Source organism: Thioalkalivibrio sp. ALJ1 (genome assembly GCF_000745395.1).
GTDB lineage: Bacteria > Pseudomonadota > Gammaproteobacteria > Ectothiorhodospirales > Ectothiorhodospiraceae > Thioalkalivibrio.
In genome coordinates this window covers 1,812,285-2,041,342 of record NZ_KN050684.1, presented here as the reverse complement: position 1 = coordinate 2,041,342, position 229,058 = coordinate 1,812,285, and the positions used below count along the sequence as shown (strand labels likewise).

The 229,058-nt window shown below is 64.4% G+C and carries 210 protein-coding genes, 4 tRNA genes and 5 pseudogenes (2 of these 219 cut by a window edge); 88 read left to right on the top strand and 131 right to left on the bottom strand.

Annotation, left to right across the window (positions count from 1 at the left end; genetic code table 11):
* Positions 1–1,241 carry the 5' portion of a catalase/peroxidase HPI gene (katG, locus tag F462_RS11955; protein ID WP_038054473.1) on the bottom strand. The gene continues 940 nt to the left of window position 1, outside the view, so 1,241 of the gene's 2,181 nt are visible here — the first part of the coding sequence; the start codon lies at positions 1,239–1,241; its stop codon lies beyond the left edge, outside the window.
* Between the two features lie 501 nt (positions 1,242–1,742).
* Complete coding sequence (locus F462_RS11950) at positions 1,743–1,973, bottom strand: hypothetical protein (protein WP_244270873.1); 231 nt, start codon at positions 1,971–1,973, stop codon at positions 1,743–1,745.
* A gap of 198 nt (positions 1,974–2,171) precedes the next feature.
* On the opposite strand from F462_RS11950, the gene F462_RS11945 reads away from it, so the two are divergent.
* Entirely contained in the window at positions 2,172–3,122 is a 951-nt protein-coding gene (locus F462_RS11945; protein WP_038054974.1) for a PDC sensor domain-containing protein, read from the top strand.
* Positions 3,123–3,217: 95 nt separating this feature from the next.
* Complete coding sequence (locus tag F462_RS11940; RefSeq protein WP_244270872.1) at positions 3,218–3,739, top strand: HEAT repeat domain-containing protein; 522 nt, start codon at positions 3,218–3,220, stop codon at positions 3,737–3,739.
* A 67-nt stretch (positions 3,740–3,806) separates the two neighbouring features.
* Here F462_RS11940 and F462_RS11935 read toward each other — a convergent pair whose 3' ends face one another.
* Entirely contained in the window at positions 3,807–4,175 is a 369-nt protein-coding gene (locus tag F462_RS11935; protein WP_038054467.1) for a rhodanese-like domain-containing protein, read from the bottom strand.
* Between the two features lie 46 nt (positions 4,176–4,221).
* A complete protein-coding gene (locus F462_RS11930; protein WP_038054465.1) occupies positions 4,222–4,569 on the bottom strand; it encodes a PilZ domain-containing protein in 348 nt (115 codons plus the stop codon).
* A gap of 291 nt (positions 4,570–4,860) precedes the next feature.
* On the opposite strand from F462_RS11930, the gene F462_RS11925 reads away from it, so the two are divergent.
* The gene (locus F462_RS11925; protein ID WP_208854178.1) at positions 4,861–5,064 is read left to right on the top strand and encodes a hypothetical protein; all 204 of its coding nucleotides are present in this window, start codon (positions 4,861–4,863) and stop codon (positions 5,062–5,064) included.
* Between the two features lie 167 nt (positions 5,065–5,231).
* On the opposite strand, the gene F462_RS11920 is transcribed toward F462_RS11925, so the two are convergent.
* A complete protein-coding gene (locus tag F462_RS11920; RefSeq protein ID WP_038054461.1) occupies positions 5,232–5,600 on the bottom strand; it encodes a nucleotide pyrophosphohydrolase in 369 nt (122 codons plus the stop codon).
* Between the two features lie 623 nt (positions 5,601–6,223).
* Between F462_RS11920 and F462_RS13995 the strand changes: the two genes are divergently transcribed.
* On the top strand, positions 6,224–6,520 hold the full coding sequence (locus F462_RS13995) for a hypothetical protein (protein ID WP_371180508.1): 297 nt from the start codon (positions 6,224–6,226) through the stop codon (positions 6,518–6,520).
* Between the two features lie 189 nt (positions 6,521–6,709).
* Here the strand turns inward: F462_RS13995 and F462_RS11910 are convergent, their stop codons facing one another.
* Complete coding sequence (locus F462_RS11910) at positions 6,710–7,153, bottom strand: hypothetical protein (RefSeq protein WP_038054458.1); 444 nt, start codon at positions 7,151–7,153, stop codon at positions 6,710–6,712.
* Between the two features lie 541 nt (positions 7,154–7,694).
* Between F462_RS11910 and F462_RS11905 the strand changes: the two genes are divergently transcribed.
* Positions 7,695–8,066: a rhodanese-like domain-containing protein gene (locus tag F462_RS11905; protein WP_038054456.1), complete on the top strand. Its 372-nt coding sequence runs from the start codon at positions 7,695–7,697 to the stop codon at positions 8,064–8,066.
* 404 nt (positions 8,067–8,470) lie between these two features.
* Here the strand turns inward: F462_RS11905 and F462_RS11900 are convergent, their stop codons facing one another.
* A complete protein-coding gene (locus F462_RS11900) occupies positions 8,471–9,019 on the bottom strand; it encodes a glutathione peroxidase (protein ID WP_038054452.1) in 549 nt (182 codons plus the stop codon).
* Between the two features lie 143 nt (positions 9,020–9,162).
* On the opposite strand from F462_RS11900, the gene ubiG reads away from it, so the two are divergent.
* On the top strand, positions 9,163–9,921 hold the full coding sequence (ubiG, locus tag F462_RS11895; protein WP_038054450.1) for a bifunctional 2-polyprenyl-6-hydroxyphenol methylase/3-demethylubiquinol 3-O-methyltransferase UbiG: 759 nt from the start codon (positions 9,163–9,165) through the stop codon (positions 9,919–9,921).
* 177 nt (positions 9,922–10,098) lie between these two features.
* A complete protein-coding gene (locus F462_RS11890; RefSeq protein WP_038054448.1) occupies positions 10,099–11,067 on the top strand; it encodes a sensor domain-containing diguanylate cyclase in 969 nt (322 codons plus the stop codon).
* 72 nt (positions 11,068–11,139) lie between these two features.
* Here F462_RS11890 and F462_RS11885 read toward each other — a convergent pair whose 3' ends face one another.
* A complete protein-coding gene (locus F462_RS11885; protein ID WP_038054446.1) occupies positions 11,140–11,685 on the bottom strand; it encodes a cyclin-dependent kinase inhibitor 3 family protein in 546 nt (181 codons plus the stop codon).
* Positions 11,682–12,950: a phospholipase D-like domain-containing protein gene (locus F462_RS11880; protein ID WP_038054439.1), complete on the bottom strand. Its 1,269-nt coding sequence runs from the start codon at positions 12,948–12,950 to the stop codon at positions 11,682–11,684. Before F462_RS11880 ends, F462_RS11885 begins: the two co-directional genes overlap by 4 nt.
* Before the next feature lie 167 nt (positions 12,951–13,117).
* On the opposite strand from F462_RS11880, the gene F462_RS11875 reads away from it, so the two are divergent.
* Positions 13,118–16,270, top strand: coding sequence for an error-prone DNA polymerase (locus tag F462_RS11875; protein WP_038054434.1), 3,153 nt, complete (start codon positions 13,118–13,120; stop codon positions 16,268–16,270).
* A gap of 182 nt (positions 16,271–16,452) precedes the next feature.
* Here the strand turns inward: F462_RS11875 and F462_RS11870 are convergent, their stop codons facing one another.
* Positions 16,453–17,883 (bottom strand): mannose-1-phosphate guanylyltransferase/mannose-6-phosphate isomerase, encoded by a 1,431-nt coding sequence (locus tag F462_RS11870; RefSeq protein ID WP_038054431.1) that lies wholly within the window; start codon positions 17,881–17,883, stop codon positions 16,453–16,455.
* A gap of 5 nt (positions 17,884–17,888) precedes the next feature.
* Positions 17,889–19,232, bottom strand: a complete 1,344-nt coding sequence (locus F462_RS11865; RefSeq protein WP_038054428.1) for a phosphohexomutase domain-containing protein — start codon at positions 19,230–19,232, stop codon at positions 17,889–17,891.
* A gap of 182 nt (positions 19,233–19,414) precedes the next feature.
* Between F462_RS11865 and F462_RS11860 the strand changes: the two genes are divergently transcribed.
* Complete coding sequence (locus F462_RS11860) at positions 19,415–20,176, top strand: class I SAM-dependent methyltransferase (RefSeq protein WP_038054425.1); 762 nt, start codon at positions 19,415–19,417, stop codon at positions 20,174–20,176.
* 609 nt (positions 20,177–20,785) lie between these two features.
* Here F462_RS11860 and F462_RS11855 read toward each other — a convergent pair.
* The 4 genes from F462_RS11855 to F462_RS11840 form a co-directional block, all read right to left on the bottom strand.
* Entirely contained in the window at positions 20,786–22,057 is a 1,272-nt protein-coding gene (locus tag F462_RS11855; RefSeq protein WP_038054422.1) for a sensor domain-containing diguanylate cyclase, read from the bottom strand.
* 123 nt (positions 22,058–22,180) lie between these two features.
* Positions 22,181–22,573: a CBS domain-containing protein gene (locus tag F462_RS11850; protein ID WP_018140514.1), complete on the bottom strand. Its 393-nt coding sequence runs from the start codon at positions 22,571–22,573 to the stop codon at positions 22,181–22,183.
* Between the two features lie 11 nt (positions 22,574–22,584).
* A complete protein-coding gene (locus F462_RS11845; protein ID WP_018140515.1) occupies positions 22,585–22,932 on the bottom strand; it encodes a P-II family nitrogen regulator in 348 nt (115 codons plus the stop codon).
* Between the two features lie 2 nt (positions 22,933–22,934).
* A complete protein-coding gene (locus F462_RS11840) occupies positions 22,935–24,446 on the bottom strand; it encodes a DUF1538 domain-containing protein (RefSeq protein WP_038054419.1) in 1,512 nt (503 codons plus the stop codon).
* Between the two features lie 77 nt (positions 24,447–24,523).
* Here F462_RS11840 and F462_RS11835 point away from each other — a divergent pair, with 77 nt between their 5' ends.
* Both F462_RS11835 and F462_RS11830 read left to right on the top strand, forming a co-directional pair.
* Positions 24,524–25,228 carry an SDR family NAD(P)-dependent oxidoreductase gene (locus F462_RS11835; RefSeq protein WP_038054416.1) on the top strand — a complete coding sequence of 235 codons (705 nt, stop codon included), beginning with the start codon at positions 24,524–24,526 and terminating at the stop codon, positions 25,226–25,228.
* Positions 25,229–25,318: 90 nt separating this feature from the next.
* The gene (locus F462_RS11830) at positions 25,319–25,969 is read left to right on the top strand and encodes an OmpW/AlkL family protein (protein WP_038054414.1); all 651 of its coding nucleotides are present in this window, start codon (positions 25,319–25,321) and stop codon (positions 25,967–25,969) included.
* 29 nt (positions 25,970–25,998) lie between these two features.
* Here F462_RS11830 and F462_RS11825 read toward each other — a convergent pair whose 3' ends face one another.
* Genes F462_RS11825 through F462_RS11815 form a run of 3 tightly spaced genes read right to left on the bottom strand, consistent with a single transcriptional unit; the run spans position 25,999 to position 29,536 of the window.
* The gene (locus F462_RS11825; RefSeq protein ID WP_038054411.1) at positions 25,999–26,421 is read right to left on the bottom strand and encodes an HIT domain-containing protein; all 423 of its coding nucleotides are present in this window, start codon (positions 26,419–26,421) and stop codon (positions 25,999–26,001) included.
* A complete protein-coding gene (locus F462_RS11820; RefSeq protein WP_038054408.1) occupies positions 26,411–28,378 on the bottom strand; it encodes a M1 family metallopeptidase in 1,968 nt (655 codons plus the stop codon). The genes F462_RS11825 and F462_RS11820 overlap by 11 nt, the downstream gene beginning before the upstream one ends.
* 3 nt (positions 28,379–28,381) lie before the next feature.
* Positions 28,382–29,536 (bottom strand): ChaN family lipoprotein, encoded by a 1,155-nt coding sequence (locus F462_RS11815; protein WP_038054405.1) that lies wholly within the window; start codon positions 29,534–29,536, stop codon positions 28,382–28,384.
* 439 nt (positions 29,537–29,975) lie between these two features.
* Between F462_RS11815 and F462_RS11810 the strand changes: the two genes are divergently transcribed.
* Together F462_RS11810 and F462_RS11805 are read left to right on the top strand one after the other, a co-directional pair.
* Positions 29,976–30,755 carry an FkbM family methyltransferase gene (locus tag F462_RS11810; protein ID WP_038054402.1) on the top strand — a complete coding sequence of 260 codons (780 nt, stop codon included), beginning with the start codon at positions 29,976–29,978 and terminating at the stop codon, positions 30,753–30,755.
* Between the two features lie 31 nt (positions 30,756–30,786).
* Entirely contained in the window at positions 30,787–31,593 is an 807-nt protein-coding gene (locus F462_RS11805) for a creatininase family protein (RefSeq protein WP_038054399.1), read from the top strand.
* A 424-nt stretch (positions 31,594–32,017) separates the two neighbouring features.
* Here the strand turns inward: F462_RS11805 and ribA are convergent, their stop codons facing one another.
* The gene (gene ribA / locus F462_RS11800; protein ID WP_018140524.1) at positions 32,018–33,163 is read right to left on the bottom strand and encodes a GTP cyclohydrolase II RibA; all 1,146 of its coding nucleotides are present in this window, start codon (positions 33,161–33,163) and stop codon (positions 32,018–32,020) included.
* A gap of 149 nt (positions 33,164–33,312) precedes the next feature.
* Between ribA and F462_RS11795 the strand changes: the two genes are divergently transcribed.
* Positions 33,313–34,098: a RibD family protein gene (locus F462_RS11795; RefSeq protein ID WP_038054395.1), complete on the top strand. Its 786-nt coding sequence runs from the start codon at positions 33,313–33,315 to the stop codon at positions 34,096–34,098.
* A 52-nt stretch (positions 34,099–34,150) separates the two neighbouring features.
* Here the strand turns inward: F462_RS11795 and thrC are convergent, their stop codons facing one another.
* From thrC to alaC, 3 genes are all read right to left on the bottom strand, one after another.
* A complete protein-coding gene (gene thrC / locus F462_RS11790) occupies positions 34,151–35,293 on the bottom strand; it encodes a threonine synthase (RefSeq protein ID WP_038054393.1) in 1,143 nt (380 codons plus the stop codon).
* Positions 35,294–35,331: 38 nt separating this feature from the next.
* The gene (locus tag F462_RS11785) at positions 35,332–36,645 is read right to left on the bottom strand and encodes a homoserine dehydrogenase (RefSeq protein WP_038054390.1); all 1,314 of its coding nucleotides are present in this window, start codon (positions 36,643–36,645) and stop codon (positions 35,332–35,334) included.
* A gap of 72 nt (positions 36,646–36,717) precedes the next feature.
* Positions 36,718–37,941, bottom strand: coding sequence for an alanine transaminase (alaC, locus tag F462_RS11780; protein ID WP_038054389.1), 1,224 nt, complete (start codon positions 37,939–37,941; stop codon positions 36,718–36,720).
* Between the two features lie 211 nt (positions 37,942–38,152).
* Here alaC and F462_RS11775 point away from each other — a divergent pair, with 211 nt between their 5' ends.
* Positions 38,153–38,536, top strand: a complete 384-nt coding sequence (locus tag F462_RS11775) for an Mth938-like domain-containing protein (protein WP_038054386.1) — start codon at positions 38,153–38,155, stop codon at positions 38,534–38,536.
* A gap of 27 nt (positions 38,537–38,563) precedes the next feature.
* Here the strand turns inward: F462_RS11775 and rpoS are convergent, their stop codons facing one another.
* From rpoS to surE, 5 genes are all read right to left on the bottom strand, one after another.
* Positions 38,564–39,637 (bottom strand): RNA polymerase sigma factor RpoS, encoded by a 1,074-nt coding sequence (rpoS, locus tag F462_RS11770; RefSeq protein ID WP_038054383.1) that lies wholly within the window; start codon positions 39,635–39,637, stop codon positions 38,564–38,566.
* A 23-nt stretch (positions 39,638–39,660) separates the two neighbouring features.
* Positions 39,661–40,413, bottom strand: coding sequence for a peptidoglycan DD-metalloendopeptidase family protein (locus F462_RS11765; protein WP_038054380.1), 753 nt, complete (start codon positions 40,411–40,413; stop codon positions 39,661–39,663).
* Complete coding sequence (locus F462_RS11760) at positions 40,413–40,997, bottom strand: YqaA family protein (RefSeq protein ID WP_038054377.1); 585 nt, start codon at positions 40,995–40,997, stop codon at positions 40,413–40,415. The genes F462_RS11765 and F462_RS11760 overlap by 1 nt, the downstream gene beginning before the upstream one ends.
* Positions 40,998–41,071: 74 nt before the next feature.
* Positions 41,072–41,737 carry a protein-L-isoaspartate(D-aspartate) O-methyltransferase gene (locus F462_RS11755; RefSeq protein ID WP_038054374.1) on the bottom strand — a complete coding sequence of 222 codons (666 nt, stop codon included), beginning with the start codon at positions 41,735–41,737 and terminating at the stop codon, positions 41,072–41,074.
* Positions 41,727–42,497 carry a 5'/3'-nucleotidase SurE gene (gene surE, locus F462_RS11750; protein ID WP_018140534.1) on the bottom strand — a complete coding sequence of 257 codons (771 nt, stop codon included), beginning with the start codon at positions 42,495–42,497 and terminating at the stop codon, positions 41,727–41,729. Before surE ends, F462_RS11755 begins: the two co-directional genes overlap by 11 nt.
* Before the next feature lie 111 nt (positions 42,498–42,608).
* Between surE and F462_RS11745 the strand changes: the two genes are divergently transcribed.
* The 3 genes from F462_RS11745 (at position 42,609) to F462_RS11735 (ending at position 44,650) form a co-directional block, all read left to right on the top strand.
* Positions 42,609–43,166, top strand: coding sequence for a Smr/MutS family protein (locus F462_RS11745; RefSeq protein ID WP_038054370.1), 558 nt, complete (start codon positions 42,609–42,611; stop codon positions 43,164–43,166).
* Positions 43,167–43,421: 255 nt separating this feature from the next.
* Positions 43,422–44,030 carry a Tll0287-like domain-containing protein gene (locus tag F462_RS11740; RefSeq protein ID WP_038054367.1) on the top strand — a complete coding sequence of 203 codons (609 nt, stop codon included), beginning with the start codon at positions 43,422–43,424 and terminating at the stop codon, positions 44,028–44,030.
* A 188-nt stretch (positions 44,031–44,218) separates the two neighbouring features.
* Positions 44,219–44,650 (top strand): PAS sensor domain-containing protein, encoded by a 432-nt coding sequence (locus F462_RS11735; protein WP_038054364.1) that lies wholly within the window; start codon positions 44,219–44,221, stop codon positions 44,648–44,650.
* Between the two features lie 6 nt (positions 44,651–44,656).
* Here F462_RS11735 and truD read toward each other — a convergent pair whose 3' ends face one another.
* The 5 genes from truD to mrcB form a co-directional block, all read right to left on the bottom strand.
* Positions 44,657–45,709 carry a tRNA pseudouridine(13) synthase TruD gene (gene truD, locus F462_RS11730; RefSeq protein WP_038054362.1) on the bottom strand — a complete coding sequence of 351 codons (1,053 nt, stop codon included), beginning with the start codon at positions 45,707–45,709 and terminating at the stop codon, positions 44,657–44,659.
* 26 nt (positions 45,710–45,735) lie between these two features.
* Positions 45,736–46,419: a tRNA (adenosine(37)-N6)-threonylcarbamoyltransferase complex dimerization subunit type 1 TsaB gene (gene tsaB, locus F462_RS11725; RefSeq protein ID WP_038054359.1), complete on the bottom strand. Its 684-nt coding sequence runs from the start codon at positions 46,417–46,419 to the stop codon at positions 45,736–45,738.
* Positions 46,410–48,398: an ATP-dependent DNA helicase gene (locus tag F462_RS11720; protein ID WP_038054357.1), complete on the bottom strand. Its 1,989-nt coding sequence runs from the start codon at positions 48,396–48,398 to the stop codon at positions 46,410–46,412. Before F462_RS11720 ends, tsaB begins: the two co-directional genes overlap by 10 nt.
* Positions 48,391–48,879: a tetratricopeptide repeat protein gene (locus F462_RS11715; protein ID WP_081911408.1), complete on the bottom strand. Its 489-nt coding sequence runs from the start codon at positions 48,877–48,879 to the stop codon at positions 48,391–48,393. Before F462_RS11715 ends, F462_RS11720 begins: the two co-directional genes overlap by 8 nt.
* Positions 48,880–48,965: 86 nt before the next feature.
* Entirely contained in the window at positions 48,966–51,320 is a 2,355-nt protein-coding gene (gene mrcB, locus F462_RS11710; protein ID WP_081911407.1) for a penicillin-binding protein 1B, read from the bottom strand.
* A 135-nt stretch (positions 51,321–51,455) separates the two neighbouring features.
* On the opposite strand from mrcB, the gene F462_RS11705 reads away from it, so the two are divergent.
* The 4 genes from F462_RS11705 (at position 51,456) to F462_RS11690 (ending at position 55,314) form a co-directional block, all read left to right on the top strand.
* Positions 51,456–53,027 (top strand): bifunctional aminoglycoside phosphotransferase/ATP-binding protein, encoded by a 1,572-nt coding sequence (locus F462_RS11705; protein WP_038054348.1) that lies wholly within the window; start codon positions 51,456–51,458, stop codon positions 53,025–53,027.
* Between the two features lie 388 nt (positions 53,028–53,415).
* Entirely contained in the window at positions 53,416–54,216 is an 801-nt protein-coding gene (locus F462_RS11700) for a hypothetical protein (RefSeq protein WP_038054345.1), read from the top strand.
* Entirely contained in the window at positions 54,194–54,757 is a 564-nt protein-coding gene (locus F462_RS11695) for a C40 family peptidase (protein ID WP_038054342.1), read from the top strand. Before F462_RS11700 ends, F462_RS11695 begins: the two co-directional genes overlap by 23 nt.
* 38 nt (positions 54,758–54,795) lie before the next feature.
* On the top strand, positions 54,796–55,314 hold the full coding sequence (locus F462_RS11690; RefSeq protein WP_038054339.1) for a DUF302 domain-containing protein: 519 nt from the start codon (positions 54,796–54,798) through the stop codon (positions 55,312–55,314).
* 120 nt (positions 55,315–55,434) lie between these two features.
* Here the strand turns inward: F462_RS11690 and secF are convergent, their stop codons facing one another.
* From secF to queA, 5 genes are all read right to left on the bottom strand, one after another.
* Entirely contained in the window at positions 55,435–56,382 is a 948-nt protein-coding gene (gene secF / locus F462_RS11685; RefSeq protein WP_018140547.1) for a protein translocase subunit SecF, read from the bottom strand.
* 16 nt (positions 56,383–56,398) lie between these two features.
* Positions 56,399–58,267 carry a protein translocase subunit SecD gene (secD, locus tag F462_RS11680; protein ID WP_038054336.1) on the bottom strand — a complete coding sequence of 623 codons (1,869 nt, stop codon included), beginning with the start codon at positions 58,265–58,267 and terminating at the stop codon, positions 56,399–56,401.
* Positions 58,268–58,288: 21 nt separating this feature from the next.
* Entirely contained in the window at positions 58,289–58,618 is a 330-nt protein-coding gene (gene yajC, locus F462_RS11675; protein ID WP_038054333.1) for a preprotein translocase subunit YajC, read from the bottom strand.
* Between the two features lie 83 nt (positions 58,619–58,701).
* Positions 58,702–59,817 (bottom strand): tRNA guanosine(34) transglycosylase Tgt, encoded by a 1,116-nt coding sequence (tgt, locus tag F462_RS11670; protein WP_038054330.1) that lies wholly within the window; start codon positions 59,815–59,817, stop codon positions 58,702–58,704.
* Positions 59,807–60,874, bottom strand: a complete 1,068-nt coding sequence (queA, locus tag F462_RS11665; RefSeq protein WP_038054327.1) for a tRNA preQ1(34) S-adenosylmethionine ribosyltransferase-isomerase QueA — start codon at positions 60,872–60,874, stop codon at positions 59,807–59,809. The genes tgt and queA overlap by 11 nt, the downstream gene beginning before the upstream one ends.
* Before the next feature lie 90 nt (positions 60,875–60,964).
* On the opposite strand from queA, the gene F462_RS11660 reads away from it, so the two are divergent.
* Positions 60,965–61,051: transfer RNA gene (locus F462_RS11660), tRNA-Leu, on the top strand.
* A gap of 40 nt (positions 61,052–61,091) precedes the next feature.
* Positions 61,092–61,167, top strand: a tRNA-Thr gene (locus tag F462_RS11655).
* Positions 61,168–61,268: 101 nt separating this feature from the next.
* Here F462_RS11655 and F462_RS11650 read toward each other — a convergent pair.
* The 8 genes and pseudogenes from F462_RS11650 to F462_RS11620 form a co-directional block, all read right to left on the bottom strand.
* Positions 61,269–61,745: an RDD family protein gene (locus tag F462_RS11650; protein WP_371180519.1), complete on the bottom strand. Its 477-nt coding sequence runs from the start codon at positions 61,743–61,745 to the stop codon at positions 61,269–61,271.
* A gap of 45 nt (positions 61,746–61,790) precedes the next feature.
* A pseudogene (locus F462_RS13990) lies at positions 61,791–61,853 on the bottom strand (zinc-ribbon domain-containing protein); the annotation flags it as partial.
* 161 nt (positions 61,854–62,014) lie between these two features.
* Complete coding sequence (tadA, locus tag F462_RS11645) at positions 62,015–62,536, bottom strand: tRNA adenosine(34) deaminase TadA (RefSeq protein WP_038054323.1); 522 nt, start codon at positions 62,534–62,536, stop codon at positions 62,015–62,017.
* Positions 62,523–63,032 (bottom strand): glutathione peroxidase, encoded by a 510-nt coding sequence (locus tag F462_RS11640; protein ID WP_038054320.1) that lies wholly within the window; start codon positions 63,030–63,032, stop codon positions 62,523–62,525. The genes tadA and F462_RS11640 overlap by 14 nt, the downstream gene beginning before the upstream one ends.
* Positions 63,029–63,700 carry a PqiC family protein gene (locus tag F462_RS11635; RefSeq protein WP_038054318.1) on the bottom strand — a complete coding sequence of 224 codons (672 nt, stop codon included), beginning with the start codon at positions 63,698–63,700 and terminating at the stop codon, positions 63,029–63,031. Before F462_RS11635 ends, F462_RS11640 begins: the two co-directional genes overlap by 4 nt.
* Before the next feature lie 4 nt (positions 63,701–63,704).
* Entirely contained in the window at positions 63,705–64,718 is a 1,014-nt protein-coding gene (locus F462_RS11630) for an MlaD family protein (RefSeq protein WP_038054316.1), read from the bottom strand.
* Complete coding sequence (locus tag F462_RS11625; RefSeq protein WP_051918125.1) at positions 64,715–65,518, bottom strand: ABC transporter ATP-binding protein; 804 nt, start codon at positions 65,516–65,518, stop codon at positions 64,715–64,717. The genes F462_RS11630 and F462_RS11625 overlap by 4 nt, the downstream gene beginning before the upstream one ends.
* 3 nt (positions 65,519–65,521) lie before the next feature.
* Positions 65,522–66,667 (bottom strand): MlaE family lipid ABC transporter permease subunit, encoded by a 1,146-nt coding sequence (locus F462_RS11620; protein WP_038054314.1) that lies wholly within the window; start codon positions 66,665–66,667, stop codon positions 65,522–65,524.
* Positions 66,668–66,799: 132 nt separating this feature from the next.
* On the opposite strand from F462_RS11620, the gene F462_RS11615 reads away from it, so the two are divergent.
* From F462_RS11615 to F462_RS11605, 3 genes are read left to right on the top strand one after another with little or no spacing between them, the layout of a single operon-like run.
* Entirely contained in the window at positions 66,800–67,738 is a 939-nt protein-coding gene (locus F462_RS11615) for an AAA family ATPase (protein WP_038054312.1), read from the top strand.
* The gene (locus tag F462_RS11610) at positions 67,720–68,745 is read left to right on the top strand and encodes a DUF58 domain-containing protein (RefSeq protein WP_038054309.1); all 1,026 of its coding nucleotides are present in this window, start codon (positions 67,720–67,722) and stop codon (positions 68,743–68,745) included. The genes F462_RS11615 and F462_RS11610 overlap by 19 nt, the downstream gene beginning before the upstream one ends.
* Positions 68,742–70,796, top strand: coding sequence for a transglutaminase TgpA family protein (locus F462_RS11605; RefSeq protein ID WP_038054306.1), 2,055 nt, complete (start codon positions 68,742–68,744; stop codon positions 70,794–70,796). Before F462_RS11610 ends, F462_RS11605 begins: the two co-directional genes overlap by 4 nt.
* 154 nt (positions 70,797–70,950) lie before the next feature.
* On the opposite strand, the gene iscR is transcribed toward F462_RS11605, so the two are convergent.
* The 17 genes from iscR to leuC all read right to left on the bottom strand — a co-directional run bounded on the left by iscR (position 70,951) and on the right by leuC (position 89,073).
* Positions 70,951–71,430, bottom strand: coding sequence for a Fe-S cluster assembly transcriptional regulator IscR (gene iscR, locus F462_RS11600; protein WP_018140562.1), 480 nt, complete (start codon positions 71,428–71,430; stop codon positions 70,951–70,953).
* 302 nt (positions 71,431–71,732) lie between these two features.
* Positions 71,733–72,308: a L,D-transpeptidase gene (locus F462_RS11595; RefSeq protein ID WP_038054966.1), complete on the bottom strand. Its 576-nt coding sequence runs from the start codon at positions 72,306–72,308 to the stop codon at positions 71,733–71,735.
* Positions 72,309–72,321: 13 nt separating this feature from the next.
* Positions 72,322–73,830, bottom strand: a complete 1,509-nt coding sequence (gene purF, locus F462_RS11590) for an amidophosphoribosyltransferase (protein WP_038054304.1) — start codon at positions 73,828–73,830, stop codon at positions 72,322–72,324.
* Between the two features lie 19 nt (positions 73,831–73,849).
* On the bottom strand, positions 73,850–74,398 hold the full coding sequence (locus F462_RS11585) for a CvpA family protein (RefSeq protein ID WP_038054301.1): 549 nt from the start codon (positions 74,396–74,398) through the stop codon (positions 73,850–73,852).
* A 73-nt stretch (positions 74,399–74,471) separates the two neighbouring features.
* A complete protein-coding gene (locus tag F462_RS11580; protein WP_038054298.1) occupies positions 74,472–75,065 on the bottom strand; it encodes an SPOR domain-containing protein in 594 nt (197 codons plus the stop codon).
* Between the two features lie 95 nt (positions 75,066–75,160).
* A complete protein-coding gene (locus F462_RS11575) occupies positions 75,161–76,498 on the bottom strand; it encodes a bifunctional folylpolyglutamate synthase/dihydrofolate synthase (RefSeq protein WP_038054296.1) in 1,338 nt (445 codons plus the stop codon).
* A gap of 5 nt (positions 76,499–76,503) precedes the next feature.
* The gene (accD, locus tag F462_RS11570; protein WP_038054294.1) at positions 76,504–77,466 is read right to left on the bottom strand and encodes an acetyl-CoA carboxylase, carboxyltransferase subunit beta; all 963 of its coding nucleotides are present in this window, start codon (positions 77,464–77,466) and stop codon (positions 76,504–76,506) included.
* Between the two features lie 36 nt (positions 77,467–77,502).
* Positions 77,503–78,336 (bottom strand): tryptophan synthase subunit alpha, encoded by an 834-nt coding sequence (gene trpA / locus F462_RS11565; protein WP_038054292.1) that lies wholly within the window; start codon positions 78,334–78,336, stop codon positions 77,503–77,505.
* The gene (gene trpB, locus F462_RS11560) at positions 78,333–79,541 is read right to left on the bottom strand and encodes a tryptophan synthase subunit beta (RefSeq protein WP_038054289.1); all 1,209 of its coding nucleotides are present in this window, start codon (positions 79,539–79,541) and stop codon (positions 78,333–78,335) included. The genes trpA and trpB (F462_RS11560) overlap by 4 nt, the downstream gene beginning before the upstream one ends.
* Positions 79,528–80,169, bottom strand: coding sequence for a phosphoribosylanthranilate isomerase (locus F462_RS11555; protein WP_038054286.1), 642 nt, complete (start codon positions 80,167–80,169; stop codon positions 79,528–79,530). The genes trpB (F462_RS11560) and F462_RS11555 overlap by 14 nt, the downstream gene beginning before the upstream one ends.
* A gap of 70 nt (positions 80,170–80,239) precedes the next feature.
* Positions 80,240–81,112 carry a tRNA pseudouridine(38-40) synthase TruA gene (gene truA, locus F462_RS11550; protein ID WP_371180518.1) on the bottom strand — a complete coding sequence of 291 codons (873 nt, stop codon included), beginning with the start codon at positions 81,110–81,112 and terminating at the stop codon, positions 80,240–80,242.
* On the bottom strand, positions 81,097–81,792 hold the full coding sequence (locus F462_RS11545; RefSeq protein ID WP_371180517.1) for a hypothetical protein: 696 nt from the start codon (positions 81,790–81,792) through the stop codon (positions 81,097–81,099). Before F462_RS11545 ends, truA begins: the two co-directional genes overlap by 16 nt.
* 161 nt (positions 81,793–81,953) lie before the next feature.
* Entirely contained in the window at positions 81,954–84,437 is a 2,484-nt protein-coding gene (locus F462_RS11540) for a FimV/HubP family polar landmark protein (protein WP_038054279.1), read from the bottom strand.
* Positions 84,438–84,526: 89 nt separating this feature from the next.
* The gene (locus F462_RS11535; protein ID WP_038054277.1) at positions 84,527–85,552 is read right to left on the bottom strand and encodes an aspartate-semialdehyde dehydrogenase; all 1,026 of its coding nucleotides are present in this window, start codon (positions 85,550–85,552) and stop codon (positions 84,527–84,529) included.
* A 46-nt stretch (positions 85,553–85,598) separates the two neighbouring features.
* A complete protein-coding gene (gene leuB, locus F462_RS11530; RefSeq protein ID WP_208854143.1) occupies positions 85,599–86,672 on the bottom strand; it encodes a 3-isopropylmalate dehydrogenase in 1,074 nt (357 codons plus the stop codon).
* 340 nt (positions 86,673–87,012) lie between these two features.
* Entirely contained in the window at positions 87,013–87,657 is a 645-nt protein-coding gene (leuD, locus tag F462_RS11525; protein ID WP_038054275.1) for a 3-isopropylmalate dehydratase small subunit, read from the bottom strand.
* 3 nt (positions 87,658–87,660) lie between these two features.
* Entirely contained in the window at positions 87,661–89,073 is a 1,413-nt protein-coding gene (gene leuC, locus F462_RS11520; RefSeq protein ID WP_038054272.1) for a 3-isopropylmalate dehydratase large subunit, read from the bottom strand.
* A gap of 423 nt (positions 89,074–89,496) precedes the next feature.
* On the opposite strand from leuC, the gene F462_RS11515 reads away from it, so the two are divergent.
* Positions 89,497–90,375 (top strand): LysR family transcriptional regulator, encoded by an 879-nt coding sequence (locus F462_RS11515; protein WP_038054270.1) that lies wholly within the window; start codon positions 89,497–89,499, stop codon positions 90,373–90,375.
* Between the two features lie 37 nt (positions 90,376–90,412).
* Here F462_RS11515 and arsJ read toward each other — a convergent pair whose 3' ends face one another.
* The 3 genes from arsJ to F462_RS11500 form a co-directional block, all read right to left on the bottom strand.
* Entirely contained in the window at positions 90,413–91,642 is a 1,230-nt protein-coding gene (gene arsJ, locus F462_RS11510; protein ID WP_038054268.1) for an organoarsenical effux MFS transporter ArsJ, read from the bottom strand.
* A gap of 6 nt (positions 91,643–91,648) precedes the next feature.
* Positions 91,649–92,662: an ArsJ-associated glyceraldehyde-3-phosphate dehydrogenase gene (locus F462_RS11505; RefSeq protein WP_038054266.1), complete on the bottom strand. Its 1,014-nt coding sequence runs from the start codon at positions 92,660–92,662 to the stop codon at positions 91,649–91,651.
* Positions 92,663–92,757: 95 nt separating this feature from the next.
* Positions 92,758–93,246, bottom strand: a complete 489-nt coding sequence (locus tag F462_RS11500; protein WP_038054263.1) for a TspO/MBR family protein — start codon at positions 93,244–93,246, stop codon at positions 92,758–92,760.
* 158 nt (positions 93,247–93,404) lie between these two features.
* Between F462_RS11500 and F462_RS11495 the strand changes: the two genes are divergently transcribed.
* From F462_RS11495 to F462_RS11485, 3 genes are read left to right on the top strand one after another with little or no spacing between them, the layout of a single operon-like run.
* Positions 93,405–94,637, top strand: coding sequence for an efflux RND transporter periplasmic adaptor subunit (locus tag F462_RS11495; RefSeq protein WP_038054262.1), 1,233 nt, complete (start codon positions 93,405–93,407; stop codon positions 94,635–94,637).
* On the top strand, positions 94,634–97,708 hold the full coding sequence (locus tag F462_RS11490; RefSeq protein WP_038054259.1) for an efflux RND transporter permease subunit: 3,075 nt from the start codon (positions 94,634–94,636) through the stop codon (positions 97,706–97,708). The genes F462_RS11495 and F462_RS11490 overlap by 4 nt, the downstream gene beginning before the upstream one ends.
* Positions 97,701–99,290, top strand: coding sequence for a TolC family protein (locus F462_RS11485; RefSeq protein ID WP_038054258.1), 1,590 nt, complete (start codon positions 97,701–97,703; stop codon positions 99,288–99,290). The genes F462_RS11490 and F462_RS11485 overlap by 8 nt, the downstream gene beginning before the upstream one ends.
* A gap of 31 nt (positions 99,291–99,321) precedes the next feature.
* Here the strand turns inward: F462_RS11485 and F462_RS11480 are convergent, their stop codons facing one another.
* From F462_RS11480 to F462_RS11470, 4 genes are read right to left on the bottom strand one after another with little or no spacing between them, the layout of a single operon-like run.
* Entirely contained in the window at positions 99,322–99,897 is a 576-nt protein-coding gene (locus tag F462_RS11480; protein WP_038054256.1) for a histidine phosphatase family protein, read from the bottom strand.
* Complete coding sequence (locus F462_RS13505; protein ID WP_244270890.1) at positions 99,894–100,007, bottom strand: DUF2256 domain-containing protein; 114 nt, start codon at positions 100,005–100,007, stop codon at positions 99,894–99,896. Before F462_RS13505 ends, F462_RS11480 begins: the two co-directional genes overlap by 4 nt.
* A gap of 40 nt (positions 100,008–100,047) precedes the next feature.
* On the bottom strand, positions 100,048–100,461 hold the full coding sequence (locus tag F462_RS11475; protein ID WP_038054252.1) for a thiol-disulfide oxidoreductase DCC family protein: 414 nt from the start codon (positions 100,459–100,461) through the stop codon (positions 100,048–100,050).
* Positions 100,454–100,783, bottom strand: a complete 330-nt coding sequence (locus tag F462_RS11470) for a hypothetical protein (RefSeq protein ID WP_018140588.1) — start codon at positions 100,781–100,783, stop codon at positions 100,454–100,456. The genes F462_RS11475 and F462_RS11470 overlap by 8 nt, the downstream gene beginning before the upstream one ends.
* Positions 100,784–101,025: 242 nt before the next feature.
* On the opposite strand from F462_RS11470, the gene mtgA reads away from it, so the two are divergent.
* From mtgA to F462_RS11445, 5 genes are all read left to right on the top strand, one after another.
* Entirely contained in the window at positions 101,026–101,748 is a 723-nt protein-coding gene (gene mtgA / locus F462_RS11465; RefSeq protein ID WP_018140589.1) for a monofunctional biosynthetic peptidoglycan transglycosylase, read from the top strand.
* Positions 101,749–101,850: 102 nt separating this feature from the next.
* The gene (locus F462_RS11460; RefSeq protein WP_038054249.1) at positions 101,851–104,163 is read left to right on the top strand and encodes a mechanosensitive ion channel domain-containing protein; all 2,313 of its coding nucleotides are present in this window, start codon (positions 101,851–101,853) and stop codon (positions 104,161–104,163) included.
* A gap of 150 nt (positions 104,164–104,313) precedes the next feature.
* On the top strand, positions 104,314–105,000 hold the full coding sequence (locus F462_RS11455; RefSeq protein ID WP_038054247.1) for a zinc metallopeptidase: 687 nt from the start codon (positions 104,314–104,316) through the stop codon (positions 104,998–105,000).
* A gap of 26 nt (positions 105,001–105,026) precedes the next feature.
* Positions 105,027–105,686: a class I SAM-dependent methyltransferase gene (locus F462_RS11450; protein WP_208854175.1), complete on the top strand. Its 660-nt coding sequence runs from the start codon at positions 105,027–105,029 to the stop codon at positions 105,684–105,686.
* Between the two features lie 205 nt (positions 105,687–105,891).
* On the top strand, positions 105,892–106,461 hold the full coding sequence (locus F462_RS11445) for a hypothetical protein (RefSeq protein WP_038054241.1): 570 nt from the start codon (positions 105,892–105,894) through the stop codon (positions 106,459–106,461).
* Positions 106,462–106,549: 88 nt separating this feature from the next.
* Here the strand turns inward: F462_RS11445 and malQ are convergent, their stop codons facing one another.
* The 3 genes from malQ to glgC are packed head-to-tail and all read right to left on the bottom strand — an operon-like array spanning position 106,550 to position 111,029.
* On the bottom strand, positions 106,550–108,025 hold the full coding sequence (malQ, locus tag F462_RS11440; protein ID WP_038054238.1) for a 4-alpha-glucanotransferase: 1,476 nt from the start codon (positions 108,023–108,025) through the stop codon (positions 106,550–106,552).
* 3 nt (positions 108,026–108,028) lie between these two features.
* Positions 108,029–109,774 (bottom strand): glycoside hydrolase family 57 protein, encoded by a 1,746-nt coding sequence (locus F462_RS11435; protein WP_038054236.1) that lies wholly within the window; start codon positions 109,772–109,774, stop codon positions 108,029–108,031.
* A complete protein-coding gene (gene glgC / locus F462_RS11430) occupies positions 109,764–111,029 on the bottom strand; it encodes a glucose-1-phosphate adenylyltransferase (RefSeq protein WP_038054235.1) in 1,266 nt (421 codons plus the stop codon). Before glgC ends, F462_RS11435 begins: the two co-directional genes overlap by 11 nt.
* 96 nt (positions 111,030–111,125) lie before the next feature.
* On the opposite strand from glgC, the gene glgB reads away from it, so the two are divergent.
* Complete coding sequence (glgB, locus tag F462_RS11425) at positions 111,126–113,339, top strand: 1,4-alpha-glucan branching protein GlgB (RefSeq protein WP_081911403.1); 2,214 nt, start codon at positions 111,126–111,128, stop codon at positions 113,337–113,339.
* 36 nt (positions 113,340–113,375) lie between these two features.
* Here glgB and F462_RS11420 read toward each other — a convergent pair whose 3' ends face one another.
* The 4 genes from F462_RS11420 to F462_RS11405 form a co-directional block, all read right to left on the bottom strand.
* A complete protein-coding gene (locus F462_RS11420) occupies positions 113,376–114,521 on the bottom strand; it encodes a PQQ-dependent sugar dehydrogenase (protein WP_038054231.1) in 1,146 nt (381 codons plus the stop codon).
* A 104-nt stretch (positions 114,522–114,625) separates the two neighbouring features.
* A complete protein-coding gene (lysS, locus tag F462_RS11415) occupies positions 114,626–116,116 on the bottom strand; it encodes a lysine--tRNA ligase (RefSeq protein ID WP_038054230.1) in 1,491 nt (496 codons plus the stop codon).
* A 24-nt stretch (positions 116,117–116,140) separates the two neighbouring features.
* Positions 116,141–117,239, bottom strand: a protein-coding gene (gene prfB, locus F462_RS11410; protein WP_156100409.1) for a peptide chain release factor 2 whose coding sequence is annotated in 2 segments (ribosomal slippage) — positions 116,141–117,166 and positions 117,168–117,239 — 1,098 coding nt in all. Because the reading frame shifts where the segments join, the coding sequence is not laid out codon by codon here.
* Between the two features lie 88 nt (positions 117,240–117,327).
* Positions 117,328–118,131: a hypothetical protein gene (locus F462_RS11405; protein ID WP_208854174.1), complete on the bottom strand. Its 804-nt coding sequence runs from the start codon at positions 118,129–118,131 to the stop codon at positions 117,328–117,330.
* Positions 118,132–118,602: 471 nt separating this feature from the next.
* Between F462_RS11405 and F462_RS11400 the strand changes: the two genes are divergently transcribed.
* Positions 118,603–120,063, top strand: coding sequence for a DUF255 domain-containing protein (locus F462_RS11400; RefSeq protein WP_038054226.1), 1,461 nt, complete (start codon positions 118,603–118,605; stop codon positions 120,061–120,063).
* Between the two features lie 106 nt (positions 120,064–120,169).
* On the opposite strand, the gene F462_RS11395 is transcribed toward F462_RS11400, so the two are convergent.
* Entirely contained in the window at positions 120,170–121,399 is a 1,230-nt protein-coding gene (locus F462_RS11395) for a methyl-accepting chemotaxis protein (protein WP_038054224.1), read from the bottom strand.
* A gap of 366 nt (positions 121,400–121,765) precedes the next feature.
* Positions 121,766–123,085 (bottom strand): DEAD/DEAH box helicase, encoded by a 1,320-nt coding sequence (locus tag F462_RS11390; protein ID WP_038054221.1) that lies wholly within the window; start codon positions 123,083–123,085, stop codon positions 121,766–121,768.
* A gap of 560 nt (positions 123,086–123,645) precedes the next feature.
* Between F462_RS11390 and F462_RS11385 the strand changes: the two genes are divergently transcribed.
* A complete protein-coding gene (locus tag F462_RS11385) occupies positions 123,646–124,293 on the top strand; it encodes an ERCC4 domain-containing protein (RefSeq protein ID WP_038054218.1) in 648 nt (215 codons plus the stop codon).
* A 24-nt stretch (positions 124,294–124,317) separates the two neighbouring features.
* Here F462_RS11385 and F462_RS11380 read toward each other — a convergent pair whose 3' ends face one another.
* The 6 genes from F462_RS11380 to recC all read right to left on the bottom strand — a co-directional run bounded on the left by F462_RS11380 (position 124,318) and on the right by recC (position 139,691).
* Positions 124,318–125,769: an efflux transporter outer membrane subunit gene (locus tag F462_RS11380; protein WP_038054215.1), complete on the bottom strand. Its 1,452-nt coding sequence runs from the start codon at positions 125,767–125,769 to the stop codon at positions 124,318–124,320.
* On the bottom strand, positions 125,762–128,896 hold the full coding sequence (locus tag F462_RS11375) for an efflux RND transporter permease subunit (protein WP_038054212.1): 3,135 nt from the start codon (positions 128,894–128,896) through the stop codon (positions 125,762–125,764). Before F462_RS11375 ends, F462_RS11380 begins: the two co-directional genes overlap by 8 nt.
* Positions 128,896–130,185 (bottom strand): efflux RND transporter periplasmic adaptor subunit, encoded by a 1,290-nt coding sequence (locus F462_RS11370; RefSeq protein ID WP_051918139.1) that lies wholly within the window; start codon positions 130,183–130,185, stop codon positions 128,896–128,898. The genes F462_RS11375 and F462_RS11370 overlap by 1 nt, the downstream gene beginning before the upstream one ends.
* 220 nt (positions 130,186–130,405) lie before the next feature.
* A complete protein-coding gene (recD, locus tag F462_RS11365) occupies positions 130,406–132,499 on the bottom strand; it encodes an exodeoxyribonuclease V subunit alpha (RefSeq protein ID WP_038054210.1) in 2,094 nt (697 codons plus the stop codon).
* Positions 132,496–136,197, bottom strand: a complete 3,702-nt coding sequence (gene recB / locus F462_RS11360; RefSeq protein ID WP_038054207.1) for an exodeoxyribonuclease V subunit beta — start codon at positions 136,195–136,197, stop codon at positions 132,496–132,498. Before recB ends, recD begins: the two co-directional genes overlap by 4 nt.
* Positions 136,194–139,691 carry an exodeoxyribonuclease V subunit gamma gene (gene recC, locus F462_RS11355; RefSeq protein WP_038054204.1) on the bottom strand — a complete coding sequence of 1,166 codons (3,498 nt, stop codon included), beginning with the start codon at positions 139,689–139,691 and terminating at the stop codon, positions 136,194–136,196. Before recC ends, recB begins: the two co-directional genes overlap by 4 nt.
* Positions 139,692–139,879: 188 nt before the next feature.
* Between recC and F462_RS11350 the strand changes: the two genes are divergently transcribed.
* Positions 139,880–141,100, top strand: a complete 1,221-nt coding sequence (locus F462_RS11350) for a NupC/NupG family nucleoside CNT transporter (protein WP_081911433.1) — start codon at positions 139,880–139,882, stop codon at positions 141,098–141,100.
* Here the strand turns inward: F462_RS11350 and F462_RS11345 are convergent.
* Together F462_RS11345 and F462_RS11340 are read right to left on the bottom strand one after the other, a co-directional pair.
* Positions 141,097–144,426, bottom strand: a complete 3,330-nt coding sequence (locus tag F462_RS11345; protein ID WP_038054200.1) for an EAL domain-containing protein — start codon at positions 144,424–144,426, stop codon at positions 141,097–141,099. The genes F462_RS11350 and F462_RS11345 overlap by 4 nt on opposite strands.
* A gap of 339 nt (positions 144,427–144,765) precedes the next feature.
* A complete protein-coding gene (locus F462_RS11340) occupies positions 144,766–145,263 on the bottom strand; it encodes a DUF302 domain-containing protein (protein ID WP_038054198.1) in 498 nt (165 codons plus the stop codon).
* A gap of 208 nt (positions 145,264–145,471) precedes the next feature.
* On the opposite strand from F462_RS11340, the gene F462_RS11335 reads away from it, so the two are divergent.
* Both F462_RS11335 and F462_RS11330 read left to right on the top strand, forming a co-directional pair.
* Positions 145,472–145,696 (top strand): hypothetical protein, encoded by a 225-nt coding sequence (locus F462_RS11335; RefSeq protein WP_018139922.1) that lies wholly within the window; start codon positions 145,472–145,474, stop codon positions 145,694–145,696.
* 48 nt (positions 145,697–145,744) lie between these two features.
* Positions 145,745–145,948, top strand: a complete 204-nt coding sequence (locus F462_RS11330; protein WP_038054195.1) for a hypothetical protein — start codon at positions 145,745–145,747, stop codon at positions 145,946–145,948.
* Between the two features lie 142 nt (positions 145,949–146,090).
* Here the strand turns inward: F462_RS11330 and F462_RS11325 are convergent, their stop codons facing one another.
* The 12 genes from F462_RS11325 to F462_RS11270 all read right to left on the bottom strand — a co-directional run bounded on the left by F462_RS11325 (position 146,091) and on the right by F462_RS11270 (position 157,422).
* A complete protein-coding gene (locus F462_RS11325; RefSeq protein ID WP_208854173.1) occupies positions 146,091–148,529 on the bottom strand; it encodes an EAL domain-containing protein in 2,439 nt (812 codons plus the stop codon).
* Between the two features lie 440 nt (positions 148,530–148,969).
* A tRNA-Cys gene (locus F462_RS11320) sits at positions 148,970–149,043 on the bottom strand.
* Positions 149,044–149,128: 85 nt separating this feature from the next.
* Positions 149,129–149,204: transfer RNA gene (locus F462_RS11315), tRNA-Gly, on the bottom strand.
* 42 nt (positions 149,205–149,246) lie between these two features.
* Positions 149,247–150,596 (bottom strand): sensor domain-containing diguanylate cyclase, encoded by a 1,350-nt coding sequence (locus F462_RS11310; protein WP_038054191.1) that lies wholly within the window; start codon positions 150,594–150,596, stop codon positions 149,247–149,249.
* Between the two features lie 77 nt (positions 150,597–150,673).
* The gene (pgsA, locus tag F462_RS11305; protein ID WP_018139926.1) at positions 150,674–151,225 is read right to left on the bottom strand and encodes a CDP-diacylglycerol--glycerol-3-phosphate 3-phosphatidyltransferase; all 552 of its coding nucleotides are present in this window, start codon (positions 151,223–151,225) and stop codon (positions 150,674–150,676) included.
* Between the two features lie 9 nt (positions 151,226–151,234).
* Positions 151,235–153,061, bottom strand: coding sequence for an excinuclease ABC subunit UvrC (gene uvrC, locus F462_RS11300; RefSeq protein WP_038054187.1), 1,827 nt, complete (start codon positions 153,059–153,061; stop codon positions 151,235–151,237).
* Positions 153,062–153,349: 288 nt separating this feature from the next.
* Entirely contained in the window at positions 153,350–153,991 is a 642-nt protein-coding gene (locus tag F462_RS11295) for a uracil-DNA glycosylase (RefSeq protein WP_038054184.1), read from the bottom strand.
* A complete protein-coding gene (locus tag F462_RS11290) occupies positions 153,981–154,457 on the bottom strand; it encodes a CYTH domain-containing protein (RefSeq protein ID WP_038054180.1) in 477 nt (158 codons plus the stop codon). Before F462_RS11290 ends, F462_RS11295 begins: the two co-directional genes overlap by 11 nt.
* Positions 154,458–154,506: 49 nt before the next feature.
* Positions 154,507–155,469 carry a beta-ketoacyl-ACP synthase III gene (locus F462_RS11285; protein WP_038054177.1) on the bottom strand — a complete coding sequence of 321 codons (963 nt, stop codon included), beginning with the start codon at positions 155,467–155,469 and terminating at the stop codon, positions 154,507–154,509.
* On the bottom strand, positions 155,466–156,494 hold the full coding sequence (gene plsX, locus F462_RS11280) for a phosphate acyltransferase PlsX (protein WP_038054174.1): 1,029 nt from the start codon (positions 156,492–156,494) through the stop codon (positions 155,466–155,468). The genes F462_RS11285 and plsX overlap by 4 nt, the downstream gene beginning before the upstream one ends.
* Before the next feature lie 99 nt (positions 156,495–156,593).
* Positions 156,594–156,791, bottom strand: a complete 198-nt coding sequence (rpmF, locus tag F462_RS11275; RefSeq protein ID WP_018139932.1) for a 50S ribosomal protein L32 — start codon at positions 156,789–156,791, stop codon at positions 156,594–156,596.
* Between the two features lie 109 nt (positions 156,792–156,900).
* Complete coding sequence (locus F462_RS11270; RefSeq protein WP_038054172.1) at positions 156,901–157,422, bottom strand: YceD family protein; 522 nt, start codon at positions 157,420–157,422, stop codon at positions 156,901–156,903.
* 130 nt (positions 157,423–157,552) lie between these two features.
* On the opposite strand from F462_RS11270, the gene F462_RS11265 reads away from it, so the two are divergent.
* From F462_RS11265 to F462_RS11255, 3 genes are all read left to right on the top strand, one after another.
* On the top strand, positions 157,553–158,971 hold the full coding sequence (locus tag F462_RS11265; protein WP_038054170.1) for an acetyl-CoA carboxylase biotin carboxylase subunit: 1,419 nt from the start codon (positions 157,553–157,555) through the stop codon (positions 158,969–158,971).
* A 61-nt stretch (positions 158,972–159,032) separates the two neighbouring features.
* Complete coding sequence (gene oadA / locus F462_RS11260) at positions 159,033–160,868, top strand: sodium-extruding oxaloacetate decarboxylase subunit alpha (protein ID WP_038054167.1); 1,836 nt, start codon at positions 159,033–159,035, stop codon at positions 160,866–160,868.
* Positions 160,861–161,463 carry a Maf family protein gene (locus F462_RS11255; RefSeq protein WP_038054164.1) on the top strand — a complete coding sequence of 201 codons (603 nt, stop codon included), beginning with the start codon at positions 160,861–160,863 and terminating at the stop codon, positions 161,461–161,463. Before oadA ends, F462_RS11255 begins: the two co-directional genes overlap by 8 nt.
* Positions 161,464–161,515: 52 nt before the next feature.
* Here F462_RS11255 and F462_RS11250 read toward each other — a convergent pair whose 3' ends face one another.
* Positions 161,516–162,106, bottom strand: coding sequence for a class I SAM-dependent methyltransferase (locus F462_RS11250; protein WP_038054161.1), 591 nt, complete (start codon positions 162,104–162,106; stop codon positions 161,516–161,518).
* A gap of 104 nt (positions 162,107–162,210) precedes the next feature.
* On the opposite strand from F462_RS11250, the gene F462_RS11245 reads away from it, so the two are divergent.
* The gene (locus tag F462_RS11245) at positions 162,211–163,053 is read left to right on the top strand and encodes an ion transporter (RefSeq protein WP_018139938.1); all 843 of its coding nucleotides are present in this window, start codon (positions 162,211–162,213) and stop codon (positions 163,051–163,053) included.
* A 207-nt stretch (positions 163,054–163,260) separates the two neighbouring features.
* Here the strand turns inward: F462_RS11245 and F462_RS11240 are convergent, their stop codons facing one another.
* Complete coding sequence (locus F462_RS11240; protein ID WP_038054158.1) at positions 163,261–164,946, bottom strand: 2-isopropylmalate synthase; 1,686 nt, start codon at positions 164,944–164,946, stop codon at positions 163,261–163,263.
* Between the two features lie 174 nt (positions 164,947–165,120).
* On the opposite strand from F462_RS11240, the gene F462_RS11235 reads away from it, so the two are divergent.
* From F462_RS11235 to F462_RS11220, 4 genes are all read left to right on the top strand, one after another.
* Entirely contained in the window at positions 165,121–165,612 is a 492-nt protein-coding gene (locus F462_RS11235) for an Lrp/AsnC family transcriptional regulator (protein WP_018866164.1), read from the top strand.
* A 240-nt stretch (positions 165,613–165,852) separates the two neighbouring features.
* A complete protein-coding gene (gene lexA, locus F462_RS11230; RefSeq protein ID WP_038054156.1) occupies positions 165,853–166,470 on the top strand; it encodes a transcriptional repressor LexA in 618 nt (205 codons plus the stop codon).
* 3 nt (positions 166,471–166,473) lie between these two features.
* A complete protein-coding gene (gene imuA, locus F462_RS11225; RefSeq protein ID WP_038054154.1) occupies positions 166,474–167,106 on the top strand; it encodes a translesion DNA synthesis-associated protein ImuA in 633 nt (210 codons plus the stop codon).
* A 151-nt stretch (positions 167,107–167,257) separates the two neighbouring features.
* A complete protein-coding gene (locus F462_RS11220; RefSeq protein ID WP_038054152.1) occupies positions 167,258–168,691 on the top strand; it encodes a Y-family DNA polymerase in 1,434 nt (477 codons plus the stop codon).
* A gap of 20 nt (positions 168,692–168,711) precedes the next feature.
* Here F462_RS11220 and rnk read toward each other — a convergent pair whose 3' ends face one another.
* From rnk to F462_RS11200, 4 genes are all read right to left on the bottom strand, one after another.
* Complete coding sequence (gene rnk / locus F462_RS11215) at positions 168,712–169,122, bottom strand: nucleoside diphosphate kinase regulator (RefSeq protein ID WP_038054149.1); 411 nt, start codon at positions 169,120–169,122, stop codon at positions 168,712–168,714.
* Positions 169,123–169,370: 248 nt separating this feature from the next.
* Entirely contained in the window at positions 169,371–170,039 is a 669-nt protein-coding gene (locus F462_RS11210) for a glutaredoxin family protein (RefSeq protein ID WP_038054147.1), read from the bottom strand.
* 14 nt (positions 170,040–170,053) lie between these two features.
* The gene (locus F462_RS11205) at positions 170,054–170,506 is read right to left on the bottom strand and encodes a biotin/lipoyl attachment domain-containing protein (protein ID WP_038054145.1); all 453 of its coding nucleotides are present in this window, start codon (positions 170,504–170,506) and stop codon (positions 170,054–170,056) included.
* Between the two features lie 2 nt (positions 170,507–170,508).
* Positions 170,509–170,907 carry a hypothetical protein gene (locus tag F462_RS11200; protein WP_018139948.1) on the bottom strand — a complete coding sequence of 133 codons (399 nt, stop codon included), beginning with the start codon at positions 170,905–170,907 and terminating at the stop codon, positions 170,509–170,511.
* 134 nt (positions 170,908–171,041) lie between these two features.
* Here F462_RS11200 and F462_RS11195 point away from each other — a divergent pair, with 134 nt between their 5' ends.
* Positions 171,042–171,584, top strand: coding sequence for a hemerythrin domain-containing protein (locus F462_RS11195; protein ID WP_038054142.1), 543 nt, complete (start codon positions 171,042–171,044; stop codon positions 171,582–171,584).
* 8 nt (positions 171,585–171,592) lie between these two features.
* Positions 171,593–172,297, top strand: a pseudogene (locus F462_RS11190) (hemerythrin domain-containing protein); the annotation flags it as partial.
* Here the strand turns inward: F462_RS11190 and F462_RS13500 are convergent.
* From F462_RS13500 to rluB, 3 genes are read right to left on the bottom strand one after another with little or no spacing between them, the layout of a single operon-like run.
* Positions 172,271–172,486 carry a LapA family protein gene (locus F462_RS13500; RefSeq protein WP_081911401.1) on the bottom strand — a complete coding sequence of 72 codons (216 nt, stop codon included), beginning with the start codon at positions 172,484–172,486 and terminating at the stop codon, positions 172,271–172,273. The pseudogene F462_RS11190 and the gene F462_RS13500 overlap by 27 nt on opposite strands.
* 56 nt (positions 172,487–172,542) lie before the next feature.
* Positions 172,543–173,181 (bottom strand): endonuclease III domain-containing protein, encoded by a 639-nt coding sequence (locus F462_RS11185; protein WP_038054140.1) that lies wholly within the window; start codon positions 173,179–173,181, stop codon positions 172,543–172,545.
* 6 nt (positions 173,182–173,187) lie between these two features.
* Positions 173,188–174,177: a 23S rRNA pseudouridine(2605) synthase RluB gene (gene rluB, locus F462_RS11180; protein ID WP_038054139.1), complete on the bottom strand. Its 990-nt coding sequence runs from the start codon at positions 174,175–174,177 to the stop codon at positions 173,188–173,190.
* A gap of 59 nt (positions 174,178–174,236) precedes the next feature.
* Between rluB and moaB the strand changes: the two genes are divergently transcribed.
* Positions 174,237–174,773 (top strand): molybdenum cofactor biosynthesis protein B, encoded by a 537-nt coding sequence (gene moaB, locus F462_RS11175; RefSeq protein WP_018140827.1) that lies wholly within the window; start codon positions 174,237–174,239, stop codon positions 174,771–174,773.
* A gap of 300 nt (positions 174,774–175,073) precedes the next feature.
* Here moaB and F462_RS13680 read toward each other — a convergent pair.
* Positions 175,074–175,295: pseudogene (locus F462_RS13680) on the bottom strand (N-acetylglutaminylglutamine amidotransferase); the annotation flags it as partial.
* A 1-nt stretch (position 175,296) separates the two neighbouring features.
* On the opposite strand from F462_RS13680, the gene F462_RS13850 reads away from it, so the two are divergent.
* Together F462_RS13850 and F462_RS11170 are read left to right on the top strand one after the other, a co-directional pair.
* Entirely contained in the window at positions 175,297–175,443 is a 147-nt protein-coding gene (locus tag F462_RS13850; protein WP_018140825.1) for a hypothetical protein, read from the top strand.
* Positions 175,444–175,643: 200 nt separating this feature from the next.
* A complete protein-coding gene (locus F462_RS11170) occupies positions 175,644–177,581 on the top strand; it encodes a methyl-accepting chemotaxis protein (RefSeq protein ID WP_038054138.1) in 1,938 nt (645 codons plus the stop codon).
* Between the two features lie 40 nt (positions 177,582–177,621).
* Here F462_RS11170 and F462_RS11165 read toward each other — a convergent pair whose 3' ends face one another.
* From F462_RS11165 to F462_RS11150, 4 genes are all read right to left on the bottom strand, one after another.
* A complete protein-coding gene (locus F462_RS11165; RefSeq protein WP_038054136.1) occupies positions 177,622–178,047 on the bottom strand; it encodes a DUF488 domain-containing protein in 426 nt (141 codons plus the stop codon).
* Between the two features lie 7 nt (positions 178,048–178,054).
* Positions 178,055–179,839, bottom strand: coding sequence for an N-acetylglutaminylglutamine amidotransferase (locus tag F462_RS11160; RefSeq protein ID WP_038054132.1), 1,785 nt, complete (start codon positions 179,837–179,839; stop codon positions 178,055–178,057).
* A 102-nt stretch (positions 179,840–179,941) separates the two neighbouring features.
* Entirely contained in the window at positions 179,942–180,850 is a 909-nt protein-coding gene (locus F462_RS11155) for a LysR family transcriptional regulator (protein WP_018874965.1), read from the bottom strand.
* Positions 180,851–181,043: 193 nt separating this feature from the next.
* On the bottom strand, positions 181,044–181,433 hold the full coding sequence (locus F462_RS11150) for a hypothetical protein (RefSeq protein WP_026181536.1): 390 nt from the start codon (positions 181,431–181,433) through the stop codon (positions 181,044–181,046).
* Positions 181,434–181,492: 59 nt separating this feature from the next.
* Between F462_RS11150 and sohB the strand changes: the two genes are divergently transcribed.
* The 6 genes from sohB to F462_RS11125 all read left to right on the top strand — a co-directional run bounded on the left by sohB (position 181,493) and on the right by F462_RS11125 (position 186,033).
* Entirely contained in the window at positions 181,493–182,599 is a 1,107-nt protein-coding gene (sohB, locus tag F462_RS11145) for a protease SohB (RefSeq protein WP_038054128.1), read from the top strand.
* A 66-nt stretch (positions 182,600–182,665) separates the two neighbouring features.
* On the top strand, positions 182,666–183,169 hold the full coding sequence (locus F462_RS11140; protein WP_018874963.1) for a DsrE family protein: 504 nt from the start codon (positions 182,666–182,668) through the stop codon (positions 183,167–183,169).
* Between the two features lie 71 nt (positions 183,170–183,240).
* Entirely contained in the window at positions 183,241–183,387 is a 147-nt protein-coding gene (locus F462_RS13845; protein WP_167549487.1) for a hypothetical protein, read from the top strand.
* A gap of 69 nt (positions 183,388–183,456) precedes the next feature.
* Positions 183,457–183,930 carry an ATP-dependent zinc protease family protein gene (locus tag F462_RS11135; protein WP_051918124.1) on the top strand — a complete coding sequence of 158 codons (474 nt, stop codon included), beginning with the start codon at positions 183,457–183,459 and terminating at the stop codon, positions 183,928–183,930.
* A 26-nt stretch (positions 183,931–183,956) separates the two neighbouring features.
* On the top strand, positions 183,957–184,862 hold the full coding sequence (gene rimK, locus F462_RS11130; protein WP_018874960.1) for a 30S ribosomal protein S6--L-glutamate ligase: 906 nt from the start codon (positions 183,957–183,959) through the stop codon (positions 184,860–184,862).
* Positions 184,863–184,935: 73 nt separating this feature from the next.
* On the top strand, positions 184,936–186,033 hold the full coding sequence (locus tag F462_RS11125; protein ID WP_038054122.1) for a succinylglutamate desuccinylase/aspartoacylase family protein: 1,098 nt from the start codon (positions 184,936–184,938) through the stop codon (positions 186,031–186,033).
* A 9-nt stretch (positions 186,034–186,042) separates the two neighbouring features.
* On the opposite strand, the gene F462_RS11120 is transcribed toward F462_RS11125, so the two are convergent.
* The 3 genes from F462_RS11120 to F462_RS11115 form a co-directional block, all read right to left on the bottom strand.
* A complete protein-coding gene (locus F462_RS11120; protein WP_038054951.1) occupies positions 186,043–186,480 on the bottom strand; it encodes a nucleoside deaminase in 438 nt (145 codons plus the stop codon).
* A 21-nt stretch (positions 186,481–186,501) separates the two neighbouring features.
* Positions 186,502–186,639 carry a diguanylate cyclase domain-containing protein gene (locus F462_RS13495; RefSeq protein WP_244270870.1) on the bottom strand — a complete coding sequence of 46 codons (138 nt, stop codon included), beginning with the start codon at positions 186,637–186,639 and terminating at the stop codon, positions 186,502–186,504.
* A gap of 284 nt (positions 186,640–186,923) precedes the next feature.
* Positions 186,924–187,397 carry an aminoacyl-tRNA deacylase gene (locus F462_RS11115; RefSeq protein ID WP_018140811.1) on the bottom strand — a complete coding sequence of 158 codons (474 nt, stop codon included), beginning with the start codon at positions 187,395–187,397 and terminating at the stop codon, positions 186,924–186,926.
* A 91-nt stretch (positions 187,398–187,488) separates the two neighbouring features.
* On the opposite strand from F462_RS11115, the gene F462_RS11110 reads away from it, so the two are divergent.
* From F462_RS11110 to F462_RS11095, 4 genes are all read left to right on the top strand, one after another.
* Positions 187,489–188,481 carry an LLM class flavin-dependent oxidoreductase gene (locus F462_RS11110; RefSeq protein WP_018140810.1) on the top strand — a complete coding sequence of 331 codons (993 nt, stop codon included), beginning with the start codon at positions 187,489–187,491 and terminating at the stop codon, positions 188,479–188,481.
* 382 nt (positions 188,482–188,863) lie between these two features.
* On the top strand, positions 188,864–189,397 hold the full coding sequence (locus F462_RS11105; protein WP_018140809.1) for a macro domain-containing protein: 534 nt from the start codon (positions 188,864–188,866) through the stop codon (positions 189,395–189,397).
* 148 nt (positions 189,398–189,545) lie between these two features.
* Complete coding sequence (gene trpB / locus F462_RS11100) at positions 189,546–190,742, top strand: tryptophan synthase subunit beta (protein ID WP_038054119.1); 1,197 nt, start codon at positions 189,546–189,548, stop codon at positions 190,740–190,742.
* 69 nt (positions 190,743–190,811) lie between these two features.
* On the top strand, positions 190,812–191,078 hold the full coding sequence (locus F462_RS11095) for a DksA/TraR family C4-type zinc finger protein (RefSeq protein ID WP_018874953.1): 267 nt from the start codon (positions 190,812–190,814) through the stop codon (positions 191,076–191,078).
* 7 nt (positions 191,079–191,085) lie between these two features.
* Here F462_RS11095 and F462_RS11090 read toward each other — a convergent pair whose 3' ends face one another.
* Positions 191,086–191,391: a hypothetical protein gene (locus tag F462_RS11090; protein WP_038054116.1), complete on the bottom strand. Its 306-nt coding sequence runs from the start codon at positions 191,389–191,391 to the stop codon at positions 191,086–191,088.
* A 265-nt stretch (positions 191,392–191,656) separates the two neighbouring features.
* Between F462_RS11090 and F462_RS11085 the strand changes: the two genes are divergently transcribed.
* Both F462_RS11085 and F462_RS11080 read left to right on the top strand, forming a co-directional pair.
* Positions 191,657–193,276, top strand: a complete 1,620-nt coding sequence (locus tag F462_RS11085; RefSeq protein ID WP_026181533.1) for a BCCT family transporter — start codon at positions 191,657–191,659, stop codon at positions 193,274–193,276.
* Positions 193,277–193,447: 171 nt separating this feature from the next.
* Positions 193,448–194,026 carry a CPBP family intramembrane glutamic endopeptidase gene (locus F462_RS11080; RefSeq protein WP_026280159.1) on the top strand — a complete coding sequence of 193 codons (579 nt, stop codon included), beginning with the start codon at positions 193,448–193,450 and terminating at the stop codon, positions 194,024–194,026.
* Between the two features lie 10 nt (positions 194,027–194,036).
* Here F462_RS11080 and F462_RS11075 read toward each other — a convergent pair whose 3' ends face one another.
* Positions 194,037–195,305, bottom strand: coding sequence for a putative bifunctional diguanylate cyclase/phosphodiesterase (locus tag F462_RS11075; RefSeq protein ID WP_038054111.1), 1,269 nt, complete (start codon positions 195,303–195,305; stop codon positions 194,037–194,039).
* A gap of 96 nt (positions 195,306–195,401) precedes the next feature.
* Positions 195,402–196,649 (bottom strand): HD-GYP domain-containing protein, encoded by a 1,248-nt coding sequence (locus F462_RS11070; protein ID WP_208854140.1) that lies wholly within the window; start codon positions 196,647–196,649, stop codon positions 195,402–195,404.
* A 221-nt stretch (positions 196,650–196,870) separates the two neighbouring features.
* On the opposite strand from F462_RS11070, the gene F462_RS11065 reads away from it, so the two are divergent.
* Positions 196,871–198,997 carry a DUF1631 family protein gene (locus tag F462_RS11065; protein WP_038054107.1) on the top strand — a complete coding sequence of 709 codons (2,127 nt, stop codon included), beginning with the start codon at positions 196,871–196,873 and terminating at the stop codon, positions 198,995–198,997.
* A gap of 7 nt (positions 198,998–199,004) precedes the next feature.
* Here the strand turns inward: F462_RS11065 and F462_RS13485 are convergent.
* The 4 genes and pseudogenes from F462_RS13485 to F462_RS11055 all read right to left on the bottom strand — a co-directional run.
* Positions 199,005–199,223 (bottom strand): annotated as a pseudogene (locus F462_RS13485) (hypothetical protein); the annotation flags it as partial.
* A pseudogene (locus F462_RS13480) lies at positions 199,223–199,444 on the bottom strand (hypothetical protein); the annotation flags it as partial. The pseudogenes F462_RS13485 and F462_RS13480, both read right to left, overlap by 1 nt.
* Before the next feature lie 174 nt (positions 199,445–199,618).
* On the bottom strand, positions 199,619–199,999 hold the full coding sequence (locus F462_RS11060; protein ID WP_018140799.1) for a DUF2237 family protein: 381 nt from the start codon (positions 199,997–199,999) through the stop codon (positions 199,619–199,621).
* A gap of 93 nt (positions 200,000–200,092) precedes the next feature.
* A complete protein-coding gene (locus F462_RS11055; protein ID WP_026280158.1) occupies positions 200,093–201,124 on the bottom strand; it encodes a DUF2235 domain-containing protein in 1,032 nt (343 codons plus the stop codon).
* A 190-nt stretch (positions 201,125–201,314) separates the two neighbouring features.
* Here F462_RS11055 and F462_RS11050 point away from each other — a divergent pair, with 190 nt between their 5' ends.
* A complete protein-coding gene (locus F462_RS11050) occupies positions 201,315–201,929 on the top strand; it encodes a rhomboid family intramembrane serine protease (protein WP_026181530.1) in 615 nt (204 codons plus the stop codon).
* A gap of 72 nt (positions 201,930–202,001) precedes the next feature.
* Positions 202,002–203,012 (top strand): adenosine deaminase, encoded by a 1,011-nt coding sequence (locus tag F462_RS11045; protein ID WP_018140796.1) that lies wholly within the window; start codon positions 202,002–202,004, stop codon positions 203,010–203,012.
* Positions 203,013–203,035: 23 nt separating this feature from the next.
* Here the strand turns inward: F462_RS11045 and F462_RS11040 are convergent, their stop codons facing one another.
* Complete coding sequence (locus F462_RS11040) at positions 203,036–203,524, bottom strand: response regulator (RefSeq protein ID WP_018140795.1); 489 nt, start codon at positions 203,522–203,524, stop codon at positions 203,036–203,038.
* A gap of 269 nt (positions 203,525–203,793) precedes the next feature.
* Here F462_RS11040 and F462_RS11035 point away from each other — a divergent pair, with 269 nt between their 5' ends.
* Positions 203,794–205,029 (top strand): diguanylate cyclase, encoded by a 1,236-nt coding sequence (locus tag F462_RS11035; RefSeq protein ID WP_038054105.1) that lies wholly within the window; start codon positions 203,794–203,796, stop codon positions 205,027–205,029.
* A 306-nt stretch (positions 205,030–205,335) separates the two neighbouring features.
* Here F462_RS11035 and F462_RS11030 read toward each other — a convergent pair whose 3' ends face one another.
* Positions 205,336–206,868, bottom strand: a complete 1,533-nt coding sequence (locus tag F462_RS11030) for an AAA family ATPase (RefSeq protein ID WP_038054103.1) — start codon at positions 206,866–206,868, stop codon at positions 205,336–205,338.
* A 149-nt stretch (positions 206,869–207,017) separates the two neighbouring features.
* Between F462_RS11030 and F462_RS11025 the strand changes: the two genes are divergently transcribed.
* The 3 genes from F462_RS11025 to F462_RS11015 all read left to right on the top strand — a co-directional run bounded on the left by F462_RS11025 (position 207,018) and on the right by F462_RS11015 (position 209,046).
* Positions 207,018–207,701: a TVP38/TMEM64 family protein gene (locus tag F462_RS11025; RefSeq protein WP_038054948.1), complete on the top strand. Its 684-nt coding sequence runs from the start codon at positions 207,018–207,020 to the stop codon at positions 207,699–207,701.
* A gap of 157 nt (positions 207,702–207,858) precedes the next feature.
* The gene (locus tag F462_RS11020) at positions 207,859–208,602 is read left to right on the top strand and encodes a class I SAM-dependent methyltransferase (protein ID WP_038054101.1); all 744 of its coding nucleotides are present in this window, start codon (positions 207,859–207,861) and stop codon (positions 208,600–208,602) included.
* A 120-nt stretch (positions 208,603–208,722) separates the two neighbouring features.
* On the top strand, positions 208,723–209,046 hold the full coding sequence (locus F462_RS11015) for a hypothetical protein (protein ID WP_018140789.1): 324 nt from the start codon (positions 208,723–208,725) through the stop codon (positions 209,044–209,046).
* Positions 209,047–209,091: 45 nt separating this feature from the next.
* On the opposite strand, the gene F462_RS11010 is transcribed toward F462_RS11015, so the two are convergent.
* A complete protein-coding gene (locus F462_RS11010) occupies positions 209,092–210,531 on the bottom strand; it encodes a sensor domain-containing diguanylate cyclase (protein ID WP_038054099.1) in 1,440 nt (479 codons plus the stop codon).
* A 165-nt stretch (positions 210,532–210,696) separates the two neighbouring features.
* Between F462_RS11010 and F462_RS11005 the strand changes: the two genes are divergently transcribed.
* A complete protein-coding gene (locus F462_RS11005; RefSeq protein ID WP_018140787.1) occupies positions 210,697–211,689 on the top strand; it encodes an MDR family oxidoreductase in 993 nt (330 codons plus the stop codon).
* 62 nt (positions 211,690–211,751) lie between these two features.
* Positions 211,752–212,102, top strand: a complete 351-nt coding sequence (locus F462_RS11000; protein ID WP_038054096.1) for a hypothetical protein — start codon at positions 211,752–211,754, stop codon at positions 212,100–212,102.
* A 14-nt stretch (positions 212,103–212,116) separates the two neighbouring features.
* On the opposite strand, the gene trxC is transcribed toward F462_RS11000, so the two are convergent.
* From trxC to F462_RS10990, 3 genes are all read right to left on the bottom strand, one after another.
* Positions 212,117–212,551: a thioredoxin TrxC gene (gene trxC, locus F462_RS10995; protein WP_018140785.1), complete on the bottom strand. Its 435-nt coding sequence runs from the start codon at positions 212,549–212,551 to the stop codon at positions 212,117–212,119.
* A 101-nt stretch (positions 212,552–212,652) separates the two neighbouring features.
* On the bottom strand, positions 212,653–212,817 hold the full coding sequence (locus F462_RS13675) for a cupin-like domain-containing protein (RefSeq protein ID WP_244270869.1): 165 nt from the start codon (positions 212,815–212,817) through the stop codon (positions 212,653–212,655).
* Entirely contained in the window at positions 212,814–213,392 is a 579-nt protein-coding gene (locus F462_RS10990) for a hypothetical protein (RefSeq protein ID WP_026181527.1), read from the bottom strand. The genes F462_RS13675 and F462_RS10990 overlap by 4 nt, the downstream gene beginning before the upstream one ends.
* Before the next feature lie 149 nt (positions 213,393–213,541).
* On the opposite strand from F462_RS10990, the gene F462_RS10985 reads away from it, so the two are divergent.
* On the top strand, positions 213,542–214,453 hold the full coding sequence (locus F462_RS10985) for a patatin-like phospholipase family protein (protein WP_018140782.1): 912 nt from the start codon (positions 213,542–213,544) through the stop codon (positions 214,451–214,453).
* A gap of 84 nt (positions 214,454–214,537) precedes the next feature.
* The gene (locus F462_RS10980; protein WP_208854139.1) at positions 214,538–215,494 is read left to right on the top strand and encodes a pentapeptide repeat-containing protein; all 957 of its coding nucleotides are present in this window, start codon (positions 214,538–214,540) and stop codon (positions 215,492–215,494) included.
* On the opposite strand, the gene F462_RS13670 is transcribed toward F462_RS10980, so the two are convergent.
* The gene (locus F462_RS13670; protein WP_156100408.1) at positions 215,491–215,697 is read right to left on the bottom strand and encodes a hypothetical protein; all 207 of its coding nucleotides are present in this window, start codon (positions 215,695–215,697) and stop codon (positions 215,491–215,493) included. The genes F462_RS10980 and F462_RS13670 overlap by 4 nt on opposite strands.
* Positions 215,698–215,831: 134 nt before the next feature.
* On the opposite strand from F462_RS13670, the gene F462_RS10975 reads away from it, so the two are divergent.
* The 5 genes from F462_RS10975 to F462_RS10955 all read left to right on the top strand — a co-directional run bounded on the left by F462_RS10975 (position 215,832) and on the right by F462_RS10955 (position 220,384).
* Positions 215,832–217,388 carry an EAL domain-containing protein gene (locus F462_RS10975; protein WP_038054093.1) on the top strand — a complete coding sequence of 519 codons (1,557 nt, stop codon included), beginning with the start codon at positions 215,832–215,834 and terminating at the stop codon, positions 217,386–217,388.
* 7 nt (positions 217,389–217,395) lie between these two features.
* Positions 217,396–218,124: a hypothetical protein gene (locus tag F462_RS10970; RefSeq protein WP_038054092.1), complete on the top strand. Its 729-nt coding sequence runs from the start codon at positions 217,396–217,398 to the stop codon at positions 218,122–218,124.
* Between the two features lie 279 nt (positions 218,125–218,403).
* Complete coding sequence (locus F462_RS10965) at positions 218,404–218,808, top strand: hypothetical protein (protein ID WP_018140777.1); 405 nt, start codon at positions 218,404–218,406, stop codon at positions 218,806–218,808.
* A gap of 236 nt (positions 218,809–219,044) precedes the next feature.
* Complete coding sequence (locus tag F462_RS10960; RefSeq protein ID WP_026181525.1) at positions 219,045–219,326, top strand: MliC family protein; 282 nt, start codon at positions 219,045–219,047, stop codon at positions 219,324–219,326.
* Complete coding sequence (locus F462_RS10955; RefSeq protein WP_038054090.1) at positions 219,326–220,384, top strand: phosphotransferase; 1,059 nt, start codon at positions 219,326–219,328, stop codon at positions 220,382–220,384. The genes F462_RS10960 and F462_RS10955 overlap by 1 nt, the downstream gene beginning before the upstream one ends.
* Positions 220,385–220,533: 149 nt before the next feature.
* On the opposite strand, the gene F462_RS10950 is transcribed toward F462_RS10955, so the two are convergent.
* Positions 220,534–221,427 carry a hypothetical protein gene (locus F462_RS10950; protein ID WP_038054087.1) on the bottom strand — a complete coding sequence of 298 codons (894 nt, stop codon included), beginning with the start codon at positions 221,425–221,427 and terminating at the stop codon, positions 220,534–220,536.
* 99 nt (positions 221,428–221,526) lie between these two features.
* Between F462_RS10950 and F462_RS10945 the strand changes: the two genes are divergently transcribed.
* From F462_RS10945 to F462_RS10935, 3 genes are all read left to right on the top strand, one after another.
* The gene (locus tag F462_RS10945; RefSeq protein WP_038054084.1) at positions 221,527–222,819 is read left to right on the top strand and encodes a methyl-accepting chemotaxis protein; all 1,293 of its coding nucleotides are present in this window, start codon (positions 221,527–221,529) and stop codon (positions 222,817–222,819) included.
* Positions 222,820–223,007: 188 nt separating this feature from the next.
* On the top strand, positions 223,008–223,625 hold the full coding sequence (msrA, locus tag F462_RS10940; protein WP_038054081.1) for a peptide-methionine (S)-S-oxide reductase MsrA: 618 nt from the start codon (positions 223,008–223,010) through the stop codon (positions 223,623–223,625).
* Between the two features lie 129 nt (positions 223,626–223,754).
* A complete protein-coding gene (locus tag F462_RS10935; RefSeq protein WP_038054079.1) occupies positions 223,755–224,867 on the top strand; it encodes a flagellin in 1,113 nt (370 codons plus the stop codon).
* Between the two features lie 81 nt (positions 224,868–224,948).
* Here the strand turns inward: F462_RS10935 and F462_RS10930 are convergent, their stop codons facing one another.
* Positions 224,949–226,190 (bottom strand): HD-GYP domain-containing protein, encoded by a 1,242-nt coding sequence (locus tag F462_RS10930; RefSeq protein ID WP_038054076.1) that lies wholly within the window; start codon positions 226,188–226,190, stop codon positions 224,949–224,951.
* Positions 226,191–226,766: 576 nt separating this feature from the next.
* Here F462_RS10930 and F462_RS10920 point away from each other — a divergent pair.
* Positions 226,767–227,993, top strand: coding sequence for a putative bifunctional diguanylate cyclase/phosphodiesterase (locus F462_RS10920; RefSeq protein WP_038054070.1), 1,227 nt, complete (start codon positions 226,767–226,769; stop codon positions 227,991–227,993).
* 128 nt (positions 227,994–228,121) lie between these two features.
* Positions 228,122–229,058: the 5' portion of an L-lactate permease gene (locus F462_RS10915; protein ID WP_026181523.1), read on the top strand. 599 nt of this gene lie beyond the right edge of the window; 937 of the gene's 1,536 nt are visible here — the first part of the coding sequence; it begins with the start codon at positions 228,122–228,124; its stop codon lies beyond the right edge, outside the window.

The following is a 229,058-nucleotide window of genomic DNA, read 5'->3' as shown; positions in this document are numbered from 1 at the left end:
CGGTGGGTCAGCTTGAACCAGGCGCGGGCAAAGCAATCCCTGAAGTACTCGGGATCCTTGCGGAACGCATCCATATACTTGCGATAGACGGGATCCACCTTCATCGCCATGTCGGCGTCGGTCATAATGGGGTTGTGGCGCTTGGAGGGATCACTGGCGTCGACCGGCTTGTCCTCCTCCTTCATGTCCACCGGCTCCCATTGCCAGGCACCCGCCGGGCTCTTCTTGAGCTCCCACTCGTGATCGAGCAGGGCCTCGAAGTAGCCCATGTCGAACTTGGTTGGGTTCTTGGTCCAGGCGCCCTCGATGCCGGAGGAGACCGCGTTGGCCGCCTTGCCCTGCATGTGGGGGTTGGCCCAGCCAAAACCCTGCTCCTCGACGTTCGCCCCTTCGGGCTCCGGGCCGAGGGCGCTGGCGTCGCCGTTACCGTGGCACTTGCCGACGGTATGACCACCGGCGGTCAGCGCCGCCGTCTCTTCGTCGTTCATCGCCATGCGGGCGAAGGTCTCGCGGACCTGCTCGCCGGTCTTCATGGGATCGGGCTTGCCGTTGACCCCTTCCGGGTTTACGTAGATCAGGCCCATCTGAACGGCTGCCAGCGGGTTCTCCATGGTGTCGGGCTTTTCAACGTCGCCGTAGCGCTCGTCGGAGGGCGCCAGCCACTCCTTCTCCGCGCCCCAGTAGGTGTCCTTCTCGGGGTGCCAGATGTCCTCGCGGCCGAAGGAGAAGCCAAAGGTCTTCAGACCCATGTTCTCGTAGGCGACCGTACCGGCCAGGATGATCAGATCGGCCCAGCTGACCTTGTTCCCGTACTTCTTCTTGAGCGGCCACAGCAGGCGGCGCGCCTTGTCCAGGCTGACGTTATCGGGCCAGCTGTTGATGGGCGCGAAGCGCTGGTTGCCGGTGCCGCCGCCACCGCGGCCATCGGCGATGCGGTAGGTACCCGCCGCGTGCCAGGACATGCGGATCATCAAGCCGCCGTAGTGGCCCCAGTCGGCCGGCCACCAGGCCTGGCTCTCCGTTAGCAGCGCGTGCATGTCCTTCTTGAGGGCCTCGAAATCGAGATTCTTGACCTCTTCCCGATAGTCGAAGTCCTCGCCCATCGGATCGGTCTTGCGGTCATGCTGGTGAAGGATGTCCAGATTCAGCGATTCTGGCCACCAATCCGTGACCGAGTGACCTGTGGCAGTCTGGCCGCCGTGCATGACCGGGCATTTGCCCATGTTCTGATGTTCACCCATTTCAATTCTCCATTTCGCTGCTATTGAGCGTGTTTGCCGTACGGAAACGGCCATCCGTGCATGGATGATGGCCTTCCTCGGGAACGTTAAGCCGATTCAACTCCGCGACCCGGTTGGCCGAGGAGCGACTTATGTTCCGTCTATTTTCAAAGGTAGGCCTACAAAGCCATTGGTACCAGTTGATATTCACCATCACTTCGATAGCCATGGGCTATTGCAGTCCCGGGCGGAAAATCAATCTCCGGCGCCCATAATGTCGTCGCCAACACCCCGGTCACGCTGACTTCCTGGTGCACATCGAAGGTATGAACTCCGACCACTGCGCATAGCCCCAGTTCACGGGGCATACCCGGCCGGTCTCGTGAACCTCGGTATCGAATCCAGTTGGGATCGTGTTTCGGGCCGACCTGGAGCGCTGAGTTATTTTCATCGCCGGAGCCCACTCGACGCGCGGCGCGTGACACGCCACACATAAGCGATGACCAAAAACATCGCGACTTATCAGATGGGAAAAGTGATAACGGTCCCGAACCGGACCCTCTTGGCGCGAGCCAACCGACCCAGCCGGATGAAATGTTCCCGCCCGCCGGTCTCGACAGGATTCTCCAGGAATTCCAGCCACGGCTGGCTGAAGCGCTCTAGCATGGCCTCAGCCAACTGGCCACGACGCCACGCTGATTGGGACTGTGCGGGCGCATCGATCTGCTGCGTCTGTTGGTAGGCCTGTGCCATGCAGTCGGTCTCCACACGCGTCATATGCGGGATCGAAGCGCTTCTTTAGCCAGCGCCATCGCTGACCGATCCTTGCTTCGCGTTTCCCACGCCAGGCGGATTGTTGCGCCATCTCCGCTCCTGCGGCACCCTCGAGCAATGCACGCCCACAAGGCGTCCCAACGGCATCTGCGAGCGAAATCCATGAGTGAAGCGACCATGACGGCAGTGGCCCGGCAGCGCTTGCTGCTCCAGGGGCAGCTGTCGACCGCCTTGGCGCGTCTGGTCGGCCCTTGCGCCGAGCGATGGGGCGATCGCGACGCCCTGGAACAGCGGCTCACCGAGGCCTTGGGCACGCTGCCCTCCTGCAAGTACCTCTATGTGCTCGACCATCGAGGCCATCAGATCACCGCCAACCTGTCTCCGGAAGGTCCGTTACAGGATCAGGCCGGACGGGACCGTAGCACCCGGCCCTACATGGCCGAGGCCCTGACCGGCGCGGAGTTCTCGATGTCGTCGGCCTACATCAGCCGCAACCGGCGACGCCCCACCCTGACCGCCGTGCAACGCGTGACCCGAGACGACGGCACACTGCTCGGATTCCTCGGCGCGGACTTCGACTTGCGCGAGCTGCCCCTGACCCGCGAGCTGTATCAGCAGCCGGACCAGTGGATGCAGCTAAAGGGCGACCCGGCCATCCGCGGGGGACTGTTCAACCAGCATCGGGTCGACAGCCTGATGGACGGCCGCATCGACGAGGTGCTGGACCTGGTGACCGAGTTGGTGGCCGCCCACGGCGTGTTCCACGGCAAGCTGCATTTCTCGAGCTCACGAGCGACGCTGTGGCTACGGGATGATCCCTTCCGCTATCGCTTGCTGGACTACGAGGATCTGACGGACCCCGGCATCTGCCTCGCCTATCCCCAGCGGGCCTATCCCGAGGAAGCCTTACTCTCTCCGACTGAGGTGGCCGCGGTGTTTCGTACATTCCGCGAATTGCGATTCATGGACGATACGATTTACCTACGCTCCGGCTCGGTCAACATCTTCAATGGCATGGTCGGCCTGAATTTCTCCTGCGATGGTTCCCACTACATGAGTGGCCAGGAGTTCCTCGGCAAGCGCCTGGACTTCTGGCTGGGTTCCGGGCCACCAGACGCGCAGCCATAGCTCGCGTTCCACCCGCCAAGACGTCGCCGCGCACTCCAAATCGTCTTCACCAGGAGCAAAGCCGCGGTCTTCAGATGACCGCGCCCGGATGTCACGTGAGAAACAACGCTCTCCCCTATTCTCCGTCGTGGCTACCCGCATGGATGGCGGTCGGGATGCTCTTGGTGGCCTGCACCGGGGCACCCCAGGAAGAGTCATCTACCACAGCGGATGGCCCGCCTCAGGAGTCCGCTACGATCGAAGCAGCGGAGAAGGGCTTCGCGAGTCCCGATGACAAGATCCACTACTACCTGGAACGCTTGTCGGACCGTAATTACACCGAAACCTACGGGGGCGAGGAGCATGCGCGCACCTGGTATGCCGCAGCCGAAGAACTCGGCGGCATCGGCGAACCGGCGGTCCTGCACCTAGTTCAATACCTCGACTCCAATGACCCATGGGAGTTGAAGCTCGCACTTTATGCGCTAATGCTGGCCTCGCAGGATCCGGCAGTGACTGCGCGCACTAATGGGGACTATGTCCGCCTGGGCACGGTCCTCGACGAGAACGAAAACGCCGCGAACCGAGCCATCGCACGCGACTGGTGGCAACGCTGGAGCCATCTCTGGCAAGAGTGAGGGTTAAAACGAAACGGCAACCGGAAGTTCTCTTACCCACTTCCCGAGGCCGGGCGGATCCAGACCTTTAACGGCCCGCGTCTTCGTGGCCCGCCTCGCATGGGAGCCCTGCCTTCCACCAGGACAGCATGCCGCCCCGAAGCTGGCGCGCATCGTAGCCAAGCGCGCGCAGCTTGCGAACCGCCGGAATACTGCGATGTGCACTAAGGCAAATCGCCACCACGGGACGCTCGGGATCGAGGCCCAGGGAGTCCAGCCCCTTCTCGGTGAGCTGCGTGATTGGCAGATGGCATGCGCCCGAAATGCGACTACGCCGATACTCCAGCCCGGTACGAACATCCAGCAATTGAACCTCGCCGCGCTCCAACGCCTGGGCCAGGTCATGGGCCTTCACCTCGGGCACGTGCCCAAAGGGCCGCCACTGACTCAAACCCATCTCGTGGTTCTCCTATGTGCGGTAGGACGACTTAGGGAAGCATCGATCAATGTGCTCGCCGAGGCGAGTGCCGCATGCGGGCACGCAACAGGTCCAGCAAGCCGTCCACGTCCGATGGATTTTCGGCCTCAAACATCGCGCCGGCACCGCGCTCATCCAACCGCATCACGATGCAGTCCCATACATATGCGCGACCACCGCCATTCCCTTCGGGCCTCACGACCAGCCGCAGTGGAGAATGCTTGGTGAGCCCCGAGACCGGCAGTTCAAGATACAAACCGCTGAGACTGACATTACGCACCCGCCCCGTGGCCTGATAAGCTAGGGCACAGGTCAGATCCTCCACTTCGGCCGCCATACTGACGGCCCTCCGTCTTCCTTCCCGAAGCTCCATCGAAGCCAACTCCTCCCGGGCCCCATTAGCCCTAGCATCCATGCGGCTATGCTTTGCAGTGTAGTCCAGCCAGGAGCGATTCGAGGATCATGGCGAGGAACGCACAGGGACGAGGGACCACACCCCTTCACTCCGCCTTTTCGCGACTCCTTGAGGGCGAGAACAACACCTTGAGGGGGCTATGGTCGTCGCAATGATGTTCCGGGGTACACCGATCCGGATCACGCCTGGCCCCAAGGGGGTGCTCATGCGTATGCTGTTCGTACGCTGAATCGAGTTTTCGCCATGTCGATCTACGCTTATACGCGCCCGCTACTTCTGCTCGTTGTCATCCTGCCGCTGGCTACCGGCTGTACCACCGTGAAGGTTGCTGGAACCGCGGGCAGTGCAGCTGTCAGCGCGACCACCGGCACCGTCAAGGCGACTGGAAAGGCGGCCGGAGCAGTGGGTAGTGCCGTAACGCCGAGCGGCAAGAAGGACCAAGACGACGACTAATTGCCGGCGAGACCCTCTGTTCCCAGGTGCCCACCTACGTTGGGTACAGGCCCACCCACGACTCGCCTGACACGCCCCGTTCGGATCCACCTACAGCCGACTCTTGTGCATCACATGCCTTAGCCGCTGCCGGAACCGACCTGCGCCATGAAACAGGCGAGTAGTTGCTACAACTCCGTGTACTTCCGGGCGTGGCCGCGGGCCTTCTCGACGGGATATTTGCGCGCATTCGTTTCCAGTTTGTCCGCCGTCGCTTGCAATAGGTCGATCTCCAGCTTGCGCGCCAGCAGGAGCAGGTAGATCTGGACGTCCGCAAGCTCCTCTCGGACCGCCTCGAGTCTTTCTCCGGACAGTTCGCGGGACTGTTTCTCGGTGAGCCACTGGAAGTGCTCGATCAGCTCCCCCACCTCGCCCGACAGCGCCATGCTTAGATTCTTGGGCGACTGAAACTGCTGCCACTCGCGTTCCTCGACAAACGCCTCCGCACGCGCGGCCAGCGCTTCCAGTCCTGTCTCCTTGTCTGAATCGTTGCCCATCCTCATCTCTCCTTGGAAAACACTGATAAAAGTGCGCACGCGAGCTCGAGTCGCTCTTGAGTGCGAACAAGGCACGGTGAGTACCGTGGAGCATTCTGCACAAGGGAGCCACAACGCCGTCTGTGCACCCGTTTCTGACAAGCGCGGAAGGCCGTGCCCCAGCGTCGAATGGTTTGTGGGCCTGATGCCCCAGGTGGCCGGATCCTGCGTTGCACCGGGTGCGGATAAATCGCCACCCGCCGCACGACACGCCTTGTCTCCAAGAACCTGGGGCACCAACGCCCGTGGGTGCATCGATCCGTGTCTCCCTGGGCCTTGGTGCCTCGATAGCGGCCATCGTAGCCGACCGTACATTCTCGCAAGAACGGGTACTGGCCCGTGGCGAGCTCAAGTCGTGTATCGAGCACTGGGGCTGGAGTTCCCCAGCATCAACTTTCGATGGCTACGATTCTCGACCGATCACAACTCAATAGAGACGCGTTTGAAGCAAGTCACATCGCACCGGAGATGCGGTTGCTTGGACCGGGGTCGGCTTGAAAACATTAGTCCCGCACCGCCAGCACGCACTATTCATCCACTCGCTGGCAGTGCGAAAAACTTCAAGTAAGTTGAGGAGTCTCATTATGTGGACTATGCGCAAAACCGCCCTGGCATTCGCCCTAAGCTCGCTGTTTACCATTGGCTCGATTGGGGCCGCCCAAGCCGGAGGCATGGGTGCCGAAGGCGAAGCCGCTCCGCCGAGTGCTGAAGGCGGCGCCGAAGGTGGTGCCGAAGCGGGTGGAGCCCCGCCTGAAGCAGGTGGTGGTGCCGGTGCTGAAGCGGGTGGCGCAGGCGCCGAAGGCGGTGCCGAGGCTGGTGGCGGCTTCCCTGACACCGACGATGATGATGACGACGATGACGATGATGAGATGGGCCGCTAACGACGGGCCCATTCAGCACTCTCTCCACAAACGGCACATGGACGTGCCATTTCTTTTATGAAAAGTCGGTAACAACGCGTTTTTACGTGCAGGCCCCTAACTGACTCCTGCACGCTCACCTACTTTACCCGCCTTTGGACTTACCCTATCTCGGCCAAGTCATTGGTAGATCCCTCTACCGATTGGTGTCTAAATTTCCGTATCGACGTGGGATCCCCGATTGGCGGGATCACTGGCGTCTATTGTCCCATCCGCCTGTAACGTATCCGCGTAGAACCCAGGCTGGGCATCGTTGGAGGTCTGAACCGTGGTTGCGGCAGATGTCTGCACCATCGTGCCCCCCTTGGCGGTGACAGCGTTCGACGTCCCCATTTGCGCCGCTTCGAGCGCGCTTGGTGCCGTCAAGCCTTGTACCCCCATGGCAGTAAACTGCGGTTGCTGTGCGGCGTGTGCCGCATGGACGGGCTGGTTGAACTGGGGCTGATGGGGCTGGGGCTGCTGGGCTGCGGTGTTTTGCGCAGCAGCAGTGTTCTGGTTCTGGGCGTTGTTGTTGGCTTGATTGCCTGCCTGTTGAGGGTTGTTGGCAGGCGTGATTCGGGTATAGCCGGGTTGGCTCGTAATCCCATCGAACATAAAGCGACTCCTTGGGCTAGGACCGGACCAGCAACTACTGGCTCTTGCGGTCGAACGCCCGTTCCCAAGCAGCCACTATGCCAACTGGCTTTGCGATCTCATCTCATCCGTCGCCGTGCGCGGCATGACGCGAGTTTGCTGCCTGCACCTTAACTCGGCGCCCCCCGGAGTACGGCGCAGAACCGGCAAATCCGTTCTGCCCCCTCCGGAACTGGATTGCCAACCGGCAACGCCCTACCGATGGGTCGCGACACACTTGGCGACCATCATCCCGGGCGCTCCGGGACGGTTTCTTGGGGCATTGCTGACTTTGCCGGGGCCTTTGCGGCGCTCCGCGATGACGGCCCCTAAGTTGGTAATAACCAAAGGCCGTCAGTCGGTCGCGTGAGTCGATACGCTGATCGCACTCACGGCACCCGCAAGGGTCTTTGGCATGGCGGGCCAAGCTTGCCGAGAATACTGCAGGCAATCGCCAAATCGTCCATTGCGCCGTTTGAGTCTATCACTCGTTGGGTTGACCAAGAGCACAAAGGAGAAAGGAATGGATCATCACGACGAAGAGTTTCTGCGCCGCGCAGCAGCCGCGCGCGCCCGTATCAAGGAGATCGCGCCACAGCAGGTGGACACACATCTGCAGTCCGGCGCGGTGGCCATCGATGTCCGCGAACCCGACGAATACGAGAAAGGCAGCCTGCCGGAGGCACGGAATGTCGCCCTGGACTCGATCAGCCAACAGATTGAAGGCGTGGTGCCCGACAAGGACGCGCCGATGGTGTGCTTCTGCAATGGCGGGAATCGCGGGGCATTGGCCGCGGCACAGTTACTGGAGCTTGGATATACAAATGTCCAGTCCATCGCAGGCGGACTGCGAGGCTACGAGGCGTCCCAACACACCTCCGACCAATCGGACTAAACGCGCGCCTTTCGCAAGACGCTGGACGAAGGAAGCCCTCCGGGCCTTTCTAGGGAGACGCTGATTGAATCGCACGTCCGCGCTCGAGTCGCTTTTGCGTGCGAACAAGGCGCGGTGACTGCCGTGCGGTCGGTCTGCACAAAGGAGCCGCAACGCCGTTCCCGCGCCCGTTTTTGATAACAACGGGCGGCCGATGCCCTGCTTTCAATGGCTTGTGGGGTTGGTACCCCCTGCTCCCCGATCCTGCGTTGCGCCCCTAATCCATCAGAAACGGGCGGGTAGAACCACTACCCGCTTGACGACGCGCCTTGTCTCGGAACGCTTTGTCTCGAAAACTGGGGGGCACCAACGCGGACGTGCGATTCAATCAGCGTCTCCCTAGCGCGCCGTTTGGACCGCGTGGATCAGAGGATACTCTCGATGGCGCGACGAAGGTCGGCTGACTCGGGGCCGGCCTGACTGGGAAAGTTCGCCACTACGCGACCATCACGGTCGACCACATACTTGTAGAAGTTCCAGCGCGGTTCGCCCGACTGGCGCGCCAGCTCCTGGAAGATCGGATGGGCGTTTTCGCCACGCACGCCGACCGGCTTGAACATGTCGAAGCTCACACCGAAGTTCTCGAAGCAGACGCGAGCGGTTTCGGCCTCGTCGTCGGCTTCCTGATTGAAGTCATGCGAGGGGAATCCAACGACCTTGAGCCCCTGATCCCGATACTGCTGGTGCAACGTCTCCAGGCCCCCGAACTGGTCGGTGTAGCCACAATGGCTAGCGGTATTGATCACCAGCAGCGGATGCCCCTGATAGCGCTTCTGCAAGTCCACCACTTCGGAGGAATGCAGGCGCCCCAACTCGTGCTCGAACAGCGCTGCCGTATCCGGCTCGGCGGCGGCAGTGCCAGCAAAGGGCACGGCCAGCAGGAGGACGGCGAAAAGGCGGGCAGAAAAGGACATGGCAGATCTCCGCAATGGCATGATGCTGGGACCGTCGCGAGAGAAAACGGTTCTCCGATCGGCATCGTCGACGCGCCCCGATCGATCTTTTCCCGCCCCCGCCGGTCGCAAAGACACCTCCCCTTGCAAGGAGCATAAGCCCGATGGCGTCTCCAAACGTTGCGCAGGACTCTACCGTCGACCCCGAAGAGGTCGCCCGCTACCGGGCCCTGGCCGAGATGTGGTGGCAGCCGGACGGCAGACTATGGCCGCTGCATGTCCTTAATCGATTGAGGACCGAGTACATACGCGAGGCGCTTTGCCACTCGCTGGGGCGCGACCGCCAAGCAGACAAGCCCCTTGCGGGTCTACGACTGCTGGATATCGGCTGTGGAGGGGGCCTGTTGAGCGAGGCCATGGCCCGCGAAGGCGCCGACGTTCTGGGGGTGGATGTGGTGGACCGCAATATCGCTGTCGCGCGACAGCACGCGGCAGATCAAGGCCTCACCGTTACCTATGAGCTGCACACGGCCGAGGAACTGGCCGAGCGTGGTGAGACCTTCGACGTGATCCTCAACATGGAGGTGGTCGAACATGTGGCAAATTTCTCGTCGTTCATGCGCAGCGTGCATCGCATGCTCCGTCCCGGCGGCCACACCTTTGTGGCGACCATCAACCGAAATCCAATCTCCTGGCTCGTCGCGATTGTGGGAGCGGAATATCTTTTCCGAATTCTGCCCCGCGGCACCCACCAGTGGAGACGCTTCGTAACCCCCGCAGAGACGCGGGCACTGTTTTCCCGCGACGGTTTGGAAGAAGTGGGACGCACCGGCGTCAAGGTCAATCCACTCAACCGCAAGATGTGGTTATCGCGATCGATGAGCGTGAATTACATGCTTCAGGCCAGACGCCCTTCCGCGTAACGCCAAGCCACTCGCCCACATGCCATGCCCCACGGCCACAGCATCGAATCACGGATGTCTCGGCGTTCGCTCACCGTGACTCCCGAACGCACTCCAATGCCGGCAGCACTGTACCTATATCGTCTTTTACTTATATAGTTCAGACCCACTCGAGACGCGCAGAGCAATGAAAACGGTATGGAAAACGAGAATGCCCAGATTTCACGGGCCGAATATGAGGCCCTTCGGGCAGAACGCGACCAGCTGCTCGCACTCCTTCGCGCGCTTCCGGATATCTCCTTCGTCATCGATACCGATGGCCTGTATGTCCGTGTCATCGGGGGCGCCAACGAGACCATGTACATCGATGGCAAGACGCTCGAAGGCCACACCCTTCACGAAGCGCTGCCCGCTGAAATCGCGGACCGCTGCCTAAACCTCGTACACGAGGCCATCCGCACAGGCGATCTGCAAACGGTGGAGTACCCCTTGCGCGTGTCCGAAGTCGCGCTACTTCCCGATGCCTCACGGCAAGGTTCAAAAGGTGAGGTTGAACAATGGTTCGAGGGACGTGTCATCCCTCTATCGCCTTTCGATCACCCGAAACCCGTGGCCCTCTGGGTGGCGGTCAATATCACCCCCCGCAAACAGCTGGAACAGTACTGGCGCGAGGCGGCCCATACCGACTCGTTGACTGGGGTGGCCACTCGGTTGCGACTGTTCGATCGCGCCCGCCGCGAGGTCGAGCGGGCGCACCGCCATGGACGTCCGCTCTGCGTGCTGATGATCGACTTCGATCATTTCAAGCGGATCAATGACCACTACGGGCACGCCACTGGCGACGACGCCTTGCGTGCGGTCACCCGTGCCTGCGGCGAGATGCTGCGAGACAACGACTTTATGGGCCGCACCGGCGGAGAAGAATTTGCCGTGATCTTGCCAGAGACCGACCTGGAGGGTGCTCGGCACACCGCAAACCGGCTGTTGGAGACGGTCCGCACCATTCAGTTACCGAACGCCGCACCCGACCTTCACCTCACGATCTCGATTGGCTGTGCCCGTCTGCAAGCGGGAGAAGGCCTAGACCGCTTGATGCGCCGCGCGGATGAGCACCTTTACGCCGCGAAGGCCGCCGGGCGCGACCGGTGCTGCGGCGACTGCGATTAAGACGTAAGTGTCTTCTGCCCCCGACCGTAGTCCAGCCATCTTTATGCGCGCCTTAAACCGGTCGACTCGGATTCAGATCGCCGATCCGGGACGCGTCTGCAGGTAGAGTTGTTGATCGGGACTCTCGATGGCACCTGGGCGCGCCTGGCGCACGGTGGCGATCGCCTGGTCGGGTGACTCGCCGCGCTCAATCAGGGTCAGCGCTGCGATGGTCCCTGCCCGGCCCAACCCGCCGCCACAATGGAACACCACGGTCTCGCCGTCTTTCAGCTTTTGATGAATGGTCGGCCCTACCGCCAGCCATTGCTCCTCCCAGGGGCGATCAGGGGCGGCCATGTCACCGATTGGCAAGTACAGCCACTCCATCCCCGCTGCCTGGACAGTCTCCCCGAGCTGCGGCACCCCCAGGGCCTCTAGCTCCTGTGGCGGATTCAACGTGACCACAGTGGTCGCGCCCCAGTTACGGATCGCGGCCAGGTCAGCCGAGAGATCGCCGCCCTCGCGCGCGGATGCGGGCAGATCGAGCTCTGTACCCGGACAACGGGTGATGCCTATCGCCCCGCCCTCGGGTAGGCGCAGGGTTCCAATTTCAAGCGAACGTGGCGGATCCGTCGTCATAGATAGGGTCCAATCACCGAGGTAATCCAACCCGCAAGGCGGAAGCGCCACGGCCGGTTTTCCCATGCTTCTATCGTCAAGCGTTCGGCCTCGGCCTTGTCGGACTGGATCAGCTCGCGGATCTCCCGGGCAAAGTCCTCGTCCCATATGCTCAGGTTGGCCTCGTCGTTGAGACGAAACGACCGATTGTGCAGATTGGCCGAACCCACGCTGGCCCAGCGGTCGTCGACCGCCATCAGCTTGGAGTGGTACATGCGGGGGTGATATTCGTAAAGCTCCACACCGGCTTCGAGCATCGGACGCCAACGATTGACCGAGGCATGGCGGAAGAAACCCAGATTCATGCCATCCCCCGGCACCAGGACGCGAATCGTTACGCCCCGGTCGGCTGCCTCCACCAATGCATCGAGAAAATCCGGATCGGGGTAGAAGTACGCCGTGCCAATGGTGATGTGTTCCTCGGCGGCCGCAATCGCATGCAGGAACATGGCGCGCACACGGTGCCGCCCCTCGCGCGGGGCGCTGTTTACCACCTGGACATCGCGATTGCCGGCTTCCACTAAGGCCGGAAAATACGCCTCGCCGGTAGGCATCCGGCCCGTGGCATCAAGCCACGTCTCCATGAACGCAGCCTGCATATTGCCCACCACCGGCCCCGTGATGCGGAAATGGTTGTCACGATAGGCCTCCCGATCCTCTCCGGGGAGCCAGGCATCCGCCATATTGGCACCCCCGATAAAGCCGGTCTGACCATCGACCACCAGTAACTTGCGATGGGTGCGGTGGTTGAAACGGGATAACTGGTACCAGGACGGCTCCCGCCAGCGCACCAGCTCCACCCCGGCCTCTTCCATGCGCTCGAACTGGTCGGGATCGGCATTGCGCGAACCAATGAAATCCAGCACGGCATGCACCTTAACGCCGCGCTCCGCCGCGTTCGTCAAGGCTTCGGAGAAGGCCTTCGCCTGATCGCCCCAGTATTCGTACACCTCGAAAGTAACCGAGTGCTCGGCGTTCTCGATCGCTTCGATCTTCGCCGCGTAGATGGCCTCGCCATCCTTTAGCACCTCGATCTCGTTACCGCTGACAATGGGCTGCTGCAGGAGCAGGCCCATATCGCGCCGGAACTGGTCCGACGAAGTGCCGTAGTCCAGCGCCAGCGGTTCCGTGAGACGGTCCGGCTTGGGCAGAGCATTGAACAGCATCACGTTGCCCAGCACAAAGACCAGGACAAGAAGCAAGACCGGCAAGAAAATGTAGCGCATGAGGGACTCCGCGTAATCGGCGGGGGATCAGGGTATTGGGCGCAGTGTACACACGCGGGTCGCGGGACTCCGGAATCAGGCCACAAAGCATCAGGACGAGCGTTCCTGCACCGCGATTACGGGCATACCTGTCGACTTACGCATAGTACTGTATATTTTGACAGTCTATGTGCAGCGCGTCCCACACCTTTCCTGACCCCTCAGCGGAACCTGCCTATGCCGAGCTGACTGCGCTCAGCAATTTCTCGTTCCTGCGCGGGGCCTCGCACCCGGAGGAGCTGATCGAACGGGCACAGACACTGGGGTATCGAGCGCTGGCGCTGACCGATATCGCCTCGCTAGCCGGGGTGGTGCGCGCCCACGCCGCCGCGAAGGACTGCGGCCTGCACCTGATCCTGGGGGCAACCTTCCGCCTCGCGGATGGCCCCACCCTGACCCTGCTGGTGCGCAATGCGGCGGGCTATGCCGCGCTGTGCCGCCTGATCACCCGGGCCCGCGGCGCGGCGGACAAGGGGTACTACCACCTGACACAGGCGGACCTCGACGCCCTGCCCGCCGAGGCGCGGGCCGGCTGGCACGTCCTGCTGCGTATCGAGCCCGGGATCGCGGAGACGCCACTCGCCGAAGCGGCCGGCTGGCTGGACGGATGGGCCGCTTCGGGGCAGGCCCATCTGGCGGTCAGCCAGTTGCGCATGCCGGAGGATGCCCCGCTCGCGACCCGCGCGCGGCAGCTCGCCGACACGACGGGGCTCCCGATCGTCGCCTGCGGCGATGTGCACATGCACGCTCGCGGCCGGCGTGCCCTGCAGGACGTACTGACCGCGCTGCGCCTGCGCACCACGGTTGCCGAGGCGGCCCCGGCGCGCTTCCCCAACGGCGAGCGCTGCCTGCGCCCGCGCGACGACCTGGCCGCGCTGTATCCCGCCGCCTGGCTCGCGGCCAGTGTGCGCATCGCGCGGGACTGCAACTTCTCGCTGGACGCGGTCACCTACCGCTACCCGACCGACCCCCTGCCCCGGGACATGAACCCGACCGCCTATCTGCGCGAGGAGACCCTGAAGGGCGCACACGGGCGCTGGCCCGAGGGCATCCCGCCGAAGGTGGCCGAGCAAATCGAGCGCGAGCTCGGGATCATCGCGCAGCTTGGCTACGAGCCCTACTTCCTGACGGTCTACGACATCGTGCGCTTTGCCCGTAGCCGCGGGATCCTGTGCCAGGGGCGCGGCTCGGCGGCGAATTCCGCGGTCTGTTATGCCCTCGGGATCACGGCGGTGGATCCCTCGCGCTCCAGTATGCTGTTCGAGCGCTTTATCTCCGCCGAGCGTGGTGAGCCGCCGGATATCGATGTCGACTTTGAACACGAACGTCGCGAGGAGGTGATCCAGTACATCTACCAGCGCTATGGCCGTGAGCGCGCGGCCCTGGCCTGCACCGTAATCCGCTACCGCCGCCGCAGCGCCCTGCGCGATGTGGGCCGCGCGCTGGACATCTCGCGCGCCCGGCTGGATGCCCTGACCGCCAATCTCGCCTGGTGGGACGACGGCATCCCCGCCGAGCGTCTGCGCGAGGTCGGGCTGGACCCGAACGGCGCGCTGGCTTGGCAGTGGCAGGTATTGACCGCCGAGCTACTCGGCTTCCCGCGCCACCTGTCGCAGCACACCGGGGGCTTCGTGATCGCCGAGGGACGACTAGACGAACTGGTCCCGATCGAGAACGCCGCCATGCCGGAGCGCTCGGTGATCCAGTGGGACAAGGACGACCTGGACGCTGTGGGCCTGCTGAAGATCGATGTGCTGGCGCTGGGCATGCTCTCCTGCGTACGCCGCGCGCTGGAGCTGATGGCTCTCCACCGGGGCCGCGACTGGGGCCTCGCCGACATCCCTACCGAAGACTCGGCCGTCTACCGCATGCTGCAACAGGCCGACACCCTGGGCGTATTCCAGATCGAGTCGCGCGCCCAGATGAGCATGCTGCCGCGGCTGAAGCCCAACAACTTCTACGACCTGGTGATCCAGATCGCTATCGTGCGCCCCGGCCCGATCCAGGGGGACATGGTCCACCCGTATCTGAAGCGCCGCGCCCACCCGGACAAGGTGCGCTACCCCAACCCCGAGGTTCGGCGGGTCCTGGAGCGCACCCTGGGTGTACCGATCTTCCAGGAACAGGTGATTGAACTGGCGATGGTCGCAGCCGGTTTCACCGCCGGCGAGGCCGACGGCCTGCGCCGCGCCATCGGCGCCTGGCGGCGTACCGGACGCCTGGCGACCTACCGCGAACGCTTAATGCAAGGCATGCAGGAACGTGGATATCCATCTGGATTTGCCGAAAAGATCTACCAGCAAATCCTCGGCTTCGGGGAATACGGCTTTCCCGAATCGCACTCCGCCAGCTTTGCCCTGATTACCTATGTCTCGTCCTGGTTCAAGCGCCATGACCCCGCGATCTTTGCCTGCGCCCTCCTGAACAGCCAGCCAATGGGGTTCTACGCCCCGGCGCAGATCGTGGCCGACGCCCGCCGCCACGATGTCGAGGTGCGCCCGGTGGACGTGCGCTTCAGCGACTGGGACTGCACGGTGGAAACCATCGCGGGCAGTGACGACTTGGCCCTGCGCCTGGGCCTGAACCGGATTGGCGGACTGGCGCAGACCGTCGGGGAGCGGATCGTGGCCGCGCGTCAGACGCGCCCACTTCAGGATGTGCCGGACCTGGTGGCGCGAGCCGCCCTCACCCGCGCCCAGGCCAATCGCCTGGCTCGCGCCGACGCCCTGAAAGGCCTGGCCGGCAACCGCCACCAGGCGCGCTGGACGACCGAAGCGGTGGAAGAACCTCTGCCGCTGTTCGCCAATCTCCCAGCCGAAGCCACCCGCGAAGCCGACGTAACACCGCTGCTCCCCCGCCCGGATGGGATCGACGACCTGGTACAGGACTACGCCACCCAAGGCCTGAGCCTGGGCCCACACCCGCTAGCCCTGATGCGCCCGTTCCTGGAGCAGCGCCGACTGGCCACCGCCGCCCGGCTACTGGAGCATCCCGGTCACAGCGGGGCGCGCTATGCCGGGCTGGTGATCACCCGCCAGCGGCCGGGCTCGGCCAACGGCACGGTGTTCCTGACCCTGGAGGACGAGAGTGGCACGCTGAACCTGATCGTCTGGCCGGACCGGGTGGAGCGCTTTCGCGCCGAGGTCCTGCACGGTCGCCTGCTGGAGGCCCACGGGGAATGGCAGTACAGCGAGGGGGTCGGCCACCTGATCGTGCAACGTCTGATCGACCGCAGCACATGGCTGGGCGAGCTCGTCACCCACTCCCGCGACTTCGGCTAATCCGCGTCTCCCTAGAGGGATGCGGATTAAGGACCAATGGCTTTTGCACCACGAAGCCCTCGAAAGCACGAAGAACAGACAAGGGACAGCGGCATCAGGGCAAAGTCGAGTTATGCGCGAACAGGCAGATTGATCAGCGTCTGCCGGGGAATCGGCTCCATTGACCGCACCCGCTACCGTTTTCAGGTGCGGCCGTAGACGTCTTCCAAGCGGACGATATCATCCTCACCCAGATAGCTGCCCGACTGCACCTCGATCAACTCCAGGGGCAGTGTTCCCGGATTCTCCAGACAATGAACCTGCCCGATGGGGATAAACGTCGACTCGTTCTCGGTGACCAGATAGTTCTGCTCGCCATTGGTCACCCGCGCCGTCCCGCGGACCACCACCCAATGCTCGGCCCGATGATGGTGCATTTGCAGGGACAGTCGGGCGCCGGGCTTCACCGTGATCCGCTTCACCTGGTACCGAGCCCCGGTGTCGATCGATTCGTAGCATCCCCAGGGGCGATAGACCGCAGGGTGGTTCATATGCTCGGTTCGATTGGCTACCCGCAACCGATCCACGATGCGTTTAACGTCCTGTACGCGGTCACGATCGGCCACCAGCACCGCGTCTCGGGTCGCAATCACAGCTAGATCGCGCAGACCGATGCCCGCCACCAGCAGGCCGTCGGCGTCTACCACGCAACCCTCGCTGTCTTCCAGCAGGCAGTCACCGCGAAGGGTGTTGCCCTCCCCGTCCATGCCGCGAATGTTGGCCAGGGCTGACCACGAGCCGATGTCGCTCCAACCAGCAGACAGCGGCGTTACGGCGGCACGCTCAGTGCGTTCCATCACGGCGTAGTCCACGGAGATGTTCGGGGCGGCCGCGAAGGCCTCCGGATCAACCCGCAGGAAATCCAGGTCCTCGCGGGCGTTCTGCAGCGCCCCACGACAGGCGGCCACGATAGCGGGCTCGAAGCGCTCCAGTTCCTTCAGATACTGCGAGGCACGGAACACGAACATGCCGCTGTTCCAGAGATAGTCCCCGCCGTCCACATACGCCTGCGCGGTCGCTACACCCGGCTTTTCCACAAAGCGGGCGACCCGCGCCCCGGAACTGCCCAAAGGCTCGCCCTGCTGGATATACCCATAGCCGGTCTCGGCGGCGGTCGGCACGATACCGAACGTCACTAGGTAACTCGCTTCGGCAAGCGCCACCGCGCGATCGACTGCCTCCCGGAAGGCATCGGGATCACCGATGTGGTGATCTGCCGCCAGCACCAGCAGCAGCGGATCGCGGCCCTCCGCCTGCGCCTGCAGAGCCGCCAGCGCGATAGCAGGCGCCGTGTTGCGGCCTTCCGGCTCCAACAGGATTCGGGCGTGCTCCACCCCAATAGCCCGCAACTGCTCGGCCGCCAGGAAGCGGTGTTCCACATTCGCCAGCACTAGGGGCGCAAAGCAGCCAAGGCCCTCCAGGCGGTGGGCGGTTTGCTGTAACAGAGTCTGCTCGCCCGTCAGGGGGAGAAACTGCTTGGGGTAATGGCTGCGCGATACCGGCCATAATCGAGTGCCCGAGCCTCCGGCGAGGATGACGGGCTGAAGTTCGCTCTGGCGATCCATGCGTTCCATCGGGCTCACCCCCTGATCAAGCTCGAAATCTCGTCCACACGCTGATTCAGAAGGGCTGCATTAGCGCGAGTCTCCACATTCAGCCTCAACAGCGGCTCGGTATTCGAGCTGCGCAGATTCAAGCGCCAGTCGGCGAATTCCAGGCTGGCACCATCGGTATCGTCCCGGATGCCACCCTGCCCTGCATAGGCCTCGAGGACACGATCCGTAGCCGCGGCGGCATCCTCCACTTCGAAATTCAGTTCGCCACTGCACGGGAAGCGCGCCATCCGCTCCGCGACCATGGAGCCCAGGGACTGCTTACGGCGCCCCATCAGTTCGGCCACCCGCAGCCAGGGCAACATACCGGTATCGCAGTAGTAGAAATCCCGAAAATAGTGGTGCGCGCTCATTTCGCCGCCATAAATGGCGTCTTCGTAACGCAATCGCTCCTTCATAAAGGCGTGCCCGGTCTTCGACTGGATAGGCTCGCCTCCGGCGGCGCGGACCATCTCAATGGTGTTCCAGGTAAGGCGAGGGTCATGGACGATGCGCTCTCCGGCATGCCCTTCCAGGCAGGCCTCGGCCAACAATCCAACGATGTAGTAGCCCTCGATGAAATGGCCTTCAGCGTCGAACAGGAAACAGCGATCGAAGTCGCCATCCCACGCAACCCCCAAATCCGCGCCATGCGCGCGAACCGCTTCGGCCGTGGCGGCGCGGTTCTCGGGAAGCAACGGATTGGGAATGCCATTGGGAAACCGACCATCCGGCTCGAAGTTCACCCGTATGAACTCGAACGGCAGATGCGGCTCCAGTGCTTCCAGCACCGGGCCCGCGCCGCCGTTGCCGGGATTCACGACCACCTTGAGTTTGGGCAGCGAAGGAGAATCGACCGAGGCCAGCAAGCGGGCAATGTAATCCGCACGATGATCCAGGCGCCGGACCTGACCATTCGGCAACGGCCGGAAATCGCCGCGTTCGGCTCGCACCCGGATGGCCTGCAGCCCGGAATCGCCGCTGATTGGGCGGGCATCACTACGCACCAGCTTCAGCCCATTGTAGTCCAGGGGGTTGTGGCTGGCGGTAACCATAATCCCTCCCCCAGCCCCGTAATGGGCGGTCGCGAAGTACACCTCCTCGGTGCCACACATGCCGATATCGGCCACATCGCTTCCACCGGCGGTCAGACCTCCGATGAGGGCCTGGGCCAGCTCCGGACTGGACAGACGGATATCGTGCCCGACCACGGTCCGTCCAGGCCGAATCTCCTCGGCAAAGGCGCGACCGATCGCATGCACAACCTCCGGATTGAGTTGATCCGGCACTCGGCCCCGCACGTCATAGGCCTTGAAACAGTCGATCTTCATGCACATCCCTTCCGGCGTTCACCACCCCCGAGCCTATCGAGGGAATCACAACTCCTCACCGCATGATACATAGCCAAAACGGCCCATGGCGCCCGATCAGTGCCATTGGCGTGAACACCGTTACTTGACGTTACTGACGCATGCCCCCGAACATGGTGTGTTTATCCAACAAGGAGAAGCCGATGAGTGAGCCGCAAGTGAAGACCGAGGAGAAGAAGCAGCATTTTGACGATATCTACGTCGCCGAGACCCCGGTGCCGTTCAAGGAGCGCATTATCGACGCGCTCGATTACATCTCCGACGACTTCAACCGGCAAACCTTCGACCGGCTGATCCTCCCCTGGGCCGAACAACAGGCCGCAGCCGGCAAGACCCTCAATTACGTGGACCTTTGCTGCTGCTTCGGTAACACCACCATGGCGGCCATCCACAATATGGATGTCGAGGCGATCCGCGCCAACTGGGCGGACGAGCAAGCCTGCAAGACCGTCGCAGCCCCGCGCCGCCTGCCGATGAAGACCACCGGCATCGACATCTCCGGCAATGCGCTGGCCTATGGCAAGAGCGCCGGGCTGTTCGACGAGACCTTCGAGGCTGACCTCAACCAGCCCGCCCCGGAGACCCAGGTCGCGATCGAGAAGGCCATGGCCGATGCGGACATCGTGATCTCCACGGCCTCCCTGGTCTATCTGGATCCACCGGCGATCGAGAAGTTGGTGCGCTCCTTCGCGGAAGCCCCGCGCGAAGGCTACATGCTGGTCAACTTCCTGAACCCCTTCGCCCTGGAAAAAGCCGATGCGACCAAGCAACTGCTGCTGGAACATCTGGAGTTCGTGGGCAGCACCGCCAGCCGCCACCGTCGGCTTTCTCCGCTAGAACAGGAGAACTATCCAGGCGAAGACTGGGCCCTGCTGGAAATCTGGGTCCTGCGCCGCCGCGCGTAGTCCTCAGCAAGTTGCCAGCGAGACGGACACTACCGTCTCGCCACGCACCAACGGGCCGGCCTTTGCGCCGGCCCGTTGCGTTTTGAAGCATTAAGGAAACGCTGATTAATGTGCACGCTCGCGCTCGAGTCGCTTTTGAGTGCGAACAAGGCGCGGTGACTGCCGTGCAGTCACTCTGCACAAGGGAGCCGCAACGCCGTGCGCGCTCAAAAGCGGCCGAGCCCCTGCACTCAATAGCTTGTGGGGTTGGCGCCCCAGGTTCCCCGATCCTGCGTTGCGGCCCTTGCCGGTAGAACCACTACCGGCTGCGCACCGCGCCTGGTCTCGGAAAACCTGGGGCGCCAACGCGAGCGTGCACATTAATCAGCGTTTCCTTAATGGACCACGAAGCGCACGAAGATACGAAGAAGGGCCCCTTCAAGGGATATTTGCAGGAAGACCGGAAGCTATGAAGGTATTGGGGTGACAGACCTGATCCCATCGCGTATCAACTGCCGATCGTCCCACCAACAATCTCCTTGCCTTCCCAACTTCCTGTGAACCGCCCTTAGCCCTTCGCAGCGCTCTCTGTGCGCTCTTGCTCTGTGGTGAAATCGAGCTGCGTGATCATCAGAGCGAGACGACGCGGTTGCGACCGGCTTCCTTGGCCTGGTACATCGCTTCGTCGACGCGGCGAGCGAAGGTCTTGGGGGTATCTCCGGGCCGCATATCCGTGACGCCGAAGCTGGCGGTAACCGAAATCGGACACGACGTCTTCATCGCAGCGACGGTCTGACGGAGCTTTTCGGCCATCGTCGCCGCGCCCTTGCAGGGGGTCTCCGGCACCACGATCATGAACTCCTCGCCACCCCAACGCCCCAGGGCATCAGCTTCGCGTAGTGCCTTGCGCACGGTGTCGGCGAGCTTTTTGAGCACCTCGTCGCCGGTTTCATGACCGTAGTCGTCGTTGAAGTCCTTGAAGTGGTCGATGTCGAACATGATCAGTGACAGCGGCCGCCCGTAGCGCCGGCTGCGCTCCATCTCCGTCTCCAGCGTATCGCCCAGACTCAGACGATTCGCCAGGCCCGTCAGCCAGTCCGTATGGGCAAGACGGCGGACTTCGTCCTCCATACGCACCCGGTCGGTGATGTCCTTCCCGATCGCCACGAAGTGCGTAATCTGGCCCCTTTCGTTAATCACCGGGTTGATGGTCTGCTCAAGATGAATCAACGAGCCGTCGTGGCGCCGGTTCACAAATTCGCCCCGGAAGGCATCGCCACGTTTCAGGGTCTCCCACATCTCCTGATAAAAGGCATCCTCCTGCTGGCCCGATTTGAACAGACGCGGATTCTGCCCCAGCACTTGGTTGCGGCTATATCCAGTCTGTTCTTCAAAGGCCACATTCACGTATACGATGTTGCCCTGGGGGTCGGTGATCAGCACCGGGTCTCCCGCCACTTCCAGGGCGGTGGAGAGCAGGCGTAACTGATCGTCTCGTTCCTGGTCCTCGGTTTCATCACGCTGGACAGAAACAAAGTGGGTTACCGCACCCGTGTCGGCGGCGTAGATGGGGGAGATGTGCAAACTGACGACGTAGCGGCGACCCTCGCGGGTATAGTTCACCGTCTCGCCGTCGTAGGAATGGCCTTGCTCCAACGCCGCACGTAATTCGTGCCGGAATTCTTCGCTGGTCTCCGGCCCTTGTAACATCCGCGGTGTCTTGCCCAACACGTCATCCCGGGAATATCCCGTGATCCGTTCGAAACCGCGATTCACGTAAAGAATCCGCGGCCCTTCATCAAGATCTGCATCGGTGACCAGTACCCCGTTGAGAGAGTGCTCAATTGCCGTCTCCAGCAGACGCAGCTTCTCGTAGCCCTCGATGGATGGAACGGTCGTCATGAGTGGGGCAGCTCCGGTTTAACGGCGAACGCAGGCGCGCCGCAGGACGGGTTTCCAAATGTAGTGCGAGTTCACTCGTCTACGGAGGTTCCCCAGGACGATGAAACCGGTGCTGCGTCGCGGTCAGTCCATGTCGGCCATTTCCAGGATCGAGCCAACAATGTCACTGGTGGTGACGATGCCTTCGAGCTCATTGCCTTTCAGCACCACCAGGCGGCGGATCCCCTGACTGACCATGAGTCGTGCAACGTACTTTACGTCCATCTCGGCGGGCACGGTAATCACCGGCTTGGTACAGACATCATAGACATTGGAGAGATCAATATCGCCCTCTTCCGCCACGATGGTCTTGAGGATCGTGGTGTAGGTAATGATCCCATAGGCATCGTGGGCGTGCTGCTTGTCCACCACCAGGGACTTCACTTTGTGCTTGCGCATCAGTTGCATCGCCTCGCGCAGGGGTGCCAGCGGCGATACGGTGATGACGTCGGACTTGAGGATTTCGCGTACCAGCATGATGTTCTCCCTCAAAGTTCTTCCTTGACCTGTTCCTGGAACTGTTCGATCTGGTTGCGCCCAATACCGGCCAGATGGGCGACATCGACCGTGAAGGCGATCCCCCTGGGATCATTGGCCAGATCAAGCTCTTTCGAAATGGCCTTGAGCACACCCAGGGCCACCTTTTTTTCCAGCACCCACAACAGTACGGACTGGCTACCCTCGTAGGTCATACCGAGAAAGGTCTTGCGCGCCTCGGCGCCAATCCCACGGCCATCCATGATGGTGACACCACCCGCGCCCGCCTCCTTGGCCGTTGCGATCGCACGCTCCTCCAGGTCATCGGACAAAACCGCCACCAGTGCGGAAAATCTCATTGCTATTCCTCCTGCTGCTCGTTGCGAGCCAGCCAGCGTTCGTAAAGGTCCACGGCAATGGCATAGAGCATGACCGTGACGATCGGGAAGATCGAGGCGAAGGCGATCAGGCCAAAGCCGTCGATCAGCACATTGCGGTCTTCCAGGTGGGTCGCCAGGCCGATCCCCAGCGCGGTTACTAGCGGCACCGTCACCTCCGACGTGGTGACCCCACCGAGATCAAACGCCAGTGCCACAATCTGCTTCGGTGCCAGGATCGTCAGCACGATCACCAGCAGATAGCCGCCCATGATGTAGTGATGGATGGAATCGCCCGCCAGGATGCGATGAACCCCAATGGTGATCCCGATCGCGACCCCAAGCGCTACCAGGATTCGGATCACATTGCCCCGCAGGGAGCCATGCGCCGCCTCCTCCGCCTTCTGGCCGATCGCAATCAACGCCGGTTCCGCCATCGTTGTGGCAAACCCAATGGAAAACGCAAACAGATAGACCCACAGGAACAGCTCGTTGGTGATCAGCTGCTCCGCCATGCTCTCGCCGATCGGGAATAGCCCCAGCTTCAGCCCGACCACAAAGGCATACAGGCCCAGCACGACCAGCGCAAACCCAAAGATCACGCGCGGGAGATAGGGGATACGCTTGCGCAGCACGAAGTACTGGAAGACCACGATCACCGCGATAATGGGGGCCACGTCACGAAGCATCAGCAACAAGTCCATGCCCATCGCCGACAGCCAGTGGCGCTCGCCCTCACCCGGCAGGGCCGTATCCGGGTCCATGGCTTCCGCCTCACCGCCTGCAGGGGCCGCGATATCCGCTCCGGAAAATACGATGATCCCGTAGATCTGCACCGTGATCATCGGGACCATCACCGCGAGCGCGACCAAGCCAAAACCATCCCGTAGCGGGTTGCGCCCACTGATCGACGCCGCCAGGCCCAGCCCCAGGGCCGCAATGAGCGGCACCGTGACGATATTCGTGGTGACCCCACCCGAATCGTAAGCCAGGCCGACAATCTCCTCCGGGGCAAAGAAAGTCACCAGGACCACCAGCACGTAGCCGCTCAGGATGTACCAGTGCAGCGGGTGTCCGAGCACCGTGCGCAGGATACCCAGCGCGACCACCGCGCCCACCGACAGGGCGACGATCATGCGCAGCACGAAGCCTTCGATCCGACCCTCGCTAATCAGCTCTGCCTGCTCCGCCACCGCAATCAGCGCCGGCTCCGCGATCACCGTGGAGAAGCCCAGCGTGAATCCGAAGGCCATCAACAGAAGCAGTGAGCCGCGCCGCGCCAGCGCGTTCGACAGGTTCTTGCCAATGGGGAAGATCCCCATCTCCAGACCCTGCAGAAACAACGCCACGCCGAAGACCACGATGGCCAGGCCCACCACCATGGAGAGCAAGCCATCCGGCACGGTTTGCAGCACAAGTGCCTGAAACACCGCGACCACGATCACAATCGGGGCCAGATTGCGCGCGGCATGGCCTAAGGTGTGAAGGAAGTTCATGCGCTCCTTTTCCGATCCCGGCTTGCTCCGGTTACGCACGCCCGGAATCTATTTCCGGACCCGCGGTCGCAGTATCCATGGAATCCCTAAATACACCCTATCGCGCCGTCGTCATCGGTGCCACGGGCGGCCTTGGCGCCGCGTTTGTCGAGCACCTGGAGCAGGACCCGAATTGCGCACAGGTGGTCGGGCTTGGCCGTCAAAGTACTCCCCCGGTGGACCTGCTCGACGAGGCCAGTATTGAACAGGCCGCGATCTGGCTACGCGAACAGGCCAAGGAATGGGACCTGATCCTGGACGCGACCGGCATCCTGAACATCGATGGAAACGGGCCGGAAAAGCGGCTGCGCGAGATCAATCCTGCGATCATGGCCCAGTCATTCGCCATCAACGCAATTGGCCCGGCCCTGCTGTTCAAACACCTCGCACCCCTGCTCCCTCGCAATCACAAGGGCGTGCTGGCCACCCTGTCAGCGCGAGTAGGCTCCATCGAGGACAACCACCTGGGCGGCTGGATCAGTTATCGCGCCTCCAAGGCCGCGCTTAACCAGATCGTGCGTACCACGGCCCTGGAGCTGCGTTTCAGCCACCGCCAGGCCGTGGTCATCGCCCTTCAGCCCGGCACCGTTGCCACATCGCTTTCCGAACCCTACCGGGCGCGGGCACCGGAAGTGCTTACTCCTGCGTACTCGACCGGGGAACTGCTCAAGGTCCTGGACAAACGGAACGCCGAGGACTCCGGACGTCTCTATGACTTCGAGGGCCAGCGCCTGCCATTCTGAACAATCGCCGCCCCAAATGATCTGCATCAACGTTTCCTGATACAGCTGGCGCATTATGCCTCCAAACGATAACCCCTTGGAGGCATTGAAATGCGAAGCACCCTGACCTTCCGCTCCCTGGCCCTGGCGGGCCTACTAGCCCCAGCCGCACTGCTTCCGGCCCACGCCACCGCCGCCAATGCCGACGTCTCCGCTGGTGATTGGCTGCTGCGTGGCGGTCTGACCTATATCTCTCCGAAGTCGGACAATGGGGAGCTAACAGACAACGACCTGGGCGTGGATGTCGGTTCCAGTACCCGCCCAACCGGCACGGTCACCTACATGATGACCGACAACCTCGGTCTGGAGCTGTTGGTTGGTATCCCGTTCAAGCATGACATCGCACTCGATGGCTTGGGCAACGTGGGTTACACCCGGCACCTGCCGCCAACGCTGAGCCTGCAGTACCACTTCAACACCGGGACCGCATACCGCCCGTACCTAGGGGCTGGCGTGAATTACACCCATTTCTTCGATGAGACCACCCGGGGGGCACTGTCCGATCACAAATTGCGCCTGGACGACTCCTGGGGCGTCGCGCTTCAGGCCGGTATCGACCTGGCAGTTACCGACAATTGGTTTGTGAACGCCGAAGTCCGCTGGATCGACATCGAGAGCACCGCGCGACTCAACGGTGAACGGATCGGAACGGTCGAGATCGATCCTTGGACCTTTGGGATGAACGTCGGCTACCGCTTCTGAGCCGCAGCCCAAGCGAGGGCGACGTCGGGCTAAGCCCCCACGTCGGCAACGAGGCCGAGGACCCGCGCAATGCGGTCCTCGGCCTCTTGCGTTTCCAGACCTCGCGATCTCGCCACGCCCCAGACAGGCCCGGGCCAAGCTGGATCGCCCTCGAAACGCGCAACATGGTGCAGGTGCAGCTGCTCGACGATATTGCCCAGTTTTGCCACGTTCAATGCCTTGGGGGTAAAGACCTGCTCCATCGCCTGCGCCAGGGCGAAGGACTCTCGAGCCAGCTGGGCCGCATCTTCCCGACCCAGCGTGTGCAGTTCACGCACACCTGGCCGACGAGGGACCAGGATGAACCACGGATAGTCCCAGTGATCCATCAGGCGCACGCGAGACAGCGGCCAGTCCGCCACGGCCCAGGTATCGGTTTCCAGGCGGGCGTCCAGGACGAACTCATTGGTCATGCGCCAGCTCCTGCCATACCCCATCCTTGGACCAGAGCCCGGTCACGCGCTCACCATCCCCATCGGGGAGCAGATAACTGTAATGGGAACGATGGCGCAGCTCCGCAGCCACACTACGCCGCTCCGATGCATCCGCCCCGCTAATCACCACCAGGTTGGCATCGGGAACCGCCCAGGCACGCGCGCCTGAACCCGCTTCCAGTTCTGACTCCACCATTGTTGGGGTTGCGGGAAGGTCACGATCCGCCAGCCACTGGGCGACCGGTTCATGTTCACCCAGAAGGATGCGCATGCCCTCCATCTCATCGGCCTCCTTGGGGGCACGACCCAGCCAGGGGGCGACTTCCTCGACACCGGCATCCCCCAGCGCGATGACACGCACGTCAGGGTCCAGGGCCGCCTGGCGCAGGATCGCCGGCGACTCACTCGGAGCGAGGTGGCGAAATACCCGCCAATCCGGATCCACTGCGATGGCGAGTGGACGCTGGTCATGCTCGAGGGTGAACGACCGTTCAGCGGTCTCGAGTTCGACCCAATGCGTCCTGGTTCCCTCCTCGGTTTTGATCTCCAAGGGTACGCGCACAGACCACGGGTCCTGCTCGAAACGTTGCCGCAGCCGTCCCTCGACCCGCCAGCCTTCGCCTTGCTCGGCCAGGCGTAGATCGGTCAGTTCCAATGCGGGTGCGCCCGCACGGCGAACCCATTGCTCGAAAAACGCCCTCAGGTCCTCGTCCGTAACCCCATCGAAGGCATCGCCGAGGGCGTCCCAGTCCGCCTCACGGAAGCGCCATTCGCCAAAAAGCGCCCGGGATCCCTCCACCACGGACTCGCGCCCTACCCAGTCCTCCAGCATGGCCCACAACATGGCTCCCCGGTGATATCCCGCAATCCGTGCCGCCCCCGAGTTGCCGCCCCGGAAATCGCCATGGGGCCGGTCCTCGCTTTGGGGCAATGCAGCATAGTCACGCAGCCACTGACCGCGCTCCTCGCGACCCTCGCCACGTTCGCGTTTGAAGGCGTAGTCCGCCTGGTAGGTTGTAAGCCCCTCGGACCAGTTGCCACCCGTATCATCGACGTAAACACCGGTACCCCACCAGTTGTGAAGGACTTCATGCCCCAGTGAGGTATGCGGGATGAACGGCAGGGGAATGACCCGTTCCCCCAACAATGTGAAGCCGGAGAAGGCCTGTCCTACTGGTTGCGGACTGGCGGCGATCGTGAAGGTGTCGAACGGGTAGGCGCCAATTTGCTCACCAAACCGTTCGAGATACCCCGCCGCCTGCTCGCGGTAAATCTCGCCGAAGCGTCCTTCCAGCGCGGCCGGAAACAAGGTGCGTACTGATAGCCCTTCGATCTCGTGATCGGCGGCTTCCCACGGGCCCGTCGCAACCGCCAGGGCACGCCCAGCCGGATGCTCGAAGGTCGCCCGGTAACGCCCCCCATCCTCCTCTTCGTGGACACGGGATCCCGAGGCTACGCCCAGGTGGCCATCCGCGACATCCAGGCGAATACGGACCGGGTGCGGCTCTGAATCCGGACGCCGTGGGTACCAATCCGCACCGGGCGGCAGGAAGCCACCCTGCTCGCCCAGAAAGCCACCACCCGGGCGGGCCTGGCTGGGCGCAGACAGACGCGCGCCGTAGACAATCGCCAGCACACCGCCACCGGCTTCAGGTGGCTGTTCAAGTTCGATCCAGACCGCATCACTCCGGGAATATTCGATTGGATCGCCACCTTGGGTCACGGCGTCCACCGCAATAGCCGGATCCAACCGCAAACGAGCCAGAGAGGCCGGGTCCACTCGTGCCGGATCCACCTCGAATCGCCCTTCCATCCGTGCCTGGCTCGGGATCAGCTCGATCTGCAGCGTGACCCCCTCAAAATCCGCGTCCGCCACCGCCTTGCTGCCGACCAGCACGAGCACGACCACGCAGGTGATCGCCACACTCAATCGCATCCGCTAGTCCTCCAGCGGGAAGCGGGCGACCCGCTCCATCCGCTCGCCGTCGCGTTCGATCTCCAGTGGCAACCAGGTCCCTGGCTGCACGCTTTGGACCACGCGCTGAAGGTCCGCCACCGCCTGTAATGACCGCTCACCGGCCTTCAACACATGATCACCGGCTTGCAGACCAGCCGCCTCGCCAATGGAGCCCTCTTGCACGGCCTGAATGCGAATGCCCGGCTCGACCGGTTCGATCTGCACTCCCAGCATCCGCGACGAACGTTCGAAGCGTTCATCGGCTGGGACGCCAAAGACCGCACGCGCCAGATCCGGATCGGCGTTGCCACACGCTCCCGGCTCGCGCGGGAGCAGTACCGGTGACTCGGTCACACCCAAGTCGGCAAGCTGGTGCGGCACCCCGTACCCAAACTCCAGGTGCCCCGAGCCAATAATGGCCACGACCAACGGCGGCGAGTCCCCACCGGCCTCAATCCGATCGGCGATGGCGCCGGCCATCATCCGGTCCCAAGCAAGCTGCGTGGCGATAAACCGATCCCCATTGGGCCCCATACCGGAGGGATGGCGCTCCAGCACGGCCTGCAAATAATCGCGATACCCCGCACTGGCCTCCGCCGGGGCGGACACACCATCGCGCGCCTCCGCATCAAGGGCGTCCCAACCTTCGTGACCCAGTTGCCGAATCTTCTCACGCTCCAGATTCAACGCCAGCAAAGGCACGTCGTGCACCCGCGCGAAATGCAGGATCGGCCAATACAATTCGGGATCGAATCCCCAGTGCTTGTACCACTCGCTCGCGTCCAGAAAGGTATCCGGGTCAAGTTCGCCAGCGACCCAGGCATCCAGCACCGCCTGCTTGGAGCGCGGTAACATCTCCAGGCCAATCACCATGTCGGGCCGCTGACCGTGCAGCGCGGCCAGCGTGCCCAGCTGCCAGCGATGGTGATCCATACGATCATGCCGCTCGCCCAGCAGCACGGCGTCGGCAGTCGCCAGTTCCTTGTACAGCTCGGCGCTGTCCAGCACCTCGCCCGCGGGCGTGGCCCAACCGCCCGCAGGCGGGCACTCGCTCTCTGCCTGCACGTTGCTGACCATCAGGGCGCTCAGTAACGTGCCCACGGTCAACCCGTGTCGAATCCGCAAACCTGCGTGCATGTCCAACTCCTATGTTTCGATGGCAACCGGCCGCAGCACCCACGGCCGAAGCCAACAAACTTCCTAGGGAAACACTGATGAATGTACACACTCGCGTTGGTACCCCAGGTTTTCCGAGACAAGGCGCGTCGCGTAGCGGGTAGTGGTTCTACCCGCCCGTTTCTGATGGATTTGGGGCGCAACGCAGGATCGGGGAACCTGGGGTGCCAACCCCACAAGCGATTGAATGCAGGGGCTCGGCCGCCCGTTTTTGATAACAACGGGCGCGGGAACCGCGTTGCGGCTCCCTTGTGCAGAATGACTGCACGGCAGTCACCGCGCCTTGGTCGCACGCAAAAGCGACTCGAGCGCGAGCGTGTACATTCATCAGTTTTTCCCTAGAAGACCCCAGAGGGCATCGGACGTTCCCACGATGCCGACTGTGGGTTAGCCTGCCGCAATGACCAACCCCTCGAAATTCTCCGTTCGACCTGCGTGGTTCGATCGCACCATCGGCATCTTGAGATCCCTGATCATTTACCGTCGTCCGGGCCGACAGAAGGGGCTTCAACGCATGTATGCTCCATTCATCCAACCCGGCGATCTGGCCTTCGACATTGGCGCACACGTCGGCGACCGGACCCGCGCCTTCGCGGATCTCGGGGCGCGCGTGGTGGCCCTGGAGCCGCAACCGCAGCTCCTACCCTGGCTTCGGCGCGCCGTGCGGGGTCGTACGGGCATCGCCATCCGCCGCGAGGTTGCGGGGCCGCACCCCGGTTCCGCCCAGCTCCAGGTCAGCCGCCGGCATCCGACGGTTTCCTCGGCCTCGCGTACCTGGGTGCAGTCCCTGCGAACCCGCAATCGTAGATTCCAGCATGTGACCTGGGACGACGAGATTTCGGTCCCCATGATCACGCTGGATCAACTGATCGCAGAGTACGGCACACCGAGCTTTTGCAAGATCGATGTGGAGGGCCTGGAGGCCGAAGTCCTGCGTGGATTGAGTCAGCCGGTGCGGGCCCTTTCATTCGAATTCGTGGCCGGAGCGCTGGACATCACCCAGGACTGCCTGGATCAGCTCGCCGCGCTGGGTGAATACGAATACAACCTGATCCCCGGTGAACATCGGCAATACCACTTCGAGGCATGGCAGTCAGGGCCGGAAATCCTTGCCTGGCTGGAGGTAAACGGCGAGCGCCTGGGCTCGGGCGATCTCTACGCCCGCCAGATCAACGCTTGACGCCCCATCCACGACCGGCAAGGCTGACCGCATGAACGTCGACCCCCTTCCCTGGTGGCAGCACCACACCAGCGCCACGATTGCCGAGCTCGCCACCCACGATGGCGTCGCGATCCTGCCACTGTCGGCGATCGAACAGCATGGACCGCACCTGCCACTGGACACCGACTACCGGATCGGCCTGGGGCTACTGCAGGCGGCCTACGGACAACTGGACGACGCCCCGTCCCTGGCCATCCTTCCGCCCATGGCGATCGCCACCAGCAACGAGCATTTGGGCTTCCCGGGTACGCTGACACTGCAGCCCGAGACCGCCATGGCCGCCCTGCGCGACATCGGCATCAGCGTGGCTCGAAGCGGCATCCGCCGCCTGTTGATTGCCAACAGCCACGGCGGCAACACCGCGATCTGCGATCTGGTCGGCCTCGACCTGCGCCGACAACACAACATGCTGGTGGTCAAGCATCACTACTTTCAGCAACCGCTGCCGGCCGCGCTGGGCATCCCCGCGGAGGAACAGCACCACGGCCTTCACGGGGGCTTGCTCGAGACCGCGATGATGCAGGTTCTGGCGCCGCAGCAGGTACGCATGGAGGCGGCCGCCGACGCCGGCTCGCTAGGAACAACACTGGAGAGCGAACTCGAGATACTACAGCCCGAAGGACGCGCGGCCTTTTCCTGGATGGCGGGCGATCTCAACCCGACCGGGGTCGTCGGTAATGCCCGAGCGGCCACCCCCGAATTGGGCGCGACGCTGATCGCGCACTATGCCTCCAGCCTGGCGGCCGCCATTCGCGACACGGCCCGCTTTGACCTGACACATCTCGGAACGCTCTAAACCCGAGTCATTGCGAGCATCGCGCGGCAATCCTTAGGGAGACGCTGATTTAATCGCGCGTCCGCGCTCGAGCCGCTTTTGCGTGCGAACAAGGCGCGGTGACTGCCGTGCAGTCATTCTGCACAAGGGAACCGGAACGCCGTGCGCATGCCCGTTTTCGACAACAACGGGCGGACGAGCCCCTGCTTTCAATGGCTTGTGGGGTTGGTGCCCCCTGTTCCCCGATCCTGCGTTGCGCCCCGAATCCATCGAAAACGGGCGGGTAGAACCACTACCCGCTGCACGACGCGCCTTGTCTCGGAAAACAAGGGGCACCAACGCGGACGTGCGATTAAATCAGCGTCTCCTTAGGGTGTTCAGCTGGCTCCCCCGGAGATCGCCCCGGCGCTGCGCGCGTCGCGATGGCGGTTGGAACACGGCCGAGTTAGCCGCGCTCCGCCTCCGATGCCAGGAGTTCCTGCAGCCAGTGTCCACTGCGATCGGCCTTGGTGCTGAGATAGCGCAGATTGTGCGGATTCAGCTTGCCATGCACCGGCTCGCGCGCCACCACGTCGATGCCACCGGCGCGCATGGCCTCGATCTTGCCCGGGTTGTTGGTCAGCAACCGCACGGAGTCAATCCCGAGGAACTCGAGCATCTCCACAGCCGCGTCATAGCGACGGCCATCGGCCTCGAACCCCAGTTGGCAATCCGAGTCGATGGTGTCCAAGCCCGCGGTCTGCATGGTGTAAGCCCGCAGCTTGTTGGCCAGGCCAATGCCACGGCCTTCCTGGGCGAGATACAACAACACCCCCCCGCCCGATTCGTTGATGGTCTTCACGCCCAGTCTTAACTGGTCACCACAATCGCAGCGCAGACTCCCAAAAAGGTCGCCGGTCAGGCAGGCCGAGTGCAAACGCACCGGCACCGCATCCGGCCACTCGCGAGGCTCCCCGATCAGCACGGCAACGTGTTCCAGAATGCCGTTGCCTTCGCGAAACAGCATGAAGCGCGTGACCGGGGCATCCGCCAAAGGTACCGGGGCCTCGCTGACATAGGCCAGTTCCAGGCGCGGATGCTTCGCAACGGCGCGCGCCTCGTCTTCTTCCACGTCGAGGAACATTCCATCCGCCAGTGCGGAACGAATGGCTTCGGGAATGGGCTCGGGCACGGGGGCCGCGATCACCGCGGGCAGCAGGCGACCCGCGCGCACCAATTCGAGCGCGGCGACCTCGGCTGGCAGCGCCCGCATCACCTTCGGCTCACCGAGCGCGGCATCGATGTGTGCCGTCTCATTCGAGGCCTCAGGGGCGCTCGCGAGGGTAAACAGGGCCTCCGGATCGGTATCCGGCGCGAACTCCAGGGCTACGCCTTCCCAATCTTCCTGCAACGGCTGCGACCAGCCCATTGCAGAGGCCCGGTGCGCGGTTAGAATCAGTCGAGGCGCCGACCCGGTCATGTGGGTCAGGCGATCCAGCAAAACGGGGGTCAGACCCTCGACGGCCGCGACGAGTACACTCGATTGCGAACCACTCACCAGGACCGGATGGCCCCGGCGAAGATCAAAGATCCCGCGATCGGCGTTGTGCATCGGGTGCTTCCATACGGAGTTTTATTTATGACCAGCCCGCAATCCGCGAATTCCCCGACCGGGGTCCCCGGCTTGGCCGAGCAGGTGACGGACGTCGCTAGCCTACCCCAACTGACCGGTCGCGGTCCCGTAACCACGGAAATTGCGGCATGACAGCCTATCCCGTGACCGAAGAGCAGGCGTGGCGCTGGCTACTGGCGCAGCGCGACGATCCCGGCTGTTGTCCCCTGCCAGGGCCCCTTGCCCCCGGTGCACACGAGTTGCTGGATCTCTATGGCCCCATTGTGGAAGCCCCCAGTATTACCGTGGCCCAGCTCGGGCAAAGCCTGGACGGGCGCATTGCGACCACCAGCGGTGACTCGCATTACGTCACGGGGCCAGAAGACATCGAACGCCTGCACCGGCTACGAGCGCTGGTGGATGCCGTGATCGTCGGCGCCGGTACCGTGGTCGCCGATGATCCACGACTCACCGTGCGCAAGACCGAAGGCCCGAACCCGGTGCGCGTGATCCTGGACCCTGACGGCCGCATCCCGGCGGATGCCCATGTGTTCCAGTCGGCTGATGTACGCACGATCGTGTTGCACGCGGCCGGGTACGGGCCCTGCGGCCTGCCGGAGCATGTCGAATGCCTGGAGATGCCGACCGAGTCCGATGGGCGCTTCAGTCCCGCGCACATCCGCGGTCGACTCGCGGAGATGGGCCTGCATCGCCTGCTGGTCGAAGGCGGCGGACAAACCGTCTCGCGTTTCCTGGAAGCCGACACCCTGGACCGCCTGCACCTGACCATCGCGCCGATGCTCATTGGCTCCGGGCGCTCGGGTGTCACCCTGCCCGAGATCGACTCGCTGGAGCAGGCCCTGCGCCCGCCCTGCCGGATCTTCCGCCTGGGGGGCGACACCCTCTTCGACCTGGACCTGCGCAGCAAACCCTGACGGGCACGAAGCGGGGGTCATACACCGCTTCGAGGTCGATCGTGCGTGAGCGTCAGCTCAGGTTGTCACGGATCGCGCGGGAGACCGCTTCCAGCTCCGCCGGGACCTTGGTCGGCTGCACCAGGCTCTGAGCAATGGCGGTATCCGGGTCTTTCAGGCCGTTGCCGGTCAGGGTGCACACTACTGTCGAGCCTTCCGGGATCTTGCCCTCGCGGATGTCGCGCAGCGCACCGGCGAGCGATGCGGCGGACGCCGGCTCACAGAACACGCCTTCCTTTTCTGCCAGGAGCTTCTGTGCAGCCAGGATCTCGTCGTCCTGGCACTCGTCAAACCAGCCGTTGGACTCCTCGCGGACCTTCCAGGCCATATCCCAGGACTGTGGGTGGCCGATGCGGATCGCGGTAGCCACGGTGTCTGGATCGTCCACCATCGCACCGCGCATGAACGGCGCGGAACCCGCGGCCTGGTAACCCACCATGTGCGGGCGGTTACCCACCATGCCACCGCCGGCGTACTTACAGTGGCCCTTGCAGTAGGAACAGGCCTCGGTCACGTCATCACTACTCTTCGCGGCCATTTCGCTATAGCCGATCCAGTGCGCAGTGATATTGCCTGCGTTGCCCACCGGCAGGCAGTGGTAGTCCGGGGCACGGCCCAGCTCCTCGACAATCTCGAAGGCCGCGGTCTTCTGACCTTGCAGACGATACGGGTTCACCGAATTGACCAGCGTCACCGGCGTATTGGACGCGACCTCCTTCACCAGGCGCATGCCGTCGTCGAAGTTGCCCTCGATCTGGATGACGGTCGCGCCGTGCATCATCGCCTGGGCCAGCTTGCCCATCGCGATCTTCCCGTCCGGGATGACGACAAACGCGGTAATCCCGGCACGTGCCGCATAGGCGGCCGCAGCGGCGGAGGTGTTGCCAGTCGAGGCGCAGACGATCGCCCGCGAGCCCTCTTCCACCGCCTTGGTCACGGCCATCGTCATGCCACGATCCTTGAACGAGCCCGTCGGGTTCAAACCCTCGAACTTCACGTAGATCTCGACCTCGCGGGAGAGTTCGCGCGAGATGTTGTTCAGGCGGATCAGCGGCGTGTTGCCCTCGCCCAGCGAGATGATGCGCGTATCGTCATGCACCGGCAGACGGTCACGGTAACGCTCGATCAGTCCGGTATAGCGGTGTCCAAAGGCCATGGTGTTCTCTTCGTCGTTGCGAAAGGAATGACGCTCGTCTAGCGCGCCAGACCCTCCATGCGGATACGGGTAATCGGGGTCAGCAGGTGGTCCAGCGCTTCGAGGGCGGAGATCGCCTCGTTCATTGCGCCCTCGCGGACCTTATGCGTGAGCATGATGATCGTCGCCTCGCCACGTTCCGGATCTGGCTCGCGCTGCAGGATCGCCTCGATGCTGATGCCATGTTCGCCCAGGATGCGCGTGATATCGGCCAGCACGCCCGGACGATCCTGAGTCCGCAGGCGCAGATAGAACGAGGTCTCGACATCCGCCAGCTGCAATGCCGGCTTGTCCGACAGGGCATCCGGCTGGAAGGCCAGGTGCGGCACCCGGTTCTCCGGATCGGTGGTCAAAGCGCGCACAACATCGACCAGGTCTGCCACCACCGCCGAGGCAGTCGCCTCGGCCCCGGCTCCGGCACCGTAGTACAGCGTCGGGCCCACTGCATCGGCACTCACCAGCACTGCGTTCATGACGCCGTCCACGTTGGCGATCAGGCGGCGCTCCGGGATCAACGTCGGGTGCACCCGCAGCTCGTAGCCCTTCGGCGTACGGCGGGCGATGCCCAGATGCTTGATCCGATAACCCAGTTCAGCGGCAAAACCGACGTCCTCGCGCGTGATGTTGCTGATGCCCTCGACCGCGACCCGATCGAACTGCAGCGGGATGCCGAAGGCGATGGAGGCCAGGATCGCCAGCTTGTGCGCGGCATCGATACCCTCGACGTCGAAGGTCGGGTCGGCCTCGGCATAACCCAGCGCCTGCGCTTCGGCCAGCACGTCCTCGAAGTCGCGACCCTTGTCGCGCATCTCGGTCAGGATGAAGTTGCCGGTGCCGTTGATAATTCCGGCCAACCACTCGATCTGGTTGCCCGCCAGGCCCTCGCGGATCGCCTTGATGATCGGGATACCACCCGCAACGGCGGCCTCGAACGCCACCATCACGCCCTTTTGCTGCGCCCGCTCGAAGATCGTGTTGCCGTGCAATGCGATCAGCGCCTTGTTTGCGGTCACCACGTGCTTGCCGGCATCGATCGCGGCCAGCACCAGGCTCAGGGCGGGATCGGTGCCACCCATGAGCTCGACAATGACCTCGACCTCGGGGTCGTTCACGACCTCGGCGGGATCGCTGGTCAGACGTATGTCCGAGCAATTGCAATCACGCTCGCGGTTGACGTCCCGTGCGGCCGCGGCCACCACCTGGATGTCGCGCCCGGCACGGCGTGCAATCTCGAGCCCATTGCGCTCCAGCACGTTGACCGTGCCGCAGCCGACGGTGCCCAGTCCAAGAATTCCGATCTTTACCGGCGTCATAGCCTTGCTGTCCTTGACGTCAGGCGCCGCGGGGCGCCCGGTGTTGATTGCATTCGTGTGTAGAAGGCCGAGTCAGTTGCCCGAAGCTGGACTGTCCTCGGTCGCCTCCGACAGGATGGAGTCGGCGCGGAACATCGCCTTGATGCCACGCAGCGCCTGGCGTGTTCGTTGTTCATTCTCGATCAGGCTGAACCGCACATAATCATCGCCATAGTTGCCGAATCCCACACCCGGCGATACCGCCACCTTGGCGTCGCGCAGCATCTTCTTGGCAAATTCGAGCGAACCCATCTCGCGGTAAGGCTCCGGGATCGGAGCCCAGACAAACATGGTCGCCTTCGGCTTTTCCACGTGCCAGCCGAGCTTTGTCAGGCCCTCGCAGAGCACATCGCGGCGCACGCGGTACAGCTCGCGGATCTCGTCCACGCAGTCCTGCGGGCCTTCCAGGGCCGCGATGGCAGCGACCTGGATTGGCGTGAACGTGCCGTAGTCGAGATACGACTTGATGCGGGCCAAAGCGGCCACCAGCGTCGGGTTGCCGCACATGAAGCCCACGCGCCAGCCCGGCATGTTGTAGGTCTTGGACAGGGTGTAGAACTCCACCGCGATGTCCTTGGCCCCCGGCACTTCGAAGATGGACGGCGCCTTGTAGCCGTCGAAGGTGATCTCGGCATAGGCCAGGTCATGCACGATCCAGATGCCGTGCTCCTTGCAGATTGCGACCACCCGCTCGAAGAATTCCAGGTCCACGCACTGGGTGGTCGGATTCGCCGGGAAGTTCAGGATCAGCATCTTCGGCTTCGGCCAGGAGTCCTGGATCGCCCGCTCCAGCTCGGCGAAGAAGTCGACATCCGGCGTCAGCGGCACATGGCGCACATCGGCGCCGGCGATCACGCAGCCGTAGGGATGGATCGGGTACGCCGGGTTGGGCACCAGTACCGCGTCGCCTGGGCCCAGTGTGGCCAGTGCCAGGTGCGCCAGCCCTTCCTTGGAACCGATGGTCACGATCGCCTCGGTCTCCGGGTCCAGGTCCACATCGAACTGGGTCTTGTACCAGCGCGTGATCGCGCGGCGCAGTCGCGGAATCCCCTTGGAGACCGAGTAGCGGTGGGTATCACCGCGCTGCGAAGCCTCGCAGAGCTTGTCCACAATGTGCTTCGGCGTGGGCTGATCCGGGTTGCCCATCCCAAAATCGATGATGTCTTCGCCACGGGCGCGGGCCTCGGCCTTCAACTGATTCACAATGTTGAAGACGTAGGGCGGGAGGCGCTCGATACGGGGAAAGACGTCGGTCACGGGTCTGGGTCCTGTTTGGCCTGGGCAGTCGCTTCGCGGGGCCGTCCCGGTAAACACCGAAAGCGTTTCGCTGGCCCCTCCGGCTGCCGCACCGGAAAGCGCGCCAAAGTATAACCCGGACCCTTCGCTGTCAACGAATCGCGCTGGAGCTCACACCCGTGTGGACAACGGATTCTTGAGCCAATCCAGGTCCCGGAGTAGCGTAGTCGCCATGCTGTTTTCCGAAGTCACCAGCGAAGAGTCCTACATCGTCACCGGCTACGAAGCCGGACGGGTGGGCATCAATCAGGTCGCTCATGTGCAAAGTCTGATCGTGCGCCCGCACGATCTGCGCACCGCGTGGCCCGTCCAAACCGTCGCTGAACTCGAGGTGGAGCATCTCCAAACGATCCTGGACAGCCCCCCGGAGGTCTTGCTGATCGGGACCGGCGAGGTGCAGGAATTTCCGGACCGGGCGGTCTGGCGCCACCTGCGCTCGCAGGGACTGGGGGTCGAAATCATGGATACGGCAGCAGCCTGTCGCACCTACAATCTGATCATGGCGGAAGGCCGTGACGTTGCGGCCGCACTGATCATCAACGGGTCACCGAATTAGCACCAGGCGGCCCTGCCGCGCGGCACTTCAGGAATTTGGCAGGACCTCGTCGCCCTTCATTCCCCGCGCTTCCAACAGCTTGCGCAACCGTTTGAGGGCGTCCATCTGGATTTGGCGTACGCGCTCGCGGGTCACGCCGATCTCCGACCCCACCTGCTCCAGGGTCGAACGCTCGAAGCCGTGCAACCCGAATCGGCGCACCAGCACCTCGCGCTGCTTGTGTTCCAGCTCGCCCAGCCAAGCATCCACCAGATGATGCAAATCCTCGTCCTCCAACAACGTGGAAGGCTCAGGGGCATTGACGTCGGCAACGATATCCGTGAGCGAGCGATCCCCTTCCGGCCCCGAGGGGAGATCCATGGAGGTTGAGGGCTCGGACATCGCGCGTAGCTTCTGGATCTCGGCCACGGGCTTGCCCAGGCGCTGCGCCAGTTCTCCCTCGGAGGGATCTCGACCCAGCTCCTGGGTCAGGTTTCGCGCGATTCGTGCATGCATGCGCAGTTCCTTGCTCACATGCACCGGGATCCGAATCGTGCGCCCCTGGTTCATCAAGGCCCGCTCGATGGTCTGGCGAATCCACCAGGTCGCGTAGGTCGAAAAGCGAAAGCCTCGCTCCGGGTCGAACTTTTCCACGGCGTGCATCAACCCGAGGTTGCCTTCCTCGATCAGGTCAAGCAGTGGCAGGCCACGGTTCATGTAGCGCCGCGCGATCTTGACCACCAGCCGCAGGTTGCATTCGATCATGCGCCGACGGCCATCGGCATCCCCGTCGCGAGCCAGACGCGCGTACTTGCGCTCTTCTTCCGGCGTCAAAAGAGGGCGGTACTCGATATCACGGAGATAGATCTGGATGGCATCCAGCTCGGATGCACGGGCATCACGCAGGGTCTTGGGCCGAACCGGAACAACCTCCTCGGCTTCCGGCGCCGCCTCGGGCGCCACGGCCTTCGGTTCGCCGTCCGCATCTTCCGGCTCGTTGGTCGCTTCGCCTGGAATGACTGGATCCTCGGGAGCGTGGCCCACATCCTCTTCCGCTACTGGATCAGGCGTCAGGCGGTCTTCGTCCATTTCTGGATCCACCGGCTGCGGGGTCTTGGCCATGTAGTGGCGCGCTCCTTATCGAATTAGCGATCCGGGAGGAATCGCGCGGGGTCCACGGGGGTCCCATCTACCCGGATTTCGAAATGCAGCATCGGACGCTCGGCACCCGATGAGCCCAGCCGTGCGATCGTGTCGCCCGCCTGCACCTGATCACCCTCCGAAACCAGCAGCTCGTCGTTGTGCCCGTAGGCGCTGAGAAAGCGGTCATCGTGTTTAAGGATGACCAATCGACCATACCCCACCAGCCCGCCACCTGCATAGACCACCTCGCCAGCCCGCGTAGCCCGGACGTTATCGCCGCGTTCGCCGCCGATGGCCAGGCCACGACGAGTGCCGCTGTTGGAGAATCCACGCAGTACGTCACCATCCGCCGGCCAGCGCCAACCACCGGGATCCGAAGGCGGTGAACTGGGCGACGACGAGGAGGAGGAGGATGAACCGGTATCTCCTCCGTCGCCGCTGGAAGAACTCCCCGGGCTCGCCGTTTGCGTGGGCGAACGCTGCGGCGCGCTGGGCGGCGTGGAACGGGCCGATCCCCGTAGCCGTAGCTCCTGACCGGGATGGATCACATAGGGGGCGCCAATGGCGTTGCGGCTCGCGAGGTCTCGCCACTCCAGCCCATAGCGCTGGGCGATCCGATAAAGGGTCTCGTTGCGCTGAACCACATGGGTGTCCGGCATCGACGCGCCACTGGGCGCCCTGGCTGCACAACCGGTCACCAGGCCCACCACCAGGACCAGCGCTGCCAGCAGCCCCAGTGCCGTGCCCAACCGCATCAGTCGATTACCAGATAAATCGTCATCGCCACGACTAACAGGATAACGCCGGCCCACCCCAGCCGTTCCATATAGGGTCGCAAATGCTGTTCCGCGCGTGGCCCCGCCCACGCCATGAACAACGCGACCAGAAAAAACCGTAACCCACGCCCCACGAGCGAGGCGATCACAAAGGGCAACAACGCCATGGAAAGCGCGCCCGCCGTCACCGTGAACAGCTTGTACGGAATGGGGGAAAACCCGGCCACGAGGACCACCCATACTCCCCAGATGGCAAACCAGGACTCGGCCTGTTGCAGTTCCTCGGCATACCCGATCTGTTCCAGCCAGGGCCCGATCCACTCGAAGGCCAGCCAACCAATCAAATACCCCAGCACGCCCCCGAGTGCCGAGAACACCGTGGTCAGGGCCGCCAGGCGCCAGGCCGACTTCGGGCGAGCCGCCGCCATGGGCGCCAACATCACATCGGGTGGAATCGGAAAGAACGAAGACTCCGCAAACGACAGCCCGGCGAGATAGCGCGGCGCGTGGCGATGGCGAGACCAGCCCATCACCCGGTCGTATAACGGTTCAAACAGCTTCATCGCCGCGACATTATCCTAGCCGACTCGAGCACAAGCCGGCCGCGAAGCCGCGTGGGCTGACATCCGGAACCGGTTCACTGTTCGGCCCCTGGCAACATCGGCACAAACATCACGGCATCCAGAATATCGCGTACATAGGCCTCATCCGTACGGGTGAAGCGCACCAGCTGCTGGCGTCCAGTCCCACTCTCCACCGGCGCGACCAGGCGTCCGCCGGGTGCCAGCTGGGTCAGCAACGCCTCCGGTACCTCTTTCGGCGCTGCCGTCAGAATGATTCCATCGAACGGCGCCTTCTCTGGCCAGCCCTCGGCGCCGTCACTGTGGCGAAGATTAACGTTGTTGATTCCCAGACGGCTCAACAACTCGCGCGCACCCCGGCTAAGCGCCTGGATGCGCTCAACGGAGTACACCCGGTCCACGATCTGCGCGAGCACCGCCGCCTGATAGCCCGAACCTGTGCCCACCTCCAGAACCGTACGGATCGGGCCACCTTCCAGCAGCGCCTCGGTCATGCGCGCCACGATGAACGGTTGCGAGATGGTCTGGCGATGCCCAATCGGAAGCGCCGTATTCTCGTAGGCGCGGTGACTCAAGGCCTCTTCCACAAACAGGTGGCGCGGGATGCTACGTATCGCATCCAGCACCCGGGGGTCGCGGATCCCCTGCCCCTCGAGCACTCGAATAAGACGGTCCCGCGCTCGTTGCGAGGTCAGACCGGCGCCCGCCGCGTCAGGAACCATGCCCCACCTCCGGGAGAGAATCATCCAGCCAACGCCCAACCGTGTCGATCGCATCGAAGCGGGTCAGGTCCACCTGGATCGGCGTGACCGAGACGTAGCCCTCGCGCACCGCATAGAAATCGGTCCCGGGGCCGGCATCCTGTTCCGAACCGGCCGGCCCTACCCAATAGATCGGGCGTCCACGCGGGTCTTCGTCCGCGATCATCGGCTCGGCCCGATGACGATGCCCCAGACGCGTGGCCTGCACCCCGCGGATGGCCTCGCGCGGCAGGTCGGGCACATTGACGTTCAGGATCGTCGACGCCGGGAGCGGCACACGATTGATCCGGTCCAGCAACTCCACGACGACGCTGGCCGCGGCGTCGTAATGTCGCAGCTCGGGGCCAACCAGCGATACCGCAATGGAGGGCAGCCCGAGAAACCGCCCTTCCATCGCGGCCGCCACCGTGCCGGAATACAGCACGTCATCGCCCATATTCGCGCCGGCATTGATGCCCGAAATCACGACATCGGGTTCCTTCTGTAACAGCCCGGTAATCGCCAGGTGTACGCAGTCGGTTGGCGTGCCATCGACCTGCACATCGCCACCTTCCAAATGCCGTGCGCGCAGAGGCCGCACCAGAGTCAGACTGTTGCTGGCCCCACTGCGATCTCGGTCTGGCGCGACCACATGCACCTCGGCAATTCGGCGCAGGTGGGTCGCCAGGCACTGGATGCCCGGGGCGTGGATTCCATCATCGTTGCTTACCAGAATGCGCATGCAGGAACAGGGCCGTTGAGAGGGCACTTAATATACTGGAAACGATTGCGGCCGGACGCTCGCGTATCCATCCGATCGCGTCCGCCCCCCGAAAAGTGCGAGTATCCTGCCATGAACTCCGGGGACGATCCCAACGATTTCGACGAATTCCTGCAGGCGGTTGGCAACGTTCGCCGACTGCACAGCGACCAGGCCGACGTGCGCCCACCGCGTCCGGCCCCGCGGGCACGTCAGCGCGATGCGGACGAGGCCCAGGCCCATGCCGACTGGCTCAGCGACCCCCTCAACGCCGCCGACCTGCAACCGGGCGATGAGCTTCGGTTTGCCCGCCCCGGTGTTAGCCAGCGTGTCTTCCGCAAACTCCGCGGTGGACACTATCGCATCCAGGACGAAATCGACCTGCACGGACTTTTCGCCGACGAGGCGCGCCGCGCCATCGGGCTATTCCTCGATGATGCCCGCCGCGAAGGCGCACTTTGCGTACGGATCGTTCACGGCAAGGGCCTGCGTTCGCGCCAGCAAGGCCCCGTTCTCAAGGGACTGACAGACCACTGGCTGCGCCAGCGAGACGACGTCCTTGCTTTCTGCTCCGCGCGCCCTGCCGATGGTGGAACCGGGGCCGTTTACGTACTCCTGAAGCGTCCCCGCAATCCCGCCGCAGCACGCTGAAAGGGGCATGCCGAACCCCTCTTCGGGCCAGCAAACGGCGGCATCACATGCGCCGTTCGATATATTCGCGTTTTCCGATTTAAATGCCTAAACTGATCCGAGAACTGTGACCCATGCGGTCATGCCGGGCCTCCCGGATTGATTCATGGTTTCCTTACGAACATCCTTGCATTCGCGTCATGACCGGTCCATGCTTTGTACAGGTCTTGTACACATACCAGGCTGCAACGGATACTGCTCTGCGAGGTAATTGTCATGAAGAAGTGGAAGCTCGCCCCCCTGGCCTTGGGCCTGATTGCGTTCGGCGCCGGCAGCGGCTCCGCAAGCGCCGACAGCATGCCGCAGCTGAGCCAGGACGATCTGCAAGAAAGGATTGCCGCCAATCGTGAAGCGATCCAGAAGTTCGCCAGCACATTACAGGGCGAACTCATGTCGGCAATGCAGTCCGGTGGTCCGACCGAGGCCATCCAGGTCTGTAACGAGCGGGCCCCCGAGATTGCGCGGGATATCTCCGCCGAGACCGGTATCGAGATCGGGCGCACCAGTCTGAAGCTGCGTAATCAGGACAACGCTCCGGATCGTTGGGAGCGTCTGACCCTGCAGGGATTCGAGGCCCAGCACGCTGCCGGCACGGCCGCCCCCGACCTGCCCCCGCGCTTCGGCGTCGTCGAATCCGATGACGGCGACCCCAAGTTCCGCTTCATGGCCGCCATCCCGACCGGCGGTGCCTGTCTGGCATGTCACGGTTCCGATATTAGCGGAGACGTGAAGCACGCCCTGGAGCGTCTGTACCCAGACGACCAGGCCACGGGCTTCCGCGAAGGTGACGTCCGGGGTGCCTTCACCGTCACGCAGGAGATGTAGCGCCCTGTTTCCAGGGTGTTCGCCAAGGCCGCCTCCGGGCGGCCTTTTTCGTGTGCAACCGATCTCACCCGACCGTTCCGATCAACGGAGCTTGAACACGAAGCGCCCGGAACGTGCTATTTTTGTGCCCTAAGCACGAAAATGATGCGCCTCCCGCATTTCCAGGCCCGAAACCCGTACCGACCTCTATGACCCGAACGATTGACTCCGAACTCCTTGCCCTCGCCGTCGATGCCTCCAACGACGGTATCGTCATCGCCGAACGCGAAGGCGACGACAATATCCTTATCTACGTGAATCGCGCCTTCGAGGAGCTGACCGGCTATCGCTCCGAGGAAATCCTCTACCGCGACTGCCGCTTTCTGCAAGGCGATGACACCGATCAGGACGTACGCACGGAGATCCGCAACGCCATCGAAGAGAACCGCCCCTGCCGAGTTACCCTGCGCAATTACCGCAAGGACGGCAGCCTGTTCTGGAACGAGCTCTCGCTAACCCCCGTCTTCAACGACGAAGACCGGCTGACATATTACATCGGTATCCAGAAAGACATCACCGCGCGGATTGAAGCAGAACAACGTGCCGAGCGCGCCGAACAAAAGCTGAAAACCTCGGCCTAACACCGCTCAGCCAGGCTCCGAACGCGGCACGCAGATCGCGTCGATCACCCCGGTGGCGTACTCCCCCGCACCCAGCTCGAGCAACAGAACCAGATCATCGGCCTCCCAGCGCCAATCCACCGCGCCCGGCACCATACGTAACGCTCTCCGTGCCGCCTTCACATCCGTTCGCACCAAACCTTCGGCCAATTCCGGCTCACGAGTGGCCATCGCGGCTTCGAGCGCCTGAACCTCGCCGTCCGTCTGCGAGGCGCCACTCCCCCAAAGCGGGCCCGTGGGATGGATATCCAGCGATTGGCAACGCCCCTCCAGTTCGGCATCCACCTCGGCCACGGGGAACACACTCCCCGACCCCTCGAGATTGGCAACATCACCCGGCAACAGACGATCCCACTCGCCCCGACGGACTCGCTCGGCCAGTACGGCATTGAAGATCGCGGAACGCGCAGCGGACAGCAGCAGGCTGCGCTGATTGCGACTCCGAGGGGCTCGGCCACCGCCCAGCCAGGCGCGCGCCTTGGCCAGATTGTCGCGCCCAAAACGCTGCACACCGAAGTAATTGGGGATCCCGCCACGGCGGATGGCCTCCAGGATGGTCTCCGCCGCATCCCGGTCGCCTTCCACATCGCTCAGGCGGATCTCGAATCGGTTGCCCTTCAAGTGTCCGGTTCGCAATTTCCGGGCATGGCGAGCGACCTGTAACACCCGCACGGCTCCGGGCTCTCCCGCCGCTTCACGCGCCGCATTCCAGGCGCTAGCCCGGGTTTCCCAGTCGGGTTCGGACTCCGGCGGGCACTGCGCACTGAACCACTGCCGTGTGACCGCTTGACGATCCTTGCGCCCGGCGTAACTCACTCGGCCACGTCCTGCGCCGGACTCGCGCGCCAGCCACACCGCGACATCCTCGCTGTTCAGCAGCGTCTTCTCGATCTCCAGCCAGACATGCTCCCCGGAACCCTCGGGTAGCGTCGCCGGGATCTCCTCGACCCGGAAGTCCTCCGGACGTGCCTTGATCGTCGCCGTCAGTGGCGCCTGCCAGGGATAGGGTGTCTCGTGCATTCGGGTGGAGTCTCCAGAGCAGGCGGTTACGACGCGCCCGCCGGGCGCGCCACATCATCACGGACGTAGACCGGTTGGGCATCCTCGGGCGCCACGGCCTCGCCGCGTTCCCAGGCATCCACACCCAGCAGCGCGACCTCGCGGGCATCCGGCAGGGCGTCGGCAGCAACCGCCCCTGCGGACAGTCCCTGTGCGGCGGCCACCTCGGGAAAGGCAGCAAAGGCAGACCCCAGCGCAAAGCGCTCGCCCTCGGGCCACACCACCTCAAGGTCCTCCGGCGCACTCACCTGCTCCACCCCCAGCAACACCCGTTCTCCCTGAACCGGGCAAAGGCTCCAGTAGATCTCACCCATGCGCGCATCCAGGGCCGCAAGAACGGCCGCCGGGCGCCGTTCGGCGGTCAACGCCTGCTGAGCCAGAACCTGAAGACTGGAGATTGGAACCACCGGGCAATCCAGTGCGAACGCGATGCCCTGGGCGACCCCCAGCCCCAAACGCACACCGGTAAACGCGCCCGGCCCCCGGCCCACCGCCACACCATCCAGGCTGCCGCGCGGCACATCGGCCTCGCGCAGCAACTGCTCGATCTGTCCCAGGATCAACTCGCCATGGCGGCGGGCGGCCCGCTCACGCAGGCAGAGGATCTCGCCATCCAGATAAAGCGCCGCCGAACACTGTTCGGTCGCGGTCTCCAGCGCGATCAGGCGCATACGTCACGTCCTCGTGCTTGTTCCAGAAAGCGTAGTGCGGTCGCCGGCTCCCGGGTGCGGTAGAACGGCGGCAGACTGGCCAAGAATCGCCGACCATAGGATTTTCCGGTTAGCCGTGGGTCACAAAGCGCAAGGATACCGGCATCCTCGGCATCCCGAATGAGACGTCCGGCCCCCTGCTTGAGCGCGAGCACCGCCTGCGGCAGGGTGAACTCCATGAACGGTGATCGCCCCTCTGCCTCCAGGGCCGATGCGCGGGCCTGGAGCACGGGGTCATTCGGGGCGGCGAACGGTAGGCGGTCGATAATCACCACCGATAACGCCTCACCGCGGATATCCACGCCTTCCCAGAAGCTGTGCGCCCCCAGCAGCCAGGCATTCCCGCTTTCACGAAAACGCGCCAGCAAATCCCCGCGTGGCTGCTCGCCCTGGACCAGAAGCTCGCGCTCCGGCGGAAGTTCAGCACGCAGGATCACCGCCGCCTCCTGCAACGCGCGGTGACTCGTAAACAGGAAGAAACCGCCGCCCGGATTATCGCGCAATAGCGGCCAGGCCCAGGCGATACAGGCCCGGGTATAGCCCGGCGCGTTGGGGTTGGGCAGCGGGGGCTGCGGGTGCACCAGACACGCCTGGTTCGGGAAATCAAAGGGGCTGTCCAGGCGCTCGCTGGCGACATCGGCCGGCAGCCCCAGCCGGCGCGCGGCGTGACCAAAGTCGTCCCCCACCGCCAGGGTCGCGGAGGTAAACACCCACGCCGCCGGCCGTGCGGCCCGACGCTGTGCCAGGGGCCGCGCCGCGTCCAGCGGCGTGCGATGCAGGATCAGGCTCTGGCTGAAGCGCTCGGCCCAGGCAACGGTATCCGGGGTCTCCTCGCGCCACTCGCGCAGCCGCTCCAGCAGCAGGGCACTGCGTCCACGCAGCTGCTCCAGGCCCGGTGCGCGCGCGGCCGCCACCTCCAGGGCGTCGCCCACAACCCCGAGGCTGGCGTCCATGCGATCCAGCAACGGATCCAGCTCCCGGTCGGGATTTACTGCATCCCAGCTGGAACGTCCCTCCCAGGTGCGCGAAGTCTCCAGCAATTCGGCGACACAGGCCTCCAGCTCGGCCATCCGCTGCGGGATATCCAGCATCTCCGGCGCATGCTGTTGCTGCTCGCGGCGAGCGTCCCGCGCCAGCTCGCGCAGCGCGCGGGTACCGAACGCCACCCCAAAGAACGACCCAGCGATATCCGGCAGCTGGTGCGCCTCATCCACAATGACCGCATCGACCTCGGGCAGGAGCTCGCCAAAGCCTTCTTCCTTCAGTGCCATGTCGGCCAACAGCAGGTGATGATTGACCACCACCACGTCCGCCTCCTGGGCCCGCTTGCGCGCCTGGACCACGAAACAATCGTTGTAGTTCGGGCACTCACCAGCGAGGCAGTTATCCACGGTTGAGGTCACCTGCGGCCACAACATCGAATCCTCCGCGAGGATCCCTGCCTGGCCCAAATCCCCCGATTGACTCGTGCGGGCAAAGCGCTGCAGCGCCTCAATCACTTCCAGCCGATCGCGCTTTACTCCGCCCCCGATCGCCCCGCCGGCCTCGGCGGCCGCCAGCTCCAGACGGTAGTGACAAAGGTAATTGGCGCGCCCCTTGAGCAAAGCCGCTTTGGGGCGATAGCTCAGGGCCTCGCAGACCATCGGGAGATCCCGGTCGAACAGTTGGTCCTGCAGGGTCTTGGTCCCGGTTGAGATCAACGCCCGCCGGCGCGACTGCAGGATAGGCACCAAGTACGCAAAGGTCTTGCCCACCCCGGTCGCGGCCTCGACCAGCAACGCGGTGGGTGCGGTCGCCAGCGCCTCTTCCACCGCGACCGCCATGCGCTGCTGCGGCTCGCGCGGCCGGAAGCCATCGACTGCGACCGCCAGATCTCCACCAGGGCTGAGGGCTCGGACGGCCGCCGACCCTTCGGCTGCAAAATCCGGCGTGTCAGACAACTTCGGATTCCAGGCGACGGATCTCTTCGCGGGCTTCCTCGGCCCCAGCGGTATCCCCCTGCGCCTCGCGGGCCGCGAGGATCAGGCGCCAATTTTTCAACGCCAGTTCGCGATCTCCACTGCCGGCCACCTGCAAGGAACGACTGGCCAGCCTTTCGGCCTGTTCGTAGCGCTCCTGATCCATCCTGATAACCGCCATTTGGTGCCACAGCTGGGCATCCCGCGGAGCAATCCGCAGGGCACGCTCCAGACGCTGCTCTGCCCGGGCAGTATCCCCGGCCTCTCGTGCGGATTCCGCCTGTTGAGCCAGGTTGAGGGCGGCAGCCGGTGTGGGCTCGTGTTCCGGTTCGGATGCCCTCTCCGCTTCGTCACGGGTTGGTGAGCCATCTTCCGCAACACCCTCATCGTCTCGCTCGACCGAACCCGAATCGCGCGGAGCCGGTGTGGCACAGGCTCCTAGCACCAGGGTCAACGCCACCATCACAAGCCATTGTGCTGGCCGCACCCGTCGCCCCGGTGTCGATGCCCGGCCCCGGGCCCGTGCTGTGTTGGTGATCCTGAACGTCTTCAACGGAATAGCCTCTCGAACCAGCCTTGCGAACCGGAATCACTGCCCAGATCACAGTCGGCGCGCGTCTCGGGGCTCGAATTCTGCCAGAACGGGAGCGTCTTCACCGCCTCGCAGGAGTGATCGTCACTCTCCACTCGCAGGCCGGACGCCAGATCAATGCCTTGGTAATCCACACCGGGATGCCCGTCCAGGCGCAGCGACTGCACGCCGATCCCCGCCATGATCTCCGCCCACACTGGAGCGGCCGATACCCCGCCGGTCAGGCCGGTCGGTTGATTATCGTCCATGCCCAGCCACACCACGGCCACATGGCGATCGTCGAAGCCGGCAAACCAACTGTCACGAAAGTTATTCGTCGTGCCCGTCTTGCCGGACACCACCTGACCGTTCAGGCGTGCATCGATCCGGCGCCCGGTCCCTTCCCGGGTCACATCGTGCAAGGCATGTGTCAGCAACCGCACCGATCCATCCGACACCGCCCCTTGCAAGGACAATCCGTAGTGCGACAGCATCTCGTCATTCTGATCCAGCACATCGCGAATCACCCGCGTACCGGTTGCATAGCCGCCATTCGCAAGCGCCTGGTACAAGCCGGCGACCTCCAGCGGCGAGAGTTCGATCGCACCGAGCGCGAGGGACGGCAAGGGGGCTGGCGTCCGCTGCAACCCAAGGGTCTGCAGCAAGCTGACGACTTGCGAGATACCGATATCCTCGGCAAGGCGAACGGTCGCCACGTTGTAGGACTGCACCAACGCTTCCCAGGCCGTCACCTGACCCCGATACTCCCGGTCAAAGTTGCGCGGCGTCCAGGGCTCCCCATGCGGCAGCCGCAGCGTCAGTGGGCTGTCGTCCAACAGTGTCGCCAGGGTATAGCGATCCGGATTGGTCAGGGCGGCGAGATACACGAATGGCTTGATGACCGACCCTACCTGTCGCTGGGACTCCACGGCACGGTTGTAGCCGGGATAGCGTGGGTTGCGATCCCCTACCACCGCCAGCACTTCACCGGCCTGCGGATCCGTCACAACCGCTGCGGCCTGCAAATCTTCGAGGTCCCTCCCGCCCCCGCGGCGTTGCACCAGCTCGTTCACGCCACGAACCAGTCGGTCTTCAAGGCGTTGCTGGACCACTGGATCCATGGTGGTGAAGATCCGCAGGCCCTCGCTGCGCAGGTCCTCGTCGGCGTAGTCGGCACGCAGTTCTCGGCGCACCAGATCCAGGAATGCCGGGTAGCGGCTGCGCCCTTCCGGCATTACCGGCGAAACATCAAGGGCCGTGGCCAGGGCCCGATCCACTCGATCGCGCTCGGCCAGACCCGTCTCGGCCATCGCTCCCAGTACGCGATCCCGGCGTTGTTGCGCGCGCTCCGGGTAGCGCCGCGGATCGTAGTAGCTGGCACCCCGTGCCAACCCGACCAGGAGCGCTAGCTGGTCCAGCCGCAATTCGTTCAGCGGTCGCTGATAATAGAACTGCGCGGCCTGACCAAACCCATGGATCGCGCGTTCGCCTGCCTGCCCCAGGAACACCTCGTTCAGATACGCCTCGAGAATCTGGCGCTTGTCGTACCGATGCTCCAGCAGCAACGCCATCACTGCCTCGTTGAGCTTGCGGGTTAGCGTCTGATCGCGGGTCAAGTAGAAGTTCTTCACCAACTGCTGGGTCAGGGTACTGCCACCCTGCACGGTGCGGCCGGCGCGCAGGTTGGCGACCATCGCGCGGCCGATGCCCACAGGATCGACCCCCCGGTGCGACATGAAACGCCGGTCCTCGATCGCCAGCAAAGCCCCAATTAACTCACGCGGAACCTCGTCGATGTCGACCAGGATGCGATCCTCGCCGTGGGTCGGGTAAATGCTGCCAATCAACAGCGGCTCGACCCGCATCAGGTCCACATTGCGCCCACTGGACTGCTCCGCAACCGTCTGCACGCGCCCACCGGACAGGCTCACCCGTACCGAATGTGCCGGCTCCAGGCCATCCCCGAAGGTAAAGGGCCGGGTCGTGAACCGAACCGTATTGCCGCTGCTATTGAACTCGCCGGGACCGTCACCCGCCGGCGTCTCGCGATAATTCAGTGCACGCAGCTCGCCTTCCAGCGCATCTACCGTCAGCGACCGCCCAGCGTACAACTCCAATGGACGCGCATAGACCCGCGCGGGCAAAGCCCAGCGCTGGCCTTCGAACTGTTCCCGGATCTCGCGGTCCAGTTGATGGACATAAATCCCGCCCACCATCATGCCTGCGAGCAACAGCCCGACGAGGGTCCAAGCGCCCGCGCCAAACAGGCGCCGCAGCGGTCCCTTGCGGGACGCAGATCGCTTACGGGAACGTGTAGAAGGCTTTCGCGGCATGACGTGACGTCGACGGGGTAACCGAAACGGCTGCAATGGTAACCTGAGACCTAATCAAAAACGGGTGCATACCCGGCGATTCCAGCAAAAAGACCCCAAGCGCGAGAACACCCCCCGCGCCGCAGCGGAGCCCTGATGACCGAACTGCAACAGCACCACAAGCGTCTGCGCCAACTGGTCGAACACGGCGGCTTTCCGGATCCGCAGCCGGATCCAACCACCGTGCGCACAATCGAAACCCATATCTCGACGGTGATCCTCGCCGGTGAAGACGCCTACAAGTTCAAGAAGCCCCTTAATCTCGGCTTCCTCGACTTCTCAACCCTCGAAGCTCGCCGGCAGTACTGCGAGACCGAACTGGAGGTCAATCGCCGCCTGGCGCCCCAGATCTATTTGGAGGTGGTGACCCTCAATGGTGACAACGGCCACCCCCAAATCAACGGTACCGGACCGATCGTCGATTATGCGGTGCACATGCGCCGCTTTGACCGCAAGCGCCAGCTCGATCACCTGCTCGACAAGGGCCGCTTGCCGGCGGCGGCCATGGATGCGCTAGGTCACTACATTGCCGCCTTCCACGAGCGCACCGAACGCACCGAACGCACCGATGCGCAATCCGAATACGGCACGGCCGAGGCCACCACCCAGCCCATGCTGGACAACTTCCCCGCGCTGTCCGAAACCGTCACCGGCGCGGCTGACCGGGCTCGACTGGACCGACTTGAGGCCTGGACGTCGAAAGAAATCCATCGCCTGCACGATTTATTGAAGAAACGACATGACGAAGGCTTCGTGCGTCACGGCCATGGCGATCTGCATCTGGGGAACCTGGTCTACGTCGATGACGAACACGGCAACGAAGTCCCGGTCGCCTTCGATGCGATCGAGTTCGATCCCGCCCTGCGCTGGATCGACGTGATCTCCGAGATCGCCTTCACCACCATGGACCTGCTGGCACGCCAGTCCCGTGCCCATGCCTGGCGACTGCTCAACGCCTATTTCGAAGGCCGCGAGGACCTCAACGGACTGGCCCTGCTCCCGCTTTACCAGGTCTACCGGGCCCTGATTCGGGCCAAGGTTCAGGGAATTCACGGGTCCGAGGCTCAACTGCCGTCCGATGAACAGGCCGCACACAAGGCCGAGATGGGGCGCTACCTTGCGCTGGCCGAGCGCCTGACCGAACGCGGTGAGCCGCGCCTGATCCTGATGCACGGCGTCTCCGGAAGTGGCAAGACGGTCGTCAGTACCCAAATCCTCGAGACCCTCGGCGCCGTGCGGCTGCGCTCTGACATTGAACGCAAACGCATATCCAACTCCGTCTCGTACAGCGAATCCGCCCGTGCACTGATCTACGACCACCTGCGTGAGCGTGCCAATCACCTACTGACCCTCGGCCTGACCGTGGTGGTCGATGCCACCTTCCTCACCCGTGCCCAGCGGGCGCCATTCCAAGACCTCGCCCGCGACCACGGAGCGGGGTTTGCCGTGGTGGCCTGCCAGGCCAACGAAGCCATCCTGCGGGACCGGCTGAAGGCGCGCGCCCAGGCCGGTACAGACGCCTCCGATGCCGGTATCGAGGTCATGGAACAGCAACAACCGACGCAGGAATGGCCAGCCCCCGAAGAGCACCCCATCGAGGTCGCCCCGGAAGCCCCCCTGGACTCGGACGCCGTGGCCCGCCAGCTGTTAAAACCCGTCACGTCCTGAGCGAAGGGATACAATGGCGACTAGGGAAACACTGATTAATGTACACACTCGCGTTAGTACCCCAGGTTTTCCGAGACAAGGCGCGTCGCGTAGCGGGTAGTGGTTCTACCCGCCCGTTTTTGATGGATTGGGGCGCAACGCCGGATCGGGGAGCCTGGGGTACCAACCCCACAAACCATTGAAAGCAGGGGCTCGTCCGCCCGTTGTTGTCGATAACGGGCATGCGCACGGCGTTGCGGTTCCCTTGTGCAGAATGACTGCACGGTAGTCACCGCGCATTAAACGCACGCAAAAGCGACTCGAGCGCGAGCGTGTACATTAATCAGTGTTTCCCTAGGGTGGCCATCCTCCCGCCGCAGACCGACACCGACCGATCGTAGGAGCCTTCATGCCTCATCACTGCCAACGCCCCACGTCCCGCATCCGTCACGCCCTACTGGGTCTCGCCTCCTGCGGCCTGCTGGCGGTCGGCTCCAGCGCGCAGGCGGACGCCATGCTGCATTATGTGGATGACGAAGGACTGGAAAGCCAGATCCTGGTACGGGGCGAAATCGTGCGCATGGAGCTGAACGAAGCCATCAGCGGCACCTCCGGGTACATGCTGTTCGATGCCACGACCGACACCCTCACGGTGGTGGACGACAGCGAACAGACCTTCACCCCGCTGACCCGCGAGGTCATGGACGAACAGATGCGGGCGATGACCGACATGGTCAGCGACCTACGCCGACAGATGGAACAACTCCCGCCCGAGGTTCGCCAACAACTGGAGGAGCAACTTGGCATCGGCGAGGAAGGCTTCGACGCCGACATCAGCACACGCGCCACGGGCGAGCAACGCGAGGTCGGCGACTTCGTCTGCGACGAACACGAGGTTCTGATTGGTGGCGAGCCGCAAAGCATCGTATGCGTGGCTGAGACCGACTCGCTCGGCCTGTCCGAGGCCGACTTCCAGACCCTTGGGGCGTTAATGGATCGCCTGTACGAGCTGTCCCTGAGCGCCCTGGAGGCTGGCGGACCCATGGCCTCGCAAATGGGCGCCTCGCTGCTGCCACGCGTTGACGGCATCCCGCTTGAGGTCAGCGAACGTGACGGGGTTACCACGCGCCTTGCCGGACTCTCCACCGACGAGCTGAGTTCGGACCTCTTCAGGGTCCCCGATAGCTATGCCGAAAAAGACCTTTTCTGACCTCGTCGGTGCGCACCTGCCGGTTGCTTTGGCCGGCGCCGCGTTCCTGCTGCTGATGGGTTGTAGCACGGGCCCCGAACCCCGTGGCACGGAACCCACCGCGGCTCCCAAGCCCATTACCGACACCGAATCCCCGCCTCAAGGCCCAATGAGCCTTGCGCCGGCGGCGGGCCTGGAGCGCTCCGAGGTCGTGCTAACCGCCCTCGGCCATCTTGATACCCCATACCGCTATGGCGGAACCGACGCCTCCGGGCTGGACTGCTCGGCCCTTGTCCAGCGCGCCTATCGCGAAGCCGGGCGCGACGTCCCACGGACCACCAGTGACCAGGCTCGCGCTGCCACGCGCAGCAATGGTTCCCCCACGCCGGGCGATGTGGTGTTCTTCGCGATCAACGGGAATCAAATCGACCACGTCGGGGTCTACCTCGGAGACGGCCGTTTTGTGCACGCCCCCAGCTCCCGCGGGCAGGTCCGCATCGAACACCTGGACAACCCCTACTGGCAGCCGCGCAAGCGCTTCGCCGGACATTTCTTCGACTGACCGGGCATTAGGCCCAATCCATCACTGAGGACGGAACCATGAAGACATTTCCCCGTATCACCCGCGCGGTACGCAACACCGGCATCGCCGCCGCCCTGGGCCTTGGCCTCGCCATCGCTGGCACGGCAAGCGCGTACGAGACCTACATGGAGACGGACGAGCGCATCATCTACAAAACCGAAGGCGAGTTCGATTTCTACTTCGAGATGATCGAAGAGGCCATCGGATCCGAAGGACTGGTCATCAACAACGTCGGCCACATCGCCGACATGCTCGATCGCACCGGCGGCCATGAGAAGGGCGAAGGCATCTACCTGAACGGTCGTTCCGTGGACTTCTGCAGCGCTACCTACTCGCGCGCGACCATGGAAGCCGACCCGCACAACATGCTCTTCTGCCCCTACATCATCACCGTCTACGAGCTGAGCGACGAGCCTGGCACCATCTACATCGGCTACACCCCTGTGCCGGAGATTGGAGACAAGGATTCGAAGAAGAGCCTGCGCGATGTCAACGAACTGGTCGACCGCATCGTGAAGGAGGCCCTGGCCTTCTAAACGCTCCAGCCCCGGTGCCCAATCCAGGGCCCCATAAAAAACGCCCGGAGCCTATGGCTTCCGGGCGTTTTTTATGCACGCAACTTCGGAGGGTAAACCGCGCACGTGGCGCGGAGTCGCCTACGGCGTCTGGTCTTCCTCGGCCCCTTCTTTCTTCACCGGGAGCAGCACCTGACGGTCGACCCCCAGCAAAAAGGCTGCGGTCGCCGCGATAAAGATGGACGAGTACGTCCCCACAATCACCCCGATAATCAGAGCGATGGAGAAGTTTTGCAGAGCGGCGCCACCAAGAAAAGCCAATGAAAACAGCACCAGAAGCGTCGTCGTACTGGTCACGATGGTGCGCGCCAGCGTCTTGTTCACCGCAATATTCATGACCTGCTCTGTACCCTGCTTACGCAAAATACGGAAGTTCTCGCGTATTCGGTCATACACGACGATGGTGTCATTCAGCGAGTAGCCAATCACCGCCAGCACCGCGGCCAGCACACCCAGGTCGAATTCCATCTGCAGCAAAGAAAAGATACCGAGCGTAATCAGCACGTCATGGATCAACGCCAGCACCGAACCGATAGAAAAGCGCCACTCGAAACGAACGGCCACGTAGATCAGGATGCCCGCCAAGGCATAGATCATGGCCAGCCCGCCCTGCTCACGTAGCTCTTCTCCCACCGCCGGCCCGACGAATTCCACCCGACGGAGGTCCGGATCATCCGGCCCACCGTCCTGCAAGGCGTTCAAGACCCGGTTGGACAACGTCGCCGGATCATCATCGTCCTCGCTTGGCGGAAGACGGATCAGGACATCACGCGACGTCCCGAAGGTCTGCACCTGGGCCCCGGAAAAGCCACCGGCCGAGAGCGTCTCTCGGATGGGGTCCAACTCCACCGCTTCGGGGTAGCCGACCTCTACCAGCGTGCCCCCGGTGAAGTCGATGCCGAAATTAAGGCCTCGGGTCGCCAGCAGAGCGATGGAGATCAGAATCAGGACCAGCGAGATCGTTAGGGCAATCTTGCGCTTACCCAGGAAATCGATATTCGATTCGGCGAAATTCAGATGCGGAAGCATGCGTCTATCTCCGCCTTTAAATAGACAGGCGCGTCAGCCGACGCTGGCGCCCGTACGTCAGGTTAACGATCGCTCGGGTCACGATAATCGCGGTAAACATGGACGCGATAATCCCGATCGATAGCGTAATGGCGAAGCCCTTGATCGGGCCGGTGCCGAACAGGAATAGCACCAGCGCCGCGATCAGGGTGGTGACGTTCGCATCGGCGATGGTCGTGAACGCACGGTCATAGCCAGATGATATCGCCGCCTGTGGCGACAATCCGTTGCGTATCTCCTCGCGTATGCGTTCGAAGATCAGTACGTTCGCGTCCACCGCCATACCCACGGTCAACACGATCCCCGCGATACCCGGCAACGTAAGTGTCGCCTGCAGCATGGACAACACCGACACGATAAACACCAGATTCAGAGCCAACGCCACGTTCGCGATCAACCCGAAAACCCGGTAGTAGAGAATCATGAAGATCATGACGGCAATGAAGCCGATGACGACCGACTGCATGCCACGATCAATGTTTTCCTGACCCAGGCTCGGGCCGACCGTGCGCTCTTCCACAATCGACATCGGCGCAGCCAGTGCCCCGGCTCTCAGCAACAACGCCAGATTGCGTGCCTCGCGGGTACTATCCAGACCGGAGATCTGGAAGCGTCGGCCCAAAGGCTCGTTGATGCGCGCAACGTTGATGACCTCTTCGCTGCGCGAGGTCCGCAGGACCTGCTCGCCGTCTTCCTCTACCGTTTCGGTGGTGGTCTCGATGAATACCGAAGCCATCAAACGGCCCACGTTGTCCGAGGTCACGCGCGAGAAGATACGAGCGCCCTGGCCATCGAGATTGATGAACACCGCCGGACCGCCGGTATCCTGTGCGATCCCCGACGAGGCATCGGTAATGTAGTCACCCGTTAGCATGACCTGACGCTGCAGGAGTACGGGCGTCCCATCCCGCTCGTGGTAAAGGCGAGTACCGGAAGGCGCCCTTCCCGTCGAGTCGGCTTCTTGAGGATCACCCGCTTCCGACACCAGACGGAACTCCAGGGTGGCCGTCGCACCCAGCACTTCCTTGGCGCGTGCCGTGTCCTGCACACCCGGAAGCTGTACTACGATACGGTTCTCGCCCTGCTGAGCGATGATGGGCTCGGCCACACCCAGCTCATCCACCCGCGAACGCAAGGTAGAGATGTTCTGCTGCAGCGCCTGGCGGCGCAATTCGGTCAGGTGGTCATCGTCCAGCGTGGCAACCATACGGATCGTGTCGCCAGAACCGCGTACTTCCCAGTTCAGTTCGTCGCGATATTCGCGGTTCAGCCAGCTTTCGGCCGCTTCGAAATTCTCCTCGTTCGCGAACATCACCGTGATATCGCTGGAACTGCGCTCGATGGTGTCAAAGCTCATGCGTTCGTCACGCATGCGCCCGCGCAGCTCGTTGGCGTAGCGCTCCATCGCTGTGCCGATCACTGCCTCCAGGTCCACCTCCATCAGGAAGTGCACACCCCCGCGCAGGTCGAGCCCCAACGCCATCGGCTGGCCATTGATTGCTCGCAGCCAGTTGGGCGTGGCCGGAGCCAGGTTCAGGGCGACTGTGTGGTTGTCATCCAGGGCGTTGCGCAGGATCTCCGCCGCCGCGGACTGCTCGTCGGTGGTCTCGAAACGCAGCAGGATCTGGCCATCGTCCTGCTCCTCGGCCTGCTTCGGCGTCACCCCCTGAGCCCCCAGAATGGTGCCCATCAGCTCACGGATGTTTTCGTCAATCTCGCCGGTGACCGGGTTGCCAATCTGCACCGACGGGTCTTCCGGGAACAGGTTGGGCGCGGCATACAGGCCCGCGCCCAGGATGACCACGACGATCAGGGCGTAGAGCCACGCCGGATAGGAATTGCGCATATGGAAAACCCTGGAGGGCGATTAAAGGTCTTTGAGCGTGCCCTTGGGCATCACAGAGGCAACCGACTGCTTTTGCACAGCTACGTTCACACCGTCGGCGATATCCACCTTGATGAAGTCATCCGAGACCTCGGTGATCTTGCCGGCCACGCCGCCGTTGGTCACGATCTCGTCACCCTTGGACAGGGCCTCGACCATGGAGCGGTGCTCTTTGGCGCGCTTGCTCTGCGGCCGGATGATCAGGAAGTACATGATCGCGAAGAAGATGATGATCATGATCAGGAACTCGATCATGCCACCGCCGCCGACTCCACCTTCCTGGGCATGCGCTGCTGAAATCAGAAAATCCATCGAAACACTCCGTCTCTTGGTTCAGGGGGTGCGCGGGGCCCGGTGGAAACCCGTGGCCGAAGCGCTAAAAAATAACGCGCGGATTATGGCACAGGCGGCACATCCATGCCGCGCCGACCGTAGAAATCGGCGACGAATTCGGCGAGCTGCGCGCCCGCGATCACCTCGCGCAACCCACGCATCAAATCTTGGTAGTAATGCAGGTTGTGGGTCGTTGCCAGGCGCGAGCCCAGGATCTCGTTGCACTTGTCCAGGTGCTTTAGATAGGCCCGCGAATAATTCCGGCAGGTGTAGCACCCGCATTCCGGGTCGATCGGGCCGGTATCGTCGCGGAAGCGCGCATTACGGATGCGCAGCACACCCTCGCGGGTATACAGGAAGCCGTTGCGCGCATTGCGGGTCGGCATCACGCAGTCGAACATGTCCACCCCACGACGCACGGCCTCCACGATGTCCTCTGGTCGACCCACACCCATCAGGTAGCGCGGCCGATCCTGCGGCAGCAGCGGCAGGGTTGCGTCCAGCGTGGCCAGGCGCTCGTCCTCCGGCTCGCCCACCGAAAGCCCGCCAATCGCATAGCCATCGAATCCGATCTCCTGCAGGCCCGCCGCCGACTCGCGGCGCAGCTCCGGGTACATCCCGCCCTGAACAATGCCAAACAGTGCCGCCGGATTGTCTGCATGGGCCTGGCGCGAACGCGCGGCCCAGCGCAGGGACAGCTCCATCGACCGCCGCGCCTCTTCCAGCGTCGCTGGATACGGCGTGCACTCGTCGAAGATCATCACAATGTCCGAGCCCAGCTCGCGCTGCACCTGCATGGAGGACTCCGGCGTCATCAGCACCTTCGAGCCATCCACCGGGGACTGGAAGCGAACACCCTCCTCGCTAATCTTGCGCATCTCGGCCAGCGAGAAGACCTGGAAGCCGCCGGAGTCCGTCAGGATCGGCCCTTCCCAGTGCATGAAGTCGTGCAGATCGCCATGCGCCCGGATCACTTCGGTCCCCGGCCGCAGCATTAGATGAAACGTGTTGCCGAGGATGATCTCCGCACCCAGTTCGCGCAGCTCCTCCGGCGTCATCGCCTTGACCGTGCCGTAGGTGCCCACCGGCATAAACGCCGGCGTCTCCACGCTACCGCGCGGGAAGTGCAGACGTCCCCGCCGTGCGGGGCCGTCCTGACCCAGATATTCAAACTCCATCAACGCCCTCCCGAGCACTCGGCGGCAGATCATCGGGGTCGCCGGGTGCCAGCCACATCGCATCCCCGTAGCTGAAGAAGCGGTAGTGCTCTGCAACCGCATGCGCGTAAGCATCCAGGATCCGGCGATAGCCGGAGAATGCCGCCACCAGCATCAGCAACGTGCTCTGTGGCAGATGGAAGTTCGTCACCATCCGGTCCACTACCCGGAATCGGTAGCCTGGCTGGATGAACAGCCGCGTCTCGCCCTGGAAAGGCTGGAGCTCACCACCCGCCGCGGCGGTCTCCAGCGAGCGCACGCAAGTCGTCCCCACCGCGACCACGCTCCCGCCGCGTGCCTTGCAGGCGGCTACCGACGCGCACGCCTCCGGCCCCACCTCGAGCCACTCCGAATGCATTTCGTGGGCCTCTGTGTCGTCTACCTTTACTGGCTGGAAGGTGCCGGCCCCGACATGCAGCGTCACGGTCGCCGTCTCCACACCCGCCGCCCGCAACCGGTCCAGCAGGGCATCGTCGAAATGCAGGCCCGCGGTCGGGGCGGCCACAGCCCCTTCGCGGCGTGCGAACACCGTTTGATAGCGATCCGCGTCGTTGCCCTCGTCCGCGCGTTCGATATACGGCGGCAACGGGATATGGCCGTGCTGCTTCAACTGCTCCAGCACGTCCCCGCCATCCACCAGGCGCAGCCGGAAGAACGGCCCCTGACGGTCGGTGACCTCCACAGTGAACGCATCCGCCAGGCGCAGGCGCGTGCCCGGCTTCGGTGCGCGGCTCGCACGTACCATCGCCAGCACCTGCTGCGGCGACTCGATGCGCTCGACCAGCACCTCCACATGCCCGCCACTCTCCTTTTGCCCGAACACCCGCGCCGGAATCACACGGGTATCGTTCAAGACCAACAGATCACCCGGTTTCAGCAGGCGTTCGATCTCCGCAAAGCGGGCATCCTGTGCCTGTTCGTCTTCCAGAACGAGCAGGCGCGAGCCCGCCCGATCCGGCAATGGATACTGGGCAATCAGCTCTGCAGGGAGCTCGTAATTGAAATCGGCAACACGCATGGCGCGCGATCCTACCACGCAGCGCAGACTCGGGAACGCCGGAATCCCTTGTCTCGATCCCTACGTGCGCTACACTACGCCCCACCCGATGCCGGGATGGCGGAACTGGTAGACGCGCCGGATTCAAAATCCGGTTCTGGCAACAGAGTGCGAGTTCGATTCTCGCTCCCGGCACCATTAATTTTCAGGCCCCGACGCGGGCCACCCCCGCACCCAAGCCGGTGTAGCTCAGCTGGTAGAGCATCTGATTTGTAATCAGAGGGTCGCAGGTTCGACTCCTGTCGCCGGCTCCATATCTTACAAGCAGTTACGTACACCGCCCCCGATTCATCAGGCTTGCGCCAACCCCTGTGGTGCACGCAGTGGCGCACCCCCAAACGCTAGCACTACTCGATCACCGCTTGATCACCAGGGTCGAGGCGATGAGGTCGTGCAGGGCCTGTTTACGGCGGGTAAAGGCGGCCATCAGGTAGCCGATCATCAGGATCAGGGCGGAGAGGATCTTGGACCAGTAGCGGGCATTCGCCCGGCCGAAGCCGATGCGTTGACCGTCTAGGTCGGTCACGCGCAGGCCCAGTATCCGCTTGCCCGGAGTGGCCTGCCATTCGGATGACTCGAAGATGGTGTAGTACAGCCACGAGATGATGATGCCCAGCAGGTTGCCCAATCCCTGCCCGGCTGCCTCGATGGTGTGCATGTCCGAACTGCCCGCCATGGACGCGCCCATGATAAAGGCCAGTGGCATGACGATCACGAGCGCGAGAATCGTGACCAATACCCAGTCGATCAGTAACGCCAGGGCGCGATACCAAAAACCGGCGTAACGCATTTCGTCCGGAACAGCACCCAGGCCACTGGATTCCCCCGTCACGCTTGGAGCGGCTACAGCCGCTTGCGGTGCCGTCCCCATCCGCGCGCCGCAAGCGGAACAGAATTGAGCATTGGGTGGGTTTTCCTGCCCACATTGCGTACAGAACATGCGTTGCTCCCTATGCTCGCACCGCTCGCGCGGCATCCCTGGCTTAAGCTCCTGACCGCAATATCCCGCTCATGGCTCGCCGCGTCGAGCCCCGACCCACGTCCTGCACATCCGTGGCCCATGTTGCCGTTACGGCTTCTGCCAGGGGGCGCTCCTTCAATTCAGCCTTCGCGGCGGCCACGGCGGGCGCGGAAGAACGCGCGCAGAAGGTCACCGGCCTCCTCGGCCCGGACGCCGCTGACGACTTTGATGCGGTGGTTGTGCGTGGGGTGACCCAAGAGGTCAAGAGCGCTACCGGCCGCGCCCGTGCGGGGGTCGGTGGTGCTGTACACCACGCGCTCCACGCGGGCATGGATCATCGCCCCGGCGCACATGCTGCAGGGTTCCAGGGTCACGTACATCGTGGTGCCAGGCAGACGGTAGTTCCGCAGGCGTTGGCCGGCGGTGCGTAACGCCCGAATCTCGGCGTGGGCGGTGGGGTCGTGAGACTCGATTGGGGCGTTGTGACAGGCCGCCAGGCAACTGCCGTCGGCCGCGACAAGGACCGCGCCCACCGGCACCTCGCCCGCATCTGCTGCGTGCGTCGCCTGCTCCAGGGCTCGGGCCATCCAAAAGTCGTGAGCCTCTGGTTGCTCCGGGCAGGGGCCTTCAGGCGTGGCCGCCGACGGGCTACTGGCCACCATCGGCCTGCGGCTTGGGCACGGCCAGGGCCGCTTCGATGGCCGGGGCCAGGTCGGCCGGCTTCTTTTGTGGGGAGAAGCGGTCGATCACCCGGCCATCGCGCCCAACCAGGAACTTGGTGAAATTCCACTTAATGCCCTGGGTACCCAATGTGCCGGGTGCCTGGGCCTTCAGGTGCTGGTACAGGGGATGCGCGCCGTCGCCGTTTACCTCGATCTTAGCGAAGACGGGAAAGGAAACGCCGAACTTGAGTCCGCAGGCCTGGATCTCGTCCACGCCCCCGGGCTCCTGACCCCCAAATTGGTTGCAGGGGAAGCCCAGGACCCGGAAACCGCGCTCGGCGTAGCGATCGGCCAGGGCCTGCAGCCCCTCGTACTGCGGGGTAAAGCCGCACTCACTCGCGACGTTCACGATCAACAGGACATCACCTCGCCAGTCCGCCAACACCTGTTCACCGCCTTCGGATGTCGGTGCGGAAAAATCGAAGACGTCGGTCATTCGCGGGCCTCCTGTTCTGCTTCGCGCAGCAGTTCGCGCTCCAGTTCCAGTAGTACTTCGGCCGTGGCCTGGGAGAGTGCCGCCACCAGGCGTGAGGCGGAGCGGCGATCAATGGAACGTTCCGCGTCCATGTGTGCCAGCCGGGACCGTTGATCCGTCCGCAGCTGGGTTCTCAATCCGACGCGCCCCATCCCACGCACTGGCGTATCGGCGTCCACGTCGGCCAATTCCGAGAGATTGGCCTCGTCCAGGTCGCCATACAGGGCGGTGACCAGGATGTGTAGCTGCACCGCGGGTCGGCCTTCGCGACGCGCATCGGCCGAGTTGTCGACCAGTTCGATGGCTGCATCGCTACGCGTCCAGCGTTCGCGCAGCAGTTGCTCGATCTGCTCGGCCGGCGCAAGAAACCATTCGTTGTAATAATCCGATTCGTAGCGATGATTACCCAGCCGATACACCAGCCCTTTGCCCGAATAAGCCGGGGCCACACGGACCGAACCCAGCTCGACGGCCAGCGGACCCTCGGAATCAGCCTGAAGCGGTGCCGGCTCCGCCGGCAGTTCCAGAAGGAACCATGAGCGGTCGACCGCCTCGCGCTCCGGAATCAGCGTGCAACCCGCCAGGAACGAGGCAAAGATCAGGGTTGCGGGTAGTGTCCATCGGATCATCGGTCTACTCCTCGTCCATCGTGCTGCGCGGCGGCGGGGCGCCAAACAGGGCGCCACCCGGATTACGGCGCACATCATCCGACAGGCTGCGGATCCCGGAAATTGCGGCCTGCAGTTCGTCCAGGGTTTCCAGCAGCTTGGTCTCGCTGACGTCCATACCGCGATCCAGCCGCTCCACCATCGAATCCATGCGATCGACCAGACGGCCGACATCCGCGGCTTCGGCCGTCTCGCGCAGTTCGCGCAGGGCCGCCCGGGTCTCGCTGGGGAGCGCCTGGGTATCGGGATGGTCAACGATGCGTTCCACTGATTCCATCACCCGGTTGGCGGTGCGCGTGGTGGTTTCCAGCTCGGCGATCAAGTGATCGGCGTGGTCCGCGATGGCCCCCGTATCCAGCTCCGCAATGGTCGTTTCGACGGTCACCAGGAGCTGCGTCAGGTTATCCACCACGCCCTCGATATCCAGCTCATCGATGCGCTTGAGCAGGCTTTCCGCGTATTCCAGGAACTGCATGGCCGTGCTGGGTGCCGACGGGATGTAAAAGGCTTGCGGTTCCCAGTCATAGTCCAAAGGCGGATGCGACTCCGGGTCGGAAAAGTCCGCTTCGAGGTAGTTCATGCCGGTGATACCTTGGGCGGCCATGCGTACCCGCAGACCCGACTCGACCAGGTTCTCCAGGATCTGCACCTGGAACTCCCCCTCCCGCGCACTGGCGGCAAAGCGATCGGGATAAAGACGGGCCCGCACCATGACATAGCGTTTACGTTCTCCAGGGCGGATGTCGGCCTCATACTCCACGGAGGTAAAGGTCAGATCGGTGACCTCACCAATCGTGACGCCGCGAAACTTCACCGGCGCCCCGATCTCCAGTCCCTGGATGGAGGAATCCATATAGGTCTCGATCTGGATGGAGGGGCGCAGCAGATTGCCTGCCGTCAAAATCAGCAGCGCCACCACCAGAGCCGCCAGGCCCCCGAGGATGAACAGCCCCAGGCGGAAATGATGTCGGGCACTCATGCGGGCCTCTCTTCGTCGGAATCCGTTCGCCGCAGGAACCGCTGTACCCACGGATGAGTCGATGTGTCACGCAGTACGGCGGGGTCGCCCTCGGCCGCGATGCCCTGACTCTCCTTGTCGAGCATAATCACCCGGTCCGCGATCGCAAAAATACTGGCCAGTTCATGGCTGACGATCACGATGGTCATGTCCAGGGTGCGCGCGAGCCGCTGGATCAGCCGGTCCAGATCCGCCGAAGTAATGGGATCGAGACCCGCCGAGGGCTCGTCCAGGAACAGGACTTCCGGGTCCAGCACCATCGCCCGGGCAATCGCCGCGCGCTTTTGCATGCCACCGCTGATCTCGGATGGCATGAAATCCGCAAAGGCGCCCAATCCGACCAGCTGCAGGCGCGACCGTGCGATCGCGTCCATCGCGTCGCGCGGCAAATCCGTATGGACCTCCAAGGGCAAGCGCACGTTTTCCAGAAGTGTCATCGAGCCGAACAGCGCACCCATCTGGTACATCACCCCGACCCGCTGCAGGATCGCGTCGCGCTCGGCACCTTCCGCCGCGGTAATATCCGACCCCGCCACCCAGATGTGCCCCGCCTGCGGCTGGAGCAGCCCAATCATGTGCTTGAGCAGCGTACTCTTGCCACTCCCGGACCCGCCAAGAATCACGAAGATCTCGCCCCGACGGACCTCAAAATCGAGATCGCGCATCAGTACGAAGTCATCGAAGCCCATGGTCAGGCCCTGGACCCGGATCACAACGTCGCGGTCCGCCGTTTTCGCGTTGTCTGCGCGCGCTTCACTCATGCCTCAGACCCCCAGGTGGTAGAACAGCACGGCAAACACGCCATCCAGCACCACGATCAGAATGATGGAGGTCACGACGGCACTGGTGGTGGACAGACCCACCGAGGCCGCTCCACTGCCGGTCTGCAAGCCACGCAGACAACCGACGGCGGCAATCACCAGGCCGAACACCACGGCCTTGACCAGCCCGGAGAATAGGTCGGAGGCCGATAGCGCCGAAGTCACCTGGTTAAAGAAAGCCACCCAGGGAATCCCAAAGCCCTGCATCACCACCGCCGCGCCAATCAGGCCGATCATGTTCGCGTACAGGGCCAGCAGGGGGGCCACCAACAATCCCGCCAGGACCTTGGGCAGCACAAGAAAACGCACCGGGTCCAGCCCCATGGTCTTCAGGGCGTTGACCTCTTCGTTGACCTTCATGGTGCCGATCTCGGCCGCGAACGCAGCCCCGGAACGCCCTGCCAGCAAGATCGCCATCATCAGCGGCCCCAGCTCGCGAAACAGCGACACCGCCACCAGGTTGGCCACGAAAATCTCGCCGCCAAACTGACGCATCGCGATCGCAGACTGGAATGCGAGGATGACCCCCAGCAGGAAGGCAATCAGGGAGACAATTGGCAGTGCCTGGAAACCCGCCGCCTCGGCGACGCGCAAGGTATCGCCCCAGCGCACTTGGCGCGGGTGACGCAGCGCACTCCCGATGGCGCGGGTGAGCTCGCCAACAAATCCAAACAGGGAGTAGGCCGCACGGCCCACCGAATCCACCCCATCCAGGAGACCCGACCACCCACCACGCCCGCTGCCATCGCGCGCCGGCTCCATGTCGTCCAGTTCGCGATAGGGCGTCAGCTGCTCCTGGACCATGCGCCCCACGCCCTCCATCCGGACCTCGGCGCCCGCGCGTGCCAGGTCCTGTTCCAGGGCATGCAACAGCGCCGCCCCGGCGCCGTCGCAGTATTCTACCCCCGACACATCCACGACTACGGGAGAGCCGCCCGCGCCGAGCTGTTTGGCTTCGCGGCGCAACACACCCCATACGTGCTCCACCGCATGCACATCCAGCCGCCCACCCAACCGCAGACGGGATGGCGATCCGGCTGTGGCATCATATTCGAAGGGTTGGCCCGATCCGGCGGCGGGAAGATCCATCAGGTAACTCGCTGGACGATTGCCGCCATGGTAGCCGCAACAAGGCCCCGGGAACCATTCGGGCCCGACAAACTCTTCTACGGGAGCCGACCCAAGCGGTACTCCATACTCCATATCGACCAAGAGGTTCGCATGCCACCGGCAACGGATGCCCTGCAGCAGGTGGAACACGCCCTGAACGAGATCCTTCTCGGGAAGCCCGAGCCGGTACGGCTAGCACTCGCCTGCCTGCTCGCCAATGGGCACCTGCTGATTGAGGATCAACCTGGGGTCGGCAAGACCACCCTGGCCCACGCGCTCGCGCGCGCCATGAACCTCGATTACCGTCGGGTCCAGTTCACCAGCGACCTGCTGCCGGGCGACGTTCTGGGCGTCTCGGTGTTCGAGCAGGGCAGTGGGGAATTCCGCTTCCATCCGGGCCCGATCTTCACCCAGGTCCTGCTGGCCGACGAGATCAACCGTGCCCCACCGAAGACCCAGAGTGCGCTACTGGAGGCCATGGAAGAGCGCCAGGCCAGTGTCGAGGGCGCCACGCGCGAGTTGCCGGTGCCCTTCTTCGTGATCGCCACGCAAAACCCCGAAGAACAGGTCGGCACTCATCCCTTGCCGGAGTCCCAGCTGGACCGCTTCCTGATGCGCATCCAACTCGGCTATCCGGACGCCCGTACCGAGCGCGCCTTGCTGGAACGGGGAAGTCCCGCGCAGTCCGCGTCCCCCCTCGCCGACAGTCATCCGGCCCCACCCAGCCTGGTTGCCCCACATCAACTGCGGGAGTGGCAGGAGCAAGTATCGGGCATTCACGCCGAGGGTGCGGTACTGGACTATCTGCAAGGGCTACTGGCCGCCAGTCGCGACCGCGCCCATTTTGCCCACGGCCTGTCGCCGCGCGCCGGCCTGGGACTATTGCGTGCCGCGCGCGCCCACGCCTTCCTGGATGGTCGTGACTACGCCACACCGGATGATATTGCCCGCGTGCTTCCGGCCGTGGCCGGGCACCGCTTGCGCGCCCGCGAGCCGGAATCCCCCGAACGCAGTGTCGCCCGCCTGATGGAATGCGTCCCGACTCCGTGAGCGCCATGTCCCGTTCGCGCCGGCGCATGGCGCGGCTGCGCGACGATGCCATCCGCTGGATCACCCGCCGCCATGCGCACGACGGCGCAGCGGCGCACCTAGGGCGTGACCGCATCTACATCCTGCCCACGCGCGCCGGTTACACCCTGCTCGGGATCATCCTGGTGATGCTCCTTGGATCCATCAATTACTCGAACAACATGGCCTTTCTGCTGACCTTCCTGCTGGTCGGCATCGGCCACAACGCGATGTGGTACACCCATCGCAACCTGCTGGGCCTGCGCATTGCCACCCTGCCCGTGCCGCCGGTGTTTGCCGGGCAGCCTCTGCAAATCCCGTTTCGCCTGGAGGAGGCCGCAGGCCGCGCCCGTGAGGCGCTATACCTGCGCGTTGGGCCGCAGGCAACCAAGCCCCTGGCGATCCCGGCGCAGGGCTCGACCACGGCCACCCTGACGCTCGCCAACCCAGGGCGCGGCATCTACTCGTTACCGCGCCAGCGCCTGGACACACGCTACCCCCTCGGCATCCTGGAAGTCTGGTCCTGGCTTACGCTCGCACCGGAAATCGTCGTCTATCCCGCGCCCATTGATCCGGGCGACCCCCAAGGCGGGGGCGGCGACCAATCCGAACAGGGCTTGGCCCGTCGCGAGGGCGAGGCGCCGGACCAGATCCGCCCCTACCGCCCCGGGGACCCACCCGGACGCATTGTGTGGAAGGCCTACGCCCGCAGCGGCAAGCTGCATGTGCGCGAGGCCGCCAACGGCCAGGGGGATCGCCTGTGGCTGGACTGGGAGGCCATGCCCGCCAGCGACCCCGAGACACGGCTGTCCATGCTGTGCCATCAAGTCCTGGCCGCGCACAACGAGGGTCGGATCTACGGCTTGCGCCTGCCCGGCCAGACACTCGAACCCGCCCAGGGCACCGCCCACCGCGCACACTGCCTGCGCAGCCTGGCGCAGTTCCAGACGGAACCCGTCGAGCTTCAGCCACAGGCCCCCGGGGCATGACACCAACGTTCGCAGCGGCCTACGCCAACCCCAACCTACGGGGTCTCGAACTCGCCCTGATCGCATTGCCGGTCGCCGCGCTGCCCCACATTTGGCACCAGCCGATCTGGATCAGTGTGCTGGTGGCGCTGGCCATCGCCGTTCGTGCCTGGCTTCTAGTAAGCGGACGCCCGGCACCCTCGCTGGGCGTGATGAGCCTTCTGGCCCTGATGGCCGGTGGACTCACCTTCGTGCAGTACGGCACGGTCTTTGGGCAGGAGCCCGGCACCGCCCTGCTGTTGGTGATGATCGCATTCAAACTGCTGGAGACACGCAACCGGCGCGACATCGTCATTGCGTTGTTCCTGGGCTATTTCGTCGTCGTCACCACCTATTTCTTCGACCAATCCATCCTGATCGCGGCCTACTCCCTATTGGCCACCGCGCTGCTCACGGCCGCCCTGATTCAAGTGCACGCCGAACGGTTCATCGCGCGGCGCCAACTCGCCCGCCAGGCGGGCACCATGCTCCTGCATGCCCTGCCCTTCATGTTGATCCTGTTCGTGGTGTTTCCCCGCATACAGGGACCGTTGTGGGGAGATCCCCAGCGTGACCAAACGGCCCAGACCGGCCTGTCCGGCGAGCTCAACCCGGGCGACATTGCCCAGCTCCTGCAGGACGAATCCACCGCCCTGCGCGTCGAGTTCGACACCGACGTACCGCCTCTGCGTGCCCAATACTGGCGCGCCCTGGTCATGACCGACTTCGACGGCCGCCGCTGGTCCGTCGACGAGGACCGATCGACCATCCAGCCAACGGCAGTCGATCACGACACTCTGGTGCATTACACCGCGACCCTGGAACCCACTCGCGCCCGCTATCTTCCCGTGCTCGACTACCCGGCCGTGTTGCCCGATGACGCCGACCTGCGGGCGAACCATCAAGTCCTGCGCGATCGGCGTATTACCAACCGTATCCAGTACAGCGCTGCGGCGGACCTCACCACCCTGCCGGGGGCAAGCGAGGCAGAGCTGGACCCCGAAGAACGCGAACGGGCGTTGCACCTGCCCCCCTCCGCCGCGCCACGGTCGCGCGCGGAGGTGGCCCTGTGGCGGGCTACCCACGGCGACGATGATCGCGCGATCATCCAGGAGGCCCTGCAACGCTTTGGTGCCGAGCCCTACCGCTATACCTTGCAACCCCCAACCCTGCAGGACGACACCACCGATCAGTTCCTGTTCGAGACCCAGGCCGGCTACTGCGAGCACTACGCCTCGGCCTTTGCCGTCTTGATGCGCGCAGCCGGCATTCCCACACGGGTTATCACCGGCTATCAGGGGGGCGCCTGGCAAACGCGAGGCGAGTACCTGCGCCTGCGCAATGCCGACGCCCATGCCTGGAACGAGGTGTGGCTGGATGGCGAAGGCTGGGTGCGGATTGATCCCACCGCCGCCATCGCGCCGGAGCGCATCGAACAGGGTCTGACCGGTTTGGCACAGGACACCGGTGAGGATATTCCCAGCTTCCTGCGTTATGGCGAAGGATTGTCGTGGATGCAACGCGCCCGCTTCGGGCTGGAGGACTGGCGCGACTTTGCGCAGTTCCGCTGGGAGAGCTGGGTGCTCGCCTTTGATCCGGAGCGCCAGCGCGAGCTGTTCGCCCGCCTGGGGCTGGATTCGCAGGATTGGCGCTCGATTCTGATCGCGTTAGCGGTCGGGTTTGGCAGTCTTGCGGTGCTGGTGATCGCCTGGGTATGGCTGCGCACGCCGCGGCGGCGACTACCCGCGGCCGAACGACTGCTGCAACGCCTTTCACGCCGCCTCGCGCGACATGACCGGACGCTTGCGCGACACCCCCATGAGCCGGTGCATGTCTGGTCACGCCGAGTGGCGCAGGCGCGGCCAGACTTGTCGGACACCCTCAGGGCCTTCGCCGAGGTCTATAACCGGCAGCGTTTCGGCAAGCTTTCGTCCAATCAACGCGCGGACGAACTCGAACGCCTACGGGACCTGTTGCGCGACGTGCCTCGCGGATCACCCAGGCAGGCCGTCCATACGCCCATCCATCAGTAGGGAAACGCTACTGATCGAATCGCACGTGCATGCTGGTACGCGGGCCTTCCGGGTGTGCGTCGCACCCGCCAGAACGACTCGGGGCCACCTGGTCGTACAAACCCAGGCGGCCCCGTTCCATGTCTGCGCCCCCCGATAGGGGACACCCGGCGAATTACGCCGCGTCGTTACGGAAGATGAAGTGGTGACGCGCTCCGCGACGCTCATCCTGACGACGTGCAACCTTCTGCACTTCGGGACGGTTGGCAAACTGCGACAACGTAATCCCGTCCAGGAAGTCATAGAGCTGCTGGCTGAGGTCATCCCACAACTCATGGGTCAGGCAGCGATCACCATCCTGGCAGTCCTTGTGGCCCTTGCAACGGGTCACATCCACCGATTCGTCCACCGCGGTGATGATATTGGCGATACTGATCTGATCGGCACGCTTGGCCAGGCGGTAGCCACCACCGGGTCCGCGCACGCCTTCCACCAGTTCGGCCTTACGCAGCTTGGCAAACAGCTGTTCCAGATAGGACAGCGAAATACCCTGGCACTGCGAGATGTCGGCAAGCGTAACGGGACCAATCCGGTCATGGATTGCGAGATCCATCATCGCGGTCACCGCGTAGCGGCCCTTGGTTGAGAGTTTCATATGCCTTGCCTCCGAAATACCGTGTATATGTGTCCTGCTCGACATCCGTTCGCAGGCTTGAATCCGTTCTTATTTCCTGACAACGCTTGTCAGGAATAATTCCCTTCTTACCTGACCACCAGGGTCGGGAATAATTCCCCTATTCTAGCAGGCGAATGAGCAAAGATCACGGAATGCTAACGTAGATATTCAGACCCCCCACCCACGGTAAGTTCCCGCACGACCACAAATCGCGCGGGGGCGCGTCTTAAAGCGGTCGTTCGGAAGGGGAGTCGAGCAGGTGGCCGGGCACGGCCAAACGGTCAAGAAAGATCCGGGACCTCAGGGCCATCAAGGATGGTCACCACCGTCCCCACGGGCAGACGCGGAAACAATTCGATCACGTCGTCGTTGCGCATGCGCACACAACCTTCCGAAGCCGGCTCGCCAATGCGGCCTTCCTCGTCGGTGCCGTGGATGTAGATATAGCGCCGGAGGGAATCGACATTCCCGCCCTGGTTGATGCCAGGCTCCAGCCCGTCCAGCCAGAGAATGCGCGAGGTGATGTTGTCGCGGCGGCTGCGCGCGCCCGGTTCGGTCAGGATATCCGCGATCTGGCCGGTGTCACCCCGGGCACGGAAAATGGTGCCGCGTGGAGCATCCTCGCCAAAACGTTCGACAATGCGGTGCAAACCCAATGGGGTCTTGAATGTCCCCTCCTCGAAGCCGATACCCCGTTCGGATGTCGACACATCGAAAATGTCGGTCACCTGCCCGCGCTCCCAGACATACAGCCGTTGCTGATCGACCCGTACCACCACGATCGGGACATCAACGGCATCCGGGGCACGCTCCTGCGCATCCCGGATCACGGGTTCGATCCATTCCAGGCTGGGCAAGCTCACCTCACGTCTACTTCTTGTTGGCCAGATCCAGCACCTCGCCGGCCACTGGGGTATTCACCAGCCCATCACCCCGCAACGCGGCCAGGTGCTCCAGGTAGTCCGGGGGCAGTTCCGTGACGTACTCGCCCGTGAATACAGAACAGTCAAAGGTACTGATGTTTCGGTTGCCACGGCGCACGGCCTTTTGCAGATCTTCGAGATCCTGATAGATCAGACGATCCGCCGCGATCGCCTCGCATACAGCGTCCTCGTCGCGATCGTGGGCAATCAGCTCCTCCGCGGCGGGCATGTCGATGCCATACACGTTGGGGTAGCGCACCGGCGGTGCAGCCGAGGCGAAATACACCTTCTTGGCCCCCGCTTCCCGCGCCATCATCACGATCTCGCGCGAGGTCGTACCCCGGACGATGGAGTCGTCCACCAGCATCACGTTCTTGCCACGAAATTCCAGCGAGATCGCGTTCAGCTTCTGGCGCACGGATTTCCGCCGCTTGGTCTGGCCTGGCATGATGAACGTACGACCGATATAGCGGTTCTTGATGAACCCCTCGCGGTACTTGATGTTCAGCTCGTGCGCCATCTCCAGCGCCACGGTGCGACCGGTGTCGGGGATCGGCACGATCACGTCGATGTCGTGATCCGGCCAGATGCGGCGGATCTTTTCGCCCAGCGCGGTACCCATGCGCATACGCGCGCGATGCACGAAAACGTTATCGATCACCGAATCGGGTCGAGCGAAATACACGTGTTCGAAGATACAGGGGTGGAGGGCCGTCTCTTCCGCGCATACCCGCGTGCGGACCTCACCCTCGGGCGTGATGAACAACGCCTCGCCCGGCGCTAGATCACGCTCCAAATCGAAGCCCTGAGAGTCCAGGGCCGCGCTCTCCGACGCCACCATCCATTCACGTCCACCCTCTTCCGCCTCACGCGAGCCATAGACGACCGGACGGATGCCGTGCGGATCGCGGAAAGCCAGCAAGCCGCCACCCGCAATCATCGCCACCACCGCATAGGCGCCCTCGGCGCGCTGGTGCACGCGTTCAACCGCGTCGAATACGGAATCGGGGGTCAGCCCATTGTCGAGAAAGCGCAGCAATTCCTGCGCAAACACGTTCAACAGGATTTCGGAATCCGAATCCGTGTTGATGTGCCGGCGATCCGTGGCAAACAACGCCTGCTTCAGCTCGCGGGCATTGGTCAGATTGCCGTTGTGCCCCAATGTAATCCCGAACGGCGAGTTCACATAGAACGGCTGGGCCTCGGCCGAGCTGGATGAGCCCGCCGTCGGGTACCGAACATGGCCGATACCCATGTTTCCGGTCAGGCTCTGCATGTGCTGGTTGTTGAAAACGTCGCGCACCAGACCATTGTCCTTGCGCAGATGCAACCGTCCGTCGTCGTCGCAGGTCACGATGCCGGCGGCATCCTGGCCACGGTGCTGCAACACCAACAAGGCGTCGTAAAGGGGCTGGTTCACCGGGCTACGCCCGACGATTCCGACAACTCCACACATACCGTTCAGAACTCCAGGTTTACGGCGTCGATGCGTCGCCGTCGGGGATCACTTCTTCGACCGGTTCGTCGCTAGCCAGCAGGTCGTGGATCTGTTCCTGCCAGCCCTCCGGTAACTGTGCGATCAGCCAGTCCACCAGGCGCTCGAATTCGGGGATCAGGCGACTGCTCTCCCACCAGGGCTCGTCCGGCATCAGCGTCAACGAGGCCAGGAACACCAGCACCGCCACCAGAAGCACGCCACGCAGCAGGCCGAAGATCACACCCAGCGAGCGATCCGTGCCCGTCAGGCCGCTTCCCTTGACCAGGCGATTGGCGAGCACCCCGAGGATGCCACCCACGATCAGAACCGCAATAAATACCAGCGCAAACCCAATGCCCAGACGCAGCGTCGCATCCGATATCGCCTGCGGAAGCTGTTCCGCCACCTCGGCTGCATAGCGAATGCCCAGCCACACCCCCACGATCCAGGTCGCGAGCGAAAACGACTCACGCACGAAGCCGCGAAACAGGCTTATGAGCCCCGATACAACGATCAGGGCAATGATGATGAGATCAATCCAGTTCACGGCGCGGGCTTCGCATGGTGAAAGGGCGCGTAGTTTACCGCAGCCGTGCGGCGTTCGCAGTCCATTGGCCACATCATGGATGCGCCACCACGATCCCGGATAACTCGAGCTCTTCCGCGAGGCGCTCACCCAGCGCCACGGCGTCCTCGCGCTGGGCCAGCGGGCCCACCTTCACGCGGTAGATTGCACGCCCATCCGCCGTGGAATCGTCGATAAAGGCAGGCCATCCGGCTTCGCGCAAGCGTTCGCGCTGTTCCCGGGCGTTATCCTCGTCACGAAAGCTGCCAATCTGCACGGCCCAGCCGGCTTGTACAGGCTGATCGGGCTCCACCGGCGCTGCCGCCTGGGGCGTCGCGTCGCTGGACTCGCGCGCGGCGTCGGCTTCGGGACCGCCATTGTCCAGGCTGCGCAACTCGGCCACCGACCCATCCCGTTCCGGCACCGGCGTCGGCGGGGAGGCCTCGGCCTCTCGTCCCGGTCCGGGACGTTCCGACGGCAGGGCAATGTCCGGCTCGGCGAAGGTTGGGGGTGCAGGGACCGGGTTTTCGACACCGCTCATGTGCTCATAGCCGGCACCATCGAACAGCCACGGCAGAAAGATGACCGCCAGCACGATCAGGATCACCGCACCGACGAGGCGAAAGCGGATTGGATTGTCGCTATTCATGCAGCCATCCGTGTGCGGATGTTGAAGGGGTACAACAACGTCCTGACATTACGCTCGCGCCCGGTCCCGCCGCAAGCAAGCCATTGCCGGAGCGCTCAGACCGCATTCGCGACTCCGCGACCCGGCCCACCCACGTGCGCACACCCCGACAAGGCCGTCGCGGCCAGTTCGGGTGTCAGCTCCAACACGGCGGCCACGGTATAGAACGAGCCGAAAACCACGATCCGGCCGTCCGGCCCGGCCAGTTCGGCCGCCACGCGCATACAGGCCCGAGCGTCATCCAGGCGCTGCACGCGCGGCTGCCCCGCCGCCTCCAGCTCGTCCGCCAGGGTGGACGCGGGAAGCGCGCGGGGTAGCGTCAAGGGTATCGGTACCCAGGCATCCATGTGGCCCGCCAGGGCCGTCCACATGGGAGCACGTTCCTTGTCGGCCATCACCGCAACCAGGGCCACTGTCGGGCCGGATACCGGGTGGGCGCCCAGCCACCGGGCCAGCTCGCCAACGGCATGGACATTGTGGGCCACGTCCAGCAACCACTGCGGCTCGCCCGGCAACACCTGCAGGCGCCCCGGCGCCGAGGTGCCCAAGGCCAGGCTGACGGTGGTGTCCGTCAAATGTTCGGTCACACCCAAGGCCTCCACAACCGCCAATGCGGTTGCCGAATTCTGCAATGTGGCCCCGTCCAGCATCCCAGCGGCACCCTCCACCTTCCATTCAGAGACCCTGTCCCCGAATCGCCAGAGCAACCGGCCGTCCTCCCGCTCCAGCCCGAAATCCTGGCCCGCACGCAGCGACTTCGCCCCGAGGCGTTCGGCGTGTTCCAGAACACTGGCAGGTGGCTCGAGTTCGCCCAACACGACGGGGCGCCCCGCCCGCATGATCCCCGCTTTTTCACGGCCGATCGCCTCGCGGGTATCGCCCAGCCAGGTCTGGTGATCCAAGTCGACCGCAGTGATGGCCGCCACGTCGGCATCCCAGCTGTTAACCGCATCCAGACGCCCGCCCAGACCGACCTCCAGGACCTGGATCGCGGCGCCCGCCTCTCGAAACAACCAGGCGGCGGCCAACGCACCGAACTCGAAGTAGGTCAGGGAATCATCGCCGCGGGCCTGGTCAATGGCCTCGAAGGCGCGACACAGAGCGGAATCGGAAACTGGATCGCCATCGATGCGGATGCGTTCGTTGTAACGCAGTAGATGCGGCGAGGTGAACAGCCCGACGCGCAGCCCCTGCGCCTGCAGCAGCGCCGCCGTGCGCGTGGCGACGGTGCCTTTGCCGTTGGTCCCGGCGACGATCGCGCTGCGCGGCCCGGTGCCATCACGCAATCCCAGACGGTCGGCAACGACCGCGATCCGGTCCAGCGTCAGGTCCATGCCCACGGGATGCAGCTGTTCCTGAAAGGACAGCCACTCCTCCAGGGTGGAGAACCGCACGGTGGTCAGTTGCGGTGCGACGGGGTCGTGCTCTGGACGTCCCCGCCATTGTCGGGACTAATGACCTCGACGTTCGTGTCTTCGTCGTCCGTCGGTTCAACGTCCGAGACCGGGGCTGGACCATGGGTCAGCATCCCCAGCACCGAAGCCAGTCGACCCCGCATGTCGCGACGGTCCACGATCATGTCGACAGCTCCGTGCTCGAGCAGGAATTCGGAACGCTGGAAGCCCTCCGGAAGCGTCTCGCGAACCGTCTGCTGAATCACGCGCGGCCCGGCAAAACCAATCAGGGCATTCGGTTCGGCGACGTTCAGGTCGCCCAGCATCGCCAGACTCGCCGAGACGCCACCCATCGTCGGATCGGTCATCACTGAAACAAACGGGATCCGCTCTTCCTGCATCCGCGCCAGGACGGCGCTGGTCTTAGCCATCTGCAGCAACGAGAACAACGCCTCCTGCATGCGTGCCCCACCCGAGGCGCTGAAGCAGACCAGTGGAATACCCTGCTCCAGCGAACGATTAGCCCCCCGGACGAAGCGTTCACCCACTGCGGAACCCATCGACCCACCCATGAAGCGGAAATCGAAGGCCGAAGCCACCAGCGGGCGCCCCAGCAACTGGCCCTGTATCACGACCAGGGCATCGCGCTCTCCGGTCGCCTTCTGGGCCGCCACCAGACGATCCTTGTACTTCTTGGAGTCACGGAACTTGAGGACATCGGAGGATTCGATATCGGCCGCGATCTCCTCACGTCCCTCGGCATCCAGGAAGGTTTCCAGACGGCGGCGGGCACTCATGCGGCGGTGATGACTGCACTTCGGGCACACATCGAGGTTGCGTTCTACCTCGGGGCGGTACAACGTCGCGTCACAGCCCTCACAACGCACCCATAGACCTTCGGGTACACCCCTCTTGGTGGCGTTATCGGTGCGGATGCGCGAAGGCATCAACTTCTCGAACCAGCTCATGCCGTCTCCCTGTAATCCGAATCGGCGCCGCGCATTCTACACTGTGGCCGCCGCACCCGGGGAACGCGCCACATCCATCGCGTCACGCATCTCCCGCACCACCGTCGCTGCAGCCCGGGCAAAACCATCGGCATCGCCGTCATGTTCCTCGGCCAGGCGCACGATGGCGCTGCCCACCACGACCGCATCGGCTACCTGCGCCACCTGGGCGGCGGTCTGCGCATCGCGGATGCCGAACCCGACGCCCAGCGGCAACCCGGTATGCCGGCGCAATCCCTCCAGGCGCTCGGCCAGGGCCGAGGTATCCAGTGTCTGCGACCCGGTCACGCCCTTCAGCGAAACATAGTAGACGAACCCGCGCGCGGCCTTGGCCACGTGATCGATGCGGGCGTCGGAGGTGGTCGGCGCGACCAGGAAGATCGGATCGATCCCGGACGCCTCCAACAGGTCGACGACCTCCTCGCTCTCCTCCGGCGGCAGATCGACGGTTAGCAAGCCATCAAGGCCCGCCGTCTTCGCGGTAGCGGCAAAGGCCTCGTAACCCATGCGCTCCACCGGATTCAGGTACCCCATTAGTACCACCGGCGTCGTGGTGTCGGTCTTGCGAAACTCCGCGACCATTGCCAGCACGTCACGCAGGCTGGTCCCGAAGCGCAGTGCACGCTCGCACGCCTTCTGAATCACCGGACCGTCCGCCATCGGATCGGAAAACGGCACGCCCAGCTCAATCAGGTCCGCGCCCGCCGCGACCAGTGCATGCATCAGGGGCACCGTCGCGCCGGGTTCCGGATCGCCGGCGGTCACGTACGGGATCAACGCAGCCCGATTCTGCTCGCGCAATTCGGCAAAGCGCTGTTCGATGCGGCTCATAACGTAATCCCCTCGCGTTCGGCCACGGTGTTCAGGTCCTTGTCGCCACGCCCTGACAGGTTGATGATGATGCTCTGATCCGGGCGCATCTGCGGTGCCAGATCCAGCACATGCGCGATCGCATGGCTGGTCTCCAGCGCCGGGATAATGCCCTCGGTACGCGTCATACGGTGGAAACCGGCCAATGCCTGGTCATCCGTCACCGAGACGTAATTCACCCGACCGATGTCCTTCAGCCAGGCATGTTCCGGCCCGACCCCCGGATAGTCCAGCCCGGCGGAGACCGAGTGCGTGCCAATGATCTGGCCGTTCTCGTCCTCCATCAGATAGGTCCGGTTGCCGTGCAACACCCCCGGCTGTCCCGCGCACAACGGCGCGGAGTGCCGACCCGTCTCGACGCCGTCGCCACCGGCCTCGACCCCGATCATTTCCACCGACTCGTCGCCCAGGAATGGATGGAACAGCCCGATGGCATTCGATCCACCGCCGACGCAGGCCACCAGGGCGTCCGGCAGCTTGCCGGTCATCTCCAGATGCTGTTCGCGGGCCTCACGGCCAATCACCGCCTGGAAGTCGCGCACCATCGCCGGATACGGATGCGGCCCGGCCACCGTGCCGATGATGTAGAAGGTATCGTCGACGTTGGTGACCCAGTCTCGCATCGCCTCGTTCAAGGCATCCTTCAGCGTGCGGGTCCCGGACTTCACACCGACCACCTCGGCCCCCAGCAGGCGCATGCGATACACGTTCTGCGACTGGCGACGCGTGTCCTCCTCGCCCATGTACACCACGCATTCCAGACCGAGACGCGCGGCCACGGTCGCGGTCGCCACACCGTGCTGCCCTGCGCCCGTCTCGGCAATAATGCGCGTCTTGCCCAACTTCTTCGCCAGCAACGCCTGTCCGATGGTGTTGTTCACCTTGTGCGCGCCGGTGTGGTTCAGATCCTCGCGCTTGAGGTAGATCTGCGCTCCGCCCAGTTCGCGCGCCAGCCGCTCGGCGTGATAAAGCGGGTTGGGCCGCCCCACGAACTGCTTCAGGTCGTGATCCAGCTCCGCCATGAAATCCGGGTCGTTGATGTACTGCTCGTACACCTGCTGCAACTCGTCCAGAGCCCCCATCAGGGTCTCCGAGACAAACCGCCCCCCGTAGGGACCAAAATGCCCGCGGGCGTCCGGGAACGCCGCCCAGTCAATCTTGCTCATTCGTTTCCACCTCGCATTGGCGTACGGCCCCAACAAAGGCCTGCATACGCCGTGAATCCTTGATCCCGGGCGCCGATTCCACGCCGGAACTCACATCGACCCCATACGGGCGCAGGTGTTCCAGCGCCTCGCGCACCGAGTCCGCATCCAACCCCCCGGCCAGCAGCCAGGGCCGCTCCAACGCACCTGGCACCAGCCCCCAGTCGAAGCGGTGACCCGACCCACCACTGCGCCCGGCACCGTGGCTATCCAGAAGAAAGCCCTGGGCATCGGGGTGTTCGTCCATGTGGGGTCGTGGGTCCTGCCCTTCGCCCATCGCAATGGCCTTCAGGTACGGCCGACCGAAGCCCGCGCAAAATGCCGGCGCCTCCTGCCCATGGAACTGCAGACAATCCAGCGCCACGGCCTGCAGTACCGCCTCGACGCGGGATGCATCGGGGTCCACGAACAGCCCGACGGTGGTCACAAAAGGTGGCAGCGCGGCCGAAATCAATGCAGCCTGCGCAGGCTCCACGAACCGACGGCTCGCTGGATGGAGCACCAGTCCGATCGCATCGGCCCCGGCGGCTGCCGCCGCCACCGCCTGCTCCGGCGTGGTAATCCCACAAATTTTGACCCGATAGCGCATCCGAAGCCGGCCCTGTTGATCAAGCCGCAAAGCCTACCAGAAGCGAGCCACCCGCCCGATGTTTCCGCAATCAAACCGCTCCATTCCCCGGTACCCCGTCGAAGACCGGACCCGACGTGATCGGCAATTCGAACTCGCCCGGGTAATCCACATGCACGAAGTACAGCCCACCAGCCGGAGCGGTGATCCCCGACGCGCGACGGTCGCGGGCGGCCAGCACCTTCACCGGCCAGTCCACCTCGGCACGCCCGTCGCCGACGGCCAGCAGCACCCCGGCAATGTTGCGCACCATGTGGTGCAGAAAGGCGTTCGCGTGAATATCCAGCACCACATGGGCACCGCGGCGCACCACTGCAAGGGAATGGACCTGGCGCACAGCGGATTTTGCCTGACAGGCCGCAGCCCGCAGGCTGGTGAAGTCGTGCTCGCCAACAAACACCTGCCCGGCGTCGTGCATACGCGAGGCATCCAGTGGCCGCCGCCACCAGGACACCCGCCCCGCCTCCAGCGCCGGCCGCACCGCTCGGTTCGCAATTACATAGCGGTACCGCCTGCCAAACGCACCAAAGCGTGCATGAAAGTCGTCCGCCACCGGCCGCGCCCAGGTCACCGCAATCCCATCTGGAAGGCGACTGTTCGCGCCCAGCACCCAGGCATGGGTGTCGCGCCGCGATGGCGTATCGAAGTGCACCACCTGTGCAGTGGCATGGACCCCCGCGTCCGTGCGCCCCGCACAGGTCAGTTCCACCGAATGATTGGCCACAAATCCCAGTGCCGCCTCCAAATGCCCTTGCACACTGGGTCCATCCTTCTGGCGTTGCCAGCCCAGCAGGCCGCGGCCGTCATACTCCACTCCAAGGGCCCAGCGCTGGGATACCGCGCCGGCCAGCTCGTGCCCGGCTTGTTCTCGATGCTCAATCAAGCCCGTCACCCCAGCCACCATGCCACCCATGCCGCGATCACCCCCGCCCACAACACGACGACCGGCCAATCCGACCTCAACCATGTTCCCGCAGGAGGCTCCTGTGCATCCGCCGACGGTTGCATTGGCCCGCCCCCCGCGAGGGCCCGATCCAGCTGCACCACCAGCCATTCGTGCACCGCGCGCAACCGATTGCGTCGCGAACCGTCGAGCCCGGCGCGCCGCGCCTCCACCGACGGCCGCTCACTTTCGAACAACGCCAGCGCCAGAAACAATCGCCGGGAAAAGCGCTCGCCCCAGCCGCCCAACATCTGCCTCGGTCCACCCAATAGCCGCCCCAAGCTGCGGACAAGCACGGTACGGGGGAAATGCTCGGTCAACCAGACCACCAGGAACAGCATCAAAACCAACGCCAGGATGCGGCCACCGGCCTCCAGAAGCCCTGCAGCCAGACTTTCCCCCTCGGTCGGCCAAAGGCCATAGAACACCAGCAGCGACAGGTAGAACCACTTCATGCGCAGAATCAGTCGCCCCGCCCGTCGCCACGGCAATCCTTCGGCGGCGGCCAACCCCAGAACCACGGCGGCGATCACGGCCAAAACCGATGGCAAGGCCGTCACCAGAACCGCGGAAGCCCCGAGCACCCCCAGCAAACCCCAAATCCCCAGCCTCACGGCATGCGGGTCAGGCACCGACGCGATCGGCGATGCAACGGTCTCGGTCTCCACCACTGGCAACGATCCATCCAATCGAAAAAGGCCCCGCCCGGAGTTTTACCCTCAGGCGGGGCCTTCATTCTACCCATCCGTTCAATTGCAAAGGCGATCGCCATTGCGCCGCCCAACTCCCGGCTGAGCCGTGATCACGAACCCTTGATCTGGTCCCTGATCGCTTCAGCCTCGCGCTTCTGCTCATCGGTACCGGTGGCCAGGACCTCGTCGATCAGTTCCTGGGCCCCTTCCTGGTCGCCCATGTCGGCGTAGGCCTGGGCCAGACTGAGGCGGGTCACATTCTCGTCCGTGTCAGCGGACTCCGTGACATCGTCGCTTTGACCTTCCGTCGGCTCTTCGGCCGCACCCCCGCCGAAGACGTTCTCGTCCAGATCCAGTCCCGGCTCCTGCTCGGCCGTCTCACCCGACTCCGACTCGGCGTTCATATCCGGAAGTTCGGCGTCGTCGAGATCGAAAGCCAGGTTGTTGAGGTCATCCATAGCCTCGTCACTTTCCGCATCACCCTCCGCGGCACTGGCCAGATCCGACTCCAGGTTTTCGTCAATATCGAAGGAAAGGCCTTCGTCACCTGTCACCGACTTGGTGTCAGCGCTCTCGGTCCCTTCATCGGTTTCCGGCAGCTCCAGGCCGGAGAAATCGATCTCGTTGCTGTCACTGCCTTCCGGAACGCCGCCGGCGTCCGCAGTCTCGCCGAGGTCCTCAGCCGCCGCTCCACCTGCCGCAGCGGCGCCCAACCCCGCGACACCGATGCGCGACTCCAGCTCGGACAGGCGGTCACGCGTATCCGTGTCGTTCGGATCCAGTCGATCACGCAGCGCGGACGCCGCCTGACGAGCCCCCTCATCGTCCTCCTGCGCCAGATACGCCTCGACCCGTTTCAGCTGGTACTCGGTGTTTTCGGGATTACGTTCGATCGCCGCATTCAGCGTTTCGAGGGCCTGATCATTCATGCCGTACGCCAGGCAGACGTCGACCTCGGCCAGCACATCATCCGCTGCCTCACCGTCCTGAGTCGCACTGGCCACGACGACCTCGCCCACTTCCTCCTCCGGATCGGCCGGAGGATGCGCGGACTCTTCCTGTTGAGTGTTGGAACGGTCATCGTCACCGGATGCCGCCGTCGTGGCGATGGCGGCCGCCGTACCTGCCGCTGCAGCGCCCGCGGCTGGCCCACCGGACGTCTCATCGACTTCTCGGGCCTCATACCCGCTAGCCGCATCGCCCGCCGCTTGAACCTTGCTGTTATCCGCCCGCGGCTGCAGGCCGGCGCTGCGGTCGTCCACGATCACCTCGCGGCGTCCACCGCGTGCAAATGCCAGCAGCACCAGCAGCAGCAGGATGACCAGGGCGATGGCCATCATCAGCAACAACGGATCATTCATGATCCGCTCGTGCAGCGGCGCATTACGCTCGGCATCCGCACGATCCAGACGGCTCATCAACTGTTCGCGTTCTGCGCGCAATTGGCTGAGCTGGTCTTCCAACTCCGCCATGTTCTCGCTAGAGATATCCGCCAGGCGCCCGCGCTCTCCGAGCTCCTCACGCAGATCGGAGATCTGGTCACGCATGCCCTCCATCTCGGCACGCTGTGACAGCAAGGCCTCCTGCAGCAACTCTTCCGAACCGCCCTGGGTCACTCCCGCCTCGGCGTCTTCCGGCGTCAGGTCGGCCACGATTTCCAGACGATCTTCCGCCACAGCTTCTTCGGCCGCGACATCATCCTCCGCCGGCGTCGCTTCTTCGGTCGCGGCGGCATCGACTTCCACTTCAGCGACCGCGGCCTCTTCGTCTTCAATGGCTGCAGCCGTCTCGTCCTCGGCAGCTGCCTCATCCTCCGCCGCCACCGCCTCTTGATCGGCAGCAGCCGTGACCTCCTCTTCCGGAGCCTCCTCGGGTGCCTCGCGAGCAGCCTGGGTGGACGCCTGCCAGCTCTGCGTCTGCTCGACCACCTCGGTTCGCGCCTGCGCGGTGCTGCGTGCTTCTAATTCGGCGCGCGAAGGCGTGCGCAACTCTGCGTCGGCACGCAGGGCATTGATGTTATTGCCCATGAATGCCCGCGGGTTGGCGTCCAGGAAAGCCAGCATCACCTGCTCGTCGCTGTAGCCGGAGATACCGCTACGGCGCACGACGGAGTACAGGGTGTCACCGCTGCGCACCTGGATGGTCTCACCTTCACGCGGGGTGCGAGGTGCATCCTCGGACGGTTGGCTCACGGTAGGGGCCGAGACACCACTCGGCATCGTCCCGGGGGGATCGAGCAGCAAGGAGACTTCACGCATCGCGCGGCCACCATCCCAGCGCGCTTCCAGCAGGATACCCACGTAGGGCTCGCGCACCGGGCGTCGCGTCGTCAGGATCACGCGATCACCTTCAAGCTCAATATTCAGGTCGCCAGGGACCCCGCCACGATTCAGCCCGGCGCGGCGATAGGCATCCTCTGAGGCCTGCCGGATTCGCAATGAATCGCCAACGGCATCCACCCCGCGCAAGGGGATCTCCGCCTGCAAGGGCTGGTTCAGGAAGGACTGAAGATTGGTTTCACCGAAGCCCACAGAATTCGAGGACGCCGGGGCCACCAGCAGCAAGAACAAAAACCCAACCAATAGCTTGCGCACGAATTCCCCCTGAAAGTGCCGCGTGGCCCCAGTGCCCCTGGCCACGGATATATCGGGGGAAGGTTCCCCCGACGTTTTCCCGGATTAAATCACAGGTAATCCCGGATCAAAACCTCCGCGATCTGGATCGTGTTCAGTGCGGCACCCTTGCGCACGTTATCCGAGACCACCCAGAGGTTCAGACCGCGCGGGTGCGAGATGTCCTCACGGATACGCCCGACGAACACCGCATCCTTGCCAGAACCCTCCGTGACGGCCGTGGGATAGCCCCCGTCTTCGTGCTTGTCGAACACGGTCACGCCCGGTGCGGAGGCCAGAATTTCGCGTGCCTTATCGGCGGTGATCTTTTCCCTCGTCTCGATATGCAGGGCTTCGGAATGGCCGTAGAACACCGGGATACGCACCGCGGTCGGGTTCACCAGGATGGACTCGTCGCCCATGATCTTGCGGGTCTCCCAGACCATTTTCATCTCTTCCTTGGTGTAACCGTTGTCCTGGAAGACGTCGATGTGCGGGAGCGCATTGAATGCGATCTGCTTGGGATAGACATTGCACTCGACGGGACGACCGTTCAGCAGTGCCGCCGTCTGGTGGGCCAGTTCCTCGATCGCATCCTTGCCGGTGCCGGAGACGGCCTGGTAGGTGGCGACGTTGATGCGCTCGACGCCGACCGCGTCATGCAGCGGCTTCAGCGCCACCAGCATCTGGATGGTGGAGCAGTTGGGGTTCGCGATGATCCCGTGTTTCGTGTAATCGCCCACCGCGTCCGGGTTTACCTCCGGCACCACCAGCGGGATTTCCGGGTCGTAGCGGAACTGCGAGGTGTTGTCGATCACCACACAGCCGGCCGCCGCAGCCTTCGGGGCGTACTCCGCTGAGACAGACGCGCCCGGCGAAAACAGCCCGATCTGTACGGTCGAGAAATCGAAGGTCGCCAGATCTTCCACGTCCAGCTCGCGCCGACCGAAGTTGACCGACTTGCCCACCGACCGTGAACTCGCCAGCGCATGCACCCGCCCCAAAGGCAGGTCGCGCTCGGCCAGAATGGTCAGCAGGGTCTCGCCGACGGCGCCGGTCGCACCCACCACGGCCACGTCAAACTTGCGGTCACTCATTGTCTATTCCCGGTTGAACTTTATTCGTTAAGTAGCTGTATTCTATTTAATCGTCGAGCGCAGAAACCAACGCGTCGCCCATACCCTGAGTACCCACCAGGGTCATGCCCTCGCCGAAGATGTCCGGCGTACGCAGGCCCTGATCCAGCACTCGACCCACGGCCTGCTCGATACGCTCGGCCAGGTCATTCCGGTTCAGACTGTGACGCAGCAGCATCGCCACCGACAGCATCGTCGCCATCGGGTTGGCCTTGCCCTGCCCGGCGATATCCGGTGCCGAACCGTGGATCGGCTCATACAGACCAACCCCCTCACTGTTCAGCGAAGCCGACGGCAACATGCCGATGGAACCCGTTAGCATCGCTGCTGCATCCGACAGGATGTCACCGAACATGTTGCTGGTCACCATGACGTCGAACTGCTTGGGGTCACGCACCAGCTGCATTGCCGCGTTATCCACATACATGTGGGACAGCTCGACCTCGGGGAATTCTTGGCCGACCCGCTCGACCACCTCGCGCCACAGCTCGGAGACCTCGAGCACATTAGCCTTGTCCACCGAGCACAGGCGTTTGCCCCGCTTCATCGCGGCCTCGAAGCCGACCCGCGCGATGCGTTCGATCTCCGATTCGCTGTAAGCGGCGGTATTGAAGCCGTAGCGCTCACCATTGCGCTCCTCGATCCCGCGCGGCTGGCCGAAGTAGATCCCGCCGGTCAGCTCGCGCACGATCAGGATATCCAGCCCGCTGACCACCTCCGGCTTCAGCGTGGAGGCCGAGGCCAGCTGCGGATACAGGATCGCCGGGCGCAGGTTCGCGAACAGGCCCAGATCCGAACGGATGCCCAGCAGCCCGCGCTCGGGGCGCAGGTCACGCTCCAGCGATTCGTACTGCGGGCCACCGACCGCGCCCAGCAGGATCGCGTCGGCGCGCCGCGCCGCCTCGAGGGTGGCCTCCGGGTACGGGTGCCCGGCCGCATCGTGCGCCGCGCCCCCGATCAGCCCCTGCTCGATCTCCAGATCCAGTCCGCCGATCTCGCCTACATGTTCCAGCACGCGCAAGGCCTCGGCCACGATTTCGGGCCCAATCCCGTCCCCAGGCAACACTAGAATTCGACTCACACACCTCTCCTAACTAACTGTTAGTTTTAACTTGTACGTTCGCAATCGCACCGTCATTGCGATAACCCGCAAGGGACCTTGGCAACCTCCCAACAAAACCCCAACGCCACCCGACCCAACGCCGGGGCATCCACAGAGATCGCCACGTCGCTTCGCTCCTCGCGATGACGGCATCTTTACCTCGTCATTGCGAGGCCCCGTAGGGGCGGTGGCAATCTCCGGACGAAACCACCGGATCCCGGTACCGGCGCTCGGCCATTGTTTGGGAGATTGCTTCGTCGCTTCGCTTCTCGCGATGACGCTGCCCGGGTTCAGGCCGCCCGCGCCATCCCTATCGTTTCTATCGTTGCTCCGCCATCCACGGCCAGTCGCGGCGCTGGCGTTCTTCGAAGGCGCGGATGTCATCGCCGTACTTCAGCGTCAGGGCGATGTCATCCAGGCCGTTCAACAGGCGGTGGCGCCGGTCCTCATCCAGCATAAAACGGAACACGGTACCGTCCGGGGCGGTCACGGTCATCTCTTCCAGATTCACCTCGACCTGCGCACCCGGTTTCGCCTCCACCTGATCGAACAGGGTTTGCACCTCGTCCTCCGCCAGCACCACCGGCAGCAGGCCGTTCTTGCAGCTGTTGGAGAAAAAGATATCGGCGAACGACGGTGCAATGACCGCGCGAAAGCCGAAGTCGGTCAATGCCCACACCGCGTGCTCGCGCGAGGAACCGCAGCCAAAATTCTTGCGTGCCAGCAGGATCGTCGCCTGGTCATAAGGCGCCTGATTGAGTACGAAATCGGGGTTCGCACGGCGTTGCGAGCTGTCCATGCCAGGCTCGCCCGGGTCCAGGTAGCGCCAGTCGTCAAAGGCGTTCGGGCCAAAGCCCGTGCGCTTGACCGATTTCAGGTACTGCTTCGGGATGATCGCGTCGGTATCGACATTGGAGCGATCCAGCGGCGCGACGATCCCCTTGTGTACGGTAAAGGCCTGCATCGCTTACGCCTCCTTCAGTGCCGACGGCTCGACAAAGTGCCCGGCCACGGCGGCCGCGGCGGCCAGCGCCGGACTCACCAGGTGGGTACGCCCGCCCTGCCCCTGGCGCCCCTCGAAGTTGCGGTTCGAGGTCGAGGCGCAGCGCTCGCCCGGCTCCAGCCGGTCGGCATTCATCGCCAGGCACATGGAACAGCCCGGCTCGCGCCACTCGAAGCCGGCGTCCAGGAAGATCCGGTCCAGCCCTTCCTGCTCCGCCTGCTGCTTCACCAGCCCGGAGCCCGGCACCACCATCGCCAGCTTGATGTTGTCGGCCTTCCTGCGGCCCTTGACCACCTCGGCGGCCGCGCGCAGGTCCTCGATCCGCGAATTGGTGCAGGAGCCGATGAACACCTTGTCCGGACGAATCTCCGTCATCGGGGTATTCGGCTTCAGGTCCATGTACTCCAGCGCCCGCTGCATGCCCTCGGCGCGCACCGGGTCCTTCTCGGCGGCCGGATCCGGCACGCGCCCATCGACCGGCGCGACCATCTCCGGCGAAGTGCCCCAGCTTACCTGGGGCGCGATCTCGGCGGCATCCATCTCCACCACCGCGTCGAACTCGGCATCCGGATCCGAGACCAGCGTGCGCCAGTATTCGGCGGCCCGCTCGAACATCTCGCCGGTGGGGGCCTGCGGCTTGCCACGCACGTATTCGATGGTCTTCTCGTCCACCGCGACCATGCCCGCGCGGGCCCCGGCCTCGATCGACATGTTGCAGATGCTCATGCGCCCCTCGACCGACAGGCTGCGGATCGCCGAGCCGGCGAACTCGATCGCATAGCCGGTGCCGCCCGCGGTGCCAATGCGGCCGATGATCGCCAGCACCACGTCCTTGGCGGTCACGCCCGGGCGCAGCTCGCCCTCCACGCGGATCTGCATGGCCTTGGTCTTCTTCTGCCACAGGCACTGCGTGGCCAGCACATGCTCGACCTCGGAGGTGCCGATGCCGAAGGCCAGCGCGCCCAGCGCGCCGTGGGTGGAGGTATGCGAGTCGCCGCAGACGACCGTCATGCCCGGCAGGGTGGCCCCCTGCTCGGGGCCGATCACGTGCACGATGCCCTGGCGCACATCCGCCATCGGGAAGAACTTGAGCCCCAGGCTGGTGACGTTGGTCTCCAGCGTCTCCACCTGGGTGCGCGAGACTGGATCCTCGATCCCGCGGTCGCGATTGGCGGTGGGTACATTGTGGTCCGGCACCGCCAGCACGGAATCCCCGCGCCAAGGCTTGCGCCCGGCCAGACGCAGACCCTCGAAGGCCTGCGGGCTGGTCACCTCGTGCACCAGGTGGCGATCGATGTAGAGCAGCGTCGAGCCATCCGGCTCTTCGCGCACCACATGCGCCTCCCACAGCTTGTCGTACAGTGTCTTGCCTGCCATCACCTACTCCCGCGGCCGCGCCGCGTTCTATCGTTCTTGCGCCCCACCGCCGATGATCCACCAGCGCTCGAAAGGCTCGCCCTTGCGCCGCGTCACGGCATGCACCTTCATCGCACGGCGCCGCAACACACACCGTCATTGCGAGGCCCCGCAGGGGCCGTGGCAACCTCCGTCCGGCACCACCGGTCCCGATACTGGATCTCTGCCAGCTGGAGGAGGTTGCCGCGTCGCCTTCGGCTCCTCGCAATGACGGCGCCATTAGCCACGCCGCGCAGTGACGCGGTTTCAGGGCACCTATCTGCGTAGAGTCTGCGGCCGCCCTGCTATTCTTTCAAATCCGATTTATTATCTTTACCATTCCATTCCGTTATGGAAGGACCAGCGGTTGGCGCTGAGCCGGTCATTATCCCACGGAGGCGAGCGATGCGTCCCGAACAGCTCAGTGTGGAGTCCTTGCAGGCCTTTGTTGCGGTCGTGGATACCGGCGCCTTCTCCGCAGCGGCCGAACGCCTGTACCTGACCCAGCCGGCCATCAGCAAGCGGATCCAGTCGCTGGAGGCCACGCTGGAACGCCCGCTGTTCGAACGTCAGGGTCGGCGCGTGCGCCCGACCGAAGTCGCCGAACGTCTGCTACCCGAGGCGCGCGAGATATTGGCGCGCCTGCGCGCCATTGAGCAGCAGATCGCGGACCTGGACACGGTGGTACATGGCCGCATCCGCCTCGCGACCTCGCACCACATCGCGCTGCACCGCCTGCCCGGCCCGCTGGCCGCAATGCGCGCCCGCTACCCGGATCTGGAGCTGTCCCTGGCCTTCATGGACTCGGAGACCGGCGTCGAAGCGATCCTGCGCGGCGATGCCGACCTGGCCCTGGCCACCCTGCCCGACGACCTGCCCGGCGACGTCGAGGCCGAAACGGTCTGGACTGACGAGCTCGTGCCGATGATCGCCCGAGGCCGCAACAGCGAAACCCCGCTGGACACCCTGGAGCGTCTGAAGCAGTGGCCCGCCATCCTGCCACCCGTCGACTCCACCACCCGGCGCCATATCGAACAGAGCCTGAGCGCCCAGGGCCAGCCCCCGCGCGCCGCCCAGGAGAGCCCCTACCTGGAAGTGATCCACATGATGATTGGCGCCGGCCTCGGCATCGGGTTCTTGCCGCGTTCCATGGCCACCGATGACCTGATCGTGCTCGACTGGCCGGGTTCGGCCATCACCCGTTCTCTGGGTTGGGTACGACACGCCCAACGCTATCGATCGCGCACCGTCGATGCAGTCATCGAGGCGCTGCAAAGTCGATAGCCGTCAGCCGAGTGGTCGCGCGGCGCGGACGCCGCGCTCAGGCAGGTGACACCTCACGGGGGAGCAGCGAGGAGATCATCCAGGTGGCGAAGATGAACAGGGTGGAGGCGATCAGGGCGCCTTCCAGGCCCCAGACCATGAAGATCGCGCCGGAGGCGACGGTACCCACCAGGCGGCCGCCGGCGTTGGCCATGTAGTAGAAGCCGACCTTCATCGCGACGCGATCGGCATCGGCGTAGTCGAGGATCAGGAAGGAGTGCACCGCCGAGTTGATCGCGAAGACCACGCCAAACACGCCCAGGCCGACCATCAGGACCCAGGCCGGTTCCAGGCCCACCTCCAGACCGATCACGATGCCCAGGGGCAGCAGCATCAGAATGAAGGCCCACAGCCGCGCGGTCAGGCCGGTGGGGTGCAGCCCGCCCTTGCCCAGCAGGCGCGGCACCGAGGCCTGCACGATGCCGTAGCCAATGACCCATAGCGCGAGGAACGCGCCCACCTGCATGTGGTTCCAGTCCAGCGTGGCACTGAGAAACACGGGCAGCGCGACCACGAACCAGACGTCGCGGGCCCCGAACAGGAAAAAGCGCGCGGCGGAGAGCACGTTGATCGCAGTCGAGTTGGAGAACATCTGGGTAAACTTCGGCTTGCCACCGACCTTCCCCAGCCCACGCGGCAGCCCGACGATGGAGAACAGCATCACCACCGCGAGCGTCCCGGCCAGGATCACCAGCGCCATCTGGAACCCGACGGTGTACAGCAACGCTCCACCGGCAAAGAAACCCACGCCCTTCAGTGCATTTTTGGAGCCGGTGAGCACCGCCACCAGGCGGAATAGCCGGCCCTCGCCATCCCCGGCGACCAGCTTCACCCCGGACTTCGCGCTCATCTTGTTCAGATCCTTGGCGATCCCGGACAGGGCCTGGGCGAACATCACGTAGGCCACCCCGAGCCAGGCCTCCGGCACGGTGAGCATCAGTAGGGCCGCGACCTGCAACAGCGTCCCGCCGATCATCGTGGTGTTCACGCCCAGCCGTGCGGCCAGCCAGCCACCGGTCAGGTTGGTAATCACCCCGAACAGCTCGTAGAACAGAAACAGGAAGGCGATCTCCAGCGGGCTGTAGCCCAGCTGGTGGAAGAACAGCACGACCAGCATGCGGATCGCGCCATCGGTAATGGTGAACGCCCAGTAGTTCGCGATGATCCGGGCATAGGCGCCCAGCCCCAGGGTCGGGGGACCATTCGGATTGGCCACACCCTCCGCCATTGCGGTCTAGACGCCCAGCGCCGCCACGCGGGCCACCAGTTCCACCAGGCGGTTCGCGTAGCCCCACTCGTTGTCGTACCAGGCCAGCACCTTCACCTGCGTGGCGTCCACCACCATGGTCGATTGTGCGTCCACGATGGAGGAGCGCGGGTCGGTGCGGAAATCGCTGGAAACCAGCGGTCGCTCTTCATAGCCGAGGATGCCCTGCAACGAACCCTGCGCCGCCTCACGCAGCAGGTTGTTCACCTCTTCCGACGACGTCTCGCGGCCGGCCTCAAAGGTGAAATCGGTCAGTGATGCATTCATCAGCGGCACACGCACCGCATGGCCATTCAGCCGCCCGTTCAGATCGGGAAAGATGTCACCGATCGCCTTAGCCGAACCCGTGGTGGTCGGGATCAGGTTCAGCCCGGCGGCACGCGCCCGGCGCAGGTTATCGCGCGGCAGGTCCACCGCGGACTGGGTGGCCGTCATATCGTGCACGGTCAGGATGGTGCCGTGGCGAATACCCAGGGCCGGACGCAGCACCTGCACCAGCGGCGCCAGACAGTTGGTATTGCAGGAGGCGGCGGTCACGACACGATACTGCACCGGATTATAGAGGCCATCGTTAACCCCCATCACCACGTTCAGCGCCCGATCGTCCTTCACCGGCGCCGCGACCACCACGCGCTTCGCACCCTGCCCGAAATGCGGCTCCAGCGTGTCCATGGTCCGAAAGGCCCCGGTCGCGTCGATCACGATGTCGACATCCGACTCATTCCACGGCACCTGGCCCGGTTCGGTGAAACTCGTGTGCCGCAGCTCGCGCCCCTCGATACGAATTCGCTCGGCCTCGGCTACCGGTTCCTGACCCCAGCGCCCGTGCACCGAGTCGAACTCCAGCAAATGTCCGGTGACGGTACCATCCGCCGCGACCTCGTTCAGGTGCACGATCTCCAGATCGTCCCGACCCCAGGCCGCCCTTAAGGCCAGCCGGCCGATCCGCCCCATCCCATTAATGCCGACACGCACCGCCATGGAGCCCCTCCCACCAAAAATCCCGTCAGAATACCCCGCCCACATGACCAACGCATGACGCCCGACCACCAAGACCCGGTTTCAGCGGCAACCGATCAGTTGAGCCAGACGATGCCGGCGTTGAGGTAGATGGCGAAGGCAACCCACAGGAGGTAGGGGACTAGGAGCACGCCCGCGATGCGGTCGATGCGCCAGAAGGCGACCAGGGTGGCCAGAATCAGGGGCCACAGGATCAGAATCTCGATGAGCGCCAGATCCGGGCGCTGGAGGCCGAAGAACAGCACGGACCAGCCCAGGTTCAGCGCGAGCTGCGTCAGGAACAGGCCCAGCGCCACCGGTGCCCCGGTCAGGCCTGCGCGCCGCCAGACGTGCCAGGCGGCCAGCCCCATCAGTCCAAACAGCACACTCCAGACCGGGCCGAACACCGCGTCGGGCGGGTTCAATGGGGGCCGCACGAGGGTGGGATACCAATCTCCCACCGATAGGCTAGTGGCCAAACCGCCCAGCCCGGCCACAATGAACACTAATGCCAACCAGGCCAGGAGGCCCAACAGGTCCAGTCCAAACGAACGCCGGGGGCGCATGGGACGGTCCGGGTCAGGTCGGGTCACGGAATTCTCCAAGGTGGTCACGGTCGGAAGGTTCGTATCGCTGAACGGACGCCGCGGCGCGAACGGAGTTCATACGCGATTCAGTCAGCCACGCCAGACTGCCATATGACCCTGAACACGAGCGAGCTGCAATGCCCCGCCCCGCTACCCTGATTACTGCGATTCTGTTCCTGCTGGCCGCCGGCATTCTGGCCTGGATGACCCTGGGTCCGGAGGACGATTCAGCGGCTTCCGGACGCCCCGGCGGAGGCGAGACCCGGCCGGTTGCGGTTGCAACGGCCGAAGTTGAATCACGAGACCTGGTCGAGCGCCGACGCTTTACCGGGAGCATCGAGGGCGCCGACCGAATCGAGATCGCACCCCGCATCGGTGGCCGGGTCACCGAGCTGTTCGTAAACCTCGGCGACCGCGTGGAACCGGGTGACCCGCTCTTGCAGCTGGATACCGAGGAATTCGAGCAGGACGTCGCCCAGGCGGCGGCGGAGCTGGAGGTCGCACAGGCCAGCCTGGACGAGGCCGTTGCCAGTCGCGACGCCGCTCAGCGCGAGTTGGAACGTACCCGCGAGCTGCGTGGCCAGGGCATTGCCTCACGCTCCGAGCTCGATTCCGCCGAGACTGAACTGACGCTGGCCCGGACACGCGTTGCCCTGGCCGAGTCGCAAATCCGGCAGCGCGAGTCGGCCCTGCGTACCCGCGAGATCCAGCTTGGGTACGCCCGAATCGATGCCGACGCGGTGGGCAGCCAGCCGCGCTGGGTGGCGGAACGCCATGTGGTCCGTGGCGCGCTGATCAGTGCCAACGAACCCGCCCTGGCCCTGGTCACACTGCAACCGGTACGTGCCATCCTAGCGGTGACCGAGGCCGACTATGCCCGTCTATCCCGCGGCCAGGTAGCCATCGTGCGCACCTCGGCCTATCCCGATCGCGAGTTCGAGGGCTCCATCACCCGCGTAGCCCCCGAGTTCCGACCGGGCTCCCGGCAGGCCCGGGTTGAAGTCGAAATCCCGAACGACGATGAAGCCCTGCGTCCCGGCATGTTCGTGGAGACGGCCATCCGCCTGGGGCAACGCACCGACACCCAGGCAGTACCCCGCGATGCGATCATCCAGCGCGAGGCCGGCCCGACCCTTTTCAGCGTAGACCGCTCGGGCGAACGCCCCGTGGCCCGTCGCCACACGGCGGCGACCGGCATCCGCGATGGCAACTGGATTGAGCTGCTGCAACCCGAGCTACCCGAAGGTACCGAGGTCATCGTCCTGGGGCAGCATCTGCTCGCCGACGGTACGCCACTGCGCATCACCGACCCACAGGCGGTGCCTGGAGGCGACTTCGCGCCGGCCGGATCGGAGACCGACGCCCCGTGAACCCGGCCACGTTCACCGTCCGCCGGCCCGTGCTGACCAGCATGGTGGCCCTGATCGTGGTCATCCTCGGGCTGACCGCCCTGACCCGGCTACCCGTCGACCTGCTACCGGATATCACCTACCCGGTCGTCACGGTCATGACCTCCTATCCCAATGCCGGTGCCGAGGAGGTCGAACAGCTGGTCACCCGACCGGTGGAACAGGCGGCGGCCGCGATCACCGGCGCTCAGGAGATCCGTTCGACCTCCGCGGAGGGCAATAGCAACGTCCGCATCAACTTTGCGTGGGGTACCGATATTCGCCAGGCCGTGGACGACCTGCGCGATCGCCTGGCCCGCATTGAGGACCGATTACCCGACGAGGCCGATCGCCCACTGGTGCGCCAGTTCGACACTCAGGACTCCCCGATCATGCGCCTGGGGATCGGCTCACAGCTCGACGCCATCCACCTTCGCACCCTGATCGATAACCGCATCGCGCCGCGCCTGGAGCGCATCCCCGGCGTGGCGGCCGTGGATACTTTTGGCGGGCTGGAACGCGAGGTCCGCATCGAGGTCGATCCCGATCGCATACAGGCGATCGATCTGGGCCTGGACGACCTGCGTAACCGAATTCGGGATGCCAATGTCATTACCCCCGGCGGCCCCATCATGGATGGGCGGCGCGAGTACCGTCTGCGCACCCCCGCCGAGTTCCGCTCCGTCGAAGAGATTGCCGACACGGTGATTCAGCGCAGCGAGGATGGCGTCACTCACTTGCACCAGGTCGCCAGCATCCAGGACACCCATCAACGGGTGACCCGGCGTTTCCGTGTCAACCAGGAGGAAGGGGTCCAGCTGGCCGTGCGCAAGCTGGCGGACGCCAACACGGTGGAGGTCTCCGAGGCCGTTCACGCCGAGTTGGTCCGCCTGAACCGCGACTTCCCGCAGATCAGCATCCGTGCGGTCACCGACGAAGCGAATTTCATCCGCAGCTCCATCACCAACGTCGGCCAGTCGATCCTGTACGGCAGCGCACTCGCCGTGCTGGTGCTGCTCATATTCCTGCGCAACATCCGTTACACGCTGGTGGCCGCGACCGCGATCCCGCTCGCCGTCATTTCCACCTTCGGGCTCGTCTACTTTGGCGGGCATTCCCTCAATCTCATGACTATGGGCGGCATCGCGCTCGGAGTCGGGCTGATGGTCGACAACGCCATCGTGGTGATCGAAAGCATTGCCCGAAGGCGGGAGGAACATTCCGAGCAAACGGCCATGGAGGCCGCGGTCACGGGTACTGGCCGCGTGGCCCCCGCCATCATCGCCAGCACGCTGACCACAGTGGCCATCTTCCTGCCGTTGTTCTTCGCCGAAGAGCTGGCCGGGCAATTGTTCAAGCCGCTGGCGGCAGTCGTGGCCTTTGCGCTCGCAGCCTCGTTGATCGTGGCCCTGACGGTCGTGCCGATGCTGATGGCCCGCGCCCCGATGCCCAAGCACGACACCAGTGCCCTTGTCCGAATGGAACACCGCTACCAGGGCCTGCTGCAACGCACACTTTCGTACCCGTGGTTGATCATCGGCTTGAGCGCGCTCCTGCTGATGGTGGCCCTGGCCGGGCTGCGCGGCGTGGGGACCGAGTTCCTGCCCGCCACCGACGAGGGCGAGTTGCGGGTCAACGTGTCCATGGAACCTGGCACGCCCCTGCCCGAGCTCTACGCCACCATGTCGAACCTGGAGGAAGTGATCCGCCAGGAGGTGCCGGAACTGCAGAACCTGGTGAGCAGCTCCGGGGCCTCGGCCTTCCGCGCCTCCTCGCCCGCCTCCGGCAACATGCGGGTGATGGTGGGCTCGCGCGACAGTCGCAGCCGCTCCTCCGAGGAGATTGCCTCCCAGCTGCGCGAGGCCCTGGGTGACCCCCCCGGCACCGAGATCCGCGTACGCGCCTCCAGTGGTATCTTCTTCCGCGGCTTTGGACGCGGTGGCGACGAAGAACGTCTGGCGGTCGAGGTACGCGGCTTCGAACTGCCGACCATGAACGCGGTCCTCGAGCAGTTCGACGAGGCCCTGGCCGACATCCCCGGCATTACCGATACCCGGATCGGCGCCGATGGGGGGCAGCCGGAGTTCGCAACCCGCATCCATCGGGATCGGGCGGCGGATTTGGGGGTGGACGTACGCACCATCGCCCAGACGCTGGAAACCGCACTGGGTGGCTCCAGTGCCGGACAACTGCGCGCTGGCGGCGATGAAACCCGGATCTGGGTGCAGCTACGGGATGCCGACCAAAGTTCGCTGGATGACCTGCTCAACCTCACCGTACGCAGCGAAGGCGGCGAGCGCGTGGCCCTGCGCAGTTTGGTGTCGTTCGACACCGAGATCGGCCCAGACAGCATCGAACGTCGTGAGCAGGCCCGCGTCCGGACGTTGTTCATCAACCTTGGGGACCGGTCCATGGGTGAGGTCGCGGCGGACGTACGCGAAGCCCTTGGCAACATCGCGCTACCCGAAGAGATCGACTACTCCATCACCGGCGATATCGAGGAACAGGAAGCGGCATTCTCGGAACTGTTGCTGGGCACCCTGCTGGCCACCCTGCTGGTGTACATGGTCATGGCCAGCCTGTACGAATCGCTGCGCGATCCGCTGATCGTGATGTTCTCGATTCCACTGGCCATTATCGGGGTCACCGGCGCGCTACTGGTCACCAACACCACCCTGAATGTGCAATCCCTGATCGGGATTCTGCTGCTTGTCGGGATTGTAGTGAACAACGCCATTTTGCTGGTCGACCGGATGGCGCGACGCCACCGCGACGATGGCATGGAACTGCGCGCAGCCATCGTCGCCGCCGCGGGCGAGCGTCTGCGGCCGATCCTGATGACCACGCTCACCACCATGCTCGCGCTCTCACCACTGGCGATCGGCATGGGTGACGGCGGCGAGGCGCAAGCCCCGATGGCACGGGTCGTGATCGGTGGGCTGCTTTCGTCTACCCTGATTACCCTCGTATTGATCCCGACGCTGTATCTACTGTTCCACCGTCGAGGCGAACACCCGCAACCGGTCTACCGAGTCGCCACCGAACATGCGTAAACCTCTGCTCACCTTCCTCGTCGCGCTTGCCCTGCCCGTCGCCGCGCAGCCAACCAGCGCCGATGACACCGGGGCCTACAGCGATCGAGACGGCCTGCGCCTGTCCCTGTCGGCCGATGAGCTCCTGGATAATCGCCCGTTCGAGCGCGAGACCGTGGGCGAAGAGACATTGTCACTGGAGGAAGCGGTGGCACGGGCGCTGGAGAACAACCGGGGACTGCGCGCCGAACGCCTGCAAACCGCAATCCAGGGCACATTCGAGGCGCAGGAACGCGCGGTCTTCGACCCGGAACTGTTCGCCGAGATCGAACTCAGCCGCGACGAGAGCGTGCGACAACTGGAAGAAGTAGGCGAAACCGACGCCGTCGTCACCACCCGCCGCTTTGGCGAGGCCGGGCTCACCCAGTCGCTACCCACCGGTACCGACCTGACGGTCTCGGTGCGCAGTTCGCGCAGCTCCAGTTCGCGCGTCGAGGCGCCCCAATTCACCACCCGCGCCGGCGTGAGTCTCACCCAGGCCCTGCTAAGGGGCGGGCGCATCGAATCCAATCTGGTGAGCCTGCGCCAGGCCACGCTCGACGTCGAGGCCTCCGAGTACGAGGTGCGCGCCTTCGTCGAGCAGTTGATTACCGATGTCGAGGGTCGCTACTGGGACCTTGTGCTGGCCGAGGAGCAACAGGCCATCTTCGAGGAGGCACTGGCCGTCGCCCGCCAGCAACTCGACGAAACCGAGCGCCGCATCAGCGCCGGTGACCGCCCCGAGACCGAGGCCGTCTCGGCCCGGGCCGAGGTGGCCTTGCGCCGCCAAGGATTGATCGATGCCCGTGCCGAACGCGCCCGCGCCCAGGATCGCCTGGCGCGGCTGCTGCAGGGCGAAGGCGGCCTGTGGGATACGCGCCTGGAACCCAGCTCGGAACCGGGCCTGGAGCGCTATACCCTGGAGCCCATGGATACCTATGTCGCCCTGGCCCGCGACCACCGCGCCGACCTCAACGAGACCCGGCTTCGGGTGCAACGCAACCAACTTGAGGTCGTACGCACCCGCAATGGTCTGCTTCCGCGTCTGGACTTCTTCGTGACGCTAGGTCAGTCGGGCTATGCCGACAGCTTCAGCCGTACCTGGCGCGACCGCCAGGGCGACGGTTACGACCTGGCCGCCGGCCTGCGCTTCGAGATGCCCATCGGTAATCGCGCGGCCGAGGCTGAACACACGCGTGCCCGACTGACCCGCCAGCAGATCCAGGAGACCCTGGCGAACCTGGAACAGCTTGCCATCGAGGATGTACGCGGTCGCTGGTTCGATGCCGCCCGCGTGCGCGAGCAAATCCAGGCCCAGGAGGAGACCGTGGAGCTACAGGAAGAGTTGCTACGGGTGGAACAGACACGTTTCCGGGTCGGTGCGGGCACCGCCCTGGCGGTGGCCCAGGCCCAGCGTGATCTGCTGGAGAGCCGCCTCAATCTGACCGAAACCGTAGTACGCTTTCGCCAGCTAACCACCGAGCTTCTGAACGCCAGCGGTACATTGCTCCTGCATCGCGGGATCGACGCCCCCGGAGCCGATCGCGTAGACATCCGGCTGTAGCGAAAGCCGATACCAATAGGGTATCTCGTGTTTACGGATCTACCGGCTCGGCATTCCCCTCCGCATCCACGGCCACCACCAGCATGGCGCCGGCCCCGATGCTGCGCCCGCTCAACTCCATGATGTTGGCGCGATGCGTCACATAAACCGCGGGGCCACTTTCGCGCCTGTATTCCTCCGCCAGATGCTCGCGCCAGGCGCGCATGCGTCGCTCACGATGCGACTCGTTCGCGCGAAACACCGACCCCAGCGCCTCCAGTACCTGCGGTTCGCCAAATCCCAGCAACTCCGCGGTGTCGAAGTTACGGCACCAAGGACCGGCGAATACGCGAATGGCATCCAATCCCGCGGCCCGCAGGCGCTCGCCCGTCTCGCGAGCCTGTGCCCGCCCCCCAGCGGACAGGTTGCGCTGGGTGGCGCAATCCTCGACCTCGAAGCCCGCCGGGTCACCAATGCCTGGCGCCAGGGCGTGGCGCATCAACAGGATGCGATGCGGCTCCTGTAACTGCTCCACGATGGCCCGCTCCGCGGAGAGATCATCCGCCGCTGCCGGACTTATCCCAACCACCACAAGCATCGCCAGGGCCAAGCCCATCCAACGTTTCATGTAGCCATCTTCCTCGAACGGCGACGCCTGCAGGCGTCAGAACAGTAACGAACCTCGTTCCAGCAGCGCGCCCACTTCCTCCGCCAGGTAAATGGCCTGCCACAAACCATGCAGTCTTTTTGCGGCAGGTGAGGCTTGCGGTGAGCCACGTCAGCGACCAGGGCGACAAACCCCGCTGTCGCAGCGCGAACGCCAGCGGAAACGGGCGATCACGTTATACACCCGGTCCATGAGCCAGACGATCGGCGGTAACCGGTGCAGGGTTCCACCCAGCCAGCGGTAATACGGCAGGTGCCGCCAGACCAGCACGAAGGCCCAGGAACCACTGCGAATCTGGCCCTCGGCACTGATCGCGTGCATGCGCTGCATGGCGCGGTCCCAGGTGATCCCCCAGTCGGCAAGCGGCGTGGCATCCGCATGGATGTCGCGCCAGTCGACCGCGCCCGCCGAATCCAGCCGCTGGTAGTGGCCGATCTCGCGCCGACACAGCGGACAGCCACCGTCATAGAACACAATGGGTCGACCGGCCGTAACCGGTTGGGAAGGCGCTACCGATTCAGGCATGTCCGACTGGCCCCGTCTGTCGATGCTGCGCCTCCGCCAGGGACTTCAACGCCCGTTCGACGACGTCACGCGCCAGACCCTGGGTCATGTCGGGGTCTGCCGGGATCATCTCCGTGCGCACAGCCAGGGCCATCGCCAGCGCCTGCAGCACATCGCCGTTGCAAGTATCTCCCAGCAAACCGATCTCGTTATCCAGAGTGTCCGTCAGCCGATCCAGCAACTGCTGAACCCGCACCGCCGAGCCAGTCTCTGGGTGCAGACGAAACTCGAAGGACACGGCCTCGCCACTCGGGGTGACATAGCGATAGGGCAATACGTCCATGGCTCTCTCCTTCGCGAACGGTTGGCGTGATCGTGCGGATTGCGGGGTCTGGCAGAGCGACCCCTTCGCCATTGGGCCACGAAACCGGCAAACAGTTCGCCCGCACGACACAACCCGCGGTGGCAACCGACGCCGGACGCCCATCCCCCAAGACGCCACCAAGCGGTATCCTTTCAGCCCATGGATACCCAACATCGGAACGCCGCTGGCCCGCCGCCCCTGCGCAAAGGGATGGGCCGCTAATGGCCCGCCGCCGCAAGCGCAGCATCCTGCGTCGCCTGGCCTGGTGGACGGGCGGCATCGTCGGACTCCTGCTGGGAATCGGGATCGGCGCCATGCTGGCATTGGTCGTCCTGTTCGCCCGGGTCGACCCCCCCTACGGTATGGCCATGGTCGTCGCTACCGACTGGCAAACCGCCTCTAACCGCCGCCCGGACTGGCAACGCCTGGACGATCTGCCAAGGCATCTGATGCTCGCGGTGATCGCGGCCGAGGACCAGCACTTCCCGAACCACAAAGGCTTCGATTGGGGCTCGGTACGCCAGGCACTGGGCGACCACGCCCGTGGTGGCCGTCTGCGCGGGGCCAGTACGATCAGTCAGCAAACCGCCAAGAACCTTTTTCTGTGGCACGGGCGTTCCTGGATCCGCAAGACGCTCGAGGCGGGATTCACCCTGGGCATGGAGACCCTCTGGCCCAAGCGGCGCATCCTGGAGATCTACCTTAACCTGGCGGAGTGGGGACCCGGCATCTACGGCATCGAGAATGCGGCACAGCACTACTTCGGCGTGTCCGCCACCGAACTGGACCGCCACCAGTCGGCGCGCCTGGCCGCCATCCTGCCCAGCCCCGGGCGCATGAACCCCGTGCAGCCGGGTCCGCAACTGGACCGACGCATCGCCTGGGTTGAACGACAGATGGCCCAACTCGGCATCGCCTGGCTGGATCCAATGCTCCTGGAATGAGCCCACCTCCGCCCCGGTGCATTGTTCGCGGGAACTTCCTGCCCTTAGACTCACTCGCACGGGGGCACGCAAGGAAGCCCCTTCCAGACATTGAGGTTAGCCGTGACCTATCTGCGTTCGCCGCGTTCTTTTCTCTCTCACCTGATTGTTTTGTTCGCCCTGATGCTGCTGATGCCCTGGGGGGGGTTGTCGGCCCAGGAAGCGGGCGCGGACGCCTCCAGTGACGATCTGCGCCAGACGCTGATCGAGGCCCTGGAGAACGAAGAAGCGCGTGAGCGCCTGCTGGAGGCCCTGCGCTCCGACAGCGGTTCCAGCGAGGAAGACGCAGTCACCGATGCCGTACCGGTAGACACCGGCGACAACGTATCTGTGGCCCGACAGATCGCCCAGCTCACGCAGTCGCTGGCCGAGGGTGCTGTTGCCGAGGTCCGTGCCCTGAACGACATCGCGGCGGATATCGCCGAGCGTGTTCGTGCGGTCGAACCCACCGTGTTCGGGATGGCCGTAGCGGATCTCGCCAGCATCATCGTGTTCACGGTGGTGGTGTTCCTGGTGCTGCGGAGACTGGGTGCGCCCATGTTCACCGCCATCGACCGCTGGGCCCTGAACGCGGCGGAACACATGCGCCTGATGCGGGCGCTACCGGCGGTGATACTGGCCGCTGCCATCGATTTCCTGATCGTTATCCTGGCCTGGCTGGCCGGCTACGCCCTGGCCCTGTTCGTACTCGGCGAGTCCGGGGAGATGCTGACCCGGCACTCGCTATTCCTGAACGCCTTCCTGCTGATCGAGGTCACCAAGGCCGCGCTGCGCCTGATCTTCGCGACTCGCTATCAAGGTCTGCGCCTGTTGCCAATGGCTGGGGACGAGGCCGCCTACTGGAATGCCTGGCTGGCCCGGATCGTCGGGTACATCGGCTACGGCCTGTTGCTCCTGGTACCGATCGCGAACAACCATATCTCGTCCGAGGCCGGGCGTTCCCTGGGCCTGATTGTGATGCTCACCGCCTTCTTGTATGCGGCGGTGATCATCCTGCAGAACCGTACGCGGGTGCACGACCGCCTGATTGCGCTGGCCAACCGGGCCGGATTCGCCTTTACCCGCATCCTGATCTCCCTGCTGGCGAATTTCTGGCACTGGATCGCGCTGCTGTACTTCCTGGCCCTGGCAGTAGTCAGCATCACGCGGCCGGAGGATGCCCTGCCCTTCATGGCCAAGGCCACCGGGCAAACCCTGCTCGCCGGTTTCGTCGGCGTCTTCGTCGCCAACCTGCTGACCCAGCTGATTGGTCGCCGGATCCACATACCGGATGAGACCCGGGAGAAGTTCCCATCGCTGGAACTGCGTCTGAACTCGTACATCCCGAAGGCGCTGAAAGTTATGCGCCTGATGATCCTGCTGATTGTGCTGGCCGTGATCGCGGATGCATGGGGCGCATTCAGCCTGGCCAACTGGCTCGCGTCGGATACCGGCATGGCGGTGCTGGGGACCGCGATCTCGGTGGCACTGATCCTGTTGGCCGTGCTGGCTATCTGGCTCGTGTTTGCCAGCTGGGTGGAGCACCGCATGAGCCCCAATACCGGCGATGGCCAGCCAACGGCACGCGAAGCCACGCTGCTGACCATCTTCCGTAACGCCGTCGCGATCGTACTGATCGTGATGACGACAATGATCGTGCTGGCCGAGATCGGCGTGAACATCGGCCCGCTGCTGGCCGGCGCGGGTGTGCTCGGCCTCGCGGTCGGGTTTGGCGCACAGAAACTGGTGCAAGACGTGATTACCGGTGTCTTCATCCAGCTCGAAAATGCGATCAACGTCGGCGATGTGGTTACCGTGGCCGGTACCACCGGGGTCGTCGAACGCTTGACGATCCGTTCTCTGGGTCTGCGTGATCTCTCCGGCACTTACCACCTGATCCCGTTCTCTTCAGTCGACGCCGTGTCCAATTACATGCGCGAGTACGGCTACCATGTCGGCGAGTACGGCGTGGCCTACCGCGAGGATATCGACGAGGTCATCGTGCGCCTGCGCGAGGCCTTCGAAGAGCTCAAGGAAGATCCGGATCAGGGCCCCAATGTCCTCGACGAAATGGAGGTCCACGGCGTGACCTCCCTTGGCGACAGCGCGGTCAATGTGCGGATCCGGATCAAGGCCCTTCCGGGCACCCAGTTCGGTCTGGGTCGAGCCTTCAATCGCCTGGTCAAGAAGCACTTCGACGCCGCCGGCATCGAGATTCCGTTCCCGCACCAGACCCTCTACTTCGGTCAGGAGAAAGATGGCTCGGCACCTGCCGCCAATTTGCGCCTCATCGAGGAGAAGGCCGAGAGCGAGAAGGACGACAAGGACTACTCTCGTGACCAGCGGGCGCGCCCGAACCCGAAACACAAGGGCGACTACGACGAGGCCGAGGATTGACCCCCACAGCGGCTTGAGGGCACATCATTCTCAGGCTGGACGCCAAACGGCGGACCACAGTGGCGCACACTTGCACTGAATCGGCCCGCCGTTGCATCCAAAAGGTGCTTACCCTTTCCGGCCCGGGGGGATTTGGGTCAATATAGTCCCATGCGACTGTTACTCCTGCTCGCTCCTTTGTTATTGCTCATTGCGTGGGCACCCGGCCTCTGGGTGCGTCACACCATGAAGAAATACCAGCAGCCCGCGGATCGTTACGACGGCAACGGCGCGGAACTGGCGCGCGATCTTCTGGATCGCCACGGACTGCACAAGGTGAAGGTCGAGACCACCAAGAGTGGCGATCACTACGACCCGGACACCCGCACCGTACGGCTATCGCCCGAGAATCACGACGGGCACTCGCTCACGGCCGTAACCGTGGCGGCCCACGAGGTCGGCCACGCGATACAGCATGCCGAGGGTTACGCCCCACTGCGGATGCACAGCTACTTGGTGTGTGTCTCGGGTTATGGCCAACAGATTGGCGCCTGGCTGCTGGTCGCCATCCCCTTTATTACCATCATCGCTCGCCATCCGGCACCGGCCATCTTGTTCTTCCTCGCCGGGGTTCTGTCGATGGGGCTCGCTGCACTGGTTCACTTCATCACCCTACCCACCGAGTTCGATGCGAGCTTCCGCCGCGCCATGCCGATGCTACGCGACGGCCACTACCTGCACCCACCGGACTATCCCCACGCCGAGCGCATCCTGAAAGCGGCGGCCTATACGTACCTGTCTCAGTCTCTGATGAGCCTTCTCAACATTGCCTCCTGGTTCCGGTATCTGCGGCGATGAGCGAGGCCACAATGGCCGCGTGCCTCTTGTGCGGACATCCGACACAGCCCTTTCACCACCGTGGCGTGGGCAGCGCCTCGCCGGGCGACTATCGGCGTTGCCCCCACTGCGGTTTGAGCATGCTGGAGGCGGATGCCTGGCTTGATCGGGAAGAGGAACGCGCCTATTACAAGACCCACGAAAATCGTCCGGGTGATCCGGGCTACCTCCTCCATCTGGAACGCCTGATCACCCCCTTGACCCAGGCAATACCGGCGCCCGCCAACGGCCTCGACTGGGGCTGCGGGCCGCACCCGGTCCTGGCCGACCGGCTCCGGACGAAGGGCTATCAGATGGCGGCCTGGGACCCCGCCTTCGGCCCAGCGCAACCCGCCGCGCCCGCCGATGGGTGGGATTTCATTACCTGCACCGAAGTCATTGAGCACTTGCACGAACCACGCACCAGCCTGAAGGCGATGTTGCATCGGATTCGACCGGGCGGTGTCCTCGCCATCATGACCGAGTGGCTCCCCGAACCCCGTCAGTTCAATCGCTGGCACTATCGGCGCGATCCAACCCATGTGGCTTTCTACAGCCCCAATAGCCTGCGCTGGGCCGCTCAACACTTCGGCTGCACCGTGGAACTACCTGCCCAGGGGGTCGCGCTCTTCACCCGTTCCCAGTGCACAGACGGCGAACATCCTTGAGTCGAAGCACGAGCCGAAACCTCGTCTCGGTCACAGGCCGCGAGGCATAGCACGGATTGCGGGAACCCTTTGGCGAACGACCAGTCTGCCAATGGACACACGCCTCCTGCATCCCCGCACACCCGGCACAATCAGGCCACGCTTGTTAAGCTAGGGTTAAGTACGGTCGAACAGAATGTACGTGTATCCACAAGGAGAAACCTCTATGAAGATTCGTTACCCGTCTCTCGCCGGGCTGATCGCGGCCGCCGCACTGGCACTGGCCAGCCCGCTGGCCATGGCCCAGGGCATGGGCCAACAGGGCCAGGGTGGCCAGGGCGGAGATCCGCAGATGGAGATGCAGCAGCTCCAGCAAACCCTCGCCGAAACGCAGCAGCAGGCCATCGAGAACAACCCCGATCTAGAACAGAAGGGTGAAGCGCTGGAAAACTTGGTGCTGGACAAGATGGAGGCCGCTGGCTACCAGCCCCGCCGGGATCTGGAGACCTTGGAATCCGCCGAGGAACAGCTCCGCGATCCGGACCTGAGCGCCGAAGAGCGTCAGCAGGTAATCCAGACCGAAGAAGTCCAGCAGGCCCAGATGAACCTGCAGGAGGCCCAGCAGGCCGTCGCCCAGGATGAAGAGATCCTGGAGGCTCAGGAAGCCCTGCGCGAAGATCTGATGGCCGCCATGCGTCAGGAAAACGCCGATATCGACGACGTGATCGAACGCATGCAGTCCCTGCAGCAACAGATGCAGCAGCAACAAGGTGGCCAGGGCGGCATGATGCGCTAAGCGCGCAAGCCTGCCCTCCAACGAAGAAAGCCCGGCCTTTGCAAAAGGGTTCGGGCTTTTCTTATGGGGGACTACAACCCTGATTAGGTCACTCAAGACGCCCCGTGGCCTGCGCAAGGGTGCGTAACGCCTCGCTCTGGCCATCGGGCACCTGGCTCCAGTCAAACCGCCAGCTCCAGTTGCCCGCGTCGACCGTCCCCGGAGTGTTCATGCGTGCCTCCGTTCCCTGCTCCAGTGCATCCTGCATCGGCAGAATCGCGAGTTGTGCCGGCGAACGGTACGCCGCGCGTATCAGCGGCCAGGGCATCTCCTCGCCCAATCCCTCGCCCAACGTCGCAATCACATGCGCCTGCATGCCGGGATCCAGGGATCGGAACCAGCCCAGGGTGGTGTCGTTATCGTGGGTGCCGGTGTACACGGCGCTCAGGTCATCGTGGTTCGCCGGCAGGTAGGGGTTGTCCTCTCCCCCCTCGAAGGCGAACTGAAGGATGCGCATTCCCGGAAGATCAAAGCGCAAACGCAAGGCCGTGACCTCTGGCGTGATGACTCCAAGGTCTTCCGCCAACAGCGGGAGCACGCCCAGGCGGGTCTGCAGCTTCTCGAAGAAATCTGCGCCAGGCCCGGCCACCCAATGGCCCTGTGTGGCATCTGGCTCACTTGCCAGCACGGCCCAGCTCGCCTCGAACCCACGGAAGTGGTCGATACGCACCGCATCCACCGTCTCCAGCGTCCAGCGCATGCGCTCCACCCACCAGTCGTAACCCCGCTCGGCCAGACGATCCCAACGGTAGTGCGGGTTGCCCCAGCGTTGCCCGGTTGCGGAGAAGTAATCCGGCGGGACACCGGCCACCGTTAGCGGGTGACCGGTGTCATCCAGGTCAAACAGATCGCGGTGGGCCCAGACTTCCGCCGAGTCATGGGCCACAAAGATCGGCATATCACCGAGGATGGTGACGTCCTTCTGGTGGGCGTAGTCGCGCACATCCTGCCACTGATCGAAGAGCACGAACTGGGCAAAACGTTCCGCCTCCAGGGCGAGCGCCGCCTCGTTCTCCACATTCGCCAGGGCCTCGGGATCACGATCACGCAAGGCGGGTGGCCACTCCCACCAAGGGCGTCCGCCCTCACGCGCACGGACGACCACGAAACGGGCAAAGTCATCCAGCCAGACCGGGCCCTGGGCATCCCGAAAGGCCTGATAGGACTGCGCCCATCCCTCGTCCGCTTGCGCAATCTGTTCGCGCGCCTGCTGTAGAAGACTCGCGAGCGGCGTGCTGGTGCTATCCAGGCCCGCGCGCTCGGCCAGCCGCTGCGGGTCAATCAGACGCACATCACCCGCGAAGGCCGAAATGCTGGCGTAGGGGGACCCATCCTCCTGCGGCGGATGCAGCGGCAGAATCTGCCACAGGGTGAAACCGGCATCTCGCGCCCAATCCAGGAAACGGAATGCCTCGTGTCCGAGCGTGCCGACCGGACCCGGGCCCGGCAGCGATACGGGATGCAATAGCACGCCGGCGCGGCGGCGCTGCATCAGGGGATTACAGTGGTCTTCACCTGCCTCCATCAACTACTGCCCCTTGCGCATGGTGCCACCCGCCGCCGGGTCACCGCCTCCGACGGACAGGACCTCACCCAGCGATTCGGGGACTTCAAGGTCCGCCAACTGATAAAGCCGGGCAAGATGCCGCCGATAGAGCTGCTCGAAGTCGCTGACCGAGCCAGCCGGGTTGTACTCGCCGAACCACCAGCACCAGTCGGAGCCCTCGCACACCGCCAGTTGCTTGCGCAGCTCGGGGGTATCTAGGGCCGGATGCCGAGCGATGGCCTGATCGACCGCCGTCCACGCCTCGATGAGCCGATCCCAACCGAGGTTCTTATCCGGATCACCGATCCAGGTCGAAAAAGTCCCGTAGACCCAGGAGCCGGCCACCATTCCCGGCAGATCACCGCGATCCGCCCGAGGACCGGTGCGCTGACAGACATCCGAGAAGGTGCAGAGATTCAGACGCGGGTTCTCGGCCAGGCGCTCGTACAACCCGCGTAGGAAGTGGAAGCCGTTGTCCGGGTAGTACTCCCAGGCGTTCTCGCCATCCAGGATCACGGCGACGACGCCGCCGTCCGGTGACACCGCCGCAATGTTCTCAAGGTGATGAACAAAGTCGCCCACGGCGTCGTCGGCATGCCAATCGGCGTAGCGGAAACCAATGGCATCGGACAGACCGTCATCACGGAAGAACAGCTCGATGGCCGAATCGCTCAAGCGATACGGGCGATGCAACCAACCCTCCTGCTCGGCCAATCCTGTGTGCGACTCCGCGGTCTGACCCGCTGCGACCAGGCTATTGCCCAGCACCGTCTGGCCACTGGCCGTCCAGCAGATGTCGTAGTCGTCGAGAAGACGCACGGTAGGCTCGCTCAGACTGCCTTCCGAAGGCCAGCAGCCCCGCGGACGGAATCCAAAGTGCTGCTCGAAGACCTCAAGCCCGCGCTCGATGTGCCAGCGCACACGGGCCTCGCCATCGGGATAGGCCGAGGCCTGCGGTAGCTCCACATCGGGCATTGCCTCGCGCGCGGAGTTCAGGTCGAGCAGCAATGGCATGATCGGGTGCGCGTAAGGGGTGAATGACAGTTCTACCCGTCCCTGCTCCGCCAGTTCGCGATAACGCGGCAGGATCGCCTTCACTTCATCGCGTATCAGCTTCAACAGGCGCCCGCGTACATCCCGGTTATAGCCCGTGTCCGCCTTCAACCAGCCCTGCACCTCCGGATAGGCACGGCGCACTGTTTCGCCAAGCCACGCGAGGTGGTAGCAAGTAGCCAGATCCTGGAAATAGCGGTTGTCCAGGTGGGCCAGAAGCACCGGTTCTTCCAGCGCCTGGTGCGCCAGAGCGGCGAGCCGCTCGAATAATGGAAACGGCTCGATCATTCGCGGGGCGTGGGCCCGCAGGCATACCCGAAGGATCTCGCGCCGCTGCACCGGGTCCACCGGGACGATATCCATCTGCAACAGGTCGAGCACGGGATCGCCGAAACTCGAGTGGTTCCCGATCCCGGACTCAAGGCGCTCGCCATAATCGGCGATCTGCTCCAGGAGGATGGGCGCGAAGTTCACCACCGCCCGCGCCTGGGGACAAGCCTCGAGGTGCGCGGCCATGTCGGTGTAGTCCTTCAGTGCATGCAGGTAGGTCCACGGCAGCACGTACTCGGCGCTGCCGGAATCGTAGTAATGCGGCTGATGCATGTGCCAGCAAAGCACCACATCAAGCTGAGGGGGCTGGGTGGCGAGCGCGGTACTCCCGGATTCAGCGGACATGGTGCGTGGCCTGGCCCAGCATCTCAGGCGTCACCACTCGCACGCCACCTGGGGAAACGAAGTAGTTGCGTGCGTCGGCCTCTTCGTCCACCCCGATCTGGGTGCCATCCGGTACCTTGCAGCCCTTGTCGATCACCGCATTGCGGATCACGCAGTCCTCGCCCACGGTGACACTCGGCAGAATGACCGAGTCCTCCACCGTGGCGCAGGCATTGACCTGCACGTTGGAAAACAGCAGGGAATGACGCACTGTACTGCCGGAGATGATGCAGCCACCAGAGACCATGGAATCGATCGCCATGCCGCGCCGATCCTCGTCATCGAAGACAAATTTCGCAGGCGGCAGCTGCTCCTGATACGTCCAGATTGGCCATTCGGAATCGTACAGGTTCAGTTCCGGGGTCACGCCAATGAGCTCCAGGTTCGCCTGCCAATAAGAGTCGATCGTCCCCACATCGCGCCAATACCCCTGACGCACACCCTGCTCATCGCGGAACGGATAGGCCATCACCCGATAGCGCTCGATGATGTTCGGAATGATGTCCTTCCCGAAGTCATGGCTGGAGAAGGTGTCATCCGCATCCTTGATGAGTTGTTCGAACAGAAACTGGGTGTTAATCACGTAGATGCCCATAGAGGCGAGCGAGTGGGTCTCGCTGCCGGGAATGGGTGCCGGGTCTTCCGGCTTCTCGGCAAACGAGGTGATACGGCTGGCCGCGTCCACGCCCATCACGCCGAATGCCTTCGCGCGCTCGCGTTCGACCTCAAGACAGCCGACGGTCATGTCGGCCCCGCTCTCCACATGGAAGGCGATCATCTGGCCGTAGTCCATCTTGTAGATGTGGTCCCCGGCCAGGATCAGCACGTAGCTTGGATTGTGTTGCCGGATGATATCGATGTTCTGATAGACCGCGTCAGCCGTTCCTGCGTACCAGGAGGTCTCGATCCGCTGCTGCGCCGGCAGCAGCTCAATGAATTCGCCAAACTCACCCCGCAGGAAGCTCCAGCCACGCTGCATGTGCTGGATCAACGAATGGGCCTTGTACTGCGTAACCACCGCCACCTGCCGGATGCCTGAGTTGATACAGTTGGACAGCGGGAAATCGATAATGCGGAACTTGCCCCCGAACGGCACGGCCGGCTTCGCCCGCCACAGGGTCAATTGTTTGAGACGCGAGCCACGCCCGCCGGCCAGGATCAGGGCCAAGGTCTCCCGGGTCAGGCGGCTAACGTAACGTTGCGGTTGCGGACTCATGCACCCATCCTTGCAAAAGGTTTGATTGTCTCACGTGGTCGGCGGATCCTCCCGAACCATGTCTTCCCACGTCCGAAACGCGAGTTTGATCCGAGTATGGCAACAGCCCCCAACAAATGCACCCGTTCTGTCACGGACCCGTTAGGACGTCTGGTCGAGGCGCGTCTTCATGATCCGCACAGCGTCCTCGGACATCATGCGCTGGATCAACAATCCGCCTGTTATCGCGCGTGGTTGCCGCACGCAGACGAGGCCTCCATCACACTTTCCAAGGGTCACAGCGAGCCCCTGATCCCGGCCCCCGGCTTTCCCGGTCTGTTCCTCTGGCAGGGCTCGCCAGAGAGCCTGCCGGCGCATCCTCGGGTCGATTGGACGCCCCAGGGTGGCACGGGTTCATTACAAACCATTGACCCGTGGAGCTTCGCACCGGATCTTCCCGACTTCGACCGCCACCTCTTTTCCGAGGGCCGCCACTGGCATGCCCACCGCATGCTGGGCGCTCACCCCATCACACGTGACGGGATCGACGGCGTACGTTTCGCCGTCTGGGCCCCGAGTGCGGAACGCGTCTCGATCGTGGGAGACTTCAACCGCTGGGACGGCCGCTGTCACCCGATGACCGTGCACCCGGGGAGTGGCATCTGGGAGTTGTTCATCCCTGAGCTTGCCGAGGAAACGCTGTACAAGTTCGAGATCCGCAACCGCGAACAGGGCAGCCTGCATCTGAAGACCGACCCCTACGCCCGCGCCTACCAGGTCCGCCCGGAGACTGCCGCACGCATCCAGCCCGCCAGCGCCTACGCCTGGCACGACGAAGAATGGATGCAGAACCGCGATCCCGAGGCGTGGAAACACCGTCCCATGAGCATCTACGAGGTGCACCTGGGCTCCTGGCAGCGCAGCCCCGAGGGTCACTGGCCGACCTACCGCGAACTGGCGGAGCGTCTGGTGCCCTATGCCCGTGACCTGGGGTTTTCTCATTTGGAGCTACTGCCGGTCACCGAGCACCCCTTCGACGGCTCCTGGGGTTACCAGAGCACCGGCTTCTTTGCCCCCACCTCGCGCTTCGGACATCCGGACGACTTCCGCTACTTCGTCGACCAGGCCCACCAGGCGGGGCTGGGCGTGATCCTGGACTGGGTTCCGGGCCACTTCCCGCGCGACGACTTCGCGCTGGCCCGTTTCGACGGCACGGCGCTGTACGAACATGCCGACCCGCGCATCGGCGAGCATCGCGGCTGGGGCACCTTGATCTTCAACTACTCCCGCCCTGAGGTGCGCAACTTCCTGCTCTCCAGCGCCCTTTGCTGGGTGGAAGACTTCCACCTGGACGGGCTGCGCGTGGATGCCGTCGCCTCCATGCTCTATCGCGACTACGACCGCGAGGGACAGGACTGGCTGCCCAACATCCACGGCGGCAACGAAAACCTGGAGGCCATCGACTTCCTGCGCCACCTCAACGAGACAGTACAGACCAGTCACCCGGGTGTCGCCATGATTGCCGAGGAGTCCACCGCTTGGCCCGGTGTCAGTCGCCCGCCGTCCATGGGAGGCCTGGGGTTCACCATGAAGTGGAACATGGGCTGGATGCACGACACGCTGACCTACTTCGGCATGGACCCGTTGTACCGGCAGTACCACCACAACCAGCTGACCTTCGGGCAGCTCTACGCCTACAGCGAGAACTTCGTCCTGCCCTTCTCGCATGACGAAGTCGTGCACGGGAAACACAGTCTGCGCGGTCGCATGCCCGGCAACGAATGGGAACAGCACGCCAATCTGCGCCTGCTATACGCCTGGCAGTGGCTCTACCCTGGCAAGAAGCTGATGTTCATGGGCCAGGAATTTGGCCAGGGGCCGGAGTGGTCCGAGGATCGCGAGTTGGACTGGTATGTATTGCAGTACCCGCTACACAAGGGCCTGCAACAGCTGATCCGCGACCTGAATCGGGTCTATCGGGACTGCCCACCCCTGCACGCTCGGGAATTCGAACCGGACGGCTTCGGGTGGCTGGATTGTAACGATGCCGAACATTCGACCATCAGCTTTTGGCGCCGGGACCACCATGGCCGGGCACAGATCGTCGTGCTGAATCTGACCCCGATGGAACGCCCCTCGCATCCAGTGCCCGCACCACATGCCGGTCATTGGCGCGTGCTCCTCAATACCGATGCCGATGTCTACGGCGGCGGCTCACGCGGCCCCGCTCACGCCCACGCAGAGCCGGTCGAGCGCCACGGCCACCCGGCCACGCTCTACCTGCATCTGCCGCCGCTGGCAGCGCTCTTGCTGGAGCCGGCCGAGGGGTAAAACCCTGGGCCAGGCCGCAGGCCGCGTGACAGCGGCTTAGCGGGCCTCCATCCGGTACAAGCCACCGTCGGATTCGTCGGTCAGCACATAGAGGTGGCCGTTCGGGCCTTCGCGCACATCACGGATACGGCCGACTTTGCCGTGCAGCAGCTCTTCCATGTGCACGACCTCGTCGTCCTCGATGACGATGCGCAGGATGCGCTCGGCGCGCAGGCCGCCGGCCAGCAGGTTGCCCTGCCAGGTCTCGAAGCGATCCGAGGTGACCATGGCCAGCCCGGACGGCGCCAGGGTCGGCAGGAACTCGTAGACCGGGTCGATCATGTCAGCGTCCTGCCGAGCCTCGCCGAACGGCTCTTCGGAACGATAGTCACGCCCTCGGCTGACTACCGGCCAACCGTAGTTGCCCCCGGCCTCCATACGGTTCAGCTCGTCACCACCCCGCGGGCCATGGTCGGTCAGCCAGATGGTGTCGTCCGCCGGATCCACTACCAGTCCCTGGGAATTGCGCAGGCCATAGGCGTAGATGTGCGGCTGGGCGTCATCGCGATCGGCAAACGGGTTGTCGGCCGGGGCCGCGCCATCCTCGGTCAGGCGCAATAGCGAACCGGTATGCGACGACAGATCCTGGGACGGTTCTTCCTGGCGCCGGTCTCCAATGGTCATCAGCAACGTCCCGTCGGCCAACCAGGCCAGCCGCGAACCAAAGTGGCCGTGATTGCTGCCACCCCGATCTTGCTCGAAGATTTTCTCGAACTCGTGCAAGGTGCCGTCTTCCATCAGGCCGCGCCCCAATGCGGTGTAGGACTGATCCTCACTACCACTGGAATAGGTCAGGTAGACCCAGCCGTTATCCCGAAAATCGGGGTGCAGGGCCACATCCAGCAGACCGCCCTGCCCACTCGCGACCACGTCGGGTACACCCTCTACCTCACGAGCGTTCCCACTTCGATCAATCTGTTTGAGAGTGCCACCGCGCTGGGTGACCAGGTAGCCCCCGCCAGGGAGGAATGCAACGGACCAGGGATGCTCCAGTCCACCGGCTACCTTGACCAAATCGAAGGACTCGTATTCGGTGGAAATCGCGGATTCAACCATCTCGCCAGCCTGCGCACCCGCCGTGAGCAGTACACTCGCACAAACCCCGGTAAGCAACGAATCCAACTTGCGACGCTGAATGGCCATGGCAACCTCCTTTGCTTGAAAACATGCCGTAGCCATGCGACCAGCATGGTCTCCCGGTGTTCCCCAGGGGCCCGAGCCATCTCCCTCGCGCAACCGTCGTTTATCTACGCCTCCGGGCGCAAGTGCGGGAACAGGAGCACGTCGCGGATGGACGCGCTGTTGGTCAGCAGCATCACCAGGCGGTCGATGCCGATGCCCTCGCCGGCTGTGGGCGGCAGGCCGTATTCCAGGGCGCGGATGTAGTCGGCATCATAGTGCATCGCCTCGTCGTCGCCGGCGTCCTTCTCCGCGACCTGGGCCTGGAAGCGCTCGGCCTGGTCCTCGGGGTCGTTGAGCTCGGAGAAGCCGTTGGCGATCTCGCGCCCGCCGACAAACAGCTCGAAGCGGTCGGTCACGAACGGGTCTTCGTCGTTACGCCGCGCCAGCGGCGAGACCTCGGTCGGATAGGCGGTAATGAAGGTCGGGTGACGCAGCTTGTTCTCGGCGGTGTACTCGAAGATCTCGGTCCACAATTTGCCGAGCCCGAAGCTCGCCTTGATCGGGATCTCCAGGCGCTCGCAGTGGGCGCGTACCTTGTCGATGTCCGTCAGGTCCTCGCTGCTGATCTCCGGGTTGTGCTCGAGGATCGCCTCGCGCACCGTCATGCGGGTGAACGGCTGGCCGAAGTCGTAGGTCTCGCCCTGGTACTCGATGGTGGTCGTGCCCAGCACGTCCTCGCACAGCCCGCGCAGCAGCGTCTCGGTGCGGTCCATCAGCGCGTGGTAGTCCACGAACGCCTCGTAGAACTCCAGCATGGTGAACTCGGGGTTGTGCCGCGTGGACAGCCCCTCGTTACGGAAATTGCGGTTGATCTCGAAGACCCTCTCGAAGCCGCCGACGACCAGGCGCTTCAGATACAGCTCCGGCGCAATGCGCAGGTACAGCGGCATATCCAGCGCATTGTGGTGCGTGGCAAACGGCCGCGCGGTCGCGCCGCCCGGGATCACCTGCATCATCGGGGTCTCCACCTCGATGAAGTCCTCGCGCTCGAAGTACTCGCGGATGTAGCGCACGATCCGGGTACGGGTGCGGAACAGCTCGCGGCTGTCCGGGCTGGTGATCAGGTCCACGTAGCGCTGGCGGTAGCGCTGTTCCTGGTCGGTCAGGCCGTGGAACTTCTCCGGCAGCGGGCGCAGGCTCTTGGTAAGCAGACGCAGCTCGTCCAGCTGCACGGTCAGCTCGCCGGTTTTCGTCTTGAACAGCGTGCCCTGCCCACCGACGATATCGCCCAGATCCCACTGCTTGAATGCCGGGTACACGCCTTCCGGCAGGCTGTCGCGCTGGGCAAACAGCTGGATATCCCCGCTCTGGTCGCGCAGGCGAATGAAGCTCGCCTTGCCCATTACCCGCTTGCCGACCATGCGCCCGGCGACCGTCACGCGGATGCCCTCTTCCTGTAGAGCCTCGCCTTCCGTCTCGTCGTGTGCGGTGTGCAGCGCGGCCGCCAGAGAATCGCGCCGGAAGTCATTGGGAAAGGCCGGACCGGCCTCGCGCAGCTCATTCAGCTTGGCGCGGCGTTGCGCGATCAGCTTGTTTTCGTCGGTGATTTCGGTCATCGGGAATCCAATGTAATAAGAGACTTACAAGCCACTCTTCAGGCTGGCTTCAATAAACGGATCCAGGTCGCCATCCAGCACACCCTGGGTGTTGCCCACCTCGACGCCGGTGCGAAGATCCTTGATCCGCGACTGATCCAGCACGTATGACCGGATCTGACTACCCCAGCCAATATCGGACTTGGTGTCCTCGACCGCCTGCTTCTCTGCATTACGCTCCTGTAGCTCCCGTTCGTAGAGCTTGGCGCGCAGCTGGTTCATGGCCATTTCGCGGTTCTTGTGCTGGGAGCGCCCGGCCTGGCAGGCCGTGACGACACCGGTCGGGACATGCGTGATGCGCACCGCCGAATCGGTCGTGTTCACGTGCTGACCACCAGCGCCGGAGGAGCGGTAGGTATCCACTCGCAGATCTGCCGGATTGATCTCGATCTCGAAATTCTCGTCGATCTCCGGCGAGGCGAACACGGACGCGAACGAGGTATGGCGGCGGTTGCCTGAATCAAACGGCGACTTGCGCACCAGGCGGTGAACCCCAGTCTCCGTGCGCAACCAGCCAAAGGCGTACTCGCCCTGGACATGCACGGTCGCGCTCTTGATACCGGCGGTTTCGCCCTCGGAGAGCTCGGTCACTTCGGCCTTGAAGCCCTTGTGTTCGGCCCAGCGCAGGTACATGCGCAGCAGCATGTTCGCCCAGTCCTGCGCCTCGGTGCCGCCAGAGCCGGCCTGGATGTCGAGGTAGGCGTTGGCCTCGTCCATATCGCCGGAGAACATGCGGCGAAACTCCAGGCCCTCAATACGCGCGGTCAGCGCCTCGACATCCGCCTCCACCGCCGACGCCGTCTCTTCGTCGTCATCGGCCTCGGCCATCTCCAGCAGGTCGCGGCTTTCGTCCAGCTGGATCCCGATCTCGCGGATATTGACCACGACATTCTCGAGCTGGGCGCGCTCCTTGTTCAGGGCCTGGGCCTGCTCCGGGTCATTCCAGATATCCGGATTCTGTTCCAGCTCGCGCTGGACCTCCTCTAGCCGTTCTTCCTTGGCAGGGTAGTCAAAGATACCCCCTAAGGCCTTCCAGGCGGCCTTTCAGATCATCAATCCGGGAATACAGCGCGTTCAGTTCCATGGCAGTTTCCGTCGGGTGCCGCAGGGTTCACGACACGTTCCATCGCATGAGAAAGAAAAGCCGCGCAGTATAACACCCACCAACGTCTTCAGGGCCTGCGCGAGCGGCGCCACAGCGCTAGTGCGTCGCGTCGCGTCAGCACCAGGGGGATCCCAGGCTGCCCCGAACCCTCGCCTGCATGGGGGCCATCGGGGTCAATAAACTCGAGGGCACTCAATTCCCCGCGAAGCAGGGCACGTACCTTGGGCGCCACCACGTCCTCGGCCACCAATTCCAGCAACTCCAGTCGCCGCTCGTACGAGGGCGGCGCGGCCAGCGCATCGACCACCACCACGGTGTCCCCATGCTCCGACGGCGCCGCCGCCGGGTCGGCCTGCCAGTCAACGTCGGCGCCTCGGGCCAACCAACGCGCAATCGTCCCACCGCCACATACTCGGCGCACGGGCGTGACCTTGGAGGCGCAACCCGGGGACCACAACCAGAGTCCATGAACGCCACCGCGACCCTCGCGTTCGCGTTCCAGGTTCACCGGATGCTGAAACCAGACCATCTGCAGACCATTGCTAAGCACCTGAAGGCGCCGCGCCAGGTCGTCCTTAAGAGACGGTGTTCCCATCGACCGACCCAGCCCCACCGACGGCGGCAGCCCTGCCGCTTGGCCTTCGGCCTCGAGCAGTAATTCCCACAACCCGTCCTCCGAGAGCTGGAGGGTCGCACCGGCTGCTTCGAGCTCGGGCTCGGCGGCGGACCACAAGGCCTCACGTTCGGCATCGGCCACGGGACCGACCGGATGGGCGACCAGATCCTTCATCCCTGGAGTGAGTTGCACAGGCTGGGCCAGCCAGGTCCGCCGGCCCTGTTCCGGCTGGCGATAATCCAGGGAGTCCGCCAACGCAGCCTCCCAGCCCACCGCGATCTTCGTCCTACGGTGGGCCTGGGCACGCCCCAGCCAGCGTCCCAACCGTCGCACCCACGGCGACGGATGATGACCCTCCATCCCTGCTGGAGACGCCCATAGCCCTGGCAATAGATGGACGACTCGTGGTCGAGCGTCGGTCATCGTTGCAATCCGACGCGTGTCAGGACGACGATCGAAATCGGCGGCAGCATGCGCAGATGCCCGGCGCGCTGATGATTCATGCTCACTCCCAGTGGTCCCAGAACTCGGGCATCCTACCACCCGCCCCACACTGCAACGCCCGCCCGACAGGAACGCTCAGGCCCGGCATTTGGTCTATACCTTTACATACGTGAACAGGGCGGACTCACGATGAACCGTCAGTACGCATCCCCACACCGACCCCGAATCAACCGTCACAGAGGCGCCGCACTCTTCGCATGCCTCGCGGCCGGCGCCTTGCTGATGTTCGCCGTTCCAGGCGCCGCCGAAGACTATCCGGCGGATTCGAGCATTGATTGGCAGGACTGGGACAGTGCGCTCTTCGAAGAGTCCGAGGCCCGCGAACGCCCGATCTTCTTCTACTTCCACGGCCAATGGTGCACCTGGTGTCGAGACTTTCAGGACGAATCGCTGGAAAACCCGGATGTAGTGGAATCGATTGAGCGCGACTACATCCCAGTGCTGGTCGATTTGGACGAACGCGCGGACCTGTTCCGGCGTTATGGCGGCCGGGGCCTGCCCTTCGTAGTCATCGTGAACCACGAAGACGAGATGCTGACCCGGTTCACCGGGCATGTGAATCCCCGCGACCTGCAGAACATCCTGGAGAGCCAGCGCGACATGTTCTCCGTCACCGGGCGCGAGATCACGCCGGACGACGCTGGCATCGATGACCTGGACGCCTTTCTCGAAATGCTCGGCGAGGTCTACGACGAACGTGCCGACCGCCTCAGCGGCAGCGCCACATTTGGCACCTTGAGCAAACGCCCCCAGCCATGGACCTACCGCTTCCTGCTGGGCCAGAAAGAGTGGGAAGACCGCATGCCCGGCCTGCTCGACCAGATCGCGGAGGATCTCTACGACGAAGTCGAGGGCGGGTTCTTCTTCTTTCACGACCCCGACCAGCGCGATCCCGTCCTGGCGCTGGAGACCTCCAAGCGCCTGGACCAGAACGCCGCCTTCATGTGGCTGTTCGCCGATGCCTACGAAGCGCTGGGTGACGACCGCTACGTGGAGATCGCCCAGGGGATTCGCGACTACTTTCGGGAACAGCTTTGGGATCAACGCCAGCTACGCTTCGGCAACAGCCAGTACGCCGACCGCGACTACTACCAACTGGACCCGGAGACTCGCCGCGACACCGACCCACCGCAGGTCGACCGCAACACCTACGCAGACACCTCTGGGCAGGCCATCGCGGCCCTCGCCAATCTGGCTCGGGTCACCAAGGACGAGGAGACGCTGGAGTGGGCGCAGGAAGCCATGGAAGCGCTAGATCGCTATCTCCACACCGAACGCGGCTACCTGCACGGCATTACCGCCGCGGGCCGCCCGGCAATGGAGGGCTATCTACCCTCGCAGATCTGGCCGGAGATCGCTCGGCAGGAACTCGCACGTGCCGTATACGCGCTGGAAGGCGAACAACCGGAGCTACCGGACCCGGTCGCTGCCCTGGATCGCCTGGAGCCATTTTTCGATGAAGCGTTAGGAGCGCATGCCGAACGCGTAGGGACCGACCTGGAACCCTGGTCCGAGACCCGTACCCAAGCGGCCCTCGCCTGGTGGCTATACCGGCTGGAGGACGAGGCCATCGAGGCCTCGCACATCGACCGCGACACCGTACGAGAACGCCTCCGCATCGAGCCCGGCGCCGACCCGGACGACGTCGCCCTGGGCTTTGATGCGCTGCACCGAGGCTTCTGACGACATGAAGGGTGGGGGTGGTGAGTCGTACCCACCCCTTCCAACTGCCCGAACACGCTCACACGAACGCTTCTCTAGTGAGGCGCCGATTTAAACCAGCGTCTCCCTAGGACTGCTGCCGAAAGCCCGCAACCTCCTGCTGTAGCCCTTGCGCCAGGGCCTCCAGAGCCTCCACCGCCTGCTGCATCTCGTTCGCCCCATCCGCATTGCGCACGGCGATGTCGTTGATGTGGTGGATGTTTCGGTTGATCTCTTCCGCCACCTGGCTTTGTTCCTCCGTCGCGCTCGCCACCTGCCGCGTCATATCGTCGATGGCCGTTACCGAGTCGTGGATATACTCCAGGGTCTCGCCGGCCTCGCCCGCCTTGTCCACCGAGGTCTCGGCATGCTGCTGGCTCACCTCCATGGCCTGCACCGCACGGGTCGCCCCGGCCTGCAGACGCTCGATGATCGAGCGGATCTCCCCGGTGGAGTCATTGGTACGCTGCGCCAGGTGCCGGACCTCGTCCGCCACCACCGCAAAGCCCCGTCCGGCCTCGCCCGCCCGCGCCGCCTCGATCGCGGCATTCAGCGCCAGCAGGTTGGTCTTCTCGGCGATCTCCTCGATTACCTGCAAGATGGTGCCGATGTTGTCGGAATCCCCTTTCAGCTCGCCAATAACGTTGTTGGCCTGGCGAATCTGCCCGGCCAAGGTATTGATGGCCCCCTGGGTCGCCTTGACCACGGTACGCCCACCCTCCGCCGCACGGGTCGCCTGACCCGCGCTCTCGGCCGTGCTCTGGGTGTTGTTGGCCACCTGCTGGACGGTGGCGGACATCTGGTTCATCGCGGTGACCACCTGTTCCACGTCACCGCGCTGCTCGTGAGTGGCCCGCGTCATTTCGTTGCTGCGCCCTTCCAGCTGGCGCGCGGAGGCCGCGATCCCGTCAGCCGCATCCGCGACCTGGCGGATCAGCCCCGAGAGCCGCCCCATCACCGTATTGAAGGCCTCGCCGGTGCGGCCGATCTCGTCGTCCGTGGTGACCTCCACGCGGTGCCCAAGATCCGCGCGGCCCTCGCCAATCGCCTCCAACCCGTCGGCCAGACGCTCCAGCGGCCGCGTAAGCACGTTCGCATAGAACCAGCCGATGCCCAACGCCACCACGAACGCGATGACCCACAACGCCCACAGCAACCACCACAGCTGCGTCACCAGGGCATCGTCCACCCCTGCGGCCAGATCGCCCTTCATGGTGTGGAACGTCACCCCACCCATGATCGACAGCGGAACCGTACTCACCACGATCACCAGGATAATCAGCTTCAGTCGCAGTCCACCCAACGGTCCAATCTTCATCGGCACCCTCCTTTGGCCTCGTTAGCGACCAACCGCCCCCAGCCTTAAGTCGGCACAGTATCCACCACTCAACGATGCCCCTCGTGATCAAGGTCAAGGGCGATTAACAGGAAGATGGGAAGACAAGAAGATTTTTCGGGTGGGCGCCGAGGATCGGCTGGCACCTGGGCTTGCAGGATCGTCCAGGACTCCTCGGCGCCCCAATTAAATAAACCTTCCCACCTTCCTGCTAAAGCTTTTCGCCCTTGAATTTCTCTGTGTACTCTTGCGCTCTATGGTGAAACGACTTTGAATTTCAGGCACAAAAAAACCCGCGGGCCCGGGAGTCGGGGCCGCGGGTTCGCGGTAGTGCGTTAGCGGGCCGGGTTAGCGGCTGCGCGCCGCCCGATTGCCATTGGAAGACGGACGGCCGTTGCCGCCGCGGCCACCGCCAGGCTTGCCACCGCGGGCGTTGCGCGGGGCGCCATTGCGTGCCCCACCGCCCGGCTTGCCGCCACGACCGCCGCGGCGGTTGCCGTTGCCGTCATTGGCAGCCGGCTTCGGCGCGGCAAAGCCTTCGGTCTCGATGCGGTCGATCGGGCGCTGGATCAGGCGTTCAATACCCTTCAGCAGCTTGATCTCCTCGCCATCCACCAGCGACAGCGCGGCACCGGCGGAGCCGGCACGGCCGGTACGACCGATGCGATGCACGTAATCCTCTGGCACATTCGGCAGCTCGAAGTTGACCACCTGCGGCAGCTGGTCAATGTCCAGCCCGCGGGCGGCGATATCCGTCGCCACCAGCACTGGCACCTGCCCGGACTTGAACTGCTTGAGCGCCTTGGTACGCGCCGCCTGGCTCTTGTTGCCGTGGATCGCCTCCGAACGCACGCCGTCCTTGGACAGCTTTTCGGCCAGGCGATTGGCGCCATGCTTGGTGCGGGTAAACACCAGCACCTGTTCCCAGTTGTTGGTGCGGATCAGGTGGCTCAACAGTTCGCGCTTCTGGCTGGTTTCGACCAGATGCACACTCTGCTGCACGCTCTCGGCGGCCGTGTTGCGCGGGGCGATGTCGATCTCCGCCGGGCGGGTCAGCAGGCCGTTGGCCAGCTTTCGGATCTCGTCGGAGAAGGTCGCCGAGAACATCAGGTTCTGGCGCTTGCCCGGCATCATCGCGATCAACTTTTTGATGTCGCGGATGAAACCCATGTCCAGCATGCGATCGGCCTCGTCGAGGACCAGGATCTCCACACCGGACAGATCAATCGTCTTCTGGTTGGCGTGATCCAGCAGACGCCCCGGGGTCGCCACCACGATGTCCATGCGGTCGCGCAGAGCCTTGATCTGCGGGTTCATGTTCACACCACCGAAGATCGTCATCGAGCGCATCTTCAGGTTGCGCCCGTAGGTCTTCACGGAATCGTGCACCTGGGCGGCCAGTTCGCGGGTCGGGGTCAGCACCAGGCAGCGCGGGCGGCCATTGCCGGGTTTCGGCGCATCGCTGGTGGAAAGACGCTGCAGGATCGGCAGGGTAAAGCCGGCGGTCTTGCCGGTACCGGTCTGGGCGGCAGCCAGCAGGTCGCCCCCTTTCAGGACTTCCGGGATGGCCTGGGCCTGGATCGGGGTCGGGTGCTGGTAACCCGAGGTTTCCAACGCGCGCAAAAGGGTATCGGCCAACCCGAGGTCGGCAAAGGTCGTATCAGTCATGGAAAGCTCCAACGCTACCCGCCACTCGTTCAACACGGAGCACCCATCGGGGGAAACGAAATCAGGGGGATCACTGCGAACCGAAATGGCTCTGGATCAGATGAACGGACGCTGACGGGCGGGGCGTTCGATGGCGGTACTATACGCGTTTCATCAATGAAAAGACACTCTACCCATAACCCCTTCGATATATGTCCGGTATCGCCTGGTCATGTGCACGTTTTCGATCAACAACGGGCGGCCGAGCCCCTGCCCTGCGTTCAATGGCTTGTAGGGTTGGTGCCCCCTGGTCCCCGATCCTGCGTTGCGCCCCAGATCCATCAGAGAAGGGGCGGGTAGAACCACTACCCGCTGCACGGCGCACTTTGTCTCGAAACACTGGGGGGCGCCAATACGTACGTGCGATTCAATCAGCGTCTTCTTAAGGGACACTCGAGGCAAAAGTGACACCCGTGCACAGCTTCTCGGGCGGCTCCTCGCCCCGCCCGGCATCCGGCCATTTGGCGTGACCTATTCCAGGTCCTAGAGTGCCGTGCATCAGCCAATCACCCGGAGCCCCCATGGAAAACGTTCATCTGCCGATCCGCGTAGACAATCGCGAACAGGGCAAGATCATTCAGCGCATCGAGCGCCTGGAGGGCGTGGAACTGGAGTTCACCGACCTCGATGTCGGCGACTACGAACTGCCGAACGGCGTGGTGGTGGAACGCAAATCCGCCACCGACATGGTGCTAAGCGTGGTAGACCAGACCCTGTGGGAGAACGCGGCCAAGCTAAAGGCCAACCATGATCAGGTGATCTACATCGTCGAGGGGGACTTGTACGAACCGCGCTTCCATCAGCAGGCGCTAGACATTCATCGTGCCCTCGCCCACCTCACTATCGCCTTGGGCGTAAGCGTATTGCCTAGCCCCGATGCCGATAACAGCGGCATGCTGATCTATTTGCTGGGCCTGAATGCACAGCTAGAACCCGATGCCACCGCCCGCCCCACACGCCCGGACAAGCGCCGAGCGGCAGCCGAATTCATCGTCAGCGGGTTACCCGGCGTGGAACCGGACCAGGCCCGCGAGATGTTGCGCCAGCTCGGCAGCGTCCGGGATATCGTCAACGCCGACGCCGACACCCTGGCCGGCATCGAGGGCATGGATGAAGAGCGCGCCCAGCGCATCGAGTCGGTCGTTACCTATGGCAGCCGCAACCACTGAGAAAACCCGAGCCGCAACCAGCTGCTATCCGGACCCGGATTCGACATCTTCCAGTACATCCTGAAGCTGGGCATCCCCGGCCCAGCCACCACCCAATGCCCGATACAGGTCAGCGGTCGCGGCCAGCCGGTCGCGTGAAGCGTCGGTCAGCGTCAAGCGCGCTTCGAACAGAGCCCGCCGCGCATCCAGCACTTCGAGGTAGCCCACAAATCCTCCCAGGTAACGCCGTTCCGCCAGGCGCACGACCTCAATGCGGGCGGCTACCTCGCGCTGGTAGATCGCCACGCGCTCATGCTGGGCACGCAATTCGCTCCAAGCATCCGCCACCTCGACCACAGCGTCCTGGATCGCCCCCTGGTACTCCAGCTCGGCGATATCCCGCTCGACTTCCACACCCTCGATGGTCGCCTGACGGCGTCCGAAATCCAGGATCGGGGCAACCGACTGGGCGCTGATTTCCCATAGCCCGGCCGCGCCGGTAAAGAACTGGCTCGGTCGGTTCACCTCGTTACCCAACAGGGCCGCGAGATTCAGACTGGGCAACCATTCGGCTCGCGCCACTCCGATATTGGCGTTGGCCGCGATGAGCGAGGCCTCGGCGGCACGAATGTCGGGCCGCCGCACCAGCAGGTCGGAGGGAATGGAATGCGGCAACCCGTCCAAGGTCTCCGGCAGTTCCTCCAGACCGTGATCGCCCAGAGAATCCAGACCCTCGACGACCGCCTCGCTATCCCCCACCAGCACCGCCAGGGCCCGGCGTAGCCGTTCCGCCTCGGCCTCCAGTGAGGGCAGCCCGGCGCGGCTGGTTTCCAGCTCTGCCTCGGCCTGGCGTACGGTCAGGTCCGTTGTGGCTCCACTCTCCAGGCGCGAACGCTCCAGACCCAAAGCCTCGATCAGGGACTGAATGGTGTCCTCGGTGGTATCGATTTGTTCGCGGGTAGCACGGTAGTCGAAATAGGTACTTACCACATCGCTCATAACCGCCAGCCGGACGGCATCACGTGTAAAGGCCGTGCCCAGCAACTGTGCCCGCGCCGCCTCCTCGGAGCGCGCCAACCGGCCCCATAGGTCGACTTCGTAACTGAGTCGGCCGAATACGGCCAAGTCGGTTTCGGGGCCATCCCCGCCTATGCCCGGGTCTTCCCGCTCCACCTCGATCACACCGTCCAGTTGCGGGTGGCGTTCCGCCCGCTCCAGTCCCAACACAGCACGTGCCTGGACCACCCGTGCCGCCGCGATCTCGGTCTCGATGTTGTTCTCCAGTGCTTCGCGCACCAGACGGTCGAGAATCGGATCCTCGAACATCTCCCACCAGAACTCGACGTCGGAATAGTCGACGTCCATCTGCTCATCGATCTCCTCGGGCCAGGCCTCGGGGAGCGCGACATCCGGCCGCTCATAGTCCGGCCCCAGGGCACAACCACTCAACCAGACGGTTCCCGCGAGCCCCACCAAGCCGACCAGTGACTTACGCATGTGCAGCCTCCTTGGGCTCCGGTCCACGCCCACCCAGGCGCTCGATCGCACTGGAGATCAGGTAGTAGAACAGGGGCACAAAGAGCAACGCCAGGAAGGTCGCGCTCAGCATTCCACCAATGATGCCGATGCCAATGGCCTGCTGACTGTTGGCACCCGCGCCGGAGGCTAGTGCGAGCGGGACCGCCCCCAGGATGAATGACATCGCGGTCATCATGATCGGACGGAAACGCAACCGGGCCGCCTCCACCGAGGCCTCCATCAGTTCCAGCCCCTCGTTGCGCTTCAGCTGAGCAAACTCAACGATCAAGATCGCGTTCTTGGCCGCCAGCGAAACCAGCACCAGCAGCCCGATCTGGAAGTAGATACCGTTCTCCTGCCCGGCCAGCCAGATCGCCACCAGGGCCCCGAACACCGCGAACGGCACCGCCATCAACACGGCCAGCGGAAGGCTCCAGCGCTCGTACTGCGCCGCCAGAATCAGCACCACGAACAGCACACCCAGAGCGAACGCCAGGGCCGAGGTCCCCGATGCCTGCTGCTCCAGGTACTCGGCCCCGGTCCAGCTCAACAGGTAGTCATCCGAGAGCGTCTCGTCCACCACCGCGTTCAGCGCCGCAATGGCATCCCCCGAGCTATATCCCGGCGCCGGTTGTCCCATCAGGCGAGCGGAGGGGAAGACATTGAACCGTTCCACTTCATCCGGACCCTGCACCCGGTCCACGCTCACCAAGGTTGAAAGCGGGACCAGTTCCCCCTCGTCGGACCGAACGAACACCCGATCCAGGTCTTCCGGACGTTCCCTGAAGCCGGAGTCCGCCTGCATGTGCACCCGCATTACCCGTCCGAATAGCGAAAAGTCATTGAGATACACGGCCCCAAACGTGCTCTGCATGGCGTCGAACACATCGCCCATGGGAACCCCGGCCGCAAACGCGCGTTCACGGTCGACATCCGCATCGTAGCGGGGCACGTCCACATCCAGTGCGGTGCGTACATCGGCCAGCTCCGGACGTTCCCGCGCGGCCTCGATTACCTCCTCCGCACGTTCGCGCATCGTGAACGCATCGTCCCCAATCCGGCTCTGGAGATAGGCCTCGAAGCCACCCGTCGTGGATATACCCGTAATCGGCGGTGGATTGAAGGCTCGAATCTCGGCCTCTGGATCCTCTTGGCCATAACGCACCAGGCGGTCCACGACCGCATCACTGCTCTGGCCCTCGCCACGGCGCTCGGACCAGTCGTTCAACGTCACATAGGCCGCACCGGTATAGGTCTTCATCCCGTCCGACAACAGGTCCATGCCGGAAAAACTCACCACGTCGGCCGTATCCGAATCTTCCAGGGCCGCATCCCCCAGCCGCTCCATCACCTCGCGGGTACGCGGCAGCGAAGACGCGGCCGGCAACTCCGCAGCCGCGAATACATACCCCTGATCCTCGTCCGGCACCAGGCCGCCCGGGACCATGCGGAACATCACCACGATCGCTACCAGCATCAGCGCGAACAACGCCATACCGATCACGTTGTGCCGCAAAAGGAAGCGCACCCCGACCATGTAGGCGGCCGTGCCCCGCTCGAAGGCCCCGTTGAACCAGCGGAAGGGAAAGGCTGGCCGCCGCGGGCGATCGGACAACAGCCGCGCACACATCGCGGGGCTCAGCGTCAGCGCCACTACTCCGGATATCGCGACCGATACCGCAATCGTGATTGCGAACTGCTGATACATCTGGCCCGTAAATCCGCCAATGAAGGCCACCGGCACAAACACCGCAACCGTCACCAGCGTCATGGCAATAATCGGGGTCGCCACCTCGTCTACGGTGCGGTAGGCGGCCTCCTTCGCCTTTAAGCCCTCCTCGCGCATCAAGCGTTCGGTGTTCTCCAGTACGATGATCGCGTTATCCACCACGATCCCGATGGCCAGCACCAGCCCAAACAGCGTCAGCATGTTCGCGGAGAATCCCAGCAGGTACATACCCGCCAGCGTGCCGATCAGCGATACCGGCACCGCCACAATGGGTACGGCAGTCGCCCTCACGGTTTGCAGGAACAGATACACCACGGCCACCACCAGGATCAGAGCCTGGATCAGCGTCAGTAGTACGCGCTGCACCGACTGATCAATGAAGTGGGTGGTATCGAACGGGATGTGATATTCGAGCGAGTCCGGGAAACGGGGCTCCAGCTCGGCTAGGATCTCGCGGACCCCGCGGGCCGTATCCAGGGCATTCGCGCCGGGTTCCAGGTAGATCCCCACGGGCACTGCACGCTCGCCGTTATGGGTCGCCTCGAAGTCATACATATGCGCCCCGAGCTCGACCCGCGACACATCGCCAAGACGCAGCGCCGAACCATCCGGCGCGCTGCGCAGGATGATCTGCTCGAACTCCTCCACCTCCGAGAACCGCTCCGGCGTCGTCACCGCATAGGTGAAATCGACGCTCCCCTCAGTAGGCTCGGACCCGAACTGCCCCGCCGCGTACTGCTCGTTCTGTTCCTGAACGGCGCTGCGGATATCCCCAGGGGTCAAACCAAACTCCGCAATCCGGTCGGGCTGCAGCCAGATCCGCATGGAGTAGATCTGTGCACCAAAGAAGGTCTGGTCACCCACCCCGGGTGCCCGCCGCAACTCGGAGTACACGTTGCGCCAGACATAGTCGCTGATAAAACGCGGATCGAGACTCCCATCCGACGAAGTAAAGGTGACCATCTGCAACATCGAGGGAGCACGCTTTTCTACCGAGATCCCGGAACTCATTACGGTCTCCGGCAGGCGTCCCTGGGCGCCCTCCACCTCGTTGCTCACATTGATCGCGGCGATATCCGGGTCGGTCCCCACCTCAAAGGTGATGATCAACTCCATGCTGCCGTCATCCGACGACCTCGAACGCATGTAGGCCATGTTGTCCACGCCATCCACGGTCGCCTCGATGGGCGCCGCCACGGACTCCGCCACCGCCTCCGCGCTGGCACCGGGATAGCTGGCCGATACAATGACCTTCGGCGGCAGGATGTCCGGATACTGGTCAACCGGCAGCAGGAACGCGGACGCGGTGCCCGCGAGCACGATCAGAATGGAGATGACGGATGCAAGGACCGGCCGCCCAATGAAAAAGCGGAGCATCAGTCCAGGTCCCCCGCCCCGTTCCCCATGTCATCGAGGATCTCGTCCGCAACGCCAGAATCCGTCCTCGGCTCGGCGACCTCGTCCAGCAGGTCGGGGGCCACCTCAGGCAATACACCCGGTGCAACCGGGTGCTCAGCCGCAAGAGGCGCGTCTTGCGGCGAAACCCGCTCACCCTCCGCCACGCCCGAAACCCCGCCAATCACCAGGCGATCCCCTTCGTTGATCCCACGGGTCACCAGAAAGTCGTCGCCCAGGTCCATCGCAACCGTGATGGATTGGGTATACGGGATGTCGTCCTCATCCAGCAGATAGACCGCCGGCCCGGATTCGATCTCCGTCACGGCCGTGTGCGGCACCCGCACCCCGTGCCCCGCCTGCAGGCCGCTCAAGGTGACCCGAACGAACTGTCCCGGCAGCATCGACCCATCCGGATTCGGGAACATCGCACGCACATTCATCATGCCCGTGGCCTCGTCGACCGCGTCCTCGGTCGCGTCAAGCTGGCCCTGATGGTGATACAAGTCCCCATTCGGCAAGGTGAGCAGCACAGTCAGTCCCACTCCGGAACGGATCTGAGGACCATAGGCGGTCAAGTGGGCTTCGGGTACCGCAAAATCCACCCGGATCGGGTTCAACTGCGTCACGGTGGTGAGGAGATCACCTTCTTGCAGCAGGCTGCCTTCGGGGCGTTCCTCGAACCCGGCCACGCCATCCAGCGGCGCGGTCACCGAGGTGTAGTCGAGATCAATACGCGCCTCGGCCAATGTCGCCTCGGCCTCGGCCACGGCGGCCTGCCCCAGTTCCAGTTGTGAACGGGCCTCGTCGCGCTCGCGGCCACTGGCTGCATTGTCCTCGTACAGGTCCCGTACCCGTTCCCATTCGCGCTCGGCCTGGCGCCATTCCGCCTCCGCACGCTCCAGGCTCGCCTCGGCACTGCGCACCTGAACCGCGAATGGCGCCGGGTCCATACGAAACAATTCATCACCCTGCTCGACGCTATCACCTTCGTCGTAGAGCCGACTCTCCAGCACCCCGGACACCCGCGCCCGCACCTCTACCGAACGCGGGCTGTGGGTGCGCCCGGTATAGGTACGCGAGATGGATACCAGTTCACGATCCACCTGACGCACCGGCACTTCCACCGGCTCCGCCTCCGTTGCCGCGGAGTCGTCTTCATCGGACTCCGCCGCACAGCCACTCAGCACCAACGTACCGGCCATCAGGAGTAAAAGGGCGAAGAGCGGCGTCAAGCGCCCGGGAACGCTTGCGAGCGAGGGGAGGGGCATAGGACGCACCTTGGTCAGCGGTTCGAGGGAACCGGGCAGGCGCTGGATCGCGGGACAATCCGGATGCGGAATGCCATCCATCGCCTTGCGTCTCAGCCGCACTGACCGTCTAGCTAAACACCCTATCGTGGTGAGGCGCAGCCGTAAATTAATCGTGATGGAGATATCACCCGATGCCCGGTTACGTGATTGGCTCCACAGAATCGACGTTCGCCTCCGTTCAGTCGTCCTGCAACCAGCGCCGCAGGCCCCCGCTACGCTGGATCTGGCGCTGACTGGCCGCCGCCAGGGTGCCTACCCCTGGTTCCAGCAGGCTGAACCAGTGGCTGGCGCGGGTAATCGCGGTATAAGCCAGCTCGCGAGTCAGGATCGGGCTATCCGCCTGCGGCAGCACCAGCGCCACGTGCTCGAACTCCGAGCCCTGGGCCTTGTGCACGGTCAGGGCGAACGCGGTCTCGGTGGCCTCCAGGCGATTGGGCAACACCCAGCGCACGCGGTCGCCCGCCGCGAGGAACGCCACGCGCAGGACGGACGCATCATCATCGCCATCGCCCGCCTCCGGTTCGCCACGCGCCAGCCACGCAGGGACCGCCAGGGCGATGCCGATGTCGCCGTTGATCAAACCCAGCGCGTAGTCATTGCGGGTAACGATCACCGGGCGGCCCTCGACCCATGGTTCATGTCCGCCGGAGTGGCCAACCCGGGCGGGGTCCCCCTCCAGCAGCCCGCGCGCCTGCAGCGCCGCGGCAATCCGCCGGTTCAGCGCCTCCACCCCCCACGGTCCGCGTCGCACCGCACACAGCAACTGGAACCGCCCATGCGCCGCCAGGACATCGCGCGCCCAGTCCTCCCAGGCCGCGCGCGGTGCCGCCGAGGCCGGTCGCGCCATGCGCAGGCCCTCCAGATAGCCGGCGTAGCCGACCGCCTCGCCTTCCGATACATCCTTACGTCCATCCACCGCGAGCGCCACCAGCGCCGGATCCTCCGGCCCCGCGAGCACCTTTTGCTGCACGGCTGAATCCATACTCGGTAGACGGGACACCTCCCCCGCATTCACGGCGGCGGCCAGCCGGCCGATCCCGCTATCCGCGCCGAACCGATGGCTCTCGCGCAGCATCACGATGTGCTGGTCCAGTGCCTGCGCGGCCGCGTCCTGCATGGCCTCCGGCACGACCATCCCGGTCACCGCCTCCAGCCACCGCGCGGTCCGTGGCGTGTAGTGCCCACCCCCCGCGCGGTGACAGAGCTCGCCCAACACCGCGCCGGCCTCCACCGAGGCAAGCTGGTCACGATCCCCCAGCAGAATCAGACGCGCGGTGTGGGGTACGGCCTCCACAAGGCTCGCCATCAGCTCCAGGTCGATCATCGAGGCCTCGTCCACCACCAGCACGTCCACCGCCAGTGGATTGCGCGCCCCATGGCGGAAGTGCCGGGTATCCGGACGCGCCCCGAGCAGACGGTGCACGGTCACCACCTCGGCCGGCAGATTCCGGCGCAGCGCCTCCCCATCGGGCAACTGATCCAGCCCCAGCCGGTCCAGCGCCCCGCTCACCGACGCATTCAGGCGCGCAGCCGCCTTGCCCGTGGGCGCGGCAAGCCAGATGCGTAGCGGGTCGTCCGGCCCCTGCAGACCCTGCAACAACGCAAGCAGACGCAGCACCGTGGTGGTCTTGCCGGTCCCGGGTCCACCGGTGATCACGCTGAACCCGGACCCGGCCGCCAGGCCACAGGCCAGCCGCTGCCAGTCCGGTTCGCCGGCGGCTGGCAGCGGCCCGAACAACCAGCCCAGCCAGTCACGCACCTCCTGCTCATCTAGTGCCCCTTGCCAGGTCTCGCAGTCCGCAAGCCGGGCGCGGATCGCCTGCCCGATACGGCGCTCGCTTTCCCAGTAGCGGCGCAGGTACACCTGTTCGCCGGTGTAAACTAGCGGCGTTCCACCCACCTCGCCCGACCCGGCCAGGACTCCGTCCTGCAAGACCTCCGCCACCTGTGCGGCGGAAATGCCCTGCAGCACCGACGAGGGCCGCAGCGGTAACGATACGCCCGGCTCGCCCTCCGGGGGCAGGGACAACGTCGCATCGGGTGCGTGCAGCAAGGCCCCGAGCTCCAGGCACACATGCCCACGCCCGACCTGGTGGCTGGCCAGCGCTGCCAGCAGCAAGGCCAGTGGGGGTGCGTATGGCACCTGCTCGTGCAGGAAACGCACTAGCGCCCGGTCCACGCCGCGCAACCAATCCGCGTCCTCCCACTCGCGCAGAAGCACGAGCACGGCCTGAGCCGAAGCCAGAGGGCCCGTCGTCGGGCACGCGGTCATGCCGTTTCCCCCTGGCCCGGACCCACCGACATGCGCCGATCCAGCCATTCGATCAACGCCCGCGGCGGACAGTGGTGGAACACCCCGTGCCCCGGCGCCTCCACGCCGCGCAGGAACAGGTACACCCCGCCACCCATGTGCTGGTCGTAGTCGTAGCCTGGCAGGCGCGCCCCCAGTTGCCGGTGCAGCGCCAGGGTGTATAGCACCAGCTGCAGGTCGTAGCGGTGCTCCAGCACGGCCGCCTGCAGGTGCTCGTGCGCATAGGCCCGGGCCGAGGCGCCCAGCCAGTTCGACTTGTAGTCGGCGACGTAGTAGCGCCCGCCATGCTCGAAGACCAGATCCACAAACCCCTTCAGCATGCCGTTCAGGGTCACGTTCCCCAGCGGCGTTCGCGGCTGCCCGGGCATCAGTTGCGCGCGCACGCCCTGGTCCAGTTCGGCCGCCGACAAATCCCGCGCCGGGTACAGGAACTCCAGCTCCGGCTGATAGGTGGCGAGTCCGCCCAGGCGGAAGGACGTACCCTCCTCCAGCGGGAATTCGGCCGCGATCAGCTGCTGCATCCAGTCCGCAACCGTCGTCGACCAATCGCCCCAGCCACGCCGCTCGCAACGCGCGACCACCTCCTGCGTCAGCCGCTCGGGGCGCTCAGCCTGCGCCGCCAGGCCCTGTTCCGCCGCCCACTCCAGCAGGCCATGGAGGAAGGTCCCGGGGCCGGGCCCACGCGGAAAGGCGTGCAGTCCACTGGTGGCCCGCAGCTCGGGCTCGGGGACCTCCGGCGCCCGTCGGTTGGCATCCGCGACCCCCTCGCGCAGCACATCCTCACGCGCCGAGTCGGGGGCCACCGGCGCAATTCCATCGTCGTGCGCGGCAATCGCGCTGTAGCTGGCCACCCACCAACGCTCGAAGCGGCGCGGCGGCGGTACCCGGGCCGGACCCGTCGCGACCGCATCACCCTCGGTCTGCGCGATGATCTCACTCGCCTCCGGCAGCGGCCCCACATGGATCGCCGGCTCGCTGCCGGCCGCGGCCTTCAGGGCCGATTCCAGGCCGCCGTCCTCGACGCCCCCGGGCCCGGCCAGCAGGTAGCCGGCCGCCGTGAGGTGGAAGTGGTTACTCTTGCCGCCGCCGGAGACAATCGGCGCAATCCCCAGCCAGCAGGCATGCCGCGCCCGGGTCATGCCCACGTACAACAGCCGCAGGTCCTCCGCCAGGCGTTCGCGCTCGGCGCGAGCCAGTACCGTCTCGTCCATCTGGAACACCCAGCGCGCCCCACCCTCCGGGGGATGATCGCGGTAGGGCACATCCTTGGTCTTGTTGGTTTCACGGAAATTGCACACAAACGGCAGGAACACCAGCGGATACTCCAGACCCTTGGACTTGTGCAGCGTGACCACCTTCACCAGGTCCTCGTCGCTCTCCAGGCGCAGGACCTGTTCCTCCCCGGTCTCGCCTTCGCCGTCGCGATGTTCCGACAGGTGGCGGATCAGGGCCTGCTCGCCATCCAGCTCCGTGGCCGCCTGTTGCAGCAGCTCGCTCAGGTGCAGCAGGTTGGTCAGCGCGCGTTCGCCCTCGGCGCTCGCACGCAGCCGCAGCGGAACCTCGAAGTCGTGCAGCAATCGGCGCAGCATCGGCAGCACCCCGCGCGACTGCCATAGGCCGCGATAGGAGCGGAACTGCTCGACCCGTGCCTCCCAGGCCAGCTCGTCCACCGTCAGCCGATGCAGCTCGGAGAGCGACTGGCCCAGCGTCGCGGTCGCCAGGGCGGCACGCAACAGCCGCTCGCTGGTCGGCTCGGCACAGGCGCGCAGCCAGCGCAGCAGGTCCCCCGCCTCGTCCGTGGCGTAGACCGACTCGCGATCCGACAAATAGACGCTACGCACGCCGCGTCGACGCAGCTCGGCTCGGATCGCGTCCGCTTCCATACGCCCCCGCACCAGCACGGCCATGTCGCGCGGGCGCACCGGCTCCAGGCCGTCCTCCGCGGCGTTCTTGCGAAAACCACAATGCCCTGTGGCGCCGTCATTGAGCAGCGCCACCATGTGGCTGGCACAGGCCGCGGCCATGCGCTCGCGGTAGGCCCCCTTGGGCACCGGCTCGCCGGGGTCGTGGCACCAGAGCGTGACGGGCGGCGCCGCCTGCCCGGCGTGCTCGAAAACCTCCTTGCGCCCGTTCGCGTCCACCGCCAGAAACGGCAACGGGTTCTCCGCGCCCTTGCGAAACAGGAAGGCTCCGTCGTCCCAACCCTCGGCGTGCTCGAACAGTCGGTTCACAGCCGCCACCAGCGCCTCCGTCGAGCGGAAATTGCGCTCCAGGGTGTAGTGCCGCCCCTCGGTTGCCGCGCGCGCGGCGAGATAGGTATGGATATCCGCACCGCGAAAACGATAGATCGACTGCTTGGGGTCACCGATCAGCAGTACGCCGAGATCATCGGGGTTCTCGTCGATGCGATACACGCGGTGGAAGATCCGGTACTGCACCGGGTCGGTATCCTGGAACTCATCGACCAGGGCCACCGGGAACTGCGCGCGCAGCGTCGCGGCGAGGTGCTCGCCACCGGGCCCGTCCAACGCATCGCGCAACCGAGTCAGCAGGTCATGAAATCCCATCTGCGCGCGCTGGCGCTGGGCCTGGCGGAACTGCGCATCGACCTGCCGTGCGGCACTCTGCAACAGGCGCTCGAGGTCATCCACGCAGACCTCGGCGTGATTGTCGAGTCCAGTGAAGGCCGGGTGCATATCCTCCGGCAATACCTGTCCCTTCTTCAGCCGCGCCTGCATCCCGGCCGTACTGAACCGCTCTAGCGGCGAATCGCCGGATACACCACCGGGACGCAGTGCGCCCGGGTCTGCGGCCCATTCGCGCATGGACCCCAACAGCTTTTCCGGGTTGCTGTACTTACCCCCGTTCAGCACGCTCGAACGCAGCGCCTCGAACTGTTCGGCCACCGTATCGAACGCCTCGCGCCAGGGTCGTTTCATCGCCTCCAGCCGCTCCAGACGTTCGCCCAGCGCCGCCTCCAGCCCCTCCGGCGTCTCCAGTTCGGCATCCCCTGTACGGGCCGGGAGATGGCCGACCAGTGGCCGGATCTTCTGCAACAGGGCGTCGGGATCGGTCCCGAAGGCGTTACGCAACAGCGCAAGCTGCGCCGGTGGCTGCGGGTAGACAAAGCGACGCCAGTAGTCGCGGGTGGCCTCCGCCAGCAGTTCCTGCTGGTCGCTCGCCAGGTCCTGGGTGAACAGGCTCCCGCTGTCGAAGGCGTGCTCGCGCAGCATGCGGTAGCACCAGCCATGGATGGTGGAGACCGCGGCCTCGTCCATCCACTCCGCCGCCAGCTCTAGCCGGCGCGCGGCCCCCGGACGTTCCGCCTCGGCGTACTCGCTGCGCAGCGCCTTGTGGATGTCCTCGACGCCCGGCACCGCATCCGGGTCCGGTGCGCGAAACACCCGCGCCGCGATCGCCAGTGCTTCGCGAATCCGCTCGCGCAGCTCCTGGGTGGCCGCGTCGGTGAAGGTCATTACCAGAATCTGCGGCGGCGTCAGGGCATCAGCACCCTCGGGCAGCTCGCCATGCCCCAGTACCAGGCGCAGGTACAGCGCGGCGATAGTGTAGGTCTTGCCGGTGCCGGCGCTCGCCTCGATTAGACGACTGCCGTGCAAGGGCAGCGCCAGCAGGTCCAGCTTGTGCGCGGACGCCGTCATTCCGAGGCCTCTGCCTGACCCACGACCACATACACCGGCCGGTAGATGCGGTCGCGCCAGAAGGCGAAATCGGGGTCTTCCAGCAGGCTCTCGGGGTCGCGCCAGGCGCGCGCCAGCGCCGGGCTGCGCGACCAGTCGCCAGCAGAAAAGTCGCTCCCACGCAGGGTCTTCAGCGCCTCCTCATCCGGGTCCTTCGTGCCGTCCTTCGCCCCCAGCCAGGCAAACGCGGCGCCACAGGCCAGCGGCAGCGGACGCTCCTGCCCCGCCGCCCAGGCCTCCAGCAGCGTACCCAGCAGCTCCTCGGCCAGACCGGCCTCCAGCCCCGGAAGATCCAGCCGGGTGTCCAGCGCGACCAGCTCGGAGCCCACGTCACCGGACCCGGCATTCGCCAGCAGGTGCCGGACCCAGGGCGCCATCAACTTGTCGAAACGCCACTTCTTGCCATCCTTGATACGGCTCGCGGTGTAGTCCAGACACACCCGCGCCTGCCCATTGCTACGCAGTGCGGGGGGCACGGCCTCCAGGCCCCAGTGTTCGTGCTCCAGTCGCAACGGCCGCGCCGCTGACAACGCGTCGGGGTACAGCGCATAGCGCTCACCGATCCGCTCCAGCAGTCGTGTGGCCTCTGCCACCATCGCGCCACGCTCCAGTTCGCCCGCAGCCCCCAGGGGCAGACGCCCGGCGCGCTGCATCCTGGCGGACTCCGCCTGCAGGATCGCCGGCCAGGCGTCCACCGCTTCGGTCGTCTCCAGCGCGGCCGCAACTAATTGCTGGCGGACCTGCCACTGTTCCAGCCCACCCAGACCAAACGGTTCCAGGTCGTCGCCGGTGGCGTCCTCCTCGTCAAAGAACACCCCCAGGCGATAGCGGAAGAAGGCCTCTACCGGATAACGCAGAAAACGTGTCAGCGCCTCTGCGCCCAGAGCACGGGGCTCGCGTTCGGCCTCCAGCAACGGCACAGCTGCCGGTGCCCCTTTGGAATCCACCGCCGGGGAAGGCGCGGGATCGTGCATCGCCTCCCACTCCCGCGCGTAGGTGAAGTGGCGAGCCTCGGCGCCCTTTGCCGCCGGGAAATTCACCGGCGAGAACGGCTGCAGCGGATGCCAGGTGGTCAGGTGCTTCACCAGCTCTGGACCGGCCTCGGGCCCTTCGACCCCGGTAAGCCCCCAGCCCGCGGCCAGGTGATCGCGCAGCTGACCGACCAGCACCGACGGCGGGCGCGGCTCGTTATCGCGCACATGCCGCCCCACCCAGCTCACATGCAGCTGGCGGCGGGCGGAAAGCAGTGCCTCCAGGAACAGGTACCGGTCGTCCTCGCGGCGCGAGCGATCGCCCGGGCGGTAGTCGCTCGCCATCAGGTCAAAGTCCACCGGTGTCGGGCTGCGCGGGTAGTCACCATCGTTCATGCCCAGTAGACAGACCACCTGAAACGGAATCGCCCGCATCGGCATCAGGGTGCAAAAGTTCACCTGCCCAGCCAGGAAGCGCTGGCCAACCCCGGAATCATCCTGGGACGCCAGCCACTGCTCGCGCACCACGGCCAGCGGCAACGCCTCCTCCAGACCGGCCGCTGCGCAATCCTCGCGCCACTGGTCCAGTGCCTCGCCAAGCTGCTCGAGGGTGTACAGTTCGGCGTCGCTCTCGGCCGCGAAGAACTGTTCCAGCAGCGCGCCCAGATGTGCCGCCCAGTCTTCCGGCGTGTGCGGCTGGCGCAGCCAGGTCCAGGCTTCCTCCAGTGCCGTGATCAGGGCATCCATCGGCCCCAGGAGCGCAGCACCCAGTCCACCGATCTCGTCAAAGGGTTCCAGCGCCTGCCACGGGCCCTGGTCGCCCATCGCGTAGCCCAGCAGCATCCGCCGCAGGCCAAAGCGCCAGGTGTTCTGCTCCAGTCCCTCGGGGAGGCCCAACCCGGCGCGTTGGGCGGCATCCAGACCCCAGCGCACGCCGGACCCTTCGGCCCAGCGGTGAAGCGTGCCCAGGTCGTCTTCGGCAATCCCGAAGCGTCGACGCACCGCCGGCACATCCAGAAGGTCCAGCAACTCGCTAACGCCCATCCGGCTCTCGGGCAGCGATAACAATGGCTCCAGCGCGATCAGCACCGGGTCACGACCGCGCGGCCCCTGATCGGACAGCGTGTACGGGATAAAGCGAGGATCATCGGCCTCCGGCTGACCGAACACCGCCTCGATGTGCGGGGCGTACTGGTCGATATCCGGCACCATCACGATCACGTCGCGCGGGCGCAGCGCCGGGTCGCGCTCGAAATGATCCAGCAGACGGTCATGCAGCAGTTCCACCTCGCGCAGCGGACTGTGCGCCACATGGAACTGGATGGAACGATCCTCCGAGGCCACTACGGGCCAGGCCTCCCGGGTCTCCGCCAGTGGCCGCAGCTCGCGAATGTCGTCCTGCAGCTGGTGCAGCAGGCAGTCGTCCGACCCGCGTGTGCCATGCGCCTCGAACACATCGACACGCTCCCAGTCCATCGTGCGCAGGACCTGGCCGTAGCGGCTGGGGTCATCGTGCTCGTCCAGCAATCCGATGTAGTCGCGGCCCTGCTTGCCCCAGGCCGCCAGCAGCGGATGGGCATGATTGTGCAGCTCCGCCTCCTCCAGCGCCTCCGGCATCCCTGCCTTGCGCACCTGACGCCGACGTGTGGCACGCAGCAGGTCCTTGTCGGCGACGATATCGGCCCAGTAATACTCGCAGGGGTTGTGCACGCAAACCAGCACCTGGCAGAACCGGGCCAGCCCCTCCAGCGCCTCCAGGATCTGTCCCGGCAGCGACGAGATGCCGAACACGATGATCCGCCGCGGCAGCCCCGCCGGGCGGCTCTCCAGCGCGCCCACCGTTTCCATGTACCGGGCATGCACCGCCGAGCGGCTGACCGCTTCGCGTTCGGCACCGATATCCGCCTGCAGCAAGCGCCACAGTTCGGCCTGCCAGCGCTGCCCCGGCGGCAATTCGAGTTCCTGCCCACGGGCATCGCGCAGGACGTCGCGCCCGGCTCCCCAGTCGGTCAGCCAGTCGGCACGGTACACCTGGTACTGGTCGAACAGGTCCGCCAGGCGCTCGGCCAGCTGGAAACGCTTGCGCAGATCGCCACCCTGCCCCGGATCGTCGTCCTGAAGAAACTGGCGCAGCGGCGCGAAGGCCTCCTGCCCCAAACACTCCGGCAGCAGACGCATCAAGCGCCAGGTCAGCGGCCGCTTGGCGTAAGGGGACTCCAGCGGCACCGCCTCCGCCCCGAGCACCGCGCGATAGGCGGACCACACGAAACGCGACGGCAGCTGCATGTCCAACGCCGCCGCGATCCCGCAACCAGGCGGATCGGCATCCGGTGGTGCGGCCAGGGCATGGCGCAGCCACTGCGCCATGCCGTTGCTCTGCACCAGGATGGTCTCGTTCTCCAGCGGCGCCAACGGGGCGCGGCGCATCCACTCCACCGCCAGCGTGCGCAGCGACTCCAGGCGATTGCCGTGCAGCACCACCATCCCTGGTTGTAACGCCTGCGACTCCAACAAACCGGCACCCCGCTCCCGTTTACTTAACCACCCTACCATCTCGAAGCGACCATTCCGGACGCAGCGGCGCGAACGATCCCACGGTTGAGTATGCTGTGTCCGCCATTTCCATTGGGGATTCATCCGTGAGCACCGTCCAGGCCGCATTCGGCTTATTGATGTTCATTGGCCTGGCCTGGCTGATGAGTGAGCACAAACGCCTGTTTCCCTGGCGCCCGGTCCTCGCCGGACTCGCCCTGCAGTTCGCGATCGCCGCGCTGTTGCTGGGCATTCCGGCAGCACAGCACCTGTTCCTGTGGGCGAACGAGGTGGTGATCGCGCTGACCGACGCCACCCGCGCCGGTACCTCGTTCGTGTTCGGGTACCTGGGCGGCGATGAGCCGCCATTCCAGGCCGATGGCCCCGGCAGCAGCTTCATCCTCGCCTTTCAGGCCCTGCCGCTGGTCCTGGTGCTGAGCGCCCTTTCGGCACTGCTGTTCCACTGGCGCATCCTCCCGTTGCTGATACGCGGCGCCTCGCAGCTGCTGCAACGTGCCTTTGGTATCGGTGGCGCGCTGGGTGTGGGCACGGCCGCCAACGTGTTCCTGAGCATGGTGGAGTCCCCATTGGTAATCCGCCCCTACCTGCGCGAGATGACGCGCAGCGAGCTCTTTGCGCTGATGGCCGTGGGCATGGCCACCCTGGCCGGGACCATGCTGGTGCTTTACGCCACGATCATTGGATCGGTGCTGGACGATGCGCTCGGGCACCTGATCGTCGCCTCCCTGATCAGTCTTCCGGCGGCCTTGCTGATCGCGACAGTGATGATTCCCCCCACCGCGCCCTCAACGGCGGGTAACCTGCTACCCGAGTCCGAAGCCGCCACCAGCTCCATGGACGCCATCACGCGCGGCACCCTGCGCGGACTGGAACTGCTCCTGCAGATCATCGCCCTGCTGATCGTCGTGATCGCCCTGGTGGCACTGGTGAACGCGGGACTGGGTGCCTTGCCGGAGTTCGGTGGCGACGCCCTGAGCCTGGAACGCATGCTGGGCTGGATCTTCGCGCCGCTGGCCTGGCTGATGGGCATCCCCTGGAGCGAGGCCGTCACCGCCGGCTCACTGCTGGGGGTCAAGACCGTACTCAACGAAATGGTCGCATTCCTGCACCTGGCCGAACTTCCCGCAGACGCCTTGTCCGCGCGCAGCGAACTGATCCTGATCTATGCCCTCAGCGGCTTTGCCAACCTCGGCAGCCTTGGCATCCTGATCGGCGGTCTGGGGGCCCTGGTGCCGGAACGCCGCAGCGAGATCGTGGCCTTGGGCATTCGCGCCATCGTCGCCGGGACCCTGGCCACGCTGATGACCGGCAGCGTCGTCGGCATCCTCAATCTGGGCTAGCGAGACGCCACAACGGCATCCAGCACAGACGCAAACTCCGGTGCCGGAATGGGTCGGCTGGCGTAAAACCCCTGATAGTGGTCGCAGCCCAAGCCCTTGAGCACGGCCAACTGCTCGGCCGTCTCGACGCCCTCGGCGAGAACGGATAGTCCCAGGCCATGGCCCAGGCCCACGATCGAACGGGCAATAGACAGATCGTGAGAGCGTTCGTCGTCGTCCCCCGCGGCCAGGCCATCGACAAAGCTCTTGTCGATCTTGAGCGTGTCCACCGGGAAGCGCTTGAGCTGCGCCATGGACGAATACCCGGTACCGAAGTCATCAATCGCGAAGTGCACCCCACGCTCGCGCAACCGCTGCAGGATACGGCGCGCACGGCCTGGATCGGCCATCAGTGCCGACTCGGTGATTTCCAGCTCCAGCTGATCGGCGGGGAAGTCGTACTCCTCCAGCAGCAGCCCCACCTGCTGATCGATTGGGACGCGTTGGAACTGCAGGGCCGATACATTGACCGCCAGGCGCACCGGCGGATATCCAGCCGCCTGCCATTCGCGGCCCTGCGCAATCACCCGGCGCAGGACCCAGGCACCCAGTTCCACGATCAGCCCCGTCTGTTCCGCCAGCGGGATAAAGCGCCCGGGCGAGATCGGGCCCAGTTCGGGGTCGCTCCAGCGCAACAGCGCCTCGGCACCCAGCAGGCGCCCATCCGCCACGTTGTATTGCGGCTGGTAGTGGACTTCCAGGGCGTCCTGCTCGAGCGCCCGGCGCAGGCGCGCGGAAAGGTCGATGCGATCACGTGCCGCTCGGGCAAATTCATCCGAGTAATAGCGGTAGCTTCCGCGCCCCTCGAGCTTGGCCTGCGACAATGCGGTACCCGCCTGCTGCAGCAGCATGTCGGCATCCGTCGCATGATCGGGGAAGACCGCGATCCCGATGGTTGCGGCCACTTCCATCTCGATCCCGTTGCCGAGATCGCAGGGGTGGCCGACCTCGCGGATAATGTTCTCCGCCACCCGCGCGGCATCGTCGACATGCCCCAGGTTCTCCACCAGCACAGCGAACTCGTCGCTGGCCAGACGCGCAACGGTATCGGTACCGCGCCGACCGGCCTGCAGACGCTCGGCCACGATCTTCAACAGACGGTCACCCGCCGCGTGGCCCTGGCTGTCGTTGATGTCCTTGAAGCGGTCGATATCCAGGATCAACAACGCCAGGTGGCCCTCGCGCCGACGCATCAGCGAGATCCCGTGGGCCAGCCGCGCGCGCAGCAGACGCCGATTGGGCAGTTCGGTCAGCGGATCATGGTGAGCCAGGAAATCGAGTTCGGCCTCGGAGGCCTTGATCCGGGAGATATCGGCGAACACCGACACGTAATGGGTAAGCCGCCCCTGGCTGTCGCGAACCGCGGTGATGCTTTGCAGCTCGGGGAATATCTCCCCGTTCTTGCGTCGGTTCCAGATTTCGCCCTGCCAATGGCCGTTCTCCTCCAGCTCGCGGCGCATGTTGGCGTAGAAGACATGATCGTGGCGCCCCGACTGAAACATCTTCGGTGTCCGGCCGGCCACCTCGTCCTGGCTATACCCCATCAGTTCCGTGAACGCGCGGTTGACGGAGAGGATGTGGGCTGTGGCATCCGTGATCACCACGCCCTCGCGGGTGTTCTCGAACACCACGGACGCCAGGCGCTGACGCTCTTCCTGCTCGCGCTGTTCGGTTATGTCCTCCACGGTCGCCACGACCCGGTCCAGATTGCCCTGCGGCGTACGGCTGCATTTCACGTCGATATCCGCGACCATCACCCGACCGTCCCGCCGCAGCATGCGTTTCACAATGCTGTAGCCCGAACGTTCGCCGCGCCGCATCTCGGCGTCCAGCGCCGTGTCGCAACCCCGGTCCTGCGGTACGGACAGGCGATCATGCCAGTCCATTGCCGCGAGCTCGGTCGGCGCGTAGCCCAGCATGTCTGCCAGGCACGCATTCACCCGTTCCCAGCCCTCGCCACGCGGGCCCGAGATCGCCATACCCACGAAGGGCATATCGAAGAAAATCCCCAGCAACCGATCCTGATCCGCGTGTGCCTGCACCAGGGCGAGGTTGCGTTGAAGCCACTGCTGTCTCCACAAGAGCCCGCCGGTACCCAGCACCGCGAGCCACAAGAACAGCGTTGCTCCCGCCGCCCACACCGCGTGTTGCCGCGGCAAAGCCTGGAGGGCATCAAGCTCGCGCTTCAGCACCAGATCCCAGCCCGCCGGAGCGAGTCCCTGGATGCCAGCCAGGAAAGCAACGTCGGCGTCATCAAAACGCTCGACCACCACCCCATCCCGCGGATGATCCAGCACCCGCTCGCGCAATGTCGGAAAAGCCATGGGCGCCGGGATGATGACGCCACCGGCTTCTGTAATTCGCGCGATGGTCGCCCGTTGATCCCCCTCACGCACCACGACATGCGCCAGGGCATCCAACCCATTGCGACCCTCTGTGAGGGTCAGGAGAGGATGCAGACTCTTGATCGTCGACGACAACAGCACCAGGCCCACCACTGGATCGAGTGGGGCGGCACGGTCGCGCACGGGAACGACCCAGCTGACACGTGGTCGTCCGTCGGGGTTCGCATGCAAAATGGGTTCGCTGATCTCACCGCTACGCCGGACCTCGCGCAACACCATGTCCATGGTCGCCTCATCCAATGCACTGCGGCCGAGCTCGATCACGGGCTGCCGATTGGCGTCTAGCAGGGCCACGCCGTCGTAGTCATAGGCCGTACGCATCAGATCGAGACGATCACGCACCTGCCCGAGGGCCAGAGCCGATCTCCGTTCCAGGGCCGTCACAGCGAACAGGTTGAACCCGCGTGCCTCCGCCAACACCTCGGCGTCGCCCGTGCGTTCCGCCAGCCATTGATCAATCACCCCCCCCTTCAGGAATGCGGCGCGCTGCAAATCTTCTTGTGCCTGGGTTTCGGCCGCCATGCCCTGCCAGTACCACGTCGCCAGACCCACCCCACCGGTCGACATCACCACCGCCAGCGCCAGGAGCAGCCAGGGCCAGGGGCCGAAGCGTCCTCGCTCCCCGTGCGCGGTCGCGCTCGATAGCTCCCGGAGACCACCGGGAAGCCATCGCATCGCTACGTACAACAACAAGCCCGAGACCAGCACAAACCCAAAGCCCTTGCCCAAGTTCGCGCGCGTCAACGCCGCGGATATATCCGTCCCCCCCCACCAGGCCAGCGCCACATCGGACAGGGCAATCCACAACAGACCCAGAACGACATAACTACCCGCGATCAACCCGGCTGCCAGGGGCCGTGACACACGACGTTCGGCCATCATCGAACGCCCCCGCGTGGCCACGCACCCAACACAAAAAAGTGCCGCGCCCCGGTTCCGGAATGCGCGGCACCCCGTTGGGCCGGCCTACTGTCCAATATAATGTTTCGTGTCACTAGCAACGGCATCCCCATGCGGGGGTCGCAATGTTGTTCAAACGTCTCTTCCGCCCTTACGTACCGGTTGGCGGGCATGGTGATCATGCCCCCACCTAGATCATGACCAACAACGACCAGGGACCCGCCTAACGGGTCCCGTGTCGCTGACCGCCGAAAAATCCTTTATCGCGTGCACATTGCGGGCCGCGGCCCGAACTCGCGCAGAGGACTGTAACCCATCGCGCTAATCGGCGATGGTCCGTTCGATGATCGCCTCGATCTCCTCGGAGGAGTTTTCCATCACCTCGGCAACCCCATCCGGCATCATCGGCAGGAATCCTGGAACGTTCATGCGCGAGATGAACACCTCGCCCTGGCTGTCCTGATAGATGCTGACCCGACAGGGCATAAAGGCGGAAACGGGCCGATACGCGTCCTCTTCCAGGATCTGCGCGCTGTAACGACCGCTGCAGACATCCAGAATCACCACCGGATCGATGGTGAACCCGCGCTCGGACAACGTCCCGGCCATGTTGTTGCGGTTCAGGATGCTCCAGCCCTCCGCATCCACCTCGCGCTCAAAAGCCGCCAGCGTAGCGGGGAACGAATGCGGGCTCGGCGTGACTTTCACCATATCGGGCTGTTCGCCAGCATGCCCTCCGGCCTGCGCGGACCCGGCAACCAAAAGTGCCAACAACATCGCGGCCAGCGCCAGGAACCGCGGGCCGTGGCGCATGGTCATCACTTTAGACTGCATCGTGCTTTCTCCTTTCCCGGGAAGCGGGAATCAATGGGAACGCCCGCCTCTTCGTTAGGTTGGAGGCAGAACTTGCAGGCGAAGCTACTCGCTCCCAGCCCCGGCTATCATGATGCAGGTCAAACGAACGCGAATCAGACCCGTTCCAGACGGGTACCACCGACGTCACAGTCCGCCAACCAAGGAGATCGACATGGAAGCGACGCTGAAGAACGGAACCGTCACCCTGAAGATTGACAAGAAGACCGCCAAGAGCATTGCCGAGAACATCACCGAGCTCGACGGCGAGATCAGCAACGGCGCCCGCGCCCTGGGGTCCGTGCTCCAGGAAGGAGTCTACGAGCTGGATAACGATTTTCGTCAGCCGCCACACGCCTTCGACGAGAAGGCCCCCAAGCAGCCCTCGATCGAAGACTGATCGGACTCACGTAGCGACTGCACCACGAGCGGACACAAGGAGCACGACATGCATCTGGAAAAAGCCGAAAATGGCGAACTCGTCATCACCATGCCCGAGGCCGAGGCCGCCGACACCCTCGCCACGCTGAAAAAGCGAGCCGACGATCTGGACGACTGCGAGGACCTCACGGAGGCCCTGGAAAATGCGGGCGTCCAGGTCCCCGAACCGGACGGCCACATCCGCCACGAATACATGCCGCCCGCCGACTAAGCCCGGCACCCATCCCACTACCATTGTGGGATGGGGCCACTCGCACGGCCTCGGCAGGCCCCTGGTAGCGGACCCTTCGTGTTGGCTCCGCCCTCTCCCCAGGGTGTCGGCAACCCAAGCGCGCTCACTGATCCAATGGCGCCTAACGGAACAGGTCTTCCGCGGACGCCGGACGACCCAGCAGAAAGCCCTGGCCGATCGCGCAGCCTTCTTTCAGGAGGAACTCGCGCTGGGCCTCGTTCTCGACACCCTCCGCGATCAAATCCAGCTCCAGCGCCTCGGCCAGCGCGATAATTGCGCGAATAATCGACTCGTTGTGTCGGGACCGACCGATATCCCGCACCAGGGATTGATCGACCTTGAGCCGATGCAGCGGGAGTCGGCGCAAGTGGGCAAGATTCGAGTAACCCGACCCGAAATCATCCATCGCCAGATGCACGCCCAGGGCACTCAAACGGCGTAAAACGGCCAGCGCCCGCTCCGGATACTCCATGATCATGGTCTCGGTGAGCTCCACCTCAAGGCGTTCAGGGCGGATCGAGAAGCGCTCCAGGGTGTCCCGCACCGAAGCGACCAGTTGCTCGTCATGCAGCTCGCGGGCGGACAGATTCACCGCGACCATCGACACCGGCACCCCGTCCTGGTCCCAAGCAGCCAGCTGGCGACAGGCAGCCTCCAATACCCAGCGATCAATGGCCTGAATCAGCCCAGTCTCCTCCGCCAGGGGAATAAACTCCGCCGGCGACACCATGCCGCGCCGCGGGTGATTCCAGCGCACGAGCGCCTCAACGCCCACGCAGTCACCCGTGCCCAGATGGAACTGTGGTTGGAAATGCAGCACGAATTCGTCGTTCTGGATCGCCTGACGCAGATCGTTTTCCAGGAACAGGCGCTGTTCCGTCAGCGCACCCATCTCCGGTTCATACAACGACCAGCTATCGCCACCGCGAAGGCGGGAGGCCTGCATGGCCAGTTCAGCAGCAATCAAAAGCTCGTCCCGGGTCTGCCCATCGCTGGGGAATCGCGCCACGCCAACGCTCGCCGTCAGCACCAGAGACCGCCCCGCGACCTCGAAAGGCCTGCGGAGCGTTGTCATCAACTGCTCCACAAAGTCCTGAATCGGCGTATCCGGGGGACTCTCGACCACCAGACAGAACTCGTCGGCACCGATTCGGGCCACGGTGTCCTGAGGCAACAACATCTGGCTGAGGCGCTGGGCGATTCCCTGCAACACGATATCGCCCGCCGCGGTTCCCAGGGTCTCGTTGACGTTACGGAACCGGTCCAGGTCCATCAGCACGATCCAGCGGGCCTCCTCATCGGCCATTGCCCGCTCCACCGTGTGGCCCAGCCGATCCTGCAGCAGTGCCCGGTTGGGCAGGCCGGTGCGCGCGTCGAAGTGCGACATCTGCCTCAGCTGTTCTTCCTGCTCAATGCTCGCGGTCAGGTCGATCCAGCTGCCTACGATCTCCTGGCGACTATGCACCCCTGGTACCAGACGCATCTCGTCGTGCACGTGGCGCAGCTTGCCCCAGCCGTCGAACAGGCGGAACTCGCGCACCAGTTCGCCGTCTTCCAGCAAACGATCGTTCTCCCACAGCGCAGCCTTGCGGTCTTCCGGGTGCAGTTGCTGCTCCCACCAGCCGGGGCACATCGCAGAAGTTGGATCGATGCCAAACAGACGCTCGATATTGGGGCTAACCCAAAGGGGCTGAAAGTCGCCCGCATCCAGCTGGTAGATCACCGCCGGACCACTATCGAGCACATGTTCGAGACGTTGATTGGCAGCCTGAAGCTCGCGTGTGCGCCGCCGCACTTGCCAGCGTAGTACCCCACCCGCCACCGCGAGAAAAGCCACCAGTACGACACCCACCAGGAGCGTCCATCCAACCCATCGGGGCAACCCGGGCGCCTCCTCCGCGAGAAGCGTCGCGTCGAGCGCCTGCTGGTAGGGCGAACCAGCTAGCGACTTCCAACGCTCCAGATAGGCATCAATCAGGTCCAGACGCCCGTCCTGGGCCCCCAGCGCGGCCGCGTAGTACAGGCCGACCTGGCCGAAGGTGATCGACGTCTCCACAAGGCCATGGGCCCGCGCGTGCTGCCGACCATAGAAGTTGTTACTGACAGCCGCATCCGCCGCCCCCTGGGATACGGAGGCCAACACCGCCTCGAGGTTGCTAAAGGTGGCCAGGCCGAACTCGAGATCCGGGTCGCGCGACCGCACTTCACGCAGGTGCGCTTCCTGGACGGAGCCTTCAAGGACCGCGATCCGCCCACTGCCCACCGCGCCCAGACTGCTAAAGCCCGAATGCGGGGCCGCGTAGACCTGGCTCCAGCCCTGTACGACTGGGATTTGGTGAAATGCAAAGAAGCCTTCCCGGGTTTCGCTTAACGCCACATCGGGCATCAAGTCCAGGCGGCCATCGCGCAGATCCTGCAGACATTGCGCCCATTCGCAGGAAACATACTCGATGTCCCAATGCTCGCGGCGGGCGATAGAATCCAGGAGCCGAACGAACAGCCCGTCGGCGCGCCCGTCGGCACCCAGGTAGACCTTGGGTGCGTTCTCGTACACACCCACCCGCAAATCGGGCTCAGCCGAGCCCAGCACGGATAGCCCCGTCAGCAGCCAGATCCCGATGCCCCCAATAATCCAGCGCACCATGCGGGGCAGGGGCCTCGAATGGTTTGGGGTGCGCATGCTCAGGGTCAAATCCGCTGCGTGCACCGTGCTCTCTCTAGCCAACCAACCCTCGCATAGTGCCATGCCCCGCCGCCTCGTGCGCGCGGCTTCCGGGCCGTCCTCCGCCGAATCGAATCTCCGGAGCAACAATTCAGTAACGCCTGCGGGCATGTGACCGCTCCGTCTCGGCTCCGGCCCCACCGGTCATTTCTTCCTGCGTACCCGCCTTCCCGCTTGGAGGATCCGCGAACCATTATGTAAACGGACGCGCCGGGCGCGCGCGCAACCCCATCACGCAAGAAGGCCGCCCGGAGGCGGCCTTCTTGCGTGATGGAACATGGAGGCTGGGGTCGGAATCGAACCGGCGTACACGGATTTGCAATCCGCTGCATAACCACTCTGCCACCCAGCCTGTATCGGGTGGTTCCGGCTCGGAGCGCATACCTCCGGCGGCCGAAACAGAAAACCCCGGCCGAACCGGGGTTTCAGGAATCTGTTGGAGCGGGAAACGAGATTCGAACTCGCGACCCCAACCTTGGCAAGGTTGTGCTCTACCAGCTGAGCTATTCCCGCTCTTCACTAACGGCGCGTATTCTACCGCAGTTTCCAGGTACGTCAATACCCGCGGTAGCCCACGGCGGCGGTCGCATGGCCCTCGCGATCGAACAGCACCACGCGGTTTCGGCCCGCATTCTTGGCCACATACATCGCCGCGTCGGCCGCCCGCGACAGCCCCGGTCCGTCGGCCGCATCCAACGGAAACATCGCAATACCAATGCTGCTGGAGATACGCACCTCCACACCGTCACAGTCGAAGGGCTCGGCCAGCGCCGAACGAATCTTCTCGCCAATCGCAAGCGCATGGGCCCGACTTTCGTCGGCCGACTGGAAGCGCGGCAGCATCACGACGAACTCATCACCCGCGATCCGCGCGGCCACATCGCTCTCGCGGATCGCAGCGGACAGGCGCCGGGCCACCTGACTGAGCAACCGATCCCCCACCGCGTGGCCATGGCGGTCATTCACCGGCTTGAACTCGTCAAGGTCGACAAACATCAACGCCACTTGTTGGCCTTCGCGACGCGCCGCCAGTAGTTCGTGGTCGAGGATCTGGTAGAAAAGGGTACGGTTGGGTAGTTCGGTCAACGGGTCATAGTGTGCAAGGCGCTGCATCTGCGCCTCGGTCTCCTTGCGCACTGTGATGTCGCGCGCGATACCGAGGAAAGTGGTCACTTCGCCCTGTTCGTTCAGCATTGGGGAGACATTGCTGGTATGCCACCGGTAGTGCCCGTCCTGGTGTCGGATGCGGTACTCGATCCCGCTGGCCTTTTGCCCGGTCTGTGCGATCTGATGCAGAAAGGCATAGCAGGCGGGTAGATCTTCCGGGGCCACGTATTCGTCGATGGCATGGCCCACCGCCGCACTGATGGGGTAACCGAGGTTCTCGGTCCAGTTGGGCGATACGTAGGTCATGACGCCGTCCGGGCGCAACGAATAGATCACATCGCTGGCGCTCTCGACGAAGGCGCGAAACTGCGCCTCGCTCTGGCGCAGCGACTCCTCTAGCTGCTTGCGCTCGGTGATATCGGTCGCAAAGCCCGTCCAGATGGTCGTCCCGTCCTTGAGGCGCCGCGAAGTGTCATAGGCCTGCACCCACATCACGCGGCCGGAACGGCACTGCATCCGGAACTCGACGCTCCAGGGCTCCACCCGGTCCACCGAGTCCATTGTGGACTGCATCACCCACTCGCGATCCTCGGGGTGAATACAGTCCAGGAGCGCGCTCGCATCCGTCTGGAGGGCCTCCCGATCGACCCCAAACCATTGCGCCACGATGGGTCCGACATAGGGGTAGTCAAACTGTCCATCGGGCCTCATGCGCAACTGGTAGACAAACCCCGGCAGCAGACCCTGAAGCACCTCCAGAGTCCGAATGTCATCAAGGTCAGCATCAGGATCGCGCATGGATAATCCGCGGACGCCACAAGGCCGGTCTTGCCAGTGTAGGCCAAAACCCAAAAGTGGGAACGGCGACGATCGCTCTACTGACTCCGGGCCGCCGCCAGCATGTACTGGATCATCGAAATCAGGGTCAGCGCCGCGGCCAGGTACAGCAGCCACTCGCCAATCACGAAGGTCGGCAGACCCACAATGGGCTCGGCCCAGAGCAGCAGAAAGATCGCGACCATCTGCGCCGTGGTCTTCACCTTGCCCACCCAGGACACGGCGACCTTCGCACTCCCGCCGATCTCGGCCATCCATTCACGCAGTGCGGAAATCGCAATCTCTCGCCCGATGATCACAATCGCGGCCAACGCGATGCCGAGGTCCGGATTGTGGTTCACCACCAGCACCAGAGCCGCCGCGACAATCAGTTTGTCCGCTACGGGGTCAAGGAAGGCCCCGAAGCGGCTGGTCACCTCCCAGCGCCGTGCCAGGTAGCCATCCAGCCAGTCGGTGACCGCCGCAAGGGCAAAGATCACGGCGGCAACGATCCCCCCAACGGGCATCGACAGGCCATAGAACGCCAGCACCAGCAGCGGGATCATCACGATCCGCGACCAAGTCAGCCAGGTGGGTAATTGGGGAAACATGTACGTGGCTCAACTCTCGTGGAACTGGTCGTAGATCGCCTGTGCCAGGCGGCGGTGAATCCCGGGCACCTTGGCCAACTCCTCGACGCCGGCCCGGCTGACGCCGCGCAAGCCACCGAAGTGTCGCAACAGCGCGCTGCGCCGTTTCGGACCAAGCCCCGGGATGGCCTCCAGGGTCGACTCCTTGCGCGCCTTCGTCCGGCGGGCCCGGTGCCCGGTAATCGCAAAACGGTGCGCCTCGTCCCGAATCTGCTGGATCAGGTGCAACGCCCCCGAATGCGCGGGCAGTATAGAGGGGGCCTCTACCCCGCTCAATATCAGGGTTTCCATACCCGGCTTGCGCGCCTCGCCCTTGGCCACGCCAACCACCTTGATGTGGTCCAGACCCAGGTCGGCCAGCACATTCAGTGCCTGGGTCACCTGCCCCTTGCCGCCGTCGATAAATAGGATATCCGGCTCCTGCCCCTCACCCTTCCTCAGTCTAGTGAAACGGCGGCTGAGCGCCTGATGCATCGCCGCGTAGTCATCGCCCGGTTCAATCCCGGAAATGTTAAAGCGCCGATAATCCGACTTGATCGGCCCGTCCGGCCCGAACACCACACACGAGGCCACCGTGCCCTCGCCCCCGGTATGCGAGATGTCGAAACACTCCATACGCTTCGGCGACGCCTCCAGGCTCAGTTCGGCCGTCAAGGCATCCAGACGCGCGGTCTGGCCGGCCTGACTGGCAATCCGGGTCTTCAACGCCAGTTCTGCGTTACGCCGCGCCATATCCAGCCAGCGCGCCCGATCCCCGCGCAGCGACCAGGCCAGGGCCACCTTGCCACCCCGACGCTCGGCCAGAAAGGCCTCCAGCGCTTTGGTCCCCTGTGGCTCGTGGGACAGCAGGATGCGCGCGGGCGGCTCGCGTTCCGCATAGTACTGAGCCAGGACCGCGGCCATGATCTCGTCGGTCTCGGTCGCCTCCGGCACATTGGGAAACAGCTCGCTGTTGCCCAGATTCTGGCCGTTGCGCACGAAGAAGATCTCGATCGCGCAGGCCCCGGCTTCCTGCGCCAGCGCGAACACGTCGGCATCCCCCTCGCCTCCCGCCACGAACTGCTGCTCCGAGATCTGTCGCAGGCGGGCGATCTGGTCACGCAGGCGCGCCGCATGTTCGAAATCCAGGCGCGCGGAGGCCGCCTCCATGCGCTCCATCAGCTCGGCGGTGACCGCCTCGCTACGGCCCTCAAGGAACTTGACCGAGGCATCGACATCGCGGGCGTAGTCCTCTGGGGTGATATAGCCCACGCAGGGGGCGGTACAGCGCCCGATCTGATACTGCAGGCAGGGCCGCGAACGGTGGGCGAACACGCTGTCCTCGCACTGGCGTACCAGAAAGAGTTTCTGCAACAGCGCCAGGCTCTCGCGCACCGCCCCGGCCGAGGGGTACGGCCCAAAATAGCGAACGCCCTTCTTCTTCGCGCCCCGGTGAAACCCGAGCCGCGGGTACTCCTGGTTGGAGACATAGATATAGGGGTAGCTCTTGTCGTCCCGCAGCAGCACGTTGTAGCGCGGCCGATGACGCTTGATCAGGTTGGCCTCGAGCAGCAGGGCCTCGGCCTCGGTGTGCGTGACCGCCACACGGATATCGGCGATCTGGCGCACCATCGAACGGATGCGTGGACCACGGTCGTCGCTACCGCGAAAGTAGCTGGCCACCCGGCTCTTCAGGTTACGCGCCTTGCCGACGTACAGCACCGTGCCGGACGCATCCAGCATCTGGTACACGCCGGGCGACTGCGTCAGCGTCTGCAGAAAGTCCTTGGGATCGAATCCGGTCTCGGGGGCACTCATGATCTTTTCAGGATACCGGAACTGTCTGGTCACCCGGCATCCCCCACCCTTCGCTTCGTCCTGTGGAAGTGTTCCCCTTGGGGAGAGCATTGGCTATGAACGCCCCGCATCCGGGGTGTCGAATCTGGCCATAACCCAGCCGATTGCCACGGCCCCTGCGGGGCCTCGCAATGACAGGAAAAGCACAGCGTCATCGCGAGCGCCGCAGGCGCCTGGCGATTTCTCTGGCCACCCCCCGACGCGGGGCCGTTACGGCGAAGCGAAATCAGGCCTTTTGGGCCTGGAAGGCTAACCGATTTGGGTGCGGATCCGGGCGAAGAGCTCGTCGAACATCGCGGGGGTTAGACGGCGGGTCTGGGTGTTGTAGCGCGAGCAGTGGTAGGAATCGATCAGACGGGTGTCTGCGTCCAGCTCGTGCTCGGCGCCATGGCCGAAACGCAGGCTGGATAGCGGCAGTCCCTTCGCGCGCAGGATGGCGTCATGGGCGATCTTGCCCAGCGCCAGGATCACTTGTGGCCGCATGGCCATCATCTCGGCCGCGAGGAAGCCATTGCAGGTGCGAATCTCTTCGGTGGTCGGCTTGTTCTGCGGCGGTAGGCACTTCACCGCATTGGTAATCCGGCAGTCGAGGAGCTCCAGCCCGTCGTCGGCGCGGGAACTCTCGGGGCCGGAGGCAAAGCCGTGCGCATGCAGGGTTTGATACAGGAGCACGCCGGCGTAGTCACCGGTAAACGGGCGCCCAGTGGCGTTGGCCCCGTGCATCCCGGGCGCCAGGCCGACAATCAGCAGCCTGGCGTCCAGCGGACCGAAGGATGGGACAGGCGCTGCGTGGTATTCGGGGTGCTTCGTGCGGACGTCTTCCAGAAACGCGGCCAGGCGCGGGCAGGCACGGCAGTCTGAAGCGAAGATCTCGCGGGGCTCAGGAGGCATCGGGCCACTCGCGGTAGGGGTTCCGCGCCAGCTCGGTGTTGTAGTAGCGCGGGTCGTGCGAGACCTCTTCGCCCAGCCAGTCGGGACGCGGGAACTCGGCATCGCTGCTCGGCAGCTCCAGCTCAGCCACGATCAGACCGGCATTCGCACCCTCGAACACGTCGATCTCGTATTCCCAACCCTCCACATCAACCCAATGGCGGGTTTTCTCGACCTGAGGGCCGGCCAGGGTGTCCAGCAGGCGATGCGCATCGGCCACGGGGATGTCGTACTGGTATTCGTCTCGCTCCACACCGAGTGTCGCGCTCTTGATGTTCAGGTTGGCGCCTTCCTCGTCCACCCGCACCCGGATGGAGGCTCGATCATTTCCGCAGAGGTAACCCTGGCGCATGTACTGCGAGCGAACAACCTCGTCGCGCCAGGCAGTACTCGCCAGCAGGAATTTGCGTTCGATTTCGCGGCCCATGCGGTTGCTTCCTTGTTTGACGTGCGGCACCCCGCGATGACGGAGGGCGCTACATCCGGATCAGCGCGGAGCCCCAGGTAAAACCGCCGCCGAAGGCCTCGGTCAGGATCAGATCGCCCTTCTTGATGCGGCCATCGCGAACGGCCGTGTCCAGTGCCAGAGGAATGGACGCCGCGGACGTATTGCCATGCCGGTCTACGGTAACCACGACGTTGTCCATGGACATGTTCAGCTTCTTCGCGGTCGCTTGGATGATGCGGATATTGGCCTGATGCGGCACCAGCCAGTCCAGCTCCGACTTGTCGATCCCGTTGTACTCCAGGGTCTCGTCGACGATCTGGTCCAGGGTGTTGACCGCCACGCGGAACACAGCCCGGCCCTCCATGCGGATGAAGTCCAGGTCGGGGTTATCGCTCGGCTGCGACACCCCTCCCGGCACCTCCAGCAGCCCCTTGTGGTGGCCATCCGCATGCAGGTGCGTCGAGATGATCCCCGGATCGGACGAGCGGGAGAGCACCACCGCTCCGGCACCGTCACCCCAGAGGATGCAGTTACCGCGGTCGGTGTAATCGGTAATGCGCGAAAGCGTCTCCGCCCCAACGACCAGCACGTGACGGATTTCGTCGCTTTGCATGAAGCGATCGGCCGTCGCCAGGGCGTACACGAACCCGCTACAGACCGCCTGAATGTCGAACGCCGGACAGCCCCCGATGCCCAGCTTGGCCTGCAGGATGCACGCGGTACTGGGAAAAATCTGATCCGGAGTCGTGGTCGCCACCAGGATCAGGTCCAGGTCGGCGGCACGGATGCCGGCCGCATCCATCGCGCGCTCCGCGGCCTTCAGTGCGAGATCCGAAGTGACCTCGTTCTCGGCCACGATATGTCGTTCTCGGATACCGGTCCGTTCGCGAATCCAGGCGTCAGTGGTATCGACCATCGCCTCCAGTTCGGCGTTGGTCAGAATCCGTTCTGGCAGGTAGCTCCCCGTGCCACTGATTCGTGCGTGCTTCACTCGGTTGCCCCCTGGCCCAGGAGCTGCCCGAGCTGCTTGTCAATCCGCCGCGAGATGTTCGCTTCCGCCTCGATCCGGGCAATGCGAATCGCGTGTTCGAAGGCGAGCTCGTCGGCACTCCCGTGACTCTTGATCACAACACCCTGCAGGCCCAACAACGAGGCGCCGTTGTAGCGGCGGTGATCGAAGCGATGGCGCAGGCGCCGCAGCACCGGCAATGCGAACAGGCCTGCGAGCCGCGAATACACCGACGCGCGGAACTCGGCCTTCATGTTCGAGGAGATCATCTTGGCGACGCCCTCGCTAACCTTCAGCGCGACATTGCCGACAAAACCATCGCAGACCACAACATTCACATCACCACAGTAGACGTCATTGCCCTCGACAAAACCGATGTAGTTCAGGCTGGAGGCCTCCAGCATGCGCCCAGCCTCGCGCACCCGGTCGTTCCCCTTGATTGCCTCGGCGCCGATATTCAGCAGGCCGACGCGCGGCGCTTCGAGCCCGTCCACGGCATTCGCCAATACCGACCCCATCACCGCGAACTGGTACAGGTGTGCCGCCTCGACATCGACATTCGCACCCAGGTCCAGCATGTGCGTATGGCCTGTCATGGACGGCAGGGCCGTTGCGATGGCGGGGCGATCGATACCGGGGAGCGTTTTCAGTACATAACGGGCGGTAGCCATCAGGCCCCCCGTGTTGCCGGCGGACACACAGGCCTGGGCGGCCCCATTCTTCACCTGGTCGATCGCGACACGCATGGAGGAGTCACGCTTGTTGCGCAACGCCACGGCCGGCAGCTCTTCCATGCCGACCACCTGGCTGGCGTGGACGATATCGACCCGTTCGCGCTCGCTCGCCGACCAGCCGGCAAGCCCCGACTCGATCGTCTCCTGATCGCCCACCAGCAGTAGGCGAAAATCCGTCGCGATTTTCAGTGCGCGGCGGGCAGCAGGCAGGATGACGGGCGCTCCATGGTCGCCGCCCATCACGTCCAGTGCGATGGTGAAACTGGCAGTCATGTTCGGGTCCGATGATCGGCCGTCAAACGGCCGAATTCAAACGCGGAAAGGCCACGGTGCGTGCGCAGCCGTGGCCCCGGGACGGTCATTCCCTGGACCTTAATCTTCGTCTTCGTCGACTTCGACGTCCTGCTGGATCACCTGACGCCCACGATAGAAACCATCCGGAGTCACGTGGTGACGGCGATGGATCTCGCCAGTCGTCGGGTCGGTGGACAGCGTGGCGCCCGTCAGACTGTCATGGGAACGGCGCATGTCGCGCTTGGAACGGGTCTTGCGGCGTTGTTGAACAGCCATGATGCATCTCCAGATTGATCAAATCCCGTCGCGACGGGAGTGAGCCCGATAGCAAAACGGGCGCAAGTATAACGGTTCGGCCCGGGCATTGCCCCGACCCCAGGTCACATTACGAGCCGCGCCGCTCCGGGCCGCTCTGCTTGAGTTGTTCGAGCACCGCGAATGGGTTCTCGCCGCCCTCGCCCTCCTCGAACTCGGGCTCCGCAGCCGGTTTGCAATCCGCATGGCGCGGCACCAGCGGCCAGGCCAGCAGGACCTCTTCCTCGATCCATACCGCCGGCCGCAGCAGGCCATCCGCCTCGAGTTCGACAAAGTCGTCGCCCTCGCTCATGCCGGCCGGCGTGCCTTCCGGCGGCAGCAGCACGGCATCCGCCTCGAGCCGGAACTCCCAGATCACCGGCTGCAGACAGCGCTGGCAGGTCTGCCACAGCTCGCCCGTAATCGTCCCGCTCAAGCGCATCTCGTCCAGCGACCCGCGTTCCAGCCGGAACTGTGCGTGCACCTGCAGCGGGTGTCCCGGCAGAGCATCGGCACGCAGTCGCGGGAGGTCTTCCGGGCCCAGGTCTCCCTCGAATTCGAGGTGCCGGGCACGCGGTTGCCACGGATCAAGTGAAACGGGGATGCGGCTCATTTCTGGCTCGGTTGCGAGGGCGCGGAATATACCCGCGCGCGGGCGATCTGTCAAAGCGAAACAGAAACTTGCAGCGTCAGCAAACGACGTCGATACTCGGGTTGTCATCGACCTGCCCGGGGCCTTCCGTGTGATCCGCAAGCTGCTCATTGCCAACCGGGGCGAAATCGCCGTGCGCCTGATCCGGGCCTGCAGCGAGATGGGGATCACCTCAGTCGCCGTCTACACCGACGCTGACCGCCATGCCCTGCATGTCAAAAAGGCGGACGAGGCCTACGCCATCGGCCCGGATTCCATGGGTGGCTACCTCAATCTCCATCGCCTGATCGGCGTGGCCCGTGCCGCGGGCTGTGACGCCGTGCACCCGGGGTACGGCTTCCTGTCGGAGAACGCCGACTTCGCAGCGGCCTGCGCGGCCCGCGGCCTGACCTGGGTGGGGCCGGATGCCTCCGTCATCCGCCGCATGGGCGACAAGGTCGCCGCGCGACAAGCAATGATCGAGGCCGGTGTCCCCGTAACACCTGGGTCGGAGGGAAACCTCAAAGACGCCGAAGAGGCCCTCGCGGTGGCAGCGGAAATTGGCTACCCGGTCATGCTGAAGGCCACCAACGGTGGGGGTGGACGCGGTATCCGCCTGTGCGAGGACGCCGCGGCCCTGGAACATAACTTCGAGCGCGTGCGCTCCGAGGCCACCCGCGCCTTCGGAAGCACTGAGATCTTCCTGGAGAAGGCCGTCGTCAATCCACGGCACATCGAGGTGCAGATCCTCGGCGACACACACGGCCATGCGATCCACCTGTTCGAACGCGACTGTTCCGTGCAACGACGACACCAGAAACTGGTAGAGATCGCGCCCTCACCGCAACTGAGCGAGACCCAACGAGAGCACCTTGGCGAACTGGCCGTGCGCGCCGCACTGGCGGTCGGCTACCAGAACGCGGGCACCGTCGAGTTCCTGATGGACTCCGATGATTCCTTTTATTTCATGGAGATGAACACACGACTTCAAGTGGAGCATCCGGTTTCTGAGATGATCACTGGGGTGGACATCGTGCAAGAGCAACTGCGAATCGCGGCTGGCGAGCCGCTGCGCTACGAGCAGTCCCAGATCACCCGTCGCGGCTATGCACTGGAGTTTCGCATCAACGCGGAAGACCCAAGCAATGACTTCCTCCCAAGCTTTGGTCGGATTACCCGCTACTTCGCACCGGGTGGCCCAGGCGTGCGCACCGACGGTGCGATCTACACTGGATACACGATCCCGCCCCATTACGACTCGATGTGCGCCAAGCTGATCTGCTGGGCCCTGGAATGGGACGACCTGCTGGCCCGATCCAATCGCGCGCTGCACGATATCGGCGTATTCGGGGTCAAGACCACCATCCCGTTCCACCTGGCGATCGTTGCCCACCCGGCGTTCCGCAGCGGCCACTTTGATACCGGGTTCGTGGCTGCCCACCCGGAGCTGACTCACGTCCCCGGCAAACGCTCGGACCGCCAGCTGGCCGTGGCCATCGCCGCGGCCATTGCCGCCCATCACGGGCTCTAGGGAAACGCTGATCAATGTACACACTCGCCCGACCGGACACCGGACTGACCCGCGAATGACTATGGACCGAGTTCACATCACGGATGTCACCCTGCGCGACGGCCACCAGAGCCTGATCGCCACGCGGATGCGCACCGACGACATGCTGCCGATCTGCGAGCAGATGGACGCAATCGGCTTTCACTCCCTGGAGGTCTGGGGCGGTGCCACGTTCGACGCCTGCCTGCGGTTCCTGAAAGAGGACCCGTGGGAGCGCCTGCACCAGCTGAAGACCGCGCTGCCCAACACGCCGCTGCAGATGCTTCTGCGCGGGCAAAATCTGCTCGGCTACCGTCACTATGCGGATGACGTCGTTCGGGCCTTCGTCGAGCGCTCGGTTGCCGGAGGCATCGATATCATCCGCATCTTCGATGCGATGAACGACGCCCGGAACCTGCGCTCCGCCATCGAAGCGACGCGCGAAGCCGGTGGACACGCTCAGGGCACACTTTGCTATACGACCGGCCCCGTGCATTCAGCCGCCGAGTTTGTGGCCCTGGGGCGCGAACTGGTGGGCATGGGCGCACAGAGCATCGCAATCAAGGACATGGCCGGACTGCTCACGCCCGCGGCAACTTGTGAGTTAGTCACCGAACTGGTAGACGCGCTGGATGTGCCGATCCACCTGCATGCCCACGCAACCTCGGGGCTGTCCGAGCTATGCCACTGGCAGGCAATCGAGGCCGGCTGTCGGCACATCGAGACCGCGATCTCGGCCTTTGCCGGCGGTACCAGCCACCCGCCTACCGAAAGCCTGGTCGCCGCGCTGGCGGGCACCGAACACGACACCGGCCTGGACCTGGTCGCGCTGCAGAAGATCGGGATGTACTTCCACGAAGTCCGCAAGAAATACCGACGCTTCGAGAGCGAGTACACCGGGGTCGACACCCGAGTGCAGGTGAACCAGGTCCCGGGGGGCATGATCTCCAATCTGGCAAACCAGCTGCGCGATCAGAACGCGCTGGATCGCTTCGACGCCGTACTGGAGGAGATCCCCAAGGTGCGCGAAGACCTGGGCTACCCCCCGCTGGTCACACCCACCTCCCAGATTGTCGGCACCCAGGCGGTGATGAACGTACTCGCCGGGGAGCGCTACAAGACCATCACCAACGAGGTGAAGCAGTACCTCACCGGGCACTACGGCCGCGCGCCGGGACCGACCAACGCCGTGGTCCGGCAGAAGGCCATCGGCAATGCCGAAGTCATCGACAGCCGCCCGGCTGACTTTCTCAAGCCGGAGATGGACCTACTGACTCGCGAGATCGGTGACCTTGCGCAGGGACCGGAGGATGTCCTGACCTTCGCCTTGTTCCCCGAAGTCGGCCGCCAGTTTCTGGAGCAACGCCGCGATGGAACGCTCGATCCAGAGCCCCTCAATCTTCCGGAAAACACCCAGGCCGGCTGTCCAGCGCCAGTGGAGTTCAACGTCACCTTCCACGGCGAGACCTACCACATCCAGGTCAATGGCTCCGGCCACCACCGCGAAGACACCCGCCCAATGTACGTGACCGTCGACGGAATACCGGAAGAGGTCCAGATCGAGACCCTCGACACGATCGAGACCACGGGTAGCAGTGGCGCGGACCGCGGTCCCGGGAACGGCGGCGGCAAGAAGTCCCGCCGCGCCACCCGCCCCGGCGATGTCACCACCTCCATGCCCGGAACCATCATTGATGTCCTGGTGGCGGAAGGCGATACCGTGGAGGCCGGTCAACCGGTACTGGTCCTGGAGGCGATGAAGATGGAATCCGAGATCGCCGCCCCCGTATCCGGCACGATCACCGCAGTCAACATCGCCAAGGGGGCCGCCGCCAACCCGGACGATGCCCTGATCGAGATCGACAGCGCCGATGGCTAAGTCCCCGCGGCGCCTGGTACTAGCCTCGACCTCGTCCTACCGAGCGGAACTGCTGGGGCGACTGCGGCTACCGTTCGAGACCGCGCGGCCCGGGGCCAACGAGACCCCACAACCACACGAACGGCCCGAGACGATGGTGGTCCGCCTCGCCGAGGCCAAGGCCCGGGCCGTGGCCGATGTCTACCCCGACCACCTCGTGATTGGTTCCGACCAGAACGCGAGTTATGCCGGCCACATCCTCGGAAAGCCCGGCGACGTGGGCCGTGCCGAGGCGCAGCTCGCGGCACTGTCCGGAGAGACCGTGACCTTCCATACCGGCCTTTGCCTGCTGGATACCGCGACGGGCCAGGCCCGAACGGGTCAGATCCCTTTCACCGTGACCTTCCGCGAACTGAGCCCCGAGGAGATCCGACGCTACATCCAGCTGGACCAGCCGCTGGACTGCGCCGGAAGTTTCAAGTCCGAGGGCCTGGGCATCAGCCTGTTCGCCCGCATGGAGGGCGACGACCCGACCGCACTGGTCGGCCTGCCATTGATCACCCTGAGTCAGTGGCTGCGCGAAGCCGGGGTAGCCGTGCCGCCGGCGCAAGCCTGATACAGGCGCTGCGCCCAAGGGAAACGCTGATCCAGCACGGCTATCCCCGACCCTAAGACGGCTTGCGCGCCAGGATCTGCACCACCGCCCCGCGCCCAGTGTGAAGCCGCCCCTCAATGACGTCGCGCTCACGCTCCACGGCTTCCTCGAATTCCAGGCCGTCCAGCTCGGCAACCAAGTCATCCCGCGTCATCATCAACTCCGCAGTGGGCGGCCCGCCTGTGCCCCACTCCAGCTGCGCCGGGGTGTAGGCCTCCAGGATGAAAACACCACCCGGTCGCAGGCCGGCCACGACGTCCCCATGCAACCGTTTCCGGGGCGTCGGAGGCAGGTGACAGAAGATCGAGACAATCAAATCCCACGTAGCCGGTTCAATGCTGTAAGCGGCAAGGTCTGCCACAACCGTCTCGATGCGAACACCGCGATCCTCCGCCAGATGCCGAGCCTTCTCCAACCCGACCGCGGAACTGTCCACCGCCAGGACCTCGAACCCCTGTTGCGCCAGGAACACGGCATTGCGGCCTTCGCCCTCGGCCAGGCAAAGCGCCCGGCCACGCGGCACATTGGCCACGACCGCACGCAGGAAATCATTCGGTTCAGTGCCATAGACATACTCGTCCGCGGCATAGCGCTCATCCCACATCGCCTCTTTTCTCCGGCTCCACAACCCGCGTTCCGACAATTGCCGCAACCTCGGCTTTACCCTACTCTTGCGCGTCCCCGAGTACTGCGACGACCCCTGACATCATGAGCGAGACCCCCACGCTGCGCACCCGTCTGGAAGGCTTTATCGAGGCCCAACTGACCCAGCGCTTCATCATCGGCTTGATCCTGCTGAATGCGGTGACATTGGGCCTTGAGACCTCGGACACGGTGATGGGCTGGATGGGGCCCGTGGTCCTGGCCGCGGACGTCATCATCCTGTCGATCTTCACCGCCGAGGTGCTGACCAAGCTGTTCGTCTACCGTCTAAGTTTTTGGCGCAACCCGTGGAATGTGTTCGATTTCCTCGTGGTAGGGATCGCACTGATTCCGGCCTCCGGCCCATTTTCCGTACTGCGCGTGCTGCGTCTGCTACGCCTGGTCTCGCTGGTGCCCAAACTTCGTTTCATCGTCGAGGCACTACTGCGCGCGATCCCGGGGATTCTCTCCATCATGGGTCTGCTGGTACTGATCTTCTACGTATTTGCGATCATCGCCACCGGGCTTTTCAGTGAGTCCTTCCCGAACAAGTTCGGCACCCTCGGCGCCACCATGTACAGCCTGTTCCAGGTGATGACCCTCGAGGGCTGGTCCGAAGACATTGCGCGCCCGGTAATGGAGACCTACCCCTGGGCCTGGGCATTCTTCGTGCCCTTCATCCTGATCGCCACATTCACCGTGCTGAACCTGTTCATCGCGATCATCGTGGACGCGATGCAGCGCATGCATGACCGCTCCATGGAAATCGAACAACAGATGATCCACGAGAGCGTGCACGAGGAAAACAAGGTGCTGCATAGCGAGATCCACGAACTGCAGCAGGAAACCCTGAAACTGCAGGAACGCCTGACCCGCATGCAGACCATGCTGGAGAAGCGGGTGAAGTAAAAAGCCTGGGACGCAGGCCCGGCTGCGACGCTCCAGCGCGAGCGGAGACTTCGCCGCCAAGGCGGCTCCTACAAAGCCGCATCTAACCCCGGTAGGGCCTGCTTGCAGACGAAGGCCCTGCCAAAGCCAGCCCCACCTCAACGACCGGTGATTGCGTGGCCCTCAATGCCCCGCCTGCGCGCCCTCGGACGCACAGAAGGCCGCGGGTCAGGCGTTGACGGCGGCCGGTTCGGCGGCGCGTTCGCCCAGGCGGCGGCCGGTGGCATTCAGTACCGCCTGCAGCGTCGCGGCGGTGGTGTCCTCACCCAGAGCGACCCCGACCGAACGCTCACCATCGACCGTCAGTTCCACGGCGGCCATGGCGCGTGCCTCGGTGCCGGACTCCATCGCATGCTCGTCGAAGTGGCTGACCTTCACCTCCACTCCGCGCTCGGCCTGCATCGCGGCGGTCAGGGCCTCGACCGCCCCGTGACCCTCGCCCTGCAGGCGCGACTCGCGCCCGGGCGGGCCCATGGTCGCGTCCAGCCGCACCACCGGGCCTTCCTTCTCGATCTCGTAGCGCACCAGATCCCAGCCGGCGACCGGCGTCAGGTAGTGCTGCTCGAACAGCTCGTGGATGCGCTTCGAGGAGACCTCGATCTGCGAGGTCTCGGCATCCTTCTGCACGATGCGGGCGAACTCGATCGCCAGCCAGCGCGGCACCTCGATACCGTAATCGCGCTCCAGCACATGTGCCACGCCGCCCTTGCCGGACTGGCTGTTGATGCGCACGACCTCCTCGTAGCGCCGGCCCAGATCGCCTGGGTCGATCGGCAGGTAGGGCACGTTCCAGTGGCCGCCCTTCTCCTTGTAGTACGCCAGGCCCTTGCGGATCGCATCCTGATGGCTGCCGGAGAACGCGGTGTACACCAGCTCGCCCGCCCACGGATGGCGCGGATGGACGGGCATGTCGGTGCACTCCTTGTACACGTCGATCAGCCGTTCCATGTCGGAGAGATCGATGGTCGGGTCGATGCCCTGCGAGTACAGGTTCATGCCGACGGTGACCAGGTCCATGTTGCCGGTGCGCTCGCCGTTACCGAACAGCGTGCCTTCCAGGCGATCGGCCCCGGCCAGCAGGCCCAGCTCGGCCGCGGCCACGCCGGTACCGCGGTCGTTGTGCGTATGCAGCGACACACAGAAGTGCTCGCGATACTGCACATAGTCGCAGAACCACTCGACCTGGTCGGCGAACACGTTCGGCGTGGTCGACTCGACCGTAGCCGGCAGGTTAATCACCACCTTCTGCCCCTGATCCGGGCGCCAGATCGCGTTCACCGCGTCCACGACCTCGACCGCGTAGTCCAGCTCGGTGGTGGAGAAGCTCTCCGGCGAGTACTGGAAGATCCAGTCCGTCTGCGGATACCTCGCCGCGTAGTCGCGCACCCAGCGCGCGCCGTTCTCGGCTATGCCGCGGATGCCGGCACGGTCCATGCGGAAGACCTGCTCGCGCTGCGCCGGGTTGGTGGAGTTGTACACGTGCACCACCGCGCGCGGCGCGCCCTCCAGCGCCGCGAAGGTCTTCTGGATCAGGTCCTCGCGCGCCTGGGTCAGCACTTGGATATACACGCCCTCGGGGATGCGGTCTTCGTCGATCAGGCGGCGGGTGAAGTCGTAGTCGATCTGCGAGGCGGAGGGAAAGCCGATCTCGATCTCAGTCAAGCCGATATCCACCAGCACCTCGAAGAAGCGCATCTTCTGCTCCACGCTCATCGGGTGCACCAGCGCCTGGTTGCCGTCGCGCAGGTCCACCGCGCAGAAACGCGGCGCAACCGTGGTGCGCTGCGTCGGCCAGCGGCGATCCGCCTTGTCGATCGGCGGGAACGGGGCATATTTGGTGTGATCGAAGGCCATGGTGCGCGTCTCCTGTAAGGGCGCGGGCCGAACACCAGCCACCGCGCTCCGGATTTCTATCTGTGCATTATTCTAACGCATCCATCCGGGCATAACCTTGCTTTTTTCCCTATCAAGGCCTTAATAAGGATCTATAATTGCGCATTAAAGCTCAATATGCGCAATAATACACCTATGAAACCGCAACCGCACTCACTGGACCGCTATGACCGCCGCATCCTCGAGATCCTGCAGGAGGACGCGAGCCTGTCGAACCAGGCCCTGGCCGAACGCGTCGGACTCAGCCCCTCCCCGTGCCTGCGCCGCGTCCGCGCGCTGGAGCAGGCCGGTATCCTGCTGCGCCGCGTGGCGCTGCTGGACCGGCGCCGTCTGGGCCTGGAGCTGACCGCCCTGATCCACATCGGCATGGACCGCCACACGCCGGAGCGCTTCGCGCATTTCGAGGAGACCGTGGCTGGCTACCCCGAGGTGCAGCACTGCTACCTGATCACCGGCCAGTCCGCCGACTACATGCTGCAGGTCGTCGTGCCGGACATGGATGCCTACCAGGACTTCCTGCTGCGGCGCATCACCCGCCTGGAGGGCGTGGACAGCGTGCACTCCAGCTTTGTCCTGCGCCGCGTCGTCGACCGCACCGCCCTCCCCCTCGACTACACCCCCACCTGACCGCCCAAAATCAAGGGCGGTCTACAGGAAGATAGGAAGGCTGGAAGATTGGTGGATATGACGGCAGTGCCGTAACACACGGCGGGGGGACAACGTGGACGTCTGCGATCACGCCTCACCCTAAAAACCTTCCGATCTTCCCATCTTCCTGTGAATCGCCCTTGACCTTGACCTTTTTCGCTTGTCCTCGTGCGGGGCGTAGATGTACTGTATGTATATACAGTTACCGGAGGGCGCCTTGTGTCGCTTACTGAACGCCAGCAGGCCATCCTCGACTACATCATCGAGACCGTTGCCACCCAGGGCACGGCGCCGACCCGCAGCGAGATCGCCCGGGCCTTCGGCTTTCGCTCGCCCTATGCGGCCGAGTGTCACCTGAAGGCCCTGGAGAAAAAGGGCGCCATCGAACTGCTGGGCGGTACCTCCCGCGGTATCCGCCTGCCCCGCGCCGCCCGGGGCGCACCGACCGAACTGCCCCTGGTCGGGCGCGTCGCCGCCGGCCTGCCGATCCTTGCCACCGAACACATAGAACGCCACTACCGGGTCGACGACGCCCTGTTCCGCGCCTGCCCGGACTACCTCCTGCGCGTGCATGGCGAGAGCATGCGCGATGCCGGCATCCTCGACGGCGACCTGCTGGCCGTGCGCCAGACCCCGGAGGCCCGGCCCGGTCAGGTCGTGGTCGCCCGCATCGAGGACGAGGTCACCGTAAAGCGCTTCGCGCAGGACGGCTCGCGGGTCCGCCTGCTGCCGGAAAACCCCGACTTCGCCCCCATCGAGATCGACCTGGAGCGCCAGGAACTGGCCATCGAGGGGGTCGGCGTGGGCGTTCTGCGCGATCTCGACCCCCAGACCTGAGTCATGGGCGCGCTGGATACCCTGCTCGACCATCCGGCCCTCTGGCGCGGACGCAGCGCCACCCCGGCCCCGGATGCCCCGGTCTGGCCCAGCGGCCACGCGGAGCTCGACCGGGCCCTGGGCGGGGGCTGGCCACGCGGCCAGCTGGTCGAAATGCTGGGCGCCCCGTTCGGCTGCGGCGAGACCCGGCTGCTGGTCCCCATGCTGGCCGCCTGCGGCCAGGACGACTACTGGATTGCGGTGATCGCACCATCGGCCACCCCCTGGCTGCCGGGCTGGCAGACCCTGGGCATCCCGCCGGAGCGGGTACTGCTGATCCGCACCGAGCACGATCGCGACACCCTGTGGGCCGGCGAACAGTGCCTGCGCGACCCGGCCTTCGGCGTACTGCTCGCCTGGCTGCGCAGCCCCGTGGAGACGGCCCTGCTGCGCCGGCTGCGCCTGGCCGCCAGCGAGAGTCGGGCCTGCGCCATCCTGTACCGACCGCCGACGGCCGCGGCCCAGCCCTCGCCGGCCCATCAGCGCCTGCGCTGGCAGCCCACGGCCTCCGGCCTGGAACTACACTGCCTGAAGGGGCTGGGCCCCTGGGCCCGCTCCGGCGACCCACTGCAGGTTCCCGCTCCCGCGGAGACCTGAGATGGGCCACCCTGCCCGCCCCCCACGTGCGGATACGCGCCTGAAACCGACCCGGCAGCAGCTGAGCCTGCTCCCGGCTACCGCGCCCATACCCCGTCCGCCACAGGCGCATAGTGCTCCCGCGGGTGCCCGGATGCGGCAGGAACACTGGATGGCGATCGACCTGCCACACCTGGCGCTGGAGGCACTGGCCCGCGCGGAACCGGGCCATGAGCGACTGCAGCGTCCTCTGTTGGTAGTGGAATCCGCCCCCACTCCGCGGGTGCATGCCGCCAACCGTGCGGCCCTACAGGCAGGTGCTCGCCCCGGCATGGCACTAGGGGATGCACTGGCGGTACTGGATACCCCGGAACTGGTCGAGCATGCCCCGGAGACCCTGCAAGCCCAGCTGGAGATGCTGGCGGGTGTATTGCTGCAGTTCTCCGACCACGTGCACCCGGAACCGGAGGCCCAGCGCATCCTGGTGGAGATCGGACGCAGCCGCCGCCTGTTCGGTGGCCTGGAGGTCCTGCGGGAGCAGATTCAGTCTACCCTGGGTGAACTGGGCTTCCACCCTCGTATCGGCCTGGCACTCAGCCCCGCCGCCGCGCGCCTGCTGGCCCGCACGCGCAACCCCGTAATCGCGGAAGATCCCGAGGCCCTGCGTCGCGTCCTGTCGCCGGTCCTGCTAGACGCGCTGCCACTCGCGGCCACCACCCGCGAGGGCCTGCGGGCCGTAGGCCTGCGCCAGCTCGGCGATCTGCTGCGCCTCTCGCGCCCCGAGTTGGCCCGGCGCCATGGACCGGAACTGCTGGGCCTGCTGGATCGCCTGCTGGCGAGGCGTACGGAGACCCTGCCGCGGTTTGCTCCGCCCCCGGTGCTGGACCTGTCTCTGCGCCTGGACCACGAGATCCACGCCACAACGGCCCTGGCCTTTCCGCTCAAGCGCCTGCTGCGCCAGGCCGAGGCCCAGCTGCGCGGTCTGAACCGCAGTCTGCAGGGGATAACACTGGAGCTCGCGCATCGCGAGGCGCGCACGCGGTTTTCGCTGGAGCGGGGGCAGCCGGGCATACGCACCGACGAATGGCTGTCCCTGTGGCAGACTCGCCTGGAGCGCGAGACCCTGCCGGAGGCGGTCATCGGCCTGCGCCTGTGGGCCACTCGCCTGCTGGACCCGCCGGCCCGGAGCAATAGCCTGCTCGCCGAGGATCCGGCCAGTGCGCCATCGGCGGATCAGGTGCCCACAGTGCTGGCCCGCCTGCGCGCCCGACTGGGCGAACAGGCCGTCGCGCGTCTGGTCAGTCGCCACACACCAAGGCCGGAGGACGGTCAGAGGCCATGGCACGATCTCGCTACCTTGCCGGATCCTGATACCCCAACACCGGCGCAGCAGGTCTGCGGAACCGCGCTCTGGCTGCAGCGCCCCGAACCCATCACTCCCCCCACCCAGCCCCGGTGGCTGGGACGGCTGGAAGACGGCTGGTGGGATCACGGCCAGGATGCGCGCCGTGACTATGCCTGCGCCCAAGATCGCCAGGGTCGCCGGCTGTGGCTGTACTGCTGCCTGCGCAGTGGCCAGTGGTATCGCCAGGGCTACTGGGGCTGAAACGTCGCCCCGACCACGGGTCAGCGGTGATATTCGCCCGCACGCTCCGGCTGGTACTCGACCTCTTCGATCTGCACGTGCATCTGGCCACCACCCGGGCGTGGCCACCCGATCTCGTCACCCTCTGACAGGCCCAGCAGGGCGCTGCCCACCGGTGCCAAGATCGACAACGTACCGCCGCTCTCGTCCACGTCGCGCGGATATACCAGGGTCATCGAAAATTCATCGCCGGATTCGATCACCCGGAACCGGACCCTGGAATTCATCGTGACCACCGAACCCGGGATCGCATGCGAATCCACCACATCCGCGCGGTCCAGCTCGGCCTCCAGGTCCGTCTTGCCCGGAAAGGCATCCGCCGGCAACGATTCCAGCAGCTTGTCCAGGCGTTCCATGTCCGTGGTAGAGACAACGATCTTCGGCTTGTTCACTTTTCACGCTCCAAAATGCAGGACGCGCCTCCGGGGAGACGCGCCAGGCAAAATACGATTCGGGGTATTTCCGGAAACAGGAAATATAGTCCGGAGACTAGCCAAGACCTCGCCAAAAAGCCATAGCGCCCATCACAGCAGCGACACGCACCTGCGCGCTGGTTAGCGGGACCCGAACTCCCGCCACGCCGCGTAGCAGCCGCGCAATACATGGGCAGCATGGTCCCGGATTCTACTGTGACCAACAATCACAGCGACGGCCGCACCAGTAGCGGGACCATCCGAACCGCAAACAACGTGAGCCCTAACAAGGCCGCTACCGCGCCCACCGCCGTCAGCGTCGCGACGCCCAGGATCCACCCCAGCCCCATGCCCACTACGGCGAGATGCACCAGGACTTGCGGCGCCCAGGCCCACACCCAGCCGCCCGCGATCGGGTGGCCGGTAAAGCGCGGCAGCATATGCTCCCCAAGCCCCATGATCAGCAGCAGCAGAAAGCCCAGGGTAAATCCGTGCAGCGCCGCCGGCCGGGCCGCGCCCTCTAGGAAAAAGCCCCCCAGCGGCAGCGCCACCCCCGCGATCAGCAGCCAGACCATCGCCCCCAGCACCGAGGCCCGACTGGAGGGTGACAGGCCCAGCCCTACATGCCGGGCCGCCTTCTGCGTACGCTCCGGGGCGGCGCCCACCAGTCCGGTGGCGGCCGTGCGATCCAGCAGACCGATGTGCTTGAGCTCGCCATCGACCACCACCGCGGGAATCGACCGGATGCGCAGCCGGGTCGCCAGTTCGCGGCCCTCCGGCTGACCCATATCGACCACGGCGAAGTCGATCTGTTTGTCCTCCGACACCTGCCGCCAGACGCGTTCGGCGTCGTGACAGGAGGCGCACCATTCGGACACCAGCAGTTCCACCTTCATGAGTCCGTCTCCCCTCAGTCCGCGCAGCGCATGCAGTGGATGTCGTAGCGGTCGATCCATTGCTTGAGGCCGGCGATCGCCTCGGGACCGGTGTGCAGCCGCTCCAGCGCCTTTTCCGGGTCGTCCGGGCGCATCACCACGACCCAGGCATCGGTGTAGGGTGCGACGTTTACAAGACCGGGATCGGCCTCCACCGCCGGGTTGATGCGCTCGATGATGCCGTCGAACGGGGTCGGGATGCCGCCTGCCCACTTGCCGGACTCCAGACGCGCCACCGGCTTGCCCGCCGCCCGGTGCGAACCCGGCTTGCGAAAACGGAAGTACTGCACCCGCCCGGCCATGGTCTGGGCGGGATCGGTAATCCCGAGGGTAAAGGTCCCGTCGTCCTCCGGACGCACCCAGACATAATCCAGGTCGTAGAACAGGTCACCCGGCAATTCGCAGCCGCTGTATTCCTCGCGTGCCATGCTCAGGCCCCCTTCGGTCCGTAGTGCCGCACGGTCAGCGCGATGTTCACGGCAAACAGGATCATCGCCCCCCAGGCCATCGCACCACCGACCGCGACGGTCGGGTTATGGAACAGCAACCAGCCTGCGACCATCACCCAGAGTCCGACGTTCGCCAAAAGGAACTGCGCGTGCCCCAGACGTTCGGAGAACAACGAGCGCCCTGAAAAACGAGGCAGCACGTGCAGGCCCACGCCGTAGATCATCATGATCACGAATCCCAGCAGCATCAGGTGCCCATGGATGCGCGGCACGTTGCCCGGGATCAGCCCCGGCTGTGCCAGCCAGACAATGCCGAGCAGCCCGCCCAGCAGGGCGTAGATCAGGGCTGCGAGAATGAACATCCGGTTGCGAGGATGCATGGAACGCTCCTTGTCGGGTTTTGCACAGCGTACGTGAAGTTATATTTTGTATATATTGATCGAAATCAAGACGGCCATCAGCCGTTTCCGTAAAAGTCTTGCCTCAAGGTAACTTTCGAGACGCAAAACCCGCAATGGACTTACAACTTCACAAACCCATCCCTGGATTCCAGCAACCTATCGAGCTGCTGCGGGCCTGCCATCGCAGGATCTTCAACTCCCTGGATATCCTGGAGCGCCTGCCGGCACATCTGCAGGACAACGGTGTCGATGAGGAGGCTCGCACTGCGGCGGACCGAATCCTCAAGTATTTCCACGAGGCGGCACCCAACCATCATGCGGATGAAGACGAAGACCTCTTCCCCCTCCTACGGCGCCATTGCGACCACTCCGAAAGCCACCCACAGCTTTGCGAATGGCTGGATCGCCTCACGGCCGAACACACCGAGATCGAGGCCGGCTGGGATCGCCTGGAGCCCGACCTGGAACGCATCGCAAGCGGTGAGCGGGCGGAGCTCACCGGCGCCGCTGCGTGGATCGAGCAATACCGGGTTCACCTCGATCTGGAGGAACGCGCCGTGCTCCCGTTTGCCGAGTATCTGCTGGGGCCGGAGGACCGCCGCGCCATCGGCGCCTCGATGGCTGCTCGCCGTGGCATCCAGCCAACCGCCGATTGAACCCTGACATGGCGGATTTTGTTCTCGATCTTCGCGGGCTGGCCGAACACGCCCATACCCGCGCCTACTACACCCTGCGAGAACTGCGCACCGCACAGGTCTTCGAGGTCTGGCTGGATCAAGAACCGAAGCTGCTGATGGATGCGATCAGCCAGCAACTGCGCCATGCAATCCACTGGCAAACCCTTGCCGAAGGTCCACCGCTTTGGAAGCTCTCGGTGCAGCGCCGCGACGACGTCGCCCCTGTGGATCTAGTGGATCTTCTGGAACGCGATCACCTGCGCATCGACCGCCTGTTCGCCAGCGCCCTGCACAAGGTCAATGCCGGCGACCTCGAGGGGGCCGCACCGGATTTCCACGCCTATGTGGATGGACTGCACCGTCACATCCAGGTGGAGAATGAAATGATCGTGCCGCTCCTCGACCTGCCCCGCAGCCCCAATGGACAGGACCCGACCTCCATCATGCTGCGCGAACACGACGAGATCCTGGAACAGACCACGATGCTGGAGCACGAATTCAGCGAAGGCGTGGACGAAGCCTGGGCGGTGGCCCCGTTCTTCGCTCTGATCTCCGGGGCACTGGCGAAACACGAGGGCCGCGAGGAACAGAACCTGTTCCCACTCTGGAGTCGCGCCCTGCGCGAGCGCCCTGATGAAGCCGCTGAATTACTTGCCAGCGCACAATTAGCGACTGGCGCCACGAATCCAGCGCTTAATCAAGGCCACCAGTGCGCCGCCGGATACCAGGCCCAACAAATAGATCCCGACAATCAACAGCGAGAGCGGCATGGTCACGTGCAGGGCCAGGAAGTTGAGCGTGACCAGACGCAAATTCTGGATCGCGAAAATCGCGACCACAGCGACGAAAAGAAGGATTAGGAACGTGTAGACGTACCGCATTCAGACCTCGCTGGCCAATCGACAAACGTAGAGGTTCCGGTTACGCGAACAGCGCGTCAACCGGGATAGTAACAGCGGCCCTGCAGCGGACAGCCCTCGCAACGCGGCCGCGGTCGGCAACGCTCCTTGCCATGCTCCACGATCAGCGCGTGAAGGTCGTTCAGTGCTGCGACATCGGGGCCCACCTCGGCCTCCACATGGGCGCGCAAGCGATCATAGTGGTCAAGCGCCTGCGGGATTTCCAGGCGCTCGAACAGGCGCCGGGTGTAGGCATCCACCACGAATACGGGCCGGTTGAAGGCATACAGCACGATATCGTCGGCGGTCTCCGGCCCCACGCCCTTCACCGCCAGCAACGCAGCGCGCAGCGCATCGGTCTCAAGCGATGCCAGACCCTCCACACCACCGGCCTCGTCCAGAAATGCCAGCAGGTGGCGCAAACGATCCGCCTTGACGTTGAAATAGCCGCTGGGGCGGATGTACCCGGCCAGTTCCTCCTGGCCCAAGGCCATCAGCCCGTCCGGTGACAGCGCGTCGATGGCGCGCAGATTGGCCAGCGCCTTCTCGACGTTCGTCCAACTGGTGTTCTGTGTCAGTACCGCACCGACCATCACCTCGAACGCGGTATCCGCCGGCCACCACTGCAGGTCGCCATACTCCGCGCGCAAGGTCTCCAGCAGCTCACGAATCCGCATACGGCGCTACCGCTGGCGACGGCCGCCCGGCTTCCCGCCCCCCGTCGGCTTGCTGCCCGAGCGGCCACTTGCGGGCTTTGTGCCCCGCCGTCCGCTGTCCGGCTTGCCGGATTTCTTCGGGGCCGACGAACTCCAGCCATCCTCGCGGGCCGCGCGGCTATTGCGTGACTTGCGCACAGGCGCTTTCTTGCCGGGCTGCCCAGACCGACTGTCCGGGCGCTTATCACGGCGTGGCCCGCCTCGACCGCGCGGTCGCACCGCTTCCGGAATCGGCAACTCCACCGCCTCGTACAGCCCCGCCACCTCACGCGGCTCCAGATTGCGCACAGCGCCGGTCTTCAGGCCCCGCCCAAGGACCACCGGCCCGTAGCGCACCCGGATCAAGCGGCTGACGGTCACCCCGACCGCATCCCACAGGCGTCGTACCAGCCGGTTGCGCCCCTCGCTGACGATCACGTGATACCAGTGATTCGCGCCCTCTCCGCCCTGCTCCTGCAGGCTATCGAACCGCGCCGCACCGTCTTCCAGTTCCACACCCTCGCGCAGCATGGTCAGCGTGGCCTCGGGCACCTCGCCCAATACTCGCACCGCATACTCGCGCTCCATGGCCATGCTCGGGTGCATCAGCCGGTTCGCGAGCTCACCATCGGTGGTGAACAGCAGCAGGCCGGAGGTATTCAGGTCCAGGCGGCCCACACCCACCCAGCGCTGCCCCTTGAGCCGGGGCAGGCTCGCGAACACCGGCCGCCGCCCCTCTGGGTCGGAACGACTGCAGATCTCGCCCACCGGCTTGTGATACACAATCCAGCGATGGGGGTAATCCGGCTGCCGCACTACACGCCCGCGCACGCGGATCACGTCGCCTTCGCCGACCTGGTCGCCCAGCTTCACCGTGCGGTTGTTCACCTGCACTTCGCCGCGCTCGATCCAGCCCTCGATCTCGCGCCGCGAACCAAGCCCCCGCGCCGCAAGGACCTTCTGTACCCGCTCCGACATTCCCGGAACTCCAGCAACTCATTAAGATGGGCGCCACGATACACCAACAGGACGTTGCCATGACCGCTTCCGCGCCGGATACCTCCCCTGTCACCACCCCGCTGAACATCGCCGTCCTGACCGTCTCCGACAGCCGCGAACTGGCGGAGGACCGCTCCGGCGATGCCCTCGTGGAACGCCTCGAGGGTGCCGGCCACCGCCTGGCCGATCGCGGGATCGTGAAGGACGACATCTACGCCATACGCGCGGAGCTCTCGCGCTGGATCGCCGATCCCGAGATCGACGCGGTGATCACCACCGGCGGCACCGGCATCACCGGTCGTGACGGCACCCCGGAGGCCGCCTCGGTGCTGCTGGACAAGACCATCGAGGGCTTCGGCGAGCTGTTCCGCATGCTGTCCTATGAAGAGATCGGCACCTCCAGCCTGCAGTCCCGCGCCCTGTCGGGGGTGGCCAACGGCACCTACCTGTTCGTGCTGCCCGGCTCCACCGGCGCCTGCCGCACCGCCTGGGACCGCATCATCCAGGCCCAACTGGACGACCGCACCATGCCCTGCAACCTGACGATGCTGATGCCGCGCCTGAAAGAGTCCTGAGGGAAATTCGGATTTCACCACGAAGCACACGAAGGTACGAAGAAGGTCAAGGTCAAGAGTGGATTAACCACATAGGACACGGAGTACACGGAGGCGGGTCGAGGCATTTCGGGTGAAGGGCGCGAGCGTCATGGGCGGGAATAGCCCATCTAAAGGGGTTCACCCCCAATGCAGCTCGATGTGTTTGGCACGTACTTCAGCTGCAAGCCAATCAACGACTTTGTCCTGTGCTCCGTGGTGCAACCCGCCCTGGACCTTCTTCGTGCCTTCGTGTGCTTGGTGGTGCTATACGCCCATTGATCACGCATCCAAGTGGGTCTGCAGGCAGTATTCGCGCAAGGCCGCGTGCCACAGCTTGAAGCCCTGAATGCGGGTGAAGTTCTGGCCGGGTGTGTCCAGCAGCCTGTCAATGTAGGCCGGCTGTACAGCCCGCGCTCGCGCAAGCTGGGGATGCCCCGCATGAACTCGTGGAAGTCGCTGCGCACGTGATTTGAGCGCCGACACCGGGAAGTAGCCCTTCGGCGTGGAATTGGCGCACCCCAGCGGGCTGTTTCCTCGCCTCGAGGAAGGCCTCGAGATCCTCATGCCGGCCTACCTCTACGTCGCGATCATCCTGTTGTGGCGCGAGACCCTCCACGGACCCTTCGCAACCTTGTTTCGCAACGAATAAAGCCCGAAGCAGGATGAAGCGCCTCGATTGTCGGGACGCCCGCCCGCACCGGCACGCTGTCAACGGTTGCCACAAGAAAAATTCCTAAAATGCGCTAAAAAAGCCTATAAGCGTGCCGTTACCCCCTGTAGCGGTTGCATCGCAGAGGCGAATCTGCTTGTCGACCGACGAATACAACAGCGATATGGAAGGCCAACGCGATGAGATCCCTGAATCCCCTGTCCAGAGCCGGCTTCGGCACCCGCCTGACGCTGATGATCCTTTCTCTTATCGTAGGCGCGATCCTCATCGTTGCCACCCTCATCTTCTTGCAATACCGGGCCTCCTACACCGACGCGACCATCGACCGGCTTCATGCAATGGGCGAATCCAACGCGCAGTCCTTTACCGAGTGGCTCGTGGGGCGACAGGACGAAATGCGCTATCTGGCAGGTCTCGATGCTGCCCGGGAAATGGAACTCGATGAACTCGAGCACCTGCTCGAGCAGATCGCCTCGCTGCGCGGCGAATACGACACGATCTTTGTCGTGAACGCCGACGGCATGGGCGAGGTAGGAGTGTCCTTCGACGGCCAAGCGCACGTCCTCAGCCGCGAGGAGGCGAACGATTTCAATGTGCCCGACCGGGCATGGTTCCAAAGCGCGATCAGTGGGGAGGACACCTTCTCACGGCCGGTAGTCTCCCGCGCGACGGGCAATCGGGTCAGCACCGTCGCAATCCCGATTGAGGGGGCGGACGGCGAACCCATCGCGGTGATGCGGGGCGCCGTGCAGCTCGACGCAATCTTCGATCGTGTCAACGCAATCGATCTTGGCGAGGGTTCCGAAATCTACCTGGTGGACCACGACCGCCGCCCCGTCACACCCGTTGGTTCAGCCCCCGATACTGACCGGGCGATCGACACTCGTGCCGCACAGGCCATCGCTGCCGGTGACAGCGGCGTTGGCCGATACGAGAACGCGATCGGCACCGCAGTGATCGGCAGCTACACCGACATCCCCCTGCTCGGCTGGGGCCTGCTGATGGAGCTCGACGAAGGGATCGCACTGGCCGAACTGCAACGCGCACTTTGGTTGGTGGTCGGCCTCACTATCGTCATCCTGATCGTTGCCTCGCTGATCAGCCTCGGCGTGATCCGCAACGTCCTGCGCACGCTGGGGGGCGACCCCGCCTACGCCTCGAACATCGTCCGCCAGGTATCGGAAGGCGACATGACCGTCCCGATTCAGCTGCGCAAGGGGGATAACTCCTCGCTGCTTGCGGCCATCGCCACCATGCAGTCCCGCCTGCGCGAATTGATCGGCAACGTCCGCGGACATGCGGAGGAAGTGGCCTCGGCCGCCACCGAGCTTTCGCACATCAACGAAGAAACCGACAAGGGTGTAAACCGTCAGAACGCCCAGCTCAGCGACGCGGCCGCGGCGATCAACGAGATGACTGCAACCGTCGAGGAGGTCGCCCGGAACAGTCAGAGCACGGCAGATGTCGTGCGAGAGACCACGGAACAGGCCCAGAGTGGCCGCAACGTGGTAAGCGCGTCGGTCACCTCGATCAACAAGCTGTCGAACGAGATCCAGAGCACCGCGGAAGTCATCACCGCACTCAAGGGCGACAGCGACAACATCGGCGAGATCCTGCAGGTCATCAACAACGTTGCTGACCAGACCAATCTGCTGGCGCTGAACGCTGCAATCGAGGCGGCGCGCGCCGGGGAGGATGGTCGCGGTTTCGCTGTGGTCGCCGAGGAGGTTCGCAACCTTGCCGTCCGCACCCAGGAATCGATCACCGAGATTCAGCAGATGATCGAGGCGGTTCAGAAGCGCGCGGATCAGGCTGTAACGGCGATGGCCGCCAGCCAGACCCAAGCCCAGGATGGTGTGGATCAGGTCAACCAGGCGGGCACATCGCTCGAACAGATTGTTGCCGCGGTCGAGAAGATCGAGGACATGACGCGTCAAATCGCGAGCGCGGCCGAAGAACAGTCGGCGACCTCCAACGAGATCAACCGCAACATCCACTCGATCAGCGAGGTCTCCGAGCACAACGCAACCAACGTCGTGCAGATGGGTCAGGCCAGCGAGACCCTGGCCGGGCTGTCGGAGCAGCTGCGCGAAATCGTCAACCGCTTCAAGGTCTGACGCCGGTCAGGAAGCGCGGGGAGACACGGAGCCGAGCGATCTACTCCGTGTCATTTCCGCTTCCGGGTTCAAAGCACACCGGCGAAGCGCGCTCCCCCGCTGGTTCTGCCTCGGCCCATTCGGCGTCGAGAAGATCACGCAACACCACCGTGTGGCTGTAGTCCACGTCTCGGGTGGCCGTCAGCAGGGTCAGGGGACCATGGAGGGTATACGCCAATAAACGAGCCCACGCCTCGGGGGCCCCCTCCAGTTCTTTTTGGTAACGGCGGCAGAAATCGCGCCAGCGACCCGGGTCATGCGCGAACCAGCGGCGCAGCTCCGAGGACGGCGCGATCTCTTTCTCCCAGGCGTCCAGTGCGAGCGCGGATCTCTTGATCCCCCGCGGCCACAGGCGGTCGACCAGCACGCGGTACCCGTCGTCGGGATTCACCGGATCGTACACACGCCGGATCCGCACTCGTTCCATGCAGCGCTTACCGATCCACGTGTGTCTGCAGCCAGTACTCGAGCAGGGCCGCGTGCCAGAGCTTGGAGCCCTGGATGCGGGTGAAATACTGGTCGGGGGCGTCCAGCAGTTTGTCGATGTAGTCCGGCTGGTACAGCCCGCGCTCGCGCGAGGCGCGCGAGGTGAGGATGTCGCGCATGAACTCGAGGAAGTCGCCGCGCACGTACTTCAGGGCCGGCACCGGGAAGTAGCCCTTGGGCCGGTCCAGCACCGCGTCCGGCAGACGCCCGCGGGCGATGCGGCGCAGCACGTCCTTGCCGCCGTCGCCCAGCTTCAGGTGCGGCGGCATCGCGGCGGCGGTCTCCACCAGCTCGTGATCCAGGAACGGGACCCGTGCCTCCAGGCCGAAGGCCATGGTCATGTTGTCCACACGCTTGACCGGGTCATCCACGATCAGTGTAGTCACATCCAGCGCCAGCACCGCGTCGATGAAAGAGTCGGCGCGGTCGGTCTCGAGTTCGGCGAATTGTTCGCGCAGCCAATCCCCGGTGATGTCGGTGGCCGGTGGGTGCTGCAGCATCTCGGCCATTTCCGGATGGTCGCGGTCGAAGTAGTGGCGGCGGAAGCGTTCCACCCAGTCGCCGTGGCGGTCCTCCGCCATCTGTGGATACCAGAAGTAGCCGCCGAATACCTCGTCGGCCCCCTGGCCAGACTGCACCACCTTCACGTGCTGCGACACTTGCTCCGAGAGCAGGTAGAAGGCCACCGCGTCCTGACCGAACATCGGTTCGGCCATCGCGCCGACGGCCTCCGGCAGCCGGGCCAGGACCTGGTCGTTGGGGATCAGGGTCGCCTGGTGGTCGGTGGCATAGCGTTCGGCGACCGGATCGGAGTATTCGAACTCCGAGCCCTTCTCCTCCGGCTGGTCCTCGAAGCCGACGGTGAAGGTGCGCAGGTCCTGTGCCCCCTCCTCCATCGCCAGCGCGACCAGCAGGGAGGAATCCAGCCCGCCGGAGAGTAGTACGCCCACCGGCACATCGGCCACCTCCAGACGCTTGCGCACGGCGCTGCGCAGACTGTGCTCGATACGCTCCTGCCACTCGGCGTCGGACACGACCGGCTCCGGGCGGTGGGCATACAGTGTCCAATAGCGCTGTAGCCGTTCCTGCCCGCGCGCATCGATGCTCAGGTAATGTCCTGGCTCCAGCTTGCGGATGCCGCGCAGCACGGTGCGCGGCGCGGGCACCACCGCATGCAGCGAGAACAGCATGTGCAGCGCCTCGGCATCCAGCTCGGTGTCCACGTCGCCCGCCGCCAGCAGCGCCTGGGTGTTGGAGGCAAAGCGGATCCCGTCGCCCATACGCGCCAGATATAGCGGCTTGATCCCCATACGATCACGCGCCAGCAGCAGACGCTGGGCATTGCCGTCGAACAGGGCGAACGCAAACATCCCGTGGAGGCGACTGACGATCCCCTCGCCCCACTCCGCGTAGCCACGCAGGATGACCTCGGTATCGCCGGTGGAGAAGAAACGGTGGCCGCGGCCTTCCAGTTCGGAGCGCAGCGCGCGGAAGTTGTAGATCGCGCCATTGAACACCAGGGCGAACCCGGTCTCCGGGTCGAACATTGGCTGATGGGCACGTTGCGACAGGTCGAGGATGGACAGCCGCCGGTGACCCAGCGCCACCCGCCCGGAGGCCCACAGGCCATCGGCATCCGGCCCGCGTCGTTCCAGACAGGGCAGCATGCGGGCCACGGCCTCGCCGCTGGCCCGGCGTTCACCCCAGACAAATTCTCCTGCGATCCCGCACATCGGTTCGATCCTTGTTGATTCTTGTTGGGTTCGGCGCGATCACCCGAAGTCCGACGTGGGCCGGGGCTTCGCGTGCGAGCACGCTCCTCCAGGGAATTCCCGTCAGGAAGGGGGGTCCGCCCGGAAGGCTTGCTCCAGCGCTTCCATCAGGGACTGGCTGGCCACGCCGGCACGATCCCGGTCCGCGTGCACGATGTAGAACGGCACCTGATGCCGAGCACCAACCTCCAGGTTCAATTCGACCAGCCGGCCCGCCGCAAGATCCTCGGCGATCCGGTCCTCCGGCATCCAGGCAAAACCGATACCGGAGCGCAGGATCTCGCAGGCGGTACCCATGTGGGAAACCGTCCAGCGCTGGTCGGCCTCCACCCAGCCGCCCTCGCCGGGGGCCTGGATACCTGAATCCCGCACCACCACCTGACGGTGTGCCTGGAGATGGCGCCGGGTCAGCAGCATCTCCGCCTGCGCCAACGGATGCGACGGATGCGCCACACAGACCATCGACAGCTCGCCCAGGCAGCTACCGAGATAACCGGACGGAAGCTCCGGACCCAACAGGATGTCCACGGCCGCATCGCGCAACAGGTCAGGCCCCCCACTGAGCACGACCTCGTGCAACTGGATCCGCGTGGCTGGATAGGCCCGCGAGAAGGCTTCCAGGGCACCAATCACTGGCGCGCGCGGCAGGAGCTGATCGACCGCCAAACGAATCTCGGACTCCACCCCGGCCGCGAGCGCACCCGCCAGGGCCTCGATCTCCGCCGCCTCTTCCAGCAGGTGCTCGGCCCGGCGCAGCAGCGCCTTGCCGGCCGGGGTCAGGACCGCCTTGCGGCCCTGCACCTCGAAGACATCCACGCCCAGCTGCTCTTCCAGCTTCTGCACCGCATGGTTGATGCTCGACGGGCTCTTGTGCACCCGCTCGGCTGCCCGTGCGAAACCGCCGGCGTCCACCACCGCCTGCAGCATGCGCCACTGTTCAAGGGTGACGCGAATCACTGCGGCCGCCCGCATTGGTGGTGCCTATTCCTCAAGCCCCGTTGCGGTGTCCGGCCGGAGCTTGTCGTACCGACTTGGTCCGGATGAGTTCGGGGCATCAATCGGTATCGGGGACCGTCGAGGATCGAATGACGACCCTGCAGGCGCCACAGCTTGCACGCACACGAAAGCCGCTTGAACGCGAGCAAGTCGATTGACCCTCGCCTGGCTAGTGTCCCTCGGGACATCCGCATCCTGGGTTGTGGATTCGCACGTGCCACTCCTCACGCAGACGGGCATAGGCGTTGGCAGTCAACAAGACCAGATGGATGGTGGAGGGGTAGATCCGACGGTCCATGCGCAGGGTCTCGGTCAACTCAGGATCGCTGCCTTCCGGGATGTAGAAGAAGTCCACCCCCTCGCGTAATTGATCCTTGCGCGCCTTGAACAGGCGAAAGGCCGTGCCCTTGGGTACCCCGTTCCATTCATCCACCTGGCGCAGACTCAGGGTCGCGTATCCGGCATAGATGATCGGTTCGGGCAGTGGGCCCACTGCGGAACCTTCCCGGTCGAGAAACCGTCCCGCACTACGAGGGTCTTCAACTGTATCGGTATTCATGCTGGCATTATGCACGCACAGGCTTCGAGCCTCACCACGCCATCAATCCAGGACATGAAATGGAATTTCTTCAGGAGTACGGACTTTTCCTCGCCAAGGTTGCCACGGCGGTCATTGCCGTGCTGATCGTGCTGAGCGCCGTCGCCGGGCTGGTCGCCCGTTCGCGCGATCGGCGTCCGGATCGCCTGAGCGTCAAGCGACTCAATGACCGCTTCGAGCGGATGGAAAAGACCGTCCGCCGCGCAGTGGAGCGCCGCCGCGGGCGCGTCGAACGCCTGCGTGACTGGGCCACGCGCAAGCTCGCACGCAAGGGTGCCGAGACATCAGGCACGGGGGCCACCGCCGAACAGGACACAGCGACCGATGAACAAACGCGCGACGCCCCCGACACTGCGCAACCCGAAATGGAAACGCCTACCGAACGTCCACGGGTTTACGTACTTCGTTTCGAGGGGGATATCCGCGCCTCCAGCGTCGAAAGCCTGCGAGAAGAGATCACCGCCATCCTGACCATGGCGCGACCGGAGCAGGACCGGGCCATTGTCTGTCTGGAAAGTCCGGGCGGGCTGGTCCCCTCCTATGGGCTCGCGGCCGCCCAGCTCGCCCGCCTGCGCGAGGCGGGGATGGATCTGACCGTGACGGTGGATCGCGTGGCCGCCAGCGGCGGCTACATGATGGCGGCAGTCGGTCACCGCATCGTGGCAGCCCCGTTCGCGGTCCTGGGGTCCATCGGCGTCGTGGCTCAGATCCCCAATTTTCACCGTTGGCTGACGCGCAACGATATCGACATCGAGCTGCTGACCGCAGGCGAATACAAGCGCACGCTGACCATGCTCGGCGAAAACACCGACGAGGGCCGCAAGAAATTCCGTGAGCAGTTGGAAGAGGCCCACGAACTGTTCAAGACCTTCCTGACCCGGTATCGCCCGCAGTTGGACCTTGAACAGGTCGCCACCGGCGAGCACTGGTACGGCGAACAGGCCCGCGAGATGGGCCTGGCCGATGAGCTGCGCACCAGCGACGATCTACTGCTGGAACTGACCCGCGAAGCGGATGTTTTCGAGCTCACGTATCACCGCCCACAGACCCTTGGCCGCCGCGTCACCGTCGCGATGGAATCCTTCCTCGAACGTATACTGCGCAGCCAGGGCGAGACCCGGATGTAACCCGAGGGAAGACCCCGGGCCGCTGCGACGTCGAACCCTGACAAGCCACACCAAAAGGAGTCCCCCATGAACCGGAAGAACCGACCCTTGATCCGCCTGCTGCTGATCCTTCTGGCCGCCGCCAGCCTGCTCGCCATGCCATTGGTCGCCAGTGCCGATGACAACCTCCCCTGGGGCTCGGCCGAGAAGATGGATCGCCCATATGAACCCCGCAAGGTGGTCTACGACGTGTACACCAGTAGCGCCCGAGAACTGGAGATGGTCCTGGACCGCGTGAGCATGCTGAACAACGTCTACGAAGCCGATCCGTTCGAGGCGCATATCGTACTGGTGCTGCACGGGCAGGAAGTGCCCTACTTCACCCGCGACGAATTCGACGAGCACGAGGAGCTGATGCGCCGGGCCAAGTCCCTGACGGACGCTGGACCGGTCGAATTCCGCATGTGTGAGGCATCTGCCCGCCTTCGCGGCATCGAGCTGGAAGATATCCACGGTTTCGTCAACGTCGTGCCGATGGCCGATGCCGAGATCATCGAGCTGCAGCACGAAGGGTACCTCCTGATGCAGTAACCCTGGCCGCAGTCAGCTGAAGTCGCACGCCTGGCCGAGAACCGGGCGGACCCTTTACCGGCCCGCCCGGCATGCCACCTCTACCGCTCCAGACATCGGGGCATATCTTCTGGTCGCATGAACATGGGCGCCACGGGATCGAGAATCGTGACGGCATCCTCGACAGCATGAGCAACGCCCTCGACGCCCTGACCAACCCGGCAATCGCCGGAGATTGAACGGGTAAACGCCCAGCACCGGACGGGCGATTCGTTATAGTGTGGGTTCGACCCGTTCCGGGAGCCCACGTGGATCGCTCGTCCTCTTTAAACCCCGCTCAAACTGAACCCCGCAACCGGCCGATCCTCGGCTGGCGCGAATGGGTTGGCTTGCCCGATTTCGATATCCCGGCCATCAAGTGCAAGGTCGACACCGGCGCGCGCAGCTCCGCGCTGCATACCTTCCAGATCGATCCCTTTACCCGCGATGGACATGAATGGGTGCGCTTCGGCATCCATCCTTACCAGCGCGACGCCGAGACCGAGGTCTGGCATGAAGCGCCGGTATTGGATATCCGCAGCGTGACGGATTCAGGCGGCCACACCGGCGAGCGCTACTTCATCGCCACCCGCGTGCAGCTCGGATCGATCTTGTTGCCAGTTGAACTCTCCTTGACCAGCCGCGATACCATGCTCTTTCGCATGCTACTCGGCCGCGAGGCCATGCGCGGTCGCTTCCTTGTCGACCCCCAAGCGTCGTTTGTCACTGGCCACCACCCGTAACCCTCCTCAGCTCAACAGGCGTCTGCATGAAACTCGGTATTCTCTCGCGCAACAGCAAGCTCTACTCCACCCGGCGCCTGGTCGAGGCCGCCGAACAACGCGACCACGAGGTGCGCGTCGTGGACCCATTGCGCTGCTACATGAACATCACCGCTCACAAGCCGCAGATCCACTACAAAGGCGACATCCTGGACCAGTTCAACGCGGTGATCCCGCGTATCGGCGCCTCGGTCACGTTCTACGGAACGGCCATCCTGCGGCAGTTCGAAATGATGAACGTCTACCCCCTGAACGAGTCGGTCGCAATCTCCCGCTCACGCGACAAGCTGCGCAGCCTTCAGCTGCTGTCGCGTCGTGGCATCGGGCTCCCGGTCACCGGATTTGCTCACTCGCCGGATGACATCGATGACCTGCTGGCCACCGTCGGCGGCGCACCCTGCGTGATCAAACTGCTGGAGGGCACCCAGGGCCTGGGCGTGGTTTTGGCCGAGACCAAGCAGGCCGCCGAGAGCGTGATCCAGGCCTTCATGGGTCTCAAGCAGCACATCCTCGTGCAGGAGTACATCAAGGAGGCGAAAGGCTCCGATATCCGCTGCTTCGTGATCGGCGACAAGGTGGTCGCTTCAATGAAGCGCCAGGCCAAGGAAGGCGAGTTCCGATCCAATCTGCACCGCGGCGGCAGCGCTACCCTGTGTCGTATCACGCCGGAGGAACGTGCCACGGCCGTGCGCGCCGCCAAAGTGATGGGCCTCAATGTCTGTGGCGTGGACCTGCTGCGTTCCAACCATGGGGCGGTGGTAATGGAGGTGAACTCGTCCCCCGGTCTGGAGGGCATCGAGAACGCCTCGGGCAAGGATGTGGCCGGCATGATCATCGAATTCATCGAGAAGAACGGCAAGCCCAACCGCACCAAGACCAAGGGCAGCGGCTAATGATCCCGACACACCCTCTTCGCCGACCCTTGGCGACGGTCCGAGGTCTCCCAACTTGTTGCGAGAAGCACTAATGCCCGGAACACCCCGCGCTCTACGCAACAATCCGATCACCATCGGCAGCACGACCGTACGCCCCGGCGAACGCCGCACGGTGGAACTCGAGCTGGGGGCCCTCTATACCCACACCCCCACCAATATGCCGGTGCAGGTGCTGTGCGGACGCCGCAAGGGTCCGGTGCTGTTCGTCAGTGCCGCGATCCACGGCGACGAGATCAACGGGGTCGAGATCATCCGGCGGCTGCTCAAGGTACCTGCGCTGCGCCGCATGAAGGGCACATTGCTCGCGGTACCGGTGGTCAATATGCACGGCTTCATCAACCAGAGCCGTTACCTGCCCGACCGGCGTGATCTGAACCGCTGTTTCCCGGGATCGCAGAAGGGCTCGCTAGGCGCCCGCGTGGCCCGGCTATTCATGCGCGAAATCGTCCAGCGCAGCACCCACGGGATCGACCTCCACACCGGCGCTATCCACCGCTCCAACCTCCCCCAGATCCGCGCCAACCTCGACCACCCGGAAACGCTCGATCTGGCCCGGGCCTTCGGTGCACCGGTGATCCTCAATTCGGCCCTGCGAGATGGCTCCCTGCGCGAGGCCGCCGCTGAACGCCAGGTCCCGATCCTGCTCTACGAGGCCGGCGAGGCCCTGCGCTTCGACGAGCTCTCGATTCGTGGCGGGGTGCACGGCATCATCGAAGTGATGCGCCAGCTGGAGATGCTTCCCGCCGTGCGGCGACGCGCCCGCAAGGAGCCCATCATGGCCCGCACCAGCGGGTGGGTACGGGCGCCGCAAAGCGGCATCCTGCGCACCTTCGTGCGACAGGGCGACCGCGTGGTCCGCGACCAGACCCGCCTGGCCATCATCTCCGACCCCTTCGGCGAGACCGAGACCGAGATCCTGGCGCCGGCCTCCGGCATCATCATTGGCGAGCTCAACCTGCCGCTAATCAACGAAGGCGATGCCCTGTTCCATATCGCGCAGTTCAACCGCACGGATCTGGCCGTGGAGCGCCTGGAGACCTTCCAGGAGAACCTCGAAGCCAGCGATTACCCCTACGCCGATGACCTCCCAGGGAAAACCCCTAGCCACGCCGACCGCGGGCACCCTTAAAGCGGTGCCTCAGTGGCCGATGTCCTCGTGCCACAACTCCGGATAGGTTTCGATGAAATTCTGCATCAGCGCCCGGCACGCCGGGTCCTGCACGACATCCACCTGGATTCCGTGACCACGCAGCCAGTCCTCCTCGCCCATGAACGACGCGTTCTCGCCAATCACCACCCGCGGGATGCCGTACAGGACGATCGCCCCACTGCACATCGCGCAGGGCGATAACGTGGTGTAAAGCGTGCACTCGCGATAGACCCGGGCGGGCTGCCGCCCGGCGTTCTCCAGCGCGTCCATCTCCGCGTGCAGGATCGCACTCCCCTGCTGGACCCGCCGATTGTGCCCGCGGCCAAGTACCGTACCCTTATGCACCAGCACCGAGCCAATCGGGATCCCCTCCTCCCCCAGCCCGGCCCGCGCCTCATCCAGCGCCTGTTCCAGAAATGGATCCATCATCATTCGGAGCTTCCCTGTTTAACCCGGCTCGGTCCGCCACAATACGCGGTTGCGACCCTGCTGCTTCGCTCGATAAAGCTGCTGGTCGGCTTCATGCAGGGCACTGTCGAGGTGACTGGGATCATTGGAACGCGTCAGCCCCCCACTGAATGACACATGTGACGGGTCGAACCCCGCCAATCATTCCCGACGCCACACATTTCAGCGGCCAAATGTGGCCCCTGTCAGGGCAATCACGCCATTCGGCATGCATCACACTGACGCGTGGACCCTCATGGGAGGGTCGCGACACATGAGAAATTCGTGGCCGCAAGGCCGACTACGCGCGCGGGAAAAACAGGGCAGAACAGGCTCTCCCCAACACGCGTACAGCCCTACCTGGGGACCACTCGTCCTTTACAACGGAAGCTCTCTAGGATAGCAGCATCGGTCCCTGGCGATCAGACGTGAGCGCTGAACTGGCCGCGCCGGGGCTGACCCAGAAGGAACAGGAAGTCCCCTTCGCCCAAGTGCACCAGAGACTCATGGTCGCCGGCCTCGAAATACACGTCATGCTGCTCCAGCAAGGTGTCATCCACCAGCGTTTCCAACCCGTAGGCCGGACCCAACGCAGGGATAGCACCACGCTCGCAATCCGCAAAGACACTGGCAACCTCGTCCTCGGTGGCCAGGCCCACGTGGTCGCCGAGCAGGCGGTGCAACTGGCCCAGCTTCACGCGGCGTGTAGCTGGCACAACGGCCAGTCGATATTGCGTGTCCTCCTCCACAAGGAGCACGGCCTTGGCCACGGCATCACCCGGTATATGGGCCGCCTCGGCCGAGCGGCTGGCGGAATCGGAGTGCGGGTGATGCACCACCTGATAGGTCACCGCATGCTGGTCCAGAAAATCGCTCAAGGTCCTCGAAATACCCATGGCATGCCCTCCGCAAAGCCTTTCTTGACTATAGACCCCGCCATGACTGACGAGGTCTGCGGCCACCTGCCACATCGGTACAATTCGGACCATGACCGCATTCTCCGTACTCGACCTCGCCCCGATCACCGCCGGGGGCGACGCCACGCAAGCGCTCCACAACACCCTGGATCTGGCCCAGCATGCCGAGACACTGGGCTTCCATCGCTACTGGCTGGCGGAACACCACAACATGCCCGGTATCGCCAGTGCGGCCACCGCCGTCGTGATTGGCCAGGTGGCCGCGGCGACGCAGCGCATTCGGGTCGGTGCCGGCGGGATCATGCTTCCCAACCACGCCCCGCTGATCGTGGCCGAGCAGTTCGGTACCCTCAACGCCCTCTATCCGGGGCGCATTGATCTGGGTTTGGGCCGGGCACCGGGAACCGACCCGACCACGGCACGTGCCCTGCGCCGCGCACCCGACATCGACCCCGACCAGTTCCCCCGCGATGTCGCCGAGCTCTTGACCTACTTCGACGAGCCACAGCCGAACCAGGTCATTCACGCCATCCCTGGGGCGGGCCAGAAAGTGCCCATATGGATACTCGGATCCAGCCTGTTCGGAGCGCAACTCGCAGCCCAACTGGGTCTGCCCTACGCGTTCGCCTCTCATTTCGCGCCAGGCCAACTCATGTCTGCGCTGGAGCTTTATCGCAGCCAGTTCCGCCCCTCTTCCTACCTGGCACAACCCTACGCCATGGTGGGATACAACGTGTATGCCGCAGAGACCGACGCCGAGGCCCGCACCCTTGCAAGCTCCATGGAGCAGGCCTTCGTGAGTCTCCGTCGTGGGCGCCCGGAGCCGATCCAGCCCCCGATTCGGGAATACCGGGAGCAGCTGGATCGCGCAGAGCGGGCCATCGTCGAACAGACCATGGCCTGCTCCGCGATCGGCGCTCCTGACACCGTGGAACGCGAGATCCGCGACTTTCTCGAGCAGACGGCCGCCGACGAGCTGATCATCACCACCTCCACCTTCGATCACGCCGATCGCAGGCGCTCGCTAGAGCTGACTGCGGAGGTACGCGACCGTATCGGCTAACCCGGTTTCCGAGATCCAAGCGCTTCCCTATGCTTGGGAGTACGGCCAGCGACCCAAGGGAAACGCTGATTAATGTACACGCTCGCGTTGGCACCCCAGGTTTTCCGAGGCAAGGCGCGTCGCGCAGCGGATAGTGGTTCTACCCGCCCGTTTTTGATGGATTGGGGCGCAACGCAGGATCGGGGAACCTGGGGTACCAACCCCACAACCTATTGAGAGCAGGGGCTCGGCCGCCCGTTGTTATCAAAAACGGGCGCGGGAAACGGCGTTGCGGTTCCTTTGTGCAGAATGACTGCACCGCAGTCACCGCGCCTTGTTCGCACGCAAAAGCGACTCGAGCGCGAGCGTGCACATTAATCAGCGTTTCCCAAGGGAGAGGCCCATGCGCGTCGACATCCACGGCACCACCATCGAATGTGTCACCGGCGACATCGCCGCACAGCGCGACATGGACGCCGTAGTCAATGCCGCGAATGCCTGGCTGCGCCCCGGAGGCGGGGTCGCGGGCGCCATCCACCGCGCCGCCGGCCCCGGTTTGGAACGCGAGGGCCAGCCACTGGCCCCGATCGAACCCGGCCAGGCCGTACTGACCGGAGGCCACCACCTGCCCAACCGCTTCGTCATCCACTGTCTGGGACCGGTCTACGGGCACGATGAGCCGGCCGGTCGCCTACTCGGTGCCTGCTATCGCAATGCCCTGACCCGAGCCGAGGAGGCCGGAATCTACAGCGTTGCCTTCCCAGCACTGTCGACCGGGGCATTCGGTTATCCACTGGAAGACGCCGCCCGAATCGCAATCCAGACCGTTCTGGACGCCACGCCAAGACTGGACGCAGTCGGCCATATCCGGTTCGTGCTCCACACGGAACAGGATCGCGACCTGTATGCGCGGCTCCTGGAGGAATGTACGGCGTGAGGCCGTATGAAACGGTCGGCGCGGATATACCGCCCGACAGACCCTGATCGGCTCTGGCCGGGTTGGCATTCCGGATGGGACGCAGGATCATACAGCCCCGAACCGGCCCCATAGGCCCTTTCAACAACACAAGGCAGTGAGACCGCCCATGTCGTATCTCAAGGACTACCCCAACGCGGAAGGCTTTTTTGGTGAATTTGGTGGCGCATTCCTCCCGCCAGAACTGGAGCCGCACTTCGCCGAGATCAACCGCGCCTATCGGACGCTCGTGCGCTCTGGCGATTTCCTGAACGAGCTGCGCTACATCCGCAAGCACTACCAGGGGCGGCCGACGCCGGTGTACTACGCCCACAACCTGAGCCGAGCGGTGGGTGCACACATCTACCTCAAACGCGAAGACTTGAACCACTCCGGCGCGCACAAGCTGAACCACTGCATGGGCGAGGCATTGCTGGCCAAACACATGGGCAAGAAGAAATTGATCGCCGAGACCGGCGCCGGGCAGCACGGTGTCGCCCTGGCCACCGCAGCCGCCTACTTCGGGATGGAATGCGAGATTCACATGGGCGAGATCGATATCGCCAAGGAAGCCCCCAATGTCACCCGAATGAAGCTGATGGGGGCGCAAGTCGTACCGGTATCGTTCGGGGGGCGTTCCCTGAAAGAGGCCGTGGATTCCGCCTTTCAGTCCTACCTCTCGCAGGCCGCCGAGGCGCTGTTCGCGATCGGGTCCGTGGTCGGGCCGCACCCGTTTCCGCTGATGGTACGTAACTTTCAGTCCGTGGTCGGCATCGAGGCGCGCGAGCAATATCTGGAGATGAGCGACGGCGAACTGCCCGATCACGTGGTCGCCTGCATCGGCGGCGGCTCCAATGCGATGGGCATGTTCGCGGGCTTCATCGAGGACGCACAGGTGCAACTCAACGGCGTGGAGCCACTGGGGCGCGGCACCAAGCTGGGCGAACACTCCGCCACCATGACCTATGGCAAGCCGGGCATGATCCACGGCTTCAAGTGCATGCTGCTGGCCGACGACGAAGGCAATCCGGCCCCGGTCCACTCCATCGCCTCGGGGCTGGACTACCCCGGGGTCGGACCGGAGCACTCTTACCTGAGGACCACCGAGCGCGTCGCCTATCACGCAATCAACGACGATGATGCGCTGAATGCCTTCTACCAGCTCTCGCGCACCGAGGGGATCATCCCGGCACTGGAGAGCGCGCACGCCGTCGCCTGGGCGATGAAACAGGGCCGCGAACAGCCGGGCACAACGATCCTGGCCAACCTCTCTGGACGCGGCGACAAGGACATCGATTACGTCGCGCGCGAGTTCGGCCACGGTTAGGGAGACGGAACTTCCGACCCGAGGGCTACAGTCTCATACCGAAAGGCCACCCCGATGCGAGGACACGCTATGGCAGGCGGATGGGCAAAAGACGGCGCGGAGCAGGAGCAGATCGACCACACGGTCGAAGATGCCCTGCAGCGCGTGCGCAGCCAGATTCCGGCCGGCGAGAGTCTGACCGAATGCGAGGCATGCGGCACGCCGATCCCCGAGGGCCGGCGCAAGGCTCTACCGGGCGTGCGCCTGTGCGTCACCTGCCAGGAGGCGCAGGACACCGAGCGACAGGCCACCAGCCCCTACAACCGGCGGGCCTCCAAGGACAGCCAGCTGCGCTGAGCCAACCCTACAGGTACTTCATCCGCGCCCGAATCGAATCGGGATCGGATACGACATCCCTCAGGCTGGCCCCTTCTTCGGCACTCCCCACAACCAGTCCCTTACCGGAAACCGGAATCACGTTGTCGATCTGGAAACGTCCCGTCGTGCCCCGCAGGAAGCACTCCTCGTCAAAGAACAGGCGATCACCGTCCGGCCCGATCTCGTCAGACTCAAGCGTTTCGTAGCCAATCAGGCGCGCGATATCCTCGTGGTCTGCGATATTCACCTGTTCAATCGTCTGCTGCTCCGGGTCAATCAACAAAGCCTTCATCCACGTCCTCGGTCACACGGGTTCACGGACTCATCAAGGTACGCGATCCACGTATGCGCTGACTATGGCAAGGCAACCATTGCCCGGCGCGGCGCCCAGCCGTTCGCACGCCCATCACTTATGGCCGTGCGTTACGAATGCGTAATCGGGATCTCTCATACCCCTTTTGCAATTCTCCGCTCATGGGTCTTTACTCCCGTCAGGCGGCCGCAAGCAAGAAGCACCCGTGATACCGCCGCACCCACGCAGAATGGAGGAGGCGACGGTGAGCGAGAATCCACAAGACCTCGAAGAACAGAGAAAGGAACTGGAAGCCGAGTACGAAACCGACCACGAGATCGGTGAGCAAAACATCAACCCACTGGGCCTGGACCTGCACAACCCGGTCTTTGTTACCAGCGCGTTGTTGATCAGCGTATTCGTCATCCTCTCGCTGATCTTTCCGGAACAAGCCAACGAGAACCTCGACAACACCCGTCAGTGGATTGGCCGCACCTTCGACTGGCTATTCCTTTCGGCCGGCAACATCTTCGTCCTGTTCTGCCTGGCCCTGATCCTGCTCCCCATCGGCCGTATCCGCATCGGTGGGCAGGACGCCAAGCCGGAATTCTCGGTAATCTCCTGGTTCTCCATGCTATTCGCCGCCGGCATGGGGATCGGTCTGATGTTCTGGAGCGTGGCGGAGCCAGTGGGCTACTTCACCGAATGGTTCGGCACGCCGCTGGGGATCGAAGGCGGGACCGAGGAATCCCGGCAGGCCGCACTGGGGGCCACCATGTATCACTGGGGTCTGCACCCCTGGGCGATCTATGCGGTGGTGGGGCTGGCGCTCGCATTCTTCGCCTACAACAAGGGCCTGCCGCTCACCATTCGCTCCGCGTTCTACCCGATCCTCGGGGAACGCGTGTGGGGCCCCATCGGCCATGTGATCGACACCCTCGCCGTGCTCGCGACCATGTTCGGCCTGGCCACCTCGCTCGGTCTCGGGGCGCAACAGGCGGCCTCGGGTCTGGAGTTCCTGTTTGGCATTGATGCCGGCCTGAACACCCAGGTCGCCATCATCATCGGGGTCACTATCATCGCCCTGCTGTCGATCATGCGCGGCATCCATGGCGGCGTGAAGGTACTCAGCAATATCAACCTGCTGTTCGCCGCGCTGCTGCTATTTTTCGTGATGGTGGCCGGCGGCGTGCTTGCGTTCCTGTCTAGCGTCGGCACCACGGTGACCGGCTACGTGCAGTACATCATCCCGCTCAGCAACCCGGTCGGGCGCGAGGACGAGACGTTCTACCACGCCTGGACCATCTTCTTCTGGGCCTGGTGGATCTCCTGGTCGCCGTTCGTCGGGATGTTCATCGCCCGCGTCTCGCGCGGACGCACCGTGCGCCAGTTCGTGACCGCGGTCCTGCTGGTGCCGACCATGGTCACGGTCATCTGGATGAGTGCCTTCGGCGGTTCCGGAGTGGATCAGGCGCGAGAAGGCATCGGCGCCCTGGCCGACGGGATCTCCGACTCCTCGCTGGCCCTGTTCCAGATGCTGGAGCACCTGCCCTTCACCGCCATCACCTCGTTCCTGGCGATCGCCCTCGTCCTGGTGTTCTTCATCACCTCGTCGGACTCGGGCTCGCTGGTGATCGACTCCATCACCTCCGGCGGCAAGACGGACGCCCCACAATCGCAGCGCCTGTTCTGGGCCACCTACGAGGGCATCGTTGCCGGGGTCCTGCTGGCCGTTGGCGGGGCTGCGGCTCTCAACGCGCTGCAGGCGGGGGCCGTTAGTACCGGTCTGCCGTTCGTGATCGTGCTGCTCGTGATGTGCGTCAGTCTGATGAAGGGCCTGTTCCACGAACTGGCCCTGATCCGCATCGAGGAGGCCAAGACCTAAACGAGACGCGCGTCCGGGATTCCCGAGCCCCACCACAGCCCTCCCCGCATCCGCTTCGGCGGCGCGGGGATTTTTCAGATCCTACGCATCAATGTCTTCCTTCGCAGGACAACGGCCCCCGAGATCGGGCATCCTCGCGGGGATGACCCCTGCATGCCCCGTCCACTCGCGATGAGTCTGCGCAAGACGATCGCCCGACACCCATTGCTGGCCGGAATCGTCTTCCAGGCCGCGCTGATCCCGCTGGCAATAATTCTGGCGGGGCTGCTGGAGATCCCCCTCCATGAACATCTGATCTGGAGCGTCGAAGCCGTGGCCCTGGGCGCCCTTGCGGTTCTCCCGATGCTGGCACTCCTGAGTGTCCTCGCCATGAGCCACTGGGATTCCTATCGCGAATTATCGGCGCAGGTACGCGAATTCGTCCAGCGCCTCTTCCGTGGTGCGCTGCCAGGGGCCGTGCTGCTGATCTCGTTACTGGCCGGGGTGGGCGAAGAGCTACTGGTTCGGGGCGTCCTGCAGGGCTGGCTGAGCGAACGCTGGTCGCCGGCATGGGCGATCCTGATCGCCGCGGTGGTATTCGGCCTGGCCCACTCGATCAGTCGCCTCTATTTCGTATTCGCCACCCTGATCGGCCTCTATCTTGGTGTGCTCTACCACCTGACCGGCAACCTGTTGGTGGTCATCGTGACCCACGCACTCTACGACTGGATCGTTATTCACCTGTACCTGCGCTCACGCTCGCCGGGGTAGCGGACAGGGATCACCCATTGGCCTTCGGTTGCGCCCCCGACACCTGCTTCATGAAGTGTGGCAGGCGCGCCGGGCGTCCGAGGTAAAACCCCTGGACCAGGTCACAGCCCAGGGCCCGCAGGCGGTTCAGCGTGTCCGCGTCCTCGACCCCTTCGGCCACCACAGTAAGTCCCAGCTTGTGCCCAAGACCGATCATGGACTCCACGATGCGCTGATGCGGCGGGCTGGAGATCAGCTCGTGCACGAAGGTCATGTCGATCTTGAGCTCATCCAGCGGCATCCGCAGGAGTCGCTCCATGGACGAGTACCCGATCCCAAAGTCGTCCATGGAGATGCGCAGACCCAGCTGCTTCATGTTGTGCAGGGCATCGCGTGCCGCCGCATCGTGGCTTTCCATGACCGCTGTTTCGGTCAGTTCAACCGTTACCTGCTCGGGTGGCACACCCCAGAGATCCAGCGACTGGGCTACCAGATCCACCACCTCTGGCTCCTGCAAGTCATCGGCGGAAAAGTTCACCGACACCCCAACGGCGAGCCCTGCCTGCCGATACTCGGCGCATTGCCGCAAGGCGGTGTTATAGACCCAATGGGTCAAGCGTGGCATCAGGTCGGTGCCCTCCGCCGCGCGGACCATGATATCCGGCCGGATTGCGCCGAATTCCGGGTGATCCCAACGCAGCAGCGCCTCGGCCGATTCCACCTGCCCCGACCTCAATGAAATCTGCGGCTGATACTCGAGATGCAGGGACCCGTCCTCGATCGCATCCCCTAGCTGCGACCACAGATCCACTCCCTCCAGCATCGTCTCGGTAGCCCCCGGGGCATGCAGACGCAGCCGGACCCGCTCACGCCGAGCCTGGCGCATCGCCGCATAGGCCTGAGTCAGCAATTTGCGCGGTGCCACGGGGTGCAGTCCCTGAGACAAGGCCAGGCCCGCCCGCGGCCAAAGGAGCACCTCACGTTCGCCGCAGGGAAAGGGCTCACCCAACACACGCAGCATCTTGTGACCCGCCAGCTCGGCGAATCCGCTGCCATCGACGTGGGGCAGCATGCAGGCGAGTTGATGGCGTCCCGTCATCCCGACGGAACCACCCGGTAGTGCCGTCGCCAATGCCTCGCCGGCCTGCCGAAGCAGCGCATCCGTCGCGTCATAACCCAGTGCGGCGTCAATATCGCCCAGCCCTTCAAGATCGATCACGGCCAGGGCCGGCGAACGGTCGCCACCACTCGCCTGCAGGCGCTGGAGAAAGGCTTGATAATCCGATAGGTTCGGCAACATCGCTGGGCCCGGCCAACGGCACCCAAGCGGTGCCTTCAGGGAAACATGGATCAGTCGCCCGCTCGCGAAGAAACCGGTCGATTGATCCCTTTTACCCTAAAGATAATAGCGTGCAGGATCGACCCCGTAGGCCCCAGGCGGCAAATCGCGCATGATCTGCCGTTGGGCACCCTCGGATTCCGGGTCCGTCGAACCCAGATCGAGCTCCAGCGGATCGGGATAGGGACGTCGCTTCGGGTCCAGAATGCGCATCACCCTTGGCATGAAGCGCTGGGTCCTGCGGTGGCTCAGCACAATGGCCACCTCACCGCTGTCCAGCTCCACCAGACTGCCGACCGGGAACAGCCCGACACAATGGGTGAACTGGTCGACTAACGCCGAATTCAGTCCCCAACGCCCGAACTCGCGAAGCTCCTTCAGGGCTTCGTACGGGGTTCCAGCCAAGCGCTGATCGGCGAGCATCTCCTCGTAGGAATCGACGATCGCGGCCATGCGCGCACAGGCGCTGATCTCGTTGGCCACCAGCCCATGCGGATAGCCGCGACCGTCCTCACGTTCGTGGTGTTGCATGACGATATCGCGGACCTTATCCGGGATCCCGTGGGACCGCAGCAAGATCTGCTCTCCGTACTCCACGTGCCGTTGTACCTCGCGCCGTTCTTCGGGGGCGAGCCGCTTCCCGCGCTCGAGCAACTCTTGCGGCAGCTGCATCTTGCCCACATCCATCAGGAGCCCGCCCAGGCCCAGCACCGAAAGCTCGGAACGATCGAGGCCCAGATGCCGGCCCAGGGCCAGCAGATGAATCGACACCCGCAGGGAGTGGTCATACAGAACATCGCCCGACTCGCGCAGGCGGGCCAACAACAACAGGGCATCGGGGTTACGCTCCACGCTCTCGCGCAACGCCTCGGAGGCCTCGCGCGCGCCCGCCACACGTACCCCTGGGTTACGCTCCAAGCCGGCGCGTATCTGCTCCAGGACCGTTCCGGCCGTAGCCCAGGCCTCGCGCGCGGCGGGCAACTCTTCGTCCACGGAGCACTGGTCACGATAAACCGTCATGCCACGAAACTGGGCCGCCTCGGCACGGCTCGGAACCGAATCAGCCCGCGCAGTATCACGTGTGGGGGACGCCAGCTTGCTCACCGACTCCGGGGCACTCTTCTCCAGGTCGATAAACACGTGATGGCAGTGCCGGGCCAACTCGTCGATATCCTCTTGCGAGCGGATCAAGATGCCCTCGACCCAGTACGGGGTATCCCGCCACGGGCGATCGAGCTGGCTCACGTACATGCCAACCTGCAGTTCCGCGACGGGAATCTCCTGCTGTATCAATCCCCAGGACATACGAAAACGCTCCGACATCCATCCGGCGGTCGTAGGGTTCGACCCCTTCCATATCGTTCCTACACTATCGACCTGCCCCGAACTAGGCCAGTCCGTTAGTGTGCCCAGTGTAAATTGCTAACGCTCCCGTTCCCCAAACTGGTGCACACATCTCTGTTTTGCGGGACGATGGGGCGGCGGCCACCTCGACGCGGCCTTACACTCAGCACCGGAGTGACCCCATGCCACTCGACCAGGACACAATTCTTGGCTCCACCAACCCGCCTGTCGCCACAGCGCGCAAGTGGACCGGGATGGCGGGGCTGTCGATCGTACAGCGGGAACAACTCGCCGAGATGGTCGTTCCTCGCGTGACCGAGCACCTGGAACGTTGCCTTGCCACCGCCCGCGACGAATGGGAAGCCGGGCGCACCTGGGGCAATGTTAGTGGTAACACCCTGCTGTGGGCGAACGACTTCCGCATGTTCGAGACGCGCGTGATCCGGGATTTCCAGGACGCCCTGATGGAGGATTTCCGCAGCCACGACTACCCGCCGCAATACGAGTTCTCCGGAGTTGCGTTCGCGGACCAGGATGACGGTCTCACTATCCTTGATGACTATCAGTCCACACGCCGCTCGCTCCGGCACAAGCTGGAAGGCGCGATGCGTGAGAACAACCGCTATTCGCACTACGTCTTCACCCAGGCGGCGCAGGAGAAAAACCGCTTCGAATACCCCAACTGGGCCCCCTGGTCGCCCCTTCACTGGTACGAACGGCTGATCGAGATCGGTGAGCTGTATTTCGGCAAGACCGAGATGACGCTGGACCTGATGCGCTCCTATCTCGACTGCGTGCAAAAGACCGCAGCGCCCACGCTCGCCTTCGTGGTGGAGGCCATCGACCATTGCGGCCTGATCACCGAACCGCGAACCGACCCTGAAGCGGCCGGCACGTTGCGCAAGAACGCCTCCTGGAAGCGCTTCGCCGGCAACCGAGACGACGACGCGGCCACAGAGGCCGAACCCGCGAGCGACACCTCCCGCTGGCGGCCCTCCACGCGGGCCGCCGAGGCGGAGCCCTCCCACACAATGCCGGATACGGAGGCGGACCCGTCGCAGTGGGCCGCCTGGGCCTCCAACATGGTCCAATCGCCCGTGTTCCGCCCCGCCGGAGGCGGAACAGGCGGCGGCAATGGCGCCGTAGCGGCGGGGACCACACCGACCACCGCCTTCGTGATGCCGGGCCAACAGGCCGACCCGCGAAGCGCGCTGATGCCGTTCATCCACGACTTGCTGCAGGGGCTGTTCGATCACATCTTTCGCGAGGTCGGGTTCAACCCCTCCGTCCGGACCGTCATCGCCGAGATGCAGTACCCACTGGCGACCGCGGTCATCCACGACCTCGGCTTCTTCCGTGACCGCTCGCACCCGCTACGGCTATGGATTGGGAGCCTGATCAATGTCGCCATCCGAATTAACCCGCAGACCGAGCCCGACAGCGAGGACGTGGAACGCTACCTCGGTTGCATCCGACAGTCAGTGGAACACCTGCGCAACCAGGCGGACCGCATGGATCGTGACGCCGCCGAGGTGCTGATGAACCACTTCCTCGATCAGGTCGAGGCGGAAGACACCCACTGGCGCGAGCGTCAGGTGATGCAGATCGACTTGCCACACGCCGAGGAATGGGCCGAGCAGGCACGCCGCAATCTCGCCCTTGCCGCCCTGGAGACGGGTGCCGACCTGCCCGAAACAGCGGCCGAGGAGATCTTCCAGTCCTGGGAGACAGTATTGGCGGTGGAACACGATGCGGGGGAGGCCGGCGAATCCCTGCATCGGGTGCTGCGTCAGGTGGTCCGACACATCTGCAACATGGCCACCGCGCAGGAGGTCAATCCGCTGGTCGCCGAGGCGCGGGACCACGCGCGGGCCGCGGGGCTGGGGGACGATCGCATTCGCGACCTGGTACAGCACTTGGGCAAGGCCCACCTATTCCGGCTACGGGCGCCAGAAGACGCGGAACGCTTCGATCCCCGTGCCCGCCTGCAGATTCGCGAATCGGTGCGCTACGAGGACGACGATCCGACCCTGGACCAGGACCGCGACGATGACCACGTGTTCGCGGCCATCGGCCTCGATGTGGGCGACTGGTTCGAATTCATTGACGAGAACGGTGAACACCCGCAACGCATGGCACTGATCTGGCGCGGAGAAACCACCCGGCGGTTCTTTTTCCTGTCCATGGATGGCGTGCAGTCGCGGCGCCACAGCCTGCAGGGGGTCGCTCAGGAGCTGCGCCAGGGCCGCATGCGCGCCCTGCCCGAGGACAACCCGCTGGATGCCATCATCGAGGCGCCCGCCAGCTGATTCCGCTTCAGTCGCGTCCCTGGCGTATCGCCAAGGCCATCTGATTACGCACCGCCTTCATGGACTTCAACACGACCGAGTCCAGAGACCCACCCTCCGGCAGTTCCAGATACAGCAGCCCCACGCAGCGATCGCGAACCGCCAAGGGCAGCAACAGGAAACTGCGAGCGTCCGGGGCCTGGCGAAACTCATCGGGGATGTGGCGACTGATTGAGGGCTCGTGGCTGGGGCGATGTTCGTATGGCGGAAGCGGCTCAACTGGCGGGCTTCCTCGAGCAGCGCCTGGCGCGTCGCCGCATCCGCCGCGGTGTTGGTCAGCGTACGAATCGAGACCTGGCGGTCCAGCAACGGATCATGCGCCACATAAAGCCCGTCCCGGCTACTGGCCCCAAGCGTCCGGGTGATCCGGAAGCGCTCAATCGCAGGTACTGAGTTCGCATCAGCCATCAATGGGCTCTCCGTGATGCGCGCACCCGGTGTCGATGCGGAATATTTTCACTCCCACGATATACGGAATCATCCGTCTTCCCCCTGTTGCCCCTCTCGGAACCCAGCCCAGGCCCGAGAATGCCACTACAACACCCCCGTTGTGCGCGTCCCCAATCGCCGCGCACCCTCGCCTTAATCGGCCGGATCGCGGGCGTGCTCCTTGAGGATATCCAGCGGGATCACTGCCAGGGTCTCCTCGTGGGTCGCACGCAGAAATACCCCGGGAGCGGCCCCCGCCCGGTAGGCCTCCAGCCAGCGCGCCGCACAGAGGCACCAGCGATCACCGGCCTGCAAACCGGGGAAGCCGAACTCCGGCATCGGCGTCATCAAGTCGTTCCCCTGGGCCAGGGAGAAATCCAGAAACTCACGGGTAACCTCGGCGCACACGGTATGCATGCCTTGGTCGTCGTAGCCCGTGGCACAGCGGCCATCGCGGTAAAATCCGGTGACCGGATCTCGCCCACAGGGCTCGAGGGCCCCGCCAAACACGTTCTTCGAGGGAAAAGGCTGCATGGGTCGGCTCCCGCTCTGATTTCCCTACAGGATAACGAAGACCCCACCAGCGCACGCGAGCCCTCCTCCAACTGCAGGGAATCGGTCGACGGTTCAGTCGGCGTCGGGCCAGCCCCACTCCTGCAGATGGGACCTCAGGTTCTCGGGTCGATACGAAGTGTCCTTTTGATACCGCTCCAGCACGCTGGGATGCAGTTCAGTCGGGTAGTCCGGCTGATGCAGGGGGCGCCGATACGTCCGGCGCAGGCGGTAGATGTGACGCCGGGAACGATGCAGCGGCGCTGTAGCGTGCGGCCGCAGGCTATCCGGCAAATGATCCTCCAGCTGCAGCCCGGCAAAACGCGCCTCGTCCAGCATCCAGGCCAGCGGCATCTCCGAGGCCAGGCGGCCCTTGGCATCGGGTGCATAACCGCCCCCGATATCGGCATGGACGCCACTGAACCAGATCTGCTTCAGATCCAGTCCTGGGCGTGGCGCCCACAGCGTCGGCTCGAAGTCGGCGCGGGTCTCGTCGATCGCCAGCGCATGGCGGGCGATGCGCACGTTCGGCCCGAGCTTGGTGTCGTAGAACTCGTCGGTGCGGTCGAGCAGACCCAGCAACGAGAACGGGATTCCCAAAGCCCCCACCGTATCCCAGACCCCGACAAAGCGGATCTCGCGTGAGGGGTGGGCATGTTTCTGGCGAAAGGCCCGCGAAACCTCGCCTTCCGGGGCATGGCTAGCGGCCGTCTTCTTGTAGTGCTGGAACGCCTGCTCGATCCGACGCGCATCCGGGCGCTTGAGGATGCCGCAGTTGTTGATCAACCCGCACAGGCTGCGGACGGTATACGCCCCGCGGCTAAAACCGAACAGGAAGATCTCGCTACCGGGTGCATAGTTCTGGACGATATAGCGATAGGCATCCTGGATGTTCTTGTGGATCCCCCGGCCCGTCACACCCCCGGTGAGCTTGGCGTAGTAGGCACCTACACCCCAGTCGTAGAAGACCTGCTGCGGATCACCCGCGGCATCGGTAGGCGCGATAGCCCGCGCCAGGCGCAGGACATTGGTCGGCACATCCGACTCGATATCTTCCTCCGGGCGATTCCAGGTCCCGTCCGCACAGATCACGATCCTTCGTGTCATTTCACTGCCTCGCTCGCACGCTGCTGGGTATCACGCCGGTGTACCGGGAAGTCCCGAACGTTGGCCGCTGGCGGATGACTCGGGCTACCGTACCCCGTCCCTCTATTGTAGCCACGGAACCCCAGAGACGGCGTACAGTCTGGCCTTGTACGTTGCCGACCCGGGCCTGTCCTCTGAAGAGCATTGAACCGTGAACTTTGAACCCAGCATGACCCTTTATATCGTCGTGGCCACGGTGGTGGTGTCCCTGCTGGCATGGCAAAACCCACGCTGGCTGCACGCGATGATCCATCACCCGCCGTCGGTGCAACGCGGCGAATACTGGCGCCTGGTAACGCATGGATTCATTCACGCCGACGGCACCCATCTCGCCTTCAACATGATCACGCTGTTCTTCTTCGGCATGGCGATGGAGCGCGTACTGGTACCGGAGATCGGGATGGGCGGGTTCTTCCTGTTCTATCTGGCCGGCATTGTCCTCGCCAGCCTGCCCAGCCACCTGCGGCATCTGCGCGATCCCGGATACCGCTCGCTGGGTGCCTCCGGAGCGGTGTCTGCGGTCCTGTTCGCCTATATCCTGCTGCAACCCTGGTCGCTGCTGTTCGTGTTTTTCATCCCGGTGCCGGCGATCGTGTTCGCCGCGGTTTATGTCGGCTATTCGCTCTACGCCCAGCGGCAGAACCGCGACAACGTCAACCACAGTGCCCACCTGTGGGGTGGCGCCTGGGGGATTGCCTTCATGCTGTGGCTGGAGCCGGCGCTGTTGGCACGCTTCTTCAATGAGCTGCTATCGCCATTGAGCTGATGCCGCTGCCTGTTGTTCGCCCCATGCCCCCTCTATGCTTTGCGCCCTGTCCACCAACCTTCGGATGCCACCATGCAAGACGCCATTGCCACACTCCCCAAGGTCGAGCTGCACCTGCACATCGAGGGCTCTCTGGAACCCGAACTGATGTTCGCCCTGGCCGAGCGCAACGGCGTCGAGCTGCCTTATGCCTCGGTGGAGGAAGTCCGAGCGGCCTACCAGTTCCATGACCTCCAGTCGTTCCTGGACATCTACTACGCCGGCGCCCGCGTGCTGCTGACCGAGCAGGATTTCTACGACCTGACCTGGGCCTACCTCGAACGCTGCCTGGCGGACCACGTCCGCCACACCGAGATCTTTTTCGACCCACAGACGCACACCGAGCGCGGCGTACCCTTCGCGACGGTCATCGACGGTATCCGCCGGGCGCTGGCCGATGGCGAGCGCAAACTCGGCATTACCAGCCGGTTAATCCTGTGCTTCCTGCGTCACTTGAGCGCCGACGGCGCACTGGAAACCCTCGAGGCCGCGCTCCCCTGGCGCGAACACATCCATGCGGTCGGCCTCGATTCAGCGGAACTGGGCAACCCGCCGGAGAAGTTCCAAAAGGTGTTTGATCGCGCCCGTGCGGAGGGCTTCCCTGCCGTGGCCCACGCCGGCGAGGAAGGCCCGCCGGAGTACATCTGGCAGGCACTGGACGGGCTCCAAGTCGCGCGGATCGATCACGGGGTTCAGGCCGAGCGGGACTCCAAACTGATGGAGCGCCTGGCCCGCGAACAGATCCCGCTGACGGTCTGCCCGCTATCCAACATCAAACTGTGTGTCTTCGACCGCCTGGAGGACCACAACCTGAAGCGCCTGCTGGATGCGGGCCTGTGCGTGACCGTCAGTTCGGACGACCCGGCCTACTTTGGCGGCTACGTGGGCGAGAACTTCCGCGCCACGGCCGAGGCCCTGAAGCTGGACGTGGACGACCTGGAAAAGCTGGCGCGCAACGCGGTCGATGCGGCGTTTCTGGACACCACCGCGAAGCAGCATCTGCACACCGAGATCGACGACTGGCGCCGGCGGCAAGTGGTCTGAGAGGCCCTGGGCCTAGGTGTTATCTACCCCGAGAAGGTCTTGGGGCGCGCCCGCAGGCGCCCCTTCTCCACCAGACGCTCGATGCGGGAAAACACCTCGCCACGCCCAAAAGGCTTCTTCATGAAATCGTCTGAGCCGATGCGATCGAGGAAGAACTGTTCCACCGCATCCTCGTTACCACTCATCATGATCACCGGCACCCTGGCGGTCGCCGGATCACGGCGCAGCTGACGCAGCATCGCGAACCCCGTCATCTCCGGCAGAATAATGTCCAGGAAGATCAGGTCGGGCGGATTCTCCCGCGCCCGTTCCAGCCCCTCCTCGGCGCTACCGGCCCCCACGGCTTCCAGTTCATTCTGCTTGAGCATGCTGGAGAGCAAGGCCACCACCGTCCGCGAATCGTCCACCACCAGCACACGCAGTCCGCGAGCCGGTTCCTCGCGACGCTTCTTGCGACGTTCGCCGGCCTTGCCGAAACGCAGCAGCTTCCCCATACGGCGCATGTAACTCATGCCTGGTCCCTTTTCCCTGGTGGTGACCCTGTAACCGACAAGGCGGGCGCATCCCCAGCCAGGATCTTCCAATCGCCGCTGTTCATTCTTCCCGGCTCCACGGAAGCAGTCTACTCCAGACCTAGCAGCCCGTTTGATACCCGGCGCGCAGGCGCGCATCATCGGGGCTTGCTCGCCGACCGCTGAATGGAGTCAGGGACGCGCATGAAGGGATCCAAACCCCGCCCGACAGGCACACCATCCTCGGCAATCCGGGGCCACACTGACGCATGAAGATCCTGGTCGTTGATCGCTCGCGCGTGTTTCGGGCCCTCTGGAGCCGCATGGTCCTGGCTGCTGGCCACAAGCCGATCATGGCCAGCACCGGCGCCGAGGGCCTTGCCCGTATCGAGGAGAACGACCTCGAGCTGGTCTGCGCCTCCATCACCCTGCCGGACATGAGCGGCGTCGAGTTCTGCCGTCAAGTGCGAGCCAAGCCAGCCGGGCATGATCTCCCGCTGATCCTGCTGACCTCCACGCAGGATCACGACATGCGGCGGGAGGCCTTCGAAGCCGGTGCCACCGATGTCCACGACAAGACCAATATCCGTGACCTGTTCCACCAGGCCGCCCACTATGGCCGACCGGTGGAACACGCCCACGAGGGGCGCCTGCTGTATGTCGAGGACAGCCCTACCGTCGCCCGCGTGATGATCCGCATCCTCGAAGGCATGGGGCTGGTAAGCCGTCTGCGCCAGCAATTCCCCGACAAGACCAGCATGCCGATCGTCGCGATGTCCGGCCTCGACGACCAAAACCGCCGCGCCGAGCTGTTCCGGCTCGGCGTGAACGACTTTGTGACCAAGCCGGTACTGGAGGACGAGGTACGCGCCCGCATCGGAAACCTCCTGGCCAACAAGCGCCTGTTCGAGGAGGTCCAGAGTCAGCGCAAGAAGCTCTACGACCTGGCGATGATTGATCCGCTCACCGGCCTGCGCAACCGCAACGTGCTGGCCGAATGCGCCGAGCGTTTCTTTAACCAGGCCAACCAGGAAGACATGGCCCTAAGCCTGATCCTGCTGGATATCGATCACTTCAAGCAGATCAACGACTCGCACGGCCATCTGGTCGGCGACGAGGTCCTGGTTGGCGTGGGTGAGCTCCTGCGTACCACTGGTCGGGAACAGGACGTCGCCCTGCGTTTCGGTGGCGAGGAGTTCCTGCTAATCCTGCCTGAGTGCGATCTGTTCGACGCCCACACCCGCGCCGAAGAACTCCGCCAGCAACTGCGCGAGCTACAGCCCGCCGGACTGACGATCACCGGGAGCTTCGGCGTGACCAGCCGTCCGTCCGGGAGCGAGGTTGGCATGAACGACCTCTTCCGGGTCGCGGACCAGGCGGTCTACCAGGCAAAAAGTGAAGGCCGGGATCGCGTCGTCTCGCAGACCCTGAACTCGAATGCGGACCGCAATGGACAGGACGCGCCACCCGGATCGGGACAACCGGCACCGGAACCCATGGGCTGAAACCCGCACACCGCCCGGCGGTCAGCCCTGGATACGCCAGCTGCCATCCGGCTGGCGGCAGACCGGACCTACACCTGCTCCTTCTGCCCGCCGATCACCATTCCAGCCTGCTCCTGCGAGCCCTGATGGGTTGCACAGCCGCCGACCGCCAAAGCCCCCCGCGAGAACCATCGCGAGCTAAAGATTGCGCCACATAAGCAATTCTCCACCAGCCTCGTGACTGGATCATGGGGGCCACGGCTTCACCCCGTGATCGGAGTATAGGCGCAGGGAGGTCACTCCGAGCGCCTCGCCGCGGGATCACAATCAGCTCGGCGACTTCGGCGTGGTAGCTGCAGCCCCCTTCGCCTCCGGCTTCGAGGCGTTGATCGCGCGCTGGAACACCCAGCTTTTGATCTCGCGAATCTGCTCTACCATGGTCCGCGACAGCGGCACGGTATTGATCACGTTGCGGACCACGTCACGCTGGTTGAATGCCCGTCCCTCCTGATAGGCGTCGATGCGGGCCGATTTCACGGCCTGTTCGATCTCGGCGCCGCTCCAACCCTCGGTGCTGGCCGCCATGTAGTTCAGATTGAAGTCTTCGAGACTCCCTCCGTGGCGCGCGACGTGAATGCGCAGGATCTCCTTGCGCTCATCGACGTTTGGCAGGTCGAGGAAGAACAGCTGGTCAAAACGGCCCTTGCGCATCAGCTCGGCCGGGAGCTGCTGGATGCGGTTCGCGGTGGCCGCCACGAACACACGCGGCGATTTCTCCTGTAGCCAGGTGAGAAAGCTGGAGAAGATGTTTGCGTTGCCACCACTACCCGAGGAGTGGCTGTCGTAGCCGAAGGCATTCTCCAGTTCGTCCACCCACAGCACCATCGGCGCGATTTCCTCGGCGATGCGGGTGGCGCGGGCAAAGGCATATTCCGGCGTACCAAAACTGCCGGACAGTACCAGACTCATATCCAGCCGCACTAGCGGCAGCCCCCAGGCACTGGCGATCGCCTTTGCCGCCATACTCTTGCCGCAGCCACTCACCCCCATGAACAGCACCCCGGCGGGGAGCGGCACGTTGTCGCGCCAGGCCTTCTCCGAAAACAGATCGGCGCGGGTACGTACCCATTCCTTGAGGTTCTCCAGCCCGCCAATCTGATCCAGCGACTGCTGCGGGGGGTAGAACTCCAGGCAACTCTCCTTGCGCAGGATCTGCCCCTTTTCCTCCTGAATCTCGGCCAGCATCTCGGCTTCGTCCATGCCCTTGGAGCGTAATAGACGCGCGCTCAGATGCCCGACCTCATTCAGCGACAGACCCCGCATCCCGGCCGCCAGTCGGAACAACTGATCACGCGGGATCACCCCGGCGCCCTGTGTGTCCTCCAGCTGTTCCAGCACCTCTTCCTCGGAGGGCAACGCCACCTCGACCAGGAAGACCTCTTTCTTCAGGATCTCGGGGAGCTTCAGCAGCGGGCAGCTGAGAAACACCACGTTGCGGCCCTTCTTCAACTGGTAATAAAGGTCGCGCACTCCCCGCACCAGGGCCGGATTGTCCTCGAACCAGGTGGGCAGATCCTTCAGGAGCACCATGCGGGGCGTATCGGTTTCGCGAGATGCCACCCGCGCCACGGCCGCCAGCGGATCCGTCGTTGGGGTATCCGGATCGTCATGCTCGCCAAACCCGTGGCTGGCTGACCAGACTTCCAGGTGGCCGTCTTCGCCATAGAACGAACGTGCGACCGAGCGCAGCAACCGCTCAATCCGGTCCTCGTCCCAGCCAAGCAAATAGAACACCGGGTAACGCGACTTGAGCCCACGCAAAATCTTGTGGGCCGTCCGGTTCTGCAGCTTCATCGCCAACGCACCTCTCCCTATTCGAGCCGGGCCTGATCCATTCCCAAATCGGACTCGAGTGTAACGATATCCACTCCGTAAACGAGTGACACACTATGGTGCCGGAAGGTGTCGGCTACCCTGAACCCATGGTTCCGCCCCGTAAGAGGCCTGCGATGTCATCACCCCACCCCCGCACCCCTCCAGCGACCTCTACTCGCATCGGCCAGGGTCTCCTCGTATTCCTGATCGGACTGGGGATCGCAATCGCCCTTTGGATCGGGGACCCGGTCCGCATACTGGCCTGGGGCGAGGCCCTCGCAGGGGGACCCTGGGCCACAGCCGGGCTCGTGGTCCTGATGAGCCTGATGCTGACGTTTGCATTACCCGGGACGCTGATATTCTGGCTGATCGCCCCTTTTCATCCACCCATCGTCGCGGTCAGCCTTCTGCTTCTGGGCAGCCTGAGCGGGGCGTGGGGTGCTTACCGCCTGTCAGCCCGGTTGGCCCGAAAAGCCGATCGCCACAGCGGCGATGAGCCCTGGCTGGCGAAGTTCCTGCGGCGACACAGTGGGCTGACAACGCAGATCGCGCTCCGTGTGCTCCCCGGATTCCCCCACGCCATGGTCAACTACGCGGCAGGCACATTGGGCCTCCCCGTACGTTGGTTCATGCTGGCCGCTGCCGTCGGGCTCGCCATCAAATGGTCGGTTTACGTCATGGCCGTGCATGGCGCCACCGACGCCCTCAAAGCGGACGAGGCCCTGCAACCACAAGCCCTGCTGCCCTTGTTCGCACTTGCTGTCTTGCTCCTGTTAGGGGCCGCCCTGCGCTATCAGATCCAGCGGCGGTTCTCCTGAACAAGACCACCCCTGACCGGATTGGCCACAGCCCTCCACTCAGTCCGCGCGAAAAACGCGAACGGCGTCGCGCGAACAGTCCAGCACTGGCCAGACATCCTGTGGCCCCCGAACAGCTTCGTTACACTGCTCAGGTACATACAAGATTGAGTTCCATGTGATCCACGATCCCGCCTCGCGCGAAAAGCCAGACGTCGGTGACATCAACCAGCGCTTCTACGACAGCCTGTGGACCGATGCGCGTCTGGTTGGCCCGGATCGCTTCAATACCTGGGATCTCGTCTCGGGTTTAGCGGACTCACATGCCCGGCGCCTGGAGGTTGGACCAGGAATGCGTCCACGGCTGCCGATCGCCAATACCCATTTTGTGGACATCAGCCGTCCGGCCCTGTCGGCGCTTAAGCGCGAAGGCGGAGTGACCCGAACGGCCCCTATCTCGGCCCTTCCCTACGCCGATGACAGCTTTGACCTGATCTGCGCCCTGGACATCGTCGAGCATGTCGAAGACGACGAGGCGGCCCTGTCCGAACTCTCCCGCGTCGCGGCACCGGGAGCCACCATCCTCCTGTCGACTCCGCTGCATCCGGAATACTGGACGCCCTTCGACGAGATCGTGGGACACTACCGGCGTTACGAGCCGGAGGCGCTCATCGCCTTGCTGGACCGCCACCACCTGCAGATTGAACACAGCGCAATCTTTGGCATGAAGCCGCGATCTTCGTGGATCAACGACCTGGGCATGTGGTTCATGAGGCGCCACCGCAACGTCGCCATGAAGGTCTACAATCGTTTTCTGATGCCCCTCGGCCTGCGCCTGCAAAAGCCCCTGGAACTCAACCCCGGAATGGTCCCCACCAACGGGGTAGAAGAGATCTTCATGGTGTGCCGAAGAACCGCTTGATCCCCGCCCAACCGCAGGGCGTGCAGGACCCGCAAAACCCCGCACGCCGCCCGGACAGCTTGATCGAAACCCCGGTCCGGGCGTACTGTCGTATCAAGAAAGCTCTGAAAGAGAACATCGATGCTCCAACTGCTTCGTTCCCGTTCCACCTATAGCGACCAGCGTTTCCAGTTTTCCCTGCTGGTTCTGGCCACCGGCATCGTGCTGACCCTGCAGAATCCGCAAGCGCAAGAGTCGGCCGCCGAGCTGTTCTCCAAGGTGGAATTCCCGAACCTGGCTCAGGTGCAGGACATGCGCCCACAGTTGCCGCCGCCCTGGATGGAGGGTGACCAACTGGTCAGCGAGGACAGCGAATCGGCACCCGTCGTGACCCTGCTGGAACGTGGGGACGGCCGTTCCGCCGATCTCCGCGAACGCCCAACTCGGGCCACTGGCGAGGAATAGCGTCCGCGCACCCGCCGCCTGATCGCGGAGCGCGGAGGCGTTCCTCTACACCCTCTCCGCGCAAACGCGGTTACGGCCCTCGCGCTTGGCGCGGTAGAGCAATTGATCCGCTCGCTCCAGTATCTCCAACGGCTCGACTTCCCCCATCCCCGCGATCGCACAAACGCCGAGACTGACCGTGACCGTATAGAACTCATTGTCCGGATGGGCCAGCTTCAACGCCTCGACCTCGGCACGTACACCTTCTGCCACCGCCACCGCCCCATCCAGGGACGTATCCGGAAGGATACAGACGAATTCCTCGCCCCCGTAGCGCGCCACCAGGTCCGTGGGACGATGCGCCGCGCTCCGTAACACCTCGGCCACGCGACGCAGACACTCGTCACCGCGCTGATGCCCAAAGCGGTCGTTGTAGGGTTTGAAATGGTCGATATCGATCATCAACAGTGCGAGCCGCACCTCCCGGCGCGATCGGCATTCGCGCTCCAATACGGCATCGAGCTCCCGCCGGTTGGCCAGGCCCGTCAGCCCATCCACCCGGGCCTGGCGCGCAAGCTCCAACTCCGCCTGCTTGCGTGCGAACGTCCCGGCAATAATGTCGGCGACCACTTGCAAAGCCGCAATCTGCTCCGGGCTCCACTCACGGCGTTGGGCCACCGAATCGAACCCGAGAAAACCGAAGGCGTTCTGGTCACTGATCAGCGGAATCAATAGCAGCGACTCGATCCCCTGTCGCCGGAACTCGGCTTGCTCCACGGCCGCGACCTCGGGCAGCGAGTTCACGTCAGGCACATGCACGGTGCGCCGCTTGCGGATCTGGCGGGTCACCCAGCCATGCGCCTCCATGGGGATGTCCTGCATGTCGTCCAGAAACGGCGTAACCCCTGGGGCACACCATTCGTTCACCAGATCCATTGCCTGTAGATCCGGCCGGAAGCGCACCACGTAGGCCCGCCCTACCCGAAAGAACTCACCCAGCCGGTGCAGCGCGTCCGCTACCGCGGAATCCACCTCGTTCGCCTCCAGATCCGCGAACTGTGCGGAGATAGCCGACACCAATGCCTGTAGCTGATACTGCTGTTCCGCGCGCACTTCCAGTTGCTTGCGCTGGGTGATGTCCTCGCCAATCGCGCTCGCCCCGAGCAGGGCACCGTCGATATCGAAAAACTGCTGTGAATGCCAGGACAGCGTGCGTTTCTCGCCGCTGCGTGTACGAATGACCGACTCCAAACCCGCCACGGACCGACCTTCCTGAATGATGGCCTGCACCTCGACCATGAGCGCCGCGCGATAGTCGGCATCCGGGTAGAGCCAGTCCCAGACCCCCTTATGGCCGACCACCTCCTCGCGACTGTATCCACTGATGCGCTCGGCGGTTCGATTCCACAGGGTAATGCGCCCTTCGGTATCCAGGGTATTCACCCAGACCGGGGCATGTTCAATGATCAAGGAATGAAAATGAGTGGGGCGCTGCTGTTCCGCCATAGCCGTCCTCGCAAAGGGAACCGATGAACTCGGGCCGCGCGCCCGCCAGCGGCGACACCGAATCCCTTCTGTGCATCTCCGACCTGACCCCAAGGTAGCAACTTTCGCCCCTGAATGCCCCCGTCTGATAGGCTTTTCAGCCTCATCTGAACAAGGCCCACCCGCATGTCCGAAACCTTCAAGGCGCTGCTACTGGAACAGGGCAGCCCCCAACCTGAGGCCCAGGTTCGGGATCTCGCGATCGAAGACCTGCCCGCGGGCGATGTCCTGGTTCAGGTTCACTACTCCGGCCTCAACTACAAAGACGGCATGATCCTGCAGGGATTGGGCAACCTGGTCCGTGATTACCCCCATGTGCCGGGGATCGACCTCGCCGGGACCGTGCTCGAATCCGAAGACCCGAGGTATCAACCGGGCGACCCGGTGGTCCTGACCGGCTACCGCGTCGGCGAGACACACTGGGGCGGCTATGCCCAACGGGCCCGTGTCCAGGGCGACTGGCTGGTGCCGCAACCGGAGGGCTACAGCGCACGCCAAGCCATGGCAGTCGGCACCGCCGGTTTCACCGCCATGCTGGCGATCCAGGCCCTGGAAGATCGCGGCCTGCAGCCAGACGACGGGGAAATCCTGGTCACCGGTGCCTCCGGCGGGGTTGGCAGCATTGCCGTCCGCCTCCTGGCGCGGCTGGGCTACCGCGTTACTGCCGTCACCGGGCGCTCGGAAAACACCGATTATCTACAGGCGCTGGGGGCCCACACAGTGCTCCCGCGCGACGAACTGGCGGCCGCTCCGGACAAACCATTGCTGCGCGAACGTTGGGTGGGTTGCATCGACAGTGTCGGCGGCGACACGCTGGCCCACGTCCTGGCCACCCTGGCCTACGGCCGCTCGGTGGCCGCCTGCGGCCTGGCCGGTGGCCCGCAACTCCAGACCACAGTCCTGCCGTTCTTGCTGCGCGGGATCAATCTGCTGGGAATCGATTCCGTGATGTGCCCCGCCCCGCGGCGCCGCGCAGCCTGGAGCCGCCTGGCGCAGCTGCTCCCCGGAGCCGACCTCGATGCCCTCACCACTGAGATTTCCCTGGACGACCTGCCGCACTACGGCGAGCGGATCCTAAAGGGCCAAGTCCGCGGCCGCACGGTCGTCCGACTGGACTAGGGAGACGCTGATTGAATCGCACGTGAACCGGCTATGCTCGGCATATTACTCTGGAGACGCTCGTGAACGAACTCGCAACCCGCCTGAAACAGATCCGAGACCGCCTGGCTGACCTGGAGAGCATGGCCCGCGCGGATCAAACGGAGTCCGCCCATCGCCTGACTGCTGAACTCACCCGAGACCTGAATCAGGCGATGGAAGAAGCGGCCGCGTCCGGCGAGACCCCGAACCCATCAGCCCCCGCAGAACCGCGAGCACCCCGCGACCCGGTCGAGAAATGCCCGCGCTGCACCCTGCGCAGTTTCACCTTCCAGGAAGGCACCATCCGCGAACTCGCCAACGATCCGGGCCATTTCGAGGCGCAATACCACTGCATGAGCTGTGGCCACGAGGCCTGGCGACGCATGAGCTGAAACCCCGGCCCGGGCTATAACCGGCCGCGCACCCAGCGTACGATATCCGCCGCCCCCATCGCACCCGCCTGACGCCCTGCCTCGTGCCCACCGCGAAACAGTGCGAGGGTCGGAATGCTGCGGATCCCGAAATGCTGGCCCAGCCCCGGCTCGGCCTCGGTGTTCACCTTGGCCAGGCGCAGCATCGGCTCCAGATCACTCGCAGCCTGGCGAAACTGCGGGGCCATCATCTTGCAGGGGCCGCACCAGGGCGCCCAGAAATCCACCAGCAGCGGGATGTCGTTACGCTCAAGGTGGCGGCGGAAATTTGCTGTGGTCAATTCCAGCGGCTCGCCTGTAAAAAGGCGCCGATGACACTGCCCGCACTTCGGGCCCGCATCCAGACGGGCCGCAGGGATGCGATTGACCGCATCACAGTGCGGGCAGACAACATGCAGGGCGTCACTCACGGCAGCACCTCCGTTCCAGCCAGAAGAAAACCGACCCTATCCCCTGATCTTACGCCGAGAAGACCGCATCAATGCGAACGCGCAATTCAATCCGCGTCTCCCTAGGTGTGATCTCTCAATAGGTTGTCCACCGTACAGCGCGCCCGCGCCGGCCAATGGCGGGTCAGTTCTTCTAGGTTCACGGGCTGCGCCGTTGCCTCGTACTGCCTCAGGAACGCACCCGGTTCGACCGGCCCGACCCGCGCGACAGGCATGGTCTCGATCATGCCCCGTCCTGCAGACTACGGGCGCGACCGAACCGAGACAGCAGCCAGCTGGCCAAACGATGGGTGACCCACCACACCCCCGCACAAAACGCCATGACCACCATCAGCCAGGCAACCGGGTGCATCCAGGCCTGTTCCTGGCCGCCAGGGCCAAGCACCCAGTTCACGTTGCGCTCGGGCGTCGCCAACACGAAGGTCAGCAACAAGACCCCCAGGCCCAGCACCACCATATAGCGCCAGGCCTTTGGGTCGTAGCCTAGCCGCCACACCAGCCAGATCAGCACAAACGGCAGCGGCAGGTGATAGAGCGACAACAGGCGTACGAACAGGGGAATCTCCGGGTTGAACATGTAATGCACAATCCCCAGCGGCGCCCAGCCCCAGATCACCATGCTCAACATAAAGTCCAGGACCCAGCCGAGTTCCAGTAGCACCACGGCCACCAGCATCATGCTCGCAATCCGGCGGCTCTCCAGCCAGACCGCCAGCAGCCCACCCAATAACGCCACGTTGGAGAACCACAGAAAGTTAAGCCAGCCGTGTTCCAGCGCGTACACCGGCACCAACACGACCACAAAGGCGAGATAGGCCCATTTGAAGCCTCGCGGAATCGCAACCCCGGAGCCTTCTGGACCAAGCCTCTCTTGTCGCTCCATCACTTGCTCCCCGGCGGATTCAGGCTCACGGTAGACCCATCGCGTGTTGCGCAAAAGGACACTATCCCATGAGATTCGCGTCCGTTGTGTTGCTGGCCTGTAGCCTGTTGGTCACGCCCACCATCGCGACAGCCGATGAGCGCAATCCGCTACCGCACGAAATCGGGCTGGCGCTCGGATCCGGTGGCGCAACTGGGCTTGCCCATATCGCCATGCTCCGAGTCTTTGACGATCTGGACATCCAGCCCGACCGCATCGTCGGAAGCAGCATCGGGACCGTGATCGGCGGTCTCTACGCCGCCGGGCTGAGCGCCAACGAAATCCTGGATATATTCGATGACTTCGCCGGATCCGAACTGAACGCCCTGACGGGATTGGCGCGCTCTGACATCCGACTCCTGGACCTGATCCCTTTGCGGCTGGGGCGCAATGCCCTGATGGATTCCGGCGAGTTCCTGCGCTTGCTCGCGGCGCATACCGACGCCCGCGACTTTGGTGACCTGGGAATCCCTTTTGCGGTCGTTGCCACTGACCTCCACACCGGTGAAAGTGTGGTGATCGACGAAGGCAACCTGTTCCAAGCGATCGAGGCCAGCATGGCGGTACCGGGCCTATTCGAACCGGTTCGGGGCGACGATGGCCGTTACCTGATCGATGGCGGGGCGTCCAACCCACTCCCCTACAACCTGCTCCAAAACGGCCATGATTACGTCATCGCCGTCGACGTGTCCGGAACGGGCGCACACAACGATACCGCGTCCCTCGGCATCACCGACATCCTGTTCAAGAGCTTCAGCATCATGCAGAGCTCCATTATCCGGCACATGATCAGACTGGACCCACCCGATCTGTACCTGGCGCCGGACACCGGCACGATTCGCCTGCTCCATTTCAACCGCATTGATGAAATCATGGCGAACGCCGAGCCCGCAGCCGAAGAGCTGCGTGCGGCACTCACCGCTTTGCGAGACACGAACTAGTCCACGTTCCCTTGCGCCGATCTGCCCTATACTCCGGGCATCCGCCAGCAAGGACGCGGCGGCACCATCCAGCGCGTGGACTCCGTGAGCAGCGACCCCCCGGATACCCAGCATGAACCCAACACCCCGCCACCGGAATCCGGCGAGGGGCGTTACGAACTGTGGTACACCCACCGTGACGGGCAGGTGTGCGGCCCCTACCCGCAGCGTCAGATCGGTCGCTTCCTGATCCTTGGGCGCCTCCACCCCCGGGACCAAGTCAGCCTCGACCGCGAGACCTGGTGGCGCATAGACCAGCGCCCGCACCTGATCCCCGAAGAGCTCCAGAACGCGCACACGCCCGAAGGACGCGAGCGCCTGGAACAGGCCCGCCTGCGGGAAGACGAACGGCTCCGCGAGCGCCGCCACGACGACCCACCCGCACAGACCGGCGAGCGTCGCAAGGGCGATCGGCGCTGTCCCGAGTCACCGGAAGCCCTGGTACACCGCCAGCAATGGCTCGAAATTCTGCAGCGCCCCCTCCCCCCCTGGAGTCAGTGGATGCACGGCCCGCGTCCCTGGATCGCAGGGGCGGCCAGCGTGGTGATTGCACTCGCGGTGCTGATCGGTTTTGCCTTGCAGTTCGAACAGGACCCAGGCCCCGACTGCGACCAGCCCGCCGCACCGGGCGTGAACTGGAACTACTGCGACAAGGCCGGGGCCGACCTGCGCGAAGCCGACCTGCGCGGGGCCTCGCTCCACAATACCCGCCTGGCCGGGGCCCGCCTGCACGAAGCACGGCTGACCGATGCCGACCTGCGCTTCGCCGACCTCACCCTGGCGGCCCTGGACCGAGCAGAGCTCGGTGCAGCGAACCTGACGGGTGCCGACCTGATCAACGCCCGACTAACCGGTGCCAACCTCGAAAATGCCAATCTTGAACACGCCAATCTGACCGGCGCAGATCTTGCCGGCGCTCGATTGGACGGGGCGCACCTGGGTCGTAGCATCTGGATTGATGGGCGTTTCTGCGCCCGCAACTCCATCGGTTCCTGCGACTAGTCCTCGCGCCCCTGAACACCCTGGACCGGGCCCAGCTCGATCCTGAGGTCGCCGGCGACCTCGACCCAGTAGGGCTCTGCCTCGCAGGAACAACAATCACAGGCCGCGGTCACGCCCTCGTGCATGCTGAGGCGACTATGGAGCGGTTCAGCCGCTGGATCCAATGGTTTCCCGGGCGGTCGCTGCTCCAAACGTGCGTTCATGGGACACCCCCAAGAGATCAGGCCTCATCCCAAGCATAGACCGGCCAGCGCGCGGCACGAATGCTTCGGGCCTAAGCCGGTATCCACCCAACCGCATGTTAATATCCAAATGTTTCGCTTCTTCCACGGCCACCATGATCACCCGACGCGACAAGGTCCTGATCTCGATCTCCGCAGCGGCACTGCTGGGAATCCTGCTGCCGCTTACGGCATTGGGGTGGTTCCTGTGGCAGGAATCCGTCGTCGCCGAAGAGAAACGCCTCGCCGACCTGTCTCAGCGATTGGGGGAGCAGACCGAAACGGCCTTAGTCGATGCCCACGAGTTGCTGGACCACCTGAATCAACTGGGGCTCGAACCCTGCTCTCCCGAGCACCTTGAACAGTTGCAGGACGCGGCGATGGCCCGCCCCCACGTGCGCGCCATCGGCTATTGGCGAGCCGCCGAACGGGAGTGCGGCGCCGGGTTCGTGCAGGGCGATGCCCTGACCCCACCGCGCGCCAGCCGCATCTATGACACCGGGGTGATTGCCTGGTGGCCCAGTGCGGACACGGCCGTGGGGGGTGTGGAGCTGTTCCTGATGCGGTTTGGCCAGCACGATGTCGCCATCGACCCGCGCCTGCTGATGAGTCCCGGCCTGCTGGACTCGCAGCAGGTTGGACTGTGGGTGGAGGGGCTTCCGATGAGCCGCCACCCTCACGATGCCGAGCTGCCATCACTCGACGACGCGAACCCAGGCCTTTCCGTCGATCGTTCGCAGAGCCGTATCGTCAGCCGTTTCTCGCTAGGGACTTTATTCCCGATTGATGTTATCGCCGTACAGCCGCTGGCGGCCTTCTGGGACCGCTACCTCCCGACGCTGGTCGTCGCCGGCGTGTTCGGCCTGCTACTGGTCATCCTGTGGTTGCTCCTGGTTCTACACTACCTACGTCGCCACCTGAGCCTGTCCAGCGAACTGCGCGAGGCCATCGCGCAGGACCGGCTTAGCGTGGAATACCAACCTATCGTGGACCTCGCCGACGGCCGTTGTCGGGGTGCCGAGGCCCTTGCTCGCTGGCACCGCGAGGGCGACGAAACGATCCAGCCGGATGTCTTCATTCCCCTCGCCGAGGACACCGGCCAGGCCACCGATCTTACCCTGGCGATCCTGCGGGCGATCCTGCGCGACCAGGCCGGCACCCTTCGCGATCACCCCGAGCTGTCGATCAACCTGAACATCACCGGTCAGGACCTCGCCTCTGATCGCTTCGGCAATGCGATGCGCACGGCATTGCGCGAGGCCCGCATTGAACCGTACTCCATCAAGCTGGAGCTAACCGAGCGCTCGCTCCTGAATAGCGACGAGGTGCGCACACGCCTGCGCGAGTTACGCCGCCGCGGCCACCGGATCGCGGTCGACGACTTTGGAACGGGATACTCCAGCCTTGCCTACCTCGAGCGCTTCGAACTGGATACACTGAAGATCGATAAATCCTTTTCCGATGCCATTGCCCACGAGGCAGTCACCAGCCAGGTCATCGGGCATATTATCGAGATGGCGCGCTCCCTCGATCTGCACATCGTGGCCGAGGGCGTCGAATCGGCCCACCAGGTGGATTGGCTGCGTAAACAGGGCGTCGACGGGGGTCAGGGCTACCACTTCAGTCGCCCCCTGTCGGCCGAGGCCTTCAGCACCTGGTGTCAACAACACTGAGGAGAGCATGACCCCAGCCAGAGTATCCCGGACCGCAGCACGCAACCTGGCCGCCGCCCTGTTGCTGACGATGACGGCTAGCGGCTGTGCCCTGTTGCCAGTCGGGTCGGAGGAGGTCGACGAACCTGCGGCCCCCGAACCCCAAGCGTCCGCCCCCCCCGCGTCTCCGGCGGAAACCGAGGCTACCCCCAGCGCCAGCCCGGAAGCCGACCCCGACCCGCCCGCCGAACTCGACGAGGATCTGCAAATCGCCCGTACGGAGACTGCCGAGAGCGAACGCCAGACTGCCCTGCGCACAAGCGGCCACGAGACCCTGGAACCCGACCGCCTCGGCTACTACATGGATGTGCTCGGAGCCCGACTGCGCCAGGAACTCGCGGGCCAGGACGTCGCAATTCACCATCAGGATCCCGGCATCCGCGTGCAACTCTCGGCCGACGCCACTCCGGAAGATCACGAGCGCACTCTGGACACCATCGGCCGGGTACTCGACGAGTTTCGTGCCAGCCTGATCACCGTGATTGCCCATGACAACGCATTGGGTGCGTCAGAATCTGATCCCCAGAGGTCGGAGGACGACGCCCTCGCCGCCGGTCGCCGACTGGAGCAAACCGGCGTGGCCCCTGAGCGCCTGGTGCTCCGTGTAAACGACTCGGAGTCCCATACCGTCGACACCGACACTACGACGACATCCCCGCGCATCGAGCTGCGAATTCAGCCCCTGGCTGCGGGTTGAGGCTTCCCCTCCAACCTTTCGCCCTTTCCAAGAATGCCCCGTAGGCGATGGTAAAGGATTGTCACGCCATGAGCGCAGATTTGCCTACATTGGCCACTCGATTGAGGCGCTGCTCGGCCGGACCAGCATTGATGACTGGGTGGAACGCATGCCCCCGGAAGACCGCGATTCCGTGACCTGCCCCGATTCTTGCCGGATACGGAATGTCACGAGCTGGAAAATCCCGCCCGTTCGGACCAGACTCAGACGATCTGCACACCCTTAGGGGTATAGACAGACATGACCAGCCTGCACGACCCCACTCGGGAGCCCGCCCTCTACTACCTCCTTGGACTGGTCCTGCCACCCGTCGGTGCCTACCGCTACGGCGCCGCCGCTCACAGTTGTGCGGCGCCGATCGCCATCGTCTGGGCCACCGCGCTCGCCTCCATCACCTACGCCCTGGTGACCGGGCTGCCCGAAGCTTCCGACTACGGAGGCTTCCCACTCGCAATCGGCCTGTTCCTCTGGGCATTCGCCTCGCTGTGGACCTTTCTCGTAGTGCGCAACGTGCAGACCGACCGATCAATCACCGACCCTGCGGAACACGACCGGCAACTACGCCGGCAATACGATGACCACGATCCACTGAACGACTCCGAATCGGATCTCGAAGGCTCACCTGACGACCGCAGTAGCCACTAAGTCCACCCGTATTTCCCGAAACTTCCAGCCCTATGTGCCAGACTCTGGGCGTGCCTCGCGGATCCAAAACCCTTTTGGCGCCGTCTTTCGCCGAGGTCCAGAACCCGGCCTTGATGGCCAAAATGACGGGCGCGAGTATCAGGCACCACGACATCCACAGGACCGGCATCATCCGGTACGGCCATATCAGCTCGGGAGCACACGTGCGCGCACAAATAATGATGATCGCCGGGGTCATGCTGGCAGCCGGCTGCAGCGCACTGCCACGCGGGGATGACACCCCGCGCGAGGTCGCCTACGTCTGCGCGTACGGGCCGGAACTCACCGCAACCTTCGAAGGCGAGCAGGCGATACTGGCCTTCAACGGTGCCCGCGCCCGGCTGCAGGCCACCGAGACCGCCTACGGCGGGCGCTACGCCAACCCGACTGACGACATCGTGTTCTGGACCCGCGACGATGCGGCCATGCTCGAGATGGTGGGTGTGTTCTGGAGCTGTCGCGCCCTGCCCGATCGGTGATGACGGACGCCGCGAACCGTTTCGTGTTGCAGTCCACAGGGGCCCGCAGCGCAGTCCGTGACCACGTGATCCAGACGCTCTGGAGCGGGTATGGCGAGATCGTCCGCTACCGCCTCGAAGGGGCCAAACGGCCGACCGTGATCCTCAAGCACATCGTCTTCCCGGACGAGCTGGACCACCCTCGCGGCTGGAGCAACGACCGCTCGCATCAGCGCAAGGTCCACTCCTACCAGGTCGAAATGGCCTGGTACCGCGACTGGGCCGGCCAGTGCGCCGCCAGTAGCCGCGTACCCGAGTGTCTGGCCGCGGCCACCCACGGTGATGAGCACCTGATCCTGCTCGAAGACCTGGACGCCAGCGGCTTCCCGTTGCGCAAGGACCACCTGACCCGTGTCGAAACGAGACTTTGTCTCGACTGGCTCGCACGCTTCCACGCGCGCTTCATGGGGGTCAACCCCGAGGGCCTGTGGCCCGAAGGGAGCTACTGGCACCTGGCAACCCGCCCGGACGAATGGGCCGCGATCGAGGACGCCACGATCCGCGAAACCGCGGCCGCGCTCGACGCCGCTCTGACCGGCGCTCGCTACCGCTCGCTGGTGCACGGCGATGCCAAGGTCGCCAACTTCTGTTTTGCACCGGAAGGCAATGCCGTCGCGGCGGTCGATTTCCAGTACGTCGGGGGCGGCTGCGGCATGCGCGACGTGGCCTACTTCCTCGGGAGCTGCCTGGACGAACACGAACAGGAGACCTGGGAGCCCGGGCTGCTGGACGGCTACTTCACCACCCTGCGCCAGGCCTTGCGCGAGCGTCATGACATCGGGAATGTTGAGGCGATCGAACGCGAGTGGCGCAGCCTGTTTCCCATCGCCCAGGCCGACTTCTACCGCTTCCTGGTCGGCTGGATGCCCGATCACTGGAAGATTCACGACTACAGCCGCCGCACGGCCCTCGCGACCGTGCGGCGCTTTCAGGCGTCCGGATCGTTCGATGATGCCTCGTCGGGACCAGGGTCCGGATCGGGTATGGACTCGAGGTCTTCCGCTACCTCTCGCCAATAAGGCTCGGCCGAGCAGCTCCCCCAGTCACAGCCATCACCCCCAGACCGCGTCCGGTCCGGGCCATCCTGCAGATCGGCAGCATGCTGGGGTTCCGTCGGTTTGTTTTCAGCTTCGCTCATCGCGTAGCGATTATGGCATGCACCCTGCCCTCAGGGGGCCTCGGGATGCGCCGCGGCGGGTGCGGCTGTGCCCGAAAACTCCGGGCCGCGAACGTCACGGGCCTCCCAGCCGCGATCCGCATCGCGACCGGTCACCCACCATTCGTGCACGAAAAGGCGTAGCGGCCCGCGCACCCGTTCCTCGAAGCGCGTGGGCAGGGTGAAACCCGCGATCTCGTCATACTCGAGGAAGGTGGTGTCGACGTGCGCCCCCTGCGTGGGACCAAAGCCGTTCAGGGTGATATGCACGCGATACAGCAGGTCGGTCTCCGGGTCGATCCACATCACCACCTGGTCCGACTCGGCCTCACCAAACCCCGGTTCGATCGTGGCCAGCAAACGACGATATTCCATACCGCCCTCACGCTGGTTCGGCAGCCGCGCCATGGCCGTAGCGCGATGCTTCACGAAACTGGGTCCGTAGTGGAAGAGCTCCCCCGCATCGGTGGTCATCGCACTCGCCCGGATTTTCTCGCGGTCGTCGCTGCGCTCACCGTCGTAGTACACCCGGAAGTCACCGTCGCCGCGAATCACGGTCTTGGTGCCCTCGGGACCGGTGTAATGAATCGCGTACAGGCCGTCCGCGGGACGATAGCGCTCCTCGCCCTGACCGCGGTACCCACCATCTGCAACCAACGGCTGGATACGCTGGATCATGCGCCCCCACTCGCCATCGGTTGCCTGGTTCAGATCACCCTCGTACTCGCGCAGGTCACCGCCGTGCGCCGCGAGTGTTTGTTGAAAAAGGGTCTGTGCGCTGAAGCCATCTTCTACGGGCCGGTCTGCATCGGCCTTCGGGAAAGTTCCGCCGCACCCGGCCATCAGGGCCGAGAGTGCCAACCCCAGCACCGTGATCCACCCCCCTTGCCTGATTCGCTTGATCATCACCTGGCTCCCTGAATAAAATTTCTGTACTTTACTTGTACAAGTACTGTACATTCATTGCAACGGCGAGTGCCGTATCCCTTGTCCAAGGAGCTCGTCATGTCATCCATTTCTGCCCTCCCCCCAACCACCGAAGCCTATACCCCTGTGCTCGAGGCCATCCGCGAGGCCGTTGCGTACATTGAATTCACCCCACGCGGCCAGATCCTCGAGGCCAACGATCTGTTCCTCAAGACTGTAGGGCATGCACGCGAGGCGGTCCTTGGCCAGCACCACAGGATGTTCTGCAGTCCCGAGTACGCCCGCTCCATGCCGTACCGCGACTTCTGGCGCCGCTTGGCGACCGGGGAGCCCCAGTCCGGTACCTTCCCGCGAGTGACGCATGACGGCGAAACCTTATGGCTGGAGGCCACCTATTTCCCGGTACGTAATGCTCAGGGGCAGGTGGAGAAGATCGCCAAGATCGCCTACGACGTCACCGAGAAACAGGAGCAGCTACGCGACCAGGCCGCGGTCTTCACCGCCCTGGATCGGTCCATGGCGGTCATCGAATTCACCCCGGGGGGCGAGATCCTCAAGGCCAACGACAACTTCCTCGAGGCGGTTGGCTACCGCCGCGAAGAGATTCAGGGCCAACACCATCGCCTCTTCTGCGACGACGCCTTTTATCGCGAACATCCGGATTTCTGGGAACGCCTGGCACGCGGCCGTTTCGTGAGCGGCAAGTTCCGACGCCTCAAGGCCAGCGGCGAGGAGCTGTGGCTAGAGGCCACCTACAACCCGATCCTCGACCCGCAGGGCCGGGTTGAGAAGGTCATCAAGTTCGCGACCGACATCACTGCCAGCGTGCATACGGCGCAGCGTACCCGAGAGGCCTCGTCTGTCGCCCACGACATGGCCCGGAAGACCGCGGAAAGCGCCCACAATGGCGAAGAGTCGCTGCGGCTGAACGCCCAACACACCGACCAGATCCGCACCGAAGTCCGCGCGGCCCAGGACGCGGTCGAGCGCCTGAACGCCGAGGCGCGCGACATCGAATCCATCATCGAGACCATCCGCACCGTGGCCGAGACCACCCGGATGCTGTCGCTTAACGCCGCGATCGAGGCGGCGCGCGCGGGCGAGCAGGGACGCGGCTTTGCCGTGGTCGCCCAAGAGGTGCGCAGGCTCGCCGCCAACACCCGTGAAGCCACAACCCGTATCGCCGAGGTACTCAACGGCAACCTGGACCGTACCCGCGAAATCGCCGCGCGCATCGACACCGTTCGCAGCGTCGCCGAACAGGCCGGCACGCAGGTGAAGGCCGTCCAGGACATCGTTAACGAGATCCGCGAAGGCGCGAATCTCGTGGTGGAATCCGTCTCCTCAATCCCTCACGATACGCGCACGTAAGGTTAGCCCTTTTTACTCGTCACTCACCGGCGCCGCTGTAATCCAGACTGTGCAAGGGGGCACCACCCGCGAAAGACTCTCGGCCCCACACGACAGTGCGCGCTCCTGACCGTCAACGGATGGGAGCATGGGCACCTTTTATCCGAGTCCTAGTCCGACAGGCTATAGCGCATCCTTCGATAAACCCCATGCCCATCAGTCGTACATTTTGGTTTGCCACACTCGTGCTGCTCGCATTGACCGCCCCGGTCCAGGCAGAAGAGCCCGCACAAGCGGTGCTGGCGGGTGGCTGCTTCTGGTCCATGCAGCCGCCCTTTGACGGGCGCGATGGAATCCTCGAGACCGAACTGGGGTATACAGGAGGCCACACCCTCAACCCTTCCTATTGGCAAGTCGTGACCGGAAAGACCGGCCACGTCGAGGCCTTACGCATCGTCTACGACCCGTCACGTATCGACTACGCCGAGATCCTGGATATCTTCTGGCGCAGCATCGACCCGACGGATGCCCATGGGCAGTTCTGTGATCGCGGCGCTCACTACCGGACCGCCATCTTTGCGCAGGATGCCGAGCAGCGGGCGATTGCCGTGGCCTCACGCGACACACTCGACCGCTCGGAGCGGTTTGACCTGCCGGTCGCCACCCAAATCCTCGGCGCGAAGCCCTTCTACCGGGCCGAAGATGTGCACCAGGACTACTACCGGAAGCACCCGGAACGCTATGCCGACTATGTGGCGCAGTGCGGCCGCGAGGAACGCCTGCACGCGCTCTGGGGCCCGCCGAACGAGCCTCCACGCGAGCGTTAACCCCCATCACCCGCGCGCTAAAGTTCGCCTCAAATCGGCCGTTAACCAACTGTACTCGGAGAGTTCCGGCTACAGTTCCCGGCGGCGTGGCACCGGGGTAGGCCGCGGTCGCGGGCTGCGAGGGTCCTGGTGATCAACACGAATCTCCTGTCGCTGAATGCACAGCGCAACCTGCGCCTTTCTCAGGGCGCCTTGCAGCAGGCATTGCAACGCCTGGCCTCCGGCCGCCGGATCAACTCGGCGCGCGACGACGCCGCAGGGCTTGCGATCAGCGAACGCTTCACCACCCAGATTCGCGGCCTCAATCAGGCCATGCGCAATGCGCAGGATGGCATCGCATTGGCGCGCACCGCCGAAGGCGCACTCGGGTCGATGGGCGGCAACCTCCAGCGCATACGCGAGCTGGCCCTGCAAGCCGCTAACGGGACCCTGTCGCCCTCCGACCGCCAAGCCCTGAATCAGGAGGCCCGGCAGCTTCTCGCCGAGACGAACCGGGTCGCTACGCAGACCACATTCAACGGACGCTCCCTACTGGACGGTAGCGCGCCCACCGCGTTTTTCCAGATCGGCGCCAACGCCGGGCAAACCCTTGCCGTGGACCTGGGCAGCGGCATGCGCACCCAGGACCTTGGCGCAGTCGCCTCCGCCCGGACCGAGGATCTCACCAGCCTGTTCGAAACGGGACCCGTCACCGTCGACGGCGACTTCCGCATTCAGATCGGTGACGCCAACGAGATCGCGGTACCCGACGGCGAGTACCACTCGGTACAGGAACTGGCAACGGCCGTGAACCGGGTACTCGCGTCCCCGAGCCGGGGCTTTGCGACCCAGGACGGGCGCCTGGAGATCACGGCGCAGGAAGCAATCACCATCAGCGGCGATGCGGCGCTCAACACGCTCAACCTCTCAGCTACGCACACCGTGGGCGGAAACCTCACCACCATCGAGCTGAGCACGGCCCCAGGAGCCACCGATGCTCTCGCCCGCCTGGACCGGGCCATGGATCAGATCAATGCTCGGCGCAGCCAGCTCGGTGCGGTCCAGAACCGCTTCGAGTCGACCATCGACAACCTCGGCATCAGCAGCGAGAACCTCTCGGCCGCCCGCAGCCGCATCCTGGACACCGATTACGCCACCGAGGTAGCCGCCCTGATTCGCGCCCAGATCCTGCAACAGGCCGGCATCGCCGTCCTCGCCCAGGCCAACCTCGCCCCACAGACCCTCTTGCGGCTGCTCACCTGAACCGCCATCACGGTCCTGACGCCGCACTGAATCCAAACCCAGTACGGGTTGCCCCCACCCACGGTGGTAACGCCGCTCTCCCTACCCGGCGTGGCCGGGCAAACCGGACCAGAGCTCGTCGAGGTCCGGGAATGGCCATGCGGCCGGATCCTCGCGCCCGGCGATCGCGTCCTGGTGATGAGGCGCCGAGAGATTCACGATCCTGGGAGGAATCCGGCAGCCAGAGCTGGTGGAATAAAAGATCTTCACAACCGGCTTAAGCAGCGACTCATCCGACTGGTCGACGACCACCCCAATCCGGCCCGACGCCATGCGCACCAGGGATCCCACAGGATAGATCCCCAGGCTCTTCACGAAGGCCTGGAACACCTTGGGGTCGAAGTGCCCGTCGGCCCATTCGGCCATCTTCCGGATGGACTCGCCCGGGTCCCACCCATTCTTGTAAGGGCGATTGGACGTGATCGCATCGTAGACGTCGCAGACCGCGCCCATCTTCGCAAACAGGCTGATTTCCTCGTCGGTGAGTCCCTCGGGATACCCCGAGCCATCCACCTTCTCGTGATGATGCAGGCAGACATCCAGGGTGATCGGGTGCAGGGCCTCGTCAGCCGCCTGCAGGATGCGGTACCCCTCGCCTGGATGTCGCTTCATCACGGCAAACTCCTCATCCGTCAGCTTGCCGGGCTTGTTGAGCACCTCCAGCGGCATGGCGGCCTTGCCGATGTCGTGCATCAACCCGGCCTCGCCGGCAGCCATGAGCTCCGCCTCCTCGAGCCCCAGCTCCCGCCCCAGTGAGACCATCAATGCGCACACCGCGACCGAGTGCATGTAGGTGTAGTCGTCGGCGTTCTTGAGACGGGCCAGGCTCACCAGGGCGCGGGAGTTACGGGTCACCGAATCGGTAATCTCCTCAACGACCTTGCGTGCCAACTCCGTATCCACCGCCCGGCCCATGCGTGCCTCGCCAAAGATCGAGGTCATCGCCTGCCGCGATTTGTGGCAGATCGTGGCGGCCCGCTGCAGTTCTTCCGCGGTGGAGACCGGTTCCTGGTGGCGTTCCACGGTTGCCGCGGCCTGCAACGACGCCTGGACCTGGGCCTCGCGTTCCGCCTCCATCACAGCCTCTCCCGCGCCCTCGAGGTCACGGCCCTTGGCGGTGTCGATCCACACTTCGCGGATGCTGCTATTGCGCAACGTGTCGAGGTCTTTCGGATCGTTCAGTAGAAAGTGCGTTCGCCAAAAGGGGTGCTCCATCCACGAACCACAAAGCTCCTGAATGTACATTCCGGGGGCGACACGCTCCACCTTGATCTTTTTTAGCATCCAACGCTCTGAGATTGCGACAACAGGCCCGGGCCTCGCTCCGGACCATGGATTATGGGGCCGGACCCAATACTCCACAAATCGCGGCTAACGGCGTCTAACGAGAGTCCATGATGCGGTGGCGGGGGTCACGAGGAGAAACATAAGCAGCAAGGCCATCAAGGTGGCGGGACTGGCGGGGCCGGCCTGACCGATCAGGGCATCGTCCTGCTGCTGACCGGTCTCTCGACCGTCGCCGGGGCTATCCGCTTGCGGCCCGCAGTCAACGCGTAGGGCGTACACCGCTCGGCCAGACGGCTCTTCCTCGTGCCCTGTCCATGCCCTACTCGTAGCCGGACTCCTGAAACCTAACGTCACGCGATAACTTTGCTTCGTCAGCACGCAGTTCACGGCGGGTGTATCGGCACCTCTAGTTATCCAGTCGCAGCAGCCGCAGGAACAAACGAATTCAGGTGAATGCACTACACTCGCTCCAGAGGTCACCAGACGGGATGGTCGGGCGCGCCTCAAGGGGGTCAGCTGCGGCATCGGCCCATCATGCAGCAACGGGTCATGGAGTGATCCAAAGGGGGTGTGATGCCCAGAGTCCATTCGGCTCTGCCTTCCGGCAATGGCACGCGATACTCCGACCATCTGGCGCGCAGCACCTTGCGCGCCTGGGTGGGTATGTCTTTCGTGAGCGCTAGCCTGCTGATTATTGGCGGCCTGACGCTGTCCTGGGTGATTGTCTACACCGCCGGGGGCGCGGACAGCATCGTCCCGCATCTCTACTACGTGCCCATCCTGTTTGCCGCCGCGCGTTTCGGCGCGGGTGCCGCCCTCGCGGTGGCCCTGGTCGCCGGCGTACTGGCCGGGCCACTCACCCCTGTGGATGTCAGCGCTGGGATCGCCCAGGAAACCGAGCGCTGGTTAACCCGCACGGGTTTCTTCGTGGGCATCGGCCAGCTGATGGCCTGGCTGGTAATCCCGGCCCTGCACCCAGTCACCGAAGAACTGCGGCGGATGCGTCAGGAGCTCGATATCCGACGCGGGCTGCGGCATAACGAGTTCTTCCTGCGTTACCAGCCCATCTACTCGCTTGAGCAGGAGCGTTATGTGGGTGCCGAGGCTTTGATCCGCTGGCAGCACCCGATCCGGGGCGAGCTCGCGCCCGCAGACTTCCTGGAGGTAGCGGAGGATTCTGCGCTCATCCACGACATCAGTGATCTGGCCCTGAACGAGGGTTGTCTCCAGGCAACCGCGTGGAAGGCATTGGCTGCCGAACATGGGCGCCCGCCCTGGCACGTGGCAATCAACCTCTCGGCCCGGGATTTGTTGCGTCCGGAAATGGCTGCGCACGTCGCCAGTGCAGTGGAACGCCATCACCTGCCACCCGATCTGCTACACCTCGAGCTGACTGAAACGGTGCTCGCACTGGACGATTCCACCGATGCCCTGAACCAACTCAAGTCCCTGGGCGTACAGCTCGCTATAGACGACTTTGGCACTGGCTATTCATCGCTGGCCTACCTCAATCGCTTCCCCATTGACATCCTCAAGATCGATCGCCACCTGATCTCCGGGCTCGGCCTGGCTGCATCCGCTCGTGACCTCTCGCGCGGTATTGTCCTGCTCGCTGAATCGCTGGGGCTTCGCACCATCGCCGAGGGGGTGGAGACCGGCGAACAACTGTCGATCAGCCGAGAGCTGCAGTTTGACTGTATACAGGGCTACTACTTCGCCCGCCCCCTCCTGGCCGACGAGATCCCGTACCTCCTGCTCTCCGATCAACCGCACAAGGGCCGCCTTCATTCAGTCCAGTAATTCCCTCTTGGGAGACAAGATTTCGATGCATACGCCCACCCCGCGCTGAAGCGAATGATGGTCAGGTACAACCGACTAACGGCCGGGCGCGGTAGCATTAGGGGCACTTGTTAGCGGAAATCCCAATGATGCTGTTCTGGCTCACGCTGGTGCCCTTCGTCGTGTTGTTCGCACTACTGGTGCCTCTGCGCCGGCCCGCGTACGAAGCAGCACCCGTGGCATACCTGGCCACGCTGGTGCTGGCCGTGGCCATCTGGGAAGTCGGCGGGATGGTCATCGTGACCAGTCTGCTGGATGCATCCGTGGTGTTCGTCGAAGTCCTGCTCATCATCGTCTTCGCACTCCTGGTGCTGAACGTGATGATCGTGACCGGGCACATGAACGCCATCCAGCAGGTGATCGCCAGCGTATCCCGCGATCATCGCGTCCTGGCGATGCTGCTGGGCTGGGGTCTGGTGGGATTCGTCGAGGGTATCGCCGGCTTTGGCACGCCGGCGGTTCTGGCCGCCCCGTTGCTGGTGTATTTCGGCATGAAACCGCTCAAGGCTGTCGCGATCGCGCTGATCGGGAACAGCACGGCGGTGCCCTTTGGCGCCGCGGGCACCCCGGTCATCATCGGGTTTGCCGGCCTCGGGCTGGAGGAGGCGACGCTTGAGGAAGCCGTGCGCCAGACGGCCATGATCCACGCAGTCCTCGCGATCTTCATCACCATCTTCATCACCTGGGTCGCCACACTGGGCGAGGCCAAGGGACGCTTCCGCGAGTTCCTGCCGTTCGCCACCCTGTCCGCACTCGCTTTTGGCATCCCGTATCTGCTGGTCGCATGGCTGATCGGACCGGAGCTACCCTCGATTATCGGCGGCGTGGTGGCCATGGCCGTGATCGCGTTGGCGGCCCACCGCGGGCTGTTTCTTCCCAGCCACCAGCCTCGGGCGGAGTCCGTGGAACAGGCGCCGATCGGGCGCGTACTGCTGGCATTCGTACCGTTTGTCGTGATGGCTCTGGCCCTCAGCGCTTCGCGCACCATCATGCCGCTGCGCGAGGCCCTGCAATCGGTGCGCTGGT

What these genes read in the sequence shown, in the direction of transcription:
- F462_RS11950 (WP_244270873.1), bottom strand. Translation starts at nt 1,973, where the DNA reads ATGGCACAGGCCTACCAACAGACGCAGCAGATCGATGCGCCCGCACAG.
- F462_RS11945 (WP_038054974.1), top strand. Translation starts at nt 2,172, where the DNA reads ATGACGGCAGTGGCCCGGCAGCGCTTGCTGCTCCAGGGGCAGCTGTCG.
- F462_RS11935 (WP_038054467.1), bottom strand. Translation starts at nt 4,175, where the DNA reads ATGGGTTTGAGTCAGTGGCGGCCCTTTGGGCACGTGCCCGAGGTGAAG.
- F462_RS11930 (WP_038054465.1), bottom strand. Translation starts at nt 4,569, where the DNA reads ATGGAGCTTCGGGAAGGAAGACGGAGGGCCGTCAGTATGGCGGCCGAA.
- F462_RS11920 (WP_038054461.1), bottom strand. Translation starts at nt 5,600, where the DNA reads ATGGGCAACGATTCAGACAAGGAGACAGGACTGGAAGCGCTGGCCGCG.
- F462_RS13995 (WP_371180508.1), top strand. Translation starts at nt 6,224, where the DNA reads ATGTGGACTATGCGCAAAACCGCCCTGGCATTCGCCCTAAGCTCGCTG.
- F462_RS11910 (WP_038054458.1), bottom strand. Translation starts at nt 7,153, where the DNA reads ATGTTCGATGGGATTACGAGCCAACCCGGCTATACCCGAATCACGCCT.
- F462_RS11905 (WP_038054456.1), top strand. Translation starts at nt 7,695, where the DNA reads ATGGATCATCACGACGAAGAGTTTCTGCGCCGCGCAGCAGCCGCGCGC.
- F462_RS11900 (WP_038054452.1), bottom strand. Translation starts at nt 9,019, where the DNA reads ATGTCCTTTTCTGCCCGCCTTTTCGCCGTCCTCCTGCTGGCCGTGCCC.
- ubiG (WP_038054450.1), top strand. Translation starts at nt 9,163, where the DNA reads ATGGCGTCTCCAAACGTTGCGCAGGACTCTACCGTCGACCCCGAAGAG.
- F462_RS11890 (WP_038054448.1), top strand. Translation starts at nt 10,099, where the DNA reads ATGGAAAACGAGAATGCCCAGATTTCACGGGCCGAATATGAGGCCCTT.
- F462_RS11885 (WP_038054446.1), bottom strand. Translation starts at nt 11,685, where the DNA reads ATGACGACGGATCCGCCACGTTCGCTTGAAATTGGAACCCTGCGCCTA.
- F462_RS11880 (WP_038054439.1), bottom strand. Translation starts at nt 12,950, where the DNA reads ATGCGCTACATTTTCTTGCCGGTCTTGCTTCTTGTCCTGGTCTTTGTG.
- F462_RS11875 (WP_038054434.1), top strand. Translation starts at nt 13,118, where the DNA reads ATGTGCAGCGCGTCCCACACCTTTCCTGACCCCTCAGCGGAACCTGCC.
- F462_RS11870 (WP_038054431.1), bottom strand. Translation starts at nt 17,883, where the DNA reads ATGGAACGCATGGATCGCCAGAGCGAACTTCAGCCCGTCATCCTCGCC.
- F462_RS11865 (WP_038054428.1), bottom strand. Translation starts at nt 19,232, where the DNA reads ATGAAGATCGACTGTTTCAAGGCCTATGACGTGCGGGGCCGAGTGCCG.
- F462_RS11860 (WP_038054425.1), top strand. Translation starts at nt 19,415, where the DNA reads ATGAGTGAGCCGCAAGTGAAGACCGAGGAGAAGAAGCAGCATTTTGAC.
- F462_RS11855 (WP_038054422.1), bottom strand. Translation starts at nt 22,057, where the DNA reads ATGACGACCGTTCCATCCATCGAGGGCTACGAGAAGCTGCGTCTGCTG.
- F462_RS11850 (WP_018140514.1), bottom strand. Translation starts at nt 22,573, where the DNA reads ATGCTGGTACGCGAAATCCTCAAGTCCGACGTCATCACCGTATCGCCG.
- F462_RS11845 (WP_018140515.1), bottom strand. Translation starts at nt 22,932, where the DNA reads ATGAGATTTTCCGCACTGGTGGCGGTTTTGTCCGATGACCTGGAGGAG.
- F462_RS11840 (WP_038054419.1), bottom strand. Translation starts at nt 24,446, where the DNA reads ATGAACTTCCTTCACACCTTAGGCCATGCCGCGCGCAATCTGGCCCCG.
- F462_RS11835 (WP_038054416.1), top strand. Translation starts at nt 24,524, where the DNA reads ATGGAATCCCTAAATACACCCTATCGCGCCGTCGTCATCGGTGCCACG.
- F462_RS11830 (WP_038054414.1), top strand. Translation starts at nt 25,319, where the DNA reads ATGCGAAGCACCCTGACCTTCCGCTCCCTGGCCCTGGCGGGCCTACTA.
- F462_RS11825 (WP_038054411.1), bottom strand. Translation starts at nt 26,421, where the DNA reads ATGACCAATGAGTTCGTCCTGGACGCCCGCCTGGAAACCGATACCTGG.
- F462_RS11820 (WP_038054408.1), bottom strand. Translation starts at nt 28,378, where the DNA reads ATGCGATTGAGTGTGGCGATCACCTGCGTGGTCGTGCTCGTGCTGGTC.
- F462_RS11815 (WP_038054405.1), bottom strand. Translation starts at nt 29,536, where the DNA reads ATGCACGCAGGTTTGCGGATTCGACACGGGTTGACCGTGGGCACGTTA.
- F462_RS11810 (WP_038054402.1), top strand. Translation starts at nt 29,976, where the DNA reads ATGACCAACCCCTCGAAATTCTCCGTTCGACCTGCGTGGTTCGATCGC.
- F462_RS11805 (WP_038054399.1), top strand. Translation starts at nt 30,787, where the DNA reads ATGAACGTCGACCCCCTTCCCTGGTGGCAGCACCACACCAGCGCCACG.
- ribA (WP_018140524.1), bottom strand. Translation starts at nt 33,163, where the DNA reads ATGCACAACGCCGATCGCGGGATCTTTGATCTTCGCCGGGGCCATCCG.
- F462_RS11795 (WP_038054395.1), top strand. Translation starts at nt 33,313, where the DNA reads ATGACAGCCTATCCCGTGACCGAAGAGCAGGCGTGGCGCTGGCTACTG.
- thrC (WP_038054393.1), bottom strand. Translation starts at nt 35,293, where the DNA reads ATGGCCTTTGGACACCGCTATACCGGACTGATCGAGCGTTACCGTGAC.
- F462_RS11785 (WP_038054390.1), bottom strand. Translation starts at nt 36,645, where the DNA reads ATGACGCCGGTAAAGATCGGAATTCTTGGACTGGGCACCGTCGGCTGC.
- F462_RS11775 (WP_038054386.1), top strand. Translation starts at nt 38,153, where the DNA reads ATGCTGTTTTCCGAAGTCACCAGCGAAGAGTCCTACATCGTCACCGGC.
- rpoS (WP_038054383.1), bottom strand. Translation starts at nt 39,637, where the DNA reads ATGGCCAAGACCCCGCAGCCGGTGGATCCAGAAATGGACGAAGACCGC.
- F462_RS11765 (WP_038054380.1), bottom strand. Translation starts at nt 40,413, where the DNA reads ATGCGGTTGGGCACGGCACTGGGGCTGCTGGCAGCGCTGGTCCTGGTG.
- F462_RS11760 (WP_038054377.1), bottom strand. Translation starts at nt 40,997, where the DNA reads ATGAAGCTGTTTGAACCGTTATACGACCGGGTGATGGGCTGGTCTCGC.
- F462_RS11755 (WP_038054374.1), bottom strand. Translation starts at nt 41,737, where the DNA reads ATGGTTCCTGACGCGGCGGGCGCCGGTCTGACCTCGCAACGAGCGCGG.
- surE (WP_018140534.1), bottom strand. Translation starts at nt 42,497, where the DNA reads ATGCGCATTCTGGTAAGCAACGATGATGGAATCCACGCCCCGGGCATC.
- F462_RS11745 (WP_038054370.1), top strand. Translation starts at nt 42,609, where the DNA reads ATGAACTCCGGGGACGATCCCAACGATTTCGACGAATTCCTGCAGGCG.
- F462_RS11740 (WP_038054367.1), top strand. Translation starts at nt 43,422, where the DNA reads ATGAAGAAGTGGAAGCTCGCCCCCCTGGCCTTGGGCCTGATTGCGTTC.
- F462_RS11735 (WP_038054364.1), top strand. Translation starts at nt 44,219, where the DNA reads ATGACCCGAACGATTGACTCCGAACTCCTTGCCCTCGCCGTCGATGCC.
- truD (WP_038054362.1), bottom strand. Translation starts at nt 45,709, where the DNA reads ATGCACGAGACACCCTATCCCTGGCAGGCGCCACTGACGGCGACGATC.
- tsaB (WP_038054359.1), bottom strand. Translation starts at nt 46,419, where the DNA reads ATGCGCCTGATCGCGCTGGAGACCGCGACCGAACAGTGTTCGGCGGCG.
- F462_RS11715 (WP_081911408.1), bottom strand. Translation starts at nt 48,879, where the DNA reads ATGGTGGCGTTGACCCTGGTGCTAGGAGCCTGTGCCACACCGGCTCCG.
- mrcB (WP_081911407.1), bottom strand. Translation starts at nt 51,320, where the DNA reads ATGCCGCGAAAGCCTTCTACACGTTCCCGTAAGCGATCTGCGTCCCGC.
- F462_RS11705 (WP_038054348.1), top strand. Translation starts at nt 51,456, where the DNA reads ATGACCGAACTGCAACAGCACCACAAGCGTCTGCGCCAACTGGTCGAA.
- F462_RS11700 (WP_038054345.1), top strand. Translation starts at nt 53,416, where the DNA reads ATGCCTCATCACTGCCAACGCCCCACGTCCCGCATCCGTCACGCCCTA.
- F462_RS11695 (WP_038054342.1), top strand. Translation starts at nt 54,194, where the DNA reads ATGCCGAAAAAGACCTTTTCTGACCTCGTCGGTGCGCACCTGCCGGTT.
- F462_RS11690 (WP_038054339.1), top strand. Translation starts at nt 54,796, where the DNA reads ATGAAGACATTTCCCCGTATCACCCGCGCGGTACGCAACACCGGCATC.
- secF (WP_018140547.1), bottom strand. Translation starts at nt 56,382, where the DNA reads ATGCTTCCGCATCTGAATTTCGCCGAATCGAATATCGATTTCCTGGGT.
- secD (WP_038054336.1), bottom strand. Translation starts at nt 58,267, where the DNA reads ATGCGCAATTCCTATCCGGCGTGGCTCTACGCCCTGATCGTCGTGGTC.
- yajC (WP_038054333.1), bottom strand. Translation starts at nt 58,618, where the DNA reads ATGGATTTTCTGATTTCAGCAGCGCATGCCCAGGAAGGTGGAGTCGGC.
- tgt (WP_038054330.1), bottom strand. Translation starts at nt 59,817, where the DNA reads ATGGAGTTTGAATATCTGGGTCAGGACGGCCCCGCACGGCGGGGACGT.
- queA (WP_038054327.1), bottom strand. Translation starts at nt 60,874, where the DNA reads ATGCGTGTTGCCGATTTCAATTACGAGCTCCCTGCAGAGCTGATTGCC.
- tadA (WP_038054323.1), bottom strand. Translation starts at nt 62,536, where the DNA reads ATGGTGGCCAGTAGCCCGTCGGCGGCCACGCCTGAAGGCCCCTGCCCG.
- F462_RS11640 (WP_038054320.1), bottom strand. Translation starts at nt 63,032, where the DNA reads ATGACCGACGTCTTCGATTTTTCCGCACCGACATCCGAAGGCGGTGAA.
- F462_RS11635 (WP_038054318.1), bottom strand. Translation starts at nt 63,700, where the DNA reads ATGATCCGATGGACACTACCCGCAACCCTGATCTTTGCCTCGTTCCTG.
- F462_RS11630 (WP_038054316.1), bottom strand. Translation starts at nt 64,718, where the DNA reads ATGAGTGCCCGACATCATTTCCGCCTGGGGCTGTTCATCCTCGGGGGC.
- F462_RS11625 (WP_051918125.1), bottom strand. Translation starts at nt 65,518, where the DNA reads ATGAGTGAAGCGCGCGCAGACAACGCGAAAACGGCGGACCGCGACGTT.
- F462_RS11620 (WP_038054314.1), bottom strand. Translation starts at nt 66,667, where the DNA reads ATGGATCTTCCCGCCGCCGGATCGGGCCAACCCTTCGAATATGATGCC.
- F462_RS11615 (WP_038054312.1), top strand. Translation starts at nt 66,800, where the DNA reads ATGCCACCGGCAACGGATGCCCTGCAGCAGGTGGAACACGCCCTGAAC.
- F462_RS11610 (WP_038054309.1), top strand. Translation starts at nt 67,720, where the DNA reads ATGCGTCCCGACTCCGTGAGCGCCATGTCCCGTTCGCGCCGGCGCATG.
- F462_RS11605 (WP_038054306.1), top strand. Translation starts at nt 68,742, where the DNA reads ATGACACCAACGTTCGCAGCGGCCTACGCCAACCCCAACCTACGGGGT.
- iscR (WP_018140562.1), bottom strand. Translation starts at nt 71,430, where the DNA reads ATGAAACTCTCAACCAAGGGCCGCTACGCGGTGACCGCGATGATGGAT.
- purF (WP_038054304.1), bottom strand. Translation starts at nt 73,830, where the DNA reads ATGTGTGGAGTTGTCGGAATCGTCGGGCGTAGCCCGGTGAACCAGCCC.
- F462_RS11580 (WP_038054298.1), bottom strand. Translation starts at nt 75,065, where the DNA reads ATGAATAGCGACAATCCAATCCGCTTTCGCCTCGTCGGTGCGGTGATC.
- accD (WP_038054294.1), bottom strand. Translation starts at nt 77,466, where the DNA reads ATGAGCTGGTTCGAGAAGTTGATGCCTTCGCGCATCCGCACCGATAAC.
- trpA (WP_038054292.1), bottom strand. Translation starts at nt 78,336, where the DNA reads ATGAGCCGCATCGAACAGCGCTTTGCCGAATTGCGCGAGCAGAATCGG.
- trpB (WP_038054289.1), bottom strand. Translation starts at nt 79,541, where the DNA reads ATGAGCAAGATTGACTGGGCGGCGTTCCCGGACGCCCGCGGGCATTTT.
- F462_RS11555 (WP_038054286.1), bottom strand. Translation starts at nt 80,169, where the DNA reads ATGCGCTATCGGGTCAAAATTTGTGGGATTACCACGCCGGAGCAGGCG.
- truA (WP_371180518.1), bottom strand. Translation starts at nt 81,112, where the DNA reads ATGGTGGCTGGGGTGACGGGCTTGATTGAGCATCGAGAACAAGCCGGG.
- F462_RS11535 (WP_038054277.1), bottom strand. Translation starts at nt 85,552, where the DNA reads ATGAGTGACCGCAAGTTTGACGTGGCCGTGGTGGGTGCGACCGGCGCC.
- leuD (WP_038054275.1), bottom strand. Translation starts at nt 87,657, where the DNA reads ATGCAGGCCTTTACCGTACACAAGGGGATCGTCGCGCCGCTGGATCGC.
- leuC (WP_038054272.1), bottom strand. Translation starts at nt 89,073, where the DNA reads ATGGCAGGCAAGACACTGTACGACAAGCTGTGGGAGGCGCATGTGGTG.
- F462_RS11515 (WP_038054270.1), top strand. Translation starts at nt 89,497, where the DNA reads ATGCGTCCCGAACAGCTCAGTGTGGAGTCCTTGCAGGCCTTTGTTGCG.
- arsJ (WP_038054268.1), bottom strand. Translation starts at nt 91,642, where the DNA reads ATGGCGGAGGGTGTGGCCAATCCGAATGGTCCCCCGACCCTGGGGCTG.
- F462_RS11505 (WP_038054266.1), bottom strand. Translation starts at nt 92,662, where the DNA reads ATGGCGGTGCGTGTCGGCATTAATGGGATGGGGCGGATCGGCCGGCTG.
- F462_RS11500 (WP_038054263.1), bottom strand. Translation starts at nt 93,246, where the DNA reads ATGCGCCCCCGGCGTTCGTTTGGACTGGACCTGTTGGGCCTCCTGGCC.
- F462_RS11495 (WP_038054262.1), top strand. Translation starts at nt 93,405, where the DNA reads ATGCCCCGCCCCGCTACCCTGATTACTGCGATTCTGTTCCTGCTGGCC.
- F462_RS11485 (WP_038054258.1), top strand. Translation starts at nt 97,701, where the DNA reads ATGCGTAAACCTCTGCTCACCTTCCTCGTCGCGCTTGCCCTGCCCGTC.
- F462_RS11480 (WP_038054256.1), bottom strand. Translation starts at nt 99,897, where the DNA reads ATGAAACGTTGGATGGGCTTGGCCCTGGCGATGCTTGTGGTGGTTGGG.
- F462_RS13505 (WP_244270890.1), bottom strand. Translation starts at nt 100,007, where the DNA reads ATGGTTTGTGGCAGGCCATTTACCTGGCGGAGGAAGTGGGCGCGCTGC.
- F462_RS11475 (WP_038054252.1), bottom strand. Translation starts at nt 100,461, where the DNA reads ATGCCTGAATCGGTAGCGCCTTCCCAACCGGTTACGGCCGGTCGACCC.
- F462_RS11470 (WP_018140588.1), bottom strand. Translation starts at nt 100,783, where the DNA reads ATGGACGTATTGCCCTATCGCTATGTCACCCCGAGTGGCGAGGCCGTG.
- mtgA (WP_018140589.1), top strand. Translation starts at nt 101,026, where the DNA reads ATGGCCCGCCGCCGCAAGCGCAGCATCCTGCGTCGCCTGGCCTGGTGG.
- F462_RS11455 (WP_038054247.1), top strand. Translation starts at nt 104,314, where the DNA reads ATGCGACTGTTACTCCTGCTCGCTCCTTTGTTATTGCTCATTGCGTGG.
- F462_RS11445 (WP_038054241.1), top strand. Translation starts at nt 105,892, where the DNA reads ATGAAGATTCGTTACCCGTCTCTCGCCGGGCTGATCGCGGCCGCCGCA.
- malQ (WP_038054238.1), bottom strand. Translation starts at nt 108,025, where the DNA reads ATGGAGGCAGGTGAAGACCACTGTAATCCCCTGATGCAGCGCCGCCGC.
- F462_RS11435 (WP_038054236.1), bottom strand. Translation starts at nt 109,774, where the DNA reads ATGTCCGCTGAATCCGGGAGTACCGCGCTCGCCACCCAGCCCCCTCAG.
- glgC (WP_038054235.1), bottom strand. Translation starts at nt 111,029, where the DNA reads ATGAGTCCGCAACCGCAACGTTACGTTAGCCGCCTGACCCGGGAGACC.
- glgB (WP_081911403.1), top strand. Translation starts at nt 111,126, where the DNA reads ATGGCAACAGCCCCCAACAAATGCACCCGTTCTGTCACGGACCCGTTA.
- F462_RS11420 (WP_038054231.1), bottom strand. Translation starts at nt 114,521, where the DNA reads ATGGCCATTCAGCGTCGCAAGTTGGATTCGTTGCTTACCGGGGTTTGT.
- lysS (WP_038054230.1), bottom strand. Translation starts at nt 116,116, where the DNA reads ATGACCGAAATCACCGACGAAAACAAGCTGATCGCGCAACGCCGCGCC.
- F462_RS11400 (WP_038054226.1), top strand. Translation starts at nt 118,603, where the DNA reads ATGTTCGCCGTTCCAGGCGCCGCCGAAGACTATCCGGCGGATTCGAGC.
- F462_RS11395 (WP_038054224.1), bottom strand. Translation starts at nt 121,399, where the DNA reads ATGAAGATTGGACCGTTGGGTGGACTGCGACTGAAGCTGATTATCCTG.
- F462_RS11390 (WP_038054221.1), bottom strand. Translation starts at nt 123,085, where the DNA reads ATGACTGATACGACCTTTGCCGACCTCGGGTTGGCCGATACCCTTTTG.
- F462_RS11385 (WP_038054218.1), top strand. Translation starts at nt 123,646, where the DNA reads ATGGAAAACGTTCATCTGCCGATCCGCGTAGACAATCGCGAACAGGGC.
- F462_RS11380 (WP_038054215.1), bottom strand. Translation starts at nt 125,769, where the DNA reads ATGCGTAAGTCACTGGTCGGCTTGGTGGGGCTCGCGGGAACCGTCTGG.
- F462_RS11375 (WP_038054212.1), bottom strand. Translation starts at nt 128,896, where the DNA reads ATGCTCCGCTTTTTCATTGGGCGGCCGGTCCTTGCATCCGTCATCTCC.
- F462_RS11370 (WP_051918139.1), bottom strand. Translation starts at nt 130,185, where the DNA reads ATGCCCCTCCCCTCGCTCGCAAGCGTTCCCGGGCGCTTGACGCCGCTC.
- recD (WP_038054210.1), bottom strand. Translation starts at nt 132,499, where the DNA reads ATGACCGCGTGCCCGACGACGGGCCCTCTGGCTTCGGCTCAGGCCGTG.
- recB (WP_038054207.1), bottom strand. Translation starts at nt 136,197, where the DNA reads ATGACGGCGTCCGCGCACAAGCTGGACCTGCTGGCGCTGCCCTTGCAC.
- recC (WP_038054204.1), bottom strand. Translation starts at nt 139,691, where the DNA reads ATGGTGGTGCTGCACGGCAATCGCCTGGAGTCGCTGCGCACGCTGGCG.
- F462_RS11350 (WP_081911433.1), top strand. Translation starts at nt 139,880, where the DNA reads ATGTTCATTGGCCTGGCCTGGCTGATGAGTGAGCACAAACGCCTGTTT.
- F462_RS11345 (WP_038054200.1), bottom strand. Translation starts at nt 144,426, where the DNA reads ATGATGGCCGAACGTCGTGTGTCACGGCCCCTGGCAGCCGGGTTGATC.
- F462_RS11340 (WP_038054198.1), bottom strand. Translation starts at nt 145,263, where the DNA reads ATGACCATGCGCCACGGCCCGCGGTTCCTGGCGCTGGCCGCGATGTTG.
- F462_RS11335 (WP_018139922.1), top strand. Translation starts at nt 145,472, where the DNA reads ATGGAAGCGACGCTGAAGAACGGAACCGTCACCCTGAAGATTGACAAG.
- F462_RS11330 (WP_038054195.1), top strand. Translation starts at nt 145,745, where the DNA reads ATGCATCTGGAAAAAGCCGAAAATGGCGAACTCGTCATCACCATGCCC.
- F462_RS11310 (WP_038054191.1), bottom strand. Translation starts at nt 150,596, where the DNA reads ATGCGCGATCCTGATGCTGACCTTGATGACATTCGGACTCTGGAGGTG.
- pgsA (WP_018139926.1), bottom strand. Translation starts at nt 151,225, where the DNA reads ATGTTTCCCCAATTACCCACCTGGCTGACTTGGTCGCGGATCGTGATG.
- uvrC (WP_038054187.1), bottom strand. Translation starts at nt 153,061, where the DNA reads ATGAGTGCCCCCGAGACCGGATTCGATCCCAAGGACTTTCTGCAGACG.
- F462_RS11295 (WP_038054184.1), bottom strand. Translation starts at nt 153,991, where the DNA reads ATGCCTCCTGAGCCCCGCGAGATCTTCGCTTCAGACTGCCGTGCCTGC.
- F462_RS11290 (WP_038054180.1), bottom strand. Translation starts at nt 154,457, where the DNA reads ATGGGCCGCGAAATCGAACGCAAATTCCTGCTGGCGAGTACTGCCTGG.
- plsX (WP_038054174.1), bottom strand. Translation starts at nt 156,494, where the DNA reads ATGACTGCCAGTTTCACCATCGCACTGGACGTGATGGGCGGCGACCAT.
- rpmF (WP_018139932.1), bottom strand. Translation starts at nt 156,791, where the DNA reads ATGGCTGTTCAACAACGCCGCAAGACCCGTTCCAAGCGCGACATGCGC.
- F462_RS11270 (WP_038054172.1), bottom strand. Translation starts at nt 157,422, where the DNA reads ATGAGCCGCATCCCCGTTTCACTTGATCCGTGGCAACCGCGTGCCCGG.
- oadA (WP_038054167.1), top strand. Translation starts at nt 159,033, where the DNA reads ATGGACCGAGTTCACATCACGGATGTCACCCTGCGCGACGGCCACCAG.
- F462_RS11255 (WP_038054164.1), top strand. Translation starts at nt 160,861, where the DNA reads ATGGCTAAGTCCCCGCGGCGCCTGGTACTAGCCTCGACCTCGTCCTAC.
- F462_RS11250 (WP_038054161.1), bottom strand. Translation starts at nt 162,106, where the DNA reads ATGTGGGATGAGCGCTATGCCGCGGACGAGTATGTCTATGGCACTGAA.
- F462_RS11245 (WP_018139938.1), top strand. Translation starts at nt 162,211, where the DNA reads ATGAGCGAGACCCCCACGCTGCGCACCCGTCTGGAAGGCTTTATCGAG.
- F462_RS11240 (WP_038054158.1), bottom strand. Translation starts at nt 164,946, where the DNA reads ATGGCCTTCGATCACACCAAATATGCCCCGTTCCCGCCGATCGACAAG.
- F462_RS11235 (WP_018866164.1), top strand. Translation starts at nt 165,121, where the DNA reads ATGAAACCGCAACCGCACTCACTGGACCGCTATGACCGCCGCATCCTC.
- imuA (WP_038054154.1), top strand. Translation starts at nt 166,474, where the DNA reads ATGGGCGCGCTGGATACCCTGCTCGACCATCCGGCCCTCTGGCGCGGA.
- F462_RS11220 (WP_038054152.1), top strand. Translation starts at nt 167,258, where the DNA reads ATGGCGATCGACCTGCCACACCTGGCGCTGGAGGCACTGGCCCGCGCG.
- F462_RS11210 (WP_038054147.1), bottom strand. Translation starts at nt 170,039, where the DNA reads ATGAAGGTGGAACTGCTGGTGTCCGAATGGTGCGCCTCCTGTCACGAC.
- F462_RS11205 (WP_038054145.1), bottom strand. Translation starts at nt 170,506, where the DNA reads ATGGCACGCGAGGAATACAGCGGCTGCGAATTGCCGGGTGACCTGTTC.
- F462_RS11200 (WP_018139948.1), bottom strand. Translation starts at nt 170,907, where the DNA reads ATGCATCCTCGCAACCGGATGTTCATTCTCGCAGCCCTGATCTACGCC.
- F462_RS11195 (WP_038054142.1), top strand. Translation starts at nt 171,042, where the DNA reads ATGGACTTACAACTTCACAAACCCATCCCTGGATTCCAGCAACCTATC.
- F462_RS13500 (WP_081911401.1), bottom strand. Translation starts at nt 172,486, where the DNA reads ATGCGGTACGTCTACACGTTCCTAATCCTTCTTTTCGTCGCTGTGGTC.
- F462_RS11185 (WP_038054140.1), bottom strand. Translation starts at nt 173,181, where the DNA reads ATGCGGATTCGTGAGCTGCTGGAGACCTTGCGCGCGGAGTATGGCGAC.
- rluB (WP_038054139.1), bottom strand. Translation starts at nt 174,177, where the DNA reads ATGTCGGAGCGGGTACAGAAGGTCCTTGCGGCGCGGGGGCTTGGTTCG.
- moaB (WP_018140827.1), top strand. Translation starts at nt 174,237, where the DNA reads ATGACCGCTTCCGCGCCGGATACCTCCCCTGTCACCACCCCGCTGAAC.
- F462_RS11170 (WP_038054138.1), top strand. Translation starts at nt 175,644, where the DNA reads ATGAGATCCCTGAATCCCCTGTCCAGAGCCGGCTTCGGCACCCGCCTG.
- F462_RS11165 (WP_038054136.1), bottom strand. Translation starts at nt 178,047, where the DNA reads ATGGAACGAGTGCGGATCCGGCGTGTGTACGATCCGGTGAATCCCGAC.
- F462_RS11160 (WP_038054132.1), bottom strand. Translation starts at nt 179,839, where the DNA reads ATGTGCGGGATCGCAGGAGAATTTGTCTGGGGTGAACGCCGGGCCAGC.
- F462_RS11155 (WP_018874965.1), bottom strand. Translation starts at nt 180,850, where the DNA reads ATGCGGGCGGCCGCAGTGATTCGCGTCACCCTTGAACAGTGGCGCATG.
- F462_RS11150 (WP_026181536.1), bottom strand. Translation starts at nt 181,433, where the DNA reads ATGAATACCGATACAGTTGAAGACCCTCGTAGTGCGGGACGGTTTCTC.
- sohB (WP_038054128.1), top strand. Translation starts at nt 181,493, where the DNA reads ATGGAATTTCTTCAGGAGTACGGACTTTTCCTCGCCAAGGTTGCCACG.
- F462_RS11140 (WP_018874963.1), top strand. Translation starts at nt 182,666, where the DNA reads ATGAACCGGAAGAACCGACCCTTGATCCGCCTGCTGCTGATCCTTCTG.
- F462_RS13845 (WP_167549487.1), top strand. Translation starts at nt 183,241, where the DNA reads ATGCCACCTCTACCGCTCCAGACATCGGGGCATATCTTCTGGTCGCAT.
- rimK (WP_018874960.1), top strand. Translation starts at nt 183,957, where the DNA reads ATGAAACTCGGTATTCTCTCGCGCAACAGCAAGCTCTACTCCACCCGG.
- F462_RS11125 (WP_038054122.1), top strand. Translation starts at nt 184,936, where the DNA reads ATGCCCGGAACACCCCGCGCTCTACGCAACAATCCGATCACCATCGGC.
- F462_RS11120 (WP_038054951.1), bottom strand. Translation starts at nt 186,480, where the DNA reads ATGGATCCATTTCTGGAACAGGCGCTGGATGAGGCGCGGGCCGGGCTG.
- F462_RS11115 (WP_018140811.1), bottom strand. Translation starts at nt 187,397, where the DNA reads ATGGGTATTTCGAGGACCTTGAGCGATTTTCTGGACCAGCATGCGGTG.
- F462_RS11110 (WP_018140810.1), top strand. Translation starts at nt 187,489, where the DNA reads ATGACCGCATTCTCCGTACTCGACCTCGCCCCGATCACCGCCGGGGGC.
- F462_RS11105 (WP_018140809.1), top strand. Translation starts at nt 188,864, where the DNA reads ATGCGCGTCGACATCCACGGCACCACCATCGAATGTGTCACCGGCGAC.
- trpB (WP_038054119.1), top strand. Translation starts at nt 189,546, where the DNA reads ATGTCGTATCTCAAGGACTACCCCAACGCGGAAGGCTTTTTTGGTGAA.
- F462_RS11095 (WP_018874953.1), top strand. Translation starts at nt 190,812, where the DNA reads ATGGCAGGCGGATGGGCAAAAGACGGCGCGGAGCAGGAGCAGATCGAC.
- F462_RS11090 (WP_038054116.1), bottom strand. Translation starts at nt 191,391, where the DNA reads ATGAAGGCTTTGTTGATTGACCCGGAGCAGCAGACGATTGAACAGGTG.
- F462_RS11080 (WP_026280159.1), top strand. Translation starts at nt 193,448, where the DNA reads ATGAGTCTGCGCAAGACGATCGCCCGACACCCATTGCTGGCCGGAATC.
- F462_RS11075 (WP_038054111.1), bottom strand. Translation starts at nt 195,305, where the DNA reads ATGTTGCCGAACCTATCGGATTATCAAGCCTTTCTCCAGCGCCTGCAG.
- F462_RS11070 (WP_208854140.1), bottom strand. Translation starts at nt 196,649, where the DNA reads ATGTCCTGGGGATTGATACAGCAGGAGATTCCCGTCGCGGAACTGCAG.
- F462_RS11065 (WP_038054107.1), top strand. Translation starts at nt 196,871, where the DNA reads ATGCCACTCGACCAGGACACAATTCTTGGCTCCACCAACCCGCCTGTC.
- F462_RS11060 (WP_018140799.1), bottom strand. Translation starts at nt 199,999, where the DNA reads ATGCAGCCTTTTCCCTCGAAGAACGTGTTTGGCGGGGCCCTCGAGCCC.
- F462_RS11055 (WP_026280158.1), bottom strand. Translation starts at nt 201,124, where the DNA reads ATGACACGAAGGATCGTGATCTGTGCGGACGGGACCTGGAATCGCCCG.
- F462_RS11045 (WP_018140796.1), top strand. Translation starts at nt 202,002, where the DNA reads ATGCAAGACGCCATTGCCACACTCCCCAAGGTCGAGCTGCACCTGCAC.
- F462_RS11040 (WP_018140795.1), bottom strand. Translation starts at nt 203,524, where the DNA reads ATGAGTTACATGCGCCGTATGGGGAAGCTGCTGCGTTTCGGCAAGGCC.
- F462_RS11035 (WP_038054105.1), top strand. Translation starts at nt 203,794, where the DNA reads ATGAAGATCCTGGTCGTTGATCGCTCGCGCGTGTTTCGGGCCCTCTGG.
- F462_RS11025 (WP_038054948.1), top strand. Translation starts at nt 207,018, where the DNA reads ATGTCATCACCCCACCCCCGCACCCCTCCAGCGACCTCTACTCGCATC.
- F462_RS11015 (WP_018140789.1), top strand. Translation starts at nt 208,723, where the DNA reads ATGCTCCAACTGCTTCGTTCCCGTTCCACCTATAGCGACCAGCGTTTC.
- F462_RS11010 (WP_038054099.1), bottom strand. Translation starts at nt 210,531, where the DNA reads ATGGCGGAACAGCAGCGCCCCACTCATTTTCATTCCTTGATCATTGAA.
- F462_RS11005 (WP_018140787.1), top strand. Translation starts at nt 210,697, where the DNA reads ATGTCCGAAACCTTCAAGGCGCTGCTACTGGAACAGGGCAGCCCCCAA.
- F462_RS13675 (WP_244270869.1), bottom strand. Translation starts at nt 212,817, where the DNA reads ATGATCGAGACCATGCCTGTCGCGCGGGTCGGGCCGGTCGAACCGGGT.
- F462_RS10985 (WP_018140782.1), top strand. Translation starts at nt 213,542, where the DNA reads ATGAGATTCGCGTCCGTTGTGTTGCTGGCCTGTAGCCTGTTGGTCACG.
- F462_RS13670 (WP_156100408.1), bottom strand. Translation starts at nt 215,697, where the DNA reads ATGAACGCACGTTTGGAGCAGCGACCGCCCGGGAAACCATTGGATCCA.
- F462_RS10975 (WP_038054093.1), top strand. Translation starts at nt 215,832, where the DNA reads ATGATCACCCGACGCGACAAGGTCCTGATCTCGATCTCCGCAGCGGCA.
- F462_RS10970 (WP_038054092.1), top strand. Translation starts at nt 217,396, where the DNA reads ATGACCCCAGCCAGAGTATCCCGGACCGCAGCACGCAACCTGGCCGCC.
- F462_RS10965 (WP_018140777.1), top strand. Translation starts at nt 218,404, where the DNA reads ATGACCAGCCTGCACGACCCCACTCGGGAGCCCGCCCTCTACTACCTC.
- F462_RS10960 (WP_026181525.1), top strand. Translation starts at nt 219,045, where the DNA reads ATGCTGGCAGCCGGCTGCAGCGCACTGCCACGCGGGGATGACACCCCG.
- F462_RS10955 (WP_038054090.1), top strand. Translation starts at nt 219,326, where the DNA reads ATGACGGACGCCGCGAACCGTTTCGTGTTGCAGTCCACAGGGGCCCGC.
- F462_RS10950 (WP_038054087.1), bottom strand. Translation starts at nt 221,427, where the DNA reads ATGATCAAGCGAATCAGGCAAGGGGGGTGGATCACGGTGCTGGGGTTG.
- F462_RS10945 (WP_038054084.1), top strand. Translation starts at nt 221,527, where the DNA reads ATGTCATCCATTTCTGCCCTCCCCCCAACCACCGAAGCCTATACCCCT.
- msrA (WP_038054081.1), top strand. Translation starts at nt 223,008, where the DNA reads ATGCCCATCAGTCGTACATTTTGGTTTGCCACACTCGTGCTGCTCGCA.
- F462_RS10930 (WP_038054076.1), bottom strand. Translation starts at nt 226,190, where the DNA reads ATGCTAAAAAAGATCAAGGTGGAGCGTGTCGCCCCCGGAATGTACATT.
- F462_RS10920 (WP_038054070.1), top strand. Translation starts at nt 226,767, where the DNA reads ATGCCCAGAGTCCATTCGGCTCTGCCTTCCGGCAATGGCACGCGATAC.